The organism is Streptosporangium sp. H13245, from assembly GCF_055690525.1.
Genome location: NZ_JBSZKT010000004.1, coordinates 105,553 through 334,022 on the forward strand (window position 1 = coordinate 105,553; position 228,470 = coordinate 334,022).

Consider the following 228,470-nt stretch of genomic DNA (forward strand, 5'->3'; position numbering starts at 1 on the left):
GTTGACCGGTTTGCGGTGGATAGTCCTGCCGGTCCGGATAGCCCGGAGCGGGCGGCCGCTCCGCCTGGAAACCACCGGCGCCCCCGGCTGTCCCGGTGGGCTCGGTGGGCTCGGCGGGCCGCCGAGGAGCCGCCGGTTCCTCGGCGGACGCCGACGGCTCGTAGCGCGAGGGCGGGGTGGGGGCGGGCGGCGTCCCGGGGTGGTCCGGCCCGGGACGGCCGGGCTCGCCGGGAGTCTCCGAGGCGCTCTCCCAGCCCGGGTAGGCGGACGGCGTGGTGCCCGGCACCGTGTGGGGCTGCCCCTCGGGCCCCCCGGCTCCCCCGGGCGTCCCCTCAGGTGACGGCCCGCCCGGTGATCCCTGCGACCGCGCCCCGTACCCCGAGGACCCCGAAGACCCCGGCGCGGCGTGCCGGCCGCCCGCCTGGTCGGGCGGGGGCACCTCCGGCGCGGACGGCGTGTCCGGATGCGGCGGAACCCGCGGTTCTGCGGGAACGGAGGACGGCGGCCAGGTCGGGGTCTCGTTCGGGTCGGGCACGGGTGTCTCGGGATCCGGCTCCTCCCACGGCTCGGGGACCGGCGGAGGCGTCGGGGGCGTCGGGGGCGTCGACGCCCCCGATCCCCACACGGAGCCCTCGCCGGGCTCCCGGCCCGAGGGCTCGGCCCGGCCGGGGATCTCCGTCCACCCGCTCGCCCCGCCCCGGCCCGAAGGCCCGGCGGAACCGGAAGGCCCTGCGGAACCAGAGGACCCCGCGGAACCGGAAGGCCCCGCGGAACCGGAAGGCCCGGCACCGCCGGAAGGCTCGGCCCACCGGGTGGGCTCGCCCGCCGGGGTGGAGGGCTGCCGCCACGTGGGCGGCTCGTTCGAGGGAGGGACGGGCCAGGCCGTCGGTTCCGGGGCGGTCGGCTCGTGCTCGCCGGGGACGGCCGCCTCCTCGGAGGTGCCCGGCGGCTCCTCCGAGCCGGACCCCTCCTGGTCGGAGCGCCTGTCCCGCGGCACTCGTCGGGGGTCGGGCTGGTTCGGGTCCACAGGTGTTGTCACGTCTCATCTCCCGACGCTCGGGCATGCCGGATATCTCACACTCCCCTGTCGGCCACCGGCGAAACAGGCTGACACGGCAAAACACCGATGATCGTTCGGTCAGGGTGCGACATGCCACGGAACGGACCCTGGGTGCGAGCAGGGAAGAAGCCGACCTAGAATGAAGCATGTGCTGAAGGGCGACGGCCATCTGAGCCATGACCTTGACCCCCACGACCGGCCTCCGAAGGACGCATGTGGCGTCTTCGGGGTGTGGGCCCCTGGGGAAGAAGTCTCCAAACTCACCTACTACGGGCTGTATGCGTTGCAGCACCGCGGCCAGGAGTCCGCGGGCATCGCGGTCAGCGAGGGCAGCAGGATCCTCGTCTACAAGGACATGGGGCTGGTGGCCCAGGTCTTCGACGAGTCCGTGCTCGGAACCCTCCGCGGCCATCTGGCGATCGGCCACTGCCGCTACTCGACGACCGGATCGAGCGTCTGGGAGAACGCCCAGCCGACACTCAGCTCGACCGAGTCCGGCGGGCTCGCGCTCGCCCACAACGGAAACCTGATCAACACCCCGGAGCTGGCCAGGCGTCTGGCCCCCGGGTCCACCCGGGCGACCACCGACACCGAGGTGCTGACGACGCTCCTGGCCCAGGACCGCAGCCAGTCGATCGACGACGCCGCCGCCGAGCTGCTCCCGCAGGTCAGAGGCGCCTACTCGCTCGTCTTCATGGACGAGAAGACCCTTTACGCGGCCCGCGACCCGCAGGGCGTCCGCCCGCTGGTCCTGGGACGCCTGGAGCGCGGCTGGGTGGTCGCCTCGGAGACCGCGGCGCTGGACATCGTGGGCGCCACGTTCGTCCGCGAGATCGAGCCGGGCGAGCTGATCACCATCGACGAGCGCGGCGTGCGCTCGCGCAGGTTCGCGCTCGCCGAGCCCAAGGGCTGCCTGTTCGAGTACGTCTACCTCGCCCGCCCCGACACCACGATCGCCGGGCGCGGCGTGCAGACCACCCGCGTCGAGGTCGGCCGCGTGCTGGCCCGCGAGCACCCGGTCGAGGCCGACCTGGTCATCCCGACGCCCGAGTCGGGCACCCCCGCCGCCGTCGGCTACGCCGAGGAGAGCGGGATCCCGTACGGTCAAGGTCTCGTCAAGAATTCCTACGTGGGCCGGACCTTCATCCAGCCGTCCCAGACGATCCGCCAGCTGGGCATCCGGCTGAAGCTCAACCCGCTGAAAGAGGTCGTCGCGGGCAAGCGGCTGGTGGTCGTGGACGACTCGATCGTACGGGGCAACACGCAGCGGGCGATCGTCAAGATGCTGCGCGAGGCGGGCGCCACGGAGGTGCACGTCCGGATCTCCTCCCCGCCGGTCAGCTGGCCGTGCTTCTACGGCATCGACTTCGCCACCCGGGCCGAGCTGATCGCCGGTTCGCTCAGCGTGGAGGAGATCCGCGCCTCGCTCGGCGCCGACTCGCTCGGATACATCTCGCTGGAGGGCCTCACCGCGGCCACCACGATCCCCGCGGACCGGCTCTGCCGCGCCTGCTTCGACGGCGAGTATCCGATCCCGATCGACCAGGACAACGTGGGCAAGTACGTGCTGGAGGCCAAGCGTTGAGCGGGCCCGGCGCGCAGAGAGAGGCCTCATGACCAGCTACGCCGCCGCCGGAGTGGACATCGACGCGGGCGAGCGTGCCGTCGAGCTGATGAAGGCGAAGGTCGCGCGGTCGCGCAGGCCGGAGGTCGTGGACGACGCCAGCGGCTTCGCCGGCCTCTTCGACGCCTCGGCCCTGCTGTCGTACCGGCGGCCGCTGCTCACCACGTCGACCGACGGCGTCGGCACCAAGGTCATGCTGGCCCAGCGGCTGGACAAGCACGACACGATCGGCATCGACCTGGTCGGCATGGTCGTCGACGACCTGGTGGTCTGCGGCGCCGAGCCGCTGTTCATGACCGACTACATCGCCTGCGGCAAGGTGGTCCCCGAGCGGATCGCCGAGATCGTGGGTGGCGTCGCCGAGGGCTGCCGCCTGGCGGGCTGCGCTCTCATCGGCGGGGAGACCGCCGAGCACCCCGGGGCGATGGACGCCGGTGAGTACGACCTCGCGGGCGCCGCCACCGGGGTGGTCGAGGCCGACAGGATGCTCGGCCGCGACAGGGTCCGCGCGGGCGACGTGGTCCTCGCGCTGGCCTCCTCGGGCGTGCACTCCAACGGCTACTCGCTGGTCAGGCACATCATCGACCGGGCCGGGCTGTCGCTGGAGGCCGAGCTGCCCGAGCTGGGGCGGACGCTGGGCGAGGAGCTCCTGGAGCCGACCAGGATTTACTCCCTCGACTGCCTGGAGCTGGCCCGCGCGGTCGACGTCCACGCGTACGCCCACATCACGGGCGGCGGTCTGGCGGGCAACCTGTCCCGCTCGCTGCCCCCCGGGCTGGACGCGCTGCTCGACCGCTCGTCGTGGACCCCGCCCGCCGTCTTCGAGGTGCTCGCGGGGCACGGCGGGGTGGCCCAAGCCGACATGGACCGGACGTTCAACCTGGGCGTGGGCATGGCCGCGGTCGTCCCCGCCGAGGCCGTGGACCCCGCGCTGGCGCTGCTCGGTGAGCGGAACCTCCCCGCCTGGGTGCTCGGCGAGGTCGTCGAGGGCTCGGGCCTGGCACGTTTCCGCTGATCCGCGCCTTCCCTCCCGGCCGGTGACACCGGCCGGGACGGGAGAGGAAGCACCGGATGTGCGACGGGAACGGCGAAAAGCGCTCCGGACCACCGGAGCGCCGCATATTGTCGACTCGTAGCGAGAAGAACACCCGGCGGCTTGTGCTCACCGCCGGGTGCCCTGCTCACGTCAACCTGAAATCCGCCTAGCGGCGGCCGGATGTCCCGTCGTCGCGGTCATCTCCGGAGCCGAAGTCATCGGCGTAATCGGCGTACCGATCCGCCAGCTCGTCGTAGGCGTCGTTGGAGTCGTCATTGTGGTTGGAGTCGTCTCTGACTCCGAGCTCGTCGCGCAGACGCTCAAGATCAGTGCCACCGCTGTTGTACTTCAGCTGGCGAGCAACCTTGACCTGCTTGGCCTTTGCTCGGCCGCGCCCCATTGGCTCGACCCCCTCGTGTGGGGTCGTGCCCGACCCCTCGTCGCTAACGCACCACGCACTGACGCCACCTGACTTAGGCGTCAGCTCTCGTTCGCCTACAACCGTACCCGTTTTACGCCCGGCTCGGTACGTCGTATGGGCGTGTGGGGCTAGTGGCCCAGCCAAATGCCCCTAATTCGCCCGACTTCCGACATTCTGCGCTCAGCCAGCCTATCGGCTGCGACGGCCGGGGGGACGCCATCCTCCGCCGCACTGGAGAAGATCTTGAGAGTCGTGTCGTAGATCTGGGTGGCCTTTGCCTGCGCCCGCTCCATGTTGAACCCCCTGATCTCGTCCGCGACCTGGATGACGCCGCCGGAGTTGACCACGTAGTCGGGCGCGTAGAGGATCCCTCGGTCGGCGAGCCGCTTCTCCACGCCGGGGTGGGCCAGCTGGTTGTTGGCCCCGCCGCAGACGATCGTGGCGCGCAGGCGCTCCACCGTCTCGTCGTCCAGCGCCCCGCCGAGGGCGCACGGCGCGTAGACGTCGACGTCGGCGGCGGTGAGCTCCAGCCGGTCGGCGACGACCTCGACCTGCGGGTAGGTCCGCCGCAGCCGCTCCACGGCCCGCTCGCTCACGTCGCAGACCACGACCTCCGCGCCGTCCTCGACGAGGTGGCCGACCAGCCGGTGGCCGACCTTGCCCACCCCCTCCACGCCGACGCGCCTGCCGCGCAGCGTCGGCGTCCCGTACGCGTGCTCGGCGGCGGCGCGCATGCCCTGGAACACGCCGAGGGCGGTCAGGATCGACGAGTCGCCGGCCCCGCCGTTGGCCAGCGTGCGGCCGGTCACGTACGAGCACTCGCGGGCCACGATGTCCATGTCCTCGCTGTAGGTGCCGACGTCGCACGCCGTGTAGTAGCGGCCCCCGAGCGACTGGACGAACCTGCCGTAGGCGCGCAGCAGCGCCTCGCTCTTGTCCGCCGCCGGGTCGCCGATGATGACGGCCTTGCCGCCACCGAGGTCGAGTCCCGCCAGGGCGTTCTTGTAGGCCATCGCCCGCGAGAGGTTGAGCACGTCCGTCAGCGCGGCCTGCTCGCTCTCGTAGGGATAGAACCTGGTGCCGCCCAGGCCGGGGCCCAGGGCGGTGTTGTGGATGGCGATGATCGCGCGAAGGCCGCTTCGCTCGTCGGAGCAGAAAACGACCTGCTCGTGCCTCGTCTGGCCGGTTGCCGGGCCCGCGTCCTTGTGGGACAGCCCGAAGACGTCGGTCACTGTGGTGACTCCCAGTCGTCCGTTCCCGCCGCTCCGTCGCGGCGGAGATCACCCTCAGCGTAACCACAAGTCCGTAATAGGGACGACGTGCGCGAACGTCCCATCTCAGTGTCCGAGACGGCCACCTCGGAAGCGGGCCCGCTACGGACAACGACCGGTTCTTCGTGACACGATGCGGTCGTGCTGCCCTACGCCGCGTACCTCCGTGTCTACGAACCGCTGGCCGCGTTCGCCCCGGCGGAGCGCGTCTCGTGGGCCGCCTACGCCGAGGCGGCCGACCGGCCGCGCCGGGCGGGCGCCCTCCACGCCGAGCACGGCGAGGCGGTACGACGCCTCCTCGGGGTGCCACCGGCCCCGGCACCCGCCCAGGAGAGCCCCAACGCCTATCTGAGGCGCGTGGAGGAGGTCCTGTACGTCTGCCCGTGGCAGAGCAGGCTGAGGTCGTGGCTGGCCTTCTCACGCTTTCGCGGGGCGACCCCGCCCAAGCTGATGGAGCGTTTCGTCCCACCAGCCGTCGCGGAGCAGACGGCCGACGACTTCGACCGGTTCAAGCGCCGCACCGACTCCGCCGCGCTGCGCACGCACATCCGCGGCTCCACCTGGCACGTTCCGACCTCCTGGTTCGTCCCCTTCGACGGCAACGAGCGCTGGCTGGTCATCGACGGCGGCGAGGGCCAGGCGGGCACGACCACCACGCGCAACCTGATCTACGTCACCTCCATGGCCCACGCCAGGCGCCGCAGCGCCCGCGCCCTGCAGATCATCAGGAGGCAGGTGGGCGAGGTCTCGGTCACCGCCGAGGTCGAGGACGTGGCGCGCTGGCTGGAGGAGTTCCACCCGCACTCGCTCGTCGAGCTGGACTACGGCGGCATCGTCAACCTCATGGACGACGAGACACTCCAGGCCGACGAATCCGTGGCGGAGCTCGCGGCGGCGCTGACAGGTCTGGAAAAAGGCGAGGAAGAACTGGCGTTCGCCATGTACCAGCGCGTCATCCTCCGCTGGCGATCAATACAACTTCTCGAATCAGCAAACTGAGTCGCAAATCATCCCTCCGACCTGCGTAAGTAGGTCCGTCGATGACCGGGGATGCACCTACGAACTGAGTAGTTTGCCGTTTTCACTGCGATACCACGAAACGTGTCGCTAGAATCACCGAGCGTGACAACAACACGTGCACAAGAGAGATGAGTCGCTCAAAGGCTCGCCAATCGCTCTACGTGGCTGTATGGTCACATCGGGTGATGCCGCATATGGCCCAAACAGCCGCACGCAAGGGCCATAGGCGGACATCCGTGACAAGCGTCAAGTCGCAGGATCGCTGTCGCCGGTCCACATGGAGGAGAGGCCGCACAAATGTCAGCTCGTACACCCGAGGCAGAGCCGCTGCTCACCCCGGCGGAGGTCGCAACCATGTTCCGCGTCGATCCCAAGACCGTGACCCGGTGGGCGAAGGCGGGCAAGTTGACGTCCATCCGCACCCTGGGTGGACACCGCCGGTACCGGGAGACTGAGGTTCGCGCGCTGCTCGCGGGGATTCCGCAGCAGCGCTCAGAGTAAGACGGGGGCCGTCACTGACCTAGGGGGATTGGTGCGCGCTCACCCTTTGAGCGTGTAGGCCACACGGGTTTTGTGGGGAGCGGCGTCGCCCGCCCGGCGCCGCCCCAGCACACGCCCCGCCCACGGCACGTGCCACCCTCCAGCACGTGCTCCAGGCGGCCGGACACGCCCGGCGAGCGGCCCGCGAGAGCACTTCGAGCGACAGCGTGTGCCCTGCGCGGCCCGCGCGGATGTCCTTCCCGACATCTCCGATGCGCCGAACCGGCCCGCGCGGATCTTCACGGGTTCCTGTCGGCGGCATGTGCCCTGAATGGAGGCGGGTGTCCTGAACGACCGGGCCTGTGCTCCCGAAGGACTTGCCCCGAGGGGCCTTCTCAGCCGTCCGTCCCGGACCTCTCCCGGTCCGCGGGACGGCTCGCCCGGTCTCTGACCAAGTTGTCAAGCAACTCGCCGACGTACGGATCGTGCTCGGCCGCCACGCCGAGCAGCGCCACCATCTGGCCGACCAGCATTCGCTCCAGCGCCGGGCGCTCGATGTCGCGACGCTCCAGCCAGTCAAGACCCGCGGTCTCGACGGAGGCGATCCACGAGCGCAGCGTGACCCGGAGCACGGGACCCGGCTCCTCGGCCCGCAGCTGCTTCATGATCAGCCTGAGCAGCCGGTGCCTGACCGAGTCGACGACCTCCCCGACCTCGCCGCTGCGATTGGCGGGACCGCCCCTGAGCAGCGCGGCGAAGCCCGTCGCGTGCTCCTCCACGAAGTCGAAGTATCGGGTGAGGCCCCCGGCCAGCTCTTCCAGCGGGGTGCCGCCCCCCTGAGGTCTGAGCCTGGCCTCCAGCTCGGCGGCGGCGCTCCTCAGCGCGGCGACGTAGAGCTCCTGCTTGCCGCCGAAGTAGTGGTAGACCAGGGCCCGCGACGCTCCGGCCGCGGAGGCCACGTCGTCGATCGACACGTATTCGGTGTCGTGCCTGCTGAACAGCTCCAACGCCGCCGCCATGAGCTCCTCGCGGCGCCGGTCGACACTGAGCCTGCGCCGCGCCGGTCGCGTGCCCGCCGCCACGGGTTTCGCCCGTTCCGCGGCTCCGGATGTCGACCCCACATCGTGAAGACTATCGGAGCCGTTCCGCCCGGCCGCTTGGTCAAGATCGCAGTTCCCTTCCGCACAAGCCGTACCCCATTCGGAACTCGATCGTTTTGAGTGACAGGTGCCCATCCACCATCGCGGGGGAGAGCCATGTCAGGACCGCCGGTCAACACCACCGTCACCCGAGCCCGCGGGTTCGCCGAGCCCGTCTTGTCCGACGGGGGCGGACCACGCCCGAGACCCACGATCCGCAACGTGGCAGAACGAGCCGGTGTCTCCAAATCACTGGTCTCGCTCGTCCTGCGCGGATCGCCCCATGTCAGCGAGCATCGCAGGCAGGCCGTGCTCCAGGCGGCCAGAGACCTCGGCTACCGGCCCAACGCTGTCGCGCGCAGCCTGGTCGAGGGTCGTACCCACCTGGTCGGGGCGCTCGTCGCCGACCTGCACAACCCGTTCTACGCGGAGTTCCTGGACGGCCTGCAGGAGAGCCTGCACGGCGACGGGCTGAGGCTCCTCATCGGCAACAGCCAGTGGGACCCGGCCTTCGAGGACGAGGCGGTCGAGGCGTTCCTCGAACTGCGCGTCGACGGGCTCGTCCTGCTCGGCATCGCGCCCACCAGCGGGACGCTCATCGAGGCCACCGGCTACACGCCGACCGTGGTGGTGGGCGAGCGCGACATCGACCTCGGCGGCGTGGACATCGTCGTCGACGACGACCAGCTCGGCGCCCGTCTGGCCGTCGACCACCTCGTGGGGCTCGGTCACCGCAGGATCGCCCACATCGAGGCCTCGGGCATCTCCTCCGGGCGTTTCCGGTGCGAGGGCTACCTGGTCGCGATGCGCAGGCACTCCCTGGCGCCGTACATCATGGTCGAAGAGGGCGAGTCCAGTGAGGAGGGTGGCGCGCGTGCGGCCCGCAGCCTGCTCACGCGCGATCCCCGCCCCACAGCGATCTTCGCCGCCAACGACCGGGTCGCCATGGGCGTGCTCTCCGCGGCCACCGAGCTGGGCCTGCGGGTTCCCGAGGACCTCTCCGTGGTCGGGTACGACAACATCCACCGCGCGGGGACCCAGCCGATCTCGCTGACCACCGTGGACCAGCCGCGCCGCGCCATGGGCCGTTCCGCCGCCGCGCTGCTGAACGACCGGATCGGCGACCCCGGCAAGGCCTCGCGCCTGCGCCAGGTCGCGCCGCAGCTGGTCGTACGGCACAGCACGAGCGCCGTCGAAGGGTAAAGAGCCTGCCTGGAGCGTTACAGTGCGCCCAGGCAGGCTCCATGACCTCCCCAAATCCAGGCCAACATCGCGGACGGCGACGCGCCGCCGGTGTTGACTCTGGCCGAGACGAGGGGGGTAACACATGCGTGATCCGGAACTGGTGTCATGCGCCCAGCGGGCCGCGGCCGAGCTTGAGCGGGCGTGGGCGCACTGGCGGGCCGCCCGGGGCCGCAACGGCGGCGACGCCGGGGCCGAGTCCGTGGCCAGCTACGTGGCCCATTCGATCGATCATCCGTGGGGGCGTCCGCGCGTGGTCCTCGGGCTGGACGCCGAGGACGCCAGGGAGCTCGCCTCGCTCCTGCAGAAGCAGGAGGTCGGCGAGCACGCCTGGTGACGGGCGGGCACGCGTCGCGTCCCTCCCCGTACCGGGAGAGCGTGTCCGACGGGCAGGCGCGTCCGGCGGGCAAGGGCGTCCAGCGGGCAGCGGTGTCACAATCCGTGACGGACGGGTACATATCGCGACAACGGCTGAGTCACGCCTCCTGGCCGCGTAGGTTGGGTGGTTGACGACTTCCTTGGGGGCGATGAGCGTGACCGGCAAAGCACTCGCGACGACCCTTGTCTTGTGCGGGCTCGGCGCCGCCGCCTGCGGCGGTACCACCGCGGGCGCGGACCTCCCGCGAGAGCGCGGGCCCGTTCCTCCGGCGGCCGGTGCCGCCGCGGCTCCGGCGTCCGGCGCCCTGACCGGCCCGGCGGCCGGTGCGGTGAGCGACCCCTCGGCGAGTCCCGCCCCGGGGCGAAGCGGCCAGGGCGACAGTTCGCCCAGCTCGCCCAGCTCGCTCAGCGGCAAGGTCGTGGTCATCGACCCCGGTCACAACGGGCAGAACTACCGCCATCCCGCGGAGATCAACAAGAAGGTCAACGTCCTGACCCAGTGGAAGGCCTGTGACACCACGGGCACCGCCACCGCGAACGGCTACAGCGAGGCGGCCTTCACCTGGGACGTCTCGCAGCGTCTGGCCAAGATCCTGAGGAGCCGCGGCGCGACGGTGAAGCTGACCCGCGACGGCAACTCCGGCGTCGGGCCGTGCATCACCCAGCGGGCCGCGATCGGCAACAGGGCGAAGGCGGACGCGGCGATCTCGGTCCACGCCGACGGGTCGAGCCCCGGCAACCGAGGCTTCCACGTGATCATGCCGGAGAAGATCGGCGGGCCGGTCGACCCGGTGGTCGGAGCCTCCAGGAAGCTCGGCCTGGACGTCAGGGACGCCTTCAGGCGCGGCACCGGCCTGCCGTACTCCACCTACATCGGCAAGAACGCCCTCGACTACCGAAACGACCTCGGCGGCCTGAACCTCTCCACGGTCCCCAAGATCTTCATCGAGTCGGGCAACATGAGGAACCCCGCCGAGGCGGCCAGGTTCCAGCAGGGGGCGTTCCGGCAGAGGATCGCGCTCGCCCTGGCGAACGGGCTGCAGCAGTACCTGAAGTAGCCGGGACACCGCACGTCAGCGGCCCGCCGGGCCGTCCAGGCCCAGGGGTTCGAGGTTGTCGCGGGCCGGGTGGCGGCGCGCGGCCGGGCCCTCGGCGAAGGCCCGCAGGATGTTCCCGGTGGCCCTGCGGACGAAGGCCCCGGCCCGTTCCGTGACGCCGTGGCCGCAGCGGGCGCCCCGCATCGCGCACACCCAGCGCATCGTGCCCGAGCTGAACACGGCGGCGCCGCTCGGCACGGTGTAGTAGGCGCTGTGCGCGACCGTGGCGCGACCGCCGCAGTTGACCGGGGAGACCGACAGGACCTCCATCGGGCGCGGCACGCCCGCGCCGACCTTGTCGGTCTCCACGCCCACCATCCCGGGGAAGGTGGTGCCGCGCCGCACCCCGGTCCCCTTGAAGATCCAGTTGCCGGGACGCCCGACCACGTAGGCGGACTCGGAGGGGAAACAGTCGTACATCGGGCCGGTCAGCGAGCTCTCCGGCCTGCCGGTGTCACGCCACAGGACCGTCCAGGCGTCCTCGGCGGCGTCCTTGTGGCAGACCACCAGGCGGCGGGGGCCCAGACGCGTCTCGGCGAGGCGGATCCGCCAGTAGACGGCGTTGGCGCCGAGAAAGGCGAGGTTGGTGCCGTGGTCGCGGGCGGTCTCGACGGTGCGGCGCATGCCCGCCGACCAGTACTCGTCGTGGCCCAGTGACACCAGGCCCCTCGCCCCGTCGAGAACGCGCGGGTCGCGGTCCAGGTCCAGGCTCGTGACGTAGGCGAGCGGTACGCCACGGCGCTCGGCGAGCTCGATGGCGTCACGTTCCATGTCCAGGAAGAGCCGCGCCCCCGAGGTGTCGTACGGGCGGTCGAAGCTGACGGCCCGGGACCTGTCCCCGAAGCCGCCGGGCCCCTTGTAGAGGCTGCGGCCACCCCAGTCGTTGTAGGCCTGCCAGGTGGTGACCGCGTTGACGACGACCAGGCGTCCCCGGGTGGAGGCGGACCTGACGGTGAGGGGAACGTAGCGCCGTCCCCCGGTGGCGGCGTCCAGCCGGATCAGGTAGGAGCCCTCCGGCCACCCCGAGGTGTCGACCTCGGGTCCGGGCTTCCAGTGGGCGGCGGTGACCGTTCCGGTGGCGGCGATCGTCCTGGGCGGAGCCTGCCGCGTGCCGGGCAGCCCGGCCGCCCGCCAGACCTGCCTGGCCCCGGCTCCTCCGTACCAGCCCATCCGGAAGGCCCTGGCGGTGTAGCGGTCGGCGGTGGTCGAGACGTACAGCCGGAAGCTCTGGCCCGGCAGCACGCTCACCTGGTCGGCGAAGCCCTCGATCTCGTGCTCGGCGCCGCGCCGGCGCGCCCGCCAGCCCGGATCGCCCTCCCTGGCGTTCTCGGTCACCGTGGCGTTGTCCCCCTCGGCGCTGCGCACCGCGGACGAGGACCCCGAGGGGGTGGGCGTGGGCGGGTCGGTGGGCCGCTCGACGGCGGCGGAGCACCCGGCGGCCAGCATGATCGTCACCAGGATCGCCAGCGGGGTGCGGGCCGGGCGCCCGGACGCTTGGAACATGAGCAGCAGCATGTCCGCGCGAGGGGTCTCCCCCGGTTCTCCCGCGCGGTACTTGGGCGGTTCTTGGTTCCGTGTCCGGGCTCGCCGGTGTGAAGGGCTTATCTCGCTGGTGATTTGGCATGATTTAAACCATGACTGACCTCCTGCCGTTCCCCTCCGCTCTCACCCCTGCCAGCGGTTTCCTCGGCCTTCCCCGCGGAGTCGTCGTCTCCGGCCCCGACGAGCTGGTCGACGCCGTACGCCTCGCGCTCGCCGTCCTCGATCCGCGTCCCGGTGAGGCGGGGACGATCACGGTGGAGTCCGACGCCTCGCTCGGCGCCGAGGCGTACGTCCTGGACGTGACGGACGGGGGCGTGCGGATCGCGGCCGGAGACCGGGCCGGTGCCTTCTACGCGGGCCAGACACTGCGGCAGCTGCTGCCCTCGGCGGCGTTCCGCGCGGTGGCGGGTACGGGGGCGAGCTGGAGCGTTCCCCTCGGCCAGGTGCGGGACGCGCCCCGGTTCTCCTGGCGCGGGGTGCACCTGGACGTGGCGCGGCACTTCATGCCCAAGCGCGAGGTGTTCAGGATGGTCGACATCATGGCGGTCCACAAGCTGAACCGCCTCCACCTGCACCTGGTGGACGACCAGGGGTGGCGGGTCGAGAGCCGCAGGCACCCCCGGCTGCACGAGGTGGGCGCGCACCGCCCGCGCACGGCCACCAGCTACTACGGGGAGGACCTCGCCTTCGACGACGTACCGCACGGCGGCTACTACACGCTGGAGGACCTCGCCGAGATCGGCGCCTACGCGCGGGCCCGCGCCGTGACGGTCGTGCCCGAGATCGACGTGCCGGGGCACGCCTCGGCGATCCTCGCCGCCTACCCCGAGTTCGACGCCCGCGCCACCGGCGGCCGCTCGCCCGAGCCCTTCACGGTGCTGGAGCGCTGGGGCATCTCCCCCGCGATCCTGTCCCCGCTGCCGGAGACGATCGACTTCCTGACCGGTGTGATCGAGGAGATCGTGGAGGCGCTGGGCGAGACCCCGTACGTCCACATCGGCGGGGACGAGTGCGTGCTCGACGACTGGGCCGGTTCCCCCGAGATCGTCGCGTTCCAGGCGGAGCTGGGGCTGGAGGGCGTGAGCGACCTGCACGCCTGGTTCCTGCGGCGGCTCGCGGACGAGCTGGCCGAACGCGGCAGCAGGGCGGTGGTGTGGGACGAGGCGTTCGTCAGCGGCATGCTCAGGCCCGACACGATCGTGATGCCCTGGCGCGGCCCCGGGGTGGCCAGGCGTGCCGCCGCCGCCGGGCACGACGTGGTGCAGACCCCGGTCTTCCCGCTGTACTTCGACTACGCCGAGGCCTCCTCCGAGGAGGAGCCCGTGGCGATCGGCGACGCGACCACCGTCTCCGACGTCGCGGCCTACGCCCCGGCGCCGGAGTCGTGGACGGCCGAGGAGCGGGAACGCGTGCTCGGGGCGCAGTTCCAGCTGTGGAGCGAGCGGCTGCCCGACGGGCGCGCGGTGGACTACCGGGCCTGGCCCCGGGGGTGCGCGCTGGCCGAGGTCACCTGGTCGGGCTCGGCCGGGACCGGGTTCGACGCCCGGCTGGAGACGCATCTGGGCCGCCTCGACGCGCTCGGCGTCGAATACCGGCCGCTGACCGGCCCGCGTCCCTGGCAGCTCGGCGGAGCGGGCCACCGGCGCCACCGCCCGGGGGTCGTCAAGGTGGACGAGGTCATGAAGCACCTGGAGGAGATGACCCACGAGGCCGACTCGACCCGTCCCAGCATGTGACGGTCTCCGGCCCCTGACGACCCCGGCCCGCGGTCGGGATGGCCGCGCGGTGGCGCCCCCGCCCGTGGGGTGGTGTCCCGCGCGGCCGTCCGATCAGGCGGAGACCTCGTAGCCCGCTTCCTTGACGGCGGCGCGGACGGCCGTGTCGTCGAAGGAGTCACCGGAGACGTCGACCCTGCCGGTCGCGAGGTCGACGTCGACACCGGTGACACCCGGGACCTCGCCGACCTCCTCCTTGACCGAGCTCACGCAGTGGCCGCAGGTCATGCCGGTGACGGTGTATGTGGTCGTGCTCATCGTGCCTCCAATGTCCTGAGGTTACCCACCCAGGGTATATCGTCGGCGGCCTTCCGGCCCGCTGGGGACGATAAATCAGACCTCGCCGCAAAGGTTCGGCCCGCGACACTTCGGACCGCATCGCGACCGGAGCAGGCTGTGATCGGATCAGGCCGTTTTGGGTAGATCTCGCGGTCGGATCGCGCCGCGACCTGACCCGGCCTGGTCACGGTACGGGTCTGGTCGGGCCCGGTCAGGTCACGGCGCTTCGGCCCGCGGTGCGGCCGATGATCTGGCGGAGGTCGACCACGCCGTGACGGCGGAGGCGGCGGGAGAGGTCGCGGTTGACGCGATACGCCCAGAAGGGCCCCTCGTAGATCAGCGCGCTGTAGCCCTGGACGAGCGTGGCCCCGGCGAGCAGGCGTTCCCAGACGTCGTCCACGTCCTCGACGCCGCCGACGGAGACGAGCACCAGGCGGTCGCCCACCCTGGCGCGCAGCCTGCGCAGGACCTCCAGCGACCGGGCCTTCAGCGGGCGCCCCGACAGGCCGCCGCTCTCGCGGCTGTGGTCACGGCCAGCGGGCTCCGTACCGGCCAGCGCCTGCCTGCCGATCGTGGTGTTGGTGGCGATGATGCCGTCGAGCCCGAGCTCCAGGGCGAGGTCGGCGACCGCGTCCACGTCGGCGTCCGCCAGGTCGGGTGCGATCTTGACCAGCAGCGGGGTGCGCTTGGGCGTGGCGTCGGCGACCTCCTTCACCGCCCGCAGCAGCGGTCCCAGCAGCTCCACGGCCTGAAGGTCGCGCAGGCCGGGGGTGTTGGGCGAGCTGACGTTGACGACCAGGTAGTCGGCCAGGGGGGCGAGCTCCCTGGCACTGGCCACGTAGTCGGCGGCGGCCCCCGACTCGGGCACGACCTTGGTCTTGCCGATGTTGACGCCGACGATCGCGGGGACGCCCCGGGGCCTGGCCAGCAGCCGGGCCGCGGCGGACGCTCCCGCGTTGTTGAAGCCCATCCGGTTGATGATCGCCCGGTTTCTCACGAGGCGGAACAGGCGGGGCCTGGCGTTGCCCGGCTGGGCGTGGGCGGTGATCGTGCCGACCTCGACGTGGCTGAAGCCGAGCGCGGACATGGCCTCCACGCAGCCGGCGTCCTTGTCGAAACCGGCCGCCAGCCCGAACGGGCCGGGGAAGTGCACGCCGAAGGCCTGCACGCGCAGCGCGGGGTCGCGTGGCGCGAGACGGCGGTGGACCAGCCGCCTGACCACGGGCGTCACCGAGAGGACGCGCAGGGCGCGCACCGTCAGATGGTGCGCGTCCTCCGGGTCGAGGCGGCTGAGGACCTGCGAGAAAACGAATCGATACATCACCGATCAGGTTAGTGCCCCGGCGGGACGCGGCTCGCGCCGACCGCGTCCCCGGGGTTCCCGATCATGAGGTGGCGGTCGAATCCGAGCAGCCGCAGCAGGCGGAGCACCGGGCCCGACGTCCGCAGGATGACCAGCTCGCGGCCCAGGCCGCGCATGTGCTCGTCGGCCCGGAGGAGGGTACGGGCGCCCGCGCAGTCGATGAAGACCACGTGGGCCAGGTCGAGCCCCACCGTCGCCACGGTGAGCGTGCCGAGGACACGCCGCAGCTCGACGCCCCTAACAGCGTCGAGATCACCGTAAACGGTGATCTCGACCCTGTTCTCGGAGGGCTCCGGCGACGTGAGCAGGATCACCGTATTTCGCCCGCCCCCTCCCCGAGCACCTCGGCGGCCAGGTCGGCGACGCGGCGGCGGGTGTCGCGGGCCTGCTTTCGCAGCCCGGTGAAGGCCTGGGTGGCGGTGAGGTCGTGCTTTCCCATCAGGTAGCCGATCGCCCGCTCGATGACCACGCGGTAGTCGAGGGCGTACTGGAGCTGGTCGGCCAGGGCGCTCTTCTCCTCGGCGGCCATCGCGGCGGTGAGAAGCTGCTCGATCACGTCCGCGTAGCCGTAGAGCGCCTGGACGTCCGACTCGTCCCACTCGTAGAACCCGGCCTGGTAGACGTTCAGCGTGCCCACCGGCTCGCCGCCAAGCCGCACCGGAACCCCGGCCACCGCCCGCACCTCCGGGTGGAGCCGGTCGGCGAGTTTCGGCCAGCGCGGGTCGACACGCACATCGCTTGAGGTCACCGCGGAATTCTCCTCGTACGCGGAAACGCACGGCCCCTGACCGAGATGGAGTTGCGCGCCCTCAAGACTGCGTCCCCGCTCATCGGTGGCGACCAAATAGCGAAGATCTTTACCTTCTTCCGCAAACATCAGACCCGCACCCGCATATCCGAACAGCGAGTTCACCACATCCACGGCACGCTCCAACTGATGGACTATGCCTGTGGTGGACGAGGTCGTCTGGAGCCTTCTCAGGCTCGCGACCAGCGCTTCCGGATCAATGTGAGTCATATGTGGGGCGCCTTTCAGCGTCGACCTGGTTACTTGAAGTGCACACTACGGCTTCCCTGTGAGAGGAGATCTATGGGCCATGGCCTGAAGGACCATCACCATGAGCTCGCCGAGGCGTTCTCCCGTCCGGACTTTCGCGGGTTGCCATTCATGGCTCGTCCGGTCATAGAAATTCAGGGTGCCGATCAACCTTTCCTCCGCCCGCAACGGCACGGAGAGCACCGCCCGGACCTCCGAGACGCGCGCGGCCACGCCGGGGAAGCCGAGGGGCCTGGCCGCTCGCAGGTCGTCGACCGCGACGTCCTCGCCGCGGGTCAGGGTCTCGATGGCCGGACCGGCGCCGATCTGCTCCTGGATCAGCTCCAGCCGCCGGCCCCGGTCGTCGGACCCTCCGACCGCGCGCAACCGGTCGTGGTCGTCTATCAGCATGAGTGCCGCCCCGTCGGAGCCGAGGACGTCGGCGAGGGCGCTCAGCGTACGGTCGACGAGCTGAGAGAATTCAAGAACCTGGGTCATGGGCGGGCTTCCTCCACGTCGAGGTAGCTCCGCGGACACAGGGCGGAATGATCTGCGGATCAGAGCCTAGTGCTGCCCGATGACTCCGGCCAAGCGGTTCCCCGCCTTGGTGCGCTCCCAGGGGTAACTGTCACCAGCTGAAGGGCCTGTGCTGGCGCCTGGAGGCTCGTTCCCAGCGGCACCTGTCACCGGCTTCCAGAGATAAATGTCACCTGTGGGAACTTCCCAACGTTGTCTTCACCATGATCGCCCTGCCACCAGGAGCACAACTGCCACTTTGAGTATATAGATGTATACCCATGGTGATTCCTACCGTGGTGCGACGGCGCAGCTGAGGCCGCGCCGGCCTGCGGCGCGTGCGCAGAGCGAGATCGCCACGTCCGAGCACTCGCGTCTGTGGCCGGGCGCCATCGCCGACGCGGTGGCGCGCTGGGCCGGGACCGTTCACGGGCCGGCTCGCCGGCTGACGGATCCGGTGGTTCGTGGTTGCGGAGTTGAGGCGTGCCGCCCCTCCGACGCTCATCCGCGAGGGCTGCTGGAGCAGGCCCTATGCGGGCTTCCGGCCAGCGCGTTCAGCCGCTTGATGAGCTTCACTGTTCCCGCACGATCGTGGACTCCTATGCCGATCCGTCCCAACCATGGCGGTTGAGGAGATGCCGAACCTCGGACAAGGGATGTCTCGTAACCCTCCCTGCCGCCCGGGGTGCGGCACCCGGCCGGACACGGCAGCGGCAACAATGGTCATCTCGCTGGCCGCCACGGGCCTGACCACCGGGGAGATCTCCGCGCACCTGGCCGAGGTCTACGGCGCGGAGGTGTCCAAATAGAAGCAGTCAAAACCGGGTCACACCGTTCACTGGACAGACCCGCACGCGAACGCGACCCCTGTTCTTGCTCGACTGGCGTGGACAACCAACGATCATCGGGGGCCGCGTTTTTCGTTCACCCCACGGGGGATGCCCTCGACCAACCAGCCTCGTCGAGCCCGCGCGTGTCCCACCGGCCGAGAACGCTTCAACCCTGGGGCGGGGCGGCGGAGGAGTGGCAGAAGGCGCAAGGAGGTTGGCGGATATCGCCTTGTCTCAGTGAGGATCGGCCGAGACATCGGGACACAGCTCGCCCGGATGACCGGATTTACGCCGATACGCGGCACTTTTTCCGGTCCATTTTTAACTGCGCCGCGTTTGCGCACGTCAGAGCGCCGCATGAAGATCCGCTCCCGAACACGACGTGCAGACGTCGTCCAGTATCCAGTCATCGCGCTTTCCTAATGTGGGCCTCGAACTACTTCCCGTCCGGAAGGAACCCCCGTGGTCCAAACGACGCCGAGACAGTGGCCCACCTCCGGCTCGTTTCATGATGAATCGAGCCAGTACGTAACGAAAGTCCCTTTCCGTTTCGTTGCCGCGTACGCCACGCACGGCGTCAGCCTGTTCGAGCTGAGCACGATCGGCAGGATCTTCGCTGACCGGTCCGACCTGGGACTGCCCGCCTTCACCTACCGGATCTGCAGCGACGAAGAACGCCCGTTGTACACCGACCTGGGTGTGCTCATGGAGGTGGAGCGCGGTCTGGAGGCCCTGGAGACCGCCGACTTGATCATTTTGCTGCCCGCCATCGCCACACCTTCGCCCGCGCGTCGGCCGCTCGTGGACGCGCTCCATCGCGCGCATCACCGGGGGACTACCATCGCCGCCTACGGTACGGGTTCCCTGCTGCTGGCCGAGACCGGCCTGCTGGACGGTCGTCAGGCCACCACCGACCTGCTTCTGTCCGACGAGATGGCGGCGGCCCATCCGCGGGTCACTGTGGACAAGACCGCCCGCTACGTCGACGAGGGGAACATCGTGACCGCCGCGGGCGGGGCCAACGGCATCGACATGTGCCTGCACCTGCTGCGCCGCGAACACGGCATGGCCGTGTCCAGCTCCGTGATCCGGGACGTGATGATCGTGTCGCGGCACGCGGACGAGCAGGGCAGGCGCCCCGACCTCGGTGAGGCGACGGCCCACGCGGACTCCGACCAGACCCAGCTGGCAGACCTCCTTCACTGGATGGGCGACCGGCTTCAGCAGTCGCTGTCGGTCACCGACCTGGCCCGGCGAGCGCTGATGAGCACGCGTACCTTCGCCCGCCGCTTCCGTGACGTCACCGGTACCACGCCGTACGCGTGGCTGCGCGAGCAACGCCTCGACCACGCCGAGGAACTGTTGAGGACGACCGACCTGACAATCGAGAAGATCGCCCACGCGGTCGGTTTCGGGTCCAGCGGGGTGCTCCGCACTCACTTCATCAACCGGCACGGCGTCTCTCCGCGCGACTACCGGCGGGAGCTCGATCGTTCCGGCGAGCGGCCGGGCCCGGACAAGCTCGCGTCAGGCCGCGACACGATGTAGACACTCGCCGCGACCCCTCCCTCTTCCATGGACTCTTGGCTTGTTGTTCAACCTCCGAGCTGCGCATTCGCTGCGACAGGCCATGTGGGGGCTGTAACGGCTCGGATGCTGGACGCGAAAGCGGCCACCGCCTCATCGTCGAGTCGCCAAGACATCACGATGAAGGCGATGGCCGTGAGGTCCATGCCGACACGCGCTGCGACATGCGGCCCAGCCACACACCAGAAAGATCTCCGTACCGAAACGATGGCGCAGCTGTCGGGCTTCCGCAGCGAGTTCTACGCCTGTCTGACCGCTCGGGCCGATGAGCTGTTCGAGCTGACCGGCGCGCTCTTGTGCACCGCCGGGCCGGTCACGACGCTGGCGGACCTGCTCCAGCGCAGCTTCACCGCTGAGCGGCCAAACAGCCGCTACGTGGGCGACATCACGTGTCTGCCCGTTGGTGGCGGCATGTCCCTCTATCTGGCCACGGTCGTGGATCCGTACTCACGTCGTCTGAATCGCCTGCGACAATCACCGTCGCGGGCATTCGGCGATCGGAAACCTACCTCCGGCCATCTATAAAAATCAGCATGATGAAATGACCGCACCGGCTGCGTGAAACCGGGTGTCCACACCTCGGGGAGAACGCCAGCGTGCACGCTGACGCCGATCTGGCGGTCGCCGACCTTGCCCGGCGTGCCCGAATACTGCCGGGCAACACGCGGCGATCCCTTGCCGTCCTTGGGGAAACCGGTGTCGTCGATCACCCACGCCGCCGCGCCGATCGCATCGACCGCGCGCGTGGCCAGGCGTTGGCGGTCGAGCATCACGCCCGCGTCGAAACCACCTCACCGCCGACCCGACCAGCCACAACAGACTGACCTGACAAAGCACTACTAGGGCCTGCTCCGTGACGGGCCCCTGGCGTGCGGTGATGGGGATTCACCATTATGTACGCACTGAAAGAACATAAATCTACCAGCACAAACCGGAGGTTCTTGAGGTCGGGAGACAGTAACTTGACCATCGGGGGTCGGCATGTGCCAAGGGGAGGCTCAATGAGCTTGCGGGAGTTCCTGCTCGCCTATCGGAGAGGAACCGGGATCACCCAGCAAGAACTGGCTGATCGCGCCGGCATCAACGTCCGATCTTTGCGCAACATCGAGCAGGGTGCCGTCCTGCGGCCGCACAGCCGGTCCAAGCGCAGGCTCGCCGAGGCGATCGGCCTGTCCGTCGCCGAGTTCGACCTGCTCCAAGACGCCGAGCGGACGCCCGCGCGGCCCGTCGCGCCCCCGATCCTGCGCATCGACGTGCTAGGGCCGCTGACCATCCGGGTGCGCGGGAACGTGATCGACCTGGCGCCTCCCTCGCAGCGTCGTCTCCTGGGACTGCTCACGCTGCGTGCCGGCCGCGTCGTCACGCACACGGAGATCGTCGACTTCCTGTGGGAAGAGGATATTCCCGCGTCCTATCTCAATCTCGTGCACGGCCACGTGTCGCGGCTCCGGCGCTTCCTCAGTGACGCCGGAGCGGGCGAGGAGCTGATCGCCCGCTCCGGAGCGGGCTACCAGCTGACTCTGGCTGCGGGCCAGAGCGACCTGCTGGAGTTCACCGACCTGCTGGAGCGGGCCACGGCTCATCATGCCGCGAGGAGGCCCGAGGACGCATGCCAGGTATACGACAAGGCGTTGTCGCTGTGGCGAGGACAGCCGCTGGCCGATCTTCCCTCGTACACGTTCCAACACCCCGTGGTGGTCGCGCTGGCCCAGCAGCGTCTCACCGCTCTGCTGGAGTACGCCGATGTCGCCCTGGAGGAAGGCCATGCCGGGCCCGTGCTGGAGCGGCTCCGTGAGGTCGCGCACGCCGAACCTCTCCATGAGGGACTGAACGCGCGGATCCTGCTCGCCCTCGCCGCGTCCGGGCAGCGGGCCGCCGCACTGCGGCTGTATGACGACCTCGGCGGCCGTCTCAGGGACGAGCTGGGCATCGACCCGGGCCCGGAGCTGAAGGACGCCCGTGCGCGCGTCCTTCAGTACGACGGACCTGCGGCTCAGAACGCCCCCGCCGAGCCGGTTCAGGCCGCCGTAGCCGTCCCCGCCCAGCTGCCTCCGGACATCGCCACGTTCACCGGCCGTGAGGAGCAGATCGGCATGCTGAACGCGTACCTGTCGGCCACGGACGCGCATCCGGCCGCGGCCAGGGTATCGGTGATCAGCGGCACCGCCGGAGTGGGCAAAACATCGCTGGCCGTGCACTGGACCCATCTCGTACGGCACCGCTTTCCCGACGGGCAGCTCTATTACAACCTGCACGGCTACTCCGAGCACGCCTCCAAGACGGCCGCGGACGTGCTGGCCGGTTTCCTGCTCGCGCTCGGCGTTCCGCCACCGACCATCCCGCTCGACCTGGAGGCCCGCAGCGCACTGTTCCGTTCTCTCACGGCTGGACGCCGGTTGCTGCTGGTGCTGGACAACGTGACCGGCTCCGAGCAGGTCCGCCCCATCATCCCGGCGAACCGCGACAGCGCGGTCGTCGTCACCAGCCGCAACGACCTGTCCGGCCTGAAGGTCCACGACGACGTGCTCATCGTGGAGCTGGACGTGCTCAGCACGGAGGAGGCCACGACCCTGCTGGTCAAGACGCTCGGCCCGGACCTTCGCGACACGCCCGCGCCGCTGCTCGAGCAACTCGCCCAGCTCTGCGCGCGGTTACCGCTGGCGCTGCGAATCGCGGCGGCCAACATCAGCCGCAGGACCTACGCCACGGTGCATGACTACATCACGGCCCTGAGGGAGGGCGATCGGCTGGCCGAACTGGCGATCGACGGCACGGCGAGCACGGCGGTCGAGGCGGCCTTCGCACTCTCCTACGGTGCGCTGCCCTCATCCACGGCCCGGCTGTTCCGGCTGCTCGGTCTCGTGCCCGGAGCCGACTTCAGCGTCGAGGCGGCCGCCGCTCTCACCGGGTCCACCGTGAAGGAGGTCAGGCCGGAACTCGCCCGGTTGGCCACCGCGAACCTCATCGACCGTGGCGAACACGGCCGGTACCGCTTCCACGATCTGCTGCGCCTGTACGCCGCCGAGCGCGCCGCCATGCAGGAGAGGCCGCAGAGCGTGGCGGAGGCGAAGCAGCGCCTGTACGACTGGTACCTGTTGACCGTCCGTGCCGTCGTCGAACACAGCCATCCGCACTGGGGAAGGCTGCCCCTGCATCGCCTCTCCGAGGGCGTGACGGCGGCACAGTTCACCAATCTCACCGCGGCGACGCGATGGCTGGCCTGTGAGCACCGCAACCTGGTCGCCACGGTCTACGCCGCGGCCCGCTCCGGGCCCAGACGATCGGCGTGGCTGCTCATCGACGCGATGCGCAGCCATTTCTGGGCGAGCGGGAACATGGCCGACTGGCTTTCCTGCGCGCGGGCGGCCGCGGAAGCGGCCGCAGAGGAGGGAGAGGTGGTCGGACAGGCCGCGGCTCTGCTGGCCCTCGCGGACGCGCACGTCTTCCAGGAGCGCCCCGAAGCCCTCTCGCTGTACGAGCAGGCGCTCGTTCTCGCCGGACAGGGCGGATGGAAGGCCGGCGCGTCCTCCATCGTCAACAATCTTGGCGGCCACTACATGCGCTTCGGGCAGTTGCAGGACGCGGTCCGCAGTCTGCTGCGGGGCATCGAGCTCGACGAGGAGGACGGCCGGACGACTTGGCTGGGCGTCAAGCACGTCAATCTCGCAGCGGCCTACGCCCAGCTCGGCCTGCTGGCGGACGCCCTCCGTCATCTCACCAAGGCCGTCGAGCTGCATCCGGACACCGACGGCATGATCGCTCTCAACCTCGGCGAGGTCTGTCACCTGCGGGGGGACTTCGAAGAGGCGCTCCGACACCTCGACCAAGCACGCACTCGCAGCGTGTTGGCCACGGCTCCGGCCGTCGAGATGCCCTGCCTGATCGTGCTGGCCGAGGTGCGCTGCGATCTGGATGACCAGGACGCCGCGTTGGCTCTCGGCCAGGAGGCGCTGGCCTACAGCCGCGACCTCGACGACCGCCACGCACAGGCGCTGGCGCACAACGCGCTGGGCAGGATCCGGCAGATGACCGGCCACCCCGCCCAAGCCATCGAGCATCATGAGCGCGCCGCGAGCCTGGTCGGCGACGCCCACCCGCTCGTCAGGGGCTTCGCCCTGGTCGGGCGGGCGATCGCGGCCGACGCCCTCCATGACCCCGATGCGGCCTCCTTCGCCGAACAGGCCCTCCAGATCGCCCGCGGACGATCCTTCCGCGTTCTGGAAGGGCAGGCCCACACCGCGCTCGCCGGCATCATGCTGACGGCCGGCCACCTGGAAGGGGCGGTGCGGAACGCGCGGATCGCTTTGGAGATCCACCGTAAGACAGGGCACCGGCCGGGCGAAGCACACACGTTACGCGTACTCGGCGCCATTTTGCCCGGCGCGGACGGGGCGGCCTACCGGCGGGAGAGCACGCGGCTGTTTCGCGAGCTCGGCCTCGACGTCCAGGCCCGGGAGCCGAGCCGGAGCCCGCAAGGCTGAGGCTCCTGGGAGCGTTCGCCGCTTCGGCGGTCACGCCGTTTCGAGTGCCCTGTCATGGACTCGGTGCCCGCTCCTGGTCACCACCAAGCCCGGCACCAGCGCCCCGACCGGTCCGGCGCGGGCGGCTGCCGCCGGACCGGTCGGCTCTGGGGTGCGCGACATACCCGCCACAGCATGGCCGGAACACCACTTACCTAAAGCGCCTAACGAAGTACTACTAGAACTTGCATGACAATGAGCGGGGCTCAGCGAGACTGCACTACATGTCTCGGTTGTCCAGCGTCTGGGTGATTCGAACGCTATCGTCGGCGGCGGCCACGCCAGTGGTCGCCACGACGAAACCTCCACCGATAGCGATAATCGTCGCTACGGTCGCGATAGTGCGCTTCAAAGTCCTACTCCTCGTCCTCGAAGGAAAATGCGTCAAGTAATGATCACACCCGCGAAGGCCCCCGGCACAGCGGGATAACTGCCATACATGGCCGCTCGGCCGCCAATGCCGTCGCGTTCTCGGCTGGTGAGAGTGCCGTACCTCTGGGTCGAGTGGCCGAGTAAAGGCGCCTCAGTGCGGAGACGCCGCTACCGGCTCTGGACCACTCCTCACCGTCCTCAGCGGAGCAACATCACTGGCGCAGCTCGCCAGGTTCATCGCCGGGTACGACCCCGACCTGCGCACCCAGCACGACCACGCCCAGCAGATCATCGCCGTCGGCGGCCACCCAGCCGATGGCCTTCACCTACTCGGTCTCACAACGTGAGAACGCTTCGGCCCTGACCCTGTCGTGGACGCAAACCCCAAGATCTCTGAATGCAATACCGGTTTCACCCTATGCGACCACTTGATCTGTTTTGACGGTAATCATGCGGACATTGGCACTTTACTCATCGTTACAGCGAACGCTTTTTGCCACCATGACCGTGACCCTTGATCACCGAAATTGGTGGAGAACCTTGTCAAGACGACCCTTAATCATGTTCATGGCCGGTGCTCTTCTGGCGGCAACGCTTCCGGGTGTCGCGGCCGCCAACGACCGAGGTAACCCGGAGCGAGCCGACCCATTCGTATGCGGACGCGATCAGGGAAACCATCTACGTCGAGGCGCCGGTCGATGGCGACCGTGACGGGCGCGATGACCGCATCGTCGTGGACGTGATCCGGCCCAAGGAAACCCTGAGCGGCCTCAAGGTGCCGGTGATCTTCGAGGCCAGTCCCTACTTCGCGCCTCCGCTGACCTCCAGCGCGCAGTCACCTGACGGACGATACCGCCCGGACTATTCCGGTGGGTTTAAAGACAACGAAGACGACGGATCACCCAGCCAGTTCAAGGGGTTCGTTGACAACTACTTCGTGCCCCGCGGTTATGCCGTGGTCCAGGTCGACATACGGAGGTGACTCCTCCAACGTCCAGAGCGGTATCAAGACGGTGGACGGCCAGGACTGTTTCGGGCAGGGCACGACGGTCGACACCGGTTGTTACCCTGCCCAGCCGCGGGGCGGCGCCCACATCGGCAGATGATCGACTGTGAACATGACCTAACCGATTCTGGTATCGGGCAGGCCACAGACACTCGTTCGGGATCATGCGGGAGACACCGGGTCCTGGTGCTGGCTGGCCTGCAGGGAGTACAGCTCGGCGTAGCGGCCGTTCAGCTCCATGAGGGCCCCGTGCGTGCCCTGTTCGATCACCTGGCCGCGCTCCAGGACGTAGATGCGGTCCGCGCGGCGCACGGACGCCAGCCGGTGGGTGACGAGGACGACCGCCCGGCCCTCCCTGGCCAGATCGCTGACCCGGTCGAACACCTCGATTTCCGCCCGGGGGTCCAGCGCGGCCGTGGGTTCGTCGAAGATGACCACAGCCGCGTCGCGATAGTGCGCGCGAGCCAGTCCGATGCGCTGCCACTGTCCGCCGGACAGCGTGGTGCCGCCCAGGAAATCGGGCGCCAGCAGCGTGTCCCAGCCGGAGTCGAGGCGCGTGACCACCTCGTCGGCCCGGCCGAACGCGGCCGAGGCATGCAGTACGTCGTCGTCCGGCCGACGCGTCGAGCGGCCGATCGTCACGTTGACCCGGGCGGTGAACGGCCACTCCACGAAGTTCTGCGCGACGAGGGCGACGTGGTCGTAGAGGCTGGCACGGTCCACCTCGGCGGTGGTGTGGCCATCCCACCAGACCGCGCCGGACTGCGGCATGTACAGACCGACCAGCACCTTGGCCAGCGTCGTCTTGCCCGAGCCGTTCTCGCCCACCAGGGCGACGATCTCCCCCCTGCGGATGGTCATGTCGACCCCGGCGAGCGAGGGCCGCTCATTGTTCGGGTAGGTGAACCACAGGTTCCGGACGGAGATCTGGTCGGGCGGCGCGGTGAGCTCGATCATCCCTCCGCGCATCGCCTCAGCCTCGGCGCGGTCGCACGCCTGCTTCCAGTCCTGTACGAACAACCCCTGCTCGTACAGGTCGTTCACCGCGGACACCAGCGAGGTGAGGTGGTGCGTACCGGTGCGGATGGCGAGCAAGACCGTCCCCGCGACGGCCAGCCGCACCGAGCCGGAGACGAGCAGGGCGCCCAGGACGCCGTACATACCGAGCCTGGCCAGACCGGCGACGCCGTCGGACAGCAGCGTCGTGCGTGCCTCCAGGCCGGCGAGCCGGGCCTGCTCGGCCTCTGACAGACGGGCCAGCCGTTGGTAGTGGTGGAGCAAGAAGCCGTCCGCCCGGTGGGCGCGCACCTCCTCCGCGGGCGAGGCCCCGAGCAACAACTCGGACAGGGTCTCAAGCTGCCGCTGCAGCTCCGTCCACCGCTTCATGGAGGTGAACCGGGCCCGCGCCATGCGGACCGCGCCCCAGGCCGACGGGACCGTGACGGCCACCATCAGCGGCAGCAGCACCGGGTGCAGCACGGTCAGCACCCCGGCTGCGGCGATCAGCCCGGTCAGTGCCTCCACCAGCGCGATCGCGTACGTGGTGACCATACGGGCCGACAGCGCGCCGCGCGCCGCGGCCGACATCAGATTACGGAACTCGGCATTCTTGATGATGACGAGTTCCACCCGCACGGCTCGCTCAAGCAGCTTGACGGTCGCGGCCCGGTCGATGCGGGGGGCGAGTTTGCCGTTCGTCGCGTCGCCCAGCGAGGACAGCACGCTGCGCGCCACTCCGCCGGCGGCCACGGTGAGCAGGACGGGGAGGGCGTCCACGAGCCGTTCGACGGTGGGTGTGCCGGCCAGGAGCAGCGTCAGGGCCTCGTTCGTGGCCAGCAGCACCACGCCCGTGGCCGCGCCCGCGAGCAGTTTCGCGGTGACGGCCACGGGCAGCAGCAGATGGCCCGCCTGCCACGCCAGCCCGAAACTGATCCGCATCAGCCGTGGCAACCGCCACAGCAGCGTCCAGAAGCCGAGGTCGGCTCCGGCCCCGTCATGCTGCGCCCAACCGACGGTCATCCTGATGCCGCTGCCGAACAGCGGATCGACCTCCGGAATGCGCACCTGACCGTCAGCGCGGTGCCGACCGGAACGGGGGTTCGGTCGCATGCCTGTCACGCGTTTCGACTCCCCCTCCGGGCCGGTGCATGAAAGAACCGGAGAAACGCGCGCGTCTCTCCGGCCGGATCAGGTGGTGCGATCTCAGACGGGCTTCATGCAGCAGCGGCTGTAGGAGTAGCAATTCCAGCAGGTGTTCGTGCACTGGCCGCTGCCGGGCACGCAGATGTAGCCGTTCCCGGTCCCGGAGGCGTAGATGGCGGTGTCCGTCTTCCCTTCCTCCGGTACCACCTCCAGGTCCAGGTCGAACAGCAGGTCCGCCTCGGACAATGCCAACGTTGACATGTCTCTCCTCGTTGTCGTCTTGATGTCGGTGATGTCCCGCCGCGCTCGGGACGGGCATACGAAAAAAGGCCGCTTCCTGACCGGGGAGCGACTTCCCCCAGCATTTAGCAAGGCGCTTACGTGTCGAGTACGCGACGCTTACGCGGCGGTCACGCGCCTAATCAGAGCCACGATGGCGGGGTGGCGGCTGGCTAGGGTAATCGCGACCGTTCACGTTCTGGGAGGTCGCATGAGTGACCAGCCGCGTTTCGCCGCCGCGGGTGCGGCCCTGCTGCGCGTCCCGGTGGCGCCCGTCGCGCGGGCCGCCAGCGTCCGCGCGGACACCGACGGCGAGGAGGGCACGGCCTTCCTGCGGGAGGCGCTGCGCGACCCGCTGCTGCGCGAGGCGCTGGAGGTGTCCAGCCCTTCACTGGCCGGTGTCCTGGACAGGATCGAGGACGGCCGGCCGGTCGAGGAGGCGAAGCGGCGGCGCGCGGTCCTGGCGACGGCGCGTTACCTGCTGCGGATGGCCGGCCGCCCCACGCCCTTCGGCCTGCTCGCCGGCGTGGCCGTGGCCGGCTTCGGTGACACGACGAAGATCCGGATCGGCGGCGCTCACACCAAGGGAGTGCGTCCGGACGCCGGCTGGCTCGCCGGCCTGCTGGCCGGCTGGGAACGCGACCCGCGGGTGCGCCGCGGGCTGCGCGTGGTCGCCAACGACCTGTGCGCCGTGCGAGGCGACCGCTTGGTGCTGCCCTACGTGCGATACGGCGACCCCGACGGCGGAGGCGGCGCCAAGGAACTGTCAGTACGCCACAGCGAGCCGGTGCGCCTGGCGATGGAGTGGGCGGCGCGGCCCCTGCCGTACGCGGACCTGCTCGACCGCCTGCGGGCGGCCTTCCCCAGGGCGTCTCCGGCCGCCGTCGAGGCCATGATCGGGCAGCTCGTCGAGCGCGAGGTGCTGCTCACCGATCTTCGCCCGCCGCTGAGCAGCCCCGATCCGCTGGCCCACGTGCTCGACCGGGTCGCCACCGTGGACGGGATGGACGAGGCGGCCGGGCTCGGCGAGGCCGCCGCCGCGCTGGCCCGCTACGCCCGGTGCGCGCCAGGAGAGGGCCGTCCCGCGTGGCGGGCGGCCGTCGCCTCGATGCGCGCGCTGCGCCCGGCCGAAACGTCGCCGATCCAGGTGGACCTGCGCTTCGACGCCGATGTGACGCTGCCGCAGGAGGTCGCCGACGAGGCCGCGGCGGCGGCCACGGCGCTGCTGCGCATGTCCGGCTCCGCGGAACCGCCGCGGCACCTGGCGGAGTACCACACGGCGTTCCTCGAACGGTACGGCAGCGACCAGCTCATCCCGTTCGTCGAGCTGACCGACCCTGAACGCGGCCTCGGCTTTCCCGCCGGCTACCTGGTGCCGGAGAGCGAACGCCTGGCGCGGCCGGCCCCGGAGCGCCATGACCCGCGTGACACGCTGCTCGCCGAGCTGGCCCAGCGGGCACTGCTGGACGGAACGGACGAGGTCGTGCTGGACGACGAGCTGGTGGCCCGGCTCTCCGGCGAGGAGGAGCCCCATCTGCCGCCGCCGGAGTCCGCGGAGCTGTGCGTCCAGGTCCTGGCCGAGTCCGCCGATGCCCTCGGCCGGGGCGAGTTCCGGCTGGTGCTCGCGCCCGCGGCGGGCTCCTCGATGGCCGGATCCCTGTTCGGGCGCTTCGCCCACCTGTTCCCCGAGGGGAGCTATCCGATGGCCACCGTGCCCGAAACCGTGGGAGACGACGGGCCGATCCGGGCTCAGCTCGTCTTCCAGCCGCTCGTCCCGCGCGTGGCCAACGTCGCCCAGGTGCCCGTGGTGTGCGAGCACACCCTCGCGGTGGGCGCGTTCGCCGAGCGGTCGGATCCGCGGGTGCTCGGCGCGGGCGACCTCCTGGTCGGCGCGGACGATCACCGGCTGTACCTGGTGTCCGGCCCGCACGGCCGGGAGGTCATGCCCGTCTCGCCGCACATGCTCGACACCACGCGGCTGAGCGCCAACGCGGTCCGCCTCGTGCGGGAGATCTCCGATGGCGGGCATCGCCACCTGCGGGGCTGGTCATGGGGGACCATCGAGGCGCTGCCCTGGCTGCCGAGGGTCCGCCACGGCCGGACGGTGCTCGCGCCGGTCCGATGGCGGCCCGCCGCCCGCCTGGGCGACCGGGAGCTGGGCGACACCGAGTGGTCGGCCGCGCTGGACGCCTGGCGGGCACGCTGGCGGGTGCCCGACCGGGTGCAGGTGGTCCATGGCGACCACCGGGTGGAACTCGACCTGACCCTTCCTCTGCACCGCAGGGTGCTCCGGCATGAGTTGTCGCGCCGCCCCCAGGCGATGGTGTGCGAGCCGCCGGGCACCTCGAACGACACCCGCTGGCTGGACGGGCACGCCAACGAGCTCGTCATCCCGCTGACGCTCGTGGCCGGCGCCGCCCGGCCTCCCAGGCACCTTCCGCCCGGACGCGCGCCACGCCCGCGCCACCTACCGGGCGGCGCTTGGCTCTACGCCAAGCTGTACGGCACCCGCGCCAGGCAGGACGGGCTTCTGGAACGCCACCTGCCCGCCCTGATCGCACAGCTGCCCCCCTCGGTGGATCGCTGGTTCTTCATCCGTTACCAGGATCCCGATCCGCACCTGCGGCTCCGTTTCCACGGGGATCCGGCGCAGATGAACGCGCTCCTGCTGCCCGCTCTGCGCGACTGGGCCGACCAGCTGTGCGGCGCCGGTCTGGCCGCGCGCCTCACGCTCGACACCTACGAACCCGAGGCCGCCAGATACGGCGGCGCTTTCGTCATCGAGGCCGCCGAACGGGTGTTCACCGCCGACAGCACGGCGGTCCTGGCTCAGCTCCGCCTACGCGAGCGCGGCCTGGACCTCGACACGGAGCTGCTGGTGGCCGCCAACTACGTGGACATCCTGCGCGGCCTCGGCGATGACGACTGGCAGCCGTGGCTGCTGTCGGTGCTGCCGAAGGGAGAGCATCACGCCGCCTTCCGCGGCCTGCGGCGCGAGGCGGTCACGCTCATCGACCCGGACGGGGACTGGCCCGCGCTGGCGGCCCGGCCGGGCGGCGCCGAGCTGCTGGAGATATGGCGGGCTCGCAGGCCCGCCCTCGCGGCCTACGGGGAGGCCGTCCGGGGGGCGGCGACCGCGCGGCGGCTCACCGGCACGCGGTTCACCGTGACCGGCGCGCTCCTGCACATGCACCACAACCGGCTGCTCGGCATCCGGCCCACCACCGAGCAGCGGACACTGGCCGTCCTGCGCGGGGTCGTGGAGGCCGCCCTTTCCAGAAAGAGGTTCGTGCCATGATCCACACCGGGCAGGCCGCTTCGCGCGGCGCCATGGCCGAGGCGACGCGGGCCAGGGCCGCCGCGGTCGTGGACGCCCTCGCCGACCGGCTGGCGGATCCCGCCCTCGTCGTCGGCCACGCGACCGCGCCGGACAACACCCGTCCGACTCCGGACGGGGCACGTCTGCCGATCTGGGACCCGGTCTGCCTCACCGACGGACATCCGGCCGTGGCCCTGCTGTACGCCGAGCTGGCGCACGACGACCCGGCCTACCGGCAGGTCGCGCACGGACACCTGGCGCAGGCCGTCGCGCAGGCGGCGCGCACCCCGCTGGGCGGGCTCTACACGGGCCACACGGCCCTCGCCTTCGCCGCCTCGCGGGCCGCACGACACCCCGGCGAGTACGCCAGGTTGCGCTCGTCGATCGACGAGCGGCTCGCGGCCCAGGTCTCGGAGCGGCTGCGTCCCGAGTGGCAGCGCATCGAGGCCGGCCGGGCCGGTACCTCGTTCGCGGTCTACGACGTGATCGCCGGCGTGACGGGCGTGGGACGCTACCTCCTCGACGTCAAGCCCGCCCGGCCCGCCCTGGAGGAGATCCTCGCCTACCTCGTCGCCCTGACCGGGCCGCGGCAGGAGGGACCGACGGCTCTGCCGGGCTGGTGGGTGTCGCACACACCGCACGGCGACCAGGCCGACGGGTACGGCGGTCACGGCAACCTGGGGCTCGCCCACGGAGTGCCGGGGCCGCTGGCACTGCTGGCCCTGGCGTGGCGGGCGGGCGTGCGGGTGCCCGGGCAGGACGAGGCCATGGCGCGGATCGTCGAGTGGATGCTCGACTGGCATCGGGTGGACGAGGCGGGCGCCTACTGGTCCGCCTGGGTGCGGCGCGAGGACCTCGACGATCACTCCGCCGAGCCGCCCCGCAGCCATACGGCGTGGTGTTACGGCGTTCCGGGCGCGGCCCGTGCCCTGCAGCTTGCCGGATCAGCGCTGGAACGCCCCGATTGGCGCCGGTTCGCGGTGGAGGCGTTACGCGGCACGCTGGCGTTGCCCGAGGAGCGGCACGGCATCCAGGACGCGGGGCTGTGTCACGGATGGGCGGGCCTGCTCCACCTGACCCGGCTGATGGCACGGGACGCCGACGACGCCGAGCTCGCCGGCGTCGCGGACCGGTTCGCGAACCGGGTGCTCGACCTGTACGACCCGCGGGCCCCGTTCGGATTCCGGGCGGCGACGCAGCTGCACGAGGAGAGCATCGACCTGCCGGGCTTCCTGGAGGGCGCGGCGGGGATCGCGCTGGCGCTGCACGCCTACGCGGGCGACCGGCCGGCGGAGAGCGGCTGGGACGCCGCACTGCTGGTGCGATGAGCGGCAGGGGGTTTTGACAGACGGACGTCGCCCGCCGGGCGGCAGGAAGGAAGGGCATCGAATGAAGGGCGTCGAGATTGAGGATGTCGCGTCGGCGTGGGCGTGGCTGTTCGCCAAGCCGAAGGAGGCCGAGCACCTCGATTGGGGGCGAAGCATACTCCGCTTCACGACGTCGGACGAAGCCCGCGCGCTGATCGGCCGTGAGCGGGTCGAGAACTGGCTGGCCTACGGCAACCTGCGTTACCCCCAGTTCAGCCTCACCCTCGGCGGTGAGGCGCTGCATCCGAACCGGTACACCAGGACCCAGGTCGTCGGGGAGCACCGGCAGACCGGCTGCGCCGACCCGGCCCGGATCGCCACGGCTGTCGGTGGGGGCGCCACACTGTCGCTGACGGGCATCGAGAGCTGGGACGGACGCCTCGCCCGCCTGTCGGCCGAGCTGGGGCGGATGCTGGCGGCGCGCGTCCAGACCGCCGCCTTTCTGACCCCTCCGGGTCACTTCGGCACGCGGCCCCACCGGGACGGCACGCACGTGTTCGTCATCCAAGCGGAGGGGAGCAAGCGCTGGACGCTCTACGACATGCCGGCCGGCGACGACTGGGACCTCGCCGAGGTCCCGGGGGAGGACGCCGTGACGCAGGAGGTCGAGCTGCGTGCCGGCGAGGGACTGTACGTGCCGCTGGGCATGGGGCACCGGGCGCGGGCCGGGTCGGAGGGTTCCCTGCACCTGTCCGTCATGGTGAATCCGCCGCGGTTGTCCGAGGTCGTACAGGCCTGGGCCGCGCAGGTCAGCGCGGCCTTCACCGGCCAGGAGCACCTGCCGGTCGGGCGGGAGGGCAGGATGGAGGCCGTCGGGGAGGCGCTGAGCAGGATCCAGGGGACGCCGGTGGACCTGCGGGCGCTGGCGGCGGCCGTCGAGTCCGCGACACCGGCCCCGGATCCGGCGGTGCGCCTGCCCTGGCCTGCCGCGCCCGGGTTCAGCGGGCAGTGACGGAGACGCCGCCCGGCAGCCGGGACGTCGGGGCCTCCGTCGCGATGACGGCGTACTGCAGCGTCTTACGCGGGGGCACGCCGGGCCGTTGTGTCAGGGCGTCCTCGGTCTGCGGGCCGCAGGGGACCAGCCGCCGCGCCGTGGCCGTCCGGGAGGCCGGGACCTCCTCCTCGGCCAGCCGCTCGGCCGCGTACAGCCGCGGCAGCGGGTCGAGCCGGTAGCGGTCGCCGACGCCGGACGGTCGCAGGAGGTGCGCGGCGGCCAGCGTGGCCAGCAGCGGCTCGACCTCCAGGACCGGTGCTGCCAGGCCGGCCGCCACGGCGTCCGGCGAGATGTCTCCCGGCACCGGCGCGAGGAGGCGAAAAAGCCGGCGGGCGGCAGACGGCAGCGCCAGGTAGGAGCGGTCATAGGCTGCCCGCATCGACGCCTCGGGATCGCCCGCCACCGTAAGCGCGCCGAGCCGGTCGTCCGAGCGCAGCCGGGTCAGGTAGCGGCCCACCTCGGCGGGGGAGCGGCCGATCAGATTGGCCGCGGCCAGCCGCACCGCCAGCGGCAGGTCGTCGCAAAGCCGGGCGACCTCCGCTCGCGCGTCCTCGTCACCGGCTTCCCCACCCGGGACAAGCTCGGCGAGCAGCCGCACCGACTCCGCGCGCCGCAGCGGCTCCAGTGTGATGACATGGGCGTCATGCAGCGCGACGAGGCCGCGCAGGTCCGTCCGGGAGGTGACGAGCACCGCGCATCCCGCGACTCCGGGCAGCAGGGGCCTGATCTGGGCCGCCTCGGCGGCGTCGTCCAGCACCAGAAGCAGTGAGCGGTCGGCCAGTTCGGCGCGCAGCCGGGCTGCTCGCGCCGCCGGGTCGTCGGGGATGGACGTGCGGTCGAGCCCGGCGGCGAGAAGCGCCTCGGTGAGTATGCCGGAGGAGTCGCGCGGCCTGCCTTCGGCGTCGCGCAACCGGATGAACCACTGGCCGTCAGGGAAAGCTCCGCGGATCCGGTGCGCGATCCGCAGGGCCAGTGCCGTCTTCCCGATCCCGGGCGCGCCGCACACCGCCACGACAGGCACCGCGGTGCGGTCGGGATGCGTCAGCAGGGACGCGACCTGAGTGATCGGCTCAGCGCGTCCGGCATAGGCGCCGATGTCGGGCGGCAGATGACAGGTGGCGCGCCAGGGGCGGGGTGAGGGGACGGGTGGGGGGTTGGGCGGAAAGGTGGGGAGCGCCAACGCGCCGTTGAGCACCTGACGGTGCAGGGCCTGCAGATCCTCGCCCGGCTCGATGCCGAGTTCGTTGTACAGCAGCCGGCGGAGCCAACGAAACGCCTCCAGGGCCTCGGCCTGCCGGCCGCTGCCATGCAGCGCCATGATCAGTTGCCCCCAGAAGCGCTCGTGCAGCGGGTATTCGGTGGTGAGCGTCCGCAGTTCGGCGAGCACCCGCCGGTGCTCGCCGAGGGCGAGGTCCGCCTCGATGCGGCGCTCCAGCACCGCCAGCCGCTCCTCGGCGAGCGGGATCGCGGCCAGCGTGCGCAGGGTCTCGGACGGTACGTCGGCGAGGGCGGGCCCCCGCCACAACGCCAGCGCCCGCCGCAGCAGGGCGGACTCGGTGGCCCGGTCCTGTGCCGCCTCGGCCCGGGCACTGAAATCCCGAAAGCGGTGTAGGTCAAGGGCGGTTTCGGGCGTCTCGATGAGATAGCCGTCGGATCGGGTGGCGATCACGCAGGCCGGGTGGAGGGCGGCTCGCAACCGGGCCATGTAGGTCTGCACGGCGCTGCGCGCGCCAGCCGGTGGCGCGCCGTCCCAGACGTAGTCGATCAGTTCGTCCCTGGAGACGGTGCGGTTGGCTCGGAGCAGGAGCGCGGAGAGCAGGACGCGGTGCTTGCCCGCAGGCAGGGACACTTGTCTTCCCTCGATCTCCACTTCCAGTGGTCCGAGCACGCCCAGCCGCATCTGGATCTGCGACACGGAGTCCCCTTGTCGTCACCGCTCTTGCGTGTCCGCCAGGATGGCGGGCATGTTCTCGCACGATAGCGAGCGTGCTGGGAGGGCCTGCCGGAAGCCGCTGTAATGGCAGTATTGAAGCGATATATGACTGAAAGACAACGAAAGAGGCGATGGTCGCGGCGAGTGTCTGTATCGTGTCGCGAGCCTGTCCGGGCCCGGCCGCTTGCCGGAACGGTCGAGCGTCTGCTGGTAGTCGCGCGGAGAGATGCCGTCCTCCGGAGGGACGCGAATCACGGGAGGCCCGCTCCCGGTGGAAGGTGAACCGGCGATGACGACCGGACGTCGCCTCCGGAATCATCGGGAGAACGGTGGCGGACACGGCCTGGCTTGGCAGAAAACCCACGGTCGATGGCAGCTTCCCCCCCTTACGCGCTTCGGACGACCGGCGTACACATGATCTGCCATCGGCATTATCGGGCTGTCCGAATTGCCGTGCTTCGTCCGAAAGAAAGCCAAATGAAATCCCATAGATTTCGCGTGTTGATCGCCGTGCCGCTGGTCGCGTTCGCCACCATGACCCCCACCGCATACGCGTTCGACACCCCGCCCGGCGGCCCTGCGGCCTCGGAGAAGGACAAGCCGATCGCCGAGGACAAGGCCCCCTTCGGCTACATCGCCCCGGATGTCCTGAAGAAAATGCGCGCCCAGGAACCGCTGGCCAAGGCCGCGAGCGTGCTCCGCTGGCAGGTCGAACGCGGTGGATACCCGGGCTTCACCGACATCGCGCTGGAAGATCACGGCGTCGCCCTGTACTGGAAGGGCACCGTGCCCCCGGCCATGCGCGAAGCGGTGAACACGGCGAACAACCAGGCCGCGGTACGGGTGGCCGCCGCCGCGTACTCACGAGCGGAACTGCAGGAGGCGGCCAAGCCACTCGTGGAGTTCATGAAGAACCACCCCGGCGGGCCGATCCACAGCGTGGCCAGCCTGAGCGACGGCAGCGGCCTGGAAGTGGGCACGGCCTCGTCCGACATCGGCGCGACCACGGCGAGACTCCCCAAGACCACGGTCAAGGTGAAGGTGGTCCGAACCCCACCGGCCGACCTCACGGCGGGCCGCCTCGACGATACCGCGCCCTACTGGGGTGGTGCCCGGATCGTCAACCAGTACCGCCCCGGCATCTACTGCACCAGCGGCTTCGGAGTCGTCGACGGGGCCGGGAGGAAGTCCATCCTGACGGCGGCCCACTGCCTCAGCACGAACGACTACGTGACCGTCCCGGCCGGGCGGATCGTCGGCTACGCCGGCGCCGAGCGCTGGGACCACGACATCATCCTGGTTCCGGCCACCGCGGGCAGCAGGATTTACGACGGCGGTGTGGGCACCGGCGAGTTCTCCAAGTCCGTGGCCCGCTGGGACTGGGTCTACACCAACGAGTGGCTGTGCACCTCCGGCTCGGTGAGCGGGGTCGTCTGCGGTATCCAGCAGAGCGGCGTGTACGACTACGCCTACTGCAACTACGACTCCGACGGTGACTGGACCTGCATGAACGACCTGCTGATCGCCTGGCGCTCGGACGGCCGCCAGGCGGCCATCGACGGCGACAGCGGCGGCCCGGTCTTCGGCCTCGACGGAGACCGGGTTGTCGCGAAGGGCACGATCACCGGAAGCCGAGGCTGGCCCAGCACCAACGGGCTCATCTTCCAGGACTTCGGCACCGCCTGGCGCGACTTCGGCATCAGCCCGCTGACCAGTTGACCGAGTGGCCTCCTCACCGGCTTCGGGACCTTACCCGAACCCCGTGAAGCGGTGACGAGGAGTGGTCGCGGGAGGGGCACCGAGCGCGATCCTCGTCACCCCTCGTCACCGCGGAGGACCACGCGCACCCGGGCACGGCCGAACACCGCAGGAGGGCCGCTGCTGGCCGGCGAACCTCGACGCGATCGAGGGGAGGGCCACGACATCGTCTTCGACGCCTTCAGGCGACATCCCCAAGACGATCTTGGTGACCGTTATCGCTGGGAAGTGACGACTATCGCGGGGAATCACACTTGGCCGTACGGCCGAAGCCGCACATCCCCGTCAATACATCGTTAAGCGTTCGGCAAACAAGGGTCGGCAGGGTGGGCGCATGAACATCCTGTCACGTTCGGCCATCGCCCGGCGACGGCGCACCCTGGCGAACCTCGTGCTCCGCGACCTCGCGGACACCGGTGACGTCACCGTCCCCGCCTGGTGGGAAGAGGAGATCCAGCGGGAGTTCGACGGGCTGGGCGGGTTCCTGGCCGAGCTGAGCCGCCAGTGGTGGACGGCCTACGCCGCGCACCTGGACGCGTTGATCGAGCTGGGTCTCGACGACCCCTCCCAGGCGTGGGACGACGTCACCGAGCAGATGCCGTGGCTGCGGGCCGTCCTCGACGCCTATACGGACGACGCGGCCCTCGCCGAGGCGGAGCGGCGGCACTGCGACGTGCTGCGCTGGACGACCCGGCGCGAACCCCGCCACGCGGCCTGAAGGGGCCCAGGCGCGGGACCCGCCACATGATCCGAGGGGTCGTCACACATCCAAGAAGGCCCCGCGAGAGCCCGCCACACGGTCCGAGAGACCCCGTAAGGACCCGCCATATGACCCGAGGTTTCGGTCCCCCGTAACCCCTCCGGTCCGATCCTCCACGTGTCGCGCGGAGAATATTCGCGGGGAATCGGGTAGCCATGAACGATGGTCAGATTTGTCGAAGGTAAGTCCCCGCCCCACAGGAACTCCGACGATCACACCGCTGACCTGCGGCTGGGTGTACGCCTGACGATGGCGCTGGCGGCAGTGGCGATCTTCACGGTGCCGTTCGTGATCCTGCTCGTGCTCGTGAAGACCTCCTCCTCCACGCTCACGGGGCTCGACGAGGGCATCGCCCTGAGCCTGCACGCCCACGCGCTGGAGAACCCCGGCTACACCGCCTTCCTGAACGTGGCGACCGAGGTGTTCGGTCCCTGGACGTGGCGTGTGCTGGTGGTGCTCACCGCCGTCTGGCTCTGGCGCCGGGGCGCGCCGCGCCTGGCGGTCTGGGCGGTCGCCACGATCACCTTCGGCGGCCTGCTGAACCTCGCCCTCAAGGGGATCGTCGACCGCGCCAGGCCCGACCTGCCGGATCCCGTGGCCTCGGCGCCCGGCGCCTCCTTCCCCTCCGGGCACGCGATGGGGGCCGCGCTGGGCGCGTGCATCCTCGTGCTCATCCTGCTGCCCTTCCTGCGGAGCATGGCCTCGCGGGTCCTCGCCTGGGTCGTCGCGGCGGCCGTCATGGTGTTCGTCGCGTACAGCCGGGTGGCGCTCGGCGTCCACTGGACCAGCGACGTGATCGCGGGCGTCGCGCTGGGCGTGGTGGTCGTGGTGGGGGCGGCGGTGGGGTTCGAGACCTGGCGCCGTGGAGAGGGCCGCAGGCCCGCCGAGCCGCACATGGAAGGCGTCGAACCCGAGGCGTTCCGAGAGGGCCATTCGGGGTAGCTGGCGCGCCATGTCGAAAATGTCGGTGGATTTCAAGGGTGTGACGCGCCTCATCCTGGCGCCACTGGTCCTCATGGCCGCGCTGACGATCGGCGTCGGGCTCCTCATCACCAAGGTCCTGCAGACGACGACCCTCATCGCGAACGACGAGGGGGTCAACGCGCAGATGGCCGAGGACCGCACGGCCTACTGGAGCTCGATCACCGACGTGATATCGGGCCTGTCCGACACCCCGGTGATCATCACTGCCACCGCGTTGCTGGTCATCGTCTTCCGGCTGGCCTTCAAGCGCTGGAACGAGTCGATCTTCCTCGCGCTGGCGGTCTTCTCCCAGTCGGCGATCTTCCTGCTGGCGACCGTCTTCGCCGAGCGCAAGCGGCCCACCGTCGAGCACCTCGATCCCGCCCCGCCCACGTCCAGCTTCCCCTCGGGGCACACCAGCGCCGCGGTCGCCTTCTACTGCGGCGTCGCCCTGGTGCTGACCCTCCACACCCACCGCTTCAAGATCCTGAACGTGCTGTGGTGGGCGATCGGCCTGGGGATCCCCCTGGGCATCGCCTACTCGCGCATGTACCGCGGGATGCACCACCTGAGCGACGTGAGCTGGGGCTTCCTGCTCGGCCTGGTCTGTGTCGCGGTGGCCGCCAACGCGCTGCTGCTGCGGCCGGTGGTGGCGGAGAAAAAGAAAAAAGTTCTGAGCACGTAGGGACCCCCGGCCACGCCGGGGATCCAGGCGTGACGAAGATCGCTGAAGTGGAAATCGGCGGGGGTGTGAGAGGGACATTCCCCACCCGTCGGGTCGCTTCGCATGAGACCGTTGTTAAGCAGCACCACCAGGGTTCACATCTGTTACCTGGTGTGGCTCAAAGATCACTCTGTGCCACGAAGTAAGATAGAAACCTCGTTGGGAAGATTCGAGTCCTCCCAGCGGGGCACGAGCAGCCAGCCGGCCGGACCGAGAGACGTTCGACGGCTACCCTCAAGGAAGGAAGCCGGCCCATGGATCGCCAGTCCGTCGTCTGCCATAAATGCACGGGCGTTCTCCTCGCCACCGACTCCCGCACCTACACGGCGCAGCGAGGACGCCTCATCCTGACCAACGGCTACTGCACCTGCCCTGCCGAGCAGGCTCCCGCCGAGCAGGCCGCCCACCGGCAGCAGCAGCCCCAGCCCGCCGCGGAGCAGCACCCCGCGCACCGGCAGCCCAGCCACCCCCAGCACACTCAGCACACTCAGCACCCCCAGCACACGCAGCAGCAGAGCGCGCAGCCCGCGGGCCAGACCTCGATGGTGGTCGCCTAGGGCGATCCCCGGGGGAGCGGTCGCGGCGTCGGGGGGCGCGCGCGACGGCTCGGCCCCCGGCACCCGCGCACCGCTCCGGCGGCCTCGCGGGACGGCCACACCCTCACGACCCGAAACGCACGCGTGAGCCAGCCACCCTCACGCGTCCGGACGCGCTCCGGGTCCGACGTACTCGCGGATCCAGCCGCCGAGCCCTCGGCCCGGCGTCACGAGACGGCGCTCAGCCGCTCAGCCCCCAGGCCAGCACCACGGACAGACCACTCGTCGCGAGCAGGCCGACGAGCACCACTATCGCAATCACCCGACGGTTCATACCCCAGAGCCTAGCCAGGCGTCCGGGCGGTTCCGCACGTCAGCACGCCGGTGGGACACCGGGTGGGTACGAGGTCACGACGGCCAGCTGGTCGGGGGGAACTGCCCGCTCTCGGCGCGGATGATGTGGATGACCGCGTTGATGAGCGCCAGGTGGGTGAACGCCTGGGGGAAGTTGCCGAGGTGGCGCCCGGTCACCGGGTCGATCTCCTCGGCGTAGAGCCCGAGGGCGCTCGCGAAGGAGAGGACCCTCTCGCAGAGCCTGCGGGCGCGGGTGTGCTCCCCGATCTCCGTCAGTGCCGAGACGAGCCAGAACGAGCAGATCGCGAAGGTGCCCTCCTCCCCGCTCAGGCCGTCGTCCGTGCTCTTCGTCTCGTAGCGCAGCACCAGGTCGTCGGCGGTCAGCTCGTCGGCGATGGCCAGCACGGTGGCACGGACCCGGGGATCGTCGGGCGGCAGGAAGCGCACCAGCGGGATGAGCAGGAGCGACGCGTCGAGGGCGTCGGTGTCGTAGTGCTGCCTGAAGACCCCGCGCTCGCTGACCCCGTTGGCGCACACGTCGGCGTGGATCTCGTCGGCGATCTCCTGCCAGCGCGCGGCCAGCTCCGGCTCCTCCCTGAGCCTCGCGAGCCTGGCACCCCTGTCGGTCGCCACCCAGCACATGACCTTCGAGGAGGTGAAGTGCTGAGGCTCGCCGCGTACCTCCCATATGCCACGGTCGGGCTCCCGCCAGTTCCTGATGGCGGACTCGACCTGCCGTTTCAGGATGGGCCAGATTCGCTCGTCCAGGCGGTCCCGCGACCGGGTGTGGATGTAGAAGGAGTCGAGGACGGCGCCCCAGACGTCGTTCTGGCGGTGCTGGTAGGCGGCGTTGCCGACCCTGACGGGCTTGGCGCCCTCGTACCCGGAGAGGTGGTCGAGGAGGTACTCGTCCAGCTCGCGCTCGCCGTCGATGCCGTACATGACCTGGAGTTCCTCGTCCCGTTCCGCCACGTCGGCGATGAACCAGAAGAAGTCGTCGGCCTCCCAGTCGAAGCCCAGGGTGTACAGGCCCCAGAGGGCGAAGGTCGAGTCCCTGACCCAGGCGTAGCGGTAGTCCCAGTTGCGGTCGCCGCCCGGGGTCTCGGGCAGGGAGGTGGTCGCCGCCGCGATGAGGGCGCCCGTGGGGGCGAAGGTGAGGCCCTTCAGGGTGAGGGCGCTGCGCTCCAGGTACCTCCGCCAGGGGTGGTCGGGGAAGGCGCCCCTGGCGAGCCAGTGCTGCCAGTGGTGGGCGGTCCACACGAGCCGCTCGTAGGCGTCCTGGAAGGTGTACGGCGGCTCGTGCGAGGTCCACGACAGCGCGCAGAAGCGCGTGTCGCCCTCCTTGAGGAGGGTGCGCGCCATCGCCCGCCCGCCCTCGAAACCCAGCCGCATGTCGGTGGTGAGCCGCAGCTCCAGGCTCTCCCCCTCCGCCGTCGCGACGCCCTGGTTGTAGCCCCTGTCGGTGTACGACCAGCGGGCGGGCCTGCGCCCGTAGTCGAAGATCGGCTCGCAGTCGAGCGTGACCTGCACCTCCCCGCTGACACAGCGCACCGTACGGAGCAGCACGTGGGAGGCGTCGTAGTCGGTCGGCGCCCTCCTGTGCGTGTGGGAGAGCTCGTCGTCGTGGTGCCAGGGCCCCATGAGCAGCAGGTCGCGCACGATGATCCAGCCGGTGGGGGTGCCCCAGCTCGTCTCCAGGATCATGGTGCCGGGCAGGTAGCGGCGCGCGGCGGGCACCCTCAGGTCGGCGGGGCCGAGCCGGAAGCCTCCCGCGCCCCGGTCGAGGATGGCGGCGAAGACGCTGGGGGAGTCCATCCGGGGCAGGCAGAGCCACTCGACGTTCCCGCTCGGGGCGACCAGGGCGGTGACCTCGCAGTCGGACAGGAACCCGTAGTCGGCGATGGGCGGGAAGGGGGAGGGACCGGGCAGCGCGTCCATCGGTGAGTCCGCTGTCATCAGTTCTCCTTGAGCGTGCGGTCCTCCGCCTTCGAACGCCGGACGGGGAAGGTCGAACAGTGAAGGATGTCAGGCGCCCTTCCTACCCCGGCTGCCGGGTTCAGGCACGCTTTTCCCCCAATCGGGCCTCTTCTCGTCCCGCTCTTCCCTCTCCATGGGACTCCGCGCCACCGGGGTGCCCGCGCGCGTACCGGCCGTCTCGGATATCCGCCGCTCAGGGAGTCGTGGCCCGGTCCATCGCGGATTCCCAGCAAGGTCCCACAAGTCACATTATTCCCAGCTGTATGTGAACTTTTCGGACAAGCTGCTGTTGAGTCTGCTATTAAGATGCGCGACCAAGGTTCACGTCAGAGAGGGTCATCGTGGGGCGCGACGACATCCAAGGATCATACGAGGAAGATCCTCGCGAGCAGACCGGTCCCCTCGGATCGGCCCAGCAGGAACCCGAACGCCCCGCCGGCGACGTGCTGTCGGACGGATGGAGCGACATCGACCTTCCGGACCCCACCCCGGGCGACGGGTCCCAGGTGATCGTCCACGTCGACGGGTCCCGGGAGATCATCCGGGCCGACGGGTCCCGGGAGATGGTCTATCTCGACGACCGTCGCGAGGTGGGGGACACCGACATCACGTCCGACGGCCCCCTCTACCGCGACGAGGACGAGGCGACGCCGTCACGCGGCTTCCTGGGGTCGGGCTGGCGGGAGGACCCCGATCCCTACGAGGAGCGCCGCCGCAGGGGCAAGAGCAGGAGCAGGATCCTGCTGGCGGTCGTGGGCGGCGTCGTGATCGCGGGAGTCGCGGGCGGCTGGATGCTCTCCTCCTCCGTGGACGGGCGATCCAGCACCACCTGCTCCCCCGGCGTGCGGTGTTCGGTGGCCGAACTGCCGAAGCCGCCCTCGGAGACACCGGAGCCCTCGGCCGAGGAGGAGACGGCGGAGCCGTCCGACGAGCCGTCCACGGCCGACGAGCCGACGACCGCCCCCAGCAGGACCTCCCGGACCCGGGAGCCCTCCGTCCGGCCGTCGCCGACCCGCAGCACCCCGCCGAAGGAGACCCGCCCGACGCGGTCCGCCGAGGAGACCGGGCAGGAGGAGACGTCCCAGGAGAGTCCGGCACCCCGGACGCGGGTCACCTCCGAGCCCGAGTCCTCGCCGACGAACCAGGCCCCCACCGAGAACGCCGAGCCGACCGAGCAGCCGACGACGGCACCGCCGACGCAGGACACCGGGACGAACGACAACTCGGGCGGCGGCCGGGGCGGCGGCCTGCTCGACTGGCTGTTCTGACCGTCGCGGCTCCGGCGGCCGCGAGGGCTCCGGGCGCGTCGGCGACCGGGGCCCGTACCGTCACCGCCGCGCGAGCATGTCGGCCATGCGGTCACCCCGGGAACCCTGGACCCCGGAGCGGTGTTCCTGGGGGCTGATGCCGCGTTCGCGCTTGAAGGCGGCGCTGAGCGCGAACGCGCTGCCGTAGCCGACCTGCGTGGCCACCGCGCCGACGGTGGCGTCTGTCTCGCGCAGCAGGTCGGCGGCCATGGCCAGCCGCCAGCCGGTGAGGAACGCCATGGGCGGCTCCCCCACCAGCCCGGTGAAGCGGCGGGCCAGGGCCGCGCGGGAGACACCGGTCCCGGCGGCCAGCGTGGCCACCGTCCAGGGATGGGCCGGGTTGTTGTGCAGCATGCGCAGGGCCTTGCCCACCACGGGGTCGCTGTGGGCGCGGTACCAGGCGGGAGCCCCGGCCTCCGGGCGGGAGAACCAGGCCCGCAGGACGGCGATGAGCAGCAGGTCGAGCAGCCGGTCGAGAACGGCCTCCTGGCCAGGCTCGTCCTTGACGATCTCGTCGCCGAGCAGCGAGATGATGGGGCAGTCCCAGGCGTCCTCGGGGAGGACCAGCAGCGGGGGCAGCGCCTCCAGCAGACGGTGGCTGATCTCCCCGCGCATCTGGTAGGCGCCGGTGAGGAGCACCGTCGACCCGTCGGGGCTGTTGCCCCAGGTGCGGACGCCCAGGTCCATCTTTTGGGCGACGTTCCGCCCGTCGAGGGTGGTGCAGTGCTGGCCCGGATGGATCACCACGTCGGGCGGCGTGGCCGGATCGTCGGCGACCGTGTAGGGGTGGGGGCCGAGGATGATCGCGACGTCCCCCGGGCCCAGGCGCACCGGGTCGCCGCCGTCGAGGGTCACCCACGCCTCGCCGCGCACCATGGCCGCCAGGGCGAGTGGCGCCCGGTCCTGGATTCGCAGGGACCAGGGCGGGTTCAGGACCGAGCGGAGCAGGAAAGCCCCCCTGGCTCTCGGGCCGTCCAGAAAATCGGTGAGTGCGTCCACGCCTTCACTGTAGACGCTGAAACATGGGATTGCGCTTCTCAACCATGGCTCGTCTCACTCCTGGCCGGTTCACTGTTCCTATGACAGAAAACACGCATGAGAAGAACACGACGCTGGTCCTCGGCGGCACGGGCAAGACCGGCCGCCGCGTGGTGGAGCGGCTCACCGCGCGCGGCCTGCCGGTGCGGGTCGGTTCCCGCTCGGGGGAGCCGCCGTTCGAATGGGAGGACCAGGCGACGTGGGGGCCCGCGCTGCGGGACGTGGCGTCGGTGTACGTCGTCTACTACCCGGACCTCGCGTTCCCCGGGGCGGTGGAGACGGTCCGCTCGTTCGTCTCGCGAGCGGTCGAGAGCGGCGTACGGCGCCTGGTGCTGCTGTCCGGCCGCGGCGAGGAGGAGGCGGCGGTGAGCGAGCGGACGGTCCAGGAGTCCGGGGTCGAGTGGACGATCGTCCGGACGGCCTGGTTCTCGCAGAACTTCAGCGAGGACTACCTGCTGGAGCCGGTCCTCTCCGGCGAGATCGCGCTCCCGGCGGGAGACGTGGCCGAGCCGTTCGTCGACGCCGACGACATCGCGGACGTCGCGGTCGCCGCGCTGACGGAGGACGGGCACGCGGGCGAGCTCTACGAGCTGACCGGTCCCCGGCTGCTGACCTTCGCCGACGCCGCAGAGGAGATCTCCAGGGCGACCGACAGGAAGATCCACTACGTGCCGATCTCCTCCGAGGAGTACGTGGCCGGGGCGGTCCAGCACGGCGTACCGGCCGAGTACGCGGCCCAGCTGGCCGATCTGTTCACCACCGTCCTGGACGGCCGCAACGCCCACCTGACCGACGGCGTCCGGCGTGCCCTGGGCCGGGAACCCCGCGACTTCCGCGACTACGCGCGCGACACCGCAGCCACCGGGGTCTGGAACGGCTAGCGGGACCCTCGCGTCAGACAGCAGGCGGTGAACGTGTCCGATACCGCCACCCGAGTTTCCCGACAGCCAAGGAGAATGTGATGTTGATGTTCCGAGGCGTCGCGCTGGTCGCGACGGCCGTCACCATGGGGCTCGTGGCGGGTCTCTTCTACTCGTACGCCTGCTCCGTCATGCCCGGCCTGGCACGGACGGACGACCGGACCTTCGTCAGCGCGATGCAGCGGATCAACGTGGCGATCCTCAACGGCTGGTTCGCCGCCTGCTTCGGCGGCGCGCTGGTGCTGGCCGTCCTCGCCGCGCTGCTCCACCTCCAGGAGGACGGGCGGCCCGTGCTGCCCTGGATCGTGGCCGCGCTCGTCCTGTACGTGGTGATGCTCGCCATCACGATGGGGATCAACGTGCCGCTCAACAACGCGCTCGACGCGGCCGGGGACCCCGACCGCATCACCGACCTCGCGGCGGTGCGCGAACGGTTCGAGGGGGTGTGGGTCCGCTGGAACCTCATCCGCACGCTGGCGAGCGTGGCCGCCTTCGGCTGCATCAGCTGGGCCCTCGTCGTGTACGGGCGCACCGGCCTGCCGAACGGATCGTGACCGGCTGGGGGTGACCGAAGGCGCCGGGGCTGCCACGTGGGGGCGGGCAGCCCCGGCGCCTTCGGTCATCTCATTCCGCGCATCCCGGCCAGACGGCGACACCGGGGCCGGTTCCCGGTGCGGGCCGGTGAGCCTGGAAGGGCGGGCTATTAGCGACACGCCTCCCGGAGAGCGAACCGGTAGCGGCACAAGCGCCGGTGGCGACAGGACGGCCTCCCCCGGCGCCCCTCACCGGTCAGGCGCTCGGTGCGGTCTCCTTCCAGGCGTCGGCCCACCCGCCCTGCACCATGGTCTGGAAGACCCACCGGCCGCCCGACTTCACCAGCAGGTCCGCGTACCGCATGCCGTACGCCTCGCCGTTGGCCGTCACCGTCGCGTCGGTGATCACGACGACGAGGTTCGCGGTGAGGAAGTGGGGCGTGCGGACCGACTCCATCGTGAGGTCACCCGGCTCTCCCCCGCCCATCACCTCGGCCATCGTGCGTGTGAACCGCTCCCTCGTCCACCGGTCCGCCAGACCGTCTCCGCCGGGACCGTCGGTCACCACGTTGAGCGGGAACATCGCCATGTCCGCCATCCGCTCGACGTCGACCTTCGCGCTGTGGGCGTCGTACTCGGCGAACCACGCCTCGACGCTCTCCCTGTCCTCGGCCGTCGGCGTGAAGGCACCGGCACCGAACGGGGATTCCTGGGCTTCTGACACTGTTCCGCTCCTTCGTCGACGACGCGTCCCATCACCGTGACGGCGCGGAGCACCGTACGGCGGCACGACATGAACCGTACGACATACCGTACAGCGTACGGAGAGCCTGTCAAGCGATGGGCCCGTCGCCGGTGACCGGCGACGGGCTGATCGGAGCGGTGAGGCTTAGTGTGGTTTCCCGCGTAGCAGCTCGACGATCGCGCCGATGTCCGCGCCGTCCCAGCCGCGATCGGCCGCCTCCTCGTAGCGCCGCTCGACCAGCCGGGCGATCGGCAGGTCGAGACCGCCCGACTCCGCCAGCCCGATGGCGAGCCGCACGTCCTTGGCGGCGAGCCTCGTCGTGAACCACCCCCGGTGGTCGCCGCCCAGTACGTCGCCGACCCGGTTGTGCAGGGCGGGCGCGACGGTGGGCCACGTGAGAAGGAAGTCGTGCAGCAGCGTCTCGTCGACGCCCACCGCCAGACCGGTGGCGGCGGCCTCGGAGAGCGCGGCGATCCCGGCCATGAGCAGGTAGTTGTTCAGCAGCTTGAAGGCGAGCGCCGCGCCGGGGTCCCGGCCGCAGTAGGAGTGGGAGGCGAACACCTCCGACCACACCGGCTGCAGCACGTCGGCGACGTCACGCTCGCCACCCAGCAGGACCGAGGCCTGCCCCTCGGCGACGGCCGGTGGCCAGCCGATGATGGGCGCGGCCACGAACCGGCCCCCGGGCGCCAGGTCCCGCAGCGCACGGGTCGTGTCCGGGGCGACGGTGCTCGTGTCGGCCACGACGGGCCCGCCGGAGCCGATTCCGGCCAGCTGGCCCATCACCTCGCGAACCGCCTGGTCACCGGCGAGCGACAGCAGGACACCTTCGGCGTCCCGCGCGGCCTCGGCGGGCGACGCAGCCTCGACGGCACCGAGGCCGACCAGCTTCTCCGCCCGTCCCGGCGTGCGGTTCCACACCGTGACCTGGAACCCGAGCTCCAGCATCCGCCGGGCCAGCGCCCGCCCCATCATGCCCATTCCGAGTACAGCGACGCGCATGGATCATCCCCCCTCACGCCATTGTGCCCCTGCAAGCCGGGGCGCCCCCGGCCGCCACGCGGGTGACGGCGGCACCACAAGGGGTCGGCGTACGGGCGGGCCGGTCGGAAGCCAGAGGGGGCTCAGGCGGGGTAGGCGTGCGTCTCGGTGGCCTTGACGGCCGCCCAGATCCGCTGTCCCGGGGTCAGGTCGAGGTCCGCGACGGCGGCGGGGGTGACGTCGGCCGAGGCGGTGATCGGACCCTCCAGGTGGATGCGGACGTTGTCGCCGTGCCGCTCGATGCCCTCGATCGTGGCCTCCCAGAGATTGCGCGGGGTGCCGTCCGGGCGGGTCCGGTAGAGCGCGACCGCGGCGGGCCGGAAGGCGACGAACGCGGGGCCGTCCAGATGCTCGGCGACGCTGAAACCCACCTCTCCGACGGTGACCTGCCGCCCGGCGGCAAGCCCCCGGTAGAGGTTGAGGCCGACCAGACGGGCGACGTAGTCGGTGCGCGGGCGCCGGGCGACCTCGGCGGGGGTACCGCGCTGCACGACGGCGCCGTTCTCGACGACGACCAGCTGGTCGGCGAGCACCATGGCGTCCAGCGGATCGTGGGTGACCAGGACGGTCGCGCCGCCGAAGTCGGCCAGGTGGCGGCGGAGCTGGGAGCGGATCTCCAGGCGGGTGTGGGCGTCGAGGGCGGCCAGCGGCTCGTCCAGCAGCAACAGGCGGGGTTCCACGGCGAGGGCGCGGGCCAGGGCGACACGCTGGGCCTGGCCGCCCGACAGCTGCCGGGGTTTCGCCGCGACGTACCCGGCGAGGCCGACGCGTTCCAGCCAGGCGGCGGCGCCGCGCCGCGCCTCGGCTTTGGAAGCGCCGTGGCAGCGAGGTCCGAAGGCGACGTTGTCCAGTGCGGACAGGTGCGGGAAGAGCAGGTAGTCCTGGAAGACCATGCCGATCGGGCGGCGTTCGGCCGCCAGGGTGTGCAGCGCCTCGCCGTCCAGGAGGATCCGCCCGCCGGACAGGCCGGTGAGCCCGGCCAGCGCGCGCAGCGCGGTCGTCTTGCCCGCGCCGTTGGGGCCGAGCAGGGCGACGACCTGCCCGGCGGCGACCTCCAGTTCGATGTCCAGGTGGAAGCGGGGCCGGGTGACGACGAGGCGGGCGTCCAGGGTCACGGGCCGCTCACCCACCGGTCGCGCAGGCTGGCCAGGATGACCACCGAGACGGCGAGCAGGACGAGGCTGAGCACGATCGCGGCCTCGGGTTCGGTCTCCAGGGCGAGGTAGACGGCGAGCGGCATGGTCTGGGTCTGGCCGGGGAAGTTACCGGCGAAGGTGATGGTGGCCCCGAACTCGCCCAGCGCGCGGGCCCAGCACAGCACGGCTCCCGCGACGATGCCGGGGGCGATCAGGGGCAGCGTGACGCGGCGGAAGATGACCCAGCGGGAGGCTCCCAGCGTCGCGGCGGCCTCCTCGAAGCGCAGGTCGGCGGCGCGTAGCGCGCCCTCGACGCTGATGACCAGGAACGGCATGGCGACGAACGTCTCGGCGACGACGACCCCGGCCGTGGTGAACGGCAGGGTGATGCCGAAGGTGGAGTCCAGCCACTGGCCGACCAGGCCGCGCCGCCCCAGGACGAGCAGCAGGGCGACCCCGCCGACCACCGGGGGCAGTACGAGGGGGACGGTGACCAGCGCCCGCACCAGGCGGCGGCCGGGGAAGGCGACACGGGCCAGCAGCCACGCCAGCGGTACGCCGAGCAGCAGGCACACCAGCGTGGCCACGGTCGCGGTCACCAGCGACAGGCGCAGCGCCTCCAGCACCCTCGGCTCGCCCAGCCTTTCCAGCAGGGTGGACCAGGGGGCGCGCACCAGCAGCCCGGCCAGCGGCAGCGTCAGGAAGACCATGCCCGCCACGGCGGGCAGCACCAGCACCCACGGCAGCCGACCCGCCACCCCACCGGACGGCCCTCCCGGCACACCGCCGCCCGTCACGCCACCGAACGGATCCCCCGGCACACCGCCGGACGGACCGCTGGACGGACCGCTCGACGGACCACTGAACGGATCCCCCGGCACACCGCTGGACGGAGCGCCTGGCGGGCGGCTGTCGGACGGGCCGCCCGCTGTGCCGGACGGGCCGCTCACGGCGCTGTCAACTCGTCGTACGAGCGTGGTCGGCGATCTCCACGACCACGTTGGTGGACTTGATCACGGCGACCGCCATCACCCCCACCTCCAGGCCCAGCTGGTCGGCGGCCTGACGACTCATCAGCGACACCACCCGGTACGGCCCCGCGGCGATCTCCACCTGGGCCATCACCGCGTCTTTGATCACTTCGGTCACGATCCCGCGAAAGCGATTCCGGGCCGAGGAGTGTCCCGTGCCGTCCTCGGACTCGATCTGGGCACGCGCGAACGCCGCCAGATCGACACCCTCCACCATCCGGTGGCCATGTTCGTCCCGCCGGGCCGCGAGCCGTCCGGCGTCCACCCACCGGCGAACGGTGTCGGGGCTCACCCCCAGCAGCGCGGCGGCCTCGCTGATCCGAAACGTCGTCACGAACAATCACCATACCTTCGCATATTCACGCCGATACGCCCCTGCCCTGTGGCAGTCACCCCGGGATCGGACACCTCGCCACCGCTCCTGCGACCCCGGACGGCCCGAAGGACCCTTTCCCCTCATCGCACCACCTGAGCGCCGCAGCACCGCAACGCCGTCGCAACGGAACCGGCCCGCTACGAAACCCAGATCGCCGGTCTTCCCGCACACTGAACCATTTGCCGCATTTAGCCGTATTTAACGGTAGATACCAGGCAGCAGAAGACCGGCGCCACAATTTTCCAGCCATAAATCTGCAAAACTCACACATAAGCACGAAAGAAAATCGCTGTATTCAGCGTAAGCATGCACTGAAATTGCAGGTCCGGCACGCGTACGACTCACCGGCCAGGACGGGCGAACCCCTTCTCGCCGAACGATCGCGAACCGGTCGTGAACCAACCACGGAACAACCGCGGAGCGATCGCGGAACGACCGGCGCGGCAATCCCGGCCGCGAATCCCCCCGAAGAAGCACCCCACTCCCCACCGATCTTGACCACCAAAATCCTCGCCAGCACACGACTTGACCGCAACCGCCCCCGGATGACCGGTTATGGTAAAGGACAATGTCAAGTCCGCCGAGGCCCTCACAACCTCCACGCGACCCCCGCGCGACCACGACACGACCGCGTCGCGACCGCCCACCCGGCCTCGACCTGGCCCGCAGCAACTCACGAAATGCCGTAACTCAGTCGTTACCTTGCATGTTTTCGTTGAAACATTGCGGCAATCTGTTAGTCATCTTATGGTGTGGGCAGTTCTGCCGGGCAAGCGGCGGTCAGCGCGCCCCCGACCGTGACGAGGTCCGGCCCTTCTCCCCCAAGAAGGGTCATCCGATGAGGAAAACCGGCAGGTTACGCGGCTGGCCGATGGCCATGGCCCTGGCACTGGCCGCGGGAGCACTGGCAGTCCCCGCCGCGATGACATCGGGAGCGTCGGCCGCGGTGGCGGTCGACTCGATCTTCGACATCCCGGGCCGCGGCGCGACCGTACCGTTCACCGAGTTCGAGGCCGAGGACCCGGCCCACGCCACCACGAACGGCCAGGTCATCGGGCCGGACCGCATCTACGGCCGCCTCCCCTCCGAGGCCTCCGGACGCAGGGCGGTGAAGCTGGACACCGTCGGCGAGTACGTCGAGTTCACGCTGACCAAGCCCGCGAACGCGGTCACCGTGCGCTACAGCGTGCCGGACAACGCTTCGGGGACGGGCCTCACCACCCCCGTCAGCCTCCGGATCAACGGCTCCCACCTCAAGGACATGAGCTTCACGTCCAAGTACGGCTGGTACTACGGCGGCTACCCGTTCAACAACACCCCCGGCGGCAGCAACCCGCACCACTTCTACGACGAGGCCCGGACCATGTTCGGCTCGACGGTTCCCGCCGGGACGAAGGTCCGTATCCAGGTCTCCACCACCGCCGTCACCAACTCCATCACGGTGGACCTGGCCGACTTCGAGCTCGTCGGCGCCCCGATCGGGCGCCCGGCCGGATCACTGTCGGTCGACGACTTCGGCGCCGTCAAGAACAACACCGGCGTCGACAACACGGCCGCCTTCCAGGCCGCGGTCAACGCCGGAAAGGCCCAGGGCAAGGAGGTCTACATCCCCGAGGGGACGTACAACCTCCACGACCACGTGATCGTGGACGGCGTGACCCTGCGCGGGGCCGGTCCCTGGTACAGCGTGCTCGGCGGACGTCACCCCACGCAGCGCAACAGGGCCGTCGGCGTCTACGGCAAGTACGTCGGCGAGGGCGGCCCGAGCGTCAACGTCAACCTCAGGGACTTCGCCATCATCGGCGAGATCATGGAGCGCGTCGACAACGACCAGGTCAACGCCATCGGCGGCGCGATGAGCAACTCCGTCGTGGACAACGTGTGGATGCAGCACACCAAGGTCGGCGCCTGGATGGACGGCCCGATGAACAACTTCACCATCAAGAACAGCCGCATCCTCGACCAGACCGCGGACGGGGTGAACTTCCACATCGGGGTCACCAACTCGACGGTGACGAACACCTTCGTCCGCAACACCGGTGACGACGCCCTCGCCATGTGGGCCGAGCGGGTGCAGAACGTCGGCAACAAGTTCACCTTCAACACGATCGGCGTCACCCTGCTGGCCAACCACCTGGTCACGTACGGCGGCCGGGACATCCAGATCACCGACAACGTGGTGGCCGACAGCGTGACCAACGGCGGCGGCATCCACATCGCCAACCGCTACCCGGGCGTCAACTCCGGCCAGGGCACCGCCGTCGCCGGGACCCACACCGTCGCCCGCAACACCCTGATCCGGGCGGGCAACTCCGACTTCAACTGGAACTTCGGCGTCGGCGCCATCTGGTTCAGCGGGCTCAACGAGCCGGTCAACGCCACCGTCAACGTCACCGACACCGACATCCTGGACAGCTCGTACGCCGCCATCCACTTCATCGAGGGCAGCGCCAGGACCGTCAACTTCAACAACGTGAACATCGACGGCACCGGCACGTACATGATCCAGGCACAGTCGGGCGCGAACGTGTCGTTCACCAACGTCAGGGCCGCGCACCTCGGCGCGGGCAGGGCGATCCACAACTGCACCGGCGCGGCCTTCGCGATCACCACGGGCGCCGGGAACACCGGGTGGAGTCCCGGTGACCAGGTCTGCACCGGCACCTGGCCTCCGCCGAACTACATCTACCCGGGCGGTGGCGGCAACCCCACCCCGACCCCCACCCCGACGGTCACGCCCCCGACCGGCAACCTGGCCCGGGGCAAGAACACCACCGAGAGCGGCCACGCCCAGAACTACGGCTCCGGCAACACCGTCGACGGCAACGCCAACACGTACTGGGAGAGCACCAACAACGCCTTCCCGCAGTGGGCCACCGTCGACCTCGGCGCCGCCACCGGTGTCGGCAAGGTCACCCTCAAGCTGCCGCCCGCCGCCGCCTGGGCCACCCGCACCCAGACCCTCTCCATCCAGGGCAGCACCAACGGCTCCAGCTTCACCACGCTGGCCGCGTCCGCTCCCCGCGTCTTCGACCCCGCCACCGGCAACACCGTGACGATCACCTTCCCCGCCACCAGCCAGCGCTACCTGCGGGTCAACGTGACCGCCAACACCGGCTGGCCCGCCGCGCAGCTCTCCGAGTTCGAGGTGTACGCCTCCTGACTCCGTAACAACAGCCGAGGCCCAGGCCGGTGATCACCGGCCTGGGCCTCTGTCATGTGCTCGCCCTCCCCGCCGGAGGGTACGGACTCCCGGAGGTTACGGCTGCTGGGAGATCCGGAACGACTGGGCGGCGCCGCCGTTGCAGGTGCTCTGCACCAGCTGGACGCTGTCGGCCGTCGAGGAGCCCGGCACGCTCAGGCACTTGGCGCTGAGGCGGCTGACGAAGCGGTAGTAGCCGCCGCCCTCGGACACCGCCTGCCACTGCTGGTTGTTGCCTCCCGAGTACGTCCACAGCTGGAGCGGGGCGCCGTCGGCCGTGGAGACGTTGGTCACGTCGACGACCTGGGCGCTGTTGAGGCGGTTGTTGAGCCGCGCGAAGCCGCCGCTGGTCGGCTGGACCTGGAACTGCTGGGCGAGGGTGCTGTTACAGGTGTACTGCTGGATCGCGGTGCCGTTCGCCGAGGCGGCGGCGCGGGCGTCCACGCACTTGCCGCTGGCGCGGTTGGCGAGGCTGTACCACGCGGTCGGCGAGATGGTGTCCGACGGAGGCGGGGTGCTCCCGCCGCCCAGCCACAGCAGGCCGTCGATGACGAACCGGTTCTGCACCTCGCTGGCGAACGTGGACGACAGCGGGGTGTTGTTGCTGTAGTTCATGGCGTTGTGGCCGAAGTTCGCGTACAGCATCTTGTAGTTCCGGTTGGTCCACATCAGCGGGTAGTAGCCGCTGTACCAGGTCTGGTTGGGGTCCGTGCCGACCGGGAAGCTCGACTGGTCGATGGAGCCGAGGATCCTGATGTTCGGGTTGTTCCTCAGGTCGTTGGTCCAGCTGTACCACTCGCTGACCGACGAGGTGAAGGTGGCGGGCAGCCGCGCCGTGGAGGGGTGCGCCCCACCCTCCGTACGCATGACCACCGAGGTGGGACCCCAGGTGTTGGACCGGAACGCCCCGGTGCCGAGGAGCTCGTTGTGGTACCACGCCCAGCTCTGCGCGTTGGTGTTGAACGCGCTCACGTGGAAGCCCATCCACGCCCCGCCGTTACGCATGTACTGCTCGAACGCCGACCGCTGGGCGGCGTTCTGCGGGAGGTCGTCCAGGAAGAGCACCACCTGGTACTGCTGGAGGTTGCTCGCGTTCAGCTGGCTCCAGTTGTTGGTCGCGGTGTAGGTGAAGTTGTTCTGCGCGGCGATCTGCGGGAACCAGCGGTTGGCCTCCTGGACGAAGTTGATGTGGGCCGCGTCCCACGTCCCGTTGTAGAAGGCGAGGACTTTGAAGCTCGGGGCGACGGACGCCCGCGCGCTCCCGGTGGCCGGAAGCGTGGTGAGGCCGAGCGCGACGACGAGCGCGGCGAGCAGCCGCCCCCACGTGCGCATGGTGCTGACCATGTTCTGCCTGGTCATCTGCGTTTCCTCTGTCTCGTGACGAACTGACGAACGACAAAGGCGAAGCCCGCCCCGCCCACGGGCATAACGGAGACCGGCGTTACCAACAACTTCGGCAAGCCGAGGACGGTTCTTGTCTGACTTAATTCAAGTTATGTGAAGAAAAAATGTCAAGAAGATCGCGGAGCCGGGCAGGACCGCTAGGCGGGCTCGTAGTACGGGTCCGCGCCGAGGCTCAGCGCGAGCCTGCGGGCGAGCCCCGTGTTGCGGCGATGGTCCAGCCGGTTGACGGCCATCTCCAGGGCCTTGCGCTCGCCGACGACGACCACCCACGACCGCGCCCGGGTGAGCAGGGTGTAGAGCAGTTTGCGGCGCAGCATGACACCCCCGGACTCGGTGACGAGCGGCGCGACCACGAAGGGATACTCGCTGCCCTGGGAACGGTGGACGCTGATGGCGTACGTGTGGGTCAGCTCGTCCAGCTCACCGAAGCCGTACTTCACGGTCTGCCCGTCGTCGGTGCGGATCTCGACGGTCCTCTCCTCCGGGGTGATGGCGGTGACCGTACCGGTGTCGCCGTTGAAGACGCCCTTGTCGTAGTTGTTGCGGATCGGCATGACGCGGTCGCCGACCCGGAAGGCGGAGGCGCCCGACCAGTGTTCGGCGACTCCCTCCCGAGCCGGGTTGAGCCGTTCCTGGATCATCCGTCCGAGCTCGACCGTCCCCGTCAGGCCCCTGCGCATCGGGCACAGGACCTGGACCTGGTCCGGGCTCACTCCCTGCTTTTCCGGGATCGCCACCGTCGCCAGGTGCATCACCCGCTCGGCGACCTTCTCGGGGTCGTCGACCTCCTCGAACCAGAAACCTCCCCCGCCGGGGAGCGCGGGCACCTCGCCCGCCCTGACCTTGCGGGCGGCCCGGATGATCCCGCTGCCCTCCGCCTGCCGGAAGACCTTCGTCAGGCGCATCCGCGCGACGGCCTCCACGCGCAGCAGATCGGCGAGCACGCTGCCGGGGGCGATGCTGGGAAGCTGGTCGCTGTCGCCCACGATCAGCAGGTGGCTGCCGGGCGAGACGGCCGCGGTGAGCCGGGTGGCCAGGTGCAGGTCCAGCATGGACGCCTCGTCGACCACGATCAGGTCGGCCTGCGCGGGCGTCTGCTCGAACAGCGTGCCGCTCTCGGGATCGGGCTGGTGGGCCAGCATCCGGTGCACGGTCATCGCGGGCAGGCCGGTGAGCTCCGACAGGCGCTTGGCCGCCTTGCCGGTCGGCGCCGTGAGGGTCACCGTGCCGCCCATCGCCCGTACGGTCGCCGCGACGGTCTTGACGGTGTGGCTCTTCCCGCAGCCGGGACCGCCGGTGAGAACGGACACGGTGCTGGTCAGCGCCATGTTCACCGCCGCCCGCTGGTCCTCGTCCAGCCCGGGGTCCTCCTGGAACGTACGCATGGGCAGCGTCGAGGGGGCCTCCCAGAGCCTGGTCAGCAGGGCGGCCAGCGTGAGCTCGCGGCTGTGGGTCTCCTTCAGGTAGACCACGGCCGTCGCCTGGCCGTCGGGCGACGCCTCGACGACCACGCGGCGGTCGGCGACGAGCGCGTCGACCATCCGGCCGACGAGGTCGTGGTCCTGCTCGATGAGTTCGGCGGTCTGGGCGACCAGCGAGACCAGCCGCACGTAGCAGTGCCCGTCGCGGCTCGCCGCCGTCTCCAGCCTGTCCAGGATCGCCGCCTTGACCCGCTGCGGGCTGTGCTCGGAGACCCCCGACCGCAGCGCGATCCGGTCCGCCGTGGCGAACGCGATGCCCCTGACCTTGCCGATAAGCCGGTACGGGTCGGAGGTGAGCACCTCCCCCGAGTCGGCCCCGAAGACCTGGTAGATCTTCGCCGCGAGCAGCGGGCTGATCCCGAAGCCCTGCAGGACCACCATGAGTTCGGCGATCGCCTTCTGCTCCTCCCACGCGTCGGCGATCTGGGCCTGCCGCGCGGGACCGATGTTGACGACCTCGGTGAGCCGCCGCGGCTCGGTGTCGATGACCGTCAGCGTCGCCTCGCCGAAGTGGCTCACGATGGCGTGGGCGAGCCTCGGCCCGATGCCGCGGATCAGGCCGGAGCCCAGGTAGATGCGGATGGCCCGGACCGTGGCCGGTACCAGCCGCTCGCACGCGACGACCTCGAAGCGCCTGCCGTGACGCGGATGCTCGCCCCACTCGCCGACGAGCCTGAGCGTCTCCCCCGGCTGGACCCCGCCCAGGGCCCGGCCGGAGGCGACGAAGCCGGGCATGCCCTCGGCGCTCATCCGCGCGATCGTGTACTCGTCCTCGCGGACGTACACCAGCTGCTCGACAGACGCCTCCACGGCAGAAAGCCCTCCGTACCCGGCCTCACCTCATCCTTCGCACATCAGACCAGCTCACCCGGTGTCCCCACAAGCCATCACGGCCCGCCCGCCACCCCGGGCCGCCACCGTGGCGCCCCGGGACGGCGATGGACGGCACCGTGCGCGGAGGTCAGGAACCCCCGACGGAGGTGATCCCCGCCTGGTTCCCCATCCGCCAGCCGGGCAGGGGCCTGGGTCCCGGCTGAGGAGGCCGCGGGGGGTACGGAGGACGCACACCGGGATACGGAGGACGCGGGTACGGAGGACGCACGCCCGGCCACGGAGGACGCCAGCCCGGGTAGCCGCTCGGGTGCGGAGGATAGGGCGGGCGCCAGCCCGGATACGGTGGCCGCCACCCCGGGTACGGAGGACGCCACTGGTCCGGGTACCCACCCGGGTAGCCACCGGGATATCCGCCGGGATAACCGCCCGGGTAGCCACCGGGGTAGCCGCCCGGATAGCCCGACGCGGGCACGCAGTCGTACTGCGGGCACGGCGTGGTGAAGCACTGCTTGGGCGAGGGAACGCAGACACGGCCCGGACCGCAGTTGACAGCCGCGCACGGCGACCCCGGACTGCACGTACCGGCCTTCTGCACGGCGGCGGTGACCGGCCGGGCCGCCGAAGCGGCCGGTGCCACGTCCGCCCAGGCCTTGGTCGCGATGGCCGGTGACCCCGCCGTCACGGCCGCGACCAGGACCGGGACCAGTTTTCGAAGCATTTTTCCCCCAGATGTCATGATCGGTTCTGACTCTCCGACGATGCTTGCACCGGGCGTACCTGCTAACGGCAAACTGGATCCCAGCAAGTCGGATGGCTTGCCGAGAGTCGGGGGATGGCGCCGTCACACCGGCAAAATCAACCGTTTCACCCCTTTCCACAACCACCGATCCGGCATGGTGAATCACCTCGGCCTGGCGCGTACGTCAACCGGCGGGTGTTCCACGACGGCCCGGACAAGGGCAGGTGGTCGTGGCCAAGGAGGGTGACATCCATACGGCCGTCGCGGCGTGCGAAGTCGTTGAGCGTCAGCGGATGCTTCACGACCTGGGCAATCTCGCGCGTCTGGTCGATGGTGCGATGGACCGTCTGCGGGTCCGGCTCAACGCTCGGGGTGGTCATGCCGTGAAAAGTCGTCTTCAGGGACCTGACGACACTCGGTGATCGTGGCCCTTCAGGACCTCGGCGCGGGCAGGGGCGGGCCGAGGCTCCATACCCGGATCGTCTCGTCCCTGCTGCCGGTGATCGCGACGGGCAGCCCGCCGAGCTGGCCGAAGGCGACCGTCCACACGCAGTCGGTGTGGCCGGAGAGAGGGCCGCCGAGCTGCCTGTGCGTACCGAGGTCCCAGACGCGGGCCGTCTTGTCCTCGCTGCCGGTGATGACGATGGGTTTTCCGTCGACCTCGCCGAGCGCCACGGACCAGACCCAGCCGGTGTGGCCGGACAGGGGAGCGCCGAGCTGCTTCCCGGTGGTGAGGTCCCAGACGCGGGCGGTCTTGTCCTCGCCGCCGGTGACGGCGACGGGTTTTCCGTCGAGACGGCCGAGCGCCACCGACCGGACCCAGCCGGTGTGGCCGGTCAGGGAGTCACCGAGCTGCTTCCTGGTGGTGAGGTCCCAGACGCGGACGGTGCCGTCGTCGCCGGTGGTGACGGCGATCGGCGAGCCGTCGAGTTCGCCGACGGCCACCGCCCACACCGTGCCCCGGTGCCCGGTGAGGGGGGCGCCGGACTCCCGGCCGGTACGCAGGTCCCACACCCGGGCGCGCTCGTCGGCGCCGCCGGTTATCGCGATGGGAGCACCGGCCAGCTCGCCCACGGCCACCGCCTTGATGTCACCGGTGTGCCCGGCGAGGACGGGTCCGATCGGCCGGCCGGTGCGCAGATTCCAGACCCGGGCGGTGTCGTCGTCGCTGCCGGTCACCGCGATGGGTACGTCGTCGAGACGGCCGACCGCGACCGCCCGGACCCACCCCGTGTGCCCGGACAGGGTCGCGCCGCGCTGCTCACCGGTGGCGAGGTCCAGCACGCGGGCGCTCTCGTCGTCGGACCCGCTCACGACCACGGGGGTGCCGTCGAGCACGTCGGCCACCACCGACCGTACGTCGTTGGCGTGAGCGGTCATCGGCTCGCCGACCGGGTCACCGAACGGCACCGAGGACGACGGGACGGCGCTCGGCGTACCCGGCGTGGTCGGCGTGTCCGACCTGTTGTCGCCCGATGCTTCCGGTGTGCCGGTGAGTGTGGTGGTCGTCCGGGGGGAGTCCGCGCCGATGTCGTCCGTACGCGGCCAGAACCGCACGGTCAGCACCCCCGCCACCAGGACGGCCGCCAGCCCGGCCGCGACCAGCGCGCGGCGCGGGATCGCGCGCCTACCGGGTGAGGGCAGGGCCTCGGTCGCACGACCGGGACCGGCCGGGGCGGTGGGGTCCTCACCGCCCGAACGCGGAGCCCGGCCCGGCCCGGGTCTGAGATCCGGCCCCGGCCCCGGTCTGAGATCCGGCCCCGGTGTGTAACCCGGCTCCGGTCTGAGATCCGGCCTCGATGTGTAGCCCGGCTCCGATGTGTGACTCGAACCCGGGCCGAAACCCGGGGCCGGGCTCAGGCCCGGAACCGTGTCCGGTCCTGAATCCGGCCTCGTGCTCGGGCCGGGGCCCGGGTCCGGCCTCGTGCCGGGACTTGGGATCGGACTCAAGCCCGGGCTCGGGCTCAAGCCCGGGCTCGGGCTCAAGCCCGGGCCTGAGTTCAAGCCCGGGCCTGAGTTCAAGCCCGGGCCTGAGTTCAAGCCTGGGCTCGGGCTCAAGCCTGGGCTCAGGCCTGGGCCCGGGAGATCATCGCCGGTCAGGGTTCTGACCAGGGCGGTCGCGGTGGGACGGTTGCCGGGGTCCTTGGCCAGGCAGGCCGCCACCAGGGACCGCAGTCCCTCCGGCAGTCCCGAGAGGTCCGCGGTGCCGTGCATGATCGCGTACAGCATCGCGGGAACCGTGGCACCGGGAAAGGCCAACCGGCCCGTAGCCGCGTAGACCATCGTGGCGGCCCAGCTGAACACGTCCGCCGCCGGGCCGACGGGCCCCGCGCCGATCTGCTCCGGCGCCATGTAGCCGGGCGTGCCCATCGCCCCGCTCTGCGTGGCGGTGTTGTCGAGGGCGCGCGAGATCCCGAAGTCGATGACCACCGGGCCCTCCGGGCCCATGATGACGTTGCTCGGCTTGAAGTCGCGGTGCACGATCCCGGCCCGGTGGATCGCGGCCAGCGCGGTCGTCGTGGCGACCGCGAGCCGCTCCAGCCCACCGCCCGTCCTCGGGCCGTCCTGCCGCACGACGTGCTGCAGTGACGCACCGGCGACGAACTCGCTCACGATGTACGGCCGCTCGCCGTGGAGTCCCATGTCGAGCACCCGCGCCGTACAGAAGGGGGCGACCCGCCGGGCCAGCTCGACCTCGCGGAAGAAGCGGCGGCGAGCGTCGGGGTCCCCGGAGAACCGGGCGTGCAGCACCTTGACCGCGACGTCGGCACCCGACGGGGTCACCGCCCGGTAGACCTCGCCCTGGCCGCCGTGCCCGATCCGGGCGGTCAGCCGGTAGTCGCCCACCTGCCCGAGGTCGCCCGGATCACGTGGCTCGGTACGAGGCAATGCCCACCTCTTCCCAAGACCGGGCGAAACGCGTTCCGTCAACGACTCAATGATGAGGCCGCGGGCCTGAGGGCCGTGAGATCGCGGGTCGTCAATTCACCCATCGGCAATCTCCTGTTTTCCGGCAGTTCCCCCCAGGCCAGAACCTCGCGCCCGCGACGTACGCCCCCGGACGGCACGGCTCACCCCCTTCAGCGACCCGCTCCGTTCACATCGACCTGACAAATAAAACACGATCTTGTATATGATGCATTATCTGCTTGTCTAATGTAATGTACCCCCCTGGTTGTACAAAGGAAGGAGCTGCCTCGTGTTCCAGGCCGAGTCCGTCACGATCACGGTCCTCGTGGAGAACTGGGTGGACATGCTGCTGCCGGATCAGGCGAGTCCACTGGGGTCCGAAGACCACTGCGTCAGCCGTTACGGGCTGATCGAGCACTTCGACGGGAAGCTCATCCCGCCGCAGGCCGAGAACGGGATCAGTCTTCTCGTCGAAGCCACCCGCGGCAGGCACGTCCTGCGCGTGCTGTTCGACGTGGGCCTGACCGGCACGGTGCTCGAACACAACATGAGGGTGCTCGGCGTCGACCCGTCCGGCGTGGACCACGTGGTCATCAGCCACGGCCATCCCGACCACTTCGGGGGCGTCCACCGGTTCCTGGAGCTGGCCGGTCGCCGGATCCCGGTCGCCACGCACCACGACGCCGAGCTGCCGCGCTACGCGGTGATGGGCGACGGGCGGACGTCCCCGGTCTACAACTCCGCGTTCACCTTCGGGCGGGTGGAGGCGTCCGGCGGGGCGCCCGTCCTGACGAGGGACCCGCTGGACCTGGGCTGGGGGGTGTGGACGACCGGTGAGATCCCGCGCAACGTGCCGTTCGAGTCGGTCTCCCAGCCGTTCGAGCGCGGAGCGCCCGGCCTGTACCAGGTGTCGCGGGAGGGTGACCTGCGCCGGGACGAGGTGATCGACGAGATGGGACTCGTCATCGACGTCAAGGGGGAGGGCCTGGTCGTGCTGACGGGATGCGCGCACGCCGGTGTGGTCAACACCATCGAGCAGGCCCGGCGGATCTGCGGCGACAGGCCGATCAGGGCGGTCATCGGCGGGTTCCACCTCGGCTTCCCGACGACTCCCGCGGAGAACGTCGAGCGTACGGCGAACGCCTTCCGGGACCTCGACGTCGCCACGGTCGTGCCCATGCACTGCAGCGGGCTGCGTTCGCACGCGCACATGTCGGCGTCGCTGCACGACCGTTACGTGCAGCCCTCCGTCGGCACGGTGTTCCGCTTCGGCGGAGGTGCCCGGTGAAGGACGACCTTCGAGGCGTGCGCGTGGTCGCGGTGGAACAGGCCGTCGCCGTCCCGCTGTGCTCCCGTCACCTCGCCGACCTGGGCGCCGACGTCATCAAGGTGGAACGGCTCAGCGGCGACTTCGCCCGCGACTACGACGACTTCGTCCAGGGGCACTCCAGCCACTTCGTCTGGCTGAACCGAGGTAAGCGAAGCGTCGCCCTGGACCTCAAGACGGCCGAGGGGAAGCGGCTGCTGGGAGAGCTGCTGCGGTCCGCGGACGTGCTGGTGTGCAACCTGGCGCCCGGCGCCTTCGAGCGGATCTTCACCGACGACGACCTCGTCGGGCTCAACCCCCGGCTCATCCGGTGCTTCCTGTCCGGCTACGGCACGCAGGGGCCCTACGCCCACCGGAAGGCGTACGACATGCTCATCCAGGGGGAGGCGGGCACGGTCACGGCGACCGGCACACCGGCGCAGCCCGCCAAGCCCGGGGTGTCCCTGGCCGACCTGGCCGGTGGCACCTACGCGCTCGCCGCCATCAACGCGGCGCTCTACGCGCGGGAACGCTCCGGCGTCGGGCGGCGCATCGACGTCGCCATGTTCGACGTGCTCCTCGAATGGATGAGCCCCCTGCTCCTCGCCCAGTCGCACGCGGGCACGGCGCCGCAGCCGGCGGGCCTCAGCCACGCGAGCATCGCCCCGTACGGTCCCTACCTGTCCGGTGACGGGGACCAGGTGCTCATCGCCGTCCAGAACGAGGGGCAGTGGCGCCGCCTGTGCGCGGGGGTGATCGAGGATCCGCTCCTCGCGACCGATCCGGACTTCGCCTCGAACGGCGAACGGCTGCGCAACCGGGCGCGGCTGGAACCCCTGATCCAGGCGGCGCTGCGCGCGCTGTCGACGGAGACGCTGGTCTCCCGGCTCGACCTGGCGGACGTGCCGCACGCCAGGCTGAACGGCCTCCCCGAGGTTCTCGCGCATCCGCAGGCGCACGCCACGGGCCGGTGGTCGTCGGCCACCCTGCCCGACGGCGAGACGGCGACGGTGGTGACCTCGCCGTTCCATCCCGCGCACGTCGAGGAGGAGGAGCGGGCCGTGCCCGCTCTCGGCGAGCACACGGTGGAGGTGCTCCGCGAGCTCGGCGTACCCGACGCCGAGATCGACGGCCTGCTCGCCGCCGACGTCTGCCGTCAGTCGTTGTCGATCTCGAAGGGATCGGTGACCTCGTAGCCGGTGAGATGGCGGGCCAGCGCGAGGAAGCTGCTCGCCAGGTGCTCCTCCGTCGCGCGGGCGAGCGCGTCGGGGTCGCCGTCCTGGGCGGCCTTGAGGATCGCCCGGTGCTCCTGCGACACCTCGTCGGCGCGGTGGGCGATCACCTGGAGCACGTCCCACGGGAACTGCTGCCACAGGAGCGCCACCTCCTCGGTCAGCCCCTCGTTGCCCGTCCTGTCGTAGAACAGGAAGTGGAACCGCCGGTTCTTCTCGTTCAGCGTCGCCCGGTCGCCCTCGGCCGCGACGCGTTCCATGTCGTCCACGAGCCGCTGCGCGAGGTCGAGGTCCTTGGGGGAGAGCCGGCGGGCGGCCCGGCGCATGGCGTACGGCTCGACCAGCCTTCTCAGCAGGTAGACCGTCTTGACCCGCTCGTAGTCGGCGTCCGCGACGCGGACTCCCCTGTGCGGCTCGCTGACCAGCATTCCCTCCGCCTCCAGCAGCCGCAGCGCCTCGCGTACGGGAGTGATGCTGGTCTTGAAGCGAGCGGCGATCACGTCCTGCCTGATCCTGCTGCCACGCGCCAGCTCGCCTTCCGCGATCATGCGGCGCAGTTCCGCGACGATGCGGTCGCGCTTGGTGCGCGGGCTGTCGGTGGATCCACTTGACGAGGGGGACGACGAAGGGGGCTTGGCCATCAAGTTCCTTCCTGCGAGAGGACGGGCTCAGCAGGAGAGCCTGGAGTGTGGATGCCCGGCACGGCCGTGCGTGCCTCGACGACCCGGTGAAAGGCGTCCATCAGCTCACGGAAACCTCGGGGATCGTCCACGTACGCGATGTGACCGGCTCCGGGAAGACCAATGTAGTCGGCACCGAGACGAGTCGCGAGTGCTCGCGCCGCCTCCTCGGTCACCCGGACGTCGTGCTCCCCGCGCAGCACCCGGCACGGCACCGGGCCAGGCGCCACCGGCGTCTCCCACCCCAGCGCCGCCTCCAGGGCGCCGAGGAACGCCTCGGGCCGCATGCCCGTCATCGACGCGGTCAACTCCGCCAGGCCGGTGTCACTGTCGGGGTCGCCGCCGGTCACCAGCGTGGCGGCCAGGTAGTCGGCCGCGAACCCGGCCATTCCCTTCGCGCGCAGCGCGTCGGCCGTGGCGCGCAGACGGCCGGGATCCCCGCCGGGCGGGAAACCGGCGAGCAGCAGGGAGACCAGGCGGTGCGGCGCGTCGGCGAGGACCCGGAGCGCGACGAGGGCGCCCAGGCCGGAACCGACGAGATGCGCCGGTGCCGGGCCGCACTCGTCCAGCGCCGCGTGCACCGAGGTCACGGCGGCGGCCAGGTCGAAGGGGTCATGGCCGCGCGCGCCGTGGCCGGGCAGGTCGACCGCGAGGAAGCGCGCGGGATCGGCCCCCGCGTCCACGACCGGCGCCCACGTGCGGGCGTTGCCTCCGAGGGTGTGCAGGAGCAGAACACGGTTGGACGGATCATGCATTATTAATCTCCATGACACATTACTCTTGTACAGAAGGCATCATCATGCAACAGTATGGCCCATGTCACTGCTCGACAGGCTCAGGGACTCCTCCCGCCCTTCTCGCACCTTGACCGCCGCTCCCACCTCGGGAAGCGCGTCGGTGGACATCGACGGCGTCACCATGCGCTTCGGGGACCGCAACGCGGCCGAGGACATCCACGTCGACGTCAGACCCGGTGAGATCGTCTCGATCGTCGGGCCCTCGGGATGCGGCAAGACGACGCTGCTGCGCGCGGTGGCCGGTCTCATCTCCCCGGCCGAAGGGCGCGTGCGCGTCGGCGGGGAGACCGTGAGCACGACCCCCGACGGCGTCGCCATGGTCTTCCAGCACTTCGGCCTGTTCCCGTGGAAGACGGCCGAGGCCAACGTCGCCTACCCGTTGCGCCTGCGCGGCCTGCCCAAGGAGGAGATCCTCTCCCGCACGCGCGAGCTGATCGAGATGGTGGGCCTCTCCGGATTCGAGAAGTCCTACCCGCACCAGCTCTCCGGCGGCATGCAGCAGCGGGCCGGTCTGGCCCGCGCCCTCGCGGTGCGACCCCGCGTGCTGCTCATGGACGAGCCGTTCGGCGCCCTGGACGCCCAGACCGCCGAGGTCCTGCGGTTCGAGCTGCTCAGGATGTGGGAGGAGCACCCGATCACGATGCTGTTCGTCACGCACTCCATCGACGAGGCCGTGCTCTTCGGCGACCGGGTCGTCGTGCTGAAGGGCCGTCCGGGCCGGGTGCACGAGGTGATCGACGTCGCCCTGCCCCGGCCGCGTGACAGAGCGGTCGCGATGTCGGAGGAGTTCGTCGCCCTGCGTGAACGTGTCTGGTCCCTGGTGATGTCCCAGGACACCGACCGGACCAGGTGAAACCCATCCAGTAAGTGGCAGACCCTCCGGCAGGGGTGGTCGCGATCCCAAGAGGACAGCAAGTGCAAATGATCAAACGCATCGGAGGAGCCGTCCTGGCCCTCGTGTCGCTGTCGGCCCTCGGCACCGCCTGCGGTGGCGACTCACCGGCCGCAGGCGGCACGCCCACCATCACGATGGGCATCCCCGGTATCCCCCCGGTCTTCGTCAACCTGATGGCCTACGTGGCCGAGGAGAAGGGCTACTTCACGGCGAACGGGGTGAAGGTGACCCTGCGCCCGCTGCCCACCGGGGCGGACGTGGGACGGGCCATCCAGAGCCGCGAACTCGACGGCGGGATCGTGGGCACCTCCGGGGCCGTCGCGCTGCGGGCCTCCGGCGGCTCGGTCGTGGCCGTCCTCGGCAACGAGAACCCGTCGTACCTGATCGCCTCCTCCGACGCGGCGGTGAAGGACTGCGCCGCCCTGAAGGGGAGGACGATCGCGGTGGACGGCGTCGGCGCTCCCAAGGCGCTGAGCGTGGGCACGATGCTGGCCTCCTGCGGGCTCACCGTCAAGGACGTCAAGCTGGTCAACGTGGGCGGGCCGCAGAGCGTCGACGCGATGATCGCCGGACAGGTCGACACCGCCGTCCTGCACCCGGACGAGCTGGCCGCCGTGCAGCAGTCGAAGGACACCCACGAGGTGGTCGCGCTGGCCAAGGTCGACCCGAAGTCGCACTACACCATGCTCGTCACCCGCGAGGACGAGCTGAAGGACGGCGGCAAGCGGCCCGCGTGGGTCGAGACCGTGGCCGCCCTGCACAAGGCGATCACGTACATCAACGACCCGGCCAACGCCGACGACGTGACGGCGATCGCCGCGCGGATGACGAAGCGAAGCCCGGAGATCGCCAAGACGGCCCTGGGCGACTACGTGAAGCTCGGCTTCTGGCCCGACGACGTCGGCCTCACCCGCGAGCGCGTCGACAAGGCGATCGAGGACCAGGTGAAGGCCGGGAACGTTCCAGCTGACAAGACTCCCACGTACGACCAGTTCGTCGACGCCACGGTGTTCCGCGATGCGCTCGCCAAGTGACCCTGATCCGGGAGCCCGGCTGAGGGGGGTGGCGATCTCGCTGGTCGGGCTGCTCGCCGGGCTGCTGGTCTGGCAGGTGCTCGGCCAGCGCGATCCGGTGCTGCTGGCGACACCGGTCCGCTCCCTGGAGTCGCTCCTGTCCATGACCCGCGACGGCACGCTTCCCGAGGCGCTCGCCGACACGGGGGTGCTGTTCCTGGCCGGGCTCGTCGCGGCCGTCGTGGGCGGGGTGGGCTACGGGCTCGTCCTCTCCCGGTCCAGGCGGCTCCGCACCAGCACGCAGTGGCTGGTCTTCGCGGTGCAGTCGGTGCCGATCGTGGCGCTCGCGCCGCTCATCCTGGCCGCGTTCGGCTTCGGCTTCGGGGCGAAGGTGCTGGTCGTGTTCCTGAGCGCGGTCTTCCCCATCCTGATCAACACGGCCGAGGGCGCCCGGCACACCCCGGTCACGCTGCTGGAGGTCGCCCGCGTGCACCGCAGCGGCGAATGGGCCCTCTGGCGCGACGTCCTGCTGCCGCACTCGATGCCGTACGCCATGAGCGGCATCAGGCAGGGGATCGCGATGGCCTTCGTCGGCACGTTCATCGCCGAGTTCTTCCTTGAGGCGACCGGGATCGGCGGGCTCCTGCTCGGGGCCAGCTCGCGCTTCGACTCCGCCACCGTGCTGGGACTGACCGTGCTGGTGTCGGTGCTGGCGGCGATGCTCATGGCACTCGGGCAGGTCCTGGAACGGGCGTTCGCGCCGTGGCGCGAGGGGAGCACGGAGTGAAGATCCTGGAACGGGCGTCCATCCCCCGGCACGAAGTGAAGATCCTGACACGGGCGTCCGCTCCCTGGCGCGAAGGGAGCACGGAGTGAAGATCCTGACACAGGCGTCCGCTCCCCGGCGCGAGGGGAGCGCGGAGTGAAGGCCACCTTGGACAGCGGTGTGGACGCCCCCGCGAAGGCCGTCCCCTCCGGTGGTCCCTCGCGGGACGTCACCGGCAAGCTCGTGGCCGCGGCGGTGGTCCTGCTCGTGTGGCAGATCGCCGGTACGGCCTGGCTTCCCGACTACCTGCCCACCCCCCTCGGTGTCGTCGGGCAGGCGATCCCGACCCTGACCTCGGCGAGCTTCCTCGGCGCGGTGGGAGAGACCGTCTCGGCCGTGGTCCTCGGCCTGCTCCTCGGCTGTGTCCCGGGGACCGTGGCCGGTCTGCTCATCGGGCGGGTGCCCTGGCTGCGCCACCTGAGCACGCCGTACATCAGCGGCCTGTACGCGATGCCGATGCTGGCCATCGTCCCGATGGCGACCATCTGGTTCGGCTACAACGACGTGACCCGCCTCATCGTCGTCGCGCTGTCCGCGTTCCTGCCCTGTGCCGTGAGCACCGCCGACGGGGCGCGGGCCCTGCCCGGCAACCTGGCGGACGTCGCGCGGGTGCTCAACGTGCCGAGGCGCCGGTTCATCACGGACTTCGTCCTGCCGTCGGCGCTGCCGTTCGCGGTGGCGGGCGTCCACGTGGCCGTCGGCCGCGCGCTGGTCGGGGCGGCGGCCGTCGAGTTCCTCGCGAACCTGGAGGGCCTGGGCACGTTCATCCTCACCAACGCCCGGTCCTTCGCCCAGGACCAGGCGTTCGTCGGCGTGGCCGTTCTCGCCCTCCTCGGCGTCCTCGCCCGCGCCGGGACGGAGCGCCTCGTACGGCGGGTGGCTCCGTGGCAGCACGCGGGCCGCGAATAACCCCTTACACGGACAGACAGGAGTCTTTGGCATGTTGGTCGAATGGGACGTCCCGATCGAGGTCGACGACGGGACCGTGCTCCGCGCGGACGTCTTCCGGCCGGAGGCGGAGGGCCGCTATCCCGTCATCCTCACCTACGGCCCGTACGCCAAGGGCCTGTCGTTCCAGGAGGGCTACCCGAGCGCCTGGAAGAAGATGGCGGAGGACCACCCTGACGCGGTCGCCGGATCGACCAACCGGTACCAGAACTGGGAGGTCGTCGACCCGGAGAAGTGGGTGCCCGACGGGTACGTCTGCGTCCGCGTCGACTCCCGTGGCGCGGGCCGCTCCCCCGGTGTGATCGACGTCTTCTCCCCGCGCGAGGTCCAGGACCACGTGCTCTGCGTCGAGTGGGCGGGCGAGCAGGAGTGGAGCAACGGCCGGGTCGGCCTCTGCGGCATCTCCTACTTCGCCATCAACCAGTGGCTCGTCGCCGCGCGCCAACCGGCCCACCTGGCCGCCGTCTGCGTGTGGGAGGGGGCGGCCGACTGGTATCGCGACTCCACGTACCACGGGGGCATCCGGACCACGTTCTGGGACCACTGGTACGACATGCAGGTGAGGTCCGTCCAGCACGGCCTCGGGGACGCCGGTCCGCGCGACCCGAACACCGGGGTGAACGTCTGCGGGGACGAGAACCTGAGCGAGGAGGAGCGGGCGTCGAACCGCGTCGACCTCGGCGCGTCGATCCGCGAGCACCCCCTGGACGACGGCTACCACCGGGACCGCTCACCGGACTGGGACAGGGTGACCGTCCCGGTCCTGTCGGCGGGGAACTGGGGAGGCCAGGGGCTGCACCTGCGGGGAAACACCCACGGCTACCTCCGCGCGGCGTCGCGGGAGAAGTGGCTGGAGATGCACGGCGACACGCACTGGTCGCTGTTCTACGCCGACTACGGCGTCGACCTGCAGAAGCGTTTCTTCGGTCATTTCCTGAAAAATGAGGACACGGGGTGGAAGGAGCAGCCGCCGGTGCAGCTCCAGGTCCGCCACGTGGACAGCACGTTCACGCCGCGCCACGAGGAGGCGTGGCCGATTCCCCGTACCCGCTGGACCTCCCTCTATCTCGACGCCGCGCACGGGTCGCTCACCCCCGAGCCCCCCGCGACGCCGGGCGACGTCGGCTACGACGGCATGGGGGACGGGGTCGTGTTCGAGACCCCGCCGCTGCCCGCCGACACGGAGATCACCGGCCCCCTGTCGGCCAAGCTGTTCGTCGAGTCCTCGACCGCCGACGCCGACCTGTTCCTCGTCGTACGGGTGTTCTCGCCGGACGGCACCGAGGTGACCTTCCAGGGCGCCCTCGACCCGAACACCCCGGTGGCACAGGGATGGCTGCGCGCCTCGCACCGCAAGCTCGACGACGAGCTCTCCCGGCCGTACCAGCCGTACCACACGCACGACGACCCCTCCCCCCTGGTGCCCGGCTCGGTGTACGAGCTCGACATCGAGATCCTGCCGACCTGTCTCGTGGTGCCCGAGGGCTACCGGATAGCGCTCGCCGTACGGGGCCGTGACTACGTCCACGACGGGCCCGCGACCCGCCTGTCCAACCTGAAGAACCAGATGACCGGGTGCGGGCCGTTCGTCCACGACGACCCCCGGGACCGCCCGGCCGAGGTGTTCGGCGGCCGGATCACCCTGCACACCGGCGGTGACCGCGCCTCGCGGCTCCTGCTGCCGGTGATCCCGTAATGCCGGTCGGGGCGTTCGCGGTGCCCGGCGCGGGAGGGCACCGGTGAACCGGGACGCGCTGGCCCGCGCGCGGGCGCTGCTCTTCGTACCCGGCCATCGCCCCGAACGGTTCGAGAAGGCGGCGCGGGCCGCCGGTGACGCGATCGTCATCGACCTTGAGGACGCCGTCGCCCCCGAGGACAAGGACCCGGCGCGCGGCAACGTCCGCCGGTGGCTGGAGGCCGGTGGGGAGGCGGTCGTACGGATCAACGGGCGCGGGACCCCGTGGCATGACGCCGACGTCGAGCTGGTCGGCCGGTACCGCTGCGGCGTCATGCTCCCCAAGGCCGAGAGTCCCGGGGACATCGCCGCCCTGACCGACCGGCTGCCCCACGGCAACGGCGTCATCCCGCTGGTGGAGACGGCCAACGGCGTCCTCGGGGCGAGAGGGCTGTGCGCGGCCCCGGGGGTGGTACGGCCCGCCTTCGGCAGCGTGGACCTCGCCGCCCAGCTGGGCGTCGACCCCGGGGACCGCACCGCGCTGCTGCACGCTCGTTCGACGCTCGTCCTCGCCGCCGCGTCGGCGGGCGTGGCCGCGCCGCTGGACGGTGTCACCACGAGCGTCGGGGAGTACGCCACCGCGGTGGCCGACGCGGAACACGCGGCCCGTCTGGGGTTCACCGGCAAGCTGTGCGTCCACCCCCGGCAGGTCGAGCCGGTCCGCGCGGCGTTCGCGCCGTCGGCCGAGGTCCTGCGGTGGGCCGAGGCGGTGGTGGCCGCCGCCGGTGGCGGGGTGGGCACGCTGGACGGGCAGATGATCGACAAGCCCGTCGTCGAACGGGCCCGCAGGCTGCTGGACGGGTAGGGCCTGGGCCTGTTCGACGGACGAGGCCGTCGAGGGGACACCGCCCTACGGGTGAGGCCGTCGAGAAAGCCCTGGCCGCTCGACGGGTGAAGCCGTCGAGAAGGCCCCGACCGGTGAGACCGTCGAGAGGAGCCCGGCCCGACCGGTGAGACCCTTGAAAAGGCCCCGGCCGCCCGGCGGGTGAGGGGCTCTCGGGCGTGGGCTCCTCGCCGCGCCCTTCTGTCGGCGCTGGTTATGCTGACGGCAGGGACACGGCTATCAGGGGGCGCACATGGCTCGGCCCGGGGCGCGCGCGACCGTGCGCGACGTCGCGGCGGAGACGGGGCTGTCGATCGCCACCGTCTCGCGGGTCCTGAACGGGCAGGCCAACGTCGCCCCGCACACCCGTGAGCTGGTGTTACGGGCCATCGGCCGCCTCGGGGACCAGGCGCCCCGGCCGCGCGCCGGGCAGGAGGCGATGGGCGGAGGCACGATCTACGTCCGCTGCCCCTACCTGCTGACCGACTATTTCGGGCTCATCGTCTCCTCCGTCGGCGAGACCATCGAGCTGCACGGCGGGCAGATGGTCCTGAGTGTCGGGGAGTCGGCCCAGCACACCCCGGTGCTCCCCGGCCTGCCCGACCGCCCCGACATCGCGGGGGCGATCCTGATCCTCCCCCCGGAGCCGGGCGACGAGCTCGTACGGCTCCGTGACCGGCAGTTCCCCTTCGTGGTGATCGACCCCAGGACGCCCCCTCCCAAGGACATCGTGGCGGTGTCGGCCGCGCACTTCGCGGGCGCGCGCAAGCTGATGGCGCACGTGGTCGAGCTCGGTCACCGCCGGGTCGGCATCATCGGCGGCCCGGTGAAGTGGCTGCCCAGCGAGGCCAGGCTGGCGGGATACACCGCGTCGCTGGCCGACGCGGGTGTCCTGCCGTCGGCCGAGCTGCTGCGCAGCGTGCGGGAGCCCAACTCGGAGAACGGCTACCGCGCGGCCTGCGAGCTGCTGGACCTGCCGGAACGCCCGACGGCGCTGGTCGCGTTCAACGACAAGATGGCGGTCGGCGCGCTGTGGGCGGCGGCCGAGCGCGGCATGAACGTCCCCGGTGACCTGTCGGTCGCGGGTTTCGACGATCTCGACCTCGGCCGGGCGACCCTGCCGACGCTGACCACGGTGCGCCAGCCACTGCAGGAGATGGGCCGGATGGCGGTCACGCTGCTGATGCGGCTCCTCAACCGGCACACCCTGGAGGCTCTGCACGTCTCGCTGGGGACCGATGTGATCGTCCGCGGCTCCACCGGGCCCGTCTCCCGCTGAGCGGTTTTGTTTCATTTGTTTCACCGTTGGCTGGCTTCCTGATCGTCGCGTGAGGTGCATCGATCCAGGAGTTTCCAAGCCTTGACAACCGATTTCCACATGTGTTGTCCTGTCCTGCAACAGGAAAGTTTCTTACCTGTTACATCGGTTACAGCGACGGTTCCCGGGACGACGCGCGTGTCCCCGATTCGAACGGCCTGGGGCGTCGCGGGCCCAATCGCACCCCCCGAAAGGACCCCCTGCCGTGCTCCGACCATCTCGCCGGGCCCTCACCCTCGCCCTGGCCTGCGCCGCCGCCCTGTGGGCGACGGGCCCCGTCGCCGCCGCACCCGCCCTGGCCGCCAACGAACCGGTGAACATCTGGCTCACCACCACCTCCGACGCGGGCGGCCGGACCGTCACGCGGGGCCTTCAGCAGCAGTCCCCCATCGCCTTCGGGCCCGCCGGAGGCAGCGCCAACCACACCATCACCGTCAACGAGGGCACCACCTACCAGCAGTTCGAAGGCGGCGGGGCCTCGATCACCGACACCACCGCCTACCTGCTGCGCGGCGGCCCCATCAGCGCGGCCACCCGCGACGCGGTGATGCGCAGGCTCTTCCACCCCACCGACGGCATCGGCCTGTCGTTCGTCCGCAACCCGATCGGCGCCTCCGACCTCTCCAGGCCCGGCCACGTCTCCCTCGACGACACCTGCTGCGACCTCAACGACTTCGGCGCCAACGGGTACGACACCAACGTGCGCCTGCTCACCGCGCAGGCCAAGTCGCTCAACCCGGCACTGCGCGTCAAGGGCGTGCCGTGGAGCGCCCCCGGCTGGATGAAGGACAACGGCCGGATGGACCAGATGGGCTGGCTCAAGTTCGAGCACTACCCCACGTACGCCCAGTACATGGTCAAGTACATCCAGAGCTACCAGAACGCCGGTATCCCGGTTAACTACATCTCGGTGCAGAACGAGCCCAACTGCTGCCAGGCGGGCAACCCGACCGCGGCGAACTATCCGAGCATGAACTGGAACTCCTCCGGGCTGGCCGAGTTCACCAAGAACCACCTCTACCCGGCCCTCCGCGCCGCCGGTATCACGACCAAGGTGCTCGTCCACGACTGGAACTACGGCGACTACGCCGCGATGGGCGCCGGTGTGCTGAACGACGCGGCCGTGCGCAACGACCCCCTGTTCGGCGGCATCGCCTGGCACGGCTACGCCGGTGACCCGGCGGTCGGCACCCAGATCCACAACCAGTATCCGGCCGTACGCCAGTTCAGCACCGAGCACTCGGGCGGCACCTGGATCGGCAACCAGCACAACGAGGACCTCTCCGACATCGTCAACTACGCCCGCAACTGGAGCGGCAGCCTCGTCAAGTGGAGTCTCGCGCTGAACCAGAGCATGGGCCCGCACAACGGCGGCTGCGACGTCTGCACCGGACTGATCACCGTCCAGGAGGGCGGCCCCCGCGCCGGTCAGGTCGACAACACCATCGAGTACTACACGACCGGCCACCTCACGAAGTTCGTCAGGCCCGGCGCGTACCGGATCGACTCCACCGCCAACGGCACGATCCAGAACGTCGCCTGGCGCAACACCGACGGGTCCAAGGCCCTGATCGCGCACAACCGAGGCACCTCGGCCCAGTCCGTCCGGGTCAACTGGGGCGGCCAGTCCTTCGTGTACTCTTTGCCCGCCCGTACGACCGCCACCTTCACCTGGTCGGGGACGCCGAGCGGCAACCCGGGCAACCCCGGTGGCGGCGCCATCACCGGCCTGGGCGGCAAGTGCATGGACGTCGCGGGCGCGAGCAGCGCCGACGGCACCGCCGTCCAGCTCTACTCCTGCAACGGCAGCACCGCGCAGCAGTGGACCCGCCCCGGCGACGGCACGCTCCGCGTACTCGGCAAGTGCCTGGACGTCGTCAACAACGGCACGGCCAACGGCAGCCAGCTCCAGCTGTGGACGTGCTTCGGCGGCCCCAACCAGCAGTGGAGCTACAACCCCGCGACCAGGGACCTGGTGAACCCGGCCGCGAACAAGTGCGTGGACGTCACGGGTAACACCAGCGCCGACGGCACCCGCCTCCAGCTGTGGGGATGCACCGGTAGCGCGAACCAGAAGTGGACGGTGTCCTAACCGCAGCGTCCTAAGCATGACCTGATCGCGACGCCTTAACCACGGCGAGACACGGACGCGGACCCTCCGGACGAGGGTTCGCGTCCGTGGCTTTTCCTGGCTTTCCAGGACCTTCCGGGGCCCTCCGTACTCCGGATGTCACCGTGACGGCGTTCCCGTCGTGGCTCGTCGACGCCGTCCCTCTCCCCGGGCACCGGCCGTTCCCCCGGTGCGGCCGGTGGCCCGCGAGCCTTGACGTTAACTTGAAGCACCGGAGCGATTACCCACAGTGATTACGGTGCATGAGGTCACATGCCAATCAACCCTCAGCACCAACGGGAGCACCCCATCATGCACACCCGAACCACCGCGACGGCGCTGGCCGCCCTCGGCCTTCTCACCACCCTGGCCACCGTCGGCGCCACCACCACCTCCGCCGTCGCGGCCACCTCCGCCCCGGCCCCCTGCGCGCACGAGTATCTCGCGCTGCTGGACGCCGAGGACGCCCTCGCCAACGTCGACGCCCTCCCCGAGGTCAAGGCGGCCCACGCCGCCCTGATGAAGGCGAGCGCGGCCGCGGACGTCGACCAGCTTTCCCAGAAGATGGCCCTGCAGCAGCTCGGGGTCAAGGCGGCGACGCTGGACCCCGCCGCGAAGAAGATGGTGGACGCCTACAACGCCGCCGGGGCCAAGTACGTGCAGGTACGCGACGCGGCGCTCCTGAAGGTCGCGCCGAAGCGGCAGAACACCAGGGACAAGCTCAAGCAGTGCCTCATCGCCCACTCCTGAACCTGACCCTGTGAGACAGGCCGGAGTCCCCGATCACCGGGACGACATGCCTCCCGGTGATCGGGGACTCCGGCGGGGGCCGGTACGGAACCCGGCGGCGGGCAGCCCGAACCGGGCGAACGCCCCCGGTTCGCCGTCAGGCCCCTCTTCGATCCGGGGATGAGAACCCGGCGACCACCGGATGCCAGGCCGACGAGCTTCTCGTGGCCTGGCATCCGCCGTTTCCCACCCCGGCCAGAACGCGCGGGTCGTCAACGCCCACCCCGGCCAGAACGCGCGAGTTGCCAACGCCCGCCCCGGCCAGAACGCGCGGGTTGTCAACGGAAGTGCCACCCAGGTGTCTCTTTAGTGTGATTGACCTCTCCCCTGGGGCTTCGGAAACCGTGTCGCTCACCGAACTGTTCGCCGCGCACTATCAGCCGATGGTGCGCCTGGCCGGACTGCTCGGCGCCGACGACCCGGAGGACATCGCCCAGGAAGCGTTCGCCCGGCTGCACGCCCGCCGAGGCCGGTTGCGTGAGCACGGCGCGGCCGTCGGCTACGTGCGCTCGACCGTCTGCAACCTGACCCGCAACCGGCTACGACATCTCAGACTCGTACGGCAGCGGCCTCTCGACCCGTCCGGTGTCACCCTCGGTGGTGAGCACGCCGTCATCACGGCCGAGAGGCACGGCGAGTTGCTCGCGGCCCTCGGCCGCCTTCCCCGCCGCCAGCGCGAGGCCCTCGTCCTGCGCTACTGGCTTGACCTGTCAGAACAGGAGATCGCCGACACCATGGGCGTCAGCCCCGGATCCGTGAAGACCCACGCCAGCCGCGGCCTCGCCGCCCTGGGCAGGTCCCTGAAGGAGGAATCGTGAACCACGATCTGGAAGGCCGACTCCGCGAGGCGCTCGGCGAGCGCGCGAAGACCTTCGACGCGAGCCCGCAGGCGTGGTCGAAGGTTCAGGCCCGCGCCCGCGGGACCCGGCTGCGCCGGTGGACCGTCCTGACCTCGCTGCCCGTCCTGGCGGCCGCCTGCGCCGTCGCCCTGGTCGCCGGGCTGCCCGGTGGCGGGGACACCGACATCAGCGCGTCGGCGACGACGAACCCCGGCAAGGAGGTGGGGGCCAGTCTGATGAGGAAGTACCCCCCGGTGGGGAAGATCCTCTCCATCCCGCACCCCGAGTTCACCGACTCCATGATCAGGATCTGGTTCAGCGGATCCACCCCGGACCGCCTGCAGGTATGCAACGCGGCACAGAAGACGCCGACAGGCAGCAACGGGGCGTTCTGCACGCCCGTGGAACCGTGGCAGGACAAGCACTTCGCCCTGTACCTGAGCGGCACCGACAGCGCCATGCCCGCCCCGCCGGAAAGGATCTCCTACGGCCTGGCCAGGCCGGAGGTCGCCTCGGTGACCGCGACCACCGAGGACGGGCGCGAGTTCCCCGGCACCCTCCATCGCGAGGACAGCAGGCCCTGGCCCGTGTGGTCGGTCCTGTTCCCCGGGGACGCGCCCGTCACCGCCTTCGTCTTCACCGACGAGACGGGACGGGTCCTGCAACGGCTCCCCCGGAGGATCCCGCTGGAATGCGACGGCGACCGGGCTCCGGTCGGGGAGGGAATCCGGCTTCCCGGCGGGATAAGCGCCCACCTGCACGCGGAGAACTGCCTGGTCTTCTGGTACCGAGGCGACCAGGCCGGAACGAGCTTCGGCAACGAGGCGACCAGGGACAAGTCGCTGGGCGACCGGCTGGCCCACCAGAAGTGGCCCTCGGCCATCTGGGGCGGTCCCGGCCAGTCGGTGGGCGGTCTCTGGTACGGCTACGCGGTCAAGGGGACCCGCAAGGTCGAGCTACGGCTCAACGACGGCCGCCGGGTGTCCGCGAGTACCGTTCCCGACCTCTGGGACCAGGGTGTCCGGTTCTTCGGCGGCAAGCTCCCGAAGGGCGCCGACCCCAACCTCAACGGCGCCGTCTACATCGGCTACGACGCCGGCGGCGGCGAACTCTGGCGCCAGACACTGCCCAGCCACAAACGTTCCAGCCCGCCCCCCTCGCCACGATAACGACCGGTCGAGGACCGGCCGGTCCCCCCGCGACCGGCCGGTTTTCGAGCCCTCGTGACAGCGGAACCGTACGACCGTGAGAACCCGTGAAGACGATCGGCGCGTGTTCAGAGAAGACCCGCGTCACGCACCCTCATCGCGACGTGGACACGGTTGTCGGTCCCCAGCTTGGCGAAGATCCGGGTGATGTTCGCCTTCACGGTCGCGACGCTCAGGTGGAGACGTTCGGCGATCTCGGCGTTCGAGCTGCCCCTGGCCACCTCGATCGCGACCTCGCGCTCGCGGTCGGTGAGCCTGTCCAGGTCCCGTCGCGCCTCCGGGCTCCGCGGCTCGTGCCCGCCGGTGGCCGCGGTGATCACCTGGTGGGTGACACTCGGCGACAGCACCGGTTCGCCCCTCGCCACGGCGCGGATCGCCTCGATCATCTTCGGTGGCGGCGTGTCCTTCAGCAGGAAGCCGACGGCACCGAGCCGCAGGGCCCGGAGCACCGTGTCGTCGGCGTCGAAGGTGGTGAGCACCAGGATCCGGGGCGGGCCCGGCCGGGCCATCAGCAGTTCGGTGGTGGTCAGGCCGTCCTGGCCGGGCATCCGGATGTCCATCAGCACGACATCGGGCCTGAGGTCACGGATCACGTCCATGGCCTGCCTGCCGTCCCCCGCCTCACCGACGAGGTCCAGGTCGGGCTCGCCGCCCAGGATGAGCCGCAGCCCGGTCCGTACCATCGGGTCGTCGTCCACGATCACCAGCCGGATCACGGTGTCAGGCCTCCCACGGCAGCCGGGCGTCGAGGACGAAGCGTCCGTCCCGGACGGTATGGCTGATGGTGCCACCGGCCATCCGGGTCCGTTCGGCCAGGCCGACCAGCCCCAGCCTCCCGCCGGGACCCGCGGGCGCCCCGGGCGGCGCCGGGTTGCTCACCCGGATTCGCAGGCCGTCACCCGGCCGCCCGCCGAGCTCGGCCGTCACCCGGGTGCCCGGCGCGTGCTTGCGCGCGTTGGTCAGGGCCTCCTGCACGATCCGGTACGCGTGCCGGCCGGTCTGCGTCGGCAGGAGCTCCCGGTCGTCGACGGTGTCGTCCACCTCGACCCGCTGGCCCGCGGCGCGTACCTCGTCGAACAGGGCGCCCACGTGGGCCAGGGTCGGCTGCGGAGCCTCCGGGGCCTCGGGAGGGGCTTCGAGAACACCGTCGTGCCGGAGCGTACCGAGCACGGTGCGCAGTTCGTTCAGCGACTGGTGCGCGTTCTCCTGGATCGCCAGCGCGACCCCGCGGGTCTCCTCGGCGGTGAGGTCGGTGCGGTACGCCAGACCTCCGGCGAGCATCGACAGCAGGGAGATCCGGTGCGCCAGGACGTCGTGCATCTCATGGGCGATCTTGGCCCGTTCCGCCAGCTTGGCCCGCTCGATCCGCTGCAGCTGCTCGCGCTCCACGGCCAGTGCCGCCTCCCGCTGTGAGACGACCAGGTCACGGCGCCCGCGCAGGTACAGGCCGAAGACGGTCAGCCCGCCGAGGATGACGGTTCCGATCGCCACGGAGACGTAGGTCGCCAGGTTGACGCCGTGCCAGCTGGCGGCCACCACCAGGCACAGCCAGGACACGCCCCCGACCGGGACGATCTCGCGCCACCGGCGACGCGTCACCAGCGACACGTACGCGACCTGGGCGGGACCTGTCGCCGTGGTGGAGATGAGGGTGAACAGGGTCGTCACCAGCGCGATCTGCCACGGCAGGCGACGCCGCCAGTGCATCAGGACCAGCCCGGTCACGCCGAGCCCCACGTCGACCAGTGCCAATGCGAGCCGGTCGGGGTTCCTGGCGACGACCACGACCAGGATGACGCCGAAGAACAGCATCGGCGGCACGGCGCACAGGTAACGCAGCGCGACGCCCATCCGGTCGAGGGGCGGCTGGTTCTCCGTACGGTGGTCCACGCGCTCCAGCCTAGAGAGTGGTGGCCCGACGCCTTAGCGACCAGGGTCGACATCCGGGTGGCCGAAGGTCTAGAACCCCGGTGGCGGGCCTATACCCGCGTCCGGCGACCCTCGACCCGGGGCCGATGCCCCGCGGGCTCGTATCCGATGGACTGGGCAAATGATCGAATTCAGCCATGTCCACAAGGTCTACAAAGGGGTGAAGGCCCTCGACGACGTGTCCTTCGCCGTCGGGGCGGGAAGCGTCACCGGGTTCCTCGGGCCCAACGGCGCGGGAAAATCGACGGCCATGCGCGTCCTGGTCGGGCTCTCCCGCGCCACCTCGGGCTCGGCCACCGTACTGGGACGGCCGTACGCCGAGCTGGACTGCCCGGCTTCCCAGGTCGGCACGCTGCTCGACGCCGGTGCCCAGCATCCCGGCCGTACCGGGCGGGAGATCCTGACCCTGGGCGCGATGACGCTCGGCCTGCCGAGGTCGCGGGTCGGCGAGGTCCTCGATCTCGTCGGGCTGACCGGCCGCGAGGCCGGGCGGACCCTGGGCGGCTACTCGCTCGGGATGAGGCAGCGTCTCGGCATCGGCCACGCGCTCCTCGGCCGGCCCAGGGCGCTCGTCCTGGACGAGCCCGCCAACGGGCTGGACCCCCAGGGCATCCGGTGGATGCGCGAACTGCTCCGCGACCTCTCCGACGCGGGGTGTTCGGTGCTGCTCAGCTCGCACCTGCTGCACGAGGTGGAACGGGTCGCCGACCACATCGTGATGATCGGCCACGGCCGTGTCCTCGTCCAGGGCACCGTCGACGAGCTCAACCGGGGCCGGGGCCTCGAACAGACCTTCCTCGAACTGACCGCGAACGCCGATCGGAGCGTGGCATGACCGACATCCCCGCGACCAGGGGCACCACGAACGCCCCCGCCGTCCCCACCGTCTCCGCTGCCTCCGCTGCCTCCGCTGCCTCCGCGACCGACAACGTCAGGATCGCCGGGCCGGACATCCACCGGCCCCGGGCACCGATCCCGTTCCTCCGGCTGCTGTCGGTCGAGGCCCGCAAGCTCTTCGACACCCGCAGCGGCAAGATCGTGACCGCGGGCCTGGTCGTCCTGATCCTCGCGTCCATCATCGGCCGGGGTATCTTCTCCGGCCCGCAGCTGCAGACCCTGATCGGTACGGCCGGTATCGGGTTCGGGACCCTGTTCCCCGTGCTCGGCATCCTCACGGTGACCGGCGAATGGAGCCACCGCACCGCCCTGACCACGTTCGCGCTCGAACCCCGGCGCGGGCGGGTGCTGGCGGCCAAGTGCCTGCCGCCGCTGATCATGGCCGTGGCCGCCCCCCTGTTCGCAATGCTGGTCGCGGTGCCGGTGACGGCCGTCGTCGCCCACGTCCAGGACGTCCCGGCCACCTGGGAGATCGCGCCCCTCGCCCTGCTGGGCTGGACCGGGACGAACGTCCTCATCGTCGCGGCGGCGCTCGCCATGGGCATGCTGCTCCTGAACGCGCCGGCCGCGATCGTGATCTGCCTGTCGACCCCGCTCCTGTGGAGTGTCGTCAGCGGGCTCGGCACCACGGGCGCCTTTCTGGCCGACTGGCTCGATGTGAACTCGGCCACCATTCCCCTGGCGGCCGGTGAGATGACCGGTGGCGACGCCGCCCGGCTGGCCGTGTCGGCGACCCTCTGGATCGTCGTTCCCATGGCGGCGGGCGTGGCACGCGTGATCCGCAAGGAGGTGAACTGAAACGAGTCGCGGGCCCGCGTACGGACCCCTACCGGGTCACGATGTGGGGCGGCGGGCGCCGAAGGAGGCGCGGTAGGCCTGCGGAGTGGTTCCGGCGACGCGTTTGAAGCGTTCCCTGAAAGCGGTCGGCGAGCCGAACCCGGCCTGCGCGGCGATCCGCTCGACGCCGTGGTCGGTGTTCTCCAGCAGGTACTGCGCGCGGCGCACCCGGGCACGCAGCAGCCACTGCAGAGGGGTCGTACCGGTCTGCTCGCGGAAACGGCGGCTGAAGGTCCGCTCGCTCATCCCCGACCGGACGGCCATCCCCTCCAGGGTGAGGTCGTGGCCGAGGTTGTCCTCGATCCAGGCCAGCACCGGTTCCATGACCGACCCCCTCGGCACCGGTGGCCTCTCGTGCACGATGAACTGGGCCTGCCCGCCCTCGCGCTCCAGCGGCATGACGGACAGGCGGGCCGCGTCGGCCGCCACGGCGGAGCCGTGGTCGCCGCGGATCATGTGCAGGCACAGGTCCAGGCCCGCCGCGGCGCCCGCCGAGGTGAGGAACTGCCCGTTGTCGACGTACAGGACATCCGGCCGGACGTTCACCCGGGGGAAGCGCCCGGCCAGCTCGGTGGCGGCGGCCCAGTGCGTGGTCGCGGTCAGCCCGTCGAGCAGGCCGGTGGCGGCCAGGGTGAACGCCCCGGCGCAGATCGACGCGATCCGGGTGCCCTGCCCGGCCGCCAGGCGAAGCGCCTCCAACACCCGTGGCGGGGGCGGTCCCGCCTCTTCCGAGCAGCCGGGCACGACGATCGTGTCGGCCTCGGCCAGCGCCTCCAGACCCCACGGCACCCTGACGACGAACGCCTCGCTGCGCGCCTCCGGCTCGGGACCGCACACCCGGATCCGGTACGGCCCGCGCCCGTCGGGCAGCCGGGCCCGGCCGAAAACCTCGATCGGCACCGACAGGTCGAACGCCACCACATGATCCAGCGCCAGGATCGCCACCGTGTGCATGAACGCCACGATAGACACGATCCCGCCACTCGGTGTATGTGATCTCAGCTCTGTTTTCCCACCTCACCGGGCTGGCGGGAATTCGTTGGTCTTTGACGATCCAGCCACTGTGGCGGCGGCTCCTCCCTGCCTAGCGTGGGGCGAGCACAGGCAGCCACAGAAGGAGAGTCTCCGATGCTCGCGCAGTTCGTCCTGTTCGACGGGTTCGACCCCCTGGACGTCATCGCCCCCTACGAAGTGCTGGACACGGCCGGCATGCTCACCCACGGGGCGGTGAGCACGGAACTGGTGTCGGCCGAGGGAGCCCGCGAGGTCGTCGGCGGGATCGGAGGCGTGTCCCTGCGGGCCGTCACCGTGCTGGATCCGGTCCGCGCGGACCTGGTCGTCGTGCCCGGCGCGTACGGGAGGCTGCCCGGCGACGACGACGGCGACCTCACCGACGAGGAACGCGACAGGACCATCCCGGCCGTCCTGGGCCGTACCCTCGGCACCGATCTCCCCCGGCTGCTCGGCGAGGCCCTGCGCCGGGACGGGGTGACGGTGGCCACGGTCTGCGGCGGCTCGCTGATCCTGGCGATGGCCGGCCTGATCAAGGGCCGTCCGGCCACCACGCACCACATGGGCCTGGACCTGCTGGAGGCCACCGGCACCCTCCCGGTCGACGCCCGGATCGTCGACGACGGCGACCTGGTGAGCGGTGCCGGAGTCACCTCGGGTCTGGACCTGGGCCTGTACCTGGTGGAACGCGAACTCGGCCCGAGGGTCGCACGCGGCGTGGAGAAGCTGATCGCCCACGAACGGCGCGGCGTGGTCTGGCACGAACGCGGCCTGGTCCCGGCCACCTGACACCCACCGGCACCTCCGGTACGGGCGCCTGTCTCAGCGGCCCGGAAAGACCGACGGATGCCCGCCGGCCCAGGATCCGGCCGTCGGCATTTCCCCCGGCGAGCAGAGACGACCGGCACCCCCGCCGGTCGTCTCTGCTGGTTTTTATCGCGATATAAGAGGATTTAGAAGGAGTGACGGTAGTAGTTGCCCCAGTCGAAGTCCCCGGAGCGGCCCTCGCCGATGCGGACGCGGAAGCCGTCGAAGCCACCCTTGGCGCTGTAGCTGAACTTCCACTCCTGGTGGCCGCCGGTGTTGAAGCGACGGTTGTGCCAGCCGCGGTCGTCGTGGTAGTAGAAGTCGACGAAGCTGTTCTCCCGGTCGCGGTCGCGGTCCCAGGTGTTGATGTCGAAGTAGTAGCGGCCCTTGGAGTAGTACCAGTAGCCCTTGTAGTACGAGCGCTCGCCGCGCGACTCGTCGTCGCCGAAGCTGGAGTAGCCGGAGAACCAGTGCTTCTCGTACTGGGCCTGGGCGGCCGACGCCGTGTCGGTGGTGGCGGCCTGGGCGGGGGCGGCGACGACACCGGCCGCCAGAGCGCCGGCCAGGACCGTGCCGGCAAGAATGCTGCGAAGCTTACGCATGAGGGATTTCCTTTTGAGTGAGGATGCTCGGAAAGAACCTGTCCGACCTGCGCCCGGTGCGCTTTTCTGGTGCTGTGCGCTCCGGACATCACTCACATTAGGCAGAAGAAAAGTCCTGTTCTGCGTACAAACGCACACATAGTGCCGAGCGTGCATTACGACACACAAACGCCCCTCGCCGAAACCCGAGGGGCCCGGTTTCGCAGGCGGGCCCCGACGTGCCATCAGCGAGGGCGGCGGTCGGCGATCCACTCCGCCAGGGCGAGCAGGGTGGACTCCGCGCTGTCGGCCATGTGGTCGCGCAACGCCTGGACGTCCTCGCGCGTGTCACCCAGGACCGGATCGGTACGCAGCAGCCGCCAGGACTGCTGGACGACGCTGCCCCTGCCCTGCTCGCGGAAATGCCAGCTCCAGCGCACGATTCCGTGCTCGGCCCCGCCGACGACGAAGGCGAAGGCGGTGCCCGGATCGGCCCGTACCACCTCGGAGTGGGTGACCCATTCACGCCCGTCCCGGCGGTTACGGCCGCTGAACCACGCGCCGACCCACGGACCGTCGCCCGGCGCGTAGCTCACCCCACCGGCGCTCGGACTCCACGTCTCGATCAGTGACACGTCGCTGACCAGGCGATACACGGAGTCCGGTGTCGTGTCGACCCAGCACCTCCGGGTGAAGGCGAAGGGGGTCAGGTCGAGCCCGGCAAGCGGGTTCTGCGGCTCGGAGGTGGCGCTCATGGACTCTCCCGGAGGCGATGGAGGGGGACGGCGCCCATCCTGGAGACCCGGGCCCGGGTGAGCCAGACCCCGCGGAGCCTCACCCCGGCGGGGTGAGGCGCGGATCGCCAGCCACCCGCATACTCGGTTCCATGAGCAAGCACGGGCACCTCGCCGACTTCCTGCAGACACGCCGGGGCCAGCTGCGGCCCGAGGACGTCGGGCTCCGGACCTACGGCGAACGACGCCGGGTGCCCGGACTGCGGCGGGAGGAGCTCGCGATGCTCGCGGGCATCAGCGCGCCCTACTACACCCGCCTGGAGCAGGGCCAGTCACACAACGCCTCGCGCGAGGTGCTCGACGCCATAGCGGGCGCCCTGCGACTGGACGAGTCCGAGCGGGCCCACCTGCACGCCCTGGCAGGCGCGCCGAAACGGGGCGGGCTCGCGGGCCGGCCGCGTACCGAACACGTCACCCCGGCGACCGGCGCCCTGCTGGCGGCCCTGGGGAGCACACCCGCCATCGTGATCGGCCGTCGCGGCGACGTCCTGGCCTGGAACCGCCAGGGTCACGGGCTGTTCGCCGGTCATCTCGACCCGGACGGCCCGGACGTCCCGAACCGGCGGCCGAACATGGCCAGGCTGGTGTTCCTCGACGCGCACACCCGTGACCTGTACGCCGACTGGCCCGCCAAGGCCAGGGCCGTGGTGGGCAACCTGCGCCTGACGGCCGGGCGGCACCCGGACGATCCACTGCTGGCCGGACTGATCGGCGAACTGACCATGCGCAGTCCGGAGTTCGCCGCGATGTGGGCCGACCACCGGGTCCTGGCCTGCGACGTCGCCGACTACGAGATGCGCCACCCCCTGGTCGGGACACTCACGGTCACCCAGCAGACGCTGCAGAGCCCGCAGGGGAACGGCCCTGCCCTGGTGGTGGCCACGGCCGATCCCGGCTCCCCCTCCGCGACGGCCCTGACCTTGCTCTCCCACGTCACCGCGCCGAGGGAGGCGCCCCTGCCGCGACACGCCACCGACCCTCACACCACCTGACCCGAACCCCCACACCCCCCTGACCTGAACCCCGCACCACCCGACCCGAGCCACCCCGTCGGCTGAGGACGCCGGGCACGTACGTATCCACCGTGTCCGCGATGTCCGCCACGGCCTCCCGCCGCCGGGTCACCCCTGTCGCCGCCCCCGCCGGTCGGCGGCACGATCGCGACCTCCCTCCGAGGCACTCCCTTGACCACGGCGCCGCACCGCGGCTGCCGCATGCCGAAAAACACCCGGAAGACAGCGAAGGAACCATGTCCGCACGAAGCATCAAGATCACCATGTCGGCCGTCCTGATGGCCGCGGCCGCCCTGACGACGGCCACGCCGACCCACGCGATGTCCGCGGCGTCCGCCGAGAGAACAAACGTGACGTCCTCTACCGGGGGGCCGCTGACGGACGTACGGATCGCCACCCACTTCGACCTGTCCGCGGGTCAGATGCCGGAGAACATCGCCCTGCTCCCCGACGGCACGGCGAACGTCACCTTCGCCGCCAGCCGCCAGGTGGCGCAGGTCAGCCCCCGGGGCAAGACGCGCGTCCTGGCGACGCTGCCCGCGCCCGCCGACGGCGGGGTCAACACGCCGGTCCTCGGTTTCCCCCTGGCCACCGGCATCGCCCGCACCCCTGACGGAACCGTGTACGTGCTGTACGCGACCGGCACGGCCGACCTGACCGGGCTGTGGCGGCTGCGCCACGGCCAGGCCCCTCGGCGCATCGCCGCGCTGCCCGCCAACGGCCTGCCCAACGGGCTGGCACTGGACGGGCACGGCGAACAGCTCTACATCACCGACTCGGTGCTCGGCACCGTGTGGACCGTCCCCGTCACCGGCGGCACGCCCACCGCGTGGTCCACCGCTCCCGAACTCGCCTCGACCGGCTTCCTCGGAGCCAACGGCGCGAAGGTACGCGGTGGCGCGCTGTGGGTGACCAACCTCGACCGGGGTACCCTCCTGCGCATTCCGATCCGCCCCGGAAACCGGGCGGGAACGCCGCAGGTCAAGGCATCGGGCCTGGCCGGTATCGACGACTTCGCCTTCACCGGCCGCGGCGACGAGATCCTCGCCGCCCTCAACGCCCCCAACACGGTCGTCCGCATCCAGCCCGACGGCACCCACACCACCGTTCTGGACGCCGGTGACGGGCTCCAGAACCCCACCTCCGTCGCGCTGCGCGGCGATGACGTCTACGTGCTCAGCGCCGCCTACACCACGACCACCGACCCCAACCTGCTGCGCGCACACCTGCGCGGGCACCCGTAAGACCCGCCACCGTACGAAAACCATGGGTGACGCCACTCCCGGCGACGCCGAGACGACACAAGGACCGGTCGTCATGACCCAGGACAGACACACGCCCCCCGGCACGCCCGGTGGCGCACCCAGGTGAATCCGCCAACCCCGAACGCCCCGGCGCACATGCCGGGGCGTTCCCCGTTTCCGGTGGCGGCGAGGTCCCCGGCACGCGGTTCGACGATCCTCCAGGAATCCGGCCCTCGGCCGTCAGCTCTCCTCGGGATCGCGTGCGAGCACCGATCGCCCGCCGTCGACGGGCATGACCACCCCGTTGACGAAGCTCGCGTCGTCCGACAGCAGGTACGCGACGGCGGCGGCCACCTCCTCCGGGCGTCCGACCCTGCCCAGGGGATGGAGCAGGCGCATCTCGTCCTGGATCCGCCCGGCCGTCGCGGGTTCCTGCCTGCCGAGGAAGTCCTCGTACCGTTCCGTGTTGATCGAACCCAGCGCGACGGTGTTGACGCGAACCCCCATCGGCCCGTAGTCGACGGCGAGCGCGCGGGTCAGTCCCTCGGTGGCCGCCTTGGCCGTCACGTACGGCAGGGATCCGCGAACGGCCCGCTGGGCCTGGTGCGAGGAGACGTTGACGATCGCGCCGCCTCGGCCCGCCGCCAGGAAGCGACGGATCGCCGTGGCGCACCCGACGACGGCGGGGTTGAGGTTCAGCGCGATGAGATCCAGGATCTCGCGTGCCGGTACCGTGTGCACCGAGGCGTCGCGGAACACCGCGGCGTTGTTCACCCAGCCGGTGAGCACGCCCGCGGCCTGCGCCAGGTCGGCGGCCCGCTCCGTGACGGCCTCGTCGGCGGCGTCGCCGACCACGGCGGTCACCCGGGAACCGGCCGGGTGGTCGCGGGTCCACTCAAGCGCCGCGGGGTCGAGTTCGATGACGACGACGTTGTCCGCGTCTCCGAGGAGTCGCTCGACGATCGCGCGGCCGATGCCCTGACCGCCTCCCGTCACGACGTAGGAACGCCCCACATCCACCCCTTCCAACGTGGTCCGGTGCTCACGGAGCCGTAGGGAACTGCCCGCCGATGAGTTCGAGCAACGCGGCGTGCGTCTCCCGGTCGGCCGACACGACGAGCCCGCCCGCGCCGGTGTGCGGCGGCTGGCCGTGGATGCCCGTCACCACGCACCCGGCGGCCAGGCACAGCGCGATCCCGGCGGCGAAGTGCACGTTGTCCCGCACATCACCGTCGGTGACGTACGCGGCCCGCCGACCGGCGGCGACCCAGGCCACCGCCAGAGAGGTGGAGACGACGCGCGTGTGGAACCGTTCGGCGAACCCGGGGTCGGCGAGCAGCCGGACCGCCAGGAAGTCCGGCTCGTTCGGGAACGGCGGGTCGAGGTTGACGTCCACCAGCCGCGACTCGGGCGACGGCGTGAGCTCCTCATCCACGTCGTCGCGGCGGACGTAGGCGCGTTCGCCGTCCGTCCAGAACACCTCGTCGGCGAAGGGGTCGGCCGAGGCGGCCACCGTGAGGTCCCGGCCCACCCGCAGGGCGACGTTCACCGCGACCAGCGGGTTGCGCGCGGCGTAGTTCAGCGTGCCGCACAGGGGGTCGACCAGCCACATGCGCTCCGCTTCGGCCGGGCCGGTGCGCCCGCCCTCCTCGCCCGTCACGGCGTCGTCCGGCCGGGCGGCGCGGATGACGTCAAGGACGGCGCTCTCCGCCGCGAGGTCGGCGGAGGTGGCGAAGTCGTCCGCGGATTTCTCGAAGCGCGTCAGCGACGTACCGTACATGGCTTTTACGACGGCGGCCCCTGATCGCGCTGCTGCGAGGACCAGTTCCTTGTCCGTGATCGGCATGTGGACAGGATAGGCACGGTCTCCGGTGAACGCGTTCGGTCGGTCCGGAAGGCGCCGCGACCGGAAGGCCCGGGGCCCCGGATCAGGACGGCTCCCGCGCCTCGGGGGTGAGCAGCCGCCGGTTGAACGCCTCGGCCACGGCGGCGGCGCGGTCCCCCACGCCGAGCTTGGCGTAGATGTTCAGAAGGTGACTCTTGACGGTGGCCTCGGTGATGAACAGCCGGGCGGCGGCCTCACGGTTGGTGTTCCCGGCCGCCACGAGTTCGAGGACCTCCAGTTCCCGCTGGCTGAGCAGTTGCGGGGCGGGTGTTCTGACCCGGTTCATCAGTCTCGCCGCCACCGATGGGGAGAGGACGCTCTCGCCCCTGGCGGCGGCCCGCGCGCCGCGCAGCAGCTCCTCCCGGGGGGAGTCCTTGAGCAGGTAGCCGGTCGCGCCCGCCTCGATCGCCGGAAGCACGTGGGTGTCGTTGTCGTAGGTGGTCAGAACGAGCACGCGTGCGGTGAGGCCGAGCCTGGCCAGCTCGGTGATCGCGGTCAGCCCGTCCATGCCCGGCATGCGCAGGTCCATCAGGATCACATCGGGCCGGAGCTCCTGGGCGAGCCGCACGGCCGCGGCGCCGTCCGCGGCCTCGCCCAGCACCTCGAATCCGGGCGCGGAGGCGAACATGCTGCTCAGCCCGTCCCTGACGATGGGATGGTCGTCCGCGATCAGCAGTCGGATCGGGGTCTCGGCCGTGTGGTCGGTCATGTGTGGCTCCCGGGCGGCGGGGTGGGGACGCAGGCCGAGATCCCGGTGCCGGTGCCGGGCTCGGACTCGATTCGCAGGCTCCCGGACAGCCCTTCGACGCGCTGTCGCATGATGGTCAGGCCGAACCCGCCTCGGGACGGTGGCCGCGACGCGCCGTTCCCGGCCGTTCCGGCTTCGAGACTCGCGGGATCGAAGCCCCTGCCGTCGTCACGCACGTCCAACGCCACCTCGTGTTCCAGGTAGGACAAGGTCACCCCCACCCTCGTCGCGTGCGCGTGCCTGGCCACGTTGGCCAACGCCTCCTGTGCCGTACGCAGCAGCGCGAACTCGGTCTCCGGTGCCATCGGCCGTACCGTACCGGTCGTCGTGACCTGGACGGCGAGCCCGTGCAACGTCGACCATCGACCGGCGACGTCGGTGAGCGCGTCGCTCAGGCGCGCGGTCTCCAGCAGCTCGGGCCGGAGCGCGTCGACCGAGCGCCGGGCCTCCGCCAGGCTCTCCCTCGCCAGCCCCTTCACGGCCTCGAAGGGGCGGTGCCACTGCGCCGGGACCTCGTGGATCTGCTCGGCGGCCTGGAGTTGCGTGATGATCCCGGTGAGCCCCTGCGCCAGGGTGTCGTGGATCTCGCGAGCCATCCGCTGGCGCTCGTCGAGGACCCCCGCCTCCCTGGCCTGGGCGAGCAGCTGGGCGTGCAGTCCGGCGTTCTCGGCGAGGGTCGCCTCCAGCAACCGGTTCGTCCGGCTCAGCTCGGCGAGGGCCTGGAGGCGCTGCTCTCTCTCCTGCTCGGCCATCTGGAGGAACCAGGCGGTGCCGCACATCATGACGATGTTGACGACAACGATGATCACGAAGATCGTCAGGCCGAGGGCGGTCGTCTTGGGTACGTCGGACGCCTGCGCCGTACCGGCTACAACCGCCGTGGCGGCCACGCCCGGCAGCCGCCACGGCCAGCGGAGGATGGTGAAGGCGTAGATGTAGGCGGCGGGGGTGAACAGCGCGAACAAGGGGTCCCGCGCCACCAGGACGGCGGTGATCACCACCAGGCCGGTGAAGAACACCCCCATCAGCGGTGGCCGCTCCCACCAGGTGGGACGCAGGGTGAACATGACGAGCATCCACCCCGCGGCCAGCCCGCACAGGCCGAGGTCGACGGGCAGGGAGTCGCCGCCCTCCGAGTGCCCCGCGATCACCTTGAAGACGACGAGGGCGGCGAGCAGCGTGTACGGCACCACGGTCACCAGCAGAAGGGGAGGCCGTTCCCGCGCCTCTGGCATCTGCCCGCTCACATCCCTCTCCCTCCGGCCCAACCCTATTCCCGATTCCCGGTGAAACCGGCGGACCCTATTCCCAGCGGAACCAGCGGACCGCGATGAGCGCGCACACGACCGCGTAGCCCGCCAGGGTCAGCAAGGGCTGGGCGGACGGGAAATCACCCTGGTAGGCGGCGTCCTGGAAGACCTGCATGCCCGCGCCGAGCGGGGTGTAGTGGCTGATGTTCCGCAGCAGCGGGGGCATCTGCGTGATCGGCACCCAGAGCCCGGCGAAGAACATCATCGGGAAGAACAACACCGTGCCGATCGCCGTGGCCGGGCCACGCCCGGGCGCCAGCGCGGTGATCAGCAGGCCGATCGAGAGCAGCGCGGCGGCCGCGAGCAGCCAGCCGACGGCGAAGGCCGCGAGGTTCCGCGGCAGGTGGACGCCGAAGCCGAGCCCGGCCACGGTGAGGAACAGGATCACCGCGACGAGCGCGATGGCGAGGTTGGCCACGAGTTGGGCGGCGAGCACGCGAGCCGGGCCGACCGGCGTGGTCCGCATGCGCCGCAGCACGCCGTTCTCCCGGTACCCCGCGAGTATCGTCGGCAGGGCGCTCAGTGCCAGGATCGCCAGGTTGAACAGGATGATGACCGGCACGTAGAGGTCGAAGTACGTCAGGTCGCCGTTGACCTCGACGGGCTCCCTCAGGGAGGGGACGTTCCCGAGGACGACCAGCAGGACCAGCGGGAAGCCGACCCCCCAGAGGGGCCCGGTCTTCTCGCGGACGCAGAGCTTGATCTCGGCTTTGGTGAGCCGCCACGTCGCGGAACCGCGCCTGGCGGTGACGGGTACGGCGGCGTTCAGGGCTGACATGGGTATGGCTTCCTCTCGGGGGAACCGCATCGGTTCGGACCGGCTCGGGTCGCTCGGATCGCTGGGGTCGCTCGAATGACTCAGATCACTCGGACCGCTCGAATGACTCGGACCGCTCGGATCACGAGGTGGCGTCGGGGCGCTTCCCGGTCAGCTCGACGAACGCGTCCTCCAGGCTCGCCTGCTCGACGCGCAGCCGTTCGGCCACGATCTGGTTGCGGGCCAGTACGGCGGTGACGGCGGTGAGCGCGTCGCTGTTGCCGGTGACGATGACCAGCTCGCCCCGGCGGGTGACGCCGGAGACGCCGGGCAGGCTCGTCAGCAGCTCGTCGTCCAGCTGCCTGGACGGGTGAAACTGGATCCGCTGCTCGATGCGGGCCCGCTCGGTCAGGCCGGCCGGGGTGTCCACCGTGACGACGCGGCCCGCGTCGATCAGCGCCACCCGGTCACACAGCCGCTCGGCCTCCTCCATAAAGTGGGTGACCAGCACGATCGTCACCCCGCGGGAGCGCACGCCCTCGATCAGGGCCCAGGTGTCGCGCCGTGCCTGCGGGTCGAGGCCGGTGGTGAGCTCGTCGAGTATCGCCACCTGAGGGCTGCCGACGAGCGCCAGCGCGATGGAGAGCCGCTGCTTCTGGCCACCGGACAGCTTGGCGTACCTCGTCCTCGCCTTGCTCGCCAGACCGAGGCCCTCCATCAGCTCACGCCAGTCGGCCGGTCTGGGATAGAAGGAGCTGTAGAGCTCCAGGGCCTCGGCGACCTCCAGCCGCTCCTGGATCTGCCCCGCCTGCAACTGCACGCCGAGCCGCCGGGTCAGCTCGGCGTGGTCCCGGTGGGGATCGAGCCCGAGCACCTTGATCTCGCCCCGGTCCGGCACCCGGAGGCCCTCGACGCACTCCACGGTCGTCGTCTTGCCCGCGCCGTTCGGGCCGAGGATCCCGAGGATCTCGCCCTCCTGAACGGTGAGCGAGACATCGTCGACCGCGACGTTGTCCCCGTAGCGCTTGTGGAGATTGCGTACTTCGATCACTGGTGGCATGTGCGTGTCCTCTCGGGCTCGGGCCCGTCGGCGACCGGCTACATCCACCCTTCTATGGCGGCGCTCGTTCCAACATCGACCGGTGGACGGGACCTCGTCGCCGTCCGGCGGGGCCGCCTCCCCCACCGGGCGGTGGTCGCGATCAACCGATCGGTGGATCGCGACCCCCCTGACGAGCGGGACACGGAGAGCCTGCGGGGGCGGGCGACTACTTCATGGCGGCGAGCTGGATCAGGTTGCCGCAGGTGTCGTCGAAGACGGCGGTGACCACCGGGCCGAAGTCGGTCGCGTCCTGGGTGAACTCGACGCCCAGCCCCTTGAGCCGCTCGACCTCGGCGTACACGTCGTCGACGGCGAACTGGGTGAAGGGGATTCCGTCGGTGACCAGGGCCTTCTTGAACGGGCCCGCCGCCGGGTGGCCGTCCGGCTCCAGCAGCAGCTCGACACCGTCCGGGCTGGCGGGGGAGACCACGGTGAGCCACCGGGCCTCACCGGTGGGCACGTCGGTCTTCTTGATGAACCCCAGCTTCTCGGTGTAGAAGGCCAGCGCCTTGGCCTGGTCGTCGACGAACACACTGGTGATGTTGATGCGGATCACGGGTTCGGTTCCTCTCGGTCGATGGGCCACCGCTCGACGATCGAGCGCAACGGGCCCGTGTCGATGTGGTGGAACTTGTACCGGCCCTGCCGCCGGGTGTGCACCAGTCCGGCCTGTTCGAGCACCGCGAGGTGCTGCGAGATGGCCTGGCGCGAGGAGGCCAGGCCGTGCTTCATGGTCAACCGGCCGCAGATCTCGAACAGCGTCTGACCGTCCCTGTCGGTCAGCTCGTCCAGGATGATGCGTCGCGTCGCGTCGCCAATGGCCTTGAACAGGTCGGGGTCTGCCTCCACGGGCACAGTTATAGGCAAGTCACCACTTGCCTGTCAAGGCGCGAGCCCTCCCTCGCCGTACCGCCACCGAGTCGTGGGACCGGGCCCTGGCCGGACGACGTCGCCGCCACCGGAGGCCACAAGCCGTGAACGATACTCGCCCGGAACGTTTGCGCTGCTCAGATGCTGTAGCCAGGGGCGGAGGACCGCCGGTGGCGTCAGGCGCGACCGGCACACGGCGTGAGTTCGCGGAGCCGGTGGACTCTCCCCCCGTGGGAGACCTCATGATCTACCCACAAACCGTTCACCGCGTCAGTCCGAGGAGAGCGACGCATGACCATCGTGAAGGACATCGAGGCCCGTGGCACGCACCACTGCGAGACGACGGCGCTGGGGGTGCTGTTACGACATGAGGGACTTGACCTGTCCGAACCCATGCTGTTCGGGCTGGGCTCGGGCCTGTCCTTCGTCTACTGGGACAGCAGGGGCATGGCGTTCCCCTTCCTCGGAGGCCGCGTCAAGCCCTTCGACCTCACCAGGAACCTGGCCGCCAGGCTGGGGCTGACGCTGACGGCCAAGGAGACCACCTCACCGCGTAAGGCGTGGGAGAACGTGGCCGCCCCCATCGACGCCGGTCGGCCGGTCGGCCTTCAGCTCGACTGCTACCACCTTGACTACTTCCGCTCCAAGGTGCACTTCGGCGGTCACGTCGTCGCCATGTACGGCTACGACGAGCACGACGCCTACCTCGTGGACACCGCGCAGCAGGGAGGAGCGGTGCGCACCGGCCGGGCCGGTCTCGCCATGGCGCGCGCCGAACGCGGCCCGATGACCGCCAGGAACCGATCCTTCACCATCACCCTGCCAACTCACCCGCCCTCCTGGCAGGAACAGATCATCCCCGCCATCAGGGACTGCGCCGACGCCTTCCTCGCCGCTCCCATCGCGAACCTGGGCTGTCGCGGCATCGAGAAAGCCGGTAAACAGGTGCCCGGATGGCTGCTCCGCGTCGGCGAGCCGCGGCAGGACCTGCCGCAGGCCGCCCTCCTCATGGAGAAGGGCGGCACCGGCGGCGGCCTGTTTCGCGCCCTCTATCGCGACTTCCTCGACGAGTGCGCCCGGCTGGTCGACGACGCCAACCTCCGCACCGGTCACCGGCTGTACGCCGAGGCCGCCGTCCTGTGGACGGACGTGTCCACCTTGATCGCGAAGGCCGGAGAGAGCGGCGACGCGGGGTATCTGGAGCAGGCCGGCGTCATCCTCCACGATCTCTCACACATCGAGAAGGACGCCATGCGGGCGCTGCGCCAGTTGTAAATCCTCACATCAAAAGGACAGCGTCCCGCACATAATTCGCACGGGACGTCCCAGCGGTTCAGGCGACGCGGCCGGGGGCGCCACTTCTCAGGCGAATTCCGGAGGACTACCGCGCAGGTGAGCGGTTCTTCCGTGTGACGAGATCCGGCAGCTGTGGCGGCTGTCCTCACACGCCAAAACCGAGCATGTGACATGGGCCCGCCGCCTCGCTCCGCTTGTCTTTGGCGCGACCACGAGAAGTGGCGGCGGAGAAACCGGAGTCCGTAACCCCGGCGGACGTCGCCGTCACCGGACGTCAGAGGGCGTTCGTGCCGCTCAGAAACCATGACCACCGGTGGCGAGTTCCGGCGAAGGAGGGCTTGACATCGATTCGAAAATGCTTCACGGACAGGAAATTGGGTGACCTCTGTCTCGCCTGCCGAACGGGCACCGACCCTGTCGAGAGACGCTCACCTGCCGCGTAGGAGTCCCATAGCCGTTCTTGACGAAGTTGCCTCCGGCAGAGTGGTGGTAGCTGACAGCCGCGAGGCGTTGGCACCGATTGCGCATCCCGGCAGGCTTTGCGAAACTGCCTGAGGCAGGTGGTGAACCCTTTCGAGGTTGTTCCGAATAGCGTCGACCAAGGTGTTCCCTTAGCGATGGCGGGGAATGCGCAGAGCCTTGTAACAGTAACCGGACGTCAACGGCCCCTTTCGCCTGCCGGGCGTTCTCGCCTGTCCGGGAGCGGAGTTCCGCCGTTCGCGTGTCGCCGTCTCGACTCGTTTCCGAAGACGTTTCTGAAGGCAGGGGGGTGTCGCCGGTAGTGGCTGCTGTGGTGCGTCCAGAGCCAAATCTTGAGTCGGCTTGGTCGTCTTCTTTCGATGGATCGGAAATCTGATGCGCGTCGCCCTTCTCACCACGACTCAGCACGGCCACCTGAACCCGTACATCCCGGTGGTCAACGCGCTCCAAACCGCAGGCAGTGAGGTCACGCTGCTGCTGCTGTCCGCGGACGGCGGCGTGCTCGACGAGCGGCGCCGCCAGGCCCTGGGCAAGGCGGAGGTCCACACGATCGGGAAGGTCGAGATGGCGCCGTGGAGCGGCGACCCGGCGAAGATCGGCCCGATGCTCCAGTCGTCGCCGGTGGCGGACCAGACGGCCGACGCGCTCCGCGAGACGGCTCCGGACTTCGTGCTCGTCGACTCGCTGCCGGTCACGGCGTCGGCCATGGCCGGAGCGCAGGCGTCCGGCGTGCCGTACGGGATGATCTGGGCCAACCTGGGTGGAGTGTGCCCGAGCGAGCATCGACGAGGCCGCTGGGCGTACGACGAGCAGGTCGGCGACTACCTGACCAGGCACGGGGTGTTGTGGTCGGCCCGGACCCATTCGGCGCGTTCGCCGATCCTCAATCTGATGCCGACGATTCCCGCTCTCGTCGGGGACGACGGGGTCACCGACGACGGTGTGCGGCTGGTCGGGCTGCCGGGCGCGGCGGGGATCCGCGGCGACGAGGTCGCCTTCTCCGGCCTGGACCGGATCGCCCCCGACCGCCCGGTGGTGTACGTCTCCTTCGGCACGATCTTCTACCGGCGGCCGGACCTGCTGCGCACGGTGATCATCGGGGCGGCGGCGACCGGTGCGCAGGTGATCGCCTCGGTGGGAGACCTCGCCGAGGAGCTCGCGCTGCCCGACGAGGTGCTCACCGCTCCGTACGTGCCGCAACGTGAGGTGCTTGAGCGCGCCGACGTGTTCGTCACCCACGGCGGATACAACTCGGTGGCGGAGTCGATCCGGGCGGCGACCCCGATGCTGGTGATCCCGCTGGCCGTGGACCAGCCCGTCCAGGCGCACTTCGTGGGCAGCGCGGGCTTCGGGACGGCGTTGGAACCGGCCAATGTCACCGAGCAGGCGGTCGCCGCCGCCGTCACCGACCTGCTCGACCCCGCCCGGGACTACCGGGCCCGGCTGCGCGCCGCGCGGCCGGAGTGCGGCGACTCCGCCGCGCGCACGGCCGAGCTGGTCGTCGGCACGGTCGAGACGCTGCGGCGAGAGGGGGAGCGGTGACGATCGACCCGCGGCGGCCGGTGGGCGACCCGATCGTGATCGATGATCTTGAGCGTCTCTCGTTCCGGGTGGATCGCCGCGCCTACACCGACGACGACCTGGCCGCACAGGAGATGACCAGGATCTTCGATCGCTGCTGGCTGTACGTCGGACACGAGTCGGAGGTGCCCGAGCCGGGCTCCTACGTGGCACGCGACGTCGGCGGACGCCCGGTCGTCATGGCGCGCGGGTCCGACGGGGTGATCCGGGTGTTCGCGAACAGCTGCACCCACCGCGGGGCCCTGATCTGCTCGCAACCGGCCGGGCAGACCAGGTCGTTCCGGTGCCCGTACCACGACTGGACGTTCTCCAACCAGGGTGACCTGGTCGGGGTCCCGATCCCGGACGGGTACGGGCCGGGCTTCCGGAAGGCGGACTTCGGCCTGGCGCGGCACCGCAGTGACAGTTACCGAGGTTTCGTGTTCGCCACCTTCGACCCGGAGCAGCCGCGCACCCTGACCGAGTACCTCGCGGGTGCGACGGAGTACCTCGATCTGATCGACGACCAGTCCGAGGCCGGGATGGAGGTGATCCAGGGCGCGCAACTCCACGGGGCCCGGGCCAACTGGAAGCTCATGATGGAGAACAGCGTCGACATCTACCACTTCCGGGCCCTGCACAAGCGCTACGTCGGCTACATGGAGTCGCTGGGGTCGGTGCCACCGCGACGACGAGGCGGCTTCGGCTGCGCCCTCGGACTGGGGCACGGAGCCAACGAGCTGCCACCGGCGGCGGCCCGCCCGCTCGCCTACTGGACGCCGATGTTCGGCGCCGAGGTCCGGCCGAGGATCGAGGCGACGGCGGCACGGTTCGTCGACCGGTTCGGCGCCGAACGCGCCGAACGGATCACCGGCACCAACCGCGCGGTGCTGATCTTCCCCAACCTGATGATCATCGACGCGATCGCGATCACGATCCGCAAGATCGACCCGGTCGGCGCCGGTCAGATGGCCATCACCTCGGTCGCCCTCGCCCCCAAGGACGAGGATCCGGACATCCGGGAGCTCCGCAAGAGTCACTACCTGACGTTCCTCGGCCCCGCGGGCTTCGCCACCCCCGACGACGTCGAGATCGTCGAGTCGTGCCAGCGGGGTTACCTCAACCGCACGGTCCGCTACTCGGATCTGTCGCGCGGCATGAACAAGGAGGTCCCGGAGACGACCGACGAGCTCCCCGCCCGCGAGTTCTGGCGGCAGTGGGACCGGCTGATGCACGGCGACGACGGTCACCTCGAAGTCGCCCACCAGGCCGAGACGCAAGGGGCGGAACCACGATGACCATCGAGCTGACGGTCGACGAGGCGGCCCAGGTGCGGCTGTGGCACCGAGTGAGCCAGTTCCTTTTCCGTGAGGCGCGGCTGCTCGACGAGTGGCGCCTGCTTGAGTGGTACGACGAGATGCTGACCGGCGACATCCGCTACTCGGTACCGGCCACCGACGTCCGCGACGGGACGGCCGACGCGCTCGGGCTCATCGACGACGACGCCGCCCGGCTCCGCCAGCGGATCGAACAACTCCTCAACGGCGAGGTGTGGTGCGAGAACCCCCGGTCGCGGACGAACCGAATGATCAGCAACGTGGAGATCCTGGCCGACCGGGGCACGCACCTCGACGTGGCGGCGAACGTCGTCGTGTACCGCTTCGGGCACGGGCGCTCTGACGCCTACGTCGGAAAATGCCGGTTCGAACTCGTCGTCGAGGGCGAGTCGTTCCGGATCCGAAGACGGGTCGTGGTGCTCGACCACGAGACGTTGTACGAGCACGGAAAGCTCAGCATCATCCTGTGATCGGACAGTGACGGCGGCCGGCCCCGGCAGCGCCCCACCCGTTGCCGCCGCCCAGCCGGGTCTCCCCCGCGAGGTCTACGTCCTCAGTGTCGTCGGTGGCTGCGTCATGCTGGGCCTGGGACTGGTGCTCCCGGTGCTCCCGGTGTACGCGGCGACATTCGGGGCCGGGCCCACCCAGGTCGGGGCGCTCGTCGCCCTGTTCGCGCTGATGCGGCTGGCCGCCAGCCCGTTCTGCGGCCGGCTCGGAGTCCGGTTCGGGGAGCGGCGGGTCCTGGTCTCCGGCCTGCTGCTCTGTGCGGTCTCCTCGGCCCTGACGGCGTTCGCCGGATCCTACGGGCAGCTGCTCGTGTTCCGCGGCCTCGGCGGCGTCGGCTCGGTGCTGTTCTCGGTGTCCGCGCTGGCGACACTCCTGGCGATCGCGCCGCCCGACCAGCGGGGCCGGGCCGGCGCCGTGTTCGAAGCGGGCTTCCTGCTCGGCGGGATCTGCGGACCGGCACTGAGCGGGCTCCTCGCTCTCATCACCCTGTCCGCGCCGTTCGTGGTGTACGCCGTGCTGTTGCTGGCCGCCGCGGCACTGACACTGGCGGTGCTCCGTACCGGCCGGACCTCCGGCGCGGAGCCCGGCCGTGACGTGGTCCGGCTACCGGTCCTGCTGCGGGACCGGCGCTACGTGGTGGCCTGCCTCGCGGCGCTGGCGCAGGGATGGGTCCTGTTCGGGCTGCGCGGCGCACTGGTCCCCGCGGTGATCGTGGCGTGGCGGCATGACGTGACGTGGGTCGGGTGGGCGTTCACGATCTCCGCCGCCGTCCAGTCGCTGCTGATCATGCCGGCCGGCCGGGTCGTCGATCGGGCCGGCCGCCGGCCCGCCATGATCGCCGGTACCGGTGTGGCCGCGGCGGCGATCACGGCCCTGGTGTTCGTGGACGGGTACGCCTGGCTCGTCGTCCTGCTCAGTGTGTACGCGGCGGGATCGGCGCTGCTCAACGCCGCACCGGCCGCGCTGATCGGTGACGTCGTCGCCGGCCGGGCCGGCAGCGGGGTCGCCGTCTTCTCGATGTGCACCGATGTCGGCGCCGTGATCGGACCGGTCGTCGTCGGGCTCATCGCCGAGCGGGTGGGTGTCCCGGCCGCCTTCGGCAGCGGCGCCGGGCTGCTGGTCGTCGCCTTCGTGGCGTCGTGGACGTTGACAACTGTTCGGCCAACACAAGGGAGTTGATCGATGAATCAGCCGTCTGCCCGACATGAGCGGGGTGAGGCCATGTTCCAGCAGGTCTTCGGCCGCGAACCGCGCCCGGGTTCCTACCCGGAGTTCCTGCAGATCACCGTGGAGCACCTGTTCGGCGAGATCTGGACCCGCCCGCACCTGAGCGTCGAGGAGCGCGAACTGGTCGCGCTGACCGCGGTCACGCTGGCGCGGACCGACTGGGAGCTGCGCGGCCACATCGGTGCCGCCCTGCACCTCGGGATGTCACGAGAGAAGATCGTCGAAATCATCATCCAGCTCGCCTACTACGGTGGCTGGCCGGTCGCCAACAACGGGCTGCGCGTCGCCCAGGAGGTCTTCGCCGAGCTGGACGGCGCCGCCGAGAGGGACACCGGACCGTGAACGGCGAACTGTCCTCCCTCGACCCGGCCGAGAAGGTCGACCTGTGGCGCCAGCGGTTCTTCGAGGCCCAGGCGGCCGCGGAGGAGTTCATCCTGGGAGAGCACGGCGAAGAGGGCCTGGCCGCGTGGATCCAGGCGAATTCCCGCATCACCGCGGAGCTGCTGCGAGCGCAACGGCCCGCCGGGGTGTCCGCCACCGACCACTTCATGACCCGGCTGCAGCGTCAGCTGTTGCTGTACGACTCGGCGGTGACCAGTGAGCCCCAGCCCTCGGGCACCGTCCTGCGCAACACCGACTGCGGGATCCTCCGGTACCGCAAACGGGCCGCCCGCGCCGGCGTCGTGCTGACGTTCACGTCACCGTGCCCGTACTGCCAGGAACTCAACACCGCCATCGCCACCCGCTACGTGGAACCGGACGTCACGGTGTCGTGCGAGCAGGCGGGCGACGGGTGCACCTGGCGCGCGGAGTCTCCTCACGCTCCGGGGGTTCCGGGCGCTCCGAGCGCTCCGGGAGTTCCGGAAGCTCCGGGAGTTCCGGAAGCTCCGGGAGAGGAGGCGGCCGGGTCACCGCACCGCGGACGAGCCGGTGGTTGAACCAACGGCAGTGTCGTACGGTCGTTGGCCGGTGACCGGCTGCCGTCGAGCGTCATGCCGAGTTGCCGGCCCACGGCCACACACAGGTCGAACGCCGCGGTGCGGGTCAGGTCCTGGTGATCGTTCTGGGTGAAGCACGCCGACGCCACGTTCTTGTTCTTCAGGCGCAGGTACCACGGGAACAACGATCCCAGCGCGGGCTCGGTCAGCATCGTGCGCGAGTGCACGATCGTCCCCACCGTCAGGTTGCCGAACGGGCGCTGCCTGGCGTTCATGAAGCTCTTCAGGCGTTCCTGGAAGATCTTCAGCACCGCAGGGACGTTCCCCGCGTACACCGGCATGGCGAGCAGCATCCCCTGCGCGCCCTCGGCCAGCTCGACGACGTGCTCGAAGTCGTCGTCGATCGTGCACCGGCCCACCTCGGGATCAAGGCAGGTGTCCTCGCCCTCGCACATCGCGATGCGATGGTCGATCAACCGGATCCGCTGGATCTCCGCGTCGCCGACCTCCCGGACGACGCCGGTGATCGCCGCCTCAAGCAGCGCGTCGGTCAGCGACGGGAGCCGCTTCTGCGTGCAGGACAACGCGACGATCTTCATCCGGAGGGCTCCCCTGTCCGCTCGGCGCCACCCAGGATCGGCCACCTGACGAAGCCCTTGTGGTCGCGCACCAAAGCAGCCTCAACCTACCCGAAACGGATATCGAAAAAACCACGAGCGGGCATTTTCACCGCCATCGGACCGTGACACCTCACTTTGTTCACGTGAACCGCGCCGGGTTGCCTTGGCTGGCTTACGCCTCCAGGAGAGTTTGGCATGACAAGAAGATATCCCCCTGATTTCCGTGGCGATTCCGCGTACCCCGGGATGGCCGCTCCACGCCGGGACGGCTGTGTCGAGGTGGAGAATCACCGGTAAAATCTCGGCGCCCAATCGCCCGCGGCACAAACCGAAACGGTCACCGACTCCAGACGAAGCCAAACGTGCCGGTCGGCCCTTTCACGCCGCCTTTCCATGGACAGAATCCAAATCCTCGGCAGGCGACGAGAAGCGCCAGGACGGCCGGAGGTTCCGCGAAGGCTACGGAAGCCTGTCCGTCAGCGGAAGCCGGAGGACGAACCGGGCACCACACAGTGAGTTCTCGATCGTGAGGGTTCCGCTGTGGGCGCGGGCGATGTCGCGCGAGATGGCCAGGCCGAGCCCGCTGCCTCCCGGCTCCCTGCGCCGGGCCTCGTCCAGCCGGACGAAGCGCTCGAAGACGTACTCCCGGTCCTGCGGCGCGATTCCGGCACCGTCGTCACACACGGTGACGACAGCCGAGCCCTCCACTCGTCCCACGGTGACCTCGACCCTTTTGTCCGCGTGCCGCCGGGCGTTGACCAGGAGGTTGTCGATGATCCGGATCAGCTGGATCCGGTTGCCCAGAACGTTCACATCCCGGCCCGCGTCGACGTGGACCGGCACACCCCCCACCATGGCCGTCACCTCCTTCACCACCAGCGCGCCGACGTCGATCGGCTCGTACGCGACCGGCCCCCCGGCGCGGAGCCGAGCCATCACCAGCAGGTCGTCGACGATCGTCTCCAGCCGGTCGGTGACCGCCAGCGCCTTCCTGATGGTCTCGTGCGGGTCGATGTCGGCGGGGTAGAGCACCGCCTCCTCAAGCCGGGCACGGAGACCGGCGAGCGGCGCTCTGAGCTCGTGGGAGGTGGAGGAGGCGAACCGGCGTTGCTCCTCGAACATGTCCGCGTTGTCCACAGCGAGCCCGGCCCGGCTGGCGATGTCCCCGATAAGGGAGAGATCGGCTGAGTCGTACACCAGGGAGGTCTCGTAACGGGCCAGGGTGAGCGCCCCCAGCACCCGGCGTGGCGTACGCAGCGGCGCGACGATGACCGAATGGGCACCCAGCTCCTCGTACGGCCGCCGCTGTACGCCGCCCTCCTCCTGGTCGATTCGCTCGGCCAGCTCCTCAGGGCCGAACAGCACCGCGGGGCCGCCGCGCAGCACCCGCGCCATCGGCGTCTGGGAGGTCTCAGGAAAGGCCGGAAGCGGCCCCTCCCACTGCTTGCACTCGACACCGTCCCGGCCCTGCTTGACCACGACCGCCACCCGGTCCACCCCGTCGCCGCTGGGGCCGAGCAGGTCGATCATCGCCCAGTCGGCCAGCCGGGGCACCACCAGGCGGGACAGCCGCCGCAGCGCCTCATCCACCTTCAGGGTGGAGGCCAGCACGATACTGGTCTCGGCCATCAGCGACAGCCGGTCGGTCAGCTTCTCCAGCGCCGCGAGAGCCGCCGCCTGCTCGTGCTCCACGGCCTTGTGCCGCGACAGGTCGTAGAACAGGACCACCGAGCCCATGTTCCTCCCCCCGTCCAACGGAAGCGGGGCCGCCATCACACCCACCGGGACCAGGCCCCCGGACCCGCGAGTGAACCACGCCTCCTCGCTGCGGACGTACACCCCTTCGGAAAAGGCGGCCAGAATCTGGCAGTCCTCGCGGGGGATCGAGCTACCGTCGGCGTTGCGGTGCAGCAGGTCGTGAGGGTCGACCCCGATCAACTGCCGTGCGGGACGATCGAGCAGCCTCTCGGCATACGGATTGACCAGGAGGATCTTCCCCATGTGGTCGACCACGTACAGACCCACGCGCAGCCCCTGGAACAGGGCCCTGACGAGTTCCTCGCTGAACCCGTACCTCGCCCAGTATTCCAGGTCGTCGCTGGCTGTCACGGCGGCCCCCCTTACCTACCACCTGTCCGACCCGCCCGAACGCCGAACAGTCACTTAAGGGTATGTATCTCGAAAGAGACTGCTGTGTGCATTGGGGAGATCCTTCATAGATCGTTTTCGACCTACGAGGCACATCCCCCACCACATCGAGCCGTACGGCGCGGCCGACGGGGGGTGGAGAACGGGTTCGCAGCGGCGTACAGCGCCGCGGCAGGCGGTGATCGAGGTGATCCCGGCTGCTCGGACCTGCTTACCGTACGTATCGTGGCCGCAGGCACGGTCGGCGTAGATCGGCTCCGCCGGTAAGACATCAACCTGGAAACGAGTCGGCGGCCACGTCCAGTTCGTAAAGCCCAAGGCAGGAAGACTCAAAACACACCATCCTCCGCTTCCCCTGATCTACCTCGAAGCACTCAAAGAACACCGTAAGCAACAGTTCGCCGAACACTCAGCCCCCTGGCCCGACTGGAAAGCATCACGCTCTCGCCCTTCCGCCCCGCCGGAGCACTCACGATCTCCACCGGAGCCGGAAAGCGATCCGCCATGCCACCGGCCTCGGCGACATGCGGCGGACTTGGCGAAGCAGTACCCCCCTTCACCGTCATCCTCCGGAGAGGGCCTCCACCCGTTCTTGAGCTTCTTGAGCTTCTTGAGCGCGATGTCTCGGTGGAAGGGCGGCACGTCGGCTCGTGGGCTCGTGGGCTCGTGGGCTCGTGGGCTCAGAGCGATGGGGTCGAACGCTTCATGAACGGGTTCTACCTCGCGGTACTGACGTCGACGACGCCGATGACGTTAGACACAGGGACGGTGCCGTCAACCCCCATGCGATGGTGGCTACGCGAGTCAATAGAGACATCGCGGTTGTCGCCTTGAACCCAGATACGCCCCTCCGGGACGACTACCGGCTCGAAGATGAAATTCGAAGCCCGCTCGTTGGTCACATACGGTTCATCCACCGGCTTGCCGTCAATGACCATCCGACGCTGCGGGTCGCAGCAACTGACCGTGTTCCCCGGAACACCGATAATTCGCTTGATCATGTAGCCGCCGCTTCCACCCCACGACTTCGGGGGCAGAAAGGCGATGACGTCACCCGGCTTGGGGGCGTAGGTCCCGTCGGTCACCGTACCGGTGACCACGTCACCCTCCTTGAGGGTAGGCATCATGGCCTCGCTCGGTTCGCGGTAGGACTCTCTTCCGGTCACCTTGGAAATCAATGGCTCAGGTATGACCGAGCACGCGGAAACCCCTGCGACCACAAACGAAATGATCGGTACATATAACCCGCGAAATATCACCACAGCATTATCTGGGCTAGACATCACTCCGATGACCCGCGCCTCATTACGATCTTGTAGCGGGTTGTCTGAGCCTGTTCCGCTTCGGCGAACGCCCAGGACTGTTCTCGCTGGATCCGGCTCACCACGGGCTGAGCCTCGTCCACGACCTGGGCTCGGGGACGAGGCCCAGGTAAGTGGACTCATCCAGTAGTCGTGGGGTCAGCGTGATCCCGGTGAGGTGCTCGGCCAGGAGGAACGCCGGTCCGCTGTGGAGCTCGCGGGGCGGGTGATGGACGGGATAGATCCGTTCCATGATCTCCATGAACTCGTCCGGCACCTCTGAATCTGTGCGAATCCCGATGATTTTGAGTGCACGGCAACCGTCACGACGACCTCACCTGGTACTTCACAGGTTGCTGCTGAACGCGGGTCAGGCCGACGAACACCGGGGCCACCTCGATCTCACCGATTCTGATCGAGCTGATGTGCATTACGTCTGCGACCGTACCGAGCCGGTCGAACGAAGCTCCACACGCTTGCGTGAGCGGGTTGTAGCCCTGGCGGACAGCACGTTCTGAGGCACTCGATCGGGCAGGCCGGTGTGATCATGTGAATGGTGTTGGTCATCGCCGTGGTTGAGGTCCGGTCAGATGGCGGCGTGATGGGAAGCGCTCGACGCGGGCCGCGAGTTCCTCGGCGGTGTCTGCGGTAAGCGTGGTCGTACGGCCCTGGAGGGCGAACCACCGGTACGCGAACGGGTTGTAGAGGAACGCCCAGGCGGGGAACCGCTCACGGAGAGCGCGTAGCGCTGGGGGCGCGGTGCTCATGAAGCAGACAGAGGCAACTCGCCCCAGACCGTTCGACCGGCGGCGTCGCCTTTGACTTTCCCATGCGCCGGTAAGGGCGGTCATGAGGTAGAGCCCTCGGCCGACACCGCAAGTACATGAACGAAGTGTCCCGGGGGTCGCCTCTGGAACGCTTCATTGCCGACCTCCGTTAATAGCGCCACTTTTCGCACGTGTGCTGGTAATGGCCAGTGTTGTCGTCAGTCCATATCCCGTGACCGGGAAGTCTTGATGTCAACACCAGCCCCCACCCACCGTGGAGGAGCTCACGGCTACTTCGTAGTCGTCGCCGTACTTCCCGCTCTCCACTTCCAGGAACCAGACCGAGAGGTCGACGTCCCTGCCGCCGACGGACTTGGCGAAGCAGTTCACCCCTTCGCCCTCGTCCTTCGGAGAGGGCTTCCAGCCATCCCTGATCGCGGCGTCTCGATAGAAGGACAGCACATCGGCTGCCGGGCCCGAAGCGCGATAGGACTGCCCGACATTCACCACCCGGCCGTCGTCGTGGCAATCGGAGACACGTTCCCCCTTGGGCGTCGCGGTCACCGGATGAGCATCGAGAATGCTGAGCGTGGCCAGGGAGGCGGCGAGCCGGTCATCCTCATCGACACACACCTCGGGAAGCATCCGGAGGAAAAGAGCGACCAGGGCAGCGCCCCCCAGGCAGATGGTCACAAGCACCACGATCGTCGAGCGCTTCATGATTGGGAGCCTAGGCTCCCCGCTCACCCACCGAGGAAGCGTGCTCCGAACGCATCACGACCATGGCTCCACCCGCGATCACCTCATCGCGAGTGAACGGCGTTGCACAGGTCGGCGAACTCACGGCCTGGCCGGACAGTAGATGCGGGCTGGTGGCGTGTGATCGTGTGAAGCGGTGTCGCCGTACGTCGCCCAGCGTGACCGGTCGACGGCAGCGGCTCGCCCGCTGATCTTTCATCGCGGTCGGAGGCGATCACCCATGACAGGAGAGCGAGTGCCGAACCGGTGCCTTCCCTCGATGCGATACCCCGGTGGGATGGACAAAGTTTCTATGTCCGGATAAACCCACTATGTGGATGACAAAGATTCTCAACTCCCCAGTAAAGCCAGCCGTCGTACCTTCCTCTCTGTCTCCGCGGCCGCGGCGGTAACCGCAGGCGTGACCCTCAACGGAGGCCCGGCTGTAGCAGCGGGCTCGGCGCGCCCAGCCGGTCCCGGCAGGCCCGTCACCAAGCAGCGCCCCGACGCCGAACTACGCGCCCTGCTACGAAACATCGACGAGCGACGCATCGAGGCCACCGTCCGCAAGCTCGTGAGCTTCGGCACCAGGCACACCCTCTCCGCCCAGGACGATCCGAACCGCGGTATCGGCGCCGCCCGCGACTGGATCTTCGCCGAGATGAAGAAGTACGCCGCGGCGTCCGGCGGGCACATGACCGTCGAGTTGCAGTCCTACGTCCAGCAGCCCGCCACCCGGATCCCCACCGCCACCACCATCACCAACGTCGTCGCCACCCTGCGCGGCTCCGTCACCCCCGACCGGATATACGTGGTGTCAGGCCACTACGACTCACGGGTCACCGACGTCATGAACGCCACAGCGGACGCGCCGGGCGCCAACGACGACGCCTCCGGCGTGGCCGTCGCCATGGAACTCGCCCGCGTCATGGCCACTCACCGGCCCAAGGCCACCATCGTCTTCGCGGCCGTCGCCGGGGAGGAGCAGAACCTGTACGGCGCGAGATACATGGCCGGGCAGTACAAGGCCGCGACCGCCGACGTGCAGGCGATGTTCACCAACGACATCGTCGGCAGCAGCACCGCCGACGACGGTACCCGCGATCCCCGTACCGTCCGGCTCTTCGCCGAGGGCGTGCCCACTGCCGAGACCCCCGCCCAGGCGAACACCCGCCGTTCGGTCGGCGGCGAGAACGACTCGCCCTCCCGCCAGCTCGCCCGCTTCGTCACGAACGTCGCCGACAACGATGCCACCGGCATGAACATCCGGATCATCTACCGCCGTGACCGTTACCTGCGCGGCGGAGACCACATCGGCTTCCTCGAACAGGGCTATCCCGCCGCCCGCTTCACCGAACCCAACGAGAACTTCGACCACCAGCACCAGGACGTACGCGTCGAGAACGGCAAACAGTTCGGCGACCTCCCCGAATTCTGCGACTTCGCCTACATCGGCCGCGTCACCCGTGTCAACGCCGCGACCCTCTGGTCACTCGCCCAGGCCCCCGGCACCCCCAAGGACGTCAAGGTCCGTACCGACCAGCTCACCAACGACACCGACCTCATCTGGACTCGCGGCACCGAACCCGACCTTGCCGGCTACGAGATCGTCTGGCGCGAGACCACCAGCCCCGACTGGACCCACGTCATCCCGGTCGGCGACGTCACCGAAGTGCGCGTCGACCTGTCCAAGGACAATGTCTTCTTCGGTGTACAGGCCGTCGACAAAGCCGGGCACCGTAGCCCCGCCGCCTTCCCCGTACCTTCCTGACCTTGCGAAGGCAGGGCACCTCACACTGGCCAAGCCGAGAAAGCCGAACTCACCGAGCTGTGACGTAAGAACAGGCAGCCGGGATCCTCGTACGGGTGGCGGCGCACCTGAGAATGTCGACGTCCTCATATGACAAGCACGGGTAAGCCCGCCGCATTACTGCGGCGGGCTCTCAGAACCGTGCGGGAAAATCCTCACCGAACACGGCTCAGGTAAGCTTCTCAGGCGTGCTGCGCCTCTGCGGCGACGGACGAGTGGCATGCGATGGTCAGCGGCGAAGTGTCACCGGGCACAGATCGGTGAATCGGCTCCATCAACCCTGGATATTGATGTAGGGGTCCCAGTAGTAGTAACCCTGCTTTTCGCCTTTGTGGTTGAGAATCATGAAGCTGAAGTTGTAGGTGACCGTCCCCGTGTCCAGGACCTCGGACTCCCAGTAATAGCTGTTGATTTTCTGGGTGGTGGGGTTCAACGGGTCCTGACTGCTCGGCTGCGGCTCGTTGAGGACCACCGCCCTCGGCACGGGAGTGCTGATCAGATTCTGTCCGGACAGGGCGTTGAACCTGTAGAGGATGCTGGTGTAGTCGGAATTCAGAGACAGTGTCGTCTCACGCCACCTGATGATGTCCGTGGGGGAGGCGTTGACCACCAACTCACTGCCCGGAGTGCCCCCGAGCTGGTTCTGCCGGGTCGTCATGTAGATCAAACTACTGCTGTCGGGAATCGACGTGGGGCTGTTCGGGTCGTTGTTCCTGCCATATTTTCCGAGAATTGTTTCCGCGTCGATGGCGATGAGGACGTTAATGAACTCCGACATACAGAAATTCTCCCTGTGGTGTCCGAAAAGGCAGACCGTAGTCCAGAATCCTGCAATCACGACTTGACTGAAAATCGCCCGCACTGAAGATCTTGCCGACCCGGTGAACCATTGTCAAGATTCGCGAATCAAGATCCTTGGACGGGATTCCCATTAGGACACCCAATAAAGGCGCCATGAGTCGCGCTTCTTTCTTTTAAGGAACACAGGAAACGTCGTTCCGTAGTGCCCCTAAGCGCCAGGCCCCGCACCGCCGAGTCGATCGGCCAATGGGAACCATGATGAGCATCGAGACCAGAATGGCGGACTGGAAGGCGGGCGCCGCTCGGGGTTCCACGAACGGGGATGCCCCTGGCGGGGACAGGCATTGCTCCCCGCGCACGCGGGGATGGCCATGCGGCTCGTCCTGGCGGGGGTGTGTGGCCGCTCATGGAGAGGACCGAGGTGACTCGCCCCAGACCGTTCGGTCGGTGGTTCATCGCACGTTTTCGGACGGCAGCCCGCCCTGGGACGCCGGAAACCCGTATCGCGACGCCCGCAAGTACGCGGTCAACGTCAACACCGGCCAGACCCGCCAGGTGGCTCGCTACCCGGAAAGCCGGAAGATGATGCGGCTGGTTCTGCCCGGGGTCGCGAGCCGATAAGCCCGGGGCGGTCGGCGCTTGGTGACGCCGCCGACCGCGGTGGACGTGCGGACGGGCAAAAGCGGGGAGCCGTTCACGCTTCGCGAGGACGGACCGAACGTGATGCCGGGGTACGTCAGAGCCTCCATCGAACCCGGCACGGTTCAGCGCGCCGAGAACCCCCAACCCCGCGCGTACATGCCGGAGTTCACCGGAGCGCCTGGCTCAGGCCGAATCGGGAGAGGACTCGATCGACTTCCTCCTCATCGGCGCCCTCGATGTCGATGACGTCGTCCACGTACAGGTCAAGGTGTGCGAACCGGGGCGCCAGTTCAGCCAGCGTGGCCAGCGGATCACCCTCACAGTCCACCTGATCGATCGTCAGGTTCCCGATGGACAGCTGTTCGAGCTGAGGAAGGACCGAGGAATCCGCAAGGGCCGAAATCAGCTCATACGAGGTGGCATCGAAATCAGCCTTGCTGAGGTCCAGTTTTTTAAGGCCGGGGAACTGGGAGGCGTCAAGGTCGTCAAGTTGATCAAGCGAGCAGAGGCAGCCAAAAATGTCACTGCCGATTTCAACTTCCAATGATACCAGGCCAGAAGTCCATCCGAGACTGAAAATTGAGCCGTCGGAGATGACGGGGCCCCGGACCCGAAGGTGGGTCAGACCGTTGTGGTTCACGGAGTGGAACAGGAACGCCCCTTCGAGTTCCAATGTACGTAAGGCGGGCAGCGCGTCCCATATGTCGGCCTGAACAAGCCCTTGCTTATGGTATTCCAAAGGATCGATCCGATTGCCCGTTGATCCCTCGCTTGGCTCAAACAGGTACTTGAAGCCGTAGCCGAAGTACATGCGCTCCAGCCGGGGGCGTTGCCGACCGGCAAGCGAGATCGCGGCGCGCTCGGCGGAGTGGTGGTAGTCGGTGAGATGTAGTTCGAGTGCGCGCAGCCGGTGGCTGGTGGGGTGGGAGAGCAACGCGTCGATCAGCGCGCCTTCCCACCGTTCGGCGTCGGCCGGGTCGATCTGGGTAGTACGCGGGTGATCCGTCAGGAGCCGTTCCACCAGCTCTTGGCGCTGCGGTCGGGTGTCCTTGGCCAGGCGGAAACACGCCTCGTCGATAAAGCCACGGAACCAGGTGAACTGCCAGGAGCCGTCCTCCCGCAGCCCATCCAGTCCCAGTCGCCGTTCCACTTCCTCATAGACCGCGGCCAGTTGGGCCTGGTCCCCGTCCCCGCTCTCACAGCGATGCTCCAGCCGGATCGCCTCGCCCCGCGGGTCGCCCGCCCCGGTCAGCAAGTCCGCGTAGGCGAGCCATGCCTCCCAGTCATCCGTCTCCGGAACCGCGATATCGAAAAAGTGCACGTCATTCTCCAGGTCTTACCGGTCTGGGCGGGCCGTCGTCAACGACACCGTACTTGAGGCCCCCGACACACGGTTCCCATCCCCAGATCAAGGCCTGTGGTTCCACCTCCTCACCCCGCTCGCGACCGGGCACATTCGGTTTCGCTTTCGACTCGTCGGCGCGGAGTACAGAAATATGCGAGGCAGACGAGATGACAGACCGTCGCCCCTCCCCCGGTTCTCATAAAAACAGACGTCTTTGATCCGCTGTGGCGCCCGGAGAAACTAGGCCGCGGTCGACTTCGGCCCTCCCGGCAATGCCTCCGCTTCGAGAAACAACTTGATCAGCATCCACGTATCAACCGCCCTTACTGTCCAAGCGGCCTCGGGCAGGCGTATGCTGTATTCTCGGTCAATTCCCGTTGGCCACGTAAAAACCACATACTCATCAGCCTGCCAGAAGACGTGACAAGTCGAGCAACTCCGAAGGTAGGAAACCATTCCTGCTCATCAGAGAACGATATTCGCTCGGGGCGTTTGTACTGCTCAGCTGCTGTGATCAGGTACAGGACCAAACCGCCGACCTTCCGCTTTTCAGGCGGACCAATCACCCTGGCCGGGTAGCGGAGACCGTGGTCAGAGGGTGGTGGACGGTAGCCGAAGTGAGTCCGCGCGTGGGGACGCTGCTGTCACCTTGATCATGATCACAACATGGCGCGTTCCCTCCAGGGTGCTTTACACCCCTTCGGCTGACCTGCCCTCCTGGCGATCGGTGACGATCGCGAGGAGGCCCGGGTTGGCGCTGGCGGAGTTGCGCGTGGTCGAGCAGCGGTACCGATCACCTTGAGCCGACGGTCACCCCCTTGTCGCTACCGCGGTATCGCAGGCAGATCCCACACCCGCATCAGGTAGTCGTCAGAGACCGTGACCGCGACCTGCCGACCACCTACCTGAGTGACAGCCACTGTCTTAACGGCATCGGTGTGACCAGTCGCCGGCTTGCCCAGCAGCTGACGTGTGGTCAAATCCCACACCCGCACCGTGCCGTCCAGGTCGCCGGTGACGGCGATCGGCCGACCGTCCACCTGAACGACCGCCACCGCAGGGACAACACCGACGTGGCCGCTCAGTTGTCCCAGCAGGTGATGGGTGGTCAGGTCCCACACCCGCACGCTGTCGTCCGAACCTCCGGTGACAATGACCCGCCGGCCGCCCACCTGGCCGAGCGCTATTGCTTCCAGGGAGTTGGTGTGGCCGATCATCGGCTTGCCCACCAGCCGACGCGTGGCCAGGTCCCACACCCGCACCGTTTCGTTCCGGCCGCCGGTGATGACAACCGTCCTCCCCTTCACCTGGGTGATCGCCACCGCACTGACACTCTCAACGGTGTCACCGGTTATCGGCTCGCCCACCGGCCGCCGCGTGGCTAGATCCCACACCCGCACCGCGCCATCCGCGCCGCCGGTGACGACGACCGTCCGTCCCTTCAACTGACCGACCACCGCCATGTTGCCGGTGTGGCCGTTCATCGGCTCACCCACCTGTTGATGCGTGGCCAGGTCCCACACCCGCATCGTGCCGTCCACGCTGAGCGTGATGGCGATCGATCGGCCGTCCACCCGAGCGACCGTCACCGACGAAACCATGATGGTGTGGCCGATCATCGGCTTGCCCACCAATCGACGCGTAGTCAGGTCCCACACCCGCACTATGCCGTCCAGGTCACCGGTGACGACGATCGGCCGCCCCGCCAACTGACCGACCGCCGCCGATGCGACGGGGTCGCGATCCCACGTCAGTTCTGGCTCCTCCACCGTCGGACTCTTGGCGATCGGCCAGAAGATCACGGCAAGTGTGATGGCAGCCGCACAGGCGATGCTCGCTGTGATCCACATGACACCGAGACGTCGACGGGGATGCTTCGGTGAGAACGGCGAATAGGACGTGGACGAAGGAGGCAATTGATCAGGAGGGGTCACCACCGCTACATGATCGCCAATAAAGAGCAGAATCAAGCTGGCTATCGGCTTATCGGCTGATCACCCGAGCCGTCGCAAAGGCCACAAGCCGCCTGTGATCATATGGGTGATGCTGATCATCGCCGCGATTGAGGTCTGGTCATGGGGCGGCGTGACTGGAAGCGCTCGACGCGGGACGCAAGTTCCTCGGCGGTGTCGGCGGAGTTCAGCGGGAAACGACCTGCGCCCGAACCCCGGGCAGATCGTCGAACGCGGCGGAGGAATCCATTGTGATCACGATTCTGGTGGTGGTGGCCGCCGTCGCGGCGGTCAGCAGATCGTACGCTCTCCACGTCTTTCCCGACCGGCGCACATGTACAAGGAGACAAGCGTGAACTCTGGCAACGTCCACCGTGTACTCCTCAACCGGAATCAATGCCAGAACTTCATCCACGAAAGCCTGTCGCCCGGAACGGCGCGCCGCGTCCGCCAGCTCTACGCCGACGAGCAACTCGGCCACGGTAATCGCGGCGATCGCCACGTCGCCGGCATCTCCGATCACCGCGTCCACGGATGCCCTGCCCCGTTCCGCCGCGATCAGCACGCCGGTGTCCAGGATCAGGCGTCGGGCCACGTGCTCCTCATCTCGTCGTCGACCACTTCCCGGGCCGCCACGACATCGGCCTCGAAAGCGGCGTCCAGTGTCACCGAGGCTCTGGCCAGGAAGGCTTTGACCATACGTCCCGGCGCCGTGGGCGCGGGACCGATCATCGCGATCCGCTTGCCTCCCCGAGTAACCACGATCGTCTCCCCCCGCTCCGCCTCGTCCAAAACGACCGCGAAGCTGCGAGATGCCTCGGTAGCAGTCATTACCTTCATGAAATCAGACTGCCTGATTTTTAACAGAGATTCGTTGATCGTTCTTGCTGGTCGTTGAACACCCCTGGACCACAGATGAAAGGGGCATACGACTTTTCTGTTAAGAGGTAGCCCGTCCGTGACGAACCGATCTGCGAGGGACGGCGCTGGTGACCGCGCAAAGCGACGTTGCGGTACGGGACCGCCGCATGAGCCACCGGTGTCCGGCTCGATGCCCGCCGGTTGCCGCGAACCCACTCCAGGTTCCTGCTGAAGAAACCCGTCCCACTGGGCGAACATCGACTTCGACGGCGCGAGACTCGAAGTGATCCAGACCCTCAGCGTGTCGAGGGCCGCCGTTCGTCCGACCCAGGACCAACGACTTCGAGCGCACTGCAAACAGCAGTTCGCCGAACGCTCCGACCGCTGGAACGACTGGGAGGAACACAGCCTGGTCTTCCCATGCCGACGCGGAATGCCCATGGAGCCGGACAACCTCAGCCGAAGCTGGGGAGCCATCCGCAAGGCCGTCGGCCTCGGAGACATGCGCTTTCACGACCTCCGCCACACCTGCGTGACCCTGCTGCTCAACCTCGGCGTCCCGCCCCAGGTCGTCCGCGACATCGTCGGCCACAGCGACATCGAGGTGACCATGACCATCTACGCTCACGTCTCCCTCGACGACAAACGCAGCGCCCTCAAACGTCTCGGTGACGCCCTCACATAAACAAGATTCATTCTTGGACGCCCCGGCTACAGCCGGGGCGTCCTTTTTATAGCCGGTAAGACCGGAGGCGGCGGTCCTGTCCAAAAGCAGGTGACCGTCAAAGCTGACCTGTCGGGAGCTCAGGTGTGATCGCTAGGGTGACGCCGTGATCACCAAGCCACCTGGATGGCCGTTTTTGACCGCAGTCTCAGCCGTAGGGCTCGTACTTCTGTACTGGGCCAGCGCCCCTTACAGGTACATCATCGAGATGTCGCTGTTCTTCGTCTTTGCTGTAACCCCACTGGCCCTGATCTGGACCGTTCGCATCATCCTGGCCGGACGCAAGGACGCGGACGCGGTCTCCGGCCGCATACGACGCTGGTTCCTCCCTTGGATCGTCCTCGCGGTGATCCTGGCCACAATCGTTGTCGACGTCCCCTTCTGGGTGCGCTTCACGATCTCCAAACCGAGCATGGAGGCGTTCGCCAAGACGGTGACAGAGGAGACGACCATCAACGACTCCTGCCGATGGCTGGGCCTGTACCGGGTGTGCTGGGCATCTCCCTACTCGACCATAGACGCCGAGACACTTCCCGGCAGCGCCGCCCTCAGCACCGAGGAATGGGCCATTCATAGCAATACCGGCTTCGTCTGGTTACCTAAAGGCCAACCCGAGGGAACCATGGATGACAGCTACCGGCATCTCGGCGGGAACTGGTACGGCTGGCGTGGCTGGGACAACTGGTGACCACCGGCCTGCTCTCCACACGGTGGGGTAACCCATTTCAACGGGCGCCCGAAGTCATCACCTCGAATGAGCACTACAGCGGCAACTCGCCCACGCAATCGGCATACCCTCACCCGGGACATCAAGAGCCCGGGGCCAATCTCACCTCGCGCTCAACACCGTTGCTGTCACCGGACATCAAAAAGCCCCGGGCCGTTGTTGGCTCGGGGCGTTTTTCCTGCTCAATCAGTGTGGTCAGGGGCGGGGTCGAACCGCCGACCTTCCGCTTTTCAGGCGGACGCTCGTACCGACTGAGCTACCTGACCTCGGTGGTGGATCGAACACCTACCAGAGCGGTCCTGACGGGACTTGAACCCGCGACCTCCACCTTGACAGGGTGGCGAGCACTCCAAACTGCTCTACAGGACCTTGCTTCCGGGGCTTTTGTCCCGGTCGTTCTTGCCTCGCTTAGCCTACCAGTTTTCCGGAGGTCTTCGACCTGCCGTTTCCCTGGCGAGCCTTGGCTCGGCCGTGCCCCCAACGGGATTCGAACCCGTGTCGCCGCCTTGAAAGGGCGGTGTCCTAGGCCACTAGACGATGGGGGCTCAAGACTCTCGTCTCGTTCCGTTGCCGTCTTCCGCTGGAGACCTCTGAAGCATAGGGGACTTTTGCCCCCGATGCCAAAGCGGTTTGCGGCTTACGGCGTCGGTGTGACGGTGACAGACCCCGTTGGAGACGGGGCGATCGTCGGCACAGGAGAAATTGTACGGCCAGGGTCGGTCTCAACGTGACGCTGGATCTGAACCGACTGCTCGCCGAGCCCTCCCAGGGTGATGTCGTCCCAGGCCCGCAGGCGGTGCGTGGTGGCGTCGAAGTACAGAACGGAGGCCTCGACGGGGGTGGGCTCGTCGTGTTCGAGGGCCCGGAGACCGGCTCCGCCGGTGGATCCCTGGACCAGGAGGCGGGTGCCGGAGGGCAGCAGTTCGGTGGACCGCTGGTGCGAGTGCCCGGCGAGGACCATCGGGGCCGCGCCGGAGAACCCCTTGGCGATCGTCGGGTCGTGGACGGCGACCAGGTCGACCTGCTTGGGCAGCTTCGCCAGCTCGGCGGCCCGCGAGTTGCCGAGGGCGGCGAGCGATTCGAGGTTGGAGTCGACGGAGACGGACTTGTCCGGGGTGAAGCGGGGGTCGCCCATGCCGTAGATGCGCAGCCCCGCCACGGTCTTGGCCTGGCCGTCGAGGACGACCGCGCCCTTCTGCCTGGCCACGGCCCGCTGGGTGGTCATGGAGTCGTGGTTGCCCCTGACGAAGACGTACGGGACGCCGAAGGTGCCGATCTCGTCGGTGAACCTGTCCTCGGGGCTCGTGCCGTGGTCGGTCAGGTCGCCGGTGTCGATGATCGCGTCGATCTTGAACTGGGCGGTGACCGAGCGGATGAGGTTCCAGGCGATGGGGCTGAGGTGGATGTCGGAGACGTGCAGCACCCGGATCGAGGTGGGGTCGGCGTCGTAGACCGGCAGGGCGGAGACGACGTCGTAGAGCTGGGAGACGTTGTTGACGAGCTTGGCGAGCTGGACCCGGTAGGACTCGAACCTGGTCACGATCGACTCGGCGTCGCCGACCAGGGACGGCGCTCCGGCCAGCAGGCCGGTGTACTTGGGCTCCACCACGGAGTCCGGCCGGAAGGTCAGGGCGATGGCGGCTCCCGTACCGGCGATCGCGACGGTGATGCCCAGCAGGCCCGCCAGGGCCGGTCCCGGCCGGCGGAAGACGATCAGGGACGTCACCAGGGCGCCCGCCAGGCCGCAGAGCGCGGCGCGCAGGATCAGCGTCCTGACGCCGGTGCCCAGCTCCTCCTCCAGGAGCGCGGGGAGCCGGTCGGCGGAGAACCTCGGGTCGTCCAGGAACCCGCGGGCACGGTCGGGGTTGATGTTCTCCAGGGTCACCCGGAGGCTGACGGGGCCGTCGTGGGTGTCGAACAGAAGTGTGCCGAAAGGGTGAGCGTCGACGACGGTCTCCCCGGTCCACGAGGGCTCCGCGGACATGCCGAGCTCCACCGGGCCGACGTTGGACCGTACGGGCCCGCCGAGCATGATGCCGAGCCACGCGCCGGCCAGGGCGACGGCGGCGACGGCCACGCCACGGGCGATGCGCCCGGTGGCGAGACGACGGACACCATGGGTCCAATCAGCGAATTTCATGCGCCTCCACCTCTACCCGGGGTCACGGGGCAGAATGACTGGTGTGATCGAGATCTCGCGGGAGAAGTTCGAGGAGCTCGTGGCCGAGGCTCTGGACACCATTCCCCCCGAGCTGACGAAAGTCATGGACAACGTGGTGCTCGTCGTCGTCGACGACCCACCCGAACCGGATCTTCTAGGCCTCTACACGGGTATTCCGCTCACCGAGCGGGGCGACTGGTACGCAGGAGTGTTACCCGACCGGATCGAGATCTACCGCAAGCCGATCTGCTCGATCTGCGAGACCGAGGAGCAGGTCATCGAAGAAGTGCAGATAACCGTCGTCCATGAGATCGCCCATCATTTCGGCATTGATGATGACCGGCTGCACGAGCTGGGCTGGTAAGTAGCCCCGCACAGCACGTCAAAGCCCTCCTTTCCGGAATGTCGCGGCTTATCATTACAGTTTGCATGCGCTTGATTGCTTTCGGTTGCGCGGCGGCCCGACAACAGGCACCGTAGGTTACACAGTGAACACCCACAGTCAGTGTGCCTGCGAGCTCAGCGGAGTCCTATGGCGGCGACAAAGTCCGGCCGACTACCCGGGCGGCACCGCCGTCCGGCGGAACGCCAAGCGACCTACGGCGAGGTCATCGCCATCCGGGAGTTCCGCGCGCTCTGGCTCGGCCAGGGGCTTTCCCTCCTCGGCGACCAGCTCTCACGAGTGGCGCTGTCCGTCCTGGTCTTCGAACGGACGGACTCCCCCCTGGCGACGGCCTCGGTCTATGCCCTGACCTACCTGCCGCCGATCATCGGCGGACCGCTTCTCGCGGGGCTCGCCGACCGCTACGCCCGGCGGCGCATCATGATCGCCTGTGACGTGCTCCGGGCCGCCCTGGTCGCGCTCATGGCGGTTCCCGGCGTCTCGTTCGCCATGCTGTGCGTGCTGGTCTTCTGCGTGGTGCTGCTCAGCGCGCCGTTCTCCGCGGCGCGGGCGGCGCTGCTGCCGGAGTTGCTCAAGGGCGACCGCTACGTGGCGGGCTCCGCCCTGCAGAACATGACCAACCAGGGCGCGCAGATGCTCGGCTTCGCCGCCGGCGGCGTCCTGATCATGGGAATGGGCCCGTACCGCGCGCTGGCGCTGGACGCGGCGACCTTCCTGGCCTCCGCGCTCATCATCGTCTCGGGGGTACGGCGGCGTCCCGCCCCCATCCCCGCCGACGAGAACCGGCCCTCGATGTGGACGATGACCCGCGCCGGCGCCAGGCTGGTCTTCGGCGACCCCCGGCTGCGTACGCTGGTGCTCTTCGCCTGGCTCTGTGGCTTCTACGTGCTACCCGAGGGGATCGCGACCCCGTACGCCGCGGAGCTGACCGGGAATCCCCAGCAGCTCTCGCTGGTCACCGGTCTGCTGATGGGCGCCATGCCCACCGGTACGGTCGTCGGCGCGTTCCTGTACAGCCGCTATGTCAGCCCATCGAACCGGTTGCGATCGATGGGCTGGATGGCGATGCTGACCTGCGCGCCGCTGATCCTGTGCGCCGCGCAGCCACCGCTTCCTGTGGTGCTGCTGTTGTGGTTCGTCTCGGGCCTGGGTGGGGCCTACCAGCTCGCGGCCAACGCCGCGTTCGTGCAGTGCGTCCCCGCCGAGCAGCGGGGACAGGCCTTCGGCCTGGTCCAGTCGGGCCTGCTGGCCTCTCAGGGCGTCGGCATCCTGGTCGGTGGGGCCGCGGCCGACCACCTCGGCTCCGAGCTGGTGGTGGCACTGGCCGGCGCGGCCGGACTCGCCGTGGCGGCCGCGCTGGCCGTGCTCTGGAAGGGGTCCCGCGGGGAGATCATCGAGAGGGTTCGCGCGGAGGCGACCTCCTGACTCACGCCTGGGGGCGGGTGTCGTCGTCCTGCCTCGGCACCGTGCCGTACGGGGCCTGGTGGGCGGAGTACTCCGGGGCCGGCGGGTACGGCTGGTGCGGCGCGCGGTGCTGGTTGGTGGCCTTGGCCCAGCCCTGCTCGGCCTTGGTCCTGGCGTCCACCCAGATCGGGTTGTCCTTGTTCTTGTCGATCACGTCCTGCAGGACCGACCTGTCCTTGCTCTCCTCGGGCAGGAGCACCCAGCCGATCGCGTACACCGCCACCCCGAGACCACCGAAGAAGGTGGCGACGGCGAGGGCCGCCCGGATGATGTTGGGGTCCACTCCGATGTAGCGTCCGAGACCGGAGGCCACACCCGCGACGATGCGCCCGTCCCTGGTCCGCTGGAGCTTCTTGACGCCGGTGAAGTCGTTTTCGTTCATGTCCTCAGACTGCCCGAGAGCGAGGCTTCCTCACATCGGGATTCCCCCTGGCACGACCCTGACCTGTACCCCTCCCGTGGCCGTACGCGACCCTGACGTCCGTCCCACCCGTACCGGTAATACCCTGACAGGGCCGAGAGAGAGGGAAGCCCATGGACGATCTCCTGCGCATCGACGACACGCTCTCCGAGGAGCAGCGCCTCATCCGCGACACCGTCCGGGAGTTCGTCGCGGACCGGATCCTCCCCCACGTCGGCGACTGGTTCGAGGAGGCGATCTTCCCCGCCCGCGAGCTCGCCCCGGCGCTCGGCTCGCTCGGCGTGCTGGGCATGCACCTGGAGGGGTACGGCTGCGCGGGCCTCGACGCCGTCTCGTACGGCGTGGCCTGCCGCGAGCTGGAGGCGGGTGACTCCGGGCTGCGGTCGTTCGTGTCCGTGCAGGGCTCGCTCGCGATGTTCCCGATCTGGAAGTACGGCTCCGCGGAGCAGAAGGACGAGTGGCTCCCCCGGATGGCCGCGGGCGAGGCGATCGGCTGCTTCGGCCTGACCGAGCCCGACCAGGGTTCCGACCCCGCAGGCATGCGTACCCACGCCAAGCAGGACCCCTCGGGTGACTGGGTCCTCAACGGCTCCAAGATGTGGATCACCAACGGCTCGATCGCCGACGTCGCCGTGGTCTGGGCCCAGACCGAGGACGGCGTCCGCGGCTTCGTGGTGCCCGCGGACACCCCGGGCTTCAGCGCCCCGGAGATCCACAAGAAGATGTCCCTGCGGGCCTCGGTGACCTCGTCGCTGTACTTCGACGACGTACGCCTGCCCGCGTCCGCCGTACTGCCCGGGGTGCGTGGCCTGAAGGGCCCGCTGTCGTGCCTGTCCGAGGCCCGTTTCGGCATCGTGTGGGGCGTGGTGGGCGCCGCCCGCGCCTGCCTGGAGTCGGCCGTCGACTACTCCACCTCCCGCGTCCAGTTCGGCAGGCCCATCGGCGGTTTCCAGCTGACCCAGGAGAAACTCGCCTGGATGTACGTCGGCGTGGGGCAGTCACAGCTCACCGCCCTCCACCTGGGCCGCCTCAAGGACGCGGGGACCCTCTCCCCGCGCCAGGTCAGCTTCGGCAAGCTCGCCAACGTCCGCGCCGCCCTGGACATCGCCCGCCAGGCCCGCTCCATCCTGGGCGGCAACGGCATCACGCTGGAGTATCCGGTGATCCGGCACATGAACAACCTGGAGAGCGTCCTGACGTACGAGGGGACCGAGGAGATCCACACCCTCGTACTCGGCGAGGCCCTGACCGGCATCCCCGCCTACCGCTGATCTTCTCCGGGACTCGTCCGTGGCTCCTTGTCCGTAACTCCTCTCCAGGGCTCATCGGCGGCCGGGGTCCCGCTGGGGGATCTTCTCCGGGACTCACCGTCGGCGTGGGTGCCACTGAAGCGCCTTCTCCGGGGCTCACCGTCGGCGAGAGTGCCGCTGGGGCAGCCCGGAGGGACGCCACTCGGGGGCCTGGGCCGCCCTGCCGAGCTCGGCCTCCCAGGAGACGCCCGTACGCAGGTAGAAGCGGAGCAGCTCGGCGCTGGCGCGGGCGTCGGCCAGCGCGGCGTGGGCCCCGAGGAGCGGGATTCCGGCGCGCTCGCAGCAGGCGGCGAGTGTCCATCTGCCGTCGGGGATGAAGGCGGGCGCCAGCCGCTGCGTACACAGGGTCTCGGTCACCCACTCGCTGCCGGGGAGGCTCCGCAGGAAGCGCAGGTCGAAGGAGGCGTTGTGGGCCACCAGGACCCGGCCCGCGACCCGCCGCCAGATCTCGTCCAGCAGCTCCTCGATCACCGGCGCGCTCTGGACCATCGCGTTGGTGATGCCGTGGACGTGGACGGCCCCGGTGCCGCGCCGGGGGTTGACCAGCGAGTGCCACTCGTCGACGGTCTCGCCCCCGGCGTCCAGCGAGACGAGCGCGATCTCACAGATCCGGTCCCCCCTCGACGGCGAGAAACCTGTGGTCTCCACGTCGACCACGACATACCCTGGGCGCGTGGAGACATGGGAGGTGAAGGCGGGCTCAAGCCCCGAGCTCGTCATGCCTGCCACTCTAGGAGCCGCTCCCGCCCTCCACCGGCCGTTCCGCAAACAGATGACCATGAATGGGCCTGGCGACGGACGTTAGTGGACACTATCCTCGGTACGCTGTCACCTGCGGGGCGTTAGCTCAATGGTTAGAGCTGCGGACTTTTAATCCGTAGGTTCTGGGTTCGAGTCCCAGGCGCCCTACCACTCCCGATCAGGAACTTAGGCTCTGACCTGGGCCTTTGGTCTTGTTGATCTTATACCGTCCATGCAACTGGACGCGGCCGTCCGCCGGTGGTCCCGGAATATGCGCGGAATGGGATCACTGGCGTTTCCCCAGGTCGGCACGAGCGTTCCGAGTGCGGCGGCTGGCACTCAGCGTGGTCCGTGTTCCGGACCACCGAGCGGCGGAGCTGAGGGCCGTGCCCGGCGTGTTCGTTGTGTGCCCGTCAGGAGGGGCACCAAGGGGGACTCACGGACAGAGCGGAAACGCCTTTTACCTGGGCCGCAGCAGTTCACGGGGACACACGCCGCGATACCGGTTGCGACGATGGCGGGTCGGCTGGAAGCCCCTATCGGGAGTAGGATCCATTATTGCGAGAATGTCGCAATAAGGTGTCCGGTGGAGCTGTGATGTTCGCGAAGGGACTGACGGTGCTTGGTGCCCCGGCCAACGCCTCCGAGGACGTCGGAGGCCTCCCGGAAGTGACCGCGGCATGGGTACAGGGGTGGACGCTCTCCCGCGCGACAGCATCACCGGTGGCGGTGCCGGGCGGCTACAGAGTCGATGTGGGACTGCCGGGCCACCTCGTTCGCTACGTGCTGCCTCGATTTGATCCGGCAGTCCTCCGCCGTCTGACACGGGAACCGCTCGCGCCGGGAACCTGGCTCAAGGTTTGCGCGCAAGTGGAGACCGTCGCCGCCGTACTGCCGACCGGCTGGCTCGTGAAGGACCCCGAGTACATGATGACGGTCTCCCTGCGCTCCGCCGAGTTCTCCATGCCGACCGGTTACGCGCTGCGGGTTACGACACAGGGTGCCGTCACCGATGCGGAAATCCTTGGCGCCGATGAGCGGACAGCCGCCAGGGGGCGGATCGCACGGACCGGGTCGTTCGCGATCGTCGACCAGGTGGAGACTCACCCGTCGCATCGCCGCCGAGGGTTGGGCAGCCGCGTCATGAGTGCCCTTGGCCACCACGCCGCGAGCCAAGGGGCGCGAACCGGCGTCCTCGTCGCGACCCGGGACGGACTCGGGCTGTACCGCTCCCTGGGCTGGACGCTGCGTGCGCCCGTCACGGCAGCCGTCTTCCGCCCCGAAGAGACCGCCTACCCAGCGGTCCGGTCCGGTCTAGGCGAGTGATCGCAGGGCGAGCCGCCCCGAGGTGTGTCGAAGTCTCCAGCGATCCCGACGCGGTTCTTCAGGTGTTCGCTTCGGAATCAGTTGCGCGGGCAGCTTGACGCAGTGCCCACATCGCGACGACGAGCGCCAGCAGGCGTGCCAGGTTGCCACGGTGCCAGGTCCGGAGCAGGCTACGAACTTCCGTCACACTCAGTGGCTCATCGCTTCGCAGTAGCCGAAGGTTGACGGTTCGTACCAGATAGGCCGTCAGCGCCATCGCCGATGCCGTGCTCACCGCGGCCGCGATGATGGCGCGTCTGTCACCACCAGACCGCCAGCTGTCGATCAGACTGACCGCGGTGCCCGCCAAGGTCAGCGGTGCCACCGGGAGGTAGTAGCGCAGCGGACTTCCGGCCCCCAGAAGCTTCGGCTCCCGATTCGATCGAGCATCCGCCAGTAGTTGAGGCATGTCCACCATCGCTTCGTAGACATTGCCGAAGAACCAGTGGGTCTGGCCGAGCCGGGTGACCACGGCCCATACGGTTCGCGATCGCACGGCTTGCCTACGCGGACGGTTCCTCATTCCGGCAGCATCCCATACGAAGATCCAAAACCGTGTCCGTTACGTGCCCGATAAGGCGATAGGCCGTAGGGAATTCCCCGCCGACCGGGAGCACGGCGGTTCATGCCGTTGTGTACTGAACGGGGAAAGCCGGGGACCGCCTGGATCAAGCGTCGCGGCCGTGTGGCGCGCGGCTTGAACTCGGATGTCCTTGTTGATCTCGGCGTGCTTCCGGTCGTCCCCGGCATCGCAGGCGCGGCATTGTCGGTGGTGGTTGCGAGGATGTCGCCATGACCGCCCTCACGTCTGCGATCACCGACTACTGGAATGCCGCTGCCCGCGCCTTCGACGACGGGCCCGACCATGGCTTGCGCGCCGAGCACACGCGTGCCGCCTGGGATCGCCTGCTGCGAGCGTGGGCACCCGCGGATCCGTCCGACATCCTGGACGTCGGTTGCGGCACCGGCTCGCTGTCTGAGCTGCTGGCCTCGGCCGGGCATCGGGTGACCGGTGTGGACCTGGCACCGCAGATGATCGAGCAGGCCCGAGCCAAGTTCGCGGACGCCGGGCTCGCCGGACATTTCCTGGTCGGCGACGCCGCCGTCCCGCCCACCGGGGGCGAACGGTTCGACATGCTGCTGTGCCGACACCTGGTGTGGACCCTGCCCGATCCCCGTGCGGCGCTGCACGAGTGGGTTGCCCGGCTCCGCCCGAACGGCCTGCTGGTGCTGGTCGAAGGCCGTTGGGGTGAGACTGGACAGGCCGGACCGCCCTATGTGGCGGGAGCAGAGACGCTGCCGTGGAGCGGTGGCGTCGCCGCAGCCGACCTGGCCTCCGCGGTGCGGCCGCTCGTTACCGACCTGCGCGTCGAGCCGCTCGGTGACGATCCCGACCTGTGGGGCGGCCCGGTGAGCGACGAACGCTACGCGCTCATCGCTCGTATCTAGCGAGCCGACCGGTGTGTGCCGGCGCAGCGGGACATCGATGAGGACTGGGGACGCGGGGCAGGTGGGCGTGGAGGTGTTCGATCTCCACCTCGCGAGGCGAAGGCGCTGAGCTGTGAGTTCCACAGGCCCGCATGCCCCGTGACGTCCGCCGAGCTCCTGCGAGGTCCGCAAGTTCCGCGAGCCGGTTGCGAGGAGAGAACGCGTTTCCGAGGCGGCTGCGAAGTACGATCGGTCAATGACCGAAATGACCGAAACCACGCCCGGCTGGCTCGCTCCCGAAGAACTGGAGTCGGCCCGCGCCCGGATGCCGATTCTCTACATCGACGCCGTACCGGTACGGGTCGACGAGACCGGAGTGGTCACGCATGTCGGCCTGCTGCTGCGCATCGGGTCGGACGGAGCGGTGAGCCGCGCCCTCGTCTCCGGACGGGTGCTTCACCATGAGCGTGTCCGTGACGCGCTCATGCGCCACCTGGAGAAGGACCTCGGCCCGACGGCACTGCCTCGCGTCCCGGCCTCTCCGCAGCCGTTCACCATCGCCGAGTACTTCCCGACCCACGGCGTCACGCCCTATCACGACCCCCGGCAGCATGCGGTCTCCCTCGCTTACGTCGTCCCGGTCGCGGGCGACTGCCGCCCCCGGCAGGACGCTCTCGATCTTGTCTGGTTCACCCCCGAGGAGGCCTCGTCGCCCCTGGTGCAGCAGGAGATGCTCGGCGGGCAGGGCGTCCTGCTGAAGCAGGCTCTCGCCCACGTCGGCTGCCTTTTCTGATCTTCCGGGCGGTGCGGTACGGCTGCGGCGGCACCCTGCGGCTGATTTTCGCGGTCGGCTTCCATGATCGGTTCTCACGGTCAGTGCCCGCGCCGGGTCACGCGGTCGGAGAAGCGGCCGTCGTGTTGGCGTACACCCCCTCTGACCTGGGGTGCAGCACCTGGAGCAGGAGCCGCGGCGCGTATACTTAGCACGCGTCAACTAATTTTCCGCCAGATTCGCCAATCTGGAGGGCTCATGCGCAGCCCCATCACCATCGTTCCGGCCCGGCCGGTCACCCGGCCGCCCTCCCGTCCGCACGGGCGCCTTCCCTACCGGTGGTCGGTGCTGTCCAACACGACGCTGGGCATGCTCATGGCCACGGTGAACGCCTCCATCCTGATCATCTCGCTCCCGGCCATCTTCACCAGCATCCGTCTCGACCCGCTGGCGCCGGAGAACGTGAGCTACCTGCTGTGGATGCTCATGGGATACATGCTGGTGACGGCGGTGCTGGTGGTCACGCTGGGACGGCTGGGAGACATGTACGGCCGGGTGCGCGTCTACAGTGCCGGGTTCGCCGTGTTCACGGTCGCCTCGGTGGCGCTCGCGCTGGTCCCGGCGGGCGGCCGGACGGGCGCGCTGTGGCTGATCGGCTGGCGGCTGGTGCAGGGGGTCGGCGGCGCCATGCTGATGGCGAACTCCGCGGCGATCATCACGGACGCGTTCCCGGCCCGCCAGCGCGGTACGGCGCTGGGCGTCAACCAGGTCGCCGGGCTCGCCGGTACCTTCATCGGGCTGATGGCGGGCGGGCTGCTGTCCGCGTGGCACTGGCAGTCGATCTTCTGGGTGAGCGCGGCCATCGGCCTGGTCGGCACCTGGTGGGCGTACCGCAACCTGCACGAGACGGCGGCGCGCCGTCACGACCTGCGGATCGACTGGTGGGGCAACCTGACCTTCGCCCTCGGCCTGACCGCGCTGCTGGCCGCGATCACGTACGGCATCCAGCCCTACGGCGGTCACACCGAGGGCTGGACCAACCCGATGGTCGTCGCGGGGCTGGTCGGCGGCCTCGCCCTGCTGGGCGTGTTCTGCGCGGTGGAGACGCGGGTGGCGCAGCCGATGTTCCACCTCGGGCTCTTCCGGATCCAGGCGTTCTGGGCCGGGAACGCGGCCGCGCTGCTCAACGCGACGGCCCGCGGCGGGCTGCAGTTCATACTGATCATCTGGCTGCAGGGCATCTGGCTGCCCCTGCACGGTTACGACTTCGCGGAGACCCCGCTGTGGGCGGGCATCTACCTGGGGCCGCTCACCCTCGGGTTCCTCGTCGCCGGACCGGTCTCCGGCTATCTGTCCGACCGGTACGGGGCGAGGCTCCTGGCCACCGGCGGTCTTCTCCTCATGGCCGTGACCTTCCTGGGCATGCTGGCGCTGCCGGTCGTCTTCGGCTATCCGGCCTTCGCGGTCCTGCTGCTGCTCAACGGCGTCGGCTCCGGGCTGTTCTCGGCACCGAACACCACGGCGGTGATGAACTCGGTGCCCGCCGACCAGCGCGGCGTGGCCTCCGGCATCAGGGCCACCTTCCAGAACGCCGGCATGGTGCTGTCCATCGGCGTGTTCTTCTCGCTCCTGGTCGCCGGGCTGTCCCGGTCGCTGCCCGGCGCGCTGCACACGGGCCTGACCGTCCAGGGCATACCGGCGCACGCGGTGACCGCGGTCGCCTCCGTCCCCCCGGTCGGGATGATGTTCGCCGCGTTCCTCGGCGGCAACCCGCTCTCCTCGCTGCTGAACGCGGCGGGCGTGCTGCACGAGCTGCCCGCCTCGATTGTGACGACGCTGACCAGCAGGACCTTCCTGCCGACGCTGCTGTCCGGGCCGTTCCACCAGGGCCTGGTCGTGGTCTTCGTCCTCGCCGCCGTCATGGCGGCCGCGGGCGCCGTGGTCTCGCTGTTCCGCGGTGATCTCTACATCCACGAGGAAGGGGAGAGGCGATGAGCGCGACGGTGTCCGGCGACGCGCAGCTCGCGAGCCGGCTGAGCCTCGCCGTCGGCAGGTTGCACCGGCGCGTCCGGATCGCGACCAACGACGTGCCCCCCTTGCAGCTGTCCACCCTGGTCTCCATCGAGAACCACGGCCCGCTGCGCCTGGGCGAGCTGGCCCAGCGCGAGGCCGTCAGCGCGCCGACCATGAGCCGCGTCCTCGTCGCGCTCGGCCACCGGGGCCTGATCGTCCGTACGATCGACGCCGAGGACGCGCGCTCCGTCCGGGTGGCACTGTCGCCCGAGGGGATCCGCGTGCTCGCCGAGGTGCGCTCGCGGCGCGCGGCGCTGCTCGACGCGCGGCTCGCCCGGCTCCGCCCGGAGCAGCGCGAGACGCTCGCCGCCGCGCTGCCCATCCTGGAGGCCATGGTCGCCGAGGAGTGAGGAGTACCGCTCCGGTCCCGGACCGGAGCGGTCCCGGGACGGAACGGCCTCGGGCAGAGCGATCCCGGGACGGAACGGCCTCGGGCAGAGCGATCCCTGGACGGAACGGCCTCGGGCAGAGCGATCCCTGGACGGAGCGGCCCTGGACGGAGCAGCCTCGGGACGGCCCGGGGGCGGCGCGATTTTTGGATGGAAGGACCTCGGGATCGGTGGGCGGCCCGACGGTCAGGGCCGCTCGGCCAGGCGGTCCGTGACGATCAGCTCCACGACCCTCTGGGGGTGCTCCCGCCTGACGGCGTGGAGGTTGGGTCCTTCGCGGACGGACACCAGGTAGCAGCCGGAGCGAGGGCCTATGGTCACCGTGGCGGCGCGGCGGCCCTGGGCGATCACGGCCAGCTCTGGCGGGTGCCGGTCCGTCCGCGAGCGAAAGGCGGGTCCCCCTGGCCGGGCGGGGGTGCCCGGGTGGGGGGCGAAGACCCCCAGGCTGATCGGGTGGTGGCGGTGGGCGCGGATTCCCCGCTCGATCAGAAGCCGCTGCACGACCGCCAGCGCCCGGTCGTGGCGCTCGGCCGTCGCCTCGTCGACCATCCTCCGGGGTTCGGCTCGCACCACACTCCGTGTCACCCATCCTCCAAGGTCGGAATCACCGAATCCGGATGGCGAGGGTCACGGTTCTCGCCAACAACGACGACCTTATGAGAATTGCCACCGCCAGTGTTCACAGTTTTCCGTGAACACATCCCCGGATAAGACTAGAAGGCCATTCGACTTTCCAGGCCGCGCAACTGTTCGGGGACGGTCCGGTAATAGGTTCCGAGCTGCCTGACGGCCTCTCTGGCCGTGGGGTGGAATCGTGCCATCTGGGGGGCGATTCGCTCGGCGTTGAGCACTCGCCTGAGCGCTTTGTCGTGTTCCTTGAGGAGCAGGTGCGCTCTGGACATGTCGATCTCGTGATGCGCCCTGCGTTCGGCGTAGAGCCCGGAAGGCGGTGTGAACCCTGCGTCCAGGCGGATCGCCGTGTCGTGGTCACCGAGCTCCGTCGCCACCGCGCACCCGTGGATCACCGCGTTGAAGGGGTTCACCTGCAGCCCGTACGGGTCGGGGCGGGGGCGGGTGGCGATCCGCGCCGCCGTCTCCGCCGCGAGGCCGTGGTGCTCCCAGGCCTCCGACGCGTGTCCCATCCGCGCGGCGGAGACGGCGGCGCGCAGGTGGAGGGAGCCGTAGACCTGCAGCCCCGCCGGTTCCGAACGGTCCACCTCACCCACCGCCCGCCTCACCATGGTCAGCGCGATGTCACCGGACCCCAGGGTGAGCAGCAGCAACGCCCGCGACAGCGAGACCAGGTGCCGCAGGTGCGGGTCGTCGGCGCGCGGCGCGGCGACCGCGGCCCGCTCGATGGCGACCTGCGCCAGGTCGCTGTAGCCCAGGCGCCGGGTCAGGGACACCGCTATGGCGTACGCGTGGTTCAGCAGGCGCCACGCCTTCGAGGTGTCCGACTCGATCGCGTGGACCGTCAGCTCCTCGATGGCCGCGGGCAGGCGGGCACCGAGGCGGACGTGCGCGGCGGCCCCCTGCAGCTTCTGGAGCTTGACCAGCTCCGAGGCCAGCTCGTCGAGCGGCCTGGGAGGAACCTCCAGCTCGGGGGAGATGTCGGCGTAGGCCAGGGCACGCCTGATGGAGGGCATCGCCGCGTGCACCGCCTCGGTACGGCTGTCCGGCTCCCTGCCCGGCCCTCCCTGGGGCCGGCCGATGATCTCGGCGGCATCGACCGCGCACGCTCTCGCCACGGCCGCGACAAGCGACGGGGTGGCCCGCTTGTGGCCCGACTCGACCTGTGCGATCAGGCTGCGAGAAACATTCGCCTTCGCCGCCAGGCCGATTTGGGTGAGCCCTCTGCGTTTACGCGCCCTGGCAATTCGACGACCTGTGGATTCGCCCTCACCATCCGGATCGGGGCCCCATTCCTGCCCGGCCATCCCGGCACCTCCCGCGCTCACGCGACATCTCCACGATAACGGCCCCCCGGCTCCGCCGAGATGAACGTTCTCACGGTGGGCTCCTTTCCCGCCGCGAAATCGTCCGCCGGTCTTTCTTCCCCGGTGAAACGATCATCGAGTTTCCCGGGATCCGGCCGTCTGAGGGCGACCGGCGGCGTCACGGGTCAGCCGACATAGCGGCCGACGCAGTCGGTGAAACGGTTCTCCGACACGGCGCAGTCGTAGGTGAAGTGCTCCCTCCCCCCGCCGCCCGTGGCGAAGTCGTACTCCGCGACCACCCGGCCCGCCTCGCCGGGGACGACGCCGAGCAGGGTGTACCGGCCACCGGCCTCGATCACCTCGGGGATCAGGAAACGGTTCATGATCTCGGTACGACCGGCGTAGATCCGGCCCACGCTGTCGAAGCGGGCCCGCTCCGCGAAGGTCGCCCCCACCTCGTGGGCGTCTCCCCGGTTGATCGCGTCGACGAAACGGCCGACCAGCTCGCGATGCCCCGGGGCGAGCGCCGCCGACGCGCCCGTGCTTCCCGCTGTCGACGGCTCCGCGCCCGCCGAAGGCGTCTCGTTCGCAGACGGTGTCACGTTTGCCAATGTGACAGCCGGTGTCGCGCCCGCCGACGGCGCCTCGGTCGATGGTGTCCCGGTCGTGCAGGCGGCCGAGAGCAGGGCCGCACACACGGTCACGCACAGCGCCCGGAACGGCGCGGCATCACGTGATGACATGTCGCCTTCCCCGATCGTTCAGCCGGTGAGGTAGCCACCGGAGGCGTCGATGTCGGTGCCGACGACGGCGGTCGCGTCGTCGGACGCGAGCCACATCACCACGCGCGCTATCTCCCGCGGTTCCACGATCCGCCTGATGGGGTAGTCCTGCGCGATCTGCTCGTACGTCACCCCGAAAGCCCTCGCCGCCCGTTCGAGCATCGGGGTGTCGACGGCACCGGGCGCGAGCGCGTTGACGCGGATGTTCCTGTCCGCGTACTCAAGCGCGGCGACCTTGGTCAGCGAGGCGACCGCGTGCTTGCTGGCGTTGTAGGGGGCGATCGTCGCGAAGCCGACCTCGGAGGAGATGGACGCGGTGTTGACGATGACCCCGGCTCCCTGGCGGAGCATGTGCGGGATCTCGTACCTCATCGCGAGGAAGACCCCGGCGGCGTTGACGCGCCAGACCCGCTCGACATCGTCCAGCGTCTGCTCGTGCAGGGGCGCGGCCCTCGGGCTCTCGATCCCGGCGTTGTTGAAGGCGATGTCGAGCCTCCCGTACCGCCGGACGCATCCGGCGACGAACGCCCGCACGTCGGACTCCCGCGACACGTCGGCCCGCATGTAGGTGGCCTCACCGCCGGACTCCCGGATCGCCCGCTCGTGGCGGCGTCCGAGCTCCTCGCGCCGCCCGCAGAAGAACACCTTCGCGCCCTCTCCCGCCATCTCGTACGCCGTGGCCTGGCCGATTCCCGACGTCGCCCCGGTGATGAGCACGACCTTCCCGGCGAACCGGCCCCGGGAGTCGTCGCTGCCCGGCGCGGGGTCGGGCGGCTCGCGCGTGCCCGCCCTCGCGGGTCCGGCCGCCGCTCCCCCGCCCAGGGCTCCGGCGGCCAGCGCCACCGCCCCGGTCGTGCCGGTGGTGAGAACCCTGCGCCTCGACGGCCGCTGCTCTTCGGTCATGGAATCCTCCACGGGACTTGGGACGGATGGGGTGATGCGGGATGACGCCCATGGTCATCCGCGTGCCGCGCGACCGTCCAAGACCTCTCGTCATAACGGTCGGTTATGACACCGTCTCCGCGAACCCGTCCGGGTCACGAAGACGGCGCCGTCCGTCCACGGCGAAGGGTGCCGCGTTATAACCAGTGGTTGTGGACGTCCATCTGCGTGATCTCCGGTACTTCGTCGCCGTGGCCGAGGAGCTTCATTTCACCCGGGCGGCCGAGCGGCTGTTCGTCTCCCAGCCCGCGCTGTCCAAGCAGATCCGCGTCCTGGAACGGCAGCTCGGCTTCCCCCTGTTCGAACGGGTGCCGGGCGGCGCGAGGCTCACCCCGCAGGGCTCCGCGCTGCTGCCGACCGCCAGGGGAATGCTGGAACTCTGGGGTACGGGACTCGACGCGGCCCGCCAGGCGGCGCCGTCCGGCACCCTGGTGATCGGCATGCAGACGTCCGTGGGCCGGAACCTGCAGCGCGAGACGCTGCGCCGCTTCCGCGAGAGCATGCCCGGCTGGACGGTCTCCCTGCGCCTGGTCAGCTGGGACGATCCGAGCGGTGGCCTGGCCGACGGCAGTTCCGATGTCGCCTTCGTCTGGCTGCCCGCGCCCGAGGGGCTCGCGGTCCGCGTCCTCGTGAGGGAGCGCAGGTTCGCCGCCCTGCCGGAGGATCATCCCCTGGCCGGTCGGGCCGAGATCGACGTCGCCGACCTGCGGGACGAGCCGTTCATCGCGCTGCCCGCCGCGTCCGGTCCGCTGCGCGACTTCTGGCTGGGCCTGGACGTCCGTGACGGGGCCGTCGTGGGCGCCGAGGCCGCGTCCGCCGACGAGGTCCTGGAGGCGGTCACGAGCGGGCTCGGCGTGGTGCTGCTCGCCGAGGGCAACGCGGACCTCTACTCCCGCCCGGGTGTCGTCTGCCGCCCCGTGACCGGGCTCCCGCCCGCGGAGCTGGCCATCGCCTGGCGCTCCGCCGACCACCGCCCCGCGGTCACGGCCTTCCTCGCCTCCCTCCCCGCCTCGCTTCCCGGTTAGCGGGGCTTGGATGTCGCTCCGGGTGACACGTCAGGTGCCGTGTCGGAACGGGCTGCGGCGGAGTGTTCGGAAACGTCCGCGCACACCCTTGACATGATATGTAGTTCACATATATTCGTTACTTTAGTAACAGATATGGCGTACGTGGTCCACCGATGATCGGTATCGAGCATGACGGGTGGACGGCGCGCCTCAAACAGGCGAAGGGTTCACCGTGCCTCTCCGATCGCTGTCCCTCCAGCTCTACAGCGTCCGGCATGCCATCGACGAGGACCTGCCGGGCACGCTCGCCAGGGTCGCCGCGATCGGCTACCGGCAGATCGAGTCCTCGTACAGGCTGTACTCCCGCGGTCCGGAGTTCCTCGACGCGGTCACCGCCAACGGCCTGGTCTCCCCCACGATGACCTCGTCGCTCATCGACGTCGACCTGGACGCGATCTTCTCGGCGGCGAACAGGCTGGGTGCGAACACGGTGGTGGACACGTTCATCCCGGAGGAGTTCTGGACCACCGACGACGACGTCACCCGTATCGCCGACCATCTGAACGCCGCGGCGGTGCGGGCCGCGGACCACGGCCTGCGGGTCGGGTACCACAACCACTGGTGGGAGCTTGAGCGGCGGTTCGCCGGTCGTACCGCGCTGGAGACCCTGGCCGACCGGCTCCGGCCGGAGGTGGTGCTGGAGGTCGACGCGTACTGGGTCGCGGTCGGAGGAGAGGACGTGCTGGCCCTGCTGGGCCGCGTGAGCGACCGCGTGCGCTTCCTGCATCTGAAGGACGGCCCCGTCAGCCGGGACAACACCCAGCAGCTGCCGGCCGGGCAGGGCAAGCTGCCCTGGCCCGAGATCCTCGACGCGACGCCGCACCTGGAGGCCGGGGCGGTCGAGTTCGACGACTACACCGGGGACGTCTTCGAGGCGATCGCCGCGAGCTTCGCCTACCTCGCCCCGAAGGTCGAAGCGTGAGCGGCTCCGGCCCGATGGGAGTCGGCGTCATCGGCGCCGGGAAGATCAGCGAGCAGTACCTGGAGAACCTCACCCGCTTCCCCGACCTGGACGTCCGCATCGTCACGGACCTCTATCCGGACCGCGCCGCCGAGCAGGCCGCGGCGTACGGGGTGCCGGAGTCGGGCACCCCGGAGCAGGCGCTGGAGCACCCCGATGTGGAGATCATCGTCAACCTGACGATCCCGGCCGCGCACGCCGAGGTGTCCATGGCGGCGCTCGGCGCGGGCAAGCACGTGTGGACCGAGAAGCCGTTCACCCTCGACCGTGCCACCGGGCTGCGACTGCTGGAGACGGCGGAGGGCGCGGGTCTCCGCATCGGCGGGGCGCCCGACACCTTCCTCGGCGCCGGTCTGCAGACGGCCAGGCGGATGATCGAGCGGGGCGACATCGGCGTACCGCTGACGGGGCTCACCCTGTTCGAGGTGCCGGGGCCGGTGGACGACCACCGCAACCTGGAGGTGCTGCTCTCGCGCGGCGCGGGCCCGCTGTGGGACATGGGACCGTACTACCTGACCGCGCTGGCCCAGTTCTTCGGCTCGTTCCGCTCGGTGGTGGCGACCGGCCGCGTCGCCCGGCCCACCCGCGTCCTGCGTGTGGGCCCCAAGGCGGGGCAGGAGATCACCGTGCAGGTCCCGACGCACGTCGGCGTCCTCGCCGAGTTCGAGGCCGGGCAGGCGGCGACGACCGTGCTGAGCTGGGACTCCCCACATCGCCGTGTGGGCCACGTGGAGATCGTGGGTTCCGAGGCGACCCTGTCCGTCCCCGACCCGAACCACTTCGACGGGGACCTCCACATCCGGCGTGCCGGTGACGACGACTGGACGACCGTACCGGCCGCGGGCCCGGTGGGAGGGCGCGGTCTCGGCACGCTGGACATCGCCCGTGCCGTACGGGCCGGAGTGCCACACCGGGCCTCGGGACAGCTGGCCTACCACGTGCTGGACACGATGGCCGCGGTCTCGGAGTCGATCGAGCGCGGGGAGGTCGTGCCCGTGCGGAGCTCGGCCCCGGCGACGAAGCCGGTCAGCGAGGACTGGGACCCCTACGCCCGGACGCTCTCGTAGGACAGAACACGGACGGCGCCCGCCAGGTTGGCGGGCGCCGTCCGTGTTCTCCGTTGTTATCCGTTCCGTACCGGACTCAGCCCTGCTGGGCCTGCAGCGTCTCGACGATCCGGATGGCCACGAGCGCGTCCCGGGGGTCCACCGGGAGCGGGCCGCGACCGGCCAGCGCCTCGGCCAGCATCGCGTAGAACCGCCGGTAGCCGCCGCGCTCGGCCGGTACCGGCCCGTCGTCCCCGTCGCGCCCGAGCCGCCCGTACGACTCGGGCGGTTCCACGCCGAAGCCCTCGTCCAGGGGGGACATCCCGGCCGCGAGCTGCGACTCCTGCGGGTCCAGGCCCCACTTGGTGTACGCGGACGCCGAGCCGAGCACCCGGAAGCGGAATCCGCGCCGCGCGACCAGGCTGCTCATCGACAGGTGTGACCGGACGCCCGAGGTGTGGGTGAGGGCGATGAAGCTGTCGTCGTCGTTGACGGCGTTCGCCCCGCGCCTGTCCAGCTCGCCGTACACCTCCGCGACCGGCCCGAACAGCCGTACGGCCTGGTCGATGAGGTGGGAGCCCAGGTCGTAGGCGATGCCGCCGCCGTCGCGGCCGGTGGTGCCGCTCTTCCAGGCCGGCCGGGGCCGGGGGTTGAGCCACTCGAACCGGGACTCGAAGCGCCGTACCTCCCCGAGCGCGCCCTCCTCGACGAGCCGCTGGACGGTCAGGAAGTCGGCGTCCCACCGCCGGTTCTGGAACACGGTCAACGGCGTTCCCCGGCTCTCCGCGAGCGCGATGAGCCGCTCCGCGTCGGCGGACCTGACGGCCAGCGGCTTGTCGACCACGGTCGCCAGGCCCAGTTCCAGCGTCCGCTCCGCGAGTTCCGCGTGGCTCGGGGTCGGCGAGGCGATCACCACGAGGTCGTACTCGTCCGCCGCGAGGAGCTGCTCGACGCTGGGGAGGACGCGGACGCCGGGGTGACGTCCGGCCGCGGCGCGCGCCCTCTCCGGGTCGCCGGTGACAATGCCGCGCAGGGCGTACGCGGGATCGGCGCTGATCAGCGGCCCGTGGAAGACGCTGCCCGCCAGGCCGTACCCGACGATCGCGGTACGGATCGGTGAGGGCGTCATCGGGCCGGTCCTGCCGGGTGCTCTCCTCGCACGAGTGCCATGGCGGTTCTTCCTTCGGGTGTTACGGGGCCTTTGGACGTCACGGGGTCTTTGGGAGTCATCGGGTTGGCACCCCCGTCCGCTCGCCGGTGAGCCGACCCACCTCGCCGCCCACCGGGGTCCCGGTCCTCGCGGCGAAGGTCGCCACGATCCGCTGGCAGTCGAGGATGTCGGCCCTGCCCGCGTCCAGGCCCGACCGGGGTTCGACCCCCTCGCGGACCATGGCGTGGAACGCCTCCAGCTGGGTCTCGAACGCCTCGGTCACGCTGCGGCTCAGCACCCTGCGCTCCGCGTCGCCGTCGAGGGAGGTGACGACGAGTTCCGTCGGCGCGTGCAGGAGGTACGGGGAGGGGAAGACCAGTTCCACCGTGCCCCGGCCGTGCACCACCCGTACCGTCTCCCGGTAGGCCGGGAAGTCGGGCAAATAGTGCCAGGAGAGCCCGAACCGGCCGCCGCCCGCGAGGGTGCCCGTGGCGGAGATCGACGGGGGATGCTCGCCGAAGGACTTCCTGTCGCGTCCCACGTCCCGCAGGGCGTACCGGGAGCTCTGCCGCCAGATGTCGGCGAAGTCCACGGTGGCGGGCGGCGAGCCGAAGCTCCTCATGATCGACAGGTCGTGCGCCAGGCTGCTGACCAGCGCGCCTCGGTAGGCGCGCCACAGTGCCTCGTCGGCGTCGCCCACCGCGGTACGCCACAGCGCGAGGTCCTCGGCGTCGGCCTCGGCCTGCACGTGGGGCGGCGGCGGCCCGCTCGGCCCGACCAGCCGGGCGAGGGCGAGCTGGGACGCCCCGGTGGGGTGCAGCACGCTCGCCTCGATGCTGCGGATGTCGTCGACGTCCTCCAGCAGCCGCGCCGCCTCGACGACCGCGGGGTCGTACTGCTTCATGTAGCCGAGCAGGATCGCCGGGTGCCCGAGGTCGGGTTCGGTGGCGATCAGGTCGTCGACCTCGGCCGTGGTGTAGGCGAGCGGCTTCTCGCAGAACACCGGCAGCCGCCGGGCGAAGGCGGCGCGGACCGCCGAGGTGTGCGACCCCCGGGAGAGGATCATCAGGGCGTCGAGGCCACCGGCGTCGAGCAGGTCGTCGAGGTGGGAGAACCGCCGGGACCGAGGGATGCCGTACCGCCGTCCCATGGCGTCGGTGACCTCGGGGGAGAGATCACAGATACCGGCGACGGTGTACAGATCCGGCCGCTTCGCCAGGAGCGGCAGGTGGACCGCCTGGGCGACCGCACCGAGCCCGAGGATCCCCAGGCGGATGGGTGAGGGGGACACGCCGTTGGCCTTTCAGCTCGTCGTTTCGCTGTTCGAGAACCCGCCGTCCGGGGAGCCGCCGTCCGAGGAGCCGCCGTCCGTGGACCCACTGCTCCGGGACCCGCCGTTCGGGAAGCCGCCGTCCACGGAACCGCTGCTCCAGGACTCACTGCTTTGGGAACCGCTGTCCAGGGAACCGCTGCTCTCGAAGCCGAAGGGCATCCGTAGCGCGGACTTGACGTTGTTTCCCCGTTGCATCGCGGAGAACGCCTCCTCCCACTGCTCGATGGCGTAGACGCCGCCCAGGATCCGCTCCGGGCGTACCTTGCCCTGGCTGAACAGGCGCAGCACGTTCTCCCAGGTGCTCCAGGTGTGCGAGTAGCACCCGTAGAGCGTCACGGCCTTCTTGACCAGCGGGTCCAGGGTGAAACCGAGGGGCTGCGGCCCCCAGCCGACCTTCGCGATCGCCCCCGCGGGACGGACGAGCTCCATGCTCTGCATCAGCGCGGCGCTCACCCCGGTCGCGTCGACCACGAGGTCCGCGCCGAGCCCGTCGTGCAGCCGCGAGATCACCTCGGCCGGGTCCTGCCGGGAGATGTCGACGACGTGGTCGGCGCCGAGCAGCCTGGCCTTCTCCAGCCGATGGGTGTCGATCGCGGTGCCGAGCACGACCGTCGTGGCGGCTCCCCGGAGGATGGCCATCTGCAGGGCGAGGATCCCGATCGTCCCGGCCCCCTGGACGACCACCAGGTCACCGGGGTTCACCGGCGCGCGCTCCACCACCGCGTTGTACGCGACCGCGTACGGCTCGGTCATGGACGCGATCTCGAAGCTGACGTTGTCCGGGATCCTGTGCAGCACGCGGGGCTCGGCCACCAGGTACTCGGCCATCGCCCCGTCGCGCTTGAGCCCGTAGCCCTCGCGCCACGGGCACAGGTTGTAGCGTCCGGCGCGGCACAGGCCGCACACGCCGCAGATCGACGCGGCGGTCTCGCACACCACGCGGTCACCGACGGACCAGCCGGTCACGCCGTCGCCGACGGCGGCGACGACACCGGCCGACTCGTGCCCGAGGGTGATCGGCAGCACGCCCTTGGAGCTCTTGCTCTGCGTGTTGTGCCACATGTGGATGTCGGATCCACACACGCCGACCGTGTGCACCCGGACAAGGACCGTTCCCGGCCCGGCCACCGGTTCGGGAACGTCGCGCACCTCCAGCGCGCCGTCGGTGTTCGCGTACTTCACCAACGCTTTCAACAGCGTTCCTCCAGCTTGTGGTTTCTTGGCCGAGCGGGGGGCCTCCTGAGCACCCGGGATGACCTCCCAGCGTGCCGGCGGGCGCAAGAAATGCTCGCTCTGCCCCAACAGTAGTTCAGAATCCGCTCAAAGTCTGTATGCTATCTCCCACACTTTGGTGCTAACGTATCGATTCACCTGCTGAGTCGGTGAGGAGCGGACGTGAGGATCGCAGCGTTCCCGAAGGGCTACCTGGAACAGATGGTGGTCCGGCGCACCAAGTCCGTCTTCGAGTGGATCGACGAGGCCCGCACGCTCGGCGTCGACGGGCTCGAACTCCACACCGGCTTCATCTGGTCCACCGCCGAGGACGAGCTCCGGCGGATCGGCGACGCTCTCGCGAACGCCGGATTCCAGATGCCGATGATGTGCGCCTCCCCCGACTTCACCCACCCCGACCCCGACGTCCGCGCGCGGGAGATCGACCGTCAGGCCGAGTTCATCCGCGTCACCGCCGTGCTCGGCGGCCCCGGAGCCACCTGCCGCGTGCTCAGCGGGCAGGCCTACCCGCAGGTTCCCGTCGAGCAGGGCGTCCGGTGGGCGGTCGAGGCGATCGAGTCCCTCCTCCCGCTCGCCGCCGAGCTGGGCGTCACCCTGGCCATCGAGAACCACTACAAGGCCACCACCTGGACGTACCCGGAGCTGGCGCAGTCGCCCGACGTCTTCCTCTCGCTGGTCGACGGCATCTCCGACCGCGTCAACTTCGGGGTGCAGTACGACCCCTCCAACGCGATCGTCGCGGGGGTCGACTCGGCCGAGTTCCTGCGGCGGGTGGTCGACCGGGTGGTCACCATGCAGGCGTCCGACCGCTACCTGCAGGACGGTACGACCCTGGAGGACCTGCGCCAGGCCGACGGCACCATCGGATACTCACCGGCCCTGAAGCACGGTGTCATCGGGCAGGGGCTCAACGACTACGACCGCATCTTCCCGATCCTGGTGGAGGCCGGTTACGACGGCTGGATCAGCATCGAGGACGGGGTCAACGGCATCGACGAGCTGCGCGCCTCGGCCGACTTCCTGCGTATGGCGCGCGACCGCTGGTTCGGCGGATCGACGGCGGTCCGGGTGCGCAGCCACGACGTCGCCAGAAGCACGGCCGGGCACGGCGGCTGAGAACCCCACCGGCCGTACGCGGCGGCACCCCCGTACGCACACCCGATGAGCACCACCCGGAACCAGAGACGGGGAACCCCCCGAAGCAGGAGGAACACGACGTGAGCACATCGATCCGAGGTCTGCGGCGATCCGATCTGACTCACGGCATCGTGCAGGTCTCGCTCGACCTGAAGACCCTCGACGACGCGTTGCGCATGGCCGCGATCGCGGTCGAGGCCGGTGCCGACTGGCTGGAGATCGGTACCCCGCTGGTGATGGCGGAGGGCCTCCGTGCCGTACGCACCCTGCGTAAGGAGTATCCGGACCACCCGCTGGTGGCCGACCTGAAGGTCATGGACGGCGGATACGGCGAGACCCGCATGTTCGCCGAGGCCGGTGCCGACGCCGTGGTCGTGATGGGCCGTGCCCACGACGCGACGGTCCAGCGCGTCTGCGAGGCGGGCGAGGAGTTCGGCATCCTGGTGATGGGCGACGACATGGGAGCCGACGACCGGGTGGCCGAGGCGAGGCGGCTGGAGGACCTCGGGGTCGGCATGGTCATCCACCACATCGGCCACGACCACCGCAACATGCACCGGGAGCTGAGGTTGTCCCCGCTCACGGACCTGCCCGGCATCGTCGCCGCGACGACCGTCCCGGTGCAGGCGGTCGGCGGGCTGTCCATCGAACAGGCGGTCGGCTGCCCGGCCATCGGCGCGGGCGTCGTGGTCTTCGGCGCCCCGCTCGCCATCGACGACGAGACGTCGTTCACCATCCCGGAACGCGACCTGCCCCGGATCCTGGGGGACGCGATCGCCCGCGTACACGCCACCCCGGTCACGGCATGACCGGCCAGGACGAACGGTGGTCCGACGAGCGCGTGACCGCACGTACGGCCCCCGGCGGAGACAGCGCAGCGAGCGGCGAGGAGACCGGATCCCGGTCCCCGGTCACGGCATGACCGGGTTCCTGCGCCTGCACCACGCCACGTTCACCATGCCGGTCGGCGAGGAGGATCGTGCCCGCGCCTTCTACGGCGGCGTGCTCGGCATGACGGAGGTGCCGAAGCCGGGCACCATGCGGCCGGTCGGCTGCTGGTTCGGCACCGGCGGCGTGGAGATCCACGGGCTGCCCGACGAGGACTTCCGGCCGAACCGGCTCGGCCACCCGGCGATCCTGGTCGAGGACCTGGACGCGCTCGCCACCCGGCTGGCCGGGCACGGCGTCGCCGTCGAGGCCGACGACCGCTTCCCCGGGCATCGCCGTTTCCACACCTACGACTGCTTCGGCAACCAGCTCGAATTCCTGCAGGCCGATCCCTGAGCGGAACCGCCGCCAACCTGCCCCCGGGTGAAGGAGATCCCATGTCAACCCGCCCCGTAACGCTGTTCACCGCGCAGTGGGCAGACCTGCCCTTCGAGGAGGTGGCCCGGCTCGCCTCCGAGTGGGGGTTCGACGGCCTGGAGATCGCCTGCAAGTCACAGCACCTGGACGTGGACCGGGCGCTTGAGGACGAGGGTTATCTCGACTCCCGGCGGGAGATCCTGGACCGCTACGGGCTCGGCGTCTGGGCCCTGTCGAACCACGCCCAGGGCCAGGTGGTCTGCGACGACCCGCTCGACTTCCGCCATCGGTCGATCGTCGGCCCGCGCACCTGGGGAGACGGCGACCCGGACGGGGTCCGCGCCCGCGCCTCCGAGCAGGTCAAGAAGACCGCGATCCTGGCACGCAAGCTCGGCGCCTCGGTGGTCACCGGCTTCACCGGGTCGAAGATCTGGCGGTACGTCGCGATGTACCCGCCGGTCCCCCAGGAGGTGATCGACGACGGCTACGCCGACTTCGCCGCCCGCTGGAACCCGATCATGGACGTCTTCGACGGGGAAGGGGTGCGGTTCGCCCTGGAGGTCCACCCGAGCGAGATCGCCTACGACTACTGGACGACGGCACGGACCCTGGAGGCCATCGACCGCCGGGACGCCTTCGGGATCAACTGGGATCCGAGCCACATGATGTGGCAGGACATCAACCCCGCCAACTTCATCGTCGACTTCGCCGACCGGATCTACCACGTCGACTGCAAGGACACCAGGATCCGCCAGAAGGACGGCCGGGCGGGCCGGCTCGGTTCCCACCTCCCCTGGGGAGACCCCCGGCGCGGGTGGGACTTCGTCTCCGCGGGCCACGGCGACGTCCCCTTCGAGGACGCCTTCCGCGCCCTGCAGTCGATCGGGTACGCCGGGCCGATATCCATCGAGTGGGAGGACGCGGGGATGAGCCGGACGCACGGGGCGCCGAGGGCGCTCGCGCTCGTACGGTCGCTGCTCTGGGAGCAGCCCCACGCCCGCTTCGACACGGCCTTCACCCAGACCTGACGCGCCGGGTCCTCGGCGCGGGCCCGGCACGCTGGAAAGGCATGGCCCCGGACGGGACCATGCCTCCCGGCCGGGGCCATGTCTCCGGCTCCACGAACTACGGTTTGAGAACCACCAGCTTGTGGTGCAGCAGCTCGTGGACCGCGTACCTGACACCCTCGGTGCCCTGCCCCGAGTCCTTGACGCCGCCGTAGGGCATGTGGTCGGCGCGGTAGGACGGGGGCATGTTCACCAGCACGCTGCCCGCCTGCGCGCGGGCCGCGTACTCCATCGCCTCGCCGAGGTCGCCGGTGTAGATCGACGAGTTGAGCGCGTACATCGAGGAGTTCACGCCGCGGATCGCCTCGTCCAGGTCGTCGACGACGAGCACGCTCGCGACGGGGCCGAACGCCTCCTCGCAGACCAGCGCGCTGCCGGGGTCGACCTCGGCGAGCAGGGTGGGCTCCAGCACCCCGCCGACCACCTCGCCGCCCGCGAGCAGCCGCGCGCCACCGGCCACCGCGGCGTCGATCGAGCGTTTGAGACCCTCGGTCGCCTCGGTGGTGACCAGCGGCCCGACCACGGTGGCGTCGTCCCTCGGGTCGCCGTACCGCACCGCCCTGAACGCCTCGCCCAGCAGGGTGACGAACCGGTCGGCCACCTCGCGGGTCACGTACAGCCGCTGCAGCGAGACGCAGGCCTGCCCCGAGTTGGCCAGCGCGGAGGTCACCGCGTCGGCGGCGGCGCGCTCCAGGTCGGCGTTGCCGGTGACGACCATCGCGGTGTTCGACCCCAGCTCCAGCACGTGCAGCTTGCGGGGCGACCTCGCCTTGAGGTCCCAGCCCACCCGGCTCGATCCGGTGAAGCTGATCACCGCGACCCGGGGGTCGTCGATCCACGGCTCCACGACGTCGGCGGGCGTGCCGGTCACCAGGTTGAGCCATCCGGCCGGAAGGCCCGCCTCCGCGAACACCTCCACCAGCAGGCCCGCGACCAGCACCGCCTTGTCGGACGGCTTGAGCACCACGGCGCACCCCGCCGCGAGCGCCGGAGCGACCTTGTGCAACACCAGGTTGAGCGGGAAGTTGAACGGGGTGACGGCCGCGACGATGCCGCGCGCCTCGGGCACCGTCAGCGCGATGGTGCCCGCGCCCGACTCGACGGCGTCCAGCGCGACCGTCTCACCGGTCAGCCGCCTGGTCTCCTCCGCCGCCCAGCCGAGCGTCTGCACCGCGCGGCCCACCTCGCCGCGTGCTGCGGTGACCGGCTTCCCGGTCTCCGCCGTGATGGACCGGGCGAACTCCTCGCCGCGCTCCTCGACGAGCCGCGCGGCGGTCGCCAGCACGCGGGCGCGTTCCGGTACGGGCAGCCCTCGCGCCATGGCCCGCTCGGCCGCGTCGACGGCGCGGACGGCGTGCTCGCCCAGGCCCGTCGCGACCGTGCCGATCCGCTCACCCGTCCAGCGGTCCCGGACCGGGCGCGGGCTCGTGCCCTCGACCCAGGCTCCGTCGATGTACAGCAACTGGTCGCGGCTCACCACGGTCCGGCCCCCGTCCATCTGTCCGACCTCCCGAGTTCTTCGATGTGTCCGCGTACCGCCTGGGTGAACGCGGCCGTCGACGCGTTCCCGCCCAGGTCGCGGGTGCGGGTCCCCTCCGCCAGGGTGGCCTCGAAGGCCGCCACCAGGTGCGCGGCGGCGGCGGGGTGTCCCAGGGCGTCGAGCATCATGGCTCCGCTCCAGATCTGGCCGACGGGATTGGCCACGCCCTGCCCGGCGATGTCCGGTGCCGATCCGTGGACGGGCTCGAACATCGACGGGTGCCGGCCCTCGGGGTTCAGGTTGGCGCTGGGCGCGACCCCGATGGATCCGGTGATCGCACCGGCCAGGTCGGAGAGGATGTCGCCGAACAGGTTGGACGCCACGATCACGTCGTACCGGCCGGGGTGCAGCACCAGGCTCGCGGCGAGGGCGTCGATGAGCTCGCTGCGCGCCTCGACGTCGGGGAACTCGGCGAGCACCTCCCGGACGACCTCGTCCCAGAACGGCATCGTGTGCACGATCCCGTTGCTCTTGGTGGCCGAGGTGAGGCGCCCGCCCCGGCTCGCGGCGAGCCGTGCGGCGTACCGTGCCACCCGTGCCACGCCGCGCCGGGTGAACACCGCCTCCTGCACCGCGAACTCCTCGGGCAGGCCGCGGTACATCCGCCCGCCGATCTCCGAGTACTCGCCCTCGTTGTTCTCCCGGACGACGACCAGGTCGATCGGGCCGGAGTCGGCGAGGGGGGAGCGGACACCCGGCAGGGTCCGCACCGGGCGCAGGTTGACGTACTGCTCGAAGCGGCGCCGGATCGGGATCAGCAGGCCCCACAGGGTCTCCACGTCCGGGATGTCCGGGACGCCGACCGCGCCGAGGAAGATCGCGTCGTGCTCGGCCAGGACGTCCAGCCCGTCGACCGGGAGCATCCGGCCGTGGGCGCGGTAGTGGTCGGAACCCCAGCCGAGGTGGTGCCAGTCGAGGTCGAGCCCGTGCAGACCGGCCACCTGGTCGAGGCAGTCGATGGCGGCCGGCATCACCTCCTGGCCGATGCCGTCGCCCGCGATGACCGCGACGCGGTGACGACTTACATCGCTCATGAGGCGGCGTCCGTGGCGGTGCCGGCAGTACCGACGACGTCCTGCGGGGTGGCCGTCACCGTCACCACGTCCACGTCCTGCTGTTCGAGCACGTGCCGCTGGTTCTCGGAGATGCCGTCGTCGATGATGACCCGGTCGATGACCTCCCAGTCACAGATCTTCACCATCGCCGAGGCGTAGAACTTGGAGGAGTCCGCGAGCAGCACCACCCGCTCCGCGACCTCGATCAGCGCGCGCTTGGTGATGGCGTCGAAACCGTTGCCGCAGAAGGCGCCCCGCTCCCCGATGCCGCTCGCGGCGAGGAAGAACGTCTCCACCCGGAGGTTGGAGATGGCCGCGAGGGCGGCAGGCCCGTCGAAGGACAGCGACTCCGGGTGCAGCAGGCCGCCCAGGCACATCACCTCTGTGCCGGTACGGCCGATCAGGCTGGACACCACGGGGAAGGAGTGGGTCACGACTGTCACGTTGCGGTCCGGTGGCAGGAGCTCGGCCACCTGGTGGCCCGTCGTCCCGGCGTCGATGGCCACCACCGAGCCGATGCCCACCATGTCGATCGCCTTGAGGGCGATGGCCCGCTTGGCGTCGGCCATCTTCATGTCCCGCAGGCGGTAGTCGCTGCCCTCCATCTCCTGCTTGGACAGCGAGCCGACGCCGCCGCGGAACGCCCGTACCTTGCCCTGCTCGGCCAGCCGCAGCACGTCGCGCCGGATCGTCATCTCGGAGACGGCGAAGGCGTTCGACAGCTCGGTGATCGTGCAGTAGCCCTGCTCGGAGATGAACTGCACCAGCCGCTCGCGGCGTTCCGGTGCCGAGGTGTACCTGAAGTTCTCCTCGGTCATCTCCGTACCCCCTCCACTTCCGGAGCCTGGGGCCGCGAGGCCCGCGCGGCCCGCGAGGACTCGGCGACGATGGTGGTCAGCGTGCGCAGCCTCTCCACCGACCGCCGCGACAGCGCGCCGAGCGTGTCGGGGTCGGCGACGGTGTCCCCCCAGATGGCACGTCCGGCGAGGAACCCCTCGGCGCCGCCGAGGCACGCCTCCCGGACGCCCGGCGCGAAGTCGGGCTGGTTCACGCCGTTGGACAGCACCACCCAGGGGACGGGGACGATCGCGGACATGCGTTCGGCGTGGTCCCTGACGCGCGAGATGTCCCCGGGCAGGTAGCCGGGCATCTCCGCCTTGTAGATCGTCCCGCCGAGGGTCGAGACCTCGCGCGCCGCCTGGAGGATGGCCTCGTGGCGGGCGTCCGGTCCTTCCCACTCCCCGCCGGTCGCGGGCCGCACGATGGCCTCCACCAGGCTGGGCACCCCGGCGGCGCGGGCGACGTCCAGGAACGACAGGACCAGCCGGGTCCGTTCCTCCTCGCCCTCGTCCGGCCGCCAGATGACCAGGAGTTTCACCGCGGCTGCTCCGACCCGCGCGATGAACTCGGGGGTGACGGCGGGGTCGAGGGTCGTGGTGATCACCCCCTGTCCCTTCGGCTGGTCCAGGACGTCCGCGGCGAGGATCAGGCTCGTCGAGGGGGCGAGGCCGCCGGGCCTGGCGTCGGTCACCGCGTAGGGACGGTCGAGCAGGACCGCGGAGACCAGCGGTGACAGCACCCGTGTCGCCATGTCTTTGAAACGGCGCAGCGAGTCGTCGCCGACCTCGTCGCCGTCCACGAGCGGGAACATCTGGCGCAGTGACTCCCGTTGGTCCAGCGCGAGCATGGCGAAACCGCCCTCGGCCGATTTCAGCGGCGCCACCAGCTCGTCTATCGCTTGATCATCCGGGGCCACACGGTTCCCAGACATCTCTCTCCGTTCACCTGTATTCATCAATCCGCGGTGCGGGTCGCATCGCGGATAGGTATTTTCCGGTCTCGGCGGCATCGGGGATGCCGCTTCTGCCGTCGAGGGAACGACATGAAAGCGCCGCCACCACGTTGGCCCGCCAGGCGGCCTCCACCGGGGACATGCCCTCGACCAGCCCCGCCAGCAGGGCGCCGTGGAAGACGTCGCCCGCTCCCATGGTGGACACCGGGTCGACGGTCACCGGCGGTACGTGCACGGCCCGGCCGTCCACGAGCACCTGGCAGCCCTCGTCACCCGCGGTCGCCACCACCTGGCGGGCACCCGCCTCGGCGGCGGCCCGCAGGCTTCCGGGCACGTCCCCGGCCGGGAAGGCGTCGCGCAGCGAGCCGACGGTCGGCGCGTACAGCGCGACGCCTTCGAGGTCGAGCCCGGGGATCGGGTTGCCGCCGTCGACGCTCAGCGAGGCAGCGTCCGGCTCGCCCCGCAGCGCGGCCCGCGCGCCGTCGTATCCGGTCTGGTCGACGTGCAACCACCGGGAGGCGCGTACCGGCACGGAGGCGGGGTCGGGGGGTGTGGACGGCGAGGTGACGATGGACCGGGCACCGGAGGCGCGGGACACCACGATCATGCTCTGCGGTGTCCGTACGCCGGGGCGCGTCCGCAGCCAGCGGGTGTCGACCCCCTCCTCGTCCAGGAGCCGCCTGCTGAGCTCACCGGCGGCGTCGTCGCCGACCACGCCGCAGAAACCGACCGAGGCGCCCAGCCGGGCGAGGGTGACCGCCGCGGTCGCGGCGGGACCGCCCCCGGCGACCACGAAGGGCTCGGCGAGCACACGGTCGTCTTCGGCGGGCATGCGCTCGACCATGGCGATCGTGTCGATGGTGACAACTCCGACGCAGATGACATCCAATGTCATTTTCCGCGCCCTTACTTTACCGCTCCGGCCGTGAGGCCGGTGACCAGATATCGCTGCAGGATCAGGAATCCGGCGACGATCGGCACGCTGACGACAAGGGCCGCGGCCATGACCTGGTTCCAGTAGACATTGGTCTCGGTGGCGTAGCTCTGCATGCCAACGGAGAGCGTACGGGTGGCGCTGTTGGTCAGCTGGGAGGCGAAAAGGATTTCCCCCCAGCCGGTCATGAAGGAATAGACGGCGACCGCGATGATGCCGGGTCGCGCGGCGGGCAGGATCACCCGGAAAAGCGCGCCGAGCGCCGTGGTGCCGTCCACCTTCGCGGCCTCGTCGAGGGCGCGCGGGATGCCGTCCATGTAACTGGCCAGCATCCAGATCGAGAACGGCAGGGTGAACGTCAGGTAGGTGACGATCAGCCCGATTCTGGTCTGGTAGAGGAACGAGAATCCGAGGCTCCTGTCGATGTTCACGAAAATGATGAACAGCGGCAGCAGGAAGAGCACGCCGGGAAACATCTGCGTCGACAGGACGACCCCGGAGAAGGCGCCCTTGCCGCGGAACCGGTAGCGCGAGATGGCGTACGACGCGAAGATCGCGATAACGACGCTGAACAGTGTCGCGACGCTGGTGACCAGCAGGCTGTTCACGAAATACTCGGCCAGCGGAACGGTCGACCACATGTCGACGAAGGGCTCGAACGTCAGGTTCGTCGGCCACCACTGGAATTCCCCCTGCACGTCCCGCAGCGGTTTGAGCGACGAGGTGAGCATCACGTAGAGCGGGACGGCCGTGAACACGGCGAGGGGAACCAGCACCACCCAGCGGAAAACACGGAACGACAACTGTTCACGCATCGCGGTTCACTCTCCTGTTCCACAGTGCCCACAGACCGGCGACGACGACGAGGAAGAGCATCAGCAACACCGACATCGCCGATCCCAGGCCGAAGTTCCAGGTGATGAACGAACTCGAATAGATGTGCACGGTCAGCAGGTCCGCGGATTCCGGCGGGGTCGGCCCGAACAGCACGTACGGGGTGTTGAACTCGCGGAACGTCCACAGGAACAGCAGCAGTATCAGGACGGCGTTGATGGGGCGCATCATGCGCAGCGTGATGTGGCGGACCTGCTGCCAGGTGCTCGCGCCGTCGATCGCGGCGGCCTGGTAGAGCTCCTCGGGAATCACCTGCATACCGGCCATCGACATCAGGAACGCGAACGGCCACTGCTGCCAGATCGACACCACGACGACCGAGATGAACGCGTTGCCGCCGATGAGCCAGAACGGCCGCTCGTCCGCGAGGTGCAGGCCGTCGATCAGCAGCTGGTTGAGCAGCCCGTTGTCCCGCTGGAGGATGAACTTCCAGATGATGATGCCCGCGTAGGCGGGCAGCGCGTACGGGATGAGGAACAGGGTGCGCAGGAAACCCCGGCCGCGTCCCAGGCGGTGCAGCACGAGCGACGCCGACATCCCGAAGAGGAACGAGATGCCGACGACGAGCACCGTGAAGCCGAGGGTGATCCCGAAGGACCGCAGCAGCTGCCAGCCGAGCGGGCCGGAGAAGTCCAGCGCGACGCCGTAGTTGCCCGCGCCGGTGAACGGCGCCGCCGACCAGTTGGTGATGTAGAGCTGGGTGAGCTGGATGAAGCTCATGAAGATCCCGACGATCATCGGGATGACGTGGACGAGCAGCTCGAACGCGACCGCCGGGAGGATCAGCAGGTAGGGCGCGGCCTGCGTCCAGGTGAACCTTCTCGTCCGCCTCGGCCGGTCGGCGTCCGGCTCCTGCTCGCCCGGTGGCCCCTGCGCGGGGCTTCTGGGGAACGTCACTGCCATCTCGTTCTCCTCGGGTTGACATCGTCCCGGGTGCTGGGCTGACGTGGGACGATGTCAACCCGTGGTTCGGTTCTGTCCGGTTCTGCTGGTGGTGCCGGGGGTTTCCGGTTTTCCGGGGTGAGCCTCAGCCGACGCCCATCTTCTGCTGGGCCTGCTCCAGGGCCGCCTTGATCTCGGCGTCGCCGACGGTGGCCCCGGTCGCCGCCTTCGCGATGAGCGCGACGACCTCGCCGCCCACGTTGGCCTGGAACGCCTGGATCCCCGGGACGAGCGGCAGCGGCTTCGCCCGCTCGGCCAGGATCGTCGTGAAGGCGTCCAGCTTCTCCTGGTCGTCGGTGAACGCGGCGGACGCGCCCTTGATCGCGGGCTGGGTGGTGTACGCCTTGTTGAGGATCTGCTGCTCCTCGTCGCTGGTCATGAACTTCACGAACTGCAGCGCGGCGTCGAGGTGCTTGGTGTTCTTGAAGACGGAGAGGTTGGTCCCCGCGACGAAGCTTGAGATCTTGGTGCCACTCGCGGGCGCCGGGATCGGCACGATGCCGTACTGGTCGGGCTCCATGCCGTTCTGCTTCAGGACGTTGATCCCGGAGGTCTGCGCCATGTACATGGCCGCGTCGCCCCTGGCGAAGTCCCCGGCGGCCTGCGCGGCCTCGGTGTACTGCGCGGCGCTCGGGTTCACCACGTGGTGCGTGCTGAGCAGGTCGACGTACTGCTTGACGCCGCTGACCATCCCCGGGGAGGTGAAGGTCGGCTTGCCCGCCTGGTCGAAGGCCGAGCCGCCGTACTGCTCACTGAAGATGTAGGAGAAGTGCATGCTCACGTTGACGGTGCCGCCGGGGATGACGATGCCGTACTTCTTCTTCGCGGGGTCGGTCAGCTTCTTCGCGGCCGAGACCAGCTCCTCCCAGGTGGTGGGGGGCTGCAACCCGGCGTCGGCGAAGGTCTTCTTGTTGTAGTACAGCGCGTACACCTGGCTGTACAGCGGGATCGAGGTCGGGGCCGCGCCGGGCGGCCCGGCCGTGGCGAAGGCGCTCTCGACGAAGCGGTCCTTGCCGCCGATCTTCTGCAGCGCGGCGTCGTCGAAGGGGTAGAACGCGCCGGTCGACTGGAACGTCGTCGCGTTGGTGTTCCCGATGTTGAGGACATCGGGCCCCTGCCCGCTCACCGCCGCGGCGAGGGTGTTGTTGGTGAGGTCGCTCCACGGGACGACCTCCAGGTTGACCTTGATGCCGGTCTGCTGGGTGAACTTCGCCAGCTCCGGCGTCAGCACCTCTTTGTCGTTCTCCAGGCTCGCGCCCTGGTTGCTCGCCCAGTACGTAAGTGTGACCGGGGCATCATCGGCACCGGTCGCGCTGTCCGTTTCGGAACTTCCGCCGGAGCAGGCGGTCAGGGCGACGGCAAGAAGTAGTGCGGAGACACCAGCTGCGAGGGGGTGGGACTTCATCGCGCCGCTCCTGATGAGAATGGCAAGCGGGGGGCTTACCTTGCCTTTTGAGTGTTGCCATTTGAACATCAGGTTACGGTTGGTGTCAATGGAACATCTTTTGAGATCTACCGATCAGTATCGAGACGTCTGACGGTTGTCCTGTTCCCAGACGACCACCTGTTGCGCGAAGCTACAACGGCCGGGACCGCCGGACACGCGCCGCTGCCAGGGCCGGAGCCGGGAGTCGCGGAGGGCTCACGGAAGCTCACGGAAGCTCACGGGCGCTCACGGAGGGCTCGTGAAAGGCCCGCGAAGGGGCGCGGACGTCGCGGCCGGGACCAGAGGATCGTGGGCAGGGGTGCGGCGGGCGGAGGTTTCGCTTCTCTCACGCATGCCCGGCACGCGGAGATGAGGATCACGACCCCCCTCGGCGGGACCACGACACCGTGGAGCACCGCCGACGGGAGACCGGATCAAAACGTGAACCGGAACCAGGAACCAAGAAGACCCGAGGGGCCGAGGGGAGCCGACCGGGGCGGTCAGAGTTGTCCGACGGCTCCGAGGATGCCGGGTTTGGTGAAGTCGGCGGTGACGTCCTCGTCGTACTCGGGCCGCCACGCCTCCACCGGGACGATCCCCGGCTCCAGCAGGTCCATTCCCATCCCGCTCATCAGCTCGGCCAGCTGTCGCGGGCCGCGCGAGGTGAGCGCCCCCGCGCTGGTCGAACGGTAGATCTTCTGTCCGGCCTCGTGCGTCTCGGCACTGGCCTCGGCCGCGAAGGCGTGCGTGACGACCAGGTAGCCGCCCGGGACGAGCCGTTCGCGGATCGCGGCCGTGATGCGGGTGACCAGCGCGTCGTCGGGGATGAAGTGCAGCATCGAGATCATCAGCACGGCGACGGGCCGGGTGAAGTCGATGACGCCCTCGATCCGCGGGTGCGCCAGGAGCTCCTCTGGTTCCCGCATGTCGGCCTGGACGACCGAGGTGAAGGGGTTGTCCTCCAGGAGCGCGCGGCCGTGTGCCAGGACGATGGGGTCGTTGTCGACGTAGACGACCCGGCTCTCCGGCGCGACGCGATGGGCGACCTGGTGCACGTTGTCCTGGGTCGGCAGCCCGGACCCGATGTCGAGGAACTGCCGTACGCCCTGACGCGCGAGAAGCTCGACGACCCGCGACAGGAACGCCCTGTTGTCGCGGGCCATCTCCCGGATACCGGGCACCACCCGGATGAACTGTTCGGCGGCCTCGCGGTCGGAGGCGAAGTTGTCCTTGCCCCCGAGGTAGTAGTCGTACATTCGAGCGACACTCGGAATGCTCGGGTCGATACCCGCCGGAACATCCTCCTGCTTGGTCATGCCCCCACCAATCCCCCGTTTTCGGGGAATGATATGAGAATCCGGGAGGCCGTGGATCTTTATCGGCAGATCACGCCTCCGGCCATGCTCCCGCGATCCCACTGAGATTTCGCGGACACCTCGGGAAGATCACGGGAGCACAGCCTCTACGGTTGAGGCCGGTGAGCCGGTGGCGGGGTTCCGGCGGCCATCAGACCTCCGCCGCCGCCGAAGCACCCGCGACGACGATCCGGGACGGCCGGTTCACGGCGGGGTAAGCGTGATCGCCCGGACCGGGCAGACCCGGGCGGCCTCGCGAACGCTCTCCCGCAGCCCCGGTTCCGGACTGTCTCGCAGGAGTACGACGACGCCGTCCGCGTCGCGCTGGGCGAACACCCCGGGTGAGCCGAGTACGCACTGCCCGGATCCGGCGCACGCGTCCTGGTCGACGGTGACCTTCACGCGCTTTCCCCTTTCACGACTTTCGCGATCTGTACGACCTTTGCGACTTGTACGACCTTCGCGACCTTCACGGCTTTCGCGGATTTCACGAGTCACCAGGTGACGGGCAGTTCCCGCACCCCGTAGAAGATCGCGTTGTGTTTGAACGTCAGGCGTTCCAGCGGTGTGGCCAGGGCCAGTGTGGGGACGCGCCGGTAGAGGGTGCCGTAGACGACCTGCAGTTCCACCCGGGCCAGTGTCTGGCCCAGGCACACGTGGGCGCCGTAGCCGAAGGCGACATGGTGGCGGGCCCCGCGGTGGACGTCGAGAACGTCGGGGTCGGGGAAGGCCGAGGGATCCCGGTTCGCGACGCTCTTCACCCCGATAATGCCTTCGCCCTCGCGGATGAGCCTGCCGCCGATCTCAAGGTCCTCGCGGGCGACGCGGCGGGCTTCGGTGTGGGTGATGGAGAGGTAGCGCAGGAGTTCCTCGACCGCGTTGGCCACCAGTGCGGGGTCGCCGCTGTCGCGGACCTCGCTCAGCTGGTCCGGGTGCGCCAGCAGCGCGGCCGTGCCCAGCGCGATCATGACGGCGGTGGTGTCGTGCCCCGCGACCAGGAGCAGCTGCCCCATCGTGGCGATCTCACGCCGGGTCATCCCGCCGGTCCGGTACTGCTCGACGGCCAGCCTGCTGAACACGTCGTCGCCCGGCTCGGCGTTCTTCCTGTCCACCAGTTCTTCCAGGTAGGCGTTCAGTTCCTCGCTGGCGGCCATGGCCTGTGCGGGGTCGGGCTCGTCCATGACGAGCGCGCGGGCCACCCGGTGGAAGAAGGCCTGGTCGGCATGGGGCACGCCCAGCAGTTCGCAGATCACCAGTGAGGGAACCGGCAGCGCGAACGCCTCCACCAGGTCGACCGGATTGGGACCGGCGAGCATCTCGTCCACAAGGTCGTCGACGATCCGCTGGATCCGGGGCCGTAACGCCTCCATCTTTTTGATCATGAAGTCCGAGGTCAGCAGCCGCCGCCGGGCGGTGTGCTCCGGCGCGTCCATCTGCATCAGCGTCTTCATGTGCGCGTCACGTGCCTTGCTCACCGCGTTGGTGTGCGGGAAGCCGGGGAACGCGACGTCGACGCTGACGCGCGGATCGGTGAGCAGCGCGCGCACATCCTCGTAACGGGTGACCATCCACGGGGTGCTGCCGTCCCACAGCCTCACTCGCGAGACCGGCGCCTCCTTCATCCTCCGGCTCAGCTCCGGCGGCGGGTCGAAAGGGCAGCCCGTCGCACGGGCCATCGGAAACATCGGCGTCTCCGGCAGGTCATCGGTCATGGGATCTCCTCACGTCGAATGCGGGTGTCGAACGAACCGAGGCGCGGGCGGTGACGATCCCCACCGCGCAGATGACCGCGAACCCGAACAGCAGGTATCGGGCCGAGTCGAGCATCGACCGTCCGCCCAGGTTGACCAGGACCCCGGCGACCGCCGTACCGAACGCGGTCGACATCGTCGTCACGGTGGCGATCGCCGCTGCCGCCCGCTGTCCTTCCTCCGGGTCCGGGGTACTGGCCATCGCGGCCACGGACAGGTGCGGGTAGGCGATACCGATGCCCGAACCGGCGACGAACAGCACCGGCACCCAGACGGCAACCAGCCAGATCGGTACGCTCTCGCGCTGCAGCAGCCCCTGGGCGAGGAAGCCGAGCGCGAGCAGCACCGGGCCGACAGTGATCAACCGTCGTACCGTGCGTTCCCTGACCGCCGACGAGCTGCCGATCTGGGTCACCGACCACCCGAGGGAGATGGCCGCGCCGAGGAAACCGGCGGCGACCGGGGGCAGCCCGGCCAGTCGCTGGCCGAACAGCGGGAGGAACGACTCGACCGCGACGCCGAAGGCCAGCAGCCCGAGCGTCAGATAGACCCACTTCAGTGGTGAATCCGCCCGATAGGTCGCGTGCGGGAACACCCTCGGTTCGCCGCGCCGCTCATGGACGACGAATCCGGTGACCAGCAGCAGCGCCACCGCGATGCCCGCCGCCCTCGTCGTCGCGCCGGACAGGACCCCTGCCACGCTGACGGCCGCGGTGGCGGCCGTGACCAGCATCAGCGACACGATCGGGATCGGAACCCGCGCGTCGCCCCGCTCGCTGCGGGGCAGCACGCGGGGAACGACCGCGCCGCACGCCACCGCGATCACCGCCATCAGTACGAACGCCAGGCGCCAGGAGCCGAACTGGGCGAACAGGCCGCCGAGCGCCGGGCCGACGAAGTTTCCGACGCCGTACATCGCCGACATCAGCGCGCTGCCGCGTGTCCAGAGCCGATCCGGCAGGGCCGATCGGATGACGGCGAATCCCAGCCCGGACAGCAGCCCGGCACCGAGTCCCTGGACGCCACGGCCGACCAGCAACATCGGCATCGTCATGCTCGCCGCACAGGCCAGTGAGCCCACCGTGAACGCGGCGAAGCCGAGAAGGTAGGCGCCGACGTTCCCCCAGCGGGAGAGGAACCGGCCGACGAGCATCGTCGCGATCACCGTGGCGACGAGGTAGATCGTCATGCTCCACGCGTAGAAGCTCGCGCCGCCGATGTCGGCCACCGCGGTGGGCAACATGCTCGACGCCAGATAGATGTTGACCGCGCCGACGAGCACTCCGCCCGCCATCACGGTCACGGCTCCGAGATGCTTCTGGCCCAGGAGCTCCCGCCAGGAGGGTGGGGCGGGGGTCACCCGGTCACCTCCGCCGGGCGGGTGGCGCACGGGACCGTGGTGTGCCGTGGGGCCGGGACCCCGCCCCGGTGGACGCGCGGATCCACTCCGTCCGGCGCGTCGGCCGAGCCGTGTCGTACGCGCGGGCCACGGGGCCGGACGGCAGATTCCGCCCCGGGTGACTTGTCGTCGGTATCCATGTCTTCAAGGCTCACATTGAAGCGTTCCCGGAGACTTTTCCCCGCTTACGGCCGACGATCCAGGGCCGATGGGCGGGTAACCCTCAAGCGGGCGTCGAACCTTCCCGCGACGGCTGTTTCCTCCCTTTTCTGATCTTCATATGTGGCCTGTGGCAGAATGTGATGGATGCGTTTCCATGCTGACCTGCACATTCACTCGAAGTACGCCAGGGCCTGCAGCAGGGACAGCGACCTGGAGCATCTGACGTGGTGGGCACAGCGCAAGGGCATCGCGCTGATGGGCACCGGTGATTTCACGCATCCGGCGTGGTTCGAGCACCTGCGCGAGAACCTCGTACCCGCGGAGCCCGGACTGTTCCGGCTGCGTGAGGAGATCGACCTGGACGCCCTCGGGCCGCCGCCCGCCGGGGTGACCCCCGGCCAGGTGCGGTTCATGCTGTCCACCGAGGTCTCCACGATCTACCGGCGCGGCGAGCGCACCCGCAAGATCCACCACCTGGTCTACATGCCGGGCTTCGACGAGGCCTCGGCGTTCAACGCCAGGCTCGACCGGCTCGGCAACCTGAGCGCGGACGGGCGGCCCATCCTCGGCCTGGACTCCCGCGCCCTGCTGGAGATCACCCTGAGCAGCGGCGACGGCGCCTACCTGGTGCCCGCCCACGTCTGGACGCCGTGGTTCGGCGTCTTCGGGTCGAAGTCCGGGTTCGACACGATCGAGGAGTGCTACGGCGAGCTCTCCGAGCACATCTTCGCGCTGGAGACCGGCCTGTCCAGCGACCCGGCCATGAACTGGCGGGTCTCCGCCCTCGACCGCTACCGGCTGGTCAGCCACTCCGACGCCCACTCCCCGCCCATGGTCGGCCGCGAGACCACGGTGTTCGACACCGACCTCGACTACTTCGCCGTCCTGCGGGCGCTTCGGACCGGGACCGGGTACGCGGGAACGACCGAGTTCTTCCCCGAGGAGGGCAAGTACCACGTCGACGGGCACCGCAAGTGCGACGTCCGGATGGACCCCGAGGAGACGCGCGGGCGCGACGGGATCTGCCCCGTGTGCGGTAAGCCGCTCACGGTGGGCGTGCTGAACCGGGTCCAGGAACTGGCCGACCGGCCCGACGGCTTCCGGCCGGAGGGCGTCGCGGGCTTCCGCAACCTCGTACCGCTGCCGGAGATCGTGGGCGAGGTCCTCGACGTGGGCTCGAAGAGCAAGAAGGTCCTCAGGGAGGTCGACGGGCTCACCGCCGCCCTGGGGCCCGAGCTGAGGATCCTGGAGGACGTGCCGGTCGGCGACATCGCGGCCCACTCACCGCCGCTCGCGGAGGCCGTCGAACGGCTGCGCCGCGGCGAGGTGATCCGGGAACCCGGGTACGACGGCACGTACGGCGTGATCCGGCTCTTCGAACCGGGCGAGCTGGAGCGCGCGGGCGAGGAGACCACCCCGACGCTTTTCTAGGCTCGCGCACGACCTTCCCGGGAGCTTCCCGAGGCCGTACGGAAGCCCCGATCATCGCAGTGCGCTCATCCTCGCGAGGGTGGCGGCGAAAAAGGATCGCGGGGCCTGCGCGGCCACGGTGAACGCGTCCGCCGCGGTGCCCACGTCGGTGAGGCGGGGCATCAGGGCGACGCTCAGCCCGGCCTCCCCCAGCCTCCGCAGCTGGACCTCGCCGGTGGTCGGCTCCGACATCGGAACGCCGAGCAGGAGGGCGGGGTCGGGAACGCGCAGCCCGAGCAGCCAGAACCCGCCGTCCGCCGCCGGGCCGAACACCGCGTCGTAGGCGCTGAGCACGGACAGGGCGTAGGCCAGCATGTCCGGGGTGACCTGCGGGGTGTCCGTGCCGATGAGCACGACGGGCACGGGCAGGAGCCGGTGGGCGTCGTCGAAGGCCGCGGCGAGCCGCTCGTCCAGCCCGTCCCCGCGCTGCGCCAGCACCGTGAACCCGTGGGGAAGCCAGGGGCCCGGGTCGCCGTCGAGCGCGAGCACGCGCCGGGCGACCGGGACGCGGGCGACCGCGCGCAACGTGTCCTCAAGGGCGGCGGCGGCCAGCGCGGCGGCCTCGTGCGCGGTGAAGGGCGGGATCAGCCGGGTCTTCACCTTTCCCGGCACCGGCTCCCTGGCGACCACCACGACCTGCCCGCCGGGCGGCCCGCTCTGGGATGGTACGCGTCGCGACGAATCGCCCCAGGCCCGCTGGTTCCTGGACGCCTCGCCATGGAGTATCTCCTCCTGGGAAAGCTCGTCCCGGGTGTGGGGAAACGGGCCGGTGTCGTACCGCCCGTTCCCGGGGCGGCTCATGCGTCCGCTCGATCGGCCACGATCCGGCGCGTCGGGAACGCCTCCCCGTCCGGGCGGGGAGGCACCACGTCGATCTTCATCGTTCGACGCTAAGGCCGACGGCCGGGCTCATCCGTGAGGGAAGGTGGCGCGCTTCCAAGAAATGACCGGTTCGGGCCCACGGTTAGAGAATATTCGGGAATTCGGGAGGGAGCCGGTACGCCCCTCCGCGACGATCACGAACCGCGACCCCGACCTTCTCGACCTTCTCGGAGGCTCGTCGAGGCCGGGGTCACGTTCGGGAGAACACCCCCTACATGGTCTCTGTGAACGTCCGGGAGCTGCTCTCATTGCTGAGGTAGCTCTGGTAGCCCGGCCCCCACGTCCAGGTCTCCGTACGATCGCCCTTCCTGACGGTCATCGCCCCGAAGAGTGAGCGTTCGCACGTCACGGAGGGCTGGGGCGGGATGAGGGCTGCGGACGCGACCGGTGTGGTGAGCGCCACCACGAGGGTGACGAGGACGGCGGTGGTGATACAGCGGGCAACGGACATGGGTTCTCCCATGACGTGCGGATGATTCAAGGGAGATATCGCCTTTTTTCCGGAAAGGTGAACCACATCGATCATCAAGACTCGTACCGAGTCACATTCGGGACGAATACCCCTTCATGCGCCTTTATCCTCCCCCGACCCTCGCCCTGCCCGCGCCCGGCATGAGGCGCGCCCCGGTATGAGACACCCCGAGACGCCCCGAGGCTCACTCGCCGTCGCCCCTGATCCCGGCGAAGAGCCGCTCGGCGGTGGGTTGATGCCACGCGACACGGTTCGGGTCATTGGGGTGGGGACCGGTGGGAATCGTGGTGAATGTGACCGAGCCGGGCACGGGCTTCGCCATGCCACGGGCGATGGCGTACATCGTCCCCAGATCGAGCCCGGCGTCGGTCCTGACTGATTTCTTCACCTCGGCGAGGAAGGCGGAGAGCCTCTCGGGCTCGTCAAGCAGGCCGCTCGCCTGCTTGACCATCGTGTTCATGATCCGCTGCTGGCGTTTGATCCGCTCCAGGTCGCTCCCGCCGCCGACGTTGCGGAGCCGCATGTAGCCCAGCGCCTGCTCGCCGGTGAGCAGATGCCTCCCCGCGGACAGTCGCAGCTTCGCCTTGGAGTCGTTCACCGGCCGAGGCAGCGTGACCTCCACCCCGCCGAGCGCGTCGACCATGTTCTTGAACCCGGAGAAATGGATCTCCACCGCGTGGTCGACGTGAATCCCGGTGGTCGACTCGACCGTCTTCCAGGCACAGGACAGCCCGCCCGCTTGGAACGCCGAGTTGATCATTTCGATTCTGGCCGGAACCGTCTTCCCGTCCGAGGACTCGCAGGCGGGAACGCGGACGATCGAGTCCCGGGGGATGTTGACCACCAGGGTCTTCCGCCGGTCGGCGGAGATGTGCAGCAGGATCATCGTGTCACTACGCGCCCCCGCGGTCTTACGCCAGCGGGGATTGAGCGTCTCGCTGTCGGTCCCGACCACCAGCACGTTGATGGCCTCTCCCTGCTTGTACGGGCGATCTCCCGACGGGCCCGGCACGGAGGGACCCGGTACGAGCGGGCGCCCGCTCAGGAGTACGACGGGAACGGCGGCGACGGCGGCGGTGACCACCGCGACCAGCGCGAGCATGGGCCAGCCGCGCATCGCGCGGGGCACCCTCCACCGGGAACGGGCCGAGGCGCGGGACAGACCCCCGGCGGAACCGGCCGAGGCGTCGAGCAGCCGTGTGCGCTGACGTGCGAGCGTGGCGGGCGGTTCGTGCTCCAGCTCGCGGCCGAGGTCGCGGAGCATCGTCAGGTCGTCCATGGTCACTCCTCCTCGTGCATCGGGTTGCTGTCGCCGAACTCCGCGCGTACCTTCCGCCTGGCCCTGTTCAGGCGGGACCGTACGGTGCCGATCGGAATGCCCAGCGCGCGGGCGACCTCCACGTACGACAGGTCGCTCCAGGCGACCAGCAGCAGGACGTCGCGGTCCTTGGACGAGAGCCCGGCCAGCGCACGGGCGAGCGCGGGGCGGGACGCCTGGGCGGTGACCCCCGCGACCACCCGGTTGGCGGGGGACTCCACCGTGTCCTCGGCGGGACTGCGCCGCAGCGCCCGGTAACGGGCGGCCTCGGTGCGGTGGTGCCGGGAGACGATCTTGGTGGCGATGCCGAACAGCCACGGCCGGGCGTCGGCGTAGGCCAGGTCGTAGCTGCTCCGGCGGGCGAAGGCGACCAGGAACGTCTCGCCGACCAGGTCTTCGGCGATCTCCGGGCCCAGCCGCCGGGAGACGTACCGGTAGAGCATCCCGGAATAGCGGTCGAACAGCGCCGCGAACGCCTCCGGGCGGGTCCGCGACTCGTCGATGAGGTCGCAGTCGCGGTTCTGGGCGGTGAGTGGCGCGATCATCGCGGGCACCATGGCATGAAAGCCGGCCTTCCCGTGGGAAAAGTGGTCAGCGATGTATCGCCACGACCTCTCCACCGGGTTCACGGCCCGCGAGGGAACGGCGTCCGGGGAGCAGGCAACGGGCCGACGGGCCCGATCGCGGCGGGCCGCACACTCCACTGCCCACCGCCCGGCACTGCGACGCCCAGAATAAGGGGAGAAATCCCCTCAAATACGAAATTAGCGGCGATAAAAACGGACTAATTTCATTGCTTCTCGCAAAGCACCTGCATTACCCAGCACCGGCGGATAACCTCGCGAAGTCTCAACACGCGGAAAAGGAAGTGGCGTGGCAGGATCATGGGCGGAGCTGCCGATGGGGCGCGTCGTGCGCGTTCACGGCGCGGACGCCGACGCCATCGCCCTTTCGCTCGACCCGCTTCCCGATGACGCTCCGGCGATTGTCACCTACTTCGCGGGCGACACGCGATCCGCGACGGAAATGGTCTCCTCGGTATTGCGCGAGCTGGAAAAGGCCGCCGTCGGCCTGTTCCCGGCGTGGCTGCCGGGCGCGGAGGGCATCGGCGGCCCCGGTGGCGCGGGCGGACGCGCCGTACGCGTGCTCGCACTGCGGACCGCGTCCGCGACCGAGCACTTCGGCCCCTTCCTCGCCGACCTCGCCGAACGGGCGCTTCGCGAAGCCGAGCCTCCCGCGCGGCGAGAGGCGTCCCGGGAGAGGGCCGAACCTCCCGCGCGGCGGGGGGCGGGAGCGCGGCGCTCCCCCGGATTCACGGCCGAGGTACGGGCCGCCGGTCTCGGACGGGTGATCGCCGCCAGCTTCGGCCGTCCCCGCGCGGCGGTCCTCGTGCACGTGCCGGTGGACCTCCCTCCCGCCGCCGAAGAGGCCCTCGTCGCGGGGTGCGAATGGCTGGCCCACCACGGCGACCTGGGAGTATGGCTCACCGGCGCCCCCTTGGCCACCGTGGACCGGATCGCCGTGACACCCCTGCGGCTACCGGCCGAGGTGACGGACCTCGTCCGTGACCTCCCGGACCTCCCGGCACCGGCGAGGCCCCGGCCCGATGCCCGTACGGCACCCGTGGTCACGTACCCGGCCGTCGCGGGGAGACCGCATCCGGCGAGCGTCGCCGAGCGGACGCTGGAGACCGCGCTGGCCGCGTGCGACTGGGCGGCGGGGCGGGCGTGGAACCAGACCCACCGGCCGCACCCGCTCGTCAACCCCGTCCGGGTGGACCTGCTCTGGCGGGACGAGCGGTGCGTCATCGAGATCGACGGGCCCGAACACCACTCCGCGCTCGCGTACGCGGCGGACCGGCAACGGGACGTACGGCTCCAGCTCGACGGCTACGCGGTGCTGCGCTTCACCAACGCGCAGGTCACCACCGATACGGAAACCGTGCTTCACCAGATAAGGCGATTTCTCCGGGGCCGTCGCCCCGGGATGTTGGAAGGATTAGAACATGCCCGATAAAGCACTTTCGCTGCCCGAAATTGCTGCCCTCCTGGTGTTGATGATCGAGGCGAGAGAGATCTCCAATGTGGAACTCCAGGAACGTCACGGTCTGACGATCACCGGAGCTCCGCGCCGGAACCTGAACGAGCTGAAGCTGGTGGAGAGCCGGAAGGAAGGGCGCGCGTTCGTTCACGTGCTGACCAACGCCGGATGGGCCTGCCTGACCGACGAGGTCCGCGCCGGGATCGTCATCCCGGAGCGCTCGGGCTCGGCGGGGATCGCGCTCCGCGCCGTCCTGTCCGGGCTGCGGGGATTCATGGAGCGGACCGAGCACAGCCTCGCCGACGTCTTCGCGGTGAACGCCGACCCGGCGCCCGCGACCTCCCCGGACGACTCCGCGCCGTTGTCCACGGCTCCCCCGGTTTCCTCGGCGCCGGACGTCGAGGAGCGGATTCGTGCCGCCTACCGCGAGCTGGCCGCCAAGCCCGGCGCCTGGGTGAGCCTCACGAAACTCCGTCCGCTCCTGGGTGAGGTGCCGAGGGCGACGGTCGACGAGACCCTCCTCCGGATGAACCGTATGCCGGACGTGAACATCGTCCCGGAGGACAACCAGAAGATGCTCTCCAGGGAAGACAGGGACGCGGCGGTGACCATCGGCGAGCAGGAGAAGCACCTCCTCTGGATCGAGGCACGGTGACGGACGAGGAGCGCAGGGCACTGGCGGAGCTCAAGCTCAGGCTGAACTCGGCGATGGTCCCCGACGACGTGTGGAACACCTCGCCGTTCCACGTGAGGGGCCTGCACCGCCACACCGGCCAGCTCCTGCTCGACGGGCTGGGCGAGGCCGGGGAGAGCCGCGCCGCGAGCCCGATCGGCGTGGTCGTCCAGGGCCAGCGGGGCACGGGCAAGACGCACCTGCTGGGCTGGGCGTGCGACCGAGTCCTGCGGGAGGGCGGATACTTCTTCCTGGTGAGCCTGCTGGACGCCAAGGGTTTCTGGGAGAGCGTCGTGGTGTCGATGCTCGACAGCCTCTCCCGCAAGGCCCAGGAAGACGGGGCGAGCCAGCTCAAGGTCTTCCTGGACCGCCTGTCGTCCCTGGTCGAGGTCCCCCGGATGGTGCGGCGCGCGGTGACCGGGAACACGACGCTGACGAAGGAGGCCCTCGACGCCTTCGTCGAGGCGCTGCGCCGATTCGACGGGCCGCTGGGCCGGGAGAGCCAGAACACCGCGCGGGCGCTCGTCCTGCTCGCCTCCGACGACCTGGCGGCGCAGGACATCGGATTCGCCTACCTGTCCTCCATCCCCGAGGAGGAGCCGGGCGAGCGCGCCCTGTGGGGTCTCCGGCGGGGTGAGAAGTCGCCGCAGGAGATCGTGAGGGACATCTCACGGCTCATGGCGCTCACCGGCCCCTCGGTGATCGCGGTCGACCAGATCGACACGCTCATCGCGCAGTCCTCGATCGCCGGTGTCGGCGATTCGGACCATGACTGGCGCGAGACTCTCGTCGTCGAGCAGATCGCGGGCGGGCTGATGTCGCTGCGGGAGGTCACCCGCAGGACGCTGACCGTCGTCTCCTGCCTCCCGGCGACCTGGATCCTCATCGAGAAGCTCGCGACCGGCACCGTCCAGGACCGGTTCCGGCACGCGGTCCAGCTCATGACCATTCCCGACGCCAAGATCGGCCATGCCCTGGTCGAGCGGCGGTTCGCGGCGCCGTTCCGGGAGCTCGACTTCACGCTGCCCTATCCGACCTGGCCGGTGCGGCCGTCCGCGTTCGAGGACGCCCCCGACTTCACCCCCCGACAGTTGCTGAAGGTCGTCGACCGGCACATCCACTCCTGCCTGGTCAACGACGAGGTCAGGGAGTTGGAGAGCCTCCACTCCTCCCCTACGCCGGACCCTGCCCCCGTCCCCAAGCTTCCGGTGCCCTCACAGGAGCTCGCGGTGCTGGACGCCCGCTTCGCCGAGCTGAGGGACACGGCCGACGTGACCTCCGCGACCGGTTCCGCCACCGAGGACACGACGATGCCCGCGTTGCTGTCGGCGGGACTCGACGCCTGGATCGCCGAGCGGGGCGACGCGGGACGGGTGTTCAGCCAGGATCCCCCGCCGAGCTCGAAGCCTCCCCTGCACGCGCGCCTGCGGCGCAGTCTGGACGAGACCACCGAGGACGAGGCGCACTGGTGCTTCCGCGCGATCGCCACCACGCACGCCAACGCCGCGCTGGTCCGGCTGCGCGGCGCCTCGGTGGCGGCGGGCCTGGACGCCGAGATCCCGAAGCGGAAACTGTTCGTGCTGCGGAACGCGGAGTGGGCGAAGGGTCCGCGTACCCGCGAGGTCCTCGCGGAGTTCGAACAAGCGGGCGGCAGGGTACTCCGCGTGGACGACGAGGACCTCAGGATCCTCGCGGCGCTTCGCGACCTGTTCGCCGAGGACCCCGCGAACCTGCGGGCGTGGCTCGTCTCGCGGAGACCCACCGATGACGTCAAGGTGCTCGGCGAGGCGCTGGGGGACGGGTGGACCGTTCCGGGCGAGGGACACGGTCCCGACGAGCCGCCCTCTCCCGCCACCTCCGACGAGCCGTCCGGCCACACCGCCGCCGAAGGCTCCTTCGAGGCGTCGGGGCACACCTCCGAAGGCGCTGGCCATGTGCCGTCGGTCACCCTGGGCAGGGCGGTGACCGACGGCACGTCCCTTGACGTCGACCTGGAGTCGCTCAGGAAACACACCGCGATCTTCGCCGGATCCGGGTCGGGGAAGACCGTGCTCATCCGCGGGCTGATCGAGAGGTGCGCGCTCCAGGGCGTGTCGGCCATCGTGCTCGATCCCAACAACGACCTGGCACGTCTGGGAGACCCGTGGCCGCACGCTCCGGCGCACTGGGACGCGGGCGACGCCGCGAGGGCCGAGGAGTATCACGCGGGCACCGATGTCGTGATCTGGACGCCGCGACGCAGCGCGGGACGTCCCCTCAGCTTCCAGCCCCTGCCCGACTTCGCGAGCGTCGTCGACAACCCCGACGAGTTCACCGAGGCCGTGGAGGTGGCCGTCGCGTCCATCGTGCCGAGGGTCAAGCTGGACGCGAGAACGACCAGGGCCCAGCTCGGGCAGGCGGTGCTCCGGGAGACGCTCAGGCACTACGGGAGGCGGGGGGCGAGCAGCCTCAGGGGGCTCATCGCGATGTTGTCGGCACTGCCGGACGGGGTGAGCGAGCTCGACAACGCGGAGAGGATCGCGGCCGAGCTGGCCCAGAGCCTGACCGCGGCCACGGTCAACGACCCGATGTTCGGCGGTGAGGGCACACCGATGGATCCCGGGCTCCTGCTGACCCCTCCCCCGGGAAAGAGGGCGCGCGTCTCGGTGATCAGTCTCGTCGGGCTGCAGTCGGACCACCAGCGGCAGAGCTTCGTGAACCAGCTGCAGATGGCCCTGTTCGCCTGGATCAAGAAGAACCCGGCCGGTGACCGGCCGCTGGGCGGACTGTTCGTGATGGACGAGGCCCAGACGTTCGCGCCGTCCGGCACGATGACGGCCTGCACGCAGAGCACGCTGGCGCTGGCCTCCCAGGCCCGCAAGTACGGGCTCGGTCTCGTGTTCGCGACCCAGGCCCCGAAGGGACTGCACAACCGGATTCCGGGGAACGCCGCGACCCAGTTCTTCGGCCTGCTGAACAGCCCGATCCAGATCTCCGCCGCGCGGGAGATGGCCCAGGCCAAGGGGAGTGACGTCACCGACATCTCACGGCTGAGGACGGGCGAGTTCTACGCGGCCTCCGAGGGGGCGGGGTTCGTGAAGGTGCGGGTCCCGATGTGCCTGAGCCACCACCCCAAGGACCCGCTCAGCACCGAGGAGGTCATCGAGAGGGCCGGGAAACCGTCGGACTCCGGCCAGACGTTCTGAACCGGATCACACGGTGCTGACCACGTCCGAAACGGACCATAACCGCCTCCAGCCGTCTCACGAATCGCGCCGACCTCGCCGGGCGGCCTTCAGCCGGTGTCCGTCTCGTGGTCGCCGATCGAGCGCAGGACGGCGTCGGGGACGACGAGGTCGGCACGGGGGCGGGTGGTGGCGATGAGGTCGGCGTTGCGCTGGTCGGTTCCCAGGGCCCAGGCCACGGCGGCGTCGGGGGACTTGCCGAAGCGCTCGTGCCGGGAGACGAGGCGGCGCACGCGCTCGTCCGGGTCGAGGTCGCAGTACCAGACCTCGTGGAGCCCGGCCCGCACGCGTACCCAGTCACCCCGGTCGAGCAGCAGGTAGTTTCCCTCGGTGACGACGAGCCGGGCGGCCCGGGGGACCGGGATGCTACCGGCGATCGGCTGTTCCAGGTCGCGCTCGAACGCGGGCGCGTAGACCACGTCGTCCTCGTCCTCGCGCAGGCGGCGGAGGAGGGACGCGTACCCGGCCGCGTCGAAGGTGTCCGGGGCGCCCTTGCGGTCGCGGCGCCCGAGCCGGTCGAGCTCGACGTCGGCGAGGTGGAAGCCGTCCATCGGCACGTACGCCACCCACTCCCGCTCCGGCAGTCCACCGGGAGGCGTCGGCCGCAGCAGGTGGACCAGGTGCTCGGCGAGGGTGGTCTTGCCCGCCCCCGGGCCTCCGGTGACACCGAGTAGCGCGCGGTGTCCGTCCCGTACGAGGGAGCGTGCCCGGACCACGAGGTCGTCGAGGGATGTCATCGGGACTGGACCGGGGCGGCCGAGGTGGTCGTCATCCCCACGAACGTAGCCGAGCCGCCCGCCGACATCCAGCGCGGACCGGTGGTGCAACATTTTCGGGCTCTTCGGCGTCTAGGCGATGACGATGGAGAAGGGACGGCATGTGGACGACGAATCCGGTTTCGACGACTTCGTGGCCGAACGGAGTGAGGCGCTGCTCCGCTACGCCTACGTCCTGACCGGTAACCCGCACGACGCCGCCGATCTCACGCAGGAGGCGCTGACCCGGATACGCGACGCCTGGCCGAGGGTGCGGCGCAAGGCCGACGCGCACGGCTACGCCCGGACGACGATGGCGCGGCTGCACGTCAGCATCTGGCGGCGGCGCAGGCACGAGCATCTCACCGGGGAGCCGCCCGAGCGGACCTGGGAGGCGGTCTTCCCCTCCGAGGAGGACCAGGGGCTCTGGTGGGAACTGGCCGCGCTGCCCCGCAGACAGCGCGCCGTGCTGGTGCTCCGCTACTACGAGCAGCTGACCGACGCCGAGATCGCCGAGGTGCTCCGCATCTCGCAGGGGACCGTGCGCAGCCAGGCCTCCCGCGGCCTGGGCAAGTTGCGGTCCTCCCTCTCCACCTCCTCACCTGCCGCCCACGGGAGCACGCGATGACCGACATCGAAGACAAGTTGAGCCGCGTCCTGGCCGGAGCCGCGGAACAGGTGCCCGAGCAGGCGCGGGTCAGGCTGTCGGCGACGGTCAGGGCACGCCGCCGCCCCCGGCGGGCACCCGCCGCGTTGCTCGCGGCGGCGGCCGTGCTCGTGGTGGCCGGTGGGGCGGGTGCGGCGGTGCGGACCCTGGGCGCGTCGGCCGTGCCGCAGCCCGCGGTGAACGCCACGGGCGCGCAGGGACCGATGCCACAGTCGGCCTCGCTACCGGAGGAGAAGCTGCCGCCGCCCATCGAGCGGGTGTGGCCGCAGGCCCTGCACAAGATCCCCGCCAAGCTGCCCGACGGCCGCGCCTACTACCCACAGTCGCTGCTCGACGACCGGACGCTGCTCGTCATGACGGGAGCGGGCGACGGGGCGAAGCAGTTCCTGTGGAGCTACGACCTGGAGAACGGCAGGTCCCGACGGGTCACCGAGATCCCGACCAGGAATTCGACGCTCTACGCCGAAGACGTCACCGCGGGCGGCGGGGCCATCGTCTGGTGGGCGTCGTACAGGGAATCGGGCGAGCGGCGGGTCGCCCGGATCTGGACGGTGCCCGCCGTCGGCGGCACCCCTCGGAAGGTGGCCGACGTCCCGCTGGAGAACGTCATGAAGAAGGGCCACATCAGGGCACTGGAGGTGGTGGGCCAGGACGTGGTCTTCTCCCGCGAGAGCGGCGGGGTGTATCGCGTGCCGCTGCGCGGCGGCGAGCCCCGGGCGGTTCCGGGCACCGAGGGACAGCACCTTTTGCGGTGGCCCTGGGTGGGCCGCCACCTCAAGCAGGCCGCCTTCGTCGAGCTGTTCAACGTCAGGACGAGGGAGCGGCGTGACGCCGTGATCAGGCCCGGCGAGAACTTCGTCAGGTGTGGCGTCGCCCGGTGCTACGGCCACGGCCCGGCCAACGGGCCCGGCCCACGCGTCTTCGTCCGCGAGCGCGACGGTTCCCGGGAGCGGGTACTGCCTCCCGAGGTCCAGCTGAACGACGATCCCGGCCTGGATCGGTTCTACAAGAGGATTTTCAGGGAAGGTGTCGCCCTCTACGACGTGGTCACCGGCACGTCCGCCGATCTGGGCTTGCGTAAGGGCGATGGAGTTATCCCCGACGGCGGCGGCGACCGGCTGATGACCTATCAGGTCGGGGAGAAGATGTACGTCGTGGACCTGGCCGCGATCAAGTGAGGGAAGGGCCGGGCTCCCCCGGCCGGCCTCGCGACCGAAGCGGCCCCGAGGTGACACCGGGGCCGCCGGGTGCGGCCCGGGGCGAGCCGATGTCAGCCGGGGCGGCGGGCCCGGCCGGGGAACACGCGGGGGTCAGCCGGAGTCGGCGTTGAAGGACAGTTCGGAGGTCACCCGGTAGCGGTCGCCCCGGTAGATCGAGCGGGTGAACTCGACGATCCGGCCGCCGACGTCGCGGGTGGTGCGCTCGAAGAGCAGGGCCGGGGCGTGCTGGGGGACGTGGAGGAGCTCGGCCTCGGTCTCGTCGGTCACGGTGGGCTCTATCGTCTGCACGGCGCTGCGGACGTCGACATTGAAACGTTCCCGCAGGAGCCGGTAGAACGAGCCAGACTCCATGTCGGCCGGGACGAGGCCGCCGACCAGGGCGTACGGCAGGTGGATGCGCTCGATCGCCATGGGCTCGTCGTCGACGACGCGCAGCCGCACGACCCGCAGGACGGGGTCGGCGGGAGAGAGCTGGAGCCGGGTGGCGAGCCGGGCGCCCGCGGGGGTGGAGCCGAACTCCAGGATCCGGCTGAGCCAGTTGCCCTCGGCGGGCGGCGCGTAGAACGAGTTGCCCGTGGTCGAGGCGAGCGCCTGGGTGACCCGGTGCGGCCCGGTGAACGTGCCGCGCCCGTGCTCGCGGACGAGCAGCCCCGACATGACCAGATCGTCGATCGCCGCGCGCACCGTGGGCCGGGAGACCCCGAGCTCCTTGCAGAGATCCCGCTCGGAGGGGATCGCCTCGCCCGGCTTCATGTCGGCGATGAAGTCGAGCAGGACGTCGCGCACCCGGTCGCGCTTGAGCCCGGACCTCAGGTTTAGAGTCACCACCACACCTTACCAAGATCTTACCTATTTGTTACCTGTCATCCCGGAAAAAACAGGTCTTGACGTCGGAAGTGGTAAGAGCCACCCTATGCGAAGCAAGCCAATTACTTACCAATATCTGACCTCTGGGAGTACCGATGGGGTACCGCCTCCGCGCCACCGCGGCAGTGTTGACACTCGCCGCAGGCCTCACCGCATGCGGCTCCTCCGAGCCGTCCCCCTCCGCGGACTCGCCCGGTTCCGCCGGTACCGGGCAGGGCCCCACGAACCTGACCGTGTGGGTCATGCGCGACAGCTTCTCCGACGCCCTGCTCGACCGCTTCCGCACCGGCTACCAGGCGGCCCACCCCGGCGTCGCCCTCGACATCCAGATCCAGGAGTGGGACGGCATCGGCCAGAAGGTCACCAGCGCCCTGGCCAGCAACGACGCCCCGGACGTCATCGAGGTCGGAAACACCCAGGTCGCCGAGTACGCCGCCAGCGGCGGGGTGAAGGACCTCACCGACAAGGTCACCGACCTGGGGGGCGGCGACTGGCTGCCCGGCCTGGCGGAACCGGGCAAGATCGACGGACGCCAGTACGGCATCCCGTGGTACGCCGCGAACCGGGTGGTCATCTACAACAAGGACCTGTTCGCCAAGGCCTCGATCACCTCCCCGCCCAAGACCAGGGACGAGTGGCTGGAGGTCACGGCCAAGCTCAACAAGGGCGGTGACCAGGGCATCTATCTGCCCGGCCAGAACTGGTACACCCTCGCGGGGTTCATCTGGGACGAGGGCGGCGACCTCGCGGTCAACGAGGGCGGCACCTGGAAGGGCGGCCTCGGCACCCCCCAGGCGCTGGCCGGGGTCGAGTTCTACCGGAAGCTCCAGGCGCTGGGCAAGGGTCCCAAGGACTCCGACGAGGCGAAGCCGCCACAGGCCGACGTCTTCGCGAAGGGCGACGTCGCCCAGCTCATCTCCGCCCCGGGCGGCGCGGTGGCGATCGAGAAGGCCAACCCGGACCTCAAGGGCAAGCTCGGTTTCTTCCCGATCCCCGGCAAGACCGCCGACAGGCCGGGCGCGGTCTTCACCGGCGGCTCCGACCTGGTCATCCCGGAGGCCTCGAAGAACCCCGAGGCGGCGTACGAGGTGGTCAAGGCTCTGGCGGGTGAGAAGTTCCAGACCGAGATGGCCAAGGAGATGAGCTACGTGCCCAACCGTGTCTCCCTGGCGAGCGTGCTGGACGGCAACGAGGCGACGGCCGCGATGGCCGCGGGCGCCGCCAACGGGCACGCCACCCCCAACTCCCCCAACTGGGCGGCGGTCGAGGCCAAGAACCTGATCAAGGAGTATCTGACCAAGGTGCTCACCGGGGGCACCCCCGCCACCGAGGCCGCCACGGTGGACCAGGGCATCGCCGAGATCCTCAACACCAAGTCCTGACACCCGCCGGGTACGCGGCCCCGTCAGGCGCCGGTCGTCGGCTCGGCACACCGGTGCACGCGAACCACGCAGAGACCCCACCCACGAGAAGCCCGGCCCCGGTACCACCCACCGCACCGGCCCGCGAAACCCACACCGGACTCCACACCGGTCCACGAGACCCACACCGGACCCCACACCGGCTCGCGAGACCCACACCGACCGGCGGGATCCACACCGGTCCACGAGATCCACGCCGGACCCCAACCACCGCACCGGCCCGCGAGAAGCCGTACCGGATTCCCCCGTACCGCTCGCCCGCTCCGAGGAGTGCCATGCCCGCTGCCCCACAGGCCCCGACAGGGCGCCCGACACGGCGGCGCGCCCGCGACCGGGACGCCTCCGCCCCCGACCGGCCAGACCAAACAGGCCAAACAGGCCAAACGAGCCAGCCAGACCGGCCCGGAGTGGACGCGGTGCGATCCGGGGCGCGGCCGTCCCGGCTCACCGGCCTCTGGCCCTACCTGCTGATCGTGCCCACCCTGGCGGGCACCGCCTACCTGCTGCTCTACCCGCTGATCCGCAGCGTCGTCATCTCCTTCCAGCACTTCAGGACCGGCGAGCTGATCCGCGGCGGGGCGGAGTTCGTCGGCCTGGACAACTACGCGGAGGTGCTCGGCGGGGCGGAGTTCTGGGCCGTGGTGCGCAGGACCCTGGTCTGGACGGCCGTCAACGTCGTCCTGATCATGGTCATCTCCACCGCGGTGGCCCTGATGGTCGCCCGGCTGGGCCGGGGGATGCGCCTGGCCGTGATGGGCGGCCTGGTGCTCACCTGGGCCACCCCCGTGCTCGCCGCCACCACGATCTTCCAGTGGCTGTTCCAGTCGCGGCTGGGGGTGGTCAACTGGCTGCTGGTCACGCTGGGGTTCGAGTCCTTCAGGGACTACACCTGGTTCGCCGACGGCACGTCCACCTTCGCCATCCTGGTCGCCCTGGTCGTCTGGCAGTCCGTGCCGTTCGCCGCCCTCACCCTCTACGCGGGCCTGACCACCATCCCCTCCGAGCTGTACGAGGCCGCGCGGATCGACGGCGCGAGCGGGCGGCAGGTCTTCGCCTCCGTCACCTTCCCCATCCTGCGACCGCTCTTCGGCCTCATCACCTCGCTGGAGGTGATCTGGGTGTTCAAGTGCTTCGCCCAGATCTGGGCGATCAGCAAGGGCGGCCCGGGAGAGGCCACCACCACGCTGCCCGTCTACGCGTTCCAGGTCGCGCAGTCGCTCCACAAGTACGACCTCGGCTCGGCGATCTCCACCCTCACCGTGCTGATCCTGATCGCCCTGCTGATCACCCACCTCCGGCGGATGCTCAAGCACGAAGGGGAGGAACTGTGACGACCGTCCCGACGCCGGGCCGCCTGCTGCGTCGCGCGCCGCTGAACCTGGCCGCCCTGGCCGTACTGGCCGTCTCGGTCTTCCCCGTCTACTGGATGGTGCTGACCGCGTTCAAGCCCACCAGGGACATCCAGTCGCAGACCCCGACCTTCTGGCCCGCCAACCCCACCCTGGAGCACTTCGCGACCGCGGTGAACGCGGACGGTTTCTGGACGTTCTGGCGTAACAGCCTCACCGTCACCGCGAGCGCGGTACTGCTCGCCCTGGTGGTCGCGCTGCTCGCCGCGTTCGCGGTGGCCCGGATGCGCTGGCGCGGGCGCAAGGCGTTCGTCCTGATGGTCTTCATCGCCCAGATGGCCCCCTGGGAGGCGCTGCTGGTGTCGATGTTCATCATCGCCCGCGACACCGGCATGCTCGACAGGCTGTCGATGCTCACCCTGATCTACTTCATGACCACGCTGCCGTTCACCATCGTGACCCTGCGCGGGTTCCTCGCCGCGATCCCTCCCGAGCTGGAGGAGGCCGCGCTGATGGACGGGTGCGACCGGGCCTCGGCCTTCCGCCGGGTGGTCCTGCCGCTGCTCGCCCCCGGCCTCATGTCCACCTGCCTGTTCGGCTTCATCACCGCGTGGAACGAGTTCGCCTTCGCCAACGCACTGATCATCAAGAACCAGGACGACCGGACCCTGCCGGTCTGGCTCTCCTCCTTCAGCAACGTCTTCGGCACCGACTGGGGAGCCACCATGGCCGCCTCGACCCTCTTCATGCTGCCGGTACTGCTGATCTTCCTCGTCCTGCAGCGCAGGGTCACCTCGGGAATGATCGCCGGCGCCGTCAAGGGCTGAGCACCCCTCACCGCCACGCCTTCTTGCCGTCATGCCCGCACACCGTCCGTCCACAGGCGTGCCCTTCCGGGGCGCCGCGAAGGGAAGACCAACGTGATCATTCCGAGGCCACGGGAAGTGGCCGTCGACGGGGGCTCCGTCGCGTTCCGGCGGGACCTCCTGCGGCTGATGCCCGACGACCCGTCCCTCGACGAGGAGGGCTACCGCCTCGACGTCTCCCCCTCCGGCGTCGAGCTCACCGCGGGCGGCCCGGCCGGCCGCTTCTACGGCTCGCGGACCCTCTCCCAGCTGGGGCCGCTGATCCCGTACGGGACGATCGAGGACCGGCCGAGGTTCGCCTGGCGCGGGGTGATGCTGGACGTCGCCCGGCACTTCATGCCCAAGGCGTTCATTCTGCGCCTCGTCGACCTGCTCGCCGAGCACAAGCTCAACGTGCTGCACCTGCACCTGACCGACGACCAGGGGTGGCGCCTGGAGATCGAGCGCTACCCCCTGCTCACCGAGGTCGGCGCGCGGCGCGGCGGTTTCTACACGCGGGAGGACGTACGGGAGATCGTCGCGTACGCGGCGGAGCGCTTCGTCACCGTGGTGCCCGAGATCGAGATGCCCGGCCACGCCCAGGCCGCCATCGCCGCCTACCCGCACCTGGGCAACGACCCGTCCCGCGAGGTGGAGGTCTGGTCGGAGTGGGGGATCAGCGAGCACGTCCTCAACCTTGAGGAGTCCACCGTCCGCTTCTGCCAGGACGTGCTCGACGAGGTCTGCGAACTCTTCCCGAGCCCGTACGTGCACGTCGGAGGGGACGAGTGCCCCACCGCCGAGTGGGAGCGCAGCCCCCGGGCGCGGCGGAGGCTGGCGGAGCTGGGGCTGGCGGGGCCCCGGGACGCGTGCGCCTGGTTCATCGGCCGGATGGCCGCGCACCTGGAGAAGCACTCGCGCAAGCTGGTCTGCTGGGACGAGCCGGACCGCGAGCCCACCCCCGGCACGACCGTCATGGTCTGGCGCGACGAGCAGGCCGAGCGTGGCGGCAACGACATCATCCTGGCGCCGCACACCCGGACCTACTTCGACTACCGCCCCTCGGCCGCGCCCTTCGACGACCAGCCGGATGACACCGACCGGCCGACCGTCCAGGAGCGCGTCCTCACCCTGGCCGACACCTACGCATTCGCCCCCGACCCGGCCGCGCGGGGCGTGCAGTGCCAGCTGTGGACCGAGTACATGCCCACGCCCGAACGCGTCGAGTTCATGGCCCTGCCCAGGATGTGCGCCTTCGCCGAGGTCGCGTGGGGTTCGCCCGGCGACTACCCCGACTTCCTCCGGCGGCTCGGGCCGCACCTCGCCCGGCTCAGCGCCCAGGGCGTCCGCGGCGGCCCGCTCATCCCCTGAGCCATCTCTCAAGCCCTGTTCATCCCGGGAAGCATCCAGGAAAGGAAAGAAAGTGCGCAGAAAGCTGTTACTCGGCGGGCTCGTGTCCGCCATGCTGCTCACGCTGGTGGGCGTCGCGGCCAACCCGGCCAGCGCCCAGCAGTCCGTCAGGCTCCAGTACAAGACGAGCGCCGCCGGGGCGACCGCCGACCAGGTCGAGCCGTGGTTCAACCTGGTCAACAGCGGCACCTCGGCCGTGCCACTGAGCGGCGTGAAGATCCGCTACTACTTCAAGGCGGACGCCGGATCGCCGCAGTACCGTTTCGCGTGCTCGTGGGCGGTGGTCTCCTGCTCCACGGTCACCGGGACCTTCGGGACGCTCTCCCCCGGTACGGCCACCGCCGACCGCTACCTGGAGGTGGGCTTCACCTCGGGGAACCTCGCGGTCGGGGCGCAGACCGGTGACCTGCAGCTGCGTTTCTACCGCGCCGACTGGCAGCGGCTGACCCAGAGCGACGACTACTCCTTCGGCCCGGCCCGCACGACGTACGGCGACTGGACCAAGGTGACCGTCTACCAGAACGGCGCCCTGGTCTGGGGCACCTCGCCTTCGGGCGGCGGCGGTGACCCGACCCCGACGCCCACCCCGACGATCACGAACCCTCCCGGGGGCAGCGGGGTGGTGTTCGACGACTTCGCGTACAGCGACGCCGACGACCCGAACATCTCCGCGCACAACTGGACCGTGCGCACCAACAGCGGCGGCCCCGGCGTGCCCGGCGCGAGCTGGCCCAAGCAGAACGTGACCTTCCCCACGGTCACTGGTACGAACAAGGCGCTGCAGCTCAAGGCCGTGACCGACGGCACCGCCTCGGGCACCCAGCAGTCGGAGGTGCTGCACCAGCGCAAGTTCCTTGAGGGCACCTACGCGGCCCGGGTGAAGTTCTCCGACACCCCGGTCAGCGGCCCCGACGGGGACCACATCGTGCAGACCTTCTTCACGATCACTCCCCTGGCCGCCGACATGGACCCCAACTACAGCGAGCAGGACTTCGAGTATCTGCCCAACGGCGGCTGGGGCGAGCCCGCCAACATCATGTACGCCACGTCGTGGGAGACGTACCGCAACGAGCCCTGGCAGGCGGTGAACGTGCACACCGAGGTCAGGCAGAGCTACGCGGGCTGGCACGACCTGGTCCTGCAGGTCTCCGGCGGCCAGATCAGGTACTACATCGACGGCGCCCTCTTCGCCGAGCACGGCGGCGACTACTACCCGGAGACGGTGCAGTCGGTGAACTTCAACCTCTGGTTCATCAGCGGCGGCCTGGTCGGCAGCTCGACCTCGCGTAACTACGTCCAGCAGATCGACTGGTTCTACCACTCCAAGAACGAGGTGGTGGCCCCCGCCACCGTGCTGAGCCGCGTCAACAACTACCGCTCCGCCTCGACCACCTGGGTCGACACCGTTCCCAACCCCTAACCGCCCTTCCGGATGTGAGTACGGCCCGCGGTCTCCCCAGACGCGGGCCGTACGTCTTCCCCTTCCCCGGCGCCCGGTGCCTCTTCGGTAACCGACGCCTCCTCGATGACCGGCGCCCCTTCGATGACCGGCGCCCGGAGGGTGCGGACCTGGGGGGAGAGCAGCGCCGCGAGCGTGGCGGCCACGACGAGACCGGAGCAGCCGAGCAGGGCGGTGCCGGGACCGATCGCGGCGGCGACGGGACCGGCGGCGAGGATGCCGAGGGGTGCCAGGGCGAGGGACCCGAACCAGTCGTAGGAGCTGACGCGGGAGAGCGCGTCGGAAGGCACCTCGCGCTGCATGGTGGTGGTCCACAGCACACCGAACACGTCCCCGGCCACCCCGGCGGCGAACATCGCGGCGACGATCGTCCACAGCGGCGCCCCGGCCCCGAGGAGCAGCATCGGCAGCGCCGTGGGAAAGGTGGCCAGGACCGCGACCAGCATGGGACGCCGGGGCCGCAGGCGCGCGGCGAGGCCCGCGCCCGCGACGGTCCCCAGCGCCTGGGCCGCGACGATCAGCGCCCAGGAGCTCGCCCCGTCCAGGTTCCGCTCCGCGATCAGGGGACCGAGCACGCCGACGTTGGCCCCGACGGCGGCGACGACGAAGGCGTACTGCACCACCACGACCCACAGCCACTGCCGTGAGACGAACTCCCGCCAGCCGTGCCGCAGGTCGGACCAGCCCGATCCCACGGACACCCTGAGGCGGCGGGGCAGGCGCATGGCGCGGATCAGCGCGGCGCTGACGAGGAACGAGACGGCGTTGAACGCCAGGGCCCACCCGGCGCCGACCAGGGCGACGACGACACCGGACAGGGCGAGCCCCAGCACCATGGCGCCGTTCCTCGCGACCCCGAGCAGGGCGTTGGCCTCCTGCAACCGCTCCCGGGCGACGACCTCGGGCACCACCCCGGTCATCGCCGGTACGAACAGGGCGGTGGCCACCCCCGCCAGGGTCGCCAGCAGCGCCACGGCGGGGATCGGCGCGTCGCCCGTCAGGAGCATCACCGCCAGCCCGCCGTACGCGGCGGTGCCCAGAACGTCGGCGACCACCATCAGTCCCGACCGGGAGAACCGGTCGGCCAGTACGCCGCCGACGAGGACGAGCAGCAGCTGCGGCACGGCCTGGCACGCCAGTACCAGGGAGAGCTGCGCGGGCGTACTCCCGGGGATCGCGAGCACCCCGAACGCCAGGGCCACCCGGGCGAACCCGTCACCCAGCACGGAGATCGTCCGAGCCGAGCCGAGCAGGACGAAACGCCTCTCTCTCAGCAGGGCCCGGGTGGGAGAGGACATCGCCATGTCACGTCAGCGTAGACGCGAAAGCATCACCGGCGACATACCGGAAGAACCGGCTGGTCCGGGATATGGGTCGGCGCGCTCGTACTCCCGTCTCCCGCGAGGACCACACCGCGAACGCGCGCGCCCGGCAACGGGCGCACGCGGAACACGGCGAGCAGATCGCCCACCGTCATCGCGACGGAGCGGCCGAGGCCTCCCGGTTGAGTTCCGCGACTCGTGCGATCTCCTCGGCGATGACATCGCCGCGCGGCCAGGTCCTGACCGCGACCCCCATCAGGACTAGGCCGCAGAGTGCCCACCCCCCGACCAGGACCGGTACGGAGAGCGTCTCGGCCAGCGCGCCCGCGGTGAGTACGGCGGTCGCGAGCGTGACCTGGATGCCCCCCTGCATGATCCCGAAAGCGCGGGCCCGGAAGTCGCCGGGGAGCACGCTGACGAACAGGCCGTTCAGCGGCACGATGACCGTGTTGGCGACACCGGCACCGACCATCAGAAGGAACACCACGACGAACGGCGGCCGGAGCAGAGCGGGCACGAGAAGGAGCGGGGTCGCCAGCAGGAGTGGTTTGACCAGTCTCAGCCGTCGCTCAGGTCCCGTCACCCGCATCAGGACGGCACCGATGACGGTACCGACCGGCAGTGCCGCCATCAGCAGGCCCGCGGTCCGTGAGTCCCCGCCCAGCTCGGCCGACCAGGCGGTGGCCAGTCCCTCCGGGACGATCACGATCGCGACCAGGCTGAACACCACGAGGGCGATCGGGCGCATGACCCGGTTCCCGAAGACGAGCCTCAGGCCGTCGCCGGTCTCCTGCAGCAGGGATCGACGGCGCGTCCCGGTCGTGGCCGCCGGACGAGGTCGCACCCCGCGCCACAGCAGCAGCGCCGAGACCCCGAAGGTCGCCGCGTTGACCAGAAGCGCACCGCGCGGGTCGACAGCGGCGATCACCCCTCCCGCCGCGTAACCCGCGACCTGCGCGGCCTGGCCCGCCGTGTTCTGCAGCGAGACACCCAGCACGTAGCGGTCCCCGGTCAGCAACTGCGCCACCAGGGCCGAACGAGCCGCCTCGAACGGCGGGGTGAGCACGGAGGAGACCATGAGCAGGAGGAGCAGGACGGGCAACGGCACCCCGGGCAGAGCGACCAGCGTGACGAGAGCCGCCCGGCCCAGATCACAAATGATCATGACACGCCGGTACGGAAACCGCTCCGCGAGGGCGGCGAGGACAGGCCCTCCCACCACCCAGGGCAGATAGCCGACGGCGAACCCCGCGGCGGACAGCAGCGCGGAGCCGGTGTCGTTGAAGATCAGAACCGCTACCGCGACCTTGGCGAAGTAGTCGCCGATCCAGGACAGCGACGTCGCCGCGAACAGGAAGCGGTACTCCGCGACGGCGAAGACCTCCCGGAAGGTGGCGGGCCGGTCGGCCGCGACGACCTTCCCCACGGGACCTTCGCCCTCCTGCTCGTCCACAGGCGTTCCGTTCCCCCACATCTCACCGCGACGTCTCGTCACGGCGTCACACGCGACGTCTCAACACGGCGTCACAGCATGACGTCTCACCACGGCGTCGCACCGCGACGTTTTACTACTGCGCCTCACTGCGACACGGCCCGATGTGGTCCGGCTGGACAGCCGGACCACGCTCCCGTACGGACACGACTAGGTCCAGCTCGGCTCACGACGCATCCCGATCACCCCCATCCGAATATCCGGTGCTTACCGACGTAGCCTCGCCCGCCCGGCATGACGTTTCCTTGCCATCGCCTGGCCGTCCGGGGCGCCGGTAGCCTCTCGGGTGTGGAGTTCAGGCTTCTGGGAGCGGTGGAGATTCACTCCGCCCGTGGCGAGGTGTTCCGGCTGCGACGCCGCCAGGAACGCCTCGCCCTGGCGATGCTGCTGCTTGAGCCGCGACGGGTGCTCACCACCGAGCGCCTCATCAGACTCCTGTGGGACGACGCTCCACCGGCGACGGCCAGGTCGACGCTGCAGACCCTGATGTCCCGCGTCCGGACCGCGCTGCGATCGGCGGCCGAGAGCGACAGCGACGAGAACGACAGCGGTGAGGACGACAGTGAGCCGGTGCGGCTGCTGGCCTCCGGCGGGGGTTACCGCCTGCAGGTCCGGCCGGATTCGGTGGACCTGCACCGGTTCGGCATGCTGGCCGAGGAGGCGCGGGGCATCGAGGAGCCGAACCTGCGCTCGGCCCGGCTGGCGGAGGCGCTGGCGCTGTGGCGCGGGCCCGCGCTCGCCGACGCCGCGACCGACGCCATGCGGGAACGACTGTGCGGCGGCCTGGAGGAGGCACGGTTCGCGGCGATCTCGGACCGGATCGACGCCGAACTCGCCGCCGGACGGCACGGGGAGCTCCTCGGCGAGCTGTCCGGGCTGATCGACGAACACCCGCTGCGGGAGCGGCTGCACGGCCAGTTGATGATCGCCCTGTACCGGTGTGGCCGCCGTGCCGAAGCCCTCGAAACCTATCGCCGCGCCCGCCGCCTGCTCGTCGCCGAACTCGGCCTGGAGCCTGGCCCGCACCTGCGCGACCTGGAAGCGTCGATCATCGCCGACACCGCGGGGACCGGCACCACGCGGACCGGCACGGACATCGACCGGCGGGCAGCGCGTACAGCAGGTACGACGGAGCCCGTGGTGCCCGCGCAGCTCCCACCGGACTCCGCCGATTTCGTCGGCCGTACCGCGTACCTGCGTGAGCTCGACGCGCTGTTGCACCCGGAGGTGCCCGCCACCGCCACGGTGCTCGCCGTGATCACCGGGACCGCCGGGGTGGGGAAGACGAGCCTCGCGGTGCACTGGGCTCACCGGGTCAGCGGGCGGTTCCCTGACGGGCAGCTCTTCGTGAACATGCGCGGCTTCCACACCGGGCCTCGGATGTCGCCCGTCGGGGCGCTGACCCTGTTGCTGGGCGCCCTGGGGGTGACCGCCGAGCGCATCCCGATCAGCGTGGACGCGCAGACCGCCCTGTACCGGTCGATGCTGGCGGGCCGCCGGATGCTGGTCGTCCTGGACAACGTCGCCGACGCGGATCAGATGCGTCCGCTGCTGCCGGGTGACCCCGGATGCCTGCTGCTGGTGACCAGCCGGGACCGGCTGAGCGGCCTGGTGGCGCTGGACGGCGCCCATCGGCTCAAACTCGACGTCCTGCCCGCCGAGGACGCCGTCGACGTGCTGGCCCACGTGGCCGGAGCGGACCGGATCGGCGCCGACCGGGGCGCCGCGGCCGAGCTGGCGAGCCTCTGCGGTCACCTGCCGCTGGCTCTCCGCATCGCCGGGGCGCGCCTGGCGGACCGCCCCCACCTGGGCGTACGGCAGCAGGTCGAGGAGCTGGCCGCGTACGGCCCGATGAGCCAGCTGCGGGTCGACGGCGACGGCACCGCGACGGTTCGCGGCGCGTTCGACCTGTCGTACCGGGCCCTTCCGGCCGAGGCCAGGCGGGTGTTCCGGCTGCTGGGGCTGGTGTCGGCCCCCGCCGGGCTGGCCACCGCCGCCGTGGCGGCGCTCACCGGTCTGCCCGTGGAGGACGTGACACCGCTGATCGACGTGCTGACCCGGTTTCACCTGGCCGAGGTCGCCGCCGACGGACGGCTGGTCTGCCACGACCTGCTGCTGGAGTACGCCAGGCAACTGGCCGCCGAACACGACCCGCCCGAGGAGCGCGAACGCGCGGTCGACCACCTGCTCCACTTCTACCTGCACACCGCCCACCGGGCCACCGCCCTCAACGGGCAGTTCCGCCTGAGGCTGCCTCCCGACCCTCTTCCGGCGGGCGTGTCACCCCTGCGGTTCCCCGAAGTGATCCACGCTCGGCAGTGGATCACCGTCGAGTGGGCGAACCTGATCGCGGCGCTCGACCACGCCGCCGCGTCCGGCAGGCATCGGACGGTGTGGCAACTGGTCCACACGCTTCGCGACTTCCTGCAGGTGCACGCCTCGCTGGCCCAGTGGCTGTCCATCGCGCGGACCGGGCTCAGCTCCGCGCGACAGGCTGGCGACGTGCTCGGCGAGGCGGCGATGCGGCACAACCTGGGGTTCCTGCACTGGCGCAACGCCGAGTTTCAGACGGCGATCGACGAATGCGAGGCGGCGGCGGTCCTCGCCCGGCGCGCGGGGTGGCGGCGGGGAGAGTCGGTGGCCCGGAGCAACACCGCCATCGCGCTCGACCAACTGGGCCAGACCCAGCCCGCGATCCGCCTTTACGCGCAGGCGCTGGCCATCGAACGGGAGATCGGTGACGAAGGCGGCGAGGCCGACATGCTCGCCAACCTGCTGTCCGCGTACCTGCTGATCGGCGACCTGGGCCGGGCGGCCGAGGTCGGCGAACTCGCGCTGCCGCTGCTGCGCCAGTCCGGCCAGCGTCAGTGCGAGGCCATCGCCATGATCAACATGGCCGCGCTCCACCGGGAACAGGGCCGCCTCGGTGACGCGCTCCACGCGCTCGACCGGTCTCTGGCCATCTGCAGGACCATCGGTGCCCAGCGCGAGGAGGCGGCCGCCCTGAACGGCCTCGGCCTGGTGCACCGCGACGCCGGTCGATACCAGGACGCCGCCGAGGCCTTCACCACCAGCCTCGACATAGTCCAGCGGCTGTCCGACGGCCGCCACGAGATCTTCGCCCACGCGGGGCTCGCCGACGTCCGGATAAGGCAGGCTCTCCTGGCCGACGCCGCCGAACAGCTCGATCTCGCGCTGGACATCATCCGCCGTACCGGACACCGGCGCGGCGAGGTCGAGACGCTGCTCACGCTCTCCCGCCTCGACGCCTCCCGGCACGACTACGAGGGCGCCAACAAGCACGCCACCCAGGCGTTGGAGCTCGCCCGCGCGTCCGGCTACGCGCTCCTGGCCGCGCAGGCCCACAGCAGTCTCGCCACCGGCCTCCTCGGCCTCGGGGACATGTCCGGATGCCTGGAGCACTGCCACCGCGCGCTGGGCGCACAGCGACGCGCCGGCCAGCGGCTGGCGCAGGCCCGCACCCTGCTCATCAGCGGCCACGCCCACCGGCGTCAGGGAAGAGCCCAGCTGGCCGGGGTCCGCTGGCGACAGGCCCACGCGCTCTTCGAGCAGATCGGCGCCCCCGAACGCGACCAGACCGCCGTGCTGTCGACGTAACCCGCCCTGAGCGGGTTCCAGCCGACTCAGGAGGAGGGCGGCACGGAGGGCCGACAGGGTGAACTCCCTGAGCGCGTTCCAGCCGACTCAGGGAGTTCAGCCAGCTCAGGGGGAGGGCGGGGCGGCGGCGCGGAGGGCCGACAGGGTGAACTCGATGGCCTGGCGACCGGCCGCCATCATCTCCTGCGGTGAGGCGCCGTCGCTCATGCTGACGAAGGCCGCGAGCTTGGCCCCGCCGACCACCGCGCCGACGGTCGCCGCCGCCTCGGCGAGGCTCAGCTCGTCCGGGCAGGCCCGGTGCAGGGCCTCGGCGAGCTCGCGCTGGCTCTCGAAGAGGAGCAGCAGGCCGCGCGCCCGCAGCGAGGGGACGGTCATGACGAGGTAGTTGGCCGGGCCTATCTCGCTCTGGAGCTGCTCGTCGAGGGCGAGCGTGGAGAGGCCGGAGGCGACGGCGCGGGTCAGGAGGTCGATCGCCCGGTCTCCCGGGCGGGGCTCCGCGATCACCCGCAGCACACGCTCGACGCCGTCGCGCGAGTTGTGGAAGATCACGTCCTCCTTGCTCGCGAAGTAGCTGAAGAAGGTGCGCGTCGAGACGTCGGCGGCCGTGGCGATCTCCGAGACGGTGGTCTGCTCGTAGCCCTTCTCCATGAAGAGCTCCATCGCGGCGGCGATGAGCGCGTGCCGGGTGCGCAGTTTCTTGCGTTCACGCAGTCCCAGGACCTCACTCATGCGGGCAGCCTAATGCATCGAACCATACTTTGCACGTATTGTAATTTTGCATTTGATGTAGTTTTCTGAAGGGGACGAGACGCGTCGCCGCAGAGGAGCGTGAGATGACACAGTCACACCCGGAAGCGATCACCTTCCCCTTCGGGCACCCCACCCCCTTCGACCCGCCCGAGCGCCTGGCCTCGCTGCGCGAGGAGCGGCCCATCACCCCGATGGTCTACCCGGACGGCACGATGGGCTGGCTGGTGACCGGCTACTCCGCCGTACGGTCGATCCTGGCCGACCCCCGGTTCAGCTCCCGGCGCGAGCTGCTGAACGTCCCGGTGCCCTTCGCGCTGATGCAGGAGATGCGTACCCCGGCCGACCCTGGCCTGTTCATCCGGATGGACCCGCCCGACCACACCCGCTACCGGAAGCCGCTCATCGCGCAGTTCACGGTACGGCGGATGAAGCAGCTGGAGCCCAGGATCCAGGAGATCGTCGAGGAGCGGCTCGCCGCGATGGAGAAGGCCGGGCCTCCCCAGGACCTGGTGCGGGAGTTCGCGCTGCCCATCCCCTCGCTGGTGATCTGCGAGCTGCTCGGCGTCCCGTACACCGACCGCGAGGAGTTCCAGCGGTCCACCGCGGTGCTGCTGAACCTGGAGTCCCCCATCGAGGACATCCGCGCGACGATGGTCAGCTTCAGGGCGTTCTTCGCCAGGCTCATCACGGCCAAGCGGGCCGACCCGGCCGACGACCTGCTCAGCGGGCTGATCACGAGCGACGACCTGACCGACGAGGAGCTGAGCAACATCGGGTTCCTGCTGCTCGCCGCCGGGCACGAGACGACGGCGAACATGCTCGGCCTCGGCACGTTCGCCCTGCTCCAGCACCCCGACCAGCTCGCCGCGCTGCGCGCCGACCCCTCGCTGATCGACAACACGGTCGAGGAACTGCTGCGCTACCTCGGGATCATCCACGTCGGCCCGCTCCGCGCGGCCCTGGAGGACGTCGAGGTGGACGGGCAGCTCATCAGGGCCGGAGACCCGGTGACCCTCTCGATACCGGCCGCCAACCGCGACCCCGCGCGCTTCTCCGACCCCGACCGCCTGGACATCACCGACCCCGCGACCGGCCACCTGGCGTTCGGGCACGGGCTGCACCAGTGCCTCGGCCAGCAGCTCGCCCGGGTGGAGATGCGCACCGCGTTCCCGATGCTGTTCGACCGCTTCCCCGGCCTGCGTCTCGCCGTATCGGCGGAGGAGGTCCCCATGCGGGACACGATGTCCATCTACGGTGTACGGGAGCTGCCGGTCAGATGGTAGGAGGAACCATGAAAGTCACCACGGACGTGTCGCGGTGCATCGGAGCGGGCATGTGCGTGCTCACCGCGCCCGAGGTCTTCGACCAGAGCGAGGAGGAGGGCACCGTCGTGCTCCTCGACGAGACGCCCCCGCCCGAACTGCACGCCGCCGCCCGCCGGGCCCAGCAGCTGTGCCCCTCGGGCACCATCTCGGTGAGCGATCCGGACGGTTCCCCGACCTAGGAGGCCGCGAGTTGGCACGCACCGGCAAGGAGCGGGCACTCACGAGCAATAAATTCGCCTCATCATGGGCTTCAATCGAGTTTGGCAGTGAAGCCCATTGAAGGTGAGGGTAGAACGTGAAGCCGCGAATTTCTTTTCCGGTCAGGGCCGGCGTCGCATTGGCCACGCTATCGGCGTCGCTCTTCGTCGCGGTCCCCAGCTCATCGGCATCCAGCAGTTGCCAGCCGCCCAGCGTAGGCCTCTTCATGCAATACGGCAACGGCGCGAACCAAAACTACATATGCACAGGTTACTATTTCATCAATAAGACCGTGCGCAGATTCGACACGGGTAGCTGGTCCGGCTACTACACCATGGGTGGAGTCAAGCGCCCCTTCTGCAATGACACGACCCATACCTTCGTCCCGTCATATCCCATAATAGAAAGCATCGAACTGTCGCCTACGCGAGTCTGCTGAACCGCCGGAAAGCACAGCCCGAGATTTCACACACCCGGCCGGTGTCCGGTCACGGATACCGGCCGGGCGTGCGATCCGAGCGCGATTGGCCCACGACGGCTCACATCGGCGCAGCCGACGCCATCGGAACTGCGCTTTCTTCGCGGAGAGCCGTGGTCGCGTTGACCGTGAACGCCTCGCCCGAGGTTCCGGCTACGCGGTCAGGCGGCCGACGGGACGTAGGGGAAGGTCCGGGTCGGCCTCGCGGCGACGGAGTCAGCGGTCAGGCCGATCGTGAACGCGGTGTTGGTCGCGAAGGAGAACATCACGTCCGGCGCGTTGTCGGTGAGCGAGCGACCGTTCCACCCGGCGAAGCCGTAGACCGCCGAGGTGCCGACGATGTACGGCAGCACGTTGGGGAAGAGCCTTTCCGCGACCAGCCTGCCGTACGCGTGCGGGTCCTCGGCGGTGCCGTAGGCGCCGACGACCCCGGCGACCATGTCGGCGACGATCTTGTCGAAGTGCCGGGGGTCGTCGGCGGGCCGGGGAAGGTTGAGCTGGTCACCGAGGTCCCCGTCGTGCTGGGTGAAGAGCGGGTGGACCATGGGATGACCGAAGCGGTTGACGGCACGCCACCCGCCGTCGTCGGTGGCCAGGGTGGTGAGGGCCCACACGTTGACGCGCCGGTCGTCGCCCACGGCGGGAAGCAGCTCGCCGTCGGGGACTTCCAGCACGACGGCGTACACCCTGTTCTCGGCGAACAGGTTCTTCGCGCCCGCCGGGTCCCACGCGGACAGGTCGGCCCTGGTGCCGTCCGCGAAGGCCCTCCCGATCGCGGCGAGGACGTCGGGCTCGATCCAGAAGGGATCGCTCGTCTCGCCGACCCACAGCCGCAGGCCGCCGTCGGCGTCGATCCGCCGCCCGGTGGTCCCCCGCGCGACCACGGTGCCGGACGCGTCGACGTCGCGCGCCTCCGCACCGGCGAGGCGGCGCAGCTCCAGGTCCTGGTTCCCCGCCGCGTCGCGTTCGCCGAAGGTGAGGCGGTAGGTGAGGTCCTCGACGTGGTCGCCGTCTCCGTCGATCTTGAACTCGTACCGCGCCTCGGGGTGGAAGCCCTTGGGAGCACTCTCTCCGGCCGCGGAGGGGCAGACGTCCATCACGAACACGGTGCCCGTCTCGCCCCGGAAGACGTACAGGTCGGTGATGTCCAGGCGGACGTCCTGCCGGGCACCCGGTGAGTCAAGGTGATGGGACATGTCGCTCTCCCCGCTCTCTCGATGGCCTCGCGTCGCGGCCCGCCCGCTCGTTCACGCGCTCGCGGCGGGTCGCCGGTCCTGACGGGAAGAGCCCGCTCAGCACAAACAGGACTTTTCCCCCGACGTCAGGTCAATGCCCACCAATTGCCGCCAACGGCCTATGCCTTGCTAAATATCGCCCCCCGGTTCGGTCAACTTCGCGCCCGTGGAAAACCACGGTGACGTACGAGGCAGGCCGCACCGTAATCTCGGCCTCCCACCCACGAAAAGCGCGATCTCGGCCATCCCACCCACGGAAAGCGTGACCTCGGCATCTCCCCCACGGAAAGATCGGCAAGATTCTCACGATCGCTCCGACCACTCATCGAAGGGCGCACCCCAACGACCATCGGAGAACGAGGATGAACCTTCCACGCATCGGCGTGAGCCTGCCGCACTTCGGGCCGTACGCCGGTCCCGACGCCGTCGTCACCGTGGCGCGGGCGACCGAGCGGCTCGGCTTCCACGCCGTGTCCGTGAGCGAACGGCTGCTCATGCCCGTCGCGCCGGACTGGACCAACGACGCCGGACTGCCCGAGTCCCATGTCTGGGATTCGCTGGAGATGCTGACCTGGGCCGCCGCCCACACGGAGCGGATCCGGGTGAGCACCGGGATCGTGAACTCGATCTTCCAGCCGCCCATCGTCCTCGCCCGCAGGCTGGCCACGCTCGACCGGCTCTCCCGTGGCCGCCTCGACGCCGGGATCGGCCAGGGCGGCGGCACGATGGAACCGCCGTACTACATCCCCGAGGAGTTCGTCGCGGCGGGAGTGCCCGCCTCCCGCAGGGGTGCCGGGTTCGCCGAGCACGTGGCCGCGATGCGGGCCTGCTGGGGCCCCGACCCCGTCGAGCATCGCGGCCGGTTCTACCACATCCCGGCGTCCATGGTCGGGCCGAAGCCGTTCGGGGAGACCATCCCGCTGTTCGTCGGCGCGCTGACCCGGCACACCATCAAACGGGCCGCGCGTATCGGGGACGGCTTCATCACCGTGGCCCTGGACTGGGACGAGACCCTGACCAGGATCCGGTGGTACCGGGACGCGGGCGGCACCGGCACGGTCGTGGTGAACACGATCCAGGCCTACCCCGGCACCCCGATCACGCCCGCCACGTTCACGGACGCCGTGCTGAACGACCTCGACCGCGCCACGAAGGCCGGTGCCGACGAGATGCACCTCACCCTCAACCTCAAACCCGTCGCCCCGGACGACCAGGTCGAACTCCTGGAAGCACTCGCCACCAAACTCGACCTGCCTTCCTGACGCCCTGTTCCACTCATCCGTACTCACCAAAGGACCGGTCCCAGCGGTGTTCACCAGAGGACTAATTCCGACTGTGTTCACCGGAGGACTGGTCCCGACGGTGTTCACCGAAGAACCGATCTCGGCTGTGTTCACTGAAGAACCGGTCCCGGCGGGAGCGGTGCCCTCACCATCCCTGACGAGGGCACCGCCGTGGCGGCCGGGGTCACCTGGTCGCAGTATCGACTCGACAAGGCTTATCGGATGCTCCAAGCCGACGAGTGCCTGGCCGGTCTGTTCGGAGTCCCGGCCGGAACGAGGAGTTCAACATGTCGGGTCAGGAGATGTCGATTGCGGGATCGATGTCCTCATCGTCCCTGCTGGGGGCCTGACGTTTCTCCGGGCCATAACAGTCGGCCACGCGCCACCCATGACGCTCACCCGCCTTGCGAGATTCACGCGGGGTCAGGTCAGCCGGTTCGGTACTCCACCCACGCCCGGCCAGCCGCCGCAGCCTGCGCACGCGACACCCGGATACCGGCAGGGCCGTTGCGGGCGACGAACTCGCGAAACAGCGACCACACCGCGGCAAGACCGGTGACCGCCTCGGCTGGGGCACCCTTCCACGCGGGCACCTGCTCGGCCAGCCGCTCGGCCTCCTCGGGTGTATGACCGGCCAGGATCAGCCTCGGCACGAACAAGACGACTTCCACCCACGCGGCACCTTGGCAGGCGAGCCCCCAGTCGATAACCCGTACCCCGCCCGGGGAAGTGAGCAGGTTGCCCTCGTGGAGGTCGGCGTGCAGCAGCGTGGACCCGACGAGCGCGTCCAGATCGAGGAGGGTACGGGCGTGAAGGTAGGCGTCCGCCGCCAGCAGGTCGGAAGGTAGGGCGGCGAGTAGCGCGTCAGCGCGGCGGGTCAGGAACCGGACGTTCTCGGTAACGGGCGGCAGACCCTCGCACGGGTTCGGGGTGAGGACCTCGCCGAGCACCCTCACCAGGTCGAGCACACCGTCGAGGTTGGGCGAGCCCGGCCCGAGCCCCACCTCGCGCGCTGTGTCGACGTGCTCGACCAGGAGAACGATCCATCCTGCTGTGTGCCCACTCCACAGCATGCGCGGAGCGGGCACATCTTCGGGCAGGACAGCGCCGACGAGACGCTCACGCTGGTAGAGCGGCACAGACGGTGACCCTTCGGGCAGGGCTTTGACGAACACCCTCCCAGCTGCGGTGTCCAGACGTACGGCGGCACCGGCGGTGAGACCGCCCGGCAGCGAGGTCGCGCGCAGGACGGGCCCACATTCGGCTTTGATCGCTGCGTGCACCTCGGCGGGAAGGTCATCCCATCGATACCCGGTCATGCTTCGCACGCTACGCCGCCCCTACCGGCTGGGTGGTTATTTCGTCGGACTGTTGGTGCAGCCCTGATGGCACTGGCTGCACTTGCCGGTGCCACTGCCCTCGCAGTCAGCGGCGTGCCCCCACAGGTCGGCGACAACCGGCAGGCCAAGCCCGCGGATGACGGCGACGGTGTCGGCCGCCGTACAGCCGCCCTCGGCCGGGTTGTCGTCGGTAGGGCTGTGGTGGATGAACCGGCCTGCGGTCTCCTGGCAGAAATCGGCGTACTCCCGCGTGTAGAGGATGAAGGTGTGCCAGCCGATGTCGACGATCTCGGACGGCGCAAGCCGGGCGGTCGGGCGGGCTGCGCAGGCGGCCAGGAAGGCGAGTGCCTGCTCCATGATGACGTCGGCCTGGTGGGCCTGCTCGGGGTGGTCGATGGCGATTCGCGCGGTGAGCCTGCTGAACAGGGCGGGGGTGATGAGGGAGCGGGGGGTGACGGCGGGACGGTCGATGATGACGGTCATCCGGGGTCCTTTGTTCGTTGGATAGGTGAGCACCTATCTGGATGCCTTGACTGTGAGTTACCGCATCCTCACAGTCAATAGGTGGTCACCTATCATTTGGAGTATGGCGTTATGGACACAGGTCACTGACCGGATTCGGGCAGACATCAACACCGGCCGATATCCGGCCGGGACCCTCATGCCGCGAGAAGTCGATCTCGCCCAGACCTACCAAACATCCAAGGCCACGATCCACAAAGCGCTCGCCCACCTCGAAACCGAGGGGCTGGTCGTCCAAACCCAGGGCCATGGCACGCTGGTCCGCCCCCACCCCGCCCGCCAGCGCATCACCCTCGACACGAACGTCCACCGCGACGACCTCGGCTACTACTTCAGCGCCGCCGTTCAAAACCTACGCGCCGTGCGACCACCGACCGTCACCGAAGGCCCTTGCCCGCCGGACGTCGCCCCGCTGCTCGGCCTGGCACCGGCCGCGACGGTCGTGATCCGCGACCGCGTCATGGGCGACCCCGCCACCGGGCGCGTGATCCAGCTCGCCACCTCGTACCTGCCCGCCGACCTCGCCGCCGGTACGGTCCTCGCCGAGGCCGACACCGGGCCCGGCGGCATCTACGACCGCATGGAGAACGACCTCGGATGGGGACTCCTGGAATGGTCGGGCGCGATCTCCAGCCGGGCGGCCACCCCTGAGGAGACCAGCCTCCTGCGCCTGGCGCCTGGCGTGCCGGTGCTGTGCGTGACCCGCACCACCACAGCCACGGCGGGCGTCGCGGCGGGCCAGGTCGTCGAGGTCAACGCCACCCGGCGGGACGCGTCCCACTTCGAGGTCGGATACCCCATCGCACGTCACACCTCGTAGAGCCCCCACGAAGACCAGTAGGCCACGTACCCGGCTCCGGTTTCGAGGGATCACAACACGGTGGCACCACCGAGGCCCGGTCTCATTTCTCGCTCGTTCGTGCAGCCCGCATTCAACACACCGGGAGCGCCACCATGTGGCGCTCCCGGGTTCGTTGATCAGTGTGGCGGGGCGTCACCGTGAGGGGCGCGTCCCGCGGGATCGGGTGGGGTCAGCCGATCTTGAAGTAGGGGTTGCGGGCCTCGAAGGTGCACTCGCCCACGAACTTGACCGTCTTGCCGGCCGGGACGCTCTTCGAGGTGCTGTACTGCTTCGAGCCGCCGCCGATGGCGTTGACGCACCAGTACACCAGGGTCGCCTTACCGGCCGTGGTGCCGGTGTTCTTGCAGTTGCCCCAGACGGTGGTGTTGCCGGTTCCGGGGGCGTTGCAGCTCACCTTCGCGGCCATGAGCGCGGATGCGCCCGCCGAGGCGTGGGCCCCGGCGCTGAAGGACATCAGCGCGGCGACGGCACCCGCGGTAACGGTCAGCGAACGAATTACCTTGTTCATCTTGTATTCCCCCGAGGAAATGTAGGTTGATTATGACGCTTCACGATCCGGAAAAACTTCGTGTCGCGTCCCGAGATATCCCGGTCATGTGGATTCCGGGATGTTCGCCATGCTGGCACCCGGCTCGTCGGCCGGGCAAGGAATCTTTGTCCAAGGTCGTCGTCTGGACTTTTGGACAAATGAATCCGCAGGTCAAGACGGATCCGGCCGGGACACCCGGGAGCGGTTGCCCTTCCCCGCGGGTCGACCGGCTTCCGCCCTGTCACGCGTTTCCGCCGCGCGGACGGCCGATATCAGAGCCGTCGGCGATTTTTCGTACCACCGGCGCGGCCGGGGAACAGCTTTTTCCTGATGTTGTCGGCGAACAGGAATATCAGGCCGGCCGTGACGGCCGCGGCCGAGACGATGTTGACGAGAACGTGCTTACGCGGTGCGGGCCCCGGTGAACGCACCGGGACTATCACCACTTTCACCGAGGTGTCCGACAGCGCGCCCGCGGGCATGTCGTCCGCTTCGACGATCACCACCTCGCGAGCCGTTCCCTTGACGGCCCCCGTGCCGTCAAGGGAATCGGCGGCCTTCGCGCGCTCCCAGAGCTCCCGCCACTCGCGTTCGGTCTCCTCGGGGTCACACCCCAGCCGGTCGACCGCGAGGACCCGTACGAACTCCCAGGTCGTTTCCCAGCTCGGCAGACTCCGTCCCTGGACGGCACTGGCCAGTGACGACTTCGAGGCCGCCGCGCCGAGCCGGGTGGCCATCTCGGCGTACGACGGGTCGCCCGCCTTCCGCCTCAGCTGCCAGAGCCGGTTGGCGAACGCCTCCACCGCACCCGAGTCCGGGTCCGGCCGTCTCGACCGCCGCCCCCGTCGTTTCCCGCGATCCGGAGACCGAGCTTCCAACTCCACGTTCCCCCCGAGCGTTCACACCCGTTCACCACTGGTCGAAGGCGTGTCGCCGGACATGGCCGTCGCCTTCGCCCCGGTCCCGAAGTCTCAGGAAACGGCCGTGCCGTTCACGATGCTCCCGGTGCCGTTTCGGCGCTCGGTGTTCGGCGACGCCCCCGAGCCTGCCGCACCGGAATTCGCGCTTTTCCTCGCGTAACAGGCATCACCGTACCGGCGAGCAGGCTCGCGAAACGAATTCTGTTTCTCATCCAAAACCCTTTCGATCCGTTCGCCGCGTCGACGGAAACGCTGTTCGGCACGGCGAGGAAAGCAGAAGCCCTCTCCGCGAGTTTTCGGTGCGACGGGCAGACCGGGCCGAATTGTTCGCCCCGTTGCCGACCGACAGATTGAAGACTATGGGTGGGCCGCATATTTTTCATATAGTCGTCGTTCAGCCCCGGTTCGGCACTTCTTCGGAAAGGATCGGGAAGGAGGCACGCACGGCGAACCCGTCGCCCCGGGCGGAACCGCCTCAGGCTCGCGGGCCCGGGACGCGGCGGAAGATGAAGGGCTGGCTCTCGCGGCCCGGGATGACGAACCAGCACTCGCCGGTGCCGTCACTGTCGAGCAGCCGGACAAAGGTGTCGACGACGGACGAGACATCGAGGATCGGGAAGCCGAGCCGCTCCAGCACCGCCCTGCCCTCGCCGAGGATCGCGGTGTCGGCGAACGACGGGCAGAGCGCCTGCACCTTGATGCCGTGCGGCCGGAGGTCCTCGCCGAGCGAGCGGACGAGACCGACGACGGCGTGCTTGTTGGCGGCGTAGACGGGGTCGGACGGGATGCCGACGATGCCCGCCATGCTCGCGGTCGCCACGATCGTGCCACCGCCCGCCGCCCGCAGAGCCGGGATCGCGGCGTGCACCCCGAAGACGACGCCGTCGAGGTTGACGCCCATCGCGAGACGGTAGCGCCGGACGTCGAAGTCCTCACCCAGGCCGCAGCCCGAGGCGATGCCCGCGTTGAGGAAGGCGAGGTCGAGCCTGCCGTACCGCTCGACCGCGGTCGCCACCGCCGCCTCGTTGTCCTCCAGCCGCGACACGTCGCAGTGGACGTACGTCGCGCCCAGCTCGTCCGCGAGCTTCCCGCCCGCGACGTCGTCGATGTCGGCGAGGACGAGGTGGGCCCCGCCCCCGGCCAGCCGCCGGGCCACCGCCGCGCCGATGCCGTTGCCGCCGCCGGTGACGAGGGCGACCCTGCCCTCCAGTTCGTCACCGCGGACCGTGTTGAACGTCCCGGCCACCTCTTCTGGGCTCCCCTGGATCCCCAGGCCACTGAGCAGCCCGCCGCCGCCGCTCTCTCCGGTGAACCCGCCCGTCTTCCCCGTACTCACAGTGGCAGCCCTCCGGTGGCGGCGTTGGTCGAGCCCGTGCTCCGGTACGCCGCGATCGTACGCTCGGCGATGCGCATCTGGTGGATCTCGTCGGCCCCGTCCGCGAAGCGGGCCCAGCGGGCGTGCTGGAGCATCTTGGCCAGCGGGGTGTCGGTCGAGTAGCCGAGCGCGCCGTGCACCTGGATCGCCCGGTCGACGATCCGGTTGAGGCTGTTGGCCACGAAGTGCTTCGCCATCGAGACCTCGGTACGGAAGTCCTCACCCCTGTCGATCTTCGAGGCGGCGTGCAGGACCATCAGCTTGCACTGGTACAGCTCCATGGCCGAGTCGGCGATCAGCCACTGGATGCCCTGTTTCTCGGCGAGCAGCGATCCGTGGCTGTAGCGGTTGAGCGCGCGGTCGACCATCATGTCGAGCGCCGTCTCCGCCTGGGAGATCCAGCGCATGCAGTGCGCCAGCCGCGCCGGGCCCAGGCGGTACTGGCCGAGCCGGTGGCCGTTGCCGCGCCCGCCGAGGATCTGGCCGTCGTGCACCCGCAGGTCGGTGATGACGATCTCGCTGTGGCCGGTGGAGCCGTGCATCGTCTCGACCTCGCGGACGTCGTTCCATCCCTCCTGCGGGAGGTCGACGAGGAAGGCCGTGTTGCCGCCGCGCGAGCCCTCGGGCACGTCGAGCTCGGTCTTGGCGATGAGGATGGCGAAGCTCGAACGCCGGGCGTTGGAGATGAACCACTTGTGGCCGTTGATGACCCACTCCTCGCCGTCCTGGACGGCGTGGGTACGGATGAGCGTGGGATCGGAACCGGCCACCTCCGGCTCGGTCATCGCGAAGCACGACATCTTGTGGCCCTTGAGCAGTGGTTTGAGGTATTTCTCCTTCTGCTCGTCGGTCCCCCAGTGCAGCAGCGTGTGCATGTTGCCCTCGTCGGGCGCCGAGCAGTTGAGGACCCAGGGGCCGAGCCGGGTCTTGGCCGCCTCGGACTGCACCATGGCCAGCTCGACATGGCCGAGGCCCATGCCGCCCCACTCTTTCGGCATGTGCGGCAGCCACAGTCCTTCGGCCCGCGCCTTCTCACGCAACCCGAAGATGACGCGGATGTACTCGTCGCGCGAGGTCACCTTGTCCTCGTCGTCGAAGCCGCTGACGGCGGGGACGACGGTCTCCTGGACGAAGGCCCGCACGCGGCGGCGGATCTCCTCGTGCTCGGGGGCGAGGGTGAAGTCGATGGCCATGGGGTCCTCCCCTTAGCGGACCGGCGGGCCCGAGGGACCGGCCGTGTGCCGCGACCTTTGAGGCGACTGCTTCATGATTTGATACACATGCATTATTACCCTAGCGATCAGCACATCCACCGGCAAGACAGGAGCGCGCATGCCCCCCAACCCGGAGGCGACCGGCAGGCGCCTGGTCGCGGCGGCCGAGCGGCTGTTCGCCGAGCGCGGGATCGACGGCGTGTCGCTCCGCGAGATCAACGGTGCCGCCGCGCAGCGCAACTCGACGGCGCTGCAGTACCACTTCGGGGACCGCGCGGGCCTGCTGGGCGCGGTGCTCGCCAAGCACCGCCCCGAGATCGAGGCGCGCCGCCACCAGCTGCTCGACGAGTACGAGTCCCGGGGCGACCTGCCGGAGGCCGAGGCCCGCCGCACCCTCGCCGCCGCGCTGGTACGGCCGATGGCCGCCAAGCTGGCCGACCCCGACGGCGGCCGGTACTACCTGAGGATCATGGAGCAGCTCGTCCGGCGCACGCCTCTTCCCTCCCCGCGGAGCACGGATCCGGGGCAGAGCATCGACCGGTGGCGCGAGCTCGTGGCCCCGCTGCTGTCCGAGGTCGCCCTGCGCCGCCTGCACCAGCGCTTCATGGCGATCCGGGTCACGTACGTGGAGCTGGCCCGCCGCGCCGCCGGGCCCGAGGGCAGGGACGACCGGCTCTTCACCAGTCACCTGGTCGACGTCGTGTCGGCCGTACTGGCCACCGAGGTCTCCGAGGAGACGGCGCGGCTCCTGGGAGAGCGCGACAGGAGGCGCGACGAGAGGACCGGAGCGGCCCTGAGGAAGGACCCGGCCGACACCGGGCCCAGCGAAGAAAGTCAGGCGCCCGCGTGAGCCGCCTGGAAGGCACCTCCCGCCGAGTAGGTGACCAGCGTGGTCAGCACCTCCTTGACCGAGTCGCGCTTGCGCACGTCGCAGAGGATGATCGGGGCCACCCCGTCCAGGCCCAGCGCCCGCCGTACCTTGATCGGGTCGTGCCGCCGCGCGCCGTCGAAGCAGTTGACCGCCACGACGAACGGGAGCCCGCGCTGCTCGAAGTAGTCCACCGCGGGAAAGCAGTCCTGCAGGCGGCGGGTGTCGGCGAGCACGACCGCGCCGAGGGCGCCGACGGACAGCTCGTCCCACATGAACCAGAACCTGTCCTGGCCCGGAGTGCCGAACAGGTAGAGCCAGAGCCCCTCGCGGATGGTGATCCGGCCGAAGTCCAGCGCGACGGTCGTGGTGATCTTGGATTCCACGCCCGCGGTGTCGTCCACGTAGAAGCCGCGCTCGCTCAGCAGTTCCTCGGTGTGCAGAGGCCTGATCTCGCTGATCGTGCCGACCATGGTCGTCTTGCCGACCCCGAAACCACCGGCGACAAGGATCTTGATGGCCATGGCCGGGGTGTCGACCGGGGCCGTTCCCGGCTCAGAGGCCGCGTATTCCATGCAGCACTTCCCTGTAGATGCGTTCGTCGATCGTCTTCCCCATCGGCCGAGGTCTGTCGATGGTGACCAGGCCCTCGCGTCGCAGCTCGCTGAGGAGTACGCGGGTGATGTTGAGCGGCAGCTTGAGATGCGCCGCGACGTCCGCCACGGGGGTGGGCCGGCGGCACGAGGACAGCACGTCGAGATGCTCGGGCATCAGCCCGACCGGCTCGAAGGGCATCTCGACGGTCGTGACGATGGCCACCAGGTCGAAGCTCTCCCCGACCGGGCGCGCCCGGCCACCGGTCACCCCGAAGAGCCTGACCAAGGGCCCGGGATCCTCTCCCGTCACGTTCTCACACCGTTCCAGGCGGGCGCTGGGGCAGCTCCCCTCGGCTGCGCGGACAGGTGCTCGCCGACGCGCTTGACCAGTAGCGCCATCTCGTAGGTCACCATGCCCAGTTCGGCGTCGCCCGCGGCGAGCACGGCCAGCCTGGCCCCCTGCCCCGCCGCGGTGACGAACAGGAAACCGCCCTCCATCTCGATGATGGTCTGCCGCACACCACCGAGGCCGAAGTGCCGTCCCGCGCCCAGCGCGAGACTGTGGCTCCCCGCCGAGATGGCGGACAGGTGCTCGGCGTCCTCCCGGGTCAGCTCCCGGGAACCGCCCATCGCCAGGCCGTCGGCGGACAGCACGATGGCGTGCCGGATACCGGTGACCCGCTGGGTCAGGTCGTCGAGCAGCCAGCTCAGTTCAGATCTGGGGTCGGGCATCGGAGTGGCCATCCTTTCGCTTCCACACGTCCAGTTCCTGCTCGGCCTGGCTGCGGCCCTGCTGCCAGCCCCGCTGCATGGAGGACATGAGGTTTGAGAGTTCCTCGGGAGTTCGCGCGGCGATGTCGCGCTGCTCGGGGGAACGTGTCTGGCGGAGTTGGGGGGCCAGATTGGCCTGCCGTATCCGCATCGGCAGCCCGTCCAGGTCGTCGTCGGCATCCGGTACGGAGACGACGCGCCGCACGGGCATCTGGGGGGTGGGGACCTCTCGCCGCTCCTGGGTGGGGAACCAGCTCGACGTGGTCTCGGGAGCACGGGCCACCCCGTTCTCCCGCGTGCCGGAGAGGGCCCTGGGCCAGTCCTCCGGTGCCGCGCTCAGCGCCCGTACGGGCCCGCCCGCGTGCGCTCCGCCCTGGCGCGCCCGCTTCGGCGCGGCCTCGGCGGCGAGCGCCTCGCAGGTGGCGAGCAGGCTCTGCGGCAACAGCACGATCGCGGTGGTGCCGTCGTACGGCGAGGGGCGCAGTACGACCTTGATCCCGTGCCGGGCGGCGAGCCTGGCCACCACGAACAGGCCGAGCCTGTCGCTGTCGGCCAGGTCGAACTCCGGCGGGTCGGCGAGCTTGGCGTTGAGCTCGTCGAGGTTGACCTGGCTCAGTCCCAGGCCCCGGTCCTCGACCTCCAGCGCGAAGCCGTTGGCCGCGACCATGCTCCGTACGTGGACCACGGTGTTCGGCGGCGAGAAGATGGCGGCGTTCTCCACCAGCTCGGCGATCAGGTGGATCACGTCGGTGACCGCGGCGCCGACCAGCAGCGGCGCCTGCGGCATGGGAAGCACGGTGACGCGGGTGTAGTCCTCGACCTCCAGGATGGCGCTGCGCACCACGTCGAAGATCGGCACCGGGTCGCGCCACCTGCGGGCCGGGGCCGCGTCGGACAGGATGATCAGGTTCTCCGCGTGCCGCCGCATGCGGGTGGTCAGGTGGTCGAGCTTGAAGAGGTCCTCCAGGATCTCCGGCTCCTCGACGCGGCGCTCCATCGTGTCGAGGAGCGTGAGCTGGCGGTGGAGCAGCGCCTGGTTGCGCCAGGCGAGGTTCAGGAAGACCATGCCGACGCCCTTGCGGAGCGTCGCCTGACCGACCGCGGCCTCCACCGCGGTACGCCGCACGGCGGAGAAGGCGTTCACGACGCGGTCGACCTCGGCGGTCTTCGCGGGGTCCAGCTCGGGGGCCTCGGTCGCCGGGTCCACGTCGTCACCCCTGCGCAGCCGCTCGACCAGCCGGGGCAACCGCTCCTCGGCCAGTTCCACGGCCGACGCCTGGAGCCGCTTCAGCTCGGCGATCAGGGAGCGGCCGAACCGGTAGGAGGCCAGGATCGAGAGGATGATCGCGAGCAGGCCCAGTCCCAGGATCAGCCCGACCCGCAGGTACGCGTTGTTCTTGAGCGTGTCGCCCCTGGCCGTGGACCGGGCAAGTTCCTGCGCGCTCTGCTTGCTGACGCCGACGAGGACGGCCTGGGCGTCACGCCTCCACTCGGCGGCGTCCAGCGGGGGCTTGCCGATGAGGTTCCACGAGAAGATCCGGTCCTCGCCTGCCTTGAACCGCAGGTAGGCGGGGTTCTGCAGGAACGTGTCATGGTCCGCCCGCAGGTCGGGGCTCATGTCCCGCTCCGCGTAGACCAGGTAGTTTCTCCGGCTGGTCATCGCCGAGACGAAGGCCGCGTGTTCGGCGGGGGTCATCTCGCCACGCTTCATCGCGGCGGTGAGCACGGCGTGCTCCCTGCTCGCGAACTCACCGGTGGTGCTGTACGCGCTCATGCCGCGGACGTTGCGGAAGGACGTCAGGTCGGCGATCGCGGTGATGTCACCGAACTGCCGGTTGGCGACGCTGATGAACTCGTTGTAGCCGTCGGTCACCTGGATGGGGGTGATCGCACCGCTGTCGGCGAACGTACGGACCTGGATGAGCCCGTCCATGGCCGCCTCCAGCGCCCGCACGTCCGTCGGGGCGTTGCCGGGCTCGTAGGCCGCGGCGGACGCGATCGCCTGGCGTACCAGGTCCAGCTTGGCGTTCGTGATCCGTCGCTGGTCGGAGAGCATCCTGCTCTGGGCGGTGGCACCGGCCGCTTCGGCGGAGACCTGGCGCTCCCGCTGGATCTCGACGATCAGCTGCCGCATCGGCGCCCCGAGCACCTGCCAGCGGTTCTGGGTCTGGGCGATGCCGGCGATCTGGGCGACGGTCGAGTAGGCGACGAACGCCCAGAGGACGATCAGCGAGAGCACGGGCAGGAGAAGGATCCGAAGGATCTTCGAGCGGATCGGAGGGGGGGAACTCATTTAACTTGTCCAATCCGCGGTTCCTACGCGTGGCCGGCAATCGTGGGCAGAGCGGGCCCCGCGATCGCACGCCGCGACTGGTGCGTGTGTGATTCGACACACTATGCCCATGGGACATATCGCGCTTCAAGCCACCAGAGCGAAGATTGAGTATCAATGTTCGTGGTGGGACCGGCTTCCGGATGCCCGTAAAAACCGGGGTTTCGGACGATCGCGCAGCTCACACCGGGTGCCGTACGCGAGCGAGCGCCCTCTCACCCCCGCCACGGATTGAAATTATTCCGTCACCATCCGCCGCCGGTTGGCGGCGGGTTGGTGACGCGTCGGCGACGGGCCGGTGACCGGTCGGTGGCGAGTCGGTGGCCGGTCGGCGGCGGATCGATGGCCGCTCGGTGGCGGGTCGGTGACGGGTGGGCGGCGGGTCGGCGGTGAGCCGGTGGCGGGTCGGTGGCAGGTCGGTGGCCGGTCGGTGGCGGGTCGGTGGCGGGGCACCCACTGGCGGGTGCCCACTCGCGGGTGCCCGGCCACCGGGCGGCCGGGGTTACCGGCGGGCCGCCTCCAGCACCCGCCGGGAGTCGCTCTCGAAGGAACCCCGGGCGGCCAGGGTGAGCAGGCCGCCGACCGCCATGGGCACGATGAGGAAGTACATGGCGGAGATGAGCGAGCCGGTGCTGTCGGAGGCGATGCCGACGATGAGCGGCCCGAACGCCGCGCCGGTGGTGATCAGCACCTGGAGGACGGCGAAGCCGAGGCCGCGGGAGGCCGCGCTGATCACGTCGGCGAGCGAGGCGGTCATGTTGGGGATGGCCACCGACATCAGCACGCTGGAGGCCGTGAGCACCAGGCAGAAGGTGAGCAGGGAGTCCATCGTGAGCGCGACGGCCAGGACGGCCGACCCGGCCGTGATGCCCCCGCCGCCCGCGAGGAGCCTGCCGCCCTTGCGGGTGCCGTGCCACCGGCGGCCGAGCCACGAGCCGATCAGGGTCCCGGAGAGCACGCCGACGATGGTCATGAGGCCGCCCAGCGAGCCCGCGGCGGCGGGGCCGATGCCGAAGTTGCGGACCAGCAGCGAGGGCATCCAGTAGAAGACCCCGGCCAGGCCCAGGCTGAGCAGCATCAGGCCGACGGAGACCGCGAGCAGGGTGCGGATCGTCAGGACCTCGCGGAGCTGGCGGACGAACGGCGGCTTGGGGGCGGGGACCCCGGCGGTGGAGGGGCCAGAACCGGAGCCGGGGTCGGAATCGGGGGTGGGGTCGGGGCCGGAATCGGCGGGGGTCGCGTTGGCGACCACCCGGTCGAGGTGGCCCCTGACGGGCTCGTGGAGCCGCCACACGAGGAGCGCGGTGAGCACACCCGGCACGGCCATGATCAGAAAGGCGCTGCGCCAGCCGAACGCCTCCGCGAGCACGCCGCCGAACAGCGTGCCGATGCCCCCCAGGTAGGTGGTCACGCGGGTCCAGCCGTAGGCCTGGGCGCGGGAGACCGGGGGGTAGTAGTCGGCCAGGAGGCTGCCGGACGCCGGGTTGTCGATGCTCTCGGCGGCGGCGAGGAAGACGCGCATCGCGTAGAAGATCGCGAATCCGGTGGCCAGTCCCGAGCCCAGCGTGGCCAGGGCCCAGCAGAAGACGACGACCGCGATGATCCGGGTGCGGCTGTACCGGTCGGCGAGGTATCCGGCGGGAAGCGCGACGAGCGCCGCCGCGAGAGCGGACGCGGTCGGTATGGAACCGGCGACGGTGTCGCTGAAGCCCCACTCGGCCTGGATGGCCGGCAGCACACCGGACAGCAGGTTGAACTCGATGCGGTCGACCAGTCCGACGACGAAGAGCACGGCCAGGGGAGCCCAGCCGTAGGGGGCGCGGGACCCGGCGTCGACCTCTCCGTCGCGAGGCGCTCCAAGTCTCAGGCGTGGGGTGGTGGGCGTGTCGACCATGCGCCAGCCTTCCTGTAGCCAAGATCTAGAACCCACTTCTAGATCTTTGTTATGGAGGGTGACACAGATCACAGCACCGGTAAATGGCGGAAATGTGAGTTGTCAGATCCGGCGTGCCGGGGTGCCCGACGCTCCCTGCGGATCATCGTGGAGAGCGGCCGGGACGGGCGCCTGAGGGTCGCGTACCGGCCCCCGCGAGGCACCGTCCGGAGCGGGGCCGTCACGCACCTCACGGCGATCCTCTCCAGCGGACGAGGAGCCGCTGTCGGACCGAGAGCCGTTTTCGGATCGGGAGCCGTCGTCGGTGAGCCGGGAGCCGTTGTCGGATGGGGGGCCGTCAACTGCGGATCGGGAGCCGTCGCACACCGCCGGGGAGTCCTCCTTCGCGGCCCGGGAGACCTCTCGCCTGGCGTCGGAGCGGTCGCGGCGGGCGGCCAGGTCGATCATCGTGCCCTCGCCGGTGGCGGTGAGCGCCGCCGCGAAGAGGATCAGCTGGTTGAGGATCTTGAGGAAGACGAGCATCCCGACGGCACCGGCCACGACGTGGTAGGCGGGATTGCCCACGGTCATCTCCAGGTAGACCTGGCCCAGGGACTTGAGGACCTCCAGGCCCGCGGTGATGAGCAGGGCGGGCCAGATGACCCGGCGCAACGACAGCCGCAGGCGCGGCGGGGCGCAGAGCAGGGCGATCGCCAGCAGGGTGTTGACGGCCAGTCCGATCACGAACGCGGCGGCCGACAGCATCCACCGCGACAGCGTGTCGTCGACACCCACCGTGTGCATGAACAACCAGTTCAGCACCGTCTCCGCGGCGAAGGCCGCCGCGAGCGAGGCGGACAGCAGCAGTCCCAGACCCGCCATCACCCCCAGGTCGATGACCTGGCGCATCATGAAGCGGCCCGGATACTCTTCGATCCGCCAGATGGCCCTGATCGCCGAGCGCAGGGCGTCCATCCAGAACAGTCCGGTGAGGGGCAGTCCGACGAAGGCGATCGCCCCGGCCGTGGCCCTGGCGCTCTGCAACGCCTGTACGTCCAGGCGGGGGAAGTTCTCCGAGAGGTAGCCCTGAACGGTGTGCAGCACCTTCGGGTCGTCGAGAACCTGCCCGATGATGGCGAAGGTGAGCAGCCCCAGCGCGAACACGGCGAAGAACGAGTAGTAGGTGAGCGCCGCGGAGAGTCGTCCGGCGTCCACCTCGTCGTAGCGCACCACGGCTCGTACCAGATGGTCCAGCCAGCCGTGGCGATGACGAGCACGCGCCCACGCCTTGGAGATCCGCGCGGTGAGACCCGTGACCGTCATGCCAGGGCCTCTACCCTCAGCCCGCCCGCTTACCACCCCCGGGGCGCCCCATCGGAAAGCCCCGCCCCCGGTCGTCACGGGTTTCGCACGACGCTCAGCCGTCGCCCGCCCTGCGGGCGAGGACCGAGTGGATCTCGAAGGAGGGCGCGCTGAAGCCCGGGGCCGACATGACCTCCCGGACCTCCCGGAGCTGCTCGAAGGTCATCCCCGCCGCCACCAGGTGGTCCTCCAGGTGGTGGCTGTTGCTGATCAGGAGGCCCAGCCCGGCGGAACCGCGCTCCCACACCTCGGTCCAGCACACCTGGTCGACGTCGACCAGGCCCGCCGCCGCCATGTCCCGCGCGACGGAGCCACCCCAGGTCGGATCGGCGCCCGCCGCGCCGAGAACCCGGGCCATGGCCGTGACGTAGGCCCCGTACGCCTCCCCTTCGGGCCCCGGCGCCACCCAGCGGGTGATGTCGATCTCGTCGAGCTGCAGCCAGCCACCGGGCCGCAGCGCGGCGCGCAGGCGGCGCAGGACCTGGCGGCGGCGCGGCAGATGGCTGAGGACGAGCCGGGCGTGGATCAGGTCGAACGCGCTCTCCGGCAGCGGGTCGGTGACGATGTCGTGGCGGGCCACGGTCAGCCCCGGCCTGGACGGGATCAGGCCGGGCTTGATGTCGGTCGCCAGCACGCGCCCGCCCGGCGCCACCCTCCCGGCCAGCCAGAGGGCCACGCTGCCCCCGCCCGCCCCGACCTCCAGGCAGCTCCAGCCGGGCCCGACACCGGTCAGGGCGAGACGCTCGAACGTCAGCGGGTCGAGAAGCTGGGCGAGGTAGCGGTGCTGGTCGGACGAGTGGTCCCCGTCGTTGTCGAAGACGTAGTCGGAAGCGGTCGCTGAGTTCTGCCCGGTCATCTAAACCCTTCCAAGAGCGGTTACCTCGCCCGCATGGTAGGTAAGGCGCCACGGAAAGTGACAGACCTCCGGCCGGACCTGGCCATCTTCTCTGGAGAACGTATCCCTCTGGATACAGTATGTCCGGATAAAGAACTTATGTGCGGTAGGTGAACAGTGCTGTACTACGAGATCGAGGGCCCCGCCGACGCGCGGCCGGTCGTGCTGGCCGGGTCGCTGGGCACCACACTGGAGATGTGGGATCCGCAGATGGCGGCGCTGACCGCGCACTTCAGGGTCATCCGCTTCGACCACCGGGGCCACGGCCGGTCCCCGATGCCCCAGCGGCCCACGGTGACCCGTGAGCGGCCCGCGGTGCCTCGCGAAGAACGGCCCGCGGTGACCCCCGAACGGCCCCCGGCGGCCGGAAGTATCGCCGACCTCGCCGGTGACGTACTGGACCTCCTCGACCTGCTGGAGCTGCCGCGGGTCTCCTTCGCGGGGCTCTCGCTCGGCGGCATGGTCGGCATGTGGCTGGCCGCGCACGCCCCCGAGCGGATCGACCGGCTCGCGCTGCTGTGCACGTCGGCGAAGCTGAACACGCCCGCCTTCTGGGCCGAGCGGGCGAACGCGGTCCGCGAGGCGGGCACCGCGTCGATCGCCGGGACGGTCACGGCCCGGTGGTTCACCCCCGGCTACCCCGGGCGGGAACCGTACGTGACGATGCTCGGCGGCGTCTCGGCCGAGGGGTACGCCGCCTGCTGCGAGGCCATCGGGGCGATGGACCTCCGCTCCGACCTGTCCCTGATCTCGGCGCCCACGCTCGTGCTCGCCGGGGCCGACGACCCCGCCACGCCGCCCGAGCACGCGGAGCGGATCGCGGAGGGAATCCCCGGTTCCCGGCTGGTCGTCCTGCCCGGGGCGGCCCACCTGGCGAACGTCGAGCGGCCGGAAGCGGTCTCCGAGCAGCTGGTCGGGCACCTTCTTCCGGAGTGACATCGGAGTAACGCGGAGTGACTCGGCGAAATACGGTGAGGTACCCCGGTGACGCCGGACACGAGGGGGCACCATGGCGACCGTCGCCGAGCAGTTCATCGAGGTTCTCCGCCAGGCAGGGGTGGAACGGATCTACGGGGTGGTGGGCGACAGCCTGAACCCGGTGGTCGACGCCGTCAGGAAGGCCGGGGACATCGAGTGGGTCCACGTGCGCAACGAGGAGGCCGGGGCGTTCGCCGCCTCGGCCGAGGCCCAGGTCACCGGGCGCCTGGCGGTCTGCGCGGGCAGTTGCGGGCCCGGCAACACCCACCTGGTCCAGGGGCTCTACGACGCCCACCGCAGCGGCGCCCCGGTGCTCGCGCTGGCCTCGCACATCCCCTCCTCGCAGATCGGCACGGGCTTCTTCCAGGAGACCCATCCCGAGCGCCTGTTCGTGGAGTGCAGCCACTTCTGCGACATGATCGGCACGCCCGGGCAGATGCCCCGGGTGCTCCGTATCGCCGTCCAGCGGGCGATCGGCCTCGGCGGCGTCTCGGTCGTGGTGCTTCCCGGCGACGTGGCGCACCTGCCCGCCGCCCGCCCCACCGGTGAGCACGACTTCCTGACCGTGACCGGCACGGTCGTACCCCCCGCCGACCAGGTGGCCGAGCTGGCGGCGGCGCTGAACCGCGCCGGGAAGGTGATGCTGTTCTGCGGCGCCGGGACGCGCCACGCCCGCGACGAGGTCATGGCGCTGGCCGGACGCGTCCTGGCCCCGGTCGGGCACGCGCTGCGCGGCAAGGAGTGGATCCAGTACGACAACCCGTACGACGTGGGGATGAGCGGGCTGCTCGGGTACGGCGCCTGTCACGAGGCGATGCACGAGGCCGACCTGGTGGTGCTGGCCGGGACCGACTTCCCGTACGACGACTTCCTGCCGGGCTCGCGTACGGTCCAGATCGACCACGACGCGGCGCGGCTGGGCCGCAGGACCCCGCTGGAGCTGGCCGTGCACGGCGACGTCGGCGCGACGATCCGCGCGGTGCTTCCCCACGTCGCCCAGAAGACGGACCGCCGCCATCTCGACAGGATGCTGGGCAGACACCTCAAGGCCCTGGAGAACGTCGTGGAGGCGTACACCCACGACATCGAGCACCACCTCCCGATCCACCCCGAGTACGTCGCGAATCTGGTCGACGAGCTGGCCGACGACGACGCCGTGTTCACCGTGGACACCGGGATGTGCAGCGTCTGGGCCGCCCGCTACGTCAGCCCCAACGGGCGCCGCCGCGTGATCGGCTCGTTCGTGCACGGGAGCATGGCCAACGCGCTCCCGCACGCCATCGGCGCCCAGTTCGCGGACCGGCGTCGGCAGGTCGTCTCGCTCTCCGGGGACGGCGGGCTCGCCATGCTCCTCGGGGAGCTTCTCACCGTCCGGCTGCACGACCTGCCGGTGAAGACGGTGGTGTTCAACAACTCCTCGCTCGGCATGGTCAAGCTGGAGATGATGGTGGACGGTATGCCCGACTTCGGCACCGACCACGCTCCCGTCGACTACGCGGCGATCGCCGCCGCGGCCGGGATCGGGTCGCTGCGGGTGGAGAGTCCCTCGGACGTACGGGAGGCCCTGGTCACCGCCTTCGCGACCCCCGGGCCCTTCCTGCTGGACGTGGTCACCGACCCGGACGTGCTGGCCATGCCGCCGAGCGTCAGCCGGGCGCAGGTGAAGGGGTTCGCCCTCGCCGCGGGCAAGATCGTGCTCAACGGCGGGGTCGGACGCATGATCGACATGGCGAAGGCGAACCTGCGAAGCATCCCGCGCCCCTGAGCCGTACGAGCCTGGGCGCCCGGGGCGGCGGGGCTCGTCACCGGATTAGACGCGCCCGCACCGGACGGGCAATCACCCTAACCCGCTTCCCCTCGCCTTTCCCTATTCAGTGGGCTGGGTCTCGGCGTGTCATCACATGACCCTCAATCGCGACTGTAAGCATCATCACTGTCACGCTGAGCGGCTCGGCGTACCGGCAAAAAGCCGTATTCCGGTCAGCGGATTGGTCGCGGCCACGGACCACGCCTCGAAGGGAATGGTGTCTCCATGCTCACTCCCCACCCCCGAACAAGTGCCGCGACCACGCACGAACGACAGAAGGGGCACCGGCCGACGAAAGGATCGGTGATGCTGGCCCTGGCCGGATCCCTCTCCGTGGTCCTTGTCGCCGTCGCCTCCCCGCCCGCCACCGCGTCCGCGCTCGGCGACCCGCCCCCCGACTCGAAATCGTCCATCACGTCGAGCAGCACCTCCACCAGCACCTCCGCCCCCGGCGGCACCGACACCGAGACCGACACCGGTCCCAACAGCGAGACCGACACCGGCACCGGCACCGACTTCGGCGACGACGAGGACGACGACGACGGCCGCCACCACTCGCTTCTGGAGCAGGCGCGCAGGAAATGCAAGCCGAGGTCCTTCTTCAGATTCCACTCCTTCAGGCCGAGGAATTTCTTCGTTCCCCGTACGCGCTTCATCGACGGCCCCGGCGGCACGATGACGGTTTCGGTCACCCGGCAGCACCGCGTGTACGCCGAGATGGAAATCGAGCGGGAAAGAATCGGCGAGATCGACAGGGAAGAACTGATCCGCCAGTTGCGAAACATGGTGAACCCGTTGCTCGCCGAGGAATACATCGTCGAGACCGGACACCAATACGAGCGGGCGATAACCGATGGCAAGTACGGAAACATGTGGTACCGCGTTTTCGGCTACCGGGTGGGATTCTCGGCGTGGCGCGAGATCTACGACTGCCGGGTGCGCAAGATCGCCGCTGGGGTGGCCAGCATCCCCGCGCGGGTGGAGGGCTGGAGATACTGGGAGACCGACCACCCGATGTACAAGGGACGGCGGCTGAGCAGGCGCTGAGGCCCCGGGGGACGGCTCCCCTCAGGTGACGGTGAGGCGGTCGCCGTAGCGGTCGTCGCGCCAGTGCTCCTTCTCCAGCACCTCGGCCAGGACCACGGCCGCGTCGTAGGCGTCCGCGAAACGGATGTAGAGCGGCGCGAAGCCGAACCTGAGGACGTCGGGAGCGCGGAAGTCACCGTGGACACCGCGGTCGATCAGGGCACGCATGACCGGGTAGCCGTCGGGGTGGCTGAAACTGACCTGGCTGCCCCGGCGCTCCGGATCGCGGGGCGAGACCAGCTCCAGCCCGTACGGCGCGCAGAGCTCTTCGACGAGCTCGATGAAGATCGAGGTCAGCGCCACGCTCTTGGCCCGTACGGCGGCCAGGTCGACGCGCTCCCAGACGTCGAGCGAGGCGTTGAGCGGGGCGAAGGACATCACGTGCGGGGTGCTCACGGTGAAGCGCCGGATGCCGTCGGCGGGGCGGAAGCCGGGCTCGAACGCGAACGGCGCCGCGTGGCCGTGCCAGCCGGTCAGCATGGGCCGCGCCTCGGCCTGGTGGCGCGGGTGGACGTAGACGAAGGCCGGGGAGCCCGGGCCGCCGTTCAGATACTTGTAGGTGCAGCCCACCGCGAAGTCGGCCGCCGAGACGTCCACCTGGTACGCACCGGCGCTGTGGCACAGGTCCCAGATCATCAGCGCGCCCGCCTCCTGGACCAGCGCGGTGACCGACGCCGTGTCGTGACGGGCCCCGGTCCGGTAGTCCACCTCCGACAGCAGCACACACGCGACATCGCCGGAGAGGGCGTCGGCGAGGTTCTCGACACCGGTGACGTCACGGACCTCGTAGCCGTCCAGTACCCCGGCCAGCCCCTCGACCACGTAGCGGTCGGTGGGGAAGTTGGCCAGGTCCGAGACGACGACCCGGCGCCCGGGGCGCAGGCCCAGGGCGGCGGACACGGCCTTGACGATGGCGATCGAGGTGCTGTCGCCCACCGCCACCTGGCCGGGTCCCGCGCCGATCAGCGGGGCGAGCCGGTCGCCCGTGGTCAGCGGCAGGTCGAACCAGCCGGAGGCGTTCCAGGCGCCGACCAGACGGCCTCCCCACTCCTCCTCCACGGTCCGCGTCACCGCGGCCGCCGCGCCCTTCGGCGGAGCACCGAGGGAGTTGCCGACCAGGTAGATCGTCCCGTCGGGCAGGACGAACTCGTCCCTGATCTGCTTGAGGGGGTCGGCGGCGTCGAGCGCGACACACTCCGCACGGCTGATGGCCAAGGGTCGTCTCCCGGTTAGGTGCCTGGCAACCCTCCCATAATGCCTTCAATGCCAGATTTAACGGCATTTCACGACAACAACCGAAACCCACGTACGAACCAGCGACCACCACCCGGATGGGCCCGCTCACGAGTCGAAGCCCCCCGGTCAGCGTCCGAGGAAGCGGATGGCGTTGCCGCCGAGCAGCTTGGCGCGGGCGGTGTCGGAGAGGAACCCCGCCCGGCGGACCAGCGAGCCCACCGGCGACTCGCCCAGCGGGTACGGGAAGTCGGAGCCGAGCATCACCCCGTCCTCCCCCATCGTGTCGACCAGCAGCCGCAGCGCCCGCTCGTCGAACACGACCGAGTCCACGCTGAACCGGTCGAGGTAGTGCGACGGGGGAAACTCCGAGACGCCGACCAGGTCGCCTCGGCGGTGCCAGGCGTTCTCGAACCGGCCGAGCCAGAAGGCGAACGAGCCGCCGCCGTGCGCGAAGCACAGGCGCAGCGTCTCCGGCACCCGGTCGAGGACGCCGCCCAGGATGAGGGCGAGCACCGACAGGTGCGTCTCGGCGGGCATGCCGACCAGCCATCGCGCCATCCAGCGCTCCAGCCGGGGACCGCCCGCCATGTCCCAGGGGTGGACGAAGACGGGCGCGCCCACCGAGGCGCAGTGCTGGAGGAACTGGACGATTCCCTCGTCGTCGAGGTCGCGGTCGCCGACGTGGTTGCCGATCTCGACGCCCGCGTGCCCGGAGGCCAGGCACCGGTCCAGCTCGGCGCAGGCCAGGTCGGGATCCTGGAGCGGCACCTGGCAGAACGGCACCAGCCGCTCGGAGGCGCAGATCTCCAGCGCCAGGTCGTTGAACACCCTCGCGACCCGTACGGCCTCGGCCGCCGGGCGCTCGTAGGAGAAGAAGACCGGCGTCGGCGAGACGACCTGGACGTCTACCCCGTCGGCGTCCATCCGCTCCAGGCGGACCGAGGGATTCCAGCAGTCGTCGGCGATCCGGCGGAACTCCCGATCCCCGAGCAGGATCATGGCCTCCCGCTCGGAGTCGATCCTGAGCCGGGGCGCCTCCGGCCAGCCAAGGTCGGGCCAGCCCCTGGGGACGTGGTGCGTGTGGACGTCGATGATCAACGACTATCCCTTGCCGGGGTGGACGGTACCGCAGTTCTCGCAGGTACGAGCCTTCTCGTCGTCGTAGAACGCCTGGAAGATCGGCGGCAGGTCGGTCACGATGTCGCGGACCTGGAGCTCGACCTCGTGGACGACGCCGCTGCACTCCGGGCAGTACCAGAGGAACCTCTCCAGCACGCCCTCCGGCCTGATCCGCTCCACCACCAGGCCGACCGACCCCTCCTCGGGGCGCTGCGGCGAGTGCGGCGTGTTCGACGGGAGCAGCCACATCTGGCCCTCGCGCACGTGCACGGTCTCCGGCCCCTCGGGGGTCATGACGTTGACGTGCATGTTGCCGCGGATCTGGTAGAAGAGCTCCTCGTACGGGTCGATGTGGAAGTCGGTCCGCGCGTTCGGGCCGCCGACGACCATGACGATGAAGTCGCCCGCGTTCTCGAAGACCATCTTGTTGCCCACCGGCGGCTTGAGCAGGTGGGCGTGCTCGTCGATCCACTTGGTGAAGTCGATGGGCGCGATCATGGGCGATCCTCCGGTCGGTGGGCCACGGCCTGAATCTCGATGAGCAGGTGCGGGTGGGGCAGCTGGTGGACGGCGACGGTGGTACGCGCCGGGCCGGTCTCGTCGAAGTACTCCGCGTAGACCGCGTTGTATCCGCCGAAGTCATTGATGTTCACCAGGTAAGTGGTGATCTGTACGAGGTCGCTCAGGTCGGCGCCCGCCGCCTTGAGGATGTCGCCGATGTTCTCTATTACGACCCTGGTCTGCTCGGCGATGTCGAGCGTCACCGTGCCGAACTCGTCGGCCTCGGCTCCGGCGATCGTGTTGTCGGGCCTGCGCGAGCTGGTCCCGGACACGTACAGGAGGTCTCCCGCCCGTTTGACGTGCGGGAACCTCCCTCGCGGCGTGGCCTTTCCCGCGACGACGATCCCATCGCTCATGATCCCTCCCCCGAAGCCCCCGAAGCCCCCGAGGTCGCCGGAGCCTCTGGTACGGAGGCGGTGAACGAGACCGAGCCCAGGTGCTGGATCTCGGCCCGCACCCGCGCGCCGGGCGCGAGCGGCTCGGCGGGCGTGGCGGCACCGGCGAGGAGGACCCAGCCCGGCTCCAGGACCGTCCCCGCCCGGAGGGCCAGGCGGGCGGCCTCCGCGAGGGCCCTGCGCGGGTCGCCCAGGATCGCCCCGGTCGATCCGGCCTGGACCACGCGCCCGTCGATCTCCAGGACGACGCCCAGGTTCCACCGCGACGGGTCGTACGGCTGCCAGGGGCCGACGGCGTACCCGGCGGCCGAGGTGTTGTCGGCGATCACGTCGGGCAGCGAGAACCTGAAGTCCTCGTAGCGCGAGTCGATCACCTCGATGCCGGTCGCGACGGCCGCGACGGCGCCCGGCGCGAGCGCGTCACCCGGCGACGCGATGCGCCGCCCGACGAGGTAGACGATCTCCGGCTCCACTCTCGGATGGATATATCTGGACATATCCGCGTATGAGCCGTCGAGGATGGCCGACGACTCCGGCACCCGGCCGAAGATGATGTCGTGCACGCCCATCTGGCGGCGTTTGCCCTCGCTGGTGAAGCCCAGCTTCACCCCGGCGAGCCGGTCCCCCCGCTCCAGGCGGAGCCGGATCAGCTCCTCCTGGACCCGGTAGGCGTCGGCCACGCCGTAGTCCTGCTCGGGCCTCGGCACCGCGCGGCCGGTACGGGCGGCCTCGTCCAGGACGGCGGCGAGCTTCTGAAGGTCGGTCATGCCCGCTTCCCCTCCCGTGCCGGGTCCAGCCGCTTCCCTTCCCGTGCCGGGTCCAACAGCTCCCCCGGCCCTGCCGGATCCAGCCGCGCTCCCGGCCCCGCACGGTCCGGTTGTTCACCTGTCCGTGCCAGGTCCAGTGCGATGTCCACGATCATGTCCTCCTGGCCGCCCACCATCCGGCGGCGGCCCGCCTCGGTCAGGATGGTCCGGGTGTCGACCCCGTACCGCGCCGAGGCCGCCTCGGCGTGCCGCAGGAAACTGGAGTAGACCCCCGCGTAGCCGAGCGTCAGCGTCTCCCTGTCCACCCGGACCGGCCGGTCCTGCAACGGCCTGACCAGGTCGTCGGCCGCGTCCATCAGGGCGTGCAGGTCACAGCCGTGCTCCCAGCCCATCAGGTCGGCCACCGCGACGAACACCTCGATCGGGCAGTTGCCCGCGCCCGCGCCCATCCCCGCCAGGGAGGCGTCCACCCGGTAGGTGCCGTTCTCCACCGCGACGACCGAGTTGGCCACGCCCAGGCCCAGGTTGTGGTGGGCGTGGATGCCGATCTCCGTACCCTCGTCGAGCACCGACCGGTAGGCCCTGACCCGTTCCCTGACCCCGTCCATGGTCAACCGGCCGCCGGAGTCGGTCACGTATACGCAGTGGGCGCCGTACGACTCCATGAGCGCGGCCTGCCGCGCCAGCTCCTCGGCGGGGGCCATGTGGGACATCATCAGGAACCCGGCCACGTCCATCCCGAGTTCGCGTGCGGTGGAGATGTGCTGGGCGGAGATGTCGGCCTCGGTGCAGTGGGTGGCGACCCTGACCGAGGTGACACCGAGGGCGTGGGCGCGCTTGAGGTCGTGGACGGTACCGATGCCGGGCAGCAGCAGGGTGGTCAGCCTCGCCCGCCGCACGGCCCCGGCGACCGCCTCGATCCACTCGTCGTCGGTGTGCGCGCCCGCGCCGTAGTTGAAGCTGCCCCCGGAGAGACCGTCGCCGTGCGCGATCTCGATGGCCGCCACCCCGGCGGCGTCGAGGGCGGCGGCGATCTCGGCGGCCTGGGCGACGGTGTAGCGGTGCCGGATGGCGTGCATACCGTCCCGCAGCGTCACGTCCTGCACGTACAGTCTCACGCGCCCACCTCCGCGTCCGTACGGCCTTGGGCTTCCGCACGACCCGCACCCTCTGCACGGCCCTGGTCTCCGCTACGGCCCTCGTCATCCGTACGGTCCGCGGTCCGGTCCGGCAGCTCGGCCAGGCGCTCGGCCGTGCGCAGCGCGGCGGAGGTCATGATGTCGAGATTGCCCGCGTAGGCGGGCAGGTAGTGCGCGGCCCCCTCCACCTCCAGGAAGACGGTCACCTTGACGCCGCCGTCGCGGGTGCCGTCGGGCAGCGGCTCCCCGGCCGGGATCGTCTCGAACTGCACGTCCTGCTTGAGCCGGTAGCCGGGTACGTAGTCGTTGACCCGCGCCACCATCTCCAGCACGGCGTCCGCCACCTCCGCCGTGGTCGTCTCGTCGCACTCGTCCACCAGGCAGTAGACCGTGTCGCGCATGATCAGCGGTGGCTCGGCCGGGTTGAGGACGATGATCGCCTTGCCCTTCGCCGCCCCGCCGACCCGCTCGATCGCCCGGGAGGTCGTCTCGGTGAACTCGTCGATGTTGGCCCGCGTGCCGGGCCCCGCCGACCGGGAGGAGATCGAGGCGACGATCTCCGCGTACCGGACGGGCACCCGCGAGGCGACCGCCGCGACGATCGGGATCGTGGCCTGCCCGCCGCAGGTGACCATGTTGAGGTTCCGCTCGGCGAGGTGGGCGTCCAGGTTGACCGGGGGCACCACGTAGGGGCCGACGGCGGCGGGGGTCAGGTCGATGACACGCTTGCCGTGCGCCCGGAGCACCCGGTCGTTGTGCCGGTGCGCCCCGGCCGAGGTCGCGTCGAGGACGACGTCCACCTCGGCGAACCCCGGCAGCGCGACCAGCCCCTCGACGCCCTCGTGGGTGGTGGCGACCCCGCGACGGCGGGCGCGGGCCAGGCCGTCGGAGTCGGGGTCGATACCCGCCATCGCGACGACCTCGACCTTCTCCGACAGCAGTGCCTTGAACATCAGATCGGTGCCGATGTTCCCCGACCCGATGATGGCGATTTTCACGAGAGGACCGCTTTCACGAGTCCCCCGGGACGACGAGCTTCGCGAGTTCTCATGAGAAGACCGTCCTGACCGAGCCGAGGCCCTCGATGTGGGCCTCGAACGCGTCGCCGGGCTCGACGTCGATCACCGGGCCGAGCGCGCCGGTGAGCACGACGTCCCCGGCGCGCAGCGGGAAGTCCGTACGGCCCAGTGCGTCGGCCAGCCAGACCACGGCGTTGAGCGGGTGCCCGAGGCAGGCCGCGCCCGCGCCGGTGGAGACCTCCTGGCCGCGCCGGTTCATGGTCATCCCGGCCAGGCGCAGGTCCAGGCCGCGCAGGCTCGTCGGGGTGTTGCCGAGAACGAACGCGCCGCTGGAGGCGTTGTCGGCGATCGTGTCGACGAGCGTGATGTCCCATCCCGCGATGCGACTGTCGACGATCTCGATGGCGGGCAGCGCGAAGTCGACCGCCCGGATGACGTCGGCGACCGTGAACGGGCCGCCCTCCAGGTCGCCCCCGAGGACCAGCGCGATCTCCGCCTCGACCTTGGGCTGCAGGAAGCGGCCGGTCGGCACGGGCAGGCCGTCGAGGTAGGCCATGTCGGCGAAGAGCATCCCGAAGTCGGGCCGGTCCACGCCGAGCTGGCGCCGGACCGCCTCGGAGGTCAGCCCGACCTTCCTGCCGACCAGCCTCCTGCCCTCGTCCAGCGCCCGCCTGGTGTTGATCTCCTGTACGGCGTAGCCGGTCTCGGCGCTCCCGTCCGGGAGTGTCTCGCGCACCGGGGCGCACGGCTTGCCGCTTTTGGCCGCCTCCAGCAACCGGTCGGCCGCCTCCACGCGTACGTCGGTGGCCTCGCTCCACTCAGTCATGTCCAGGCTCCAGCTTGATGGTGATCGTGGTGGGCTCGGAGTAGAAGTCCAGCGAGCGCGTACCGCCCTCGCGGCCGATGCCGGACAGCTTCACCCCGCCGAAAGGGGTGCGCAGGTCGCGCAGGTACCAGGTGTTGACCCACACCAGCCCGGCCTCCAGCGACCGGGCGACCCGGTGGGCCCTGCTCAGGTTGGAGGTCCAGACGGTCGCCGCCAGGCCGTACTCGCTGTCGTTGGCCAGCCCGACCGCCTCGGCCTCGGTGTCGAACGGGGCGACGTGGCAGACCGGGCCGAAGATCTCCTCCCGGTTCACCCGGGAGTCGTGCGGCAGGCCGGTCAGCACGGTCGGCTCGACGTAGTAGCCGCCGTCGCGGTCGTCGCCGAAGCGCGGCGCCCCGCCCCCGGCGTGGATCTCCGCGCCCTCGTGCTTGGCCAGCTCGTAGTAGGAGAGCACCTTGTCCCGGTGCTCGGCGGAGATCATCGGCATCATCGTGGCGTCCTCGTCGGAGGGGCGGCCGAACCGCAGCTCCCCGGCGCGCCGGGCCAGCCGCGCGGTGAACTCCTCGAAGACGGGCCGCTCCACGTAGAGCCGCTCGGTGCACAGGCAGACCTGCCCGCCGTTGGTGAAGACCGACCGCACGCTTCCCTCGACGGCCGCGTCCAGGTCGGCGTCGGCGAAGACCAGCCCGGCGTTCTTGCCGCCCAGCTCGAACGAGACGGGCTTGACCCGGTCCGCGACCGCCTTCATGATCGTCGATCCGGTACGGCTCTCACCGGTGAAGGTGACCGCGTCCACGCCGGGGTGCTCCACCAGGAACTGGCCGGTGGAGCCGCCGCCGAAGCCGTTCACGACGTTGAGGACACCGGGGGGCAGGCCGATCGAGGCGGCGATCTCCGCGAGCACCGCGACCGAGCCCGGCGTGTGCTCCGAGGGCTTGACCACGACGGTGTTGCCCGCGACGAGCGCGGGGCCGAGCTTCCAGGTCGCCAGCAGGAACGGCAGGTTCCACGGCACGATCACCGCGACCACGCCGAGGGGCTTGCGCACGGTGTAGCTCAGCACGTCCGTCAGGTGGAACGCGTCCTCCGGGTGCTGGGCCGCGATCTCGGCGAACGACCGGAAGTTCGCGGCGCCGCGCGGGATGTCCAGGATGCGGGTCTGGGTGATCGACTTCCCGGTGTCGGCGATCTCCGCCGCCACCAGGTCCTCGAACCGCTCCTCGATCGCGTCGGCGAGACGGCGCATCCAGGCGGCGCGCTCCGCCACCGGCAGCGCCGCCCACCCGGGCAGGGCCGCGCGGGCGGCGGCCACCGCCCTGCCGACGACGTCCCGGTCCGCCTCGCGGACCTCGCGCACCGGCAGCCCGGTCACCGGGTCGTGGGTGGTGAACGTCGCGCCCTCGGCGACCGGCACCCCACCGATGAAGTGGTTCACCTGGTCAGACAAGACTGCTCCTCGGGGATGTACTCCTTAAGGCCACTACGTACGGGTATAGAGCCGTAAGTGGCTCATAGGCAAGAATGCGTTCCGTGAAACGGAACCCCGATCGGCTGTCCGTGCTGGAGAAATCCTGGCTCGTACTCGACGCGTTCCGTCCCACGGGAGGACCGCTGCGCCTGACCGACGTCGCCGAGCGCTGCCACCTGCCCAAGACCACCGCCTTCCGGCTGCTCACCGAACTGACCGCGATCGGCGCGGTCACCCGCCGCCCGGACGGCTACTACCTCGGCCGCCGCCTCTTCGAACTAGGGAGCATCGTGCCCCTGGAGCGCGACCTGAGACACGCGGCGCTGCCCTTCATGCACGACCTTTACGAGGCGACCCACGAGACCGTCCACCTGGGCGTACGCGACGGCCTCGACGTCGTCTACGTCGAGAAGATCCGCGGCCAGGAGACCTTCGCCCTGCCCTCGCGCGTCGGCGGGCGCCTCCCGCTGACCTGTACCGGGATCGGCAAGGCCCTGCTGGCCTACTCCGGGCCCGACCTGATCGACGAGGTCCTCGGCCGCCCGCTGCGCCGGTTGACCCCGCACTCGATCGTCGACCCCCGGCGCCTGGAGGAGGCCCTCGGCAAGATCCAGGCGTCCGGGCTGGCCTACGAGCGGGAGGAGGCCCAGCTGGGCGGCGCGTGCATCGCGGCCCCGGTGTTCGGCGACGGCGTGGCCGTGGCCGCGCTGTCCGTCTCGGTGCCGCTGGCCCGCTTCCACCCCACCCGGCTGGCCCCGGCCGTCAAGGCCGCCGCCCTGGGCATCTCCCGCGCCCTGGCCAGGACCATCTGATGAGCGGACCTTCGCTTACCCGCACATCGGTGCACGTTCGGCGGGTATGCGATTCACTGCCCGCCCGTCGCCGTACGCCAGCAACCAGCAGTCGCCGTACCTCAGCAACCAGCAGGAGGATCCCGTGGAAACCCGCACCGAGACGGTCACCGTCGCCGACGGCTCGTTCGACCTGCACCTGTGGCTGCCCCCGAGCGGCCGGGGCCCGGTCATCCTGCTGATCCAGGAGGTCTACGGCGTCGGGCCGTACATCAGGAAGGTCGCCGAGGACCTGGCGGCGCTCGGGTACGTCGTCGGCGCCCCCGACCTGTTCTGGCGCATCCGGCCCAACTGGGTGTCCGGCCACGACGAGGAGGGGACGGCCCTGTCGATCGAGCTGGCCTCCACGTTCGACGTCCCCCACGGGGTGGCCGACTCGGCCGTGGCCCTGGCGCACCTGCGGGGGCTGCCCGAGGCGGAGGGCGGGGCCGGGGTGGTCGGATTCTGCCTGGGCGGCTCGATCGGCTACCTCCTCGCGGCCACGGTCGAGGTCGACGCGGTCCTGTCGTTCTACGGATCCGCCGTACCCGACGCCGCGGGCATGCTGGAGAAGACCACCTGCCCGCTGCTGCTGGTGTTCGGCGGTTCCGACCCCTACATCCCGCGGGAGCGGGTCTCCGTGGTGGAGAAGGCCGCGGCCGGGCGGTCGAACGTCGAGGTGTACGTCGCCGAGGAGGCCGGGCACGCCTTCCACAACCACGAGGCCCCGCAGTTCCACCAGCCGGAGGCCGCACGGGCCGCCTGGGACCGGGCCGTGCACTTCCTCGGCCGCAACCTCGCCCCGGCCTCCCTGCCCTGAACCCTGAGCCGCCCTGAACCCTGGAGCGTCCCGAAGCCTGGAGCGTCCCGAAGCCTGAAGCCCTGAGACGCCTTTAAGCCCTGAGGCGCTTCGCCTTCCGGTTCCCGCCTCCGTTCTCTCCCTCCCCGCCCGGACACCCTTCCGCCGCGCGGGAGGCCGGGAACGACCCTTGCCTGGAGGTCACCTTCTCGTAACCTCGAAGGCCGCCCGGCGGGGTCCCGAGCGCCACATCATGGGCTCATGCACCAGGCGTGGCGGCAGTGGGGAAACGTGGTCCTCGCGGCCCTGCTGGCGGTCCCCGCGGTCGTCGTGGCCGTCCGCGCGCTGGCCCTCCGCCGCACCCGCGCGGGCCGTCCTTTCCCCGTACGCACCGCCCTGGCCGACGTGGTCGCGGTGGCCGGGACCGCCCCCTGGATCTGGATGATCCTCACTCCCGGAGCCCCCGGAGCGGGGGTCTCGGGCGTCAGCCTCATCCCGTTCGCGGACCTGTGGGCGACCCTGTACGGACCGGGACAGACGGCGTTCGTGCAGGTGGGAGGGAACCTCCTGGTCTTCGCCGCGCTCGGGGCCATGCTTCCGATCCGTTCGGCGCGGTTCGCGTCACTCACCCGGGTCGCGACCGTGGCGGCCGGGGCGTCGCTCACCGTGGAGCTCCTCCAGTACGCCCTGCGCCTGGGGCGGGTGAGCTCCGTCGACGACGTGATCGTCAACGCGGCGGGGGCCGTGCTGGCCGCGGTCGTCACGCGCCGATGGTGGGCCACCCGAATACCGGTCGGGACCGTTCCACGGTAACGGACCGGGAAAACTCTTTAAGATCGCCACACGGGCACGATCCTCCCAAAAGAAGCACGATACCAACCTCCGTATCTGTGCGATCGTGGACAAGGCGGGGCAAGTTCTCTGGAGACGCCAAACCCGGTTGGTGACAGAGGGTGATCGAACGTGCAGCAGTCCCCGGTACCTCCCGAGCCCCCGATCTATCGGCGCATCGCCGACGGGCTTCGCGAAGCGATCCTGTCCGGCGATCTCCGAGACGGGGATCGGCTTCCGGGCGAGAACGCCCTGATGGCGAGGCACGGCATAGCCCGTGCCACCGCCAGACAGGCACTGTCCGTACTAATCAACGAAGGACTGGCCGTCCCCAAACGCGGCTCGGGGGTGTACGTCAGGCAGTTCCGCCCCATCAGGCGGCACGGCTCCCGGCGGCTCTCCCATGGCCAGTGGGGGCGCGGCGAGGCCATCTGGGACTCCGACACCAGGGGTCGCCCCTACACCGTGGACGAGGTGGACATCGACCGGGAGACCGCCGAGGACGCCGTGGCCCGGGTGCTGAACAGCTCCGAGGTGTGGGTCCGCAGGCGGCGCTACTCGGTGGACGAGCGGCCGGTGCAGTTGTCGGTCTCCCATTTCCCCGCCGCCCTGGTGGAAGGAACCGCGATCACGAGAGAGGACACGGGCCCCGGGGGCGTCTACGCGCGCCTCGGCGAGCTCGGCCACGCCCCGGCGCACTTCACCGAGGAGATCCGGGCCCGCATGCCCCATCCCCACGAGACCGTCCAGCTTGACCTGCCCGCGGGCACCCCGGTCATCGTGATCGCCCGGGTCGCCCGCACCGCCGACGGCGTCGCCGTCGAGGTCAACGAGATGGTCCTCGACGCCGCCTCTTACGTACTTCAGTACGACTTCGACTCATAGATCAAGACCATCCGTCAACCGATAGGTTGACCTGTCCCCCGCGATCATTGATTTCTCTAGAGAAGTGCCTCACCGTCAGAGGTGGAACGTCGCAAAGACGGGCCTGGGCGCGGGGAAGGTGCACAGATGTCTTTCGACCGACATCTCGCTGAAATCGCCCGGGAGTTCCCCGACTGGACGATCTGGCGGAGCGACGCGGGCAGGTGGTGGGCGACCCGCCACCACCCGCTGACCTCCGCCCAGCGTGACGTCGGCTGCGCGATGACCATCGACGCGGACGACCCTGAAGGGCTACGCGAGCAGTTACTCGACCAACGGGAACGTTCCGGCGACACGGAGCCGAGGACGGACCCCTGAAGACCGCCCGGTGCCGGGATGAGCGGATCCGATGCGGTCCCGGCGCCGGGCCCCCAATCGCGGAAGTCCCCGACCCGATCGGGGGCGGGGGCTTCCGCTTGATCTCCGGCCCACTCCCGGCACCGTCACGCGCGACGTCTCCACGGCCGCACGAACCCGCCCACGCTCACGCGCGACGTCTCCGGGGCCCGCACGACTCACGCTCTCCGGAAGATCTGACGCACCATCTCCAGGGCCGCACGAACCCGCCCACGGTCTCGCGTGACGTCTCCGGGGCGCACGAAACCCACCCACGCTCTCCGGAAGGTCCGACGCACCGTCTCCACGGCCGCACAACCGCCCGTGGTCTCCGGAAGGTTCACGCGCGACGTCTCCAGGGCCGCGCGGCCCGCCTCACGGTCTCCGGGGTCCCCTACTTCCTGGGGGTGGCGTACTTCTCCTCGTCCTTACCGGTCTTCCCCGCGGCCGGGCCGAGATCGGCGTCGGCGTCGGTGGCGAGGTCGGTGTCGGTGTCGTCGTACACCTCGACACGCGTCTCGTCGGAACGGTCGTCGTCCCGGCCGCGCCGCTCGCCCTCGTCCCCGGCGGGGGCGTCGTCGTCCACGATCACGCGTACGGACTCCAGGTCGGGTGAGCCGTCGAACCCGGTGTCCCGCTCGCCCTCGTCCTCGGTGTGCCGGGAGTGCCCGGACGGCGCCTCCGTCCCGTCGGGCGCGACGGTGTCCGCCACGCCGGGTGCGTCCTGGACGTCGCCGGAGACCTCGGGGGAAACGGGACCGGGAACGGGATCACCGGCGACGGGAACGGGATCGGGCTCGGGGGTGGGAACCGGGGCGGCCAGCGCGGCCTGGACGCGGGCCGGGGGCAGCACGGAGCTCTCGTCGATCAGGGGCCCGGCCGCGCCCTCGCGGTGGAGCAGGTCGCCCAGGACGGCGCCCATCTCGTGCAGGCGGCGCATGACCTCGTGGTGGGTGTCGGTGAGGTAGACGACCCGGCGCCCGGTGGTCTCGTCCAGGATGGCGGCGCGCTGCTGGGCCGTCGACACGGTGGAGTGCGCGTCGGTGTTGGCGGCCAGGACGGTCGCCTCCGCCTCGGCGCGGGCGGCGCTCAGCGTGGAGTCGGCCTCGGCGCGGGCCTCCTGGACCGTGCGCTCGGCCTCGTTCCGCGCCGAGGTGACCATCCGGTCGGCCTCGGTGCGGGCGCCGCGCAAAGTCTCCTCGGACTCGGCGCGGGCCGCGTTGAGCGTCTCCTCCGCGTCGTTGCCCGCCTGGGAGAGCATCTGCTCGGCGGCCGAGGTGGCCTCGGCCACCCGGCGCTCGGCCTCCTGCTGCGCGGCGTTCAGTATGCCCTCGGCCCGATCCCGCGCGGAGGTGACCAGGTGCTCGGCCTCCATGGCCGCGTCGTCGCGGAGCTTGATCGCCTCGGCCTCGGCGACCTGCTTCTTGGAGGTGGCCTCCTCCTCGCCGAGTTTCAGGATCTGGCTGAGCCTCTGGCCGAGCTCGTCGTAGTCCTGCGGGGCGTCGGAAAGCCTTCTGCGGGCCTCGGACAGCTCGATCCGGCCCTGCTCGGCCTGGTCGATCGCGCGCCCGAGACGCTCCTCCAGGTCGCGGATCTGGTGGCGGTGGCGGTCCATGTAGTCGTGAACCTGACGACGGCTGTAGCCGCGCATGACGACCTCGAACGAGTCCTCATGCATCAGGTCGGGAAAGCTCTCGTGCTGGTTTGTCATGGCACTGCCCGTGGAGGTCGTGTGGCGGGAAAGGAGACGTCAGGAGACGACTTTCCTGCTTACTGCCCAAGTCCGCAACCGGAACGCCCCACCTGCTTGCGGAAATACCGGACAGACCGACCCCTCGTACCATCGTCCCCATGAACGCCACGCCCTACATCGCCGCCCTCGACGGCGACGCGATCCCCCGGATCCATCCGGACGCCTACGTCGCCCCCGGGGCGGTGGTCGTCGGGAGGGTACGGCTGGGCCGTGCCGCGAACGTCTGGTACGGCTCGGTCCTGCGCGGCGACGACGAGGACGTCGAGGTCGGGGAGGAGTGCAACATCCAGGACCTGTGCTGCCTGCACGCCGACCCGGGCGAGCCGGCCGTGCTGGAGCCCCGGGTGAGCCTCGGGCACAAGGCCATGGTGCACGGGGCCCACGTGGAGACCGGCGCGCTCGTGGGCATCGGCGCGATCGTGCTGGGCGGCGCCAGGATCGGCGCGGGATCGCTGATCGCGGCGGGCGCCCTGGTGGCGCCGGGGAAGCGGATCCCGGCGGGGGTGCTCGTCGCGGGCGTCCCCGGGAAGATCGTCCGTGAGCTCACCGACGACGACCGCGCCTCGTTCGCCCACACGGCGGCCCGCTACATCGCCAAGGCGGCCCGCCACCGGGCCGCGACCGCCCTCCCCCCGACCACCGGCCCGAGCGGCCCGGGCGGCCCGCACGCGACCTCCACCCCCTGAACGACCCGGGTGCCCGCGACACCCCAAATGGCCCCTGACGCCTGGGTATCCGGGCGTCTCAGGACTTCCCAGCCCGAAGCCCCCCGGCACCGTGGCCGGGGAGAGCCTTACGATCGTGCAAGGCCCGTTCGGGGGATCGCGGGGCCTGGCACGACCTTGACCGAAGGGAGGCAGGGGCATCCCGCCCGTGGCGCAGGCCAGGGGCTCTCGCCCCGGAATGCCGATGACCGGCATGTGGCAGTGGGATGGGTTCGACGCCATCGAGAACGACGTGCGGACCATGGTCACCGACCATCGGTGGGCGGCGCTACCGCCGCTCGCGCGCGCCCAGGCCATCGCGCAGCGCACGCTGGCCACCCCGGACGGCGGACGCTGGCTGTTCGGCGCCCACGCCCGGTGGTACCGCCAGGATCCCGCCGACGGCCGCTGGTACCTGACCGCGCCCCCCGCCGAACGCGACTTCCGCGCCGCGGCGCACGTGATCCACGTCACCTCGATGATCGTGCCGCACCTGGTCCCGACCGGTGCCGACTTCGTCGCCGACCGGGGGTCGGTCCAGGGGTTCGTCGGCCCCGACGTGCCGTACAAGATCACCGAGAGGGTCCGCGAGCTGGTGATCGCCCAGCGCGGCAGGCGCAGGGAGGACTTCCCGATCACCGGGCCGTTCGCCGGGCTCTTCGCCGGGGAGGTGGCCAGTCCCGTCGCCGCGATCTGGGGCACGCTCATGTGGTGCGCCTACGCCCCCGCCTTCGACGGCAACGAGGTGCTGCTGTCGATGTTCGGGGAGTTCCTGGCCCGCCCGCTGCCCGGCGACGAGTGGGTCCGCTGGCTGCCCCCCACCTCGCTGGACGACCTGGTCGCGCTGTACGGCGAGCGGGTCAGGGCCGGGCACCCCGAGGCGGGCCTGCGGCTGGTCGCGCTGATGGCCGACACCGCCGCCGTGGTGCGTGAGGACCCGAGGTTCAGGCCGAGGGCCGACGCCCTGCTGTCCATGGTCGAGCCGCTGCTCCGCCGGGCCTGCCAGGACCCCGCCGTGGCCCACCGGGGCGACGAGGCCGTACGGCACGCGTGGCTCTCGCGCTGCCCGCCCCACATGACGGCGACGCTGCCCGACACCTCGCCCGGCGAGCACTTCCAGCACGCGCTCTACGACCTAGTCCAGGCACTGGGCTTCCTCGCCCCGATGGGCGCCGACCCCCGGGCGGTGGCCGCCTCGCTGCTCGCCGCCGACCTGTCGGGCGTCGCGCCCAGGGCGGCCGACGATCTTTACCCGTGGCTGGATCCCGAGCTGCGGCACATCCTCCACGTGGTGCTCACCGACGCCTCGCACCCGCTGCGGGGGTGCTGGCCGCGCTCTGGCGAGCTGCCCTCCGCGCTCCACCCGCCGGACCGCGCCGCGGCGGCGGCCCTGCTCGGTGCCGCCTACGCCACCGGGCTCGCGTGGTGCCGTCTCACCGGAACCGACGTGCCGGAACGCGGATTCGCGACGGCCTCGGCGGTCGTGCACCGGCTGACGCACGAACGCGACGACCCGGTCCCCCCGGTATCGGGAACTTACCCCCGTCACTTCTGACACACGTCAGTATGCTTAAACCACAAATTTAGTTATTTCATCCTTACTCTCCCTATATCCTTCTGCCCCCCTACGTATCAGACAATTAGCTGAATTGTGATCTCCTAAACGGGAAATGATCCTCCTTGAGGATGTGCCGGGCGGGGCGAGGAATGGTCCCGATGGGCCATGGGCACCGATGACCGCCCGCCGTAACCTCGAAGTGGGTGTGGGCTGCGGAAGGAAGGACGACGCGGTGGGGCACGACGACCTGGACTCTAGGGTCCACGACCGTGTCGCGTTGGACGAGATCGCGCTCTATGCCGAGGTGCTGTCCGCCGTCGCGATCAGCGAACGGCCCCTCACCTTGGTGGAGCTCGACAACGCGCTCGGATTGAGCGCTTCGGCTGTTTGCTGAAGCCTCGGGAAGAACCGTTTCCAAGACCTGGTCCCGGACCCTCCAGCGGGGTCCGGGACGTGGTCGGAAAAGATAGTCATGTGACTAGTCACGAGCGGACGAGACGGGCGATCGCGGCCGACGCCTCCTTGACCTTCTCCTCCGCCTCCGGCCCCCCGGTGCTGATGGCGTCGGCGACGCAGTGCCCGATGTGGTCCTCCAGCAGGCCGAGCGCCACCGCCTGGAGCGCCCGCGTGGCGGCCGAGACCTGGGTCAGCACGTCGATGCAGTAGGCATCCTCTTCGACCATCCGCTGCAGGCCCCTGATCTGCCCCTCGATGCGCCGTAACCGGGTCAGATACGCCTGCTTGTCACCGCTGTACCCATGCATGTCCCAACGGTACCGGTGTCAGGCGCGGCGGGATGTAGACGCGATCAGTTTCTCCCAGCGGTCGGCCACCGAGGACGCGCCGTGGCCCGCCGCGACCTCCAGGGCCCCCGCGGCCAGCTCCCGGCGCCGGCGCTCGTCGTCGATGAGCGCGAGCAGCGCGGACGCGTACGCCTCGATCTCGCCCTCCCCCTCGGCGACCAGCACTCCGTTCCGTCCGTCGGCCACGAACTCGCCGGGGCCCCGGGGGGTGTCGAACGCGATCACCGGCACCCCGCTGGCCATCGCCTCGATCACGGTCATCCCGAGCACCTCCGTCCTGGAGGTCGTCGCCACGATCGACGCCTTGGCGAACTCGCCGGTCAGGTCGGAGGTCGTCCCCATGAAGTAGACGTGGTTGTGCAGGTCGAGGTCGCCGACCAGGGCGCGCAGGCGCTTCTCCTCCGGGCCTCCGCCGTACAGGCGCAGCCGCCAATCGGGGCGCTTGCCCGCGACGACGGCGAACGCGCGGATGAGCCGGTCGTGGGCCTTCACCGGCACCAGGCGCCCTCCCGCGGCGACGATGCGGTTGTCCATCCGCGAGCGCGGCCACGGCCCCGCGGGCAGCGCGTCCGGGATCACGCTGACCGGCACGTTCCCGCCCAGCAGGTGGTCCCACTCCTGCCTGCTCGTCTCGGTGGCGGCGGCGACCGCGTCCAGGCGCGGGTAGAACTTCCTGATCGGCCCCGGCACCGGCGGCCGGCCCCACTCGCGGGCGATCCGCGTCACGTCGCGCGGCGCGTGCCTGGCGGCCTGGACGCTCAGGGCGGGCCGGGTGCTGATGAGCACGTCGGCCCGCAGCCCGCGCAGCCGCCGCCAGAGGGCGACCTCGGTGCGCATCTGGCCCCTCGGGAGCAGGTACCTGACCCCCGGCTGGGCGTCGACCACCCAGGAGAGCGTCACGCCGGACGCCACGGGGAAGAACGGTTTCTCCCGGTGGCGGCGGACGCTGATGATCTCGACCTCGTGACGTTCCGCCAGCTCTCCCGCGAGGTTGACGATCGAGCGTACGTCACCGCGCATGCCGTAGACAGAGGGGGTGAGCAGGCAGATCCTCACCCGCCGACCTCGATCCTGAGCTCGTCGTCCGCCGTGTAGCAGGGCCGGATCGGCACCCCGTCGATCTGCGCGGCCGGATAGTGCAGGCGGCGGCGCTTGCCGTCGACGTCGTCCAGCCGGGAGCCCAGCCGGAGCGGCGTGGCCACGCCGCGTACCTCCAGCGAGGGTTCCCAGGTGCCGGTCTGGTCGGGGGCGGCGGCGAGCACGTCGCACAGCGAGAGCGCCGCGTGGAAGCGCACACCCTGGACCGTTGCAACGGAGGTCAGCTCGGCGTCGGGCCGGCTGCGGCGCAGGGCCAGCTTCGCCTCGTGCCGCGCCTCGTCGTCGTCGAGGCCGGTGAAGGCGAGCAGCCCGGTGACCTCGAAGCGCCCCTCCCTGAACCAGACGGAACGGACCTCCGCCGCCGGCCGGGCGTCGTCGACCTTCAGGGCGAGGAACCCGTTGCGGGTCCGGTAGGCGCGGTAGGCCAGCGTACGGCGGCTCAGCGCGTACTCGTCGAGGTGGTCGAGGGAGAACCCGGGATCGACACTGCGCAGCCGCGTGCGCGTCGTGCCCTGTTGCAGGTAGGTGTCCCAGCGGCCGGGACCGAGTTCGAGCGGCGCGAGCGAGACGGCCAGCTCCGCCTCGCGCATCTGGACGTCCGGGGTGCCCAGCGGCACCCGGCTCTCGACCGAGGTGGCCCGGTTACGCAGGACCAGTTCGGTGCCGTCGGCCAGAGGCTCGTCGACGGCCAGCCGAAGTGAGAGAACGTCGGCCAGGGTAACCTCGGCATCGCTGACGACGACGGGCATCGTCAAGCCCCCTCCCCGTTGAATGAGCTACGCGACGTTGAGGTTACCGTGATTTTCCCGTTATGTGGAGAAAGGTTTTCGGACCTGACATCCTTTTCCCGATGACTTGACCATATGTCAAAGGGGACATCGGGAAGATATCCCCCCTGACGGTCACCGGCCGGGCCTCAGGACGCCTCGACGGACTGCCCCTTGATCGACTTGATCAGCAGCTGGGAGACGTCGACGACCTCCAGCGTCTCCTTGGCCTCGCCCGCGTTCTTCTTCTCGTTGATCGAGTCGCCGAGCATGACCAGGCAGAACGGGCACGCCGTGGAGATGGTGTCCGGCTCGGTGGTCAGCGCCTCGTCCACGCGCTCGGTGTTGATGCGCTTGCCGAGCCGCTCCTCCATCCACATCCGCGCGCCACCGGCGCCGCAGCAGAAGCCCCGGTCCTTGTGGCGGTGCATCTCCTGGGTCCTCACCCCGGGCACCTTGGCCATGATGTCGCGGGGCTGGGAGTAGACCTTGTTGTGGCGGCCGAGGAAGCACGGGTCGTGGTAGGTGATCTTCTCCTCGATCGGCGTGACCGGGACCAGCTTCCCCTCGTCCACGAGCTTGGCCAGCAGCTGGGTGTGGTGCACCACCTCGTAGGTGCCACCGAGCTGGGGATACTCGTTGGCGAGGGTGTTGAAGCAGTGCGGGCAGGTCGCGACGATCTTCTTGACCCCGGCCTCGTTCAGCGTCTCGATGTTCTGCTTGGCCAGCATGTCGAAGAGGTACTCCATGCCCAGGCGGCGGGCCGGGTCGCCGGTGCACGCCTCCATCGGGCCGAGCACCGCGAACTTGACCCCCGCGACGTGCAGCAGCTCCGCGACCGCCTTGGTGGTCTTCTTGGCCCGGTCCTCCAGGGCTCCGGCGCAGCCGACCCAGAAGAGGTACTCGGTGTCGTCGGGCATCTTCTCGTCGATGAGCTGGACCTCGATCGGATCGACCTCGCGCCCCGCCAGCTCCTCGATCCAGTCGGCCCGCTTCATCTCGGACATCCCCCACGGGTTGCCCTTGTTCTCCAGGTTCTTGACCATGACCCCGGCCTCGGACGGGAAGTTGGACTCCACCATCGCCTGGTAGCGGCGCATGTCGAGGATGTGGTCGATGTGCTCGATGTCGACCGGGCACTGCTCGACGCAGGCGCCGCAGTTGGTGCAGGACCACAGCACGTCGGGGTGGATGACGCCGTCCTCGCCGACCAGCGGCTTGTCCAGCAGGGCCAGCACGTCCTCGTGGAAGCCCGCGCGCTGCTCCTCGGTGGCCGTCAGGTACGGGGCGATCTTGAAGGCGTGGTCGCGCTGCTCAAGGATGAGCATCTTCGGCGACAACGGCTTGTCGGTGTTCCAGGCCGGGCACTGGTCCTGGCAGCGTCCGCACTCGGTACAGGTGTAGAAGTCGAGGAAGCCCTTCCAGGTGGTGTCCTCGATCTTGCCCCGGCCGAGCCTGTCGCCGTCGAGCTCCTCGTCCTCGAAGTCGACGACCTTGCCGTCGATCCGCATCGGCTGGGCCGGGCCGTTGCCGTCGGGACGCCGGGAGAACGCCACGTTCAGCGGCGCGGTGAAGATGTGCAGGTGCTTGGAGTTCACCACGATCACGAGGAACACCAGCATGACGCCGATGTGCAGGAGCAGCCCGACGTGTTCGAGCATCTCGTTGGCCGAGGGTCCCAGCGGGCGCAGCAGGGCGGCGACCGCGTCAGAGGCGAACGCCCCCGAGGCGTACGGCAGGTTGCCGGTGTTGGCCGCCGCGCCACGGAAGAGGAGCATCGTCCAGATCACGTTGAAGATCATGAAGAGGACGAGCCAGGCGCCGCCGAGGTGCGACCCGAAGAAGCGGGACCTGCGCCCCAGCTTCTTCGGCGAGTTCTTGATCCTGATGACCGCGAAGGCGATGAGGCCGACCAGGGCCGCGACCGCGATGAAGTCCTGCAGGAAGCCCAGGACCGCCCACGTCCCGACGAGCGGGATGTGGAAGTCGGGGGTGCCGGTGACGGCCCCCTGGATCAGCGCGCCGTACGCCTCCAGATAGACGGTCGCCAGGATGAAGAAGGCCCACATGACGAAGAAGTGCGCGACGCCCGAGGCCGTCCACTTCAGCAGCTTCCGCTGCCCGAACACCTCGACCAGCTGGGCCTTGATCTCCTCACCCAGGTGGGCCCTGGCGTACGCGACGCGCTCGGGCGCGGGAGGCCCGGCGGTGGCGAGCTTGTACAGGAACAACACGCGGCGCGCGGCAAGCGCGACCGCGACGGCTGTCATGACCAGCCCGATGATCGCTACCCAGAGCACGGGTCCTCCCACAGACGGCGTTGGCTGCCAGCGTACGACCGCCGGTCATCCACGGTGACAAGGGGTCTCCACAAATCCTACCGACGGGTAACTTCCCTTCGTACCGGGACCCGCGGCGACCGTGGTCACCCTATGGTCAACACCGTTCCCAGAACAATGCTCTGCACGCCTCCTGGCGGCATCGAAGTGACGGCCGAGGCTATCGGGACGGGACGAGATAGCCCTGGACCGTGGGGGTGAGCAGTCTCACCAGTTCCTCGCGGCCCACCGAGGCCATCGGCTCCAGCTTGAGGACGTAGCGGACCATGACCACGCCGAACATCTGCGCGAACGCCGCCTCCACCCGGACCGGCGGGATGTCCAGGGCCTCCGCGACCCGGCTGAGCAGCGCCCCGGTCATGAACTCGCGGATCGTGACGACCATCTGCTCGTTGGTCATCGCGGTGCGGATCAGCGCCAGCAGCGGCTGACGCGCCCCGGCCTCCGAGGTGATCGTCAGGATGAACCGGACCAGCCGCTCGCCCACCTCCTCGCGGGGCCCCGCCATGATCGCCACGAGGATGTTGTCGGGGTTGATCGGCAGCTCCATCGCCTCGACGAACATCCCCTCCTTGCCGGAGAAGTAGTGGTGGACCAGCGCGGGATCCACCCCCGCCTGCCGGGCGATACCCCGGATGGTCGCCTTGTCGAACCCCTTCTCCGCGAAGGTCTCGCGCGCCGCCGCGAGGATCTGCCCCCGCGTGTCGGCCGAACCCGGCCTGCGCCCCGGACGCCTCCTGGCCTCCGACGCCTCCGATGCCTCTGATGTCTCTGATGTCTCTGATGTCTCTGACGTCTCCGACGTCTCTGACGAGGACCCGTTCACGGCGGGCTCGCTCATGCGGGGGTGGAGGCGGCGAGGTGCAGCCGGGCGAA

Annotated in this window: 205 protein-coding genes, 4 tRNA genes and 2 pseudogenes (2 of these 211 only partly in view); 96 read left to right on the top strand and 115 right to left on the bottom strand. The window is 69.9% G+C overall.

The window, feature by feature from the left end:
• Positions 1–1,039 carry the 5' portion of a DUF4190 domain-containing protein gene (locus tag ACW9TB_RS10290; RefSeq protein ID WP_472747735.1) on the bottom strand. Its footprint begins 464 nt before the window's first position, so the window shows 1,039 of its 1,503 coding nt (coding positions 1–1,039); it begins with the start codon at positions 1,037–1,039; its stop codon lies beyond the left edge, outside the window.
• Positions 1,040–1,199: 160 nt separating this feature from the next.
• On the opposite strand from ACW9TB_RS10290, the gene purF reads away from it, so the two are divergent.
• Both purF and purM read left to right on the top strand, forming a co-directional pair.
• Entirely contained in the window at positions 1,200–2,645 is a 1,446-nt protein-coding gene (gene purF / locus ACW9TB_RS10295; RefSeq protein WP_362844424.1) for an amidophosphoribosyltransferase, read from the top strand.
• A gap of 28 nt (positions 2,646–2,673) precedes the next feature.
• The gene (purM, locus tag ACW9TB_RS10300; protein WP_472747736.1) at positions 2,674–3,699 is read left to right on the top strand and encodes a phosphoribosylformylglycinamidine cyclo-ligase; all 1,026 of its coding nucleotides are present in this window, start codon (positions 2,674–2,676) and stop codon (positions 3,697–3,699) included.
• A 187-nt stretch (positions 3,700–3,886) separates the two neighbouring features.
• Here purM and ACW9TB_RS10305 read toward each other — a convergent pair whose 3' ends face one another.
• Together ACW9TB_RS10305 and ACW9TB_RS10310 are read right to left on the bottom strand one after the other, a co-directional pair.
• A complete protein-coding gene (locus ACW9TB_RS10305) occupies positions 3,887–4,120 on the bottom strand; it encodes a DUF3073 domain-containing protein (RefSeq protein ID WP_344747622.1) in 234 nt (77 codons plus the stop codon).
• Between the two features lie 149 nt (positions 4,121–4,269).
• Positions 4,270–5,373, bottom strand: coding sequence for a Leu/Phe/Val dehydrogenase (locus ACW9TB_RS10310; protein ID WP_472747737.1), 1,104 nt, complete (start codon positions 5,371–5,373; stop codon positions 4,270–4,272).
• A gap of 180 nt (positions 5,374–5,553) precedes the next feature.
• On the opposite strand from ACW9TB_RS10310, the gene ACW9TB_RS10315 reads away from it, so the two are divergent.
• Both ACW9TB_RS10315 and bldC read left to right on the top strand, forming a co-directional pair.
• A complete protein-coding gene (locus tag ACW9TB_RS10315) occupies positions 5,554–6,411 on the top strand; it encodes a DUF8083 family protein (RefSeq protein ID WP_472747738.1) in 858 nt (285 codons plus the stop codon).
• A 318-nt stretch (positions 6,412–6,729) separates the two neighbouring features.
• Positions 6,730–6,933 carry a developmental transcriptional regulator BldC gene (bldC, locus tag ACW9TB_RS10320; RefSeq protein WP_013133571.1) on the top strand — a complete coding sequence of 68 codons (204 nt, stop codon included), beginning with the start codon at positions 6,730–6,732 and terminating at the stop codon, positions 6,931–6,933.
• Between the two features lie 374 nt (positions 6,934–7,307).
• On the opposite strand, the gene ACW9TB_RS10325 is transcribed toward bldC, so the two are convergent.
• Positions 7,308–8,033 carry a TetR/AcrR family transcriptional regulator gene (locus ACW9TB_RS10325; RefSeq protein ID WP_472747739.1) on the bottom strand — a complete coding sequence of 242 codons (726 nt, stop codon included), beginning with the start codon at positions 8,031–8,033 and terminating at the stop codon, positions 7,308–7,310.
• 135 nt (positions 8,034–8,168) lie between these two features.
• Between ACW9TB_RS10325 and ACW9TB_RS10330 the strand changes: the two genes are divergently transcribed.
• From ACW9TB_RS10330 to ACW9TB_RS10340, 3 genes are all read left to right on the top strand, one after another.
• On the top strand, positions 8,169–9,254 hold the full coding sequence (locus tag ACW9TB_RS10330; protein ID WP_472747740.1) for a LacI family DNA-binding transcriptional regulator: 1,086 nt from the start codon (positions 8,169–8,171) through the stop codon (positions 9,252–9,254).
• 124 nt (positions 9,255–9,378) lie between these two features.
• Positions 9,379–9,630 (top strand): hypothetical protein, encoded by a 252-nt coding sequence (locus ACW9TB_RS10335; RefSeq protein WP_472747741.1) that lies wholly within the window; start codon positions 9,379–9,381, stop codon positions 9,628–9,630.
• Positions 9,631–9,799: 169 nt separating this feature from the next.
• Positions 9,800–10,729, top strand: coding sequence for an N-acetylmuramoyl-L-alanine amidase (locus ACW9TB_RS10340; protein WP_472747742.1), 930 nt, complete (start codon positions 9,800–9,802; stop codon positions 10,727–10,729).
• 15 nt (positions 10,730–10,744) lie between these two features.
• On the opposite strand, the gene ACW9TB_RS10345 is transcribed toward ACW9TB_RS10340, so the two are convergent.
• The gene (locus ACW9TB_RS10345) at positions 10,745–12,271 is read right to left on the bottom strand and encodes a N,N-dimethylformamidase beta subunit family domain-containing protein (RefSeq protein ID WP_472747743.1); all 1,527 of its coding nucleotides are present in this window, start codon (positions 12,269–12,271) and stop codon (positions 10,745–10,747) included.
• 131 nt (positions 12,272–12,402) lie between these two features.
• On the opposite strand from ACW9TB_RS10345, the gene ACW9TB_RS10350 reads away from it, so the two are divergent.
• Positions 12,403–14,046 carry a beta-N-acetylhexosaminidase gene (locus tag ACW9TB_RS10350; protein WP_472747744.1) on the top strand — a complete coding sequence of 548 codons (1,644 nt, stop codon included), beginning with the start codon at positions 12,403–12,405 and terminating at the stop codon, positions 14,044–14,046.
• A gap of 93 nt (positions 14,047–14,139) precedes the next feature.
• Here ACW9TB_RS10350 and ACW9TB_RS10355 read toward each other — a convergent pair whose 3' ends face one another.
• The 5 genes from ACW9TB_RS10355 to ACW9TB_RS10375 form a co-directional block, all read right to left on the bottom strand.
• Positions 14,140–14,343 carry a heavy-metal-associated domain-containing protein gene (locus ACW9TB_RS10355; protein WP_386262249.1) on the bottom strand — a complete coding sequence of 68 codons (204 nt, stop codon included), beginning with the start codon at positions 14,341–14,343 and terminating at the stop codon, positions 14,140–14,142.
• 232 nt (positions 14,344–14,575) lie between these two features.
• Positions 14,576–15,685 (bottom strand): quinone-dependent dihydroorotate dehydrogenase, encoded by a 1,110-nt coding sequence (locus tag ACW9TB_RS10360; RefSeq protein ID WP_472747745.1) that lies wholly within the window; start codon positions 15,683–15,685, stop codon positions 14,576–14,578.
• Between the two features lie 11 nt (positions 15,686–15,696).
• The gene (locus ACW9TB_RS10365; RefSeq protein ID WP_472747746.1) at positions 15,697–16,041 is read right to left on the bottom strand and encodes an STAS domain-containing protein; all 345 of its coding nucleotides are present in this window, start codon (positions 16,039–16,041) and stop codon (positions 15,697–15,699) included.
• Positions 16,038–16,745 carry a GAF and ANTAR domain-containing protein gene (locus tag ACW9TB_RS10370; protein ID WP_472747747.1) on the bottom strand — a complete coding sequence of 236 codons (708 nt, stop codon included), beginning with the start codon at positions 16,743–16,745 and terminating at the stop codon, positions 16,038–16,040. The genes ACW9TB_RS10365 and ACW9TB_RS10370 overlap by 4 nt, the downstream gene beginning before the upstream one ends.
• 45 nt (positions 16,746–16,790) lie before the next feature.
• Positions 16,791–17,261, bottom strand: coding sequence for a GAF domain-containing protein (locus ACW9TB_RS10375; protein ID WP_472747748.1), 471 nt, complete (start codon positions 17,259–17,261; stop codon positions 16,791–16,793).
• Between the two features lie 1,310 nt (positions 17,262–18,571).
• On the opposite strand from ACW9TB_RS10375, the gene ACW9TB_RS10380 reads away from it, so the two are divergent.
• Together ACW9TB_RS10380 and ACW9TB_RS10385 are read left to right on the top strand one after the other, a co-directional pair.
• Entirely contained in the window at positions 18,572–19,657 is a 1,086-nt protein-coding gene (locus tag ACW9TB_RS10380; protein WP_472747749.1) for a GlxA family transcriptional regulator, read from the top strand.
• A gap of 366 nt (positions 19,658–20,023) precedes the next feature.
• Positions 20,024–20,155, top strand: a pseudogene (locus ACW9TB_RS10385) (IS3-like element ISTesp3 family transposase); the annotation flags it as partial.
• A 134-nt stretch (positions 20,156–20,289) separates the two neighbouring features.
• On the opposite strand, the pseudogene ACW9TB_RS10390 reads toward ACW9TB_RS10385, so the two are convergent.
• Positions 20,290–20,457 (bottom strand): annotated as a pseudogene (locus ACW9TB_RS10390) (transposase); the annotation flags it as partial.
• A 240-nt stretch (positions 20,458–20,697) separates the two neighbouring features.
• Here ACW9TB_RS10390 and ACW9TB_RS10395 point away from each other — a divergent pair.
• A complete protein-coding gene (locus tag ACW9TB_RS10395; RefSeq protein WP_472747750.1) occupies positions 20,698–24,177 on the top strand; it encodes a BTAD domain-containing putative transcriptional regulator in 3,480 nt (1,159 codons plus the stop codon).
• Between the two features lie 985 nt (positions 24,178–25,162).
• Positions 25,163–25,570: a CocE/NonD family hydrolase gene (locus tag ACW9TB_RS10400; RefSeq protein ID WP_472747751.1), complete on the top strand. Its 408-nt coding sequence runs from the start codon at positions 25,163–25,165 to the stop codon at positions 25,568–25,570.
• A gap of 186 nt (positions 25,571–25,756) precedes the next feature.
• On the opposite strand, the gene ACW9TB_RS10405 is transcribed toward ACW9TB_RS10400, so the two are convergent.
• Positions 25,757–27,658, bottom strand: a complete 1,902-nt coding sequence (locus tag ACW9TB_RS10405; protein ID WP_472747752.1) for an ABC transporter ATP-binding protein — start codon at positions 27,656–27,658, stop codon at positions 25,757–25,759.
• A 138-nt stretch (positions 27,659–27,796) separates the two neighbouring features.
• Positions 27,797–27,997: a hypothetical protein gene (locus tag ACW9TB_RS10410; RefSeq protein ID WP_472747753.1), complete on the bottom strand. Its 201-nt coding sequence runs from the start codon at positions 27,995–27,997 to the stop codon at positions 27,797–27,799.
• 229 nt (positions 27,998–28,226) lie between these two features.
• Here ACW9TB_RS10410 and ACW9TB_RS10415 point away from each other — a divergent pair, with 229 nt between their 5' ends.
• From ACW9TB_RS10415 to ACW9TB_RS10425, 3 genes are all read left to right on the top strand, one after another.
• Entirely contained in the window at positions 28,227–31,313 is a 3,087-nt protein-coding gene (locus ACW9TB_RS10415) for a lantibiotic dehydratase (RefSeq protein WP_472747754.1), read from the top strand.
• Complete coding sequence (locus ACW9TB_RS10420) at positions 31,310–32,662, top strand: lanthionine synthetase C family protein (protein ID WP_472747755.1); 1,353 nt, start codon at positions 31,310–31,312, stop codon at positions 32,660–32,662. Before ACW9TB_RS10415 ends, ACW9TB_RS10420 begins: the two co-directional genes overlap by 4 nt.
• Before the next feature lie 61 nt (positions 32,663–32,723).
• Positions 32,724–33,653, top strand: coding sequence for a JmjC domain-containing protein (locus tag ACW9TB_RS10425; protein WP_472747756.1), 930 nt, complete (start codon positions 32,724–32,726; stop codon positions 33,651–33,653).
• On the opposite strand, the gene ACW9TB_RS10430 is transcribed toward ACW9TB_RS10425, so the two are convergent.
• Positions 33,640–35,544: an AfsR/SARP family transcriptional regulator gene (locus ACW9TB_RS10430; protein WP_472747757.1), complete on the bottom strand. Its 1,905-nt coding sequence runs from the start codon at positions 35,542–35,544 to the stop codon at positions 33,640–33,642. The genes ACW9TB_RS10425 and ACW9TB_RS10430 overlap by 14 nt on opposite strands.
• Positions 35,545–36,126: 582 nt before the next feature.
• Between ACW9TB_RS10430 and ACW9TB_RS10435 the strand changes: the two genes are divergently transcribed.
• The 5 genes from ACW9TB_RS10435 (at position 36,127) to ACW9TB_RS10455 (ending at position 40,390) form a co-directional block, all read left to right on the top strand.
• Positions 36,127–37,347: a chymotrypsin family serine protease gene (locus ACW9TB_RS10435; RefSeq protein WP_472747758.1), complete on the top strand. Its 1,221-nt coding sequence runs from the start codon at positions 36,127–36,129 to the stop codon at positions 37,345–37,347.
• A gap of 373 nt (positions 37,348–37,720) precedes the next feature.
• The gene (locus ACW9TB_RS10440; protein WP_472747759.1) at positions 37,721–38,104 is read left to right on the top strand and encodes a hypothetical protein; all 384 of its coding nucleotides are present in this window, start codon (positions 37,721–37,723) and stop codon (positions 38,102–38,104) included.
• Between the two features lie 204 nt (positions 38,105–38,308).
• Entirely contained in the window at positions 38,309–39,088 is a 780-nt protein-coding gene (locus tag ACW9TB_RS10445) for a phosphatase PAP2 family protein (RefSeq protein ID WP_472747760.1), read from the top strand.
• Positions 39,089–39,128: 40 nt separating this feature from the next.
• Complete coding sequence (locus ACW9TB_RS10450) at positions 39,129–39,794, top strand: phosphatase PAP2 family protein (RefSeq protein WP_472747761.1); 666 nt, start codon at positions 39,129–39,131, stop codon at positions 39,792–39,794.
• A 293-nt stretch (positions 39,795–40,087) separates the two neighbouring features.
• Positions 40,088–40,390 (top strand): hypothetical protein, encoded by a 303-nt coding sequence (locus ACW9TB_RS10455; RefSeq protein ID WP_472747762.1) that lies wholly within the window; start codon positions 40,088–40,090, stop codon positions 40,388–40,390.
• 387 nt (positions 40,391–40,777) lie between these two features.
• Here the strand turns inward: ACW9TB_RS10455 and ACW9TB_RS10460 are convergent, their stop codons facing one another.
• On the bottom strand, positions 40,778–42,679 hold the full coding sequence (locus tag ACW9TB_RS10460) for a glycoside hydrolase family 15 protein (RefSeq protein ID WP_472747763.1): 1,902 nt from the start codon (positions 42,677–42,679) through the stop codon (positions 40,778–40,780).
• A 362-nt stretch (positions 42,680–43,041) separates the two neighbouring features.
• Here ACW9TB_RS10460 and ACW9TB_RS10465 point away from each other — a divergent pair, with 362 nt between their 5' ends.
• Positions 43,042–43,968: a hypothetical protein gene (locus ACW9TB_RS10465; protein WP_472747764.1), complete on the top strand. Its 927-nt coding sequence runs from the start codon at positions 43,042–43,044 to the stop codon at positions 43,966–43,968.
• Between the two features lie 60 nt (positions 43,969–44,028).
• On the opposite strand, the gene ACW9TB_RS10470 is transcribed toward ACW9TB_RS10465, so the two are convergent.
• The gene (locus ACW9TB_RS10470; protein ID WP_472747765.1) at positions 44,029–45,006 is read right to left on the bottom strand and encodes an AraC family transcriptional regulator; all 978 of its coding nucleotides are present in this window, start codon (positions 45,004–45,006) and stop codon (positions 44,029–44,031) included.
• 80 nt (positions 45,007–45,086) lie between these two features.
• Between ACW9TB_RS10470 and ACW9TB_RS10475 the strand changes: the two genes are divergently transcribed.
• Together ACW9TB_RS10475 and ACW9TB_RS10480 are read left to right on the top strand one after the other, a co-directional pair.
• A complete protein-coding gene (locus ACW9TB_RS10475) occupies positions 45,087–45,926 on the top strand; it encodes an NmrA family NAD(P)-binding protein (RefSeq protein ID WP_472747766.1) in 840 nt (279 codons plus the stop codon).
• An 80-nt stretch (positions 45,927–46,006) separates the two neighbouring features.
• On the top strand, positions 46,007–46,519 hold the full coding sequence (locus ACW9TB_RS10480) for an anthrone oxygenase family protein (protein ID WP_472747767.1): 513 nt from the start codon (positions 46,007–46,009) through the stop codon (positions 46,517–46,519).
• Positions 46,520–46,754: 235 nt separating this feature from the next.
• On the opposite strand, the gene ACW9TB_RS10485 is transcribed toward ACW9TB_RS10480, so the two are convergent.
• From ACW9TB_RS10485 to ACW9TB_RS10505, 5 genes are all read right to left on the bottom strand, one after another.
• On the bottom strand, positions 46,755–47,222 hold the full coding sequence (locus tag ACW9TB_RS10485; RefSeq protein WP_472747768.1) for a nuclear transport factor 2 family protein: 468 nt from the start codon (positions 47,220–47,222) through the stop codon (positions 46,755–46,757).
• A 165-nt stretch (positions 47,223–47,387) separates the two neighbouring features.
• A complete protein-coding gene (locus ACW9TB_RS10490; RefSeq protein WP_472747769.1) occupies positions 47,388–48,245 on the bottom strand; it encodes an NAD(P)-dependent oxidoreductase in 858 nt (285 codons plus the stop codon).
• 122 nt (positions 48,246–48,367) lie between these two features.
• Positions 48,368–49,399 carry an ABC transporter ATP-binding protein gene (locus ACW9TB_RS10495; RefSeq protein ID WP_472747770.1) on the bottom strand — a complete coding sequence of 344 codons (1,032 nt, stop codon included), beginning with the start codon at positions 49,397–49,399 and terminating at the stop codon, positions 48,368–48,370.
• Positions 49,396–50,130, bottom strand: coding sequence for an ABC transporter permease (locus tag ACW9TB_RS10500; protein WP_472747970.1), 735 nt, complete (start codon positions 50,128–50,130; stop codon positions 49,396–49,398). Before ACW9TB_RS10500 ends, ACW9TB_RS10495 begins: the two co-directional genes overlap by 4 nt.
• Before the next feature lie 247 nt (positions 50,131–50,377).
• Complete coding sequence (locus ACW9TB_RS10505) at positions 50,378–50,785, bottom strand: TOBE domain-containing protein (RefSeq protein ID WP_472747771.1); 408 nt, start codon at positions 50,783–50,785, stop codon at positions 50,378–50,380.
• 880 nt (positions 50,786–51,665) lie between these two features.
• Between ACW9TB_RS10505 and ACW9TB_RS10510 the strand changes: the two genes are divergently transcribed.
• Positions 51,666–53,990, top strand: a complete 2,325-nt coding sequence (locus ACW9TB_RS10510) for a galactose-binding domain-containing protein (protein ID WP_472747772.1) — start codon at positions 51,666–51,668, stop codon at positions 53,988–53,990.
• 96 nt (positions 53,991–54,086) lie between these two features.
• Here the strand turns inward: ACW9TB_RS10510 and ACW9TB_RS10515 are convergent, their stop codons facing one another.
• The 4 genes from ACW9TB_RS10515 to ACW9TB_RS10530 all read right to left on the bottom strand — a co-directional run bounded on the left by ACW9TB_RS10515 (position 54,087) and on the right by ACW9TB_RS10530 (position 61,376).
• Positions 54,087–55,388, bottom strand: a complete 1,302-nt coding sequence (locus tag ACW9TB_RS10515) for a ThuA domain-containing protein (protein WP_472747773.1) — start codon at positions 55,386–55,388, stop codon at positions 54,087–54,089.
• 182 nt (positions 55,389–55,570) lie between these two features.
• Positions 55,571–57,724 carry an SF1B family DNA helicase RecD2 gene (gene recD2, locus ACW9TB_RS10520; RefSeq protein ID WP_472747774.1) on the bottom strand — a complete coding sequence of 718 codons (2,154 nt, stop codon included), beginning with the start codon at positions 57,722–57,724 and terminating at the stop codon, positions 55,571–55,573.
• An 888-nt stretch (positions 57,725–58,612) separates the two neighbouring features.
• On the bottom strand, positions 58,613–58,867 hold the full coding sequence (locus ACW9TB_RS10525) for a hypothetical protein (protein ID WP_472747775.1): 255 nt from the start codon (positions 58,865–58,867) through the stop codon (positions 58,613–58,615).
• A 52-nt stretch (positions 58,868–58,919) separates the two neighbouring features.
• The gene (locus ACW9TB_RS10530; protein WP_472747776.1) at positions 58,920–61,376 is read right to left on the bottom strand and encodes a serine/threonine-protein kinase; all 2,457 of its coding nucleotides are present in this window, start codon (positions 61,374–61,376) and stop codon (positions 58,920–58,922) included.
• A 310-nt stretch (positions 61,377–61,686) separates the two neighbouring features.
• Here ACW9TB_RS10530 and ACW9TB_RS10535 point away from each other — a divergent pair, with 310 nt between their 5' ends.
• Together ACW9TB_RS10535 and ACW9TB_RS10540 are read left to right on the top strand one after the other, a co-directional pair.
• Positions 61,687–62,685 carry an MBL fold metallo-hydrolase gene (locus tag ACW9TB_RS10535; protein ID WP_472747777.1) on the top strand — a complete coding sequence of 333 codons (999 nt, stop codon included), beginning with the start codon at positions 61,687–61,689 and terminating at the stop codon, positions 62,683–62,685.
• Positions 62,682–63,899, top strand: a complete 1,218-nt coding sequence (locus ACW9TB_RS10540) for a CaiB/BaiF CoA transferase family protein (RefSeq protein WP_472747778.1) — start codon at positions 62,682–62,684, stop codon at positions 63,897–63,899. The genes ACW9TB_RS10535 and ACW9TB_RS10540 overlap by 4 nt, the downstream gene beginning before the upstream one ends.
• Here ACW9TB_RS10540 and ACW9TB_RS10545 read toward each other — a convergent pair.
• On the bottom strand, positions 63,860–64,576 hold the full coding sequence (locus ACW9TB_RS10545; protein WP_472747779.1) for a GntR family transcriptional regulator: 717 nt from the start codon (positions 64,574–64,576) through the stop codon (positions 63,860–63,862). The genes ACW9TB_RS10540 and ACW9TB_RS10545 overlap by 40 nt on opposite strands.
• The gene (locus ACW9TB_RS10550; protein WP_472747780.1) at positions 64,576–65,370 is read right to left on the bottom strand and encodes an alpha/beta fold hydrolase; all 795 of its coding nucleotides are present in this window, start codon (positions 65,368–65,370) and stop codon (positions 64,576–64,578) included. Before ACW9TB_RS10550 ends, ACW9TB_RS10545 begins: the two co-directional genes overlap by 1 nt.
• A gap of 61 nt (positions 65,371–65,431) precedes the next feature.
• Between ACW9TB_RS10550 and ACW9TB_RS10555 the strand changes: the two genes are divergently transcribed.
• From ACW9TB_RS10555 to ACW9TB_RS10605, 11 genes are all read left to right on the top strand, one after another.
• Positions 65,432–66,265, top strand: a complete 834-nt coding sequence (locus ACW9TB_RS10555; protein ID WP_472747781.1) for an ABC transporter ATP-binding protein — start codon at positions 65,432–65,434, stop codon at positions 66,263–66,265.
• A gap of 68 nt (positions 66,266–66,333) precedes the next feature.
• Complete coding sequence (locus ACW9TB_RS10560; RefSeq protein WP_472747782.1) at positions 66,334–67,341, top strand: ABC transporter substrate-binding protein; 1,008 nt, start codon at positions 66,334–66,336, stop codon at positions 67,339–67,341.
• Positions 67,325–68,107 (top strand): ABC transporter permease, encoded by a 783-nt coding sequence (locus ACW9TB_RS10565; protein ID WP_472747783.1) that lies wholly within the window; start codon positions 67,325–67,327, stop codon positions 68,105–68,107. The genes ACW9TB_RS10560 and ACW9TB_RS10565 overlap by 17 nt, the downstream gene beginning before the upstream one ends.
• Before the next feature lie 135 nt (positions 68,108–68,242).
• Positions 68,243–69,055 (top strand): ABC transporter permease, encoded by an 813-nt coding sequence (locus ACW9TB_RS10570; protein WP_472747784.1) that lies wholly within the window; start codon positions 68,243–68,245, stop codon positions 69,053–69,055.
• Positions 69,056–69,086: 31 nt separating this feature from the next.
• A complete protein-coding gene (locus tag ACW9TB_RS10575; protein WP_472747785.1) occupies positions 69,087–70,790 on the top strand; it encodes a CocE/NonD family hydrolase in 1,704 nt (567 codons plus the stop codon).
• A gap of 43 nt (positions 70,791–70,833) precedes the next feature.
• The gene (locus ACW9TB_RS10580; RefSeq protein WP_472747786.1) at positions 70,834–71,634 is read left to right on the top strand and encodes an HpcH/HpaI aldolase/citrate lyase family protein; all 801 of its coding nucleotides are present in this window, start codon (positions 70,834–70,836) and stop codon (positions 71,632–71,634) included.
• A 271-nt stretch (positions 71,635–71,905) separates the two neighbouring features.
• A complete protein-coding gene (locus tag ACW9TB_RS10585) occupies positions 71,906–72,931 on the top strand; it encodes a LacI family DNA-binding transcriptional regulator (RefSeq protein WP_472747787.1) in 1,026 nt (341 codons plus the stop codon).
• A gap of 244 nt (positions 72,932–73,175) precedes the next feature.
• A complete protein-coding gene (locus ACW9TB_RS10590; RefSeq protein WP_472747788.1) occupies positions 73,176–75,062 on the top strand; it encodes a ricin-type beta-trefoil lectin domain protein in 1,887 nt (628 codons plus the stop codon).
• Between the two features lie 330 nt (positions 75,063–75,392).
• Positions 75,393–75,830 carry a hypothetical protein gene (locus tag ACW9TB_RS10595; protein WP_472747789.1) on the top strand — a complete coding sequence of 146 codons (438 nt, stop codon included), beginning with the start codon at positions 75,393–75,395 and terminating at the stop codon, positions 75,828–75,830.
• Positions 75,831–76,213: 383 nt separating this feature from the next.
• Complete coding sequence (locus ACW9TB_RS10600) at positions 76,214–76,687, top strand: SigE family RNA polymerase sigma factor (RefSeq protein WP_472747790.1); 474 nt, start codon at positions 76,214–76,216, stop codon at positions 76,685–76,687.
• Positions 76,684–77,877 (top strand): hypothetical protein, encoded by a 1,194-nt coding sequence (locus ACW9TB_RS10605; protein WP_472747791.1) that lies wholly within the window; start codon positions 76,684–76,686, stop codon positions 77,875–77,877. Before ACW9TB_RS10600 ends, ACW9TB_RS10605 begins: the two co-directional genes overlap by 4 nt.
• 107 nt (positions 77,878–77,984) lie before the next feature.
• Here ACW9TB_RS10605 and ACW9TB_RS10610 read toward each other — a convergent pair whose 3' ends face one another.
• Together ACW9TB_RS10610 and ACW9TB_RS10615 are read right to left on the bottom strand one after the other, a co-directional pair.
• Entirely contained in the window at positions 77,985–78,632 is a 648-nt protein-coding gene (locus ACW9TB_RS10610; RefSeq protein WP_472747792.1) for a response regulator, read from the bottom strand.
• A 4-nt stretch (positions 78,633–78,636) separates the two neighbouring features.
• Entirely contained in the window at positions 78,637–79,806 is a 1,170-nt protein-coding gene (locus ACW9TB_RS10615; protein WP_472747793.1) for a sensor histidine kinase, read from the bottom strand.
• A 160-nt stretch (positions 79,807–79,966) separates the two neighbouring features.
• Here ACW9TB_RS10615 and ACW9TB_RS10620 point away from each other — a divergent pair, with 160 nt between their 5' ends.
• Positions 79,967–80,680 (top strand): ABC transporter ATP-binding protein, encoded by a 714-nt coding sequence (locus ACW9TB_RS10620; protein ID WP_472747794.1) that lies wholly within the window; start codon positions 79,967–79,969, stop codon positions 80,678–80,680.
• Entirely contained in the window at positions 80,677–81,540 is an 864-nt protein-coding gene (locus tag ACW9TB_RS10625) for a hypothetical protein (RefSeq protein WP_472747795.1), read from the top strand. The genes ACW9TB_RS10620 and ACW9TB_RS10625 overlap by 4 nt, the downstream gene beginning before the upstream one ends.
• A gap of 36 nt (positions 81,541–81,576) precedes the next feature.
• On the opposite strand, the gene ACW9TB_RS10630 is transcribed toward ACW9TB_RS10625, so the two are convergent.
• Positions 81,577–82,533, bottom strand: coding sequence for a GlxA family transcriptional regulator (locus ACW9TB_RS10630; RefSeq protein ID WP_472747796.1), 957 nt, complete (start codon positions 82,531–82,533; stop codon positions 81,577–81,579).
• A gap of 174 nt (positions 82,534–82,707) precedes the next feature.
• Between ACW9TB_RS10630 and ACW9TB_RS10635 the strand changes: the two genes are divergently transcribed.
• Positions 82,708–83,379: a DJ-1/PfpI family protein gene (locus ACW9TB_RS10635; protein ID WP_472747797.1), complete on the top strand. Its 672-nt coding sequence runs from the start codon at positions 82,708–82,710 to the stop codon at positions 83,377–83,379.
• A gap of 164 nt (positions 83,380–83,543) precedes the next feature.
• On the opposite strand, the gene ACW9TB_RS10640 is transcribed toward ACW9TB_RS10635, so the two are convergent.
• Together ACW9TB_RS10640 and ACW9TB_RS10645 are read right to left on the bottom strand one after the other, a co-directional pair.
• Positions 83,544–83,999 (bottom strand): hypothetical protein, encoded by a 456-nt coding sequence (locus ACW9TB_RS10640; protein ID WP_472747798.1) that lies wholly within the window; start codon positions 83,997–83,999, stop codon positions 83,544–83,546.
• 224 nt (positions 84,000–84,223) lie between these two features.
• Positions 84,224–84,733 carry an SRPBCC family protein gene (locus tag ACW9TB_RS10645; protein WP_472747799.1) on the bottom strand — a complete coding sequence of 170 codons (510 nt, stop codon included), beginning with the start codon at positions 84,731–84,733 and terminating at the stop codon, positions 84,224–84,226.
• 131 nt (positions 84,734–84,864) lie between these two features.
• Between ACW9TB_RS10645 and ACW9TB_RS10650 the strand changes: the two genes are divergently transcribed.
• Both ACW9TB_RS10650 and ACW9TB_RS10655 read left to right on the top strand, forming a co-directional pair.
• Positions 84,865–85,764: a helix-turn-helix domain-containing protein gene (locus ACW9TB_RS10650; protein WP_472747800.1), complete on the top strand. Its 900-nt coding sequence runs from the start codon at positions 84,865–84,867 to the stop codon at positions 85,762–85,764.
• A 257-nt stretch (positions 85,765–86,021) separates the two neighbouring features.
• The gene (locus ACW9TB_RS10655; protein WP_472747801.1) at positions 86,022–87,029 is read left to right on the top strand and encodes an SMP-30/gluconolactonase/LRE family protein; all 1,008 of its coding nucleotides are present in this window, start codon (positions 86,022–86,024) and stop codon (positions 87,027–87,029) included.
• 240 nt (positions 87,030–87,269) lie between these two features.
• Here ACW9TB_RS10655 and ACW9TB_RS10660 read toward each other — a convergent pair whose 3' ends face one another.
• The 8 genes from ACW9TB_RS10660 to ACW9TB_RS10695 all read right to left on the bottom strand — a co-directional run bounded on the left by ACW9TB_RS10660 (position 87,270) and on the right by ACW9TB_RS10695 (position 93,680).
• On the bottom strand, positions 87,270–88,043 hold the full coding sequence (locus tag ACW9TB_RS10660; RefSeq protein ID WP_472747802.1) for an SDR family NAD(P)-dependent oxidoreductase: 774 nt from the start codon (positions 88,041–88,043) through the stop codon (positions 87,270–87,272).
• Between the two features lie 28 nt (positions 88,044–88,071).
• On the bottom strand, positions 88,072–88,875 hold the full coding sequence (locus ACW9TB_RS10665) for an inositol monophosphatase family protein (protein WP_472747803.1): 804 nt from the start codon (positions 88,873–88,875) through the stop codon (positions 88,072–88,074).
• Between the two features lie 82 nt (positions 88,876–88,957).
• Entirely contained in the window at positions 88,958–89,623 is a 666-nt protein-coding gene (locus ACW9TB_RS10670; protein ID WP_472747804.1) for a response regulator, read from the bottom strand.
• The gene (locus ACW9TB_RS10675) at positions 89,620–90,909 is read right to left on the bottom strand and encodes a sensor histidine kinase (protein ID WP_472747805.1); all 1,290 of its coding nucleotides are present in this window, start codon (positions 90,907–90,909) and stop codon (positions 89,620–89,622) included. The genes ACW9TB_RS10670 and ACW9TB_RS10675 overlap by 4 nt, the downstream gene beginning before the upstream one ends.
• Positions 90,910–90,964: 55 nt before the next feature.
• Positions 90,965–91,750 carry an ABC transporter permease gene (locus tag ACW9TB_RS10680; RefSeq protein WP_472747806.1) on the bottom strand — a complete coding sequence of 262 codons (786 nt, stop codon included), beginning with the start codon at positions 91,748–91,750 and terminating at the stop codon, positions 90,965–90,967.
• Positions 91,751–91,871: 121 nt separating this feature from the next.
• A complete protein-coding gene (locus tag ACW9TB_RS10685) occupies positions 91,872–92,789 on the bottom strand; it encodes an ABC transporter ATP-binding protein (RefSeq protein WP_472747807.1) in 918 nt (305 codons plus the stop codon).
• 208 nt (positions 92,790–92,997) lie between these two features.
• The gene (locus ACW9TB_RS10690; protein ID WP_472747971.1) at positions 92,998–93,384 is read right to left on the bottom strand and encodes a VOC family protein; all 387 of its coding nucleotides are present in this window, start codon (positions 93,382–93,384) and stop codon (positions 92,998–93,000) included.
• Complete coding sequence (locus ACW9TB_RS10695; protein ID WP_472747808.1) at positions 93,384–93,680, bottom strand: ArsR/SmtB family transcription factor; 297 nt, start codon at positions 93,678–93,680, stop codon at positions 93,384–93,386. Before ACW9TB_RS10695 ends, ACW9TB_RS10690 begins: the two co-directional genes overlap by 1 nt.
• 312 nt (positions 93,681–93,992) lie before the next feature.
• Here ACW9TB_RS10695 and ACW9TB_RS10700 point away from each other — a divergent pair, with 312 nt between their 5' ends.
• The 6 genes from ACW9TB_RS10700 to ACW9TB_RS10725 all read left to right on the top strand — a co-directional run bounded on the left by ACW9TB_RS10700 (position 93,993) and on the right by ACW9TB_RS10725 (position 100,450).
• Entirely contained in the window at positions 93,993–94,976 is a 984-nt protein-coding gene (locus ACW9TB_RS10700) for a BtrH N-terminal domain-containing protein (RefSeq protein WP_472747809.1), read from the top strand.
• Between the two features lie 876 nt (positions 94,977–95,852).
• Positions 95,853–97,019, top strand: coding sequence for a glycosyltransferase (locus ACW9TB_RS10705; protein ID WP_472747810.1), 1,167 nt, complete (start codon positions 95,853–95,855; stop codon positions 97,017–97,019).
• Entirely contained in the window at positions 97,016–98,335 is a 1,320-nt protein-coding gene (locus tag ACW9TB_RS10710) for an aromatic ring-hydroxylating oxygenase subunit alpha (protein ID WP_472747811.1), read from the top strand. Before ACW9TB_RS10705 ends, ACW9TB_RS10710 begins: the two co-directional genes overlap by 4 nt.
• Positions 98,332–98,844, top strand: coding sequence for an aromatic-ring-hydroxylating dioxygenase subunit beta (locus ACW9TB_RS10715; RefSeq protein ID WP_472747812.1), 513 nt, complete (start codon positions 98,332–98,334; stop codon positions 98,842–98,844). The genes ACW9TB_RS10710 and ACW9TB_RS10715 overlap by 4 nt, the downstream gene beginning before the upstream one ends.
• Before the next feature lie 7 nt (positions 98,845–98,851).
• Complete coding sequence (locus ACW9TB_RS10720; protein WP_472747813.1) at positions 98,852–100,060, top strand: MFS transporter; 1,209 nt, start codon at positions 98,852–98,854, stop codon at positions 100,058–100,060.
• A 3-nt stretch (positions 100,061–100,063) separates the two neighbouring features.
• Complete coding sequence (locus tag ACW9TB_RS10725; protein ID WP_472747814.1) at positions 100,064–100,450, top strand: carboxymuconolactone decarboxylase family protein; 387 nt, start codon at positions 100,064–100,066, stop codon at positions 100,448–100,450.
• Positions 100,451–100,925: 475 nt separating this feature from the next.
• On the opposite strand, the gene ACW9TB_RS10730 is transcribed toward ACW9TB_RS10725, so the two are convergent.
• From ACW9TB_RS10730 to ACW9TB_RS10750, 5 genes are all read right to left on the bottom strand, one after another.
• Entirely contained in the window at positions 100,926–101,645 is a 720-nt protein-coding gene (locus tag ACW9TB_RS10730) for a flavodoxin family protein (protein WP_472747815.1), read from the bottom strand.
• Between the two features lie 480 nt (positions 101,646–102,125).
• Positions 102,126–103,775, bottom strand: coding sequence for an ATP-binding protein (locus tag ACW9TB_RS10735; protein ID WP_472747816.1), 1,650 nt, complete (start codon positions 103,773–103,775; stop codon positions 102,126–102,128).
• Between the two features lie 755 nt (positions 103,776–104,530).
• A complete protein-coding gene (gene lepB, locus ACW9TB_RS10740; RefSeq protein ID WP_472747817.1) occupies positions 104,531–105,073 on the bottom strand; it encodes a signal peptidase I in 543 nt (180 codons plus the stop codon).
• Between the two features lie 121 nt (positions 105,074–105,194).
• Entirely contained in the window at positions 105,195–105,392 is a 198-nt protein-coding gene (locus ACW9TB_RS10745; RefSeq protein WP_472747818.1) for a DUF6461 domain-containing protein, read from the bottom strand.
• Positions 105,393–106,134: 742 nt separating this feature from the next.
• Positions 106,135–106,602, bottom strand: a complete 468-nt coding sequence (locus ACW9TB_RS10750) for a hypothetical protein (RefSeq protein ID WP_472747819.1) — start codon at positions 106,600–106,602, stop codon at positions 106,135–106,137.
• 439 nt (positions 106,603–107,041) lie between these two features.
• Here ACW9TB_RS10750 and ACW9TB_RS10755 point away from each other — a divergent pair, with 439 nt between their 5' ends.
• Entirely contained in the window at positions 107,042–108,391 is a 1,350-nt protein-coding gene (locus ACW9TB_RS10755) for a M28 family metallopeptidase (protein WP_472747820.1), read from the top strand.
• Between the two features lie 313 nt (positions 108,392–108,704).
• Here the strand turns inward: ACW9TB_RS10755 and ACW9TB_RS10760 are convergent, their stop codons facing one another.
• Positions 108,705–109,208: an inclusion body family protein gene (locus tag ACW9TB_RS10760; protein ID WP_472747821.1), complete on the bottom strand. Its 504-nt coding sequence runs from the start codon at positions 109,206–109,208 to the stop codon at positions 108,705–108,707.
• 470 nt (positions 109,209–109,678) lie between these two features.
• Here ACW9TB_RS10760 and ACW9TB_RS10765 point away from each other — a divergent pair, with 470 nt between their 5' ends.
• On the top strand, positions 109,679–109,852 hold the full coding sequence (locus ACW9TB_RS10765) for a hypothetical protein (protein WP_472747822.1): 174 nt from the start codon (positions 109,679–109,681) through the stop codon (positions 109,850–109,852).
• Between the two features lie 187 nt (positions 109,853–110,039).
• Here ACW9TB_RS10765 and ACW9TB_RS10770 read toward each other — a convergent pair whose 3' ends face one another.
• The 4 genes from ACW9TB_RS10770 to ACW9TB_RS10785 form a co-directional block, all read right to left on the bottom strand.
• On the bottom strand, positions 110,040–111,194 hold the full coding sequence (locus ACW9TB_RS10770; RefSeq protein WP_472747823.1) for a hypothetical protein: 1,155 nt from the start codon (positions 111,192–111,194) through the stop codon (positions 110,040–110,042).
• An 848-nt stretch (positions 111,195–112,042) separates the two neighbouring features.
• Positions 112,043–113,188, bottom strand: coding sequence for a WD40 repeat domain-containing protein (locus tag ACW9TB_RS10775; protein ID WP_472747824.1), 1,146 nt, complete (start codon positions 113,186–113,188; stop codon positions 112,043–112,045).
• A 169-nt stretch (positions 113,189–113,357) separates the two neighbouring features.
• Positions 113,358–113,765, bottom strand: coding sequence for a PIN domain-containing protein (locus tag ACW9TB_RS10780; protein WP_472747825.1), 408 nt, complete (start codon positions 113,763–113,765; stop codon positions 113,358–113,360).
• Positions 113,750–114,001: a type II toxin-antitoxin system Phd/YefM family antitoxin gene (locus tag ACW9TB_RS10785; protein ID WP_472747826.1), complete on the bottom strand. Its 252-nt coding sequence runs from the start codon at positions 113,999–114,001 to the stop codon at positions 113,750–113,752. Before ACW9TB_RS10785 ends, ACW9TB_RS10780 begins: the two co-directional genes overlap by 16 nt.
• 286 nt (positions 114,002–114,287) lie before the next feature.
• Between ACW9TB_RS10785 and ACW9TB_RS10790 the strand changes: the two genes are divergently transcribed.
• Positions 114,288–114,716 carry a tyrosine-type recombinase/integrase gene (locus tag ACW9TB_RS10790; RefSeq protein ID WP_472747972.1) on the top strand — a complete coding sequence of 143 codons (429 nt, stop codon included), beginning with the start codon at positions 114,288–114,290 and terminating at the stop codon, positions 114,714–114,716.
• A 145-nt stretch (positions 114,717–114,861) separates the two neighbouring features.
• Positions 114,862–115,443 carry a hypothetical protein gene (locus ACW9TB_RS10795; protein WP_472747827.1) on the top strand — a complete coding sequence of 194 codons (582 nt, stop codon included), beginning with the start codon at positions 114,862–114,864 and terminating at the stop codon, positions 115,441–115,443.
• Positions 115,444–115,674: 231 nt separating this feature from the next.
• Here ACW9TB_RS10795 and ACW9TB_RS10800 read toward each other — a convergent pair.
• The 4 genes from ACW9TB_RS10800 to ACW9TB_RS10815 form a co-directional block, all read right to left on the bottom strand.
• Positions 115,675–115,748 (bottom strand) — tRNA-Phe (locus tag ACW9TB_RS10800).
• A gap of 28 nt (positions 115,749–115,776) precedes the next feature.
• Positions 115,777–115,851 (bottom strand) — tRNA-Asp (locus ACW9TB_RS10805).
• Positions 115,852–115,954: 103 nt separating this feature from the next.
• Positions 115,955–116,027: transfer RNA gene (locus tag ACW9TB_RS10810), tRNA-Glu, on the bottom strand.
• A gap of 92 nt (positions 116,028–116,119) precedes the next feature.
• A complete protein-coding gene (locus ACW9TB_RS10815) occupies positions 116,120–117,622 on the bottom strand; it encodes a metallophosphoesterase family protein (protein WP_472747828.1) in 1,503 nt (500 codons plus the stop codon).
• 34 nt (positions 117,623–117,656) lie between these two features.
• Between ACW9TB_RS10815 and ACW9TB_RS10820 the strand changes: the two genes are divergently transcribed.
• Complete coding sequence (locus tag ACW9TB_RS10820; protein ID WP_472747829.1) at positions 117,657–118,007, top strand: metallopeptidase family protein; 351 nt, start codon at positions 117,657–117,659, stop codon at positions 118,005–118,007.
• A 168-nt stretch (positions 118,008–118,175) separates the two neighbouring features.
• Positions 118,176–119,471: an MFS transporter gene (locus ACW9TB_RS10825; RefSeq protein ID WP_472747830.1), complete on the top strand. Its 1,296-nt coding sequence runs from the start codon at positions 118,176–118,178 to the stop codon at positions 119,469–119,471.
• Position 119,472: 1 nt separating this feature from the next.
• On the opposite strand, the gene ACW9TB_RS10830 is transcribed toward ACW9TB_RS10825, so the two are convergent.
• Entirely contained in the window at positions 119,473–119,892 is a 420-nt protein-coding gene (locus tag ACW9TB_RS10830) for a PspC domain-containing protein (protein ID WP_472747831.1), read from the bottom strand.
• A gap of 152 nt (positions 119,893–120,044) precedes the next feature.
• Here ACW9TB_RS10830 and ACW9TB_RS10835 point away from each other — a divergent pair, with 152 nt between their 5' ends.
• Positions 120,045–121,202, top strand: a complete 1,158-nt coding sequence (locus tag ACW9TB_RS10835) for an acyl-CoA dehydrogenase family protein (protein ID WP_472747832.1) — start codon at positions 120,045–120,047, stop codon at positions 121,200–121,202.
• A 135-nt stretch (positions 121,203–121,337) separates the two neighbouring features.
• Here ACW9TB_RS10835 and ACW9TB_RS10840 read toward each other — a convergent pair whose 3' ends face one another.
• The gene (locus ACW9TB_RS10840) at positions 121,338–121,961 is read right to left on the bottom strand and encodes a 3'-5' exonuclease (protein WP_472747833.1); all 624 of its coding nucleotides are present in this window, start codon (positions 121,959–121,961) and stop codon (positions 121,338–121,340) included.
• Positions 121,962–122,077: 116 nt separating this feature from the next.
• On the opposite strand from ACW9TB_RS10840, the gene ACW9TB_RS10845 reads away from it, so the two are divergent.
• Both ACW9TB_RS10845 and ACW9TB_RS10850 read left to right on the top strand, forming a co-directional pair.
• Positions 122,078–122,153, top strand: a tRNA-Lys gene (locus tag ACW9TB_RS10845).
• 426 nt (positions 122,154–122,579) lie between these two features.
• Entirely contained in the window at positions 122,580–123,308 is a 729-nt protein-coding gene (locus ACW9TB_RS10850; RefSeq protein ID WP_472747834.1) for a GNAT family N-acetyltransferase, read from the top strand.
• Positions 123,309–123,366: 58 nt separating this feature from the next.
• On the opposite strand, the gene ACW9TB_RS10855 is transcribed toward ACW9TB_RS10850, so the two are convergent.
• The gene (locus ACW9TB_RS10855) at positions 123,367–123,819 is read right to left on the bottom strand and encodes an anthrone oxygenase family protein (protein ID WP_472747835.1); all 453 of its coding nucleotides are present in this window, start codon (positions 123,817–123,819) and stop codon (positions 123,367–123,369) included.
• 320 nt (positions 123,820–124,139) lie between these two features.
• Here ACW9TB_RS10855 and ACW9TB_RS10860 point away from each other — a divergent pair, with 320 nt between their 5' ends.
• The 4 genes from ACW9TB_RS10860 to ACW9TB_RS10875 all read left to right on the top strand — a co-directional run bounded on the left by ACW9TB_RS10860 (position 124,140) and on the right by ACW9TB_RS10875 (position 127,970).
• Positions 124,140–124,796 (top strand): class I SAM-dependent methyltransferase, encoded by a 657-nt coding sequence (locus ACW9TB_RS10860; RefSeq protein ID WP_472747836.1) that lies wholly within the window; start codon positions 124,140–124,142, stop codon positions 124,794–124,796.
• A 235-nt stretch (positions 124,797–125,031) separates the two neighbouring features.
• Entirely contained in the window at positions 125,032–125,568 is a 537-nt protein-coding gene (locus ACW9TB_RS10865) for an NUDIX hydrolase family protein (protein WP_472747837.1), read from the top strand.
• 237 nt (positions 125,569–125,805) lie between these two features.
• Positions 125,806–127,542 carry an MFS transporter gene (locus ACW9TB_RS10870; protein ID WP_472747838.1) on the top strand — a complete coding sequence of 579 codons (1,737 nt, stop codon included), beginning with the start codon at positions 125,806–125,808 and terminating at the stop codon, positions 127,540–127,542.
• A complete protein-coding gene (locus ACW9TB_RS10875) occupies positions 127,539–127,970 on the top strand; it encodes a MarR family winged helix-turn-helix transcriptional regulator (RefSeq protein ID WP_472747839.1) in 432 nt (143 codons plus the stop codon). The genes ACW9TB_RS10870 and ACW9TB_RS10875 overlap by 4 nt, the downstream gene beginning before the upstream one ends.
• A gap of 225 nt (positions 127,971–128,195) precedes the next feature.
• Here the strand turns inward: ACW9TB_RS10875 and ACW9TB_RS10880 are convergent, their stop codons facing one another.
• The 4 genes from ACW9TB_RS10880 to ACW9TB_RS10895 form a co-directional block, all read right to left on the bottom strand.
• Positions 128,196–128,579 (bottom strand): hypothetical protein, encoded by a 384-nt coding sequence (locus ACW9TB_RS10880; protein WP_472747840.1) that lies wholly within the window; start codon positions 128,577–128,579, stop codon positions 128,196–128,198.
• A 143-nt stretch (positions 128,580–128,722) separates the two neighbouring features.
• Positions 128,723–129,946, bottom strand: coding sequence for a helix-turn-helix domain-containing protein (locus ACW9TB_RS10885; protein ID WP_472747973.1), 1,224 nt, complete (start codon positions 129,944–129,946; stop codon positions 128,723–128,725).
• Between the two features lie 185 nt (positions 129,947–130,131).
• On the bottom strand, positions 130,132–130,548 hold the full coding sequence (locus ACW9TB_RS10890) for a hypothetical protein (protein ID WP_472747841.1): 417 nt from the start codon (positions 130,546–130,548) through the stop codon (positions 130,132–130,134).
• A gap of 159 nt (positions 130,549–130,707) precedes the next feature.
• The gene (locus ACW9TB_RS10895) at positions 130,708–131,631 is read right to left on the bottom strand and encodes an SDR family NAD(P)-dependent oxidoreductase (RefSeq protein ID WP_472747842.1); all 924 of its coding nucleotides are present in this window, start codon (positions 131,629–131,631) and stop codon (positions 130,708–130,710) included.
• 191 nt (positions 131,632–131,822) lie between these two features.
• On the opposite strand from ACW9TB_RS10895, the gene ACW9TB_RS10900 reads away from it, so the two are divergent.
• The 3 genes from ACW9TB_RS10900 (at position 131,823) to ACW9TB_RS10910 (ending at position 134,765) form a co-directional block, all read left to right on the top strand.
• On the top strand, positions 131,823–132,695 hold the full coding sequence (locus ACW9TB_RS10900) for a LysR family transcriptional regulator (RefSeq protein ID WP_472747843.1): 873 nt from the start codon (positions 131,823–131,825) through the stop codon (positions 132,693–132,695).
• 214 nt (positions 132,696–132,909) lie between these two features.
• Complete coding sequence (locus ACW9TB_RS10905; protein WP_472747844.1) at positions 132,910–133,659, top strand: sugar phosphate isomerase/epimerase family protein; 750 nt, start codon at positions 132,910–132,912, stop codon at positions 133,657–133,659.
• A complete protein-coding gene (locus ACW9TB_RS10910; protein WP_472747845.1) occupies positions 133,656–134,765 on the top strand; it encodes a Gfo/Idh/MocA family protein in 1,110 nt (369 codons plus the stop codon). The genes ACW9TB_RS10905 and ACW9TB_RS10910 overlap by 4 nt, the downstream gene beginning before the upstream one ends.
• A 76-nt stretch (positions 134,766–134,841) precedes the next feature.
• On the opposite strand, the gene ACW9TB_RS10915 is transcribed toward ACW9TB_RS10910, so the two are convergent.
• The 3 genes from ACW9TB_RS10915 to ACW9TB_RS10925 all read right to left on the bottom strand — a co-directional run bounded on the left by ACW9TB_RS10915 (position 134,842) and on the right by ACW9TB_RS10925 (position 138,421).
• Positions 134,842–135,873 carry a Gfo/Idh/MocA family protein gene (locus ACW9TB_RS10915; RefSeq protein ID WP_472747846.1) on the bottom strand — a complete coding sequence of 344 codons (1,032 nt, stop codon included), beginning with the start codon at positions 135,871–135,873 and terminating at the stop codon, positions 134,842–134,844.
• A 97-nt stretch (positions 135,874–135,970) separates the two neighbouring features.
• Positions 135,971–137,185, bottom strand: a complete 1,215-nt coding sequence (locus tag ACW9TB_RS10920; protein WP_472747847.1) for a Gfo/Idh/MocA family protein — start codon at positions 137,183–137,185, stop codon at positions 135,971–135,973.
• 12 nt (positions 137,186–137,197) lie between these two features.
• A complete protein-coding gene (locus ACW9TB_RS10925) occupies positions 137,198–138,421 on the bottom strand; it encodes a zinc-dependent alcohol dehydrogenase (RefSeq protein ID WP_472747848.1) in 1,224 nt (407 codons plus the stop codon).
• Positions 138,422–138,622: 201 nt separating this feature from the next.
• Between ACW9TB_RS10925 and ACW9TB_RS10930 the strand changes: the two genes are divergently transcribed.
• From ACW9TB_RS10930 to ACW9TB_RS10945, 4 genes are all read left to right on the top strand, one after another.
• Positions 138,623–139,576, top strand: coding sequence for a sugar phosphate isomerase/epimerase family protein (locus ACW9TB_RS10930; RefSeq protein WP_472747849.1), 954 nt, complete (start codon positions 138,623–138,625; stop codon positions 139,574–139,576).
• Between the two features lie 101 nt (positions 139,577–139,677).
• Positions 139,678–140,406: an orotidine 5'-phosphate decarboxylase / HUMPS family protein gene (locus ACW9TB_RS10935; RefSeq protein WP_472747850.1), complete on the top strand. Its 729-nt coding sequence runs from the start codon at positions 139,678–139,680 to the stop codon at positions 140,404–140,406.
• A gap of 16 nt (positions 140,407–140,422) precedes the next feature.
• A complete protein-coding gene (locus ACW9TB_RS10940; RefSeq protein ID WP_472747851.1) occupies positions 140,423–140,881 on the top strand; it encodes a VOC family protein in 459 nt (152 codons plus the stop codon).
• Between the two features lie 41 nt (positions 140,882–140,922).
• Positions 140,923–141,930 carry a sugar phosphate isomerase/epimerase family protein gene (locus tag ACW9TB_RS10945; protein ID WP_472747852.1) on the top strand — a complete coding sequence of 336 codons (1,008 nt, stop codon included), beginning with the start codon at positions 140,923–140,925 and terminating at the stop codon, positions 141,928–141,930.
• Between the two features lie 97 nt (positions 141,931–142,027).
• Here the strand turns inward: ACW9TB_RS10945 and ACW9TB_RS10950 are convergent, their stop codons facing one another.
• The 12 genes from ACW9TB_RS10950 to ACW9TB_RS11005 form a co-directional block, all read right to left on the bottom strand.
• The gene (locus ACW9TB_RS10950) at positions 142,028–143,467 is read right to left on the bottom strand and encodes an aldehyde dehydrogenase family protein (RefSeq protein ID WP_472747853.1); all 1,440 of its coding nucleotides are present in this window, start codon (positions 143,465–143,467) and stop codon (positions 142,028–142,030) included.
• The gene (locus ACW9TB_RS10955) at positions 143,443–144,543 is read right to left on the bottom strand and encodes a tartrate dehydrogenase (RefSeq protein WP_472747854.1); all 1,101 of its coding nucleotides are present in this window, start codon (positions 144,541–144,543) and stop codon (positions 143,443–143,445) included. The genes ACW9TB_RS10950 and ACW9TB_RS10955 overlap by 25 nt, the downstream gene beginning before the upstream one ends.
• The gene (locus ACW9TB_RS10960) at positions 144,540–145,382 is read right to left on the bottom strand and encodes a DeoR/GlpR family DNA-binding transcription regulator (RefSeq protein WP_472747855.1); all 843 of its coding nucleotides are present in this window, start codon (positions 145,380–145,382) and stop codon (positions 144,540–144,542) included. Before ACW9TB_RS10960 ends, ACW9TB_RS10955 begins: the two co-directional genes overlap by 4 nt.
• Positions 145,379–146,335 (bottom strand): hypothetical protein, encoded by a 957-nt coding sequence (locus ACW9TB_RS10965; protein ID WP_472747856.1) that lies wholly within the window; start codon positions 146,333–146,335, stop codon positions 145,379–145,381. The genes ACW9TB_RS10960 and ACW9TB_RS10965 overlap by 4 nt, the downstream gene beginning before the upstream one ends.
• Before the next feature lie 10 nt (positions 146,336–146,345).
• Complete coding sequence (locus ACW9TB_RS10970) at positions 146,346–147,251, bottom strand: carbohydrate kinase family protein (protein ID WP_472747857.1); 906 nt, start codon at positions 147,249–147,251, stop codon at positions 146,346–146,348.
• An 11-nt stretch (positions 147,252–147,262) separates the two neighbouring features.
• The gene (locus tag ACW9TB_RS10975; protein WP_472747858.1) at positions 147,263–148,105 is read right to left on the bottom strand and encodes a carbohydrate ABC transporter permease; all 843 of its coding nucleotides are present in this window, start codon (positions 148,103–148,105) and stop codon (positions 147,263–147,265) included.
• Positions 148,098–149,087, bottom strand: a complete 990-nt coding sequence (locus ACW9TB_RS10980) for a carbohydrate ABC transporter permease (RefSeq protein ID WP_472747859.1) — start codon at positions 149,085–149,087, stop codon at positions 148,098–148,100. The genes ACW9TB_RS10975 and ACW9TB_RS10980 overlap by 8 nt, the downstream gene beginning before the upstream one ends.
• A 124-nt stretch (positions 149,088–149,211) precedes the next feature.
• Entirely contained in the window at positions 149,212–150,531 is a 1,320-nt protein-coding gene (locus tag ACW9TB_RS10985; RefSeq protein WP_472747860.1) for an ABC transporter substrate-binding protein, read from the bottom strand.
• A 521-nt stretch (positions 150,532–151,052) separates the two neighbouring features.
• A complete protein-coding gene (locus ACW9TB_RS10990) occupies positions 151,053–151,868 on the bottom strand; it encodes an SAM-dependent methyltransferase (RefSeq protein WP_472747861.1) in 816 nt (271 codons plus the stop codon).
• Positions 151,869–152,111: 243 nt separating this feature from the next.
• Positions 152,112–152,309 carry a ferredoxin gene (locus ACW9TB_RS10995; protein ID WP_472747862.1) on the bottom strand — a complete coding sequence of 66 codons (198 nt, stop codon included), beginning with the start codon at positions 152,307–152,309 and terminating at the stop codon, positions 152,112–152,114.
• 92 nt (positions 152,310–152,401) lie between these two features.
• Entirely contained in the window at positions 152,402–153,619 is a 1,218-nt protein-coding gene (locus tag ACW9TB_RS11000) for a cytochrome P450 (protein ID WP_472747863.1), read from the bottom strand.
• Positions 153,609–155,018: an MFS transporter gene (locus ACW9TB_RS11005; RefSeq protein ID WP_472747864.1), complete on the bottom strand. Its 1,410-nt coding sequence runs from the start codon at positions 155,016–155,018 to the stop codon at positions 153,609–153,611. The genes ACW9TB_RS11000 and ACW9TB_RS11005 overlap by 11 nt, the downstream gene beginning before the upstream one ends.
• A gap of 345 nt (positions 155,019–155,363) precedes the next feature.
• Here ACW9TB_RS11005 and ACW9TB_RS11010 point away from each other — a divergent pair, with 345 nt between their 5' ends.
• On the top strand, positions 155,364–156,650 hold the full coding sequence (locus ACW9TB_RS11010; RefSeq protein WP_472747865.1) for an endonuclease Q family protein: 1,287 nt from the start codon (positions 155,364–155,366) through the stop codon (positions 156,648–156,650).
• A 51-nt stretch (positions 156,651–156,701) separates the two neighbouring features.
• On the opposite strand, the gene ACW9TB_RS11015 is transcribed toward ACW9TB_RS11010, so the two are convergent.
• The 4 genes from ACW9TB_RS11015 to ACW9TB_RS11030 form a co-directional block, all read right to left on the bottom strand.
• Positions 156,702–157,490, bottom strand: coding sequence for a TIGR04282 family arsenosugar biosynthesis glycosyltransferase (locus ACW9TB_RS11015; protein WP_472747866.1), 789 nt, complete (start codon positions 157,488–157,490; stop codon positions 156,702–156,704).
• 292 nt (positions 157,491–157,782) lie between these two features.
• Complete coding sequence (locus tag ACW9TB_RS11020; RefSeq protein ID WP_472747867.1) at positions 157,783–158,022, bottom strand: hypothetical protein; 240 nt, start codon at positions 158,020–158,022, stop codon at positions 157,783–157,785.
• A 205-nt stretch (positions 158,023–158,227) separates the two neighbouring features.
• Positions 158,228–159,322 carry an LCP family protein gene (locus ACW9TB_RS11025; protein ID WP_472747868.1) on the bottom strand — a complete coding sequence of 365 codons (1,095 nt, stop codon included), beginning with the start codon at positions 159,320–159,322 and terminating at the stop codon, positions 158,228–158,230.
• A 2-nt stretch (positions 159,323–159,324) separates the two neighbouring features.
• Positions 159,325–159,906: an RNA polymerase sigma factor gene (locus tag ACW9TB_RS11030; protein WP_472747869.1), complete on the bottom strand. Its 582-nt coding sequence runs from the start codon at positions 159,904–159,906 to the stop codon at positions 159,325–159,327.
• A gap of 328 nt (positions 159,907–160,234) precedes the next feature.
• Between ACW9TB_RS11030 and ACW9TB_RS11035 the strand changes: the two genes are divergently transcribed.
• The 3 genes from ACW9TB_RS11035 to ACW9TB_RS11045 are packed head-to-tail and all read left to right on the top strand — an operon-like array spanning position 160,235 to position 165,259.
• The gene (locus ACW9TB_RS11035; protein WP_472747870.1) at positions 160,235–161,377 is read left to right on the top strand and encodes an endonuclease domain-containing protein; all 1,143 of its coding nucleotides are present in this window, start codon (positions 160,235–160,237) and stop codon (positions 161,375–161,377) included.
• A 40-nt stretch (positions 161,378–161,417) separates the two neighbouring features.
• Positions 161,418–162,056 carry a hypothetical protein gene (locus ACW9TB_RS11040; RefSeq protein WP_472747871.1) on the top strand — a complete coding sequence of 213 codons (639 nt, stop codon included), beginning with the start codon at positions 161,418–161,420 and terminating at the stop codon, positions 162,054–162,056.
• On the top strand, positions 162,053–165,259 hold the full coding sequence (locus ACW9TB_RS11045; RefSeq protein ID WP_472747872.1) for a helicase HerA domain-containing protein: 3,207 nt from the start codon (positions 162,053–162,055) through the stop codon (positions 165,257–165,259). Before ACW9TB_RS11040 ends, ACW9TB_RS11045 begins: the two co-directional genes overlap by 4 nt.
• Before the next feature lie 89 nt (positions 165,260–165,348).
• On the opposite strand, the gene ACW9TB_RS11050 is transcribed toward ACW9TB_RS11045, so the two are convergent.
• Positions 165,349–166,035 carry a nucleoside/nucleotide kinase family protein gene (locus ACW9TB_RS11050; RefSeq protein WP_472747873.1) on the bottom strand — a complete coding sequence of 229 codons (687 nt, stop codon included), beginning with the start codon at positions 166,033–166,035 and terminating at the stop codon, positions 165,349–165,351.
• Positions 166,036–166,177: 142 nt separating this feature from the next.
• On the opposite strand from ACW9TB_RS11050, the gene ACW9TB_RS11055 reads away from it, so the two are divergent.
• Together ACW9TB_RS11055 and ACW9TB_RS11060 are read left to right on the top strand one after the other, a co-directional pair.
• Positions 166,178–166,681: a SigE family RNA polymerase sigma factor gene (locus tag ACW9TB_RS11055; RefSeq protein WP_472747874.1), complete on the top strand. Its 504-nt coding sequence runs from the start codon at positions 166,178–166,180 to the stop codon at positions 166,679–166,681.
• Complete coding sequence (locus ACW9TB_RS11060) at positions 166,678–167,898, top strand: TolB family protein (RefSeq protein ID WP_472747875.1); 1,221 nt, start codon at positions 166,678–166,680, stop codon at positions 167,896–167,898. Before ACW9TB_RS11055 ends, ACW9TB_RS11060 begins: the two co-directional genes overlap by 4 nt.
• Before the next feature lie 132 nt (positions 167,899–168,030).
• On the opposite strand, the gene ACW9TB_RS11065 is transcribed toward ACW9TB_RS11060, so the two are convergent.
• The gene (locus ACW9TB_RS11065) at positions 168,031–168,765 is read right to left on the bottom strand and encodes a GntR family transcriptional regulator (protein ID WP_472747876.1); all 735 of its coding nucleotides are present in this window, start codon (positions 168,763–168,765) and stop codon (positions 168,031–168,033) included.
• 284 nt (positions 168,766–169,049) lie between these two features.
• Here ACW9TB_RS11065 and ACW9TB_RS11070 point away from each other — a divergent pair, with 284 nt between their 5' ends.
• From ACW9TB_RS11070 to ACW9TB_RS11090, 5 genes are all read left to right on the top strand, one after another.
• Positions 169,050–170,189 carry an extracellular solute-binding protein gene (locus ACW9TB_RS11070; protein ID WP_472747877.1) on the top strand — a complete coding sequence of 380 codons (1,140 nt, stop codon included), beginning with the start codon at positions 169,050–169,052 and terminating at the stop codon, positions 170,187–170,189.
• Between the two features lie 446 nt (positions 170,190–170,635).
• Positions 170,636–171,559, top strand: coding sequence for a carbohydrate ABC transporter permease (locus tag ACW9TB_RS11075; protein WP_472747878.1), 924 nt, complete (start codon positions 170,636–170,638; stop codon positions 171,557–171,559).
• On the top strand, positions 171,556–172,404 hold the full coding sequence (locus ACW9TB_RS11080; protein WP_472747879.1) for a carbohydrate ABC transporter permease: 849 nt from the start codon (positions 171,556–171,558) through the stop codon (positions 172,402–172,404). Before ACW9TB_RS11075 ends, ACW9TB_RS11080 begins: the two co-directional genes overlap by 4 nt.
• Positions 172,405–172,497: 93 nt before the next feature.
• Positions 172,498–173,793, top strand: a complete 1,296-nt coding sequence (locus ACW9TB_RS11085) for a beta-N-acetylhexosaminidase (RefSeq protein ID WP_472747880.1) — start codon at positions 172,498–172,500, stop codon at positions 173,791–173,793.
• Positions 173,794–173,845: 52 nt separating this feature from the next.
• Positions 173,846–175,252: a cellulose binding domain-containing protein gene (locus ACW9TB_RS11090; protein WP_472747881.1), complete on the top strand. Its 1,407-nt coding sequence runs from the start codon at positions 173,846–173,848 to the stop codon at positions 175,250–175,252.
• On the opposite strand, the gene ACW9TB_RS11095 is transcribed toward ACW9TB_RS11090, so the two are convergent.
• A complete protein-coding gene (locus ACW9TB_RS11095; RefSeq protein WP_472747882.1) occupies positions 175,249–176,595 on the bottom strand; it encodes an MFS transporter in 1,347 nt (448 codons plus the stop codon). The genes ACW9TB_RS11090 and ACW9TB_RS11095 overlap by 4 nt on opposite strands.
• 169 nt (positions 176,596–176,764) lie before the next feature.
• A complete protein-coding gene (locus tag ACW9TB_RS11100) occupies positions 176,765–178,066 on the bottom strand; it encodes an MFS transporter (protein ID WP_472747883.1) in 1,302 nt (433 codons plus the stop codon).
• Positions 178,067–178,393: 327 nt separating this feature from the next.
• On the opposite strand from ACW9TB_RS11100, the gene ACW9TB_RS11105 reads away from it, so the two are divergent.
• Positions 178,394–181,723, top strand: coding sequence for an AfsR/SARP family transcriptional regulator (locus ACW9TB_RS11105; RefSeq protein ID WP_472747884.1), 3,330 nt, complete (start codon positions 178,394–178,396; stop codon positions 181,721–181,723).
• Between the two features lie 105 nt (positions 181,724–181,828).
• On the opposite strand, the gene ACW9TB_RS11110 is transcribed toward ACW9TB_RS11105, so the two are convergent.
• A complete protein-coding gene (locus ACW9TB_RS11110) occupies positions 181,829–182,452 on the bottom strand; it encodes a TetR/AcrR family transcriptional regulator (protein ID WP_472747885.1) in 624 nt (207 codons plus the stop codon).
• A 104-nt stretch (positions 182,453–182,556) separates the two neighbouring features.
• On the opposite strand from ACW9TB_RS11110, the gene ACW9TB_RS11115 reads away from it, so the two are divergent.
• The gene (locus ACW9TB_RS11115; protein ID WP_472747886.1) at positions 182,557–183,756 is read left to right on the top strand and encodes a cytochrome P450; all 1,200 of its coding nucleotides are present in this window, start codon (positions 182,557–182,559) and stop codon (positions 183,754–183,756) included.
• Positions 183,757–183,764: 8 nt separating this feature from the next.
• A complete protein-coding gene (locus ACW9TB_RS11120) occupies positions 183,765–183,977 on the top strand; it encodes a ferredoxin (RefSeq protein ID WP_472747887.1) in 213 nt (70 codons plus the stop codon).
• A gap of 658 nt (positions 183,978–184,635) precedes the next feature.
• Here the strand turns inward: ACW9TB_RS11120 and ACW9TB_RS11125 are convergent.
• Positions 184,636–185,670, bottom strand: a complete 1,035-nt coding sequence (locus ACW9TB_RS11125) for a DUF4331 family protein (protein WP_472747888.1) — start codon at positions 185,668–185,670, stop codon at positions 184,636–184,638.
• Positions 185,671–186,071: 401 nt separating this feature from the next.
• Between ACW9TB_RS11125 and ACW9TB_RS11130 the strand changes: the two genes are divergently transcribed.
• Positions 186,072–186,971 (top strand): TIGR03619 family F420-dependent LLM class oxidoreductase, encoded by a 900-nt coding sequence (locus tag ACW9TB_RS11130; RefSeq protein ID WP_472747889.1) that lies wholly within the window; start codon positions 186,072–186,074, stop codon positions 186,969–186,971.
• Positions 186,972–187,420: 449 nt separating this feature from the next.
• On the opposite strand, the gene ACW9TB_RS11135 is transcribed toward ACW9TB_RS11130, so the two are convergent.
• Entirely contained in the window at positions 187,421–188,311 is an 891-nt protein-coding gene (locus tag ACW9TB_RS11135; RefSeq protein ID WP_472747890.1) for a phosphotransferase family protein, read from the bottom strand.
• 36 nt (positions 188,312–188,347) lie between these two features.
• On the bottom strand, positions 188,348–188,815 hold the full coding sequence (locus tag ACW9TB_RS11140; RefSeq protein WP_472747891.1) for a glycine-rich domain-containing protein: 468 nt from the start codon (positions 188,813–188,815) through the stop codon (positions 188,348–188,350).
• A 103-nt stretch (positions 188,816–188,918) separates the two neighbouring features.
• Here ACW9TB_RS11140 and ACW9TB_RS11145 point away from each other — a divergent pair, with 103 nt between their 5' ends.
• Entirely contained in the window at positions 188,919–189,674 is a 756-nt protein-coding gene (locus ACW9TB_RS11145) for a GntR family transcriptional regulator (protein ID WP_472747892.1), read from the top strand.
• Positions 189,675–189,885: 211 nt separating this feature from the next.
• On the opposite strand, the gene ACW9TB_RS11150 is transcribed toward ACW9TB_RS11145, so the two are convergent.
• Together ACW9TB_RS11150 and ACW9TB_RS11155 are read right to left on the bottom strand one after the other, a co-directional pair.
• Positions 189,886–190,224 (bottom strand): hypothetical protein, encoded by a 339-nt coding sequence (locus ACW9TB_RS11150; RefSeq protein WP_472747893.1) that lies wholly within the window; start codon positions 190,222–190,224, stop codon positions 189,886–189,888.
• Positions 190,225–190,517: 293 nt separating this feature from the next.
• A complete protein-coding gene (locus ACW9TB_RS11155; protein WP_472747894.1) occupies positions 190,518–191,048 on the bottom strand; it encodes a hypothetical protein in 531 nt (176 codons plus the stop codon).
• Positions 191,049–191,184: 136 nt separating this feature from the next.
• Here ACW9TB_RS11155 and ACW9TB_RS11160 point away from each other — a divergent pair, with 136 nt between their 5' ends.
• Positions 191,185–191,325, top strand: a complete 141-nt coding sequence (locus ACW9TB_RS11160; protein ID WP_472747895.1) for a hypothetical protein — start codon at positions 191,185–191,187, stop codon at positions 191,323–191,325.
• Between the two features lie 315 nt (positions 191,326–191,640).
• On the opposite strand, the gene ACW9TB_RS11165 is transcribed toward ACW9TB_RS11160, so the two are convergent.
• Entirely contained in the window at positions 191,641–192,501 is an 861-nt protein-coding gene (locus ACW9TB_RS11165) for an SDR family oxidoreductase (protein ID WP_472747896.1), read from the bottom strand.
• The gene (locus tag ACW9TB_RS11170; RefSeq protein WP_472747897.1) at positions 192,498–193,733 is read right to left on the bottom strand and encodes an acyl-CoA dehydrogenase family protein; all 1,236 of its coding nucleotides are present in this window, start codon (positions 193,731–193,733) and stop codon (positions 192,498–192,500) included. Before ACW9TB_RS11170 ends, ACW9TB_RS11165 begins: the two co-directional genes overlap by 4 nt.
• A 139-nt stretch (positions 193,734–193,872) precedes the next feature.
• Here ACW9TB_RS11170 and ACW9TB_RS11175 point away from each other — a divergent pair, with 139 nt between their 5' ends.
• The gene (locus ACW9TB_RS11175; protein ID WP_472747898.1) at positions 193,873–194,604 is read left to right on the top strand and encodes a TetR/AcrR family transcriptional regulator; all 732 of its coding nucleotides are present in this window, start codon (positions 193,873–193,875) and stop codon (positions 194,602–194,604) included.
• On the opposite strand, the gene ACW9TB_RS11180 is transcribed toward ACW9TB_RS11175, so the two are convergent.
• The 7 genes from ACW9TB_RS11180 to ACW9TB_RS11210 form a co-directional block, all read right to left on the bottom strand.
• Complete coding sequence (locus ACW9TB_RS11180; RefSeq protein WP_472747899.1) at positions 194,589–195,197, bottom strand: GTP-binding protein; 609 nt, start codon at positions 195,195–195,197, stop codon at positions 194,589–194,591. The genes ACW9TB_RS11175 and ACW9TB_RS11180 overlap by 16 nt on opposite strands.
• The gene (locus tag ACW9TB_RS11185) at positions 195,178–195,504 is read right to left on the bottom strand and encodes a DUF742 domain-containing protein (RefSeq protein ID WP_472747900.1); all 327 of its coding nucleotides are present in this window, start codon (positions 195,502–195,504) and stop codon (positions 195,178–195,180) included. Before ACW9TB_RS11185 ends, ACW9TB_RS11180 begins: the two co-directional genes overlap by 20 nt.
• 20 nt (positions 195,505–195,524) lie before the next feature.
• Positions 195,525–195,950, bottom strand: a complete 426-nt coding sequence (locus ACW9TB_RS11190; protein ID WP_472747901.1) for a roadblock/LC7 domain-containing protein — start codon at positions 195,948–195,950, stop codon at positions 195,525–195,527.
• Positions 195,931–198,282, bottom strand: a complete 2,352-nt coding sequence (locus ACW9TB_RS11195; RefSeq protein WP_472747902.1) for a sensor histidine kinase — start codon at positions 198,280–198,282, stop codon at positions 195,931–195,933. The genes ACW9TB_RS11190 and ACW9TB_RS11195 overlap by 20 nt, the downstream gene beginning before the upstream one ends.
• A gap of 541 nt (positions 198,283–198,823) precedes the next feature.
• Complete coding sequence (locus ACW9TB_RS11200) at positions 198,824–200,215, bottom strand: MFS transporter (protein ID WP_472747903.1); 1,392 nt, start codon at positions 200,213–200,215, stop codon at positions 198,824–198,826.
• A 102-nt stretch (positions 200,216–200,317) separates the two neighbouring features.
• Positions 200,318–201,517 (bottom strand): YihY/virulence factor BrkB family protein, encoded by a 1,200-nt coding sequence (locus ACW9TB_RS11205; protein ID WP_472747904.1) that lies wholly within the window; start codon positions 201,515–201,517, stop codon positions 200,318–200,320.
• 94 nt (positions 201,518–201,611) lie between these two features.
• Entirely contained in the window at positions 201,612–202,412 is an 801-nt protein-coding gene (locus ACW9TB_RS11210) for a class I SAM-dependent methyltransferase (RefSeq protein ID WP_472747905.1), read from the bottom strand.
• A 156-nt stretch (positions 202,413–202,568) separates the two neighbouring features.
• On the opposite strand from ACW9TB_RS11210, the gene ACW9TB_RS11215 reads away from it, so the two are divergent.
• From ACW9TB_RS11215 to ACW9TB_RS11225, 3 genes are all read left to right on the top strand, one after another.
• Positions 202,569–203,387 (top strand): alpha/beta fold hydrolase, encoded by an 819-nt coding sequence (locus ACW9TB_RS11215; protein WP_472747906.1) that lies wholly within the window; start codon positions 202,569–202,571, stop codon positions 203,385–203,387.
• A 73-nt stretch (positions 203,388–203,460) separates the two neighbouring features.
• Complete coding sequence (locus ACW9TB_RS11220) at positions 203,461–205,194, top strand: pyruvate dehydrogenase (RefSeq protein ID WP_472747907.1); 1,734 nt, start codon at positions 203,461–203,463, stop codon at positions 205,192–205,194.
• Between the two features lie 348 nt (positions 205,195–205,542).
• Entirely contained in the window at positions 205,543–206,283 is a 741-nt protein-coding gene (locus tag ACW9TB_RS11225) for a hypothetical protein (protein ID WP_472747908.1), read from the top strand.
• A 21-nt stretch (positions 206,284–206,304) separates the two neighbouring features.
• Here the strand turns inward: ACW9TB_RS11225 and kynU are convergent, their stop codons facing one another.
• The 9 genes from kynU to ACW9TB_RS11270 form a co-directional block, all read right to left on the bottom strand.
• Positions 206,305–207,537 (bottom strand): kynureninase, encoded by a 1,233-nt coding sequence (gene kynU, locus ACW9TB_RS11230; protein WP_472747909.1) that lies wholly within the window; start codon positions 207,535–207,537, stop codon positions 206,305–206,307.
• Between the two features lie 147 nt (positions 207,538–207,684).
• The gene (locus ACW9TB_RS11235) at positions 207,685–208,656 is read right to left on the bottom strand and encodes an amidohydrolase family protein (RefSeq protein WP_472747910.1); all 972 of its coding nucleotides are present in this window, start codon (positions 208,654–208,656) and stop codon (positions 207,685–207,687) included.
• A 3-nt stretch (positions 208,657–208,659) separates the two neighbouring features.
• A complete protein-coding gene (locus tag ACW9TB_RS11240; RefSeq protein ID WP_472747911.1) occupies positions 208,660–209,175 on the bottom strand; it encodes a 3-hydroxyanthranilate 3,4-dioxygenase in 516 nt (171 codons plus the stop codon).
• Complete coding sequence (locus ACW9TB_RS11245; protein ID WP_472747912.1) at positions 209,172–209,594, bottom strand: RidA family protein; 423 nt, start codon at positions 209,592–209,594, stop codon at positions 209,172–209,174. The genes ACW9TB_RS11240 and ACW9TB_RS11245 overlap by 4 nt, the downstream gene beginning before the upstream one ends.
• A complete protein-coding gene (locus ACW9TB_RS11250) occupies positions 209,591–210,400 on the bottom strand; it encodes a 2-keto-4-pentenoate hydratase (RefSeq protein ID WP_472747913.1) in 810 nt (269 codons plus the stop codon). The genes ACW9TB_RS11245 and ACW9TB_RS11250 overlap by 4 nt, the downstream gene beginning before the upstream one ends.
• Positions 210,397–211,518 (bottom strand): 4-hydroxy-2-oxovalerate aldolase, encoded by a 1,122-nt coding sequence (dmpG, locus tag ACW9TB_RS11255; protein WP_472747914.1) that lies wholly within the window; start codon positions 211,516–211,518, stop codon positions 210,397–210,399. The genes ACW9TB_RS11250 and dmpG overlap by 4 nt, the downstream gene beginning before the upstream one ends.
• Positions 211,515–212,537: an acetaldehyde dehydrogenase (acetylating) gene (locus tag ACW9TB_RS11260; RefSeq protein WP_472747915.1), complete on the bottom strand. Its 1,023-nt coding sequence runs from the start codon at positions 212,535–212,537 to the stop codon at positions 211,515–211,517. Before ACW9TB_RS11260 ends, dmpG begins: the two co-directional genes overlap by 4 nt.
• Positions 212,538–212,586: 49 nt before the next feature.
• The gene (locus ACW9TB_RS11265) at positions 212,587–213,384 is read right to left on the bottom strand and encodes a 2-keto-4-pentenoate hydratase (RefSeq protein ID WP_472747916.1); all 798 of its coding nucleotides are present in this window, start codon (positions 213,382–213,384) and stop codon (positions 212,587–212,589) included.
• Positions 213,377–214,831, bottom strand: a complete 1,455-nt coding sequence (locus ACW9TB_RS11270; protein ID WP_472747917.1) for a 2-hydroxymuconic semialdehyde dehydrogenase — start codon at positions 214,829–214,831, stop codon at positions 213,377–213,379. Before ACW9TB_RS11270 ends, ACW9TB_RS11265 begins: the two co-directional genes overlap by 8 nt.
• A gap of 74 nt (positions 214,832–214,905) precedes the next feature.
• On the opposite strand from ACW9TB_RS11270, the gene ACW9TB_RS11275 reads away from it, so the two are divergent.
• The 5 genes from ACW9TB_RS11275 (at position 214,906) to ACW9TB_RS11295 (ending at position 218,554) form a co-directional block, all read left to right on the top strand.
• Complete coding sequence (locus ACW9TB_RS11275; protein ID WP_472747918.1) at positions 214,906–215,664, top strand: IclR family transcriptional regulator; 759 nt, start codon at positions 214,906–214,908, stop codon at positions 215,662–215,664.
• A gap of 46 nt (positions 215,665–215,710) precedes the next feature.
• On the top strand, positions 215,711–216,502 hold the full coding sequence (locus ACW9TB_RS11280; protein ID WP_472747919.1) for a dienelactone hydrolase family protein: 792 nt from the start codon (positions 215,711–215,713) through the stop codon (positions 216,500–216,502).
• Between the two features lie 240 nt (positions 216,503–216,742).
• Complete coding sequence (locus tag ACW9TB_RS11285; RefSeq protein ID WP_472747920.1) at positions 216,743–217,294, top strand: VanZ family protein; 552 nt, start codon at positions 216,743–216,745, stop codon at positions 217,292–217,294.
• Between the two features lie 150 nt (positions 217,295–217,444).
• Positions 217,445–218,197, top strand: coding sequence for a GntR family transcriptional regulator (locus ACW9TB_RS11290; RefSeq protein WP_472747921.1), 753 nt, complete (start codon positions 217,445–217,447; stop codon positions 218,195–218,197).
• 126 nt (positions 218,198–218,323) lie between these two features.
• A complete protein-coding gene (locus ACW9TB_RS11295; RefSeq protein ID WP_472747922.1) occupies positions 218,324–218,554 on the top strand; it encodes a hypothetical protein in 231 nt (76 codons plus the stop codon).
• A gap of 412 nt (positions 218,555–218,966) precedes the next feature.
• On the opposite strand, the gene ACW9TB_RS11300 is transcribed toward ACW9TB_RS11295, so the two are convergent.
• Positions 218,967–220,283 carry a hypothetical protein gene (locus tag ACW9TB_RS11300; RefSeq protein ID WP_472747923.1) on the bottom strand — a complete coding sequence of 439 codons (1,317 nt, stop codon included), beginning with the start codon at positions 220,281–220,283 and terminating at the stop codon, positions 218,967–218,969.
• Between the two features lie 140 nt (positions 220,284–220,423).
• Between ACW9TB_RS11300 and ACW9TB_RS11305 the strand changes: the two genes are divergently transcribed.
• Entirely contained in the window at positions 220,424–221,011 is a 588-nt protein-coding gene (locus ACW9TB_RS11305) for a gamma carbonic anhydrase family protein (RefSeq protein ID WP_472747924.1), read from the top strand.
• Between the two features lie 223 nt (positions 221,012–221,234).
• The gene (locus ACW9TB_RS11310) at positions 221,235–222,584 is read left to right on the top strand and encodes a hypothetical protein (RefSeq protein WP_472747925.1); all 1,350 of its coding nucleotides are present in this window, start codon (positions 221,235–221,237) and stop codon (positions 222,582–222,584) included.
• Positions 222,585–223,069: 485 nt separating this feature from the next.
• Here the strand turns inward: ACW9TB_RS11310 and ACW9TB_RS11315 are convergent, their stop codons facing one another.
• The 6 genes from ACW9TB_RS11315 to ACW9TB_RS11340 form a co-directional block, all read right to left on the bottom strand.
• Positions 223,070–223,351: a metal-sensitive transcriptional regulator gene (locus tag ACW9TB_RS11315; RefSeq protein ID WP_031157959.1), complete on the bottom strand. Its 282-nt coding sequence runs from the start codon at positions 223,349–223,351 to the stop codon at positions 223,070–223,072.
• A gap of 18 nt (positions 223,352–223,369) precedes the next feature.
• Complete coding sequence (locus tag ACW9TB_RS11320) at positions 223,370–224,446, bottom strand: glycosyltransferase (protein ID WP_472747926.1); 1,077 nt, start codon at positions 224,444–224,446, stop codon at positions 223,370–223,372.
• Positions 224,443–225,237: a hypothetical protein gene (locus tag ACW9TB_RS11325; RefSeq protein WP_472747974.1), complete on the bottom strand. Its 795-nt coding sequence runs from the start codon at positions 225,235–225,237 to the stop codon at positions 224,443–224,445. The genes ACW9TB_RS11320 and ACW9TB_RS11325 overlap by 4 nt, the downstream gene beginning before the upstream one ends.
• A 167-nt stretch (positions 225,238–225,404) precedes the next feature.
• The gene (locus tag ACW9TB_RS11330; RefSeq protein WP_472747927.1) at positions 225,405–227,555 is read right to left on the bottom strand and encodes a (Fe-S)-binding protein; all 2,151 of its coding nucleotides are present in this window, start codon (positions 227,553–227,555) and stop codon (positions 225,405–225,407) included.
• A gap of 199 nt (positions 227,556–227,754) precedes the next feature.
• Positions 227,755–228,435 carry a TetR/AcrR family transcriptional regulator gene (locus tag ACW9TB_RS11335; protein ID WP_472747928.1) on the bottom strand — a complete coding sequence of 227 codons (681 nt, stop codon included), beginning with the start codon at positions 228,433–228,435 and terminating at the stop codon, positions 227,755–227,757.
• Positions 228,432–228,470, bottom strand: partial view of a sugar phosphate isomerase/epimerase family protein gene (locus tag ACW9TB_RS11340; RefSeq protein ID WP_472747929.1) — the 3' portion only. 771 nt of this gene lie beyond the right edge of the window; 39 of the gene's 810 nt are visible here — the last part of the coding sequence; the start codon falls outside the window, past its right edge — the gene reads right to left on this strand; its stop codon occupies positions 228,432–228,434. Before ACW9TB_RS11340 ends, ACW9TB_RS11335 begins: the two co-directional genes overlap by 4 nt.

What these genes read in the sequence shown, in the direction of transcription:
- purF (WP_362844424.1), top strand. Translation starts at nt 1,200, where the DNA reads ATGAAGCATGTGCTGAAGGGCGACGGCCATCTGAGCCATGACCTTGAC.
- purM (WP_472747736.1), top strand. Translation starts at nt 2,674, where the DNA reads ATGACCAGCTACGCCGCCGCCGGAGTGGACATCGACGCGGGCGAGCGT.
- ACW9TB_RS10305 (WP_344747622.1), bottom strand. Translation starts at nt 4,120, where the DNA reads ATGGGGCGCGGCCGAGCAAAGGCCAAGCAGGTCAAGGTTGCTCGCCAG.
- bldC (WP_013133571.1), top strand. Translation starts at nt 6,730, where the DNA reads ATGTCAGCTCGTACACCCGAGGCAGAGCCGCTGCTCACCCCGGCGGAG.
- ACW9TB_RS10330 (WP_472747740.1), top strand. Translation starts at nt 8,169, where the DNA reads ATGTCAGGACCGCCGGTCAACACCACCGTCACCCGAGCCCGCGGGTTC.
- ACW9TB_RS10335 (WP_472747741.1), top strand. Translation starts at nt 9,379, where the DNA reads ATGCGTGATCCGGAACTGGTGTCATGCGCCCAGCGGGCCGCGGCCGAG.
- ACW9TB_RS10345 (WP_472747743.1), bottom strand. Translation starts at nt 12,271, where the DNA reads ATGTTCCAAGCGTCCGGGCGCCCGGCCCGCACCCCGCTGGCGATCCTG.
- ACW9TB_RS10350 (WP_472747744.1), top strand. Translation starts at nt 12,403, where the DNA reads ATGACTGACCTCCTGCCGTTCCCCTCCGCTCTCACCCCTGCCAGCGGT.
- ACW9TB_RS10355 (WP_386262249.1), bottom strand. Translation starts at nt 14,343, where the DNA reads ATGAGCACGACCACATACACCGTCACCGGCATGACCTGCGGCCACTGC.
- ACW9TB_RS10360 (WP_472747745.1), bottom strand. Translation starts at nt 15,685, where the DNA reads ATGTATCGATTCGTTTTCTCGCAGGTCCTCAGCCGCCTCGACCCGGAG.
- ACW9TB_RS10370 (WP_472747747.1), bottom strand. Translation starts at nt 16,745, where the DNA reads ATGACTCACATTGATCCGGAAGCGCTGGTCGCGAGCCTGAGAAGGCTC.
- ACW9TB_RS10375 (WP_472747748.1), bottom strand. Translation starts at nt 17,261, where the DNA reads ATGACCCAGGTTCTTGAATTCTCTCAGCTCGTCGACCGTACGCTGAGC.
- ACW9TB_RS10395 (WP_472747750.1), top strand. Translation starts at nt 20,698, where the DNA reads ATGAGCTTGCGGGAGTTCCTGCTCGCCTATCGGAGAGGAACCGGGATC.
- ACW9TB_RS10410 (WP_472747753.1), bottom strand. Translation starts at nt 27,997, where the DNA reads ATGTCAACGTTGGCATTGTCCGAGGCGGACCTGCTGTTCGACCTGGAC.
- ACW9TB_RS10415 (WP_472747754.1), top strand. Translation starts at nt 28,227, where the DNA reads ATGAGTGACCAGCCGCGTTTCGCCGCCGCGGGTGCGGCCCTGCTGCGC.
- ACW9TB_RS10420 (WP_472747755.1), top strand. Translation starts at nt 31,310, where the DNA reads ATGATCCACACCGGGCAGGCCGCTTCGCGCGGCGCCATGGCCGAGGCG.
- ACW9TB_RS10425 (WP_472747756.1), top strand. Translation starts at nt 32,724, where the DNA reads ATGAAGGGCGTCGAGATTGAGGATGTCGCGTCGGCGTGGGCGTGGCTG.
- ACW9TB_RS10440 (WP_472747759.1), top strand. Translation starts at nt 37,721, where the DNA reads ATGAACATCCTGTCACGTTCGGCCATCGCCCGGCGACGGCGCACCCTG.
- ACW9TB_RS10445 (WP_472747760.1), top strand. Translation starts at nt 38,309, where the DNA reads ATGGTCAGATTTGTCGAAGGTAAGTCCCCGCCCCACAGGAACTCCGAC.
- ACW9TB_RS10455 (WP_472747762.1), top strand. Translation starts at nt 40,088, where the DNA reads ATGGATCGCCAGTCCGTCGTCTGCCATAAATGCACGGGCGTTCTCCTC.
- ACW9TB_RS10460 (WP_472747763.1), bottom strand. Translation starts at nt 42,679, where the DNA reads ATGACAGCGGACTCACCGATGGACGCGCTGCCCGGTCCCTCCCCCTTC.
- ACW9TB_RS10475 (WP_472747766.1), top strand. Translation starts at nt 45,087, where the DNA reads ATGACAGAAAACACGCATGAGAAGAACACGACGCTGGTCCTCGGCGGC.
- ACW9TB_RS10480 (WP_472747767.1), top strand. Translation starts at nt 46,007, where the DNA reads ATGTTGATGTTCCGAGGCGTCGCGCTGGTCGCGACGGCCGTCACCATG.
- ACW9TB_RS10490 (WP_472747769.1), bottom strand. Translation starts at nt 48,245, where the DNA reads ATGCGCGTCGCTGTACTCGGAATGGGCATGATGGGGCGGGCGCTGGCC.
- ACW9TB_RS10500 (WP_472747970.1), bottom strand. Translation starts at nt 50,130, where the DNA reads ATGGTCTTCCTGACGCTGCCGCTGGCCGGGCTGCTGGTGCGCGCCCCC.
- ACW9TB_RS10510 (WP_472747772.1), top strand. Translation starts at nt 51,666, where the DNA reads ATGAGGAAAACCGGCAGGTTACGCGGCTGGCCGATGGCCATGGCCCTG.
- ACW9TB_RS10515 (WP_472747773.1), bottom strand. Translation starts at nt 55,388, where the DNA reads ATGACCAGGCAGAACATGGTCAGCACCATGCGCACGTGGGGGCGGCTG.
- ACW9TB_RS10525 (WP_472747775.1), bottom strand. Translation starts at nt 58,867, where the DNA reads ATGACCACCCCGAGCGTTGAGCCGGACCCGCAGACGGTCCATCGCACC.
- ACW9TB_RS10545 (WP_472747779.1), bottom strand. Translation starts at nt 64,576, where the DNA reads ATGGCCAAGCCCCCTTCGTCGTCCCCCTCGTCAAGTGGATCCACCGAC.
- ACW9TB_RS10550 (WP_472747780.1), bottom strand. Translation starts at nt 65,370, where the DNA reads ATGCATGATCCGTCCAACCGTGTTCTGCTCCTGCACACCCTCGGAGGC.
- ACW9TB_RS10555 (WP_472747781.1), top strand. Translation starts at nt 65,432, where the DNA reads ATGTCACTGCTCGACAGGCTCAGGGACTCCTCCCGCCCTTCTCGCACC.
- ACW9TB_RS10560 (WP_472747782.1), top strand. Translation starts at nt 66,334, where the DNA reads ATGATCAAACGCATCGGAGGAGCCGTCCTGGCCCTCGTGTCGCTGTCG.
- ACW9TB_RS10565 (WP_472747783.1), top strand. Translation starts at nt 67,325, where the DNA reads ATGCGCTCGCCAAGTGACCCTGATCCGGGAGCCCGGCTGAGGGGGGTG.
- ACW9TB_RS10575 (WP_472747785.1), top strand. Translation starts at nt 69,087, where the DNA reads ATGTTGGTCGAATGGGACGTCCCGATCGAGGTCGACGACGGGACCGTG.
- ACW9TB_RS10585 (WP_472747787.1), top strand. Translation starts at nt 71,906, where the DNA reads ATGGCTCGGCCCGGGGCGCGCGCGACCGTGCGCGACGTCGCGGCGGAG.
- ACW9TB_RS10595 (WP_472747789.1), top strand. Translation starts at nt 75,393, where the DNA reads ATGCACACCCGAACCACCGCGACGGCGCTGGCCGCCCTCGGCCTTCTC.
- ACW9TB_RS10620 (WP_472747794.1), top strand. Translation starts at nt 79,967, where the DNA reads ATGATCGAATTCAGCCATGTCCACAAGGTCTACAAAGGGGTGAAGGCC.
- ACW9TB_RS10625 (WP_472747795.1), top strand. Translation starts at nt 80,677, where the DNA reads ATGACCGACATCCCCGCGACCAGGGGCACCACGAACGCCCCCGCCGTC.
- ACW9TB_RS10630 (WP_472747796.1), bottom strand. Translation starts at nt 82,533, where the DNA reads ATGCACACGGTGGCGATCCTGGCGCTGGATCATGTGGTGGCGTTCGAC.
- ACW9TB_RS10635 (WP_472747797.1), top strand. Translation starts at nt 82,708, where the DNA reads ATGCTCGCGCAGTTCGTCCTGTTCGACGGGTTCGACCCCCTGGACGTC.
- ACW9TB_RS10640 (WP_472747798.1), bottom strand. Translation starts at nt 83,999, where the DNA reads ATGCGTAAGCTTCGCAGCATTCTTGCCGGCACGGTCCTGGCCGGCGCT.
- ACW9TB_RS10645 (WP_472747799.1), bottom strand. Translation starts at nt 84,733, where the DNA reads ATGAGCGCCACCTCCGAGCCGCAGAACCCGCTTGCCGGGCTCGACCTG.
- ACW9TB_RS10650 (WP_472747800.1), top strand. Translation starts at nt 84,865, where the DNA reads ATGAGCAAGCACGGGCACCTCGCCGACTTCCTGCAGACACGCCGGGGC.
- ACW9TB_RS10655 (WP_472747801.1), top strand. Translation starts at nt 86,022, where the DNA reads ATGTCCGCACGAAGCATCAAGATCACCATGTCGGCCGTCCTGATGGCC.
- ACW9TB_RS10665 (WP_472747803.1), bottom strand. Translation starts at nt 88,875, where the DNA reads ATGCCGATCACGGACAAGGAACTGGTCCTCGCAGCAGCGCGATCAGGG.
- ACW9TB_RS10670 (WP_472747804.1), bottom strand. Translation starts at nt 89,623, where the DNA reads ATGACCGACCACACGGCCGAGACCCCGATCCGACTGCTGATCGCGGAC.
- ACW9TB_RS10680 (WP_472747806.1), bottom strand. Translation starts at nt 91,750, where the DNA reads ATGTCAGCCCTGAACGCCGCCGTACCCGTCACCGCCAGGCGCGGTTCC.
- ACW9TB_RS10685 (WP_472747807.1), bottom strand. Translation starts at nt 92,789, where the DNA reads ATGCCACCAGTGATCGAAGTACGCAATCTCCACAAGCGCTACGGGGAC.
- ACW9TB_RS10700 (WP_472747809.1), top strand. Translation starts at nt 93,993, where the DNA reads ATGACCATCGTGAAGGACATCGAGGCCCGTGGCACGCACCACTGCGAG.
- ACW9TB_RS10705 (WP_472747810.1), top strand. Translation starts at nt 95,853, where the DNA reads ATGCGCGTCGCCCTTCTCACCACGACTCAGCACGGCCACCTGAACCCG.
- ACW9TB_RS10715 (WP_472747812.1), top strand. Translation starts at nt 98,332, where the DNA reads ATGACCATCGAGCTGACGGTCGACGAGGCGGCCCAGGTGCGGCTGTGG.
- ACW9TB_RS10725 (WP_472747814.1), top strand. Translation starts at nt 100,064, where the DNA reads ATGAATCAGCCGTCTGCCCGACATGAGCGGGGTGAGGCCATGTTCCAG.
- ACW9TB_RS10730 (WP_472747815.1), bottom strand. Translation starts at nt 101,645, where the DNA reads ATGAAGATCGTCGCGTTGTCCTGCACGCAGAAGCGGCTCCCGTCGCTG.
- ACW9TB_RS10750 (WP_472747819.1), bottom strand. Translation starts at nt 106,602, where the DNA reads ATGAAGCGCTCGACGATCGTGGTGCTTGTGACCATCTGCCTGGGGGGC.
- ACW9TB_RS10760 (WP_472747821.1), bottom strand. Translation starts at nt 109,208, where the DNA reads ATGTCGGAGTTCATTAACGTCCTCATCGCCATCGACGCGGAAACAATT.
- ACW9TB_RS10785 (WP_472747826.1), bottom strand. Translation starts at nt 114,001, where the DNA reads ATGACTGCTACCGAGGCATCTCGCAGCTTCGCGGTCGTTTTGGACGAG.
- ACW9TB_RS10815 (WP_472747828.1), bottom strand. Translation starts at nt 117,622, where the DNA reads ATGAAATTCGCTGATTGGACCCATGGTGTCCGTCGTCTCGCCACCGGG.
- ACW9TB_RS10820 (WP_472747829.1), top strand. Translation starts at nt 117,657, where the DNA reads ATGACTGGTGTGATCGAGATCTCGCGGGAGAAGTTCGAGGAGCTCGTG.
- ACW9TB_RS10825 (WP_472747830.1), top strand. Translation starts at nt 118,176, where the DNA reads ATGGCGGCGACAAAGTCCGGCCGACTACCCGGGCGGCACCGCCGTCCG.
- ACW9TB_RS10830 (WP_472747831.1), bottom strand. Translation starts at nt 119,892, where the DNA reads ATGAACGAAAACGACTTCACCGGCGTCAAGAAGCTCCAGCGGACCAGG.
- ACW9TB_RS10835 (WP_472747832.1), top strand. Translation starts at nt 120,045, where the DNA reads ATGGACGATCTCCTGCGCATCGACGACACGCTCTCCGAGGAGCAGCGC.
- ACW9TB_RS10840 (WP_472747833.1), bottom strand. Translation starts at nt 121,961, where the DNA reads ATGACGAGCTCGGGGCTTGAGCCCGCCTTCACCTCCCATGTCTCCACG.
- ACW9TB_RS10850 (WP_472747834.1), top strand. Translation starts at nt 122,580, where the DNA reads ATGTTCGCGAAGGGACTGACGGTGCTTGGTGCCCCGGCCAACGCCTCC.
- ACW9TB_RS10860 (WP_472747836.1), top strand. Translation starts at nt 124,140, where the DNA reads ATGACCGCCCTCACGTCTGCGATCACCGACTACTGGAATGCCGCTGCC.
- ACW9TB_RS10865 (WP_472747837.1), top strand. Translation starts at nt 125,032, where the DNA reads ATGACCGAAATGACCGAAACCACGCCCGGCTGGCTCGCTCCCGAAGAA.
- ACW9TB_RS10870 (WP_472747838.1), top strand. Translation starts at nt 125,806, where the DNA reads ATGCGCAGCCCCATCACCATCGTTCCGGCCCGGCCGGTCACCCGGCCG.
- ACW9TB_RS10875 (WP_472747839.1), top strand. Translation starts at nt 127,539, where the DNA reads ATGAGCGCGACGGTGTCCGGCGACGCGCAGCTCGCGAGCCGGCTGAGC.
- ACW9TB_RS10885 (WP_472747973.1), bottom strand. Translation starts at nt 129,946, where the DNA reads ATGGCCGGGCAGGAATGGGGCCCCGATCCGGATGGTGAGGGCGAATCC.
- ACW9TB_RS10895 (WP_472747842.1), bottom strand. Translation starts at nt 131,631, where the DNA reads ATGACCGAAGAGCAGCGGCCGTCGAGGCGCAGGGTTCTCACCACCGGC.
- ACW9TB_RS10915 (WP_472747846.1), bottom strand. Translation starts at nt 135,873, where the DNA reads ATGACGCCCTCACCGATCCGTACCGCGATCGTCGGGTACGGCCTGGCG.
- ACW9TB_RS10945 (WP_472747852.1), top strand. Translation starts at nt 140,923, where the DNA reads ATGTCAACCCGCCCCGTAACGCTGTTCACCGCGCAGTGGGCAGACCTG.
- ACW9TB_RS10950 (WP_472747853.1), bottom strand. Translation starts at nt 143,467, where the DNA reads ATGGACGGGGGCCGGACCGTGGTGAGCCGCGACCAGTTGCTGTACATC.
- ACW9TB_RS10955 (WP_472747854.1), bottom strand. Translation starts at nt 144,543, where the DNA reads ATGAGCGATGTAAGTCGTCACCGCGTCGCGGTCATCGCGGGCGACGGC.
- ACW9TB_RS10960 (WP_472747855.1), bottom strand. Translation starts at nt 145,382, where the DNA reads ATGACCGAGGAGAACTTCAGGTACACCTCGGCACCGGAACGCCGCGAG.
- ACW9TB_RS10965 (WP_472747856.1), bottom strand. Translation starts at nt 146,335, where the DNA reads ATGTCTGGGAACCGTGTGGCCCCGGATGATCAAGCGATAGACGAGCTG.
- ACW9TB_RS10970 (WP_472747857.1), bottom strand. Translation starts at nt 147,251, where the DNA reads ATGACATTGGATGTCATCTGCGTCGGAGTTGTCACCATCGACACGATC.
- ACW9TB_RS10975 (WP_472747858.1), bottom strand. Translation starts at nt 148,105, where the DNA reads ATGCGTGAACAGTTGTCGTTCCGTGTTTTCCGCTGGGTGGTGCTGGTT.
- ACW9TB_RS10980 (WP_472747859.1), bottom strand. Translation starts at nt 149,087, where the DNA reads ATGGCAGTGACGTTCCCCAGAAGCCCCGCGCAGGGGCCACCGGGCGAG.
- ACW9TB_RS10985 (WP_472747860.1), bottom strand. Translation starts at nt 150,531, where the DNA reads ATGAAGTCCCACCCCCTCGCAGCTGGTGTCTCCGCACTACTTCTTGCC.
- ACW9TB_RS10990 (WP_472747861.1), bottom strand. Translation starts at nt 151,868, where the DNA reads ATGACCAAGCAGGAGGATGTTCCGGCGGGTATCGACCCGAGCATTCCG.
- ACW9TB_RS11000 (WP_472747863.1), bottom strand. Translation starts at nt 153,619, where the DNA reads ATGACCGATGACCTGCCGGAGACGCCGATGTTTCCGATGGCCCGTGCG.
- ACW9TB_RS11010 (WP_472747865.1), top strand. Translation starts at nt 155,364, where the DNA reads ATGCGTTTCCATGCTGACCTGCACATTCACTCGAAGTACGCCAGGGCC.
- ACW9TB_RS11015 (WP_472747866.1), bottom strand. Translation starts at nt 157,490, where the DNA reads ATGAGCCGCCCCGGGAACGGGCGGTACGACACCGGCCCGTTTCCCCAC.
- ACW9TB_RS11020 (WP_472747867.1), bottom strand. Translation starts at nt 158,022, where the DNA reads ATGTCCGTTGCCCGCTGTATCACCACCGCCGTCCTCGTCACCCTCGTG.
- ACW9TB_RS11025 (WP_472747868.1), bottom strand. Translation starts at nt 159,322, where the DNA reads ATGGACGACCTGACGATGCTCCGCGACCTCGGCCGCGAGCTGGAGCAC.
- ACW9TB_RS11030 (WP_472747869.1), bottom strand. Translation starts at nt 159,906, where the DNA reads ATGATCGCGCCACTCACCGCCCAGAACCGCGACTGCGACCTCATCGAC.
- ACW9TB_RS11040 (WP_472747871.1), top strand. Translation starts at nt 161,418, where the DNA reads ATGATCGAGGCGAGAGAGATCTCCAATGTGGAACTCCAGGAACGTCAC.
- ACW9TB_RS11050 (WP_472747873.1), bottom strand. Translation starts at nt 166,035, where the DNA reads ATGACATCCCTCGACGACCTCGTGGTCCGGGCACGCTCCCTCGTACGG.
- ACW9TB_RS11060 (WP_472747875.1), top strand. Translation starts at nt 166,678, where the DNA reads ATGACCGACATCGAAGACAAGTTGAGCCGCGTCCTGGCCGGAGCCGCG.
- ACW9TB_RS11070 (WP_472747877.1), top strand. Translation starts at nt 169,050, where the DNA reads ATGCGCGACAGCTTCTCCGACGCCCTGCTCGACCGCTTCCGCACCGGC.
- ACW9TB_RS11095 (WP_472747882.1), bottom strand. Translation starts at nt 176,595, where the DNA reads ATGGCGATGTCCTCTCCCACCCGGGCCCTGCTGAGAGAGAGGCGTTTC.
- ACW9TB_RS11110 (WP_472747885.1), bottom strand. Translation starts at nt 182,452, where the DNA reads ATGAGTGAGGTCCTGGGACTGCGTGAACGCAAGAAACTGCGCACCCGG.
- ACW9TB_RS11115 (WP_472747886.1), top strand. Translation starts at nt 182,557, where the DNA reads ATGACACAGTCACACCCGGAAGCGATCACCTTCCCCTTCGGGCACCCC.
- ACW9TB_RS11120 (WP_472747887.1), top strand. Translation starts at nt 183,765, where the DNA reads ATGAAAGTCACCACGGACGTGTCGCGGTGCATCGGAGCGGGCATGTGC.
- ACW9TB_RS11125 (WP_472747888.1), bottom strand. Translation starts at nt 185,670, where the DNA reads ATGTCCCATCACCTTGACTCACCGGGTGCCCGGCAGGACGTCCGCCTG.
- ACW9TB_RS11130 (WP_472747889.1), top strand. Translation starts at nt 186,072, where the DNA reads ATGAACCTTCCACGCATCGGCGTGAGCCTGCCGCACTTCGGGCCGTAC.
- ACW9TB_RS11135 (WP_472747890.1), bottom strand. Translation starts at nt 188,311, where the DNA reads ATGACCGGGTATCGATGGGATGACCTTCCCGCCGAGGTGCACGCAGCG.
- ACW9TB_RS11140 (WP_472747891.1), bottom strand. Translation starts at nt 188,815, where the DNA reads ATGACCGTCATCATCGACCGTCCCGCCGTCACCCCCCGCTCCCTCATC.
- ACW9TB_RS11145 (WP_472747892.1), top strand. Translation starts at nt 188,919, where the DNA reads ATGGCGTTATGGACACAGGTCACTGACCGGATTCGGGCAGACATCAAC.
- ACW9TB_RS11150 (WP_472747893.1), bottom strand. Translation starts at nt 190,224, where the DNA reads ATGAACAAGGTAATTCGTTCGCTGACCGTTACCGCGGGTGCCGTCGCC.
- ACW9TB_RS11160 (WP_472747895.1), top strand. Translation starts at nt 191,185, where the DNA reads ATGGCCGTCGCCTTCGCCCCGGTCCCGAAGTCTCAGGAAACGGCCGTG.
- ACW9TB_RS11170 (WP_472747897.1), bottom strand. Translation starts at nt 193,733, where the DNA reads ATGGCCATCGACTTCACCCTCGCCCCCGAGCACGAGGAGATCCGCCGC.
- ACW9TB_RS11175 (WP_472747898.1), top strand. Translation starts at nt 193,873, where the DNA reads ATGCCCCCCAACCCGGAGGCGACCGGCAGGCGCCTGGTCGCGGCGGCC.
- ACW9TB_RS11180 (WP_472747899.1), bottom strand. Translation starts at nt 195,197, where the DNA reads ATGGAATACGCGGCCTCTGAGCCGGGAACGGCCCCGGTCGACACCCCG.
- ACW9TB_RS11190 (WP_472747901.1), bottom strand. Translation starts at nt 195,950, where the DNA reads ATGCCCGACCCCAGATCTGAACTGAGCTGGCTGCTCGACGACCTGACC.
- ACW9TB_RS11195 (WP_472747902.1), bottom strand. Translation starts at nt 198,282, where the DNA reads ATGAGTTCCCCCCCTCCGATCCGCTCGAAGATCCTTCGGATCCTTCTC.
- ACW9TB_RS11200 (WP_472747903.1), bottom strand. Translation starts at nt 200,215, where the DNA reads ATGGTCGACACGCCCACCACCCCACGCCTGAGACTTGGAGCGCCTCGC.
- ACW9TB_RS11205 (WP_472747904.1), bottom strand. Translation starts at nt 201,517, where the DNA reads ATGACGGTCACGGGTCTCACCGCGCGGATCTCCAAGGCGTGGGCGCGT.
- ACW9TB_RS11210 (WP_472747905.1), bottom strand. Translation starts at nt 202,412, where the DNA reads ATGACCGGGCAGAACTCAGCGACCGCTTCCGACTACGTCTTCGACAAC.
- ACW9TB_RS11220 (WP_472747907.1), top strand. Translation starts at nt 203,461, where the DNA reads ATGGCGACCGTCGCCGAGCAGTTCATCGAGGTTCTCCGCCAGGCAGGG.
- ACW9TB_RS11225 (WP_472747908.1), top strand. Translation starts at nt 205,543, where the DNA reads ATGCTGGCCCTGGCCGGATCCCTCTCCGTGGTCCTTGTCGCCGTCGCC.
- ACW9TB_RS11240 (WP_472747911.1), bottom strand. Translation starts at nt 209,175, where the DNA reads ATGATCGCGCCCATCGACTTCACCAAGTGGATCGACGAGCACGCCCAC.
- ACW9TB_RS11245 (WP_472747912.1), bottom strand. Translation starts at nt 209,594, where the DNA reads ATGAGCGATGGGATCGTCGTCGCGGGAAAGGCCACGCCGCGAGGGAGG.
- ACW9TB_RS11250 (WP_472747913.1), bottom strand. Translation starts at nt 210,400, where the DNA reads ATGACCGACCTTCAGAAGCTCGCCGCCGTCCTGGACGAGGCCGCCCGT.
- ACW9TB_RS11265 (WP_472747916.1), bottom strand. Translation starts at nt 213,384, where the DNA reads ATGACTGAGTGGAGCGAGGCCACCGACGTACGCGTGGAGGCGGCCGAC.
- ACW9TB_RS11275 (WP_472747918.1), top strand. Translation starts at nt 214,906, where the DNA reads ATGCGTTCCGTGAAACGGAACCCCGATCGGCTGTCCGTGCTGGAGAAA.
- ACW9TB_RS11280 (WP_472747919.1), top strand. Translation starts at nt 215,711, where the DNA reads ATGCGATTCACTGCCCGCCCGTCGCCGTACGCCAGCAACCAGCAGTCG.
- ACW9TB_RS11285 (WP_472747920.1), top strand. Translation starts at nt 216,743, where the DNA reads ATGCACCAGGCGTGGCGGCAGTGGGGAAACGTGGTCCTCGCGGCCCTG.
- ACW9TB_RS11295 (WP_472747922.1), top strand. Translation starts at nt 218,324, where the DNA reads ATGTCTTTCGACCGACATCTCGCTGAAATCGCCCGGGAGTTCCCCGAC.
- ACW9TB_RS11300 (WP_472747923.1), bottom strand. Translation starts at nt 220,283, where the DNA reads ATGACAAACCAGCACGAGAGCTTTCCCGACCTGATGCATGAGGACTCG.
- ACW9TB_RS11305 (WP_472747924.1), top strand. Translation starts at nt 220,424, where the DNA reads ATGAACGCCACGCCCTACATCGCCGCCCTCGACGGCGACGCGATCCCC.
- ACW9TB_RS11310 (WP_472747925.1), top strand. Translation starts at nt 221,235, where the DNA reads ATGACCGGCATGTGGCAGTGGGATGGGTTCGACGCCATCGAGAACGAC.
- ACW9TB_RS11315 (WP_031157959.1), bottom strand. Translation starts at nt 223,351, where the DNA reads ATGCATGGGTACAGCGGTGACAAGCAGGCGTATCTGACCCGGTTACGG.
- ACW9TB_RS11325 (WP_472747974.1), bottom strand. Translation starts at nt 225,237, where the DNA reads ATGCCCGTCGTCGTCAGCGATGCCGAGGTTACCCTGGCCGACGTTCTC.
- ACW9TB_RS11335 (WP_472747928.1), bottom strand. Translation starts at nt 228,435, where the DNA reads ATGAGCGAGCCCGCCGTGAACGGGTCCTCGTCAGAGACGTCGGAGACG.